The organism is Adlercreutzia sp. ZJ154, from assembly GCF_011039055.1.
Taxonomy (GTDB): Bacteria; Actinomycetota; Coriobacteriia; order Coriobacteriales; family Eggerthellaceae; genus Adlercreutzia_A.
Window position 1 is genome coordinate 1 of the sequence record NZ_JAAKEF010000001.1, and the last position, 230,686, is coordinate 230,686.

General features: G+C 44.3%; 206 protein-coding genes and 6 tRNA genes (1 of these 212 cut by a window edge). 100 read left to right on the plus strand and 112 right to left on the minus strand.

The window, feature by feature from the left end; translation table 11 throughout:
• Positions 1-422 precede the first annotated feature (422 nt).
• The 3 genes from G7Y37_RS00005 to G7Y37_RS00015 all read left to right on the plus strand — a co-directional run bounded on the left by G7Y37_RS00005 (position 423) and on the right by G7Y37_RS00015 (position 2,931).
• Positions 423-908, plus strand: coding sequence for a hypothetical protein (locus G7Y37_RS00005; RefSeq protein WP_206214047.1), 486 nt, complete (start codon positions 423-425; stop codon positions 906-908).
• A gap of 146 nt (positions 909-1,054) precedes the next feature.
• Positions 1,055-1,522, plus strand: coding sequence for a low molecular weight phosphotyrosine protein phosphatase (locus tag G7Y37_RS00010; protein ID WP_241155924.1), 468 nt, complete (start codon positions 1,055-1,057; stop codon positions 1,520-1,522).
• A gap of 44 nt (positions 1,523-1,566) precedes the next feature.
• Entirely contained in the window at positions 1,567-2,931 is a 1,365-nt protein-coding gene (locus tag G7Y37_RS00015; protein ID WP_165059904.1) for an MATE family efflux transporter, read from the plus strand.
• Positions 2,932-2,997: 66 nt separating this feature from the next.
• Here the strand turns inward: G7Y37_RS00015 and G7Y37_RS00020 are convergent, their stop codons facing one another.
• From G7Y37_RS00020 to G7Y37_RS00030, 3 genes are all read right to left on the minus strand, one after another.
• On the minus strand, positions 2,998-3,600 hold the full coding sequence (locus G7Y37_RS00020) for an HD domain-containing protein (protein ID WP_165059907.1): 603 nt from the start codon (positions 3,598-3,600) through the stop codon (positions 2,998-3,000).
• Positions 3,601-3,609: 9 nt separating this feature from the next.
• Positions 3,610-4,935: a serine/threonine transporter SstT gene (sstT, locus tag G7Y37_RS00025; RefSeq protein ID WP_165059910.1), complete on the minus strand. Its 1,326-nt coding sequence runs from the start codon at positions 4,933-4,935 to the stop codon at positions 3,610-3,612.
• Between the two features lie 177 nt (positions 4,936-5,112).
• Positions 5,113-5,198, minus strand: a tRNA-Leu gene (locus G7Y37_RS00030).
• A 95-nt stretch (positions 5,199-5,293) separates the two neighbouring features.
• On the opposite strand from G7Y37_RS00030, the gene G7Y37_RS00035 reads away from it, so the two are divergent.
• The 6 genes from G7Y37_RS00035 to thrS all read left to right on the plus strand — a co-directional run bounded on the left by G7Y37_RS00035 (position 5,294) and on the right by thrS (position 13,881).
• Positions 5,294-6,406 carry a trigger factor gene (locus G7Y37_RS00035; protein WP_165059913.1) on the plus strand — a complete coding sequence of 371 codons (1,113 nt, stop codon included), beginning with the start codon at positions 5,294-5,296 and terminating at the stop codon, positions 6,404-6,406.
• A gap of 99 nt (positions 6,407-6,505) precedes the next feature.
• The gene (gene clpP / locus G7Y37_RS00040) at positions 6,506-7,114 is read left to right on the plus strand and encodes an ATP-dependent Clp endopeptidase proteolytic subunit ClpP (RefSeq protein WP_165059916.1); all 609 of its coding nucleotides are present in this window, start codon (positions 6,506-6,508) and stop codon (positions 7,112-7,114) included.
• 108 nt (positions 7,115-7,222) lie between these two features.
• The gene (gene clpX / locus G7Y37_RS00045; RefSeq protein ID WP_165059919.1) at positions 7,223-8,629 is read left to right on the plus strand and encodes an ATP-dependent Clp protease ATP-binding subunit ClpX; all 1,407 of its coding nucleotides are present in this window, start codon (positions 7,223-7,225) and stop codon (positions 8,627-8,629) included.
• A gap of 11 nt (positions 8,630-8,640) precedes the next feature.
• Positions 8,641-11,310, plus strand: coding sequence for a valine--tRNA ligase (locus tag G7Y37_RS00050; RefSeq protein WP_165059938.1), 2,670 nt, complete (start codon positions 8,641-8,643; stop codon positions 11,308-11,310).
• A gap of 100 nt (positions 11,311-11,410) precedes the next feature.
• Positions 11,411-11,944: a zinc ribbon domain-containing protein gene (locus tag G7Y37_RS00055; protein ID WP_165059941.1), complete on the plus strand. Its 534-nt coding sequence runs from the start codon at positions 11,411-11,413 to the stop codon at positions 11,942-11,944.
• 23 nt (positions 11,945-11,967) lie between these two features.
• Positions 11,968-13,881 carry a threonine--tRNA ligase gene (gene thrS, locus G7Y37_RS00060; RefSeq protein ID WP_165059944.1) on the plus strand — a complete coding sequence of 638 codons (1,914 nt, stop codon included), beginning with the start codon at positions 11,968-11,970 and terminating at the stop codon, positions 13,879-13,881.
• Here the strand turns inward: thrS and G7Y37_RS00065 are convergent.
• Positions 13,878-15,089 (minus strand): cation:proton antiporter, encoded by a 1,212-nt coding sequence (locus G7Y37_RS00065; protein ID WP_165059947.1) that lies wholly within the window; start codon positions 15,087-15,089, stop codon positions 13,878-13,880. The genes thrS and G7Y37_RS00065 overlap by 4 nt on opposite strands.
• Before the next feature lie 217 nt (positions 15,090-15,306).
• Between G7Y37_RS00065 and trxA the strand changes: the two genes are divergently transcribed.
• The 31 genes from trxA (at position 15,307) to G7Y37_RS00220 (ending at position 48,025) form a co-directional block, all read left to right on the plus strand.
• Positions 15,307-15,612: a thioredoxin gene (gene trxA / locus G7Y37_RS00070; RefSeq protein ID WP_165059950.1), complete on the plus strand. Its 306-nt coding sequence runs from the start codon at positions 15,307-15,309 to the stop codon at positions 15,610-15,612.
• Between the two features lie 62 nt (positions 15,613-15,674).
• Positions 15,675-16,625, plus strand: a complete 951-nt coding sequence (trxB, locus tag G7Y37_RS00075) for a thioredoxin-disulfide reductase (protein WP_165059953.1) — start codon at positions 15,675-15,677, stop codon at positions 16,623-16,625.
• 75 nt (positions 16,626-16,700) lie between these two features.
• Positions 16,701-17,774 (plus strand): peptide chain release factor 1, encoded by a 1,074-nt coding sequence (gene prfA, locus G7Y37_RS00080; RefSeq protein WP_241155925.1) that lies wholly within the window; start codon positions 16,701-16,703, stop codon positions 17,772-17,774.
• Positions 17,774-18,754: a HemK/PrmC family methyltransferase gene (locus G7Y37_RS00085; RefSeq protein ID WP_165059955.1), complete on the plus strand. Its 981-nt coding sequence runs from the start codon at positions 17,774-17,776 to the stop codon at positions 18,752-18,754. The genes prfA and G7Y37_RS00085 overlap by 1 nt, the downstream gene beginning before the upstream one ends.
• Before the next feature lie 5 nt (positions 18,755-18,759).
• Positions 18,760-19,593 carry a purine-nucleoside phosphorylase gene (locus G7Y37_RS00090; protein WP_165059958.1) on the plus strand — a complete coding sequence of 278 codons (834 nt, stop codon included), beginning with the start codon at positions 18,760-18,762 and terminating at the stop codon, positions 19,591-19,593.
• A gap of 12 nt (positions 19,594-19,605) precedes the next feature.
• On the plus strand, positions 19,606-20,139 hold the full coding sequence (locus tag G7Y37_RS00095) for a gamma carbonic anhydrase family protein (RefSeq protein ID WP_165060437.1): 534 nt from the start codon (positions 19,606-19,608) through the stop codon (positions 20,137-20,139).
• A gap of 323 nt (positions 20,140-20,462) precedes the next feature.
• A complete protein-coding gene (gene ilvD, locus G7Y37_RS00100; RefSeq protein WP_165059961.1) occupies positions 20,463-22,136 on the plus strand; it encodes a dihydroxy-acid dehydratase in 1,674 nt (557 codons plus the stop codon).
• Positions 22,133-24,103, plus strand: coding sequence for a biosynthetic-type acetolactate synthase large subunit (gene ilvB / locus G7Y37_RS00105; RefSeq protein WP_165059964.1), 1,971 nt, complete (start codon positions 22,133-22,135; stop codon positions 24,101-24,103). Before ilvD ends, ilvB begins: the two co-directional genes overlap by 4 nt.
• The gene (ilvN, locus tag G7Y37_RS00110; protein WP_165059967.1) at positions 24,103-24,585 is read left to right on the plus strand and encodes an acetolactate synthase small subunit; all 483 of its coding nucleotides are present in this window, start codon (positions 24,103-24,105) and stop codon (positions 24,583-24,585) included. Before ilvB ends, ilvN begins: the two co-directional genes overlap by 1 nt.
• Before the next feature lie 29 nt (positions 24,586-24,614).
• Positions 24,615-25,607, plus strand: a complete 993-nt coding sequence (gene ilvC, locus G7Y37_RS00115) for a ketol-acid reductoisomerase (protein ID WP_165059970.1) — start codon at positions 24,615-24,617, stop codon at positions 25,605-25,607.
• A gap of 110 nt (positions 25,608-25,717) precedes the next feature.
• Positions 25,718-25,960 carry a 30S ribosomal protein S16 gene (gene rpsP, locus G7Y37_RS00120; RefSeq protein ID WP_165059973.1) on the plus strand — a complete coding sequence of 81 codons (243 nt, stop codon included), beginning with the start codon at positions 25,718-25,720 and terminating at the stop codon, positions 25,958-25,960.
• A 1-nt stretch (position 25,961) separates the two neighbouring features.
• The gene (locus G7Y37_RS00125; protein WP_165059976.1) at positions 25,962-26,213 is read left to right on the plus strand and encodes a KH domain-containing protein; all 252 of its coding nucleotides are present in this window, start codon (positions 25,962-25,964) and stop codon (positions 26,211-26,213) included.
• Positions 26,213-26,752, plus strand: coding sequence for a hypothetical protein (locus G7Y37_RS00130; RefSeq protein ID WP_165059979.1), 540 nt, complete (start codon positions 26,213-26,215; stop codon positions 26,750-26,752). The genes G7Y37_RS00125 and G7Y37_RS00130 overlap by 1 nt, the downstream gene beginning before the upstream one ends.
• 2 nt (positions 26,753-26,754) lie before the next feature.
• The gene (gene trmD, locus G7Y37_RS00135; RefSeq protein ID WP_165059982.1) at positions 26,755-27,531 is read left to right on the plus strand and encodes a tRNA (guanosine(37)-N1)-methyltransferase TrmD; all 777 of its coding nucleotides are present in this window, start codon (positions 26,755-26,757) and stop codon (positions 27,529-27,531) included.
• 119 nt (positions 27,532-27,650) lie between these two features.
• Positions 27,651-28,223 carry a signal peptidase I gene (lepB, locus tag G7Y37_RS00140; RefSeq protein ID WP_165059985.1) on the plus strand — a complete coding sequence of 191 codons (573 nt, stop codon included), beginning with the start codon at positions 27,651-27,653 and terminating at the stop codon, positions 28,221-28,223.
• 49 nt (positions 28,224-28,272) lie between these two features.
• On the plus strand, positions 28,273-29,205 hold the full coding sequence (locus G7Y37_RS00145) for a glycine--tRNA ligase subunit alpha (RefSeq protein ID WP_165059988.1): 933 nt from the start codon (positions 28,273-28,275) through the stop codon (positions 29,203-29,205).
• Positions 29,206-29,207: 2 nt separating this feature from the next.
• Complete coding sequence (gene glyS, locus G7Y37_RS00150; RefSeq protein ID WP_165059990.1) at positions 29,208-31,295, plus strand: glycine--tRNA ligase subunit beta; 2,088 nt, start codon at positions 29,208-29,210, stop codon at positions 31,293-31,295.
• Between the two features lie 3 nt (positions 31,296-31,298).
• Positions 31,299-32,189: a pyruvate, water dikinase regulatory protein gene (locus G7Y37_RS00155; RefSeq protein WP_165059993.1), complete on the plus strand. Its 891-nt coding sequence runs from the start codon at positions 31,299-31,301 to the stop codon at positions 32,187-32,189.
• Between the two features lie 59 nt (positions 32,190-32,248).
• Positions 32,249-34,969 carry a pyruvate, phosphate dikinase gene (gene ppdK, locus G7Y37_RS00160; RefSeq protein WP_165059996.1) on the plus strand — a complete coding sequence of 907 codons (2,721 nt, stop codon included), beginning with the start codon at positions 32,249-32,251 and terminating at the stop codon, positions 34,967-34,969.
• On the plus strand, positions 34,970-36,166 hold the full coding sequence (gene mtnA / locus G7Y37_RS00165; RefSeq protein ID WP_241155926.1) for an S-methyl-5-thioribose-1-phosphate isomerase: 1,197 nt from the start codon (positions 34,970-34,972) through the stop codon (positions 36,164-36,166).
• 5 nt (positions 36,167-36,171) lie between these two features.
• Positions 36,172-36,873, plus strand: a complete 702-nt coding sequence (locus G7Y37_RS00170; protein ID WP_241155927.1) for an AzlC family ABC transporter permease — start codon at positions 36,172-36,174, stop codon at positions 36,871-36,873.
• Positions 36,870-37,193: an AzlD domain-containing protein gene (locus G7Y37_RS00175; protein WP_165060001.1), complete on the plus strand. Its 324-nt coding sequence runs from the start codon at positions 36,870-36,872 to the stop codon at positions 37,191-37,193. The genes G7Y37_RS00170 and G7Y37_RS00175 overlap by 4 nt, the downstream gene beginning before the upstream one ends.
• Before the next feature lie 105 nt (positions 37,194-37,298).
• Complete coding sequence (gene rplS, locus G7Y37_RS00180) at positions 37,299-37,646, plus strand: 50S ribosomal protein L19 (RefSeq protein ID WP_165060004.1); 348 nt, start codon at positions 37,299-37,301, stop codon at positions 37,644-37,646.
• A gap of 30 nt (positions 37,647-37,676) precedes the next feature.
• Positions 37,677-38,468: a ribonuclease HII gene (locus tag G7Y37_RS00185; protein ID WP_165060007.1), complete on the plus strand. Its 792-nt coding sequence runs from the start codon at positions 37,677-37,679 to the stop codon at positions 38,466-38,468.
• 208 nt (positions 38,469-38,676) lie between these two features.
• Complete coding sequence (locus G7Y37_RS00190; protein WP_241155928.1) at positions 38,677-39,168, plus strand: YraN family protein; 492 nt, start codon at positions 38,677-38,679, stop codon at positions 39,166-39,168.
• Positions 39,168-40,673, plus strand: coding sequence for a YifB family Mg chelatase-like AAA ATPase (locus G7Y37_RS00195; protein WP_165060443.1), 1,506 nt, complete (start codon positions 39,168-39,170; stop codon positions 40,671-40,673). Before G7Y37_RS00190 ends, G7Y37_RS00195 begins: the two co-directional genes overlap by 1 nt.
• Before the next feature lie 3 nt (positions 40,674-40,676).
• Entirely contained in the window at positions 40,677-41,597 is a 921-nt protein-coding gene (dprA, locus tag G7Y37_RS00200; protein WP_165060013.1) for a DNA-processing protein DprA, read from the plus strand.
• A 40-nt stretch (positions 41,598-41,637) separates the two neighbouring features.
• Positions 41,638-43,017 carry a methylenetetrahydrofolate--tRNA-(uracil(54)-C(5))-methyltransferase (FADH(2)-oxidizing) TrmFO gene (trmFO, locus tag G7Y37_RS00205; protein ID WP_370514587.1) on the plus strand — a complete coding sequence of 460 codons (1,380 nt, stop codon included), beginning with the start codon at positions 41,638-41,640 and terminating at the stop codon, positions 43,015-43,017.
• A 26-nt stretch (positions 43,018-43,043) separates the two neighbouring features.
• Complete coding sequence (locus G7Y37_RS00210; protein ID WP_241155929.1) at positions 43,044-43,997, plus strand: tyrosine recombinase XerC; 954 nt, start codon at positions 43,044-43,046, stop codon at positions 43,995-43,997.
• 350 nt (positions 43,998-44,347) lie between these two features.
• Positions 44,348-47,227 (plus strand): excinuclease ABC subunit UvrA, encoded by a 2,880-nt coding sequence (uvrA, locus tag G7Y37_RS00215; protein WP_165060018.1) that lies wholly within the window; start codon positions 44,348-44,350, stop codon positions 47,225-47,227.
• Between the two features lie 135 nt (positions 47,228-47,362).
• Entirely contained in the window at positions 47,363-48,025 is a 663-nt protein-coding gene (locus tag G7Y37_RS00220; protein ID WP_165060020.1) for a hypothetical protein, read from the plus strand.
• 12 nt (positions 48,026-48,037) lie between these two features.
• Here the strand turns inward: G7Y37_RS00220 and gdhA are convergent, their stop codons facing one another.
• On the minus strand, positions 48,038-49,369 hold the full coding sequence (gene gdhA, locus G7Y37_RS00225; protein WP_165060023.1) for an NADP-specific glutamate dehydrogenase: 1,332 nt from the start codon (positions 49,367-49,369) through the stop codon (positions 48,038-48,040).
• Between the two features lie 214 nt (positions 49,370-49,583).
• Here gdhA and G7Y37_RS00230 point away from each other — a divergent pair, with 214 nt between their 5' ends.
• Positions 49,584-50,825 carry a chloride channel protein gene (locus tag G7Y37_RS00230; RefSeq protein WP_241155930.1) on the plus strand — a complete coding sequence of 414 codons (1,242 nt, stop codon included), beginning with the start codon at positions 49,584-49,586 and terminating at the stop codon, positions 50,823-50,825.
• On the opposite strand, the gene G7Y37_RS00235 is transcribed toward G7Y37_RS00230, so the two are convergent.
• Together G7Y37_RS00235 and G7Y37_RS00240 are read right to left on the minus strand one after the other, a co-directional pair.
• Positions 50,712-52,187 (minus strand): DEAD/DEAH box helicase, encoded by a 1,476-nt coding sequence (locus tag G7Y37_RS00235; protein ID WP_165060026.1) that lies wholly within the window; start codon positions 52,185-52,187, stop codon positions 50,712-50,714. The two genes, G7Y37_RS00230 and G7Y37_RS00235, sit on opposite strands and share 114 nt — an antisense overlap.
• A 36-nt stretch (positions 52,188-52,223) precedes the next feature.
• The gene (locus G7Y37_RS00240; protein WP_165060451.1) at positions 52,224-53,357 is read right to left on the minus strand and encodes a 3-oxoacyl-ACP synthase III family protein; all 1,134 of its coding nucleotides are present in this window, start codon (positions 53,355-53,357) and stop codon (positions 52,224-52,226) included.
• A gap of 171 nt (positions 53,358-53,528) precedes the next feature.
• On the opposite strand from G7Y37_RS00240, the gene G7Y37_RS00245 reads away from it, so the two are divergent.
• The 18 genes from G7Y37_RS00245 (at position 53,529) to G7Y37_RS00330 (ending at position 73,548) form a co-directional block, all read left to right on the plus strand.
• Complete coding sequence (locus tag G7Y37_RS00245; protein ID WP_165060029.1) at positions 53,529-54,455, plus strand: patatin family protein; 927 nt, start codon at positions 53,529-53,531, stop codon at positions 54,453-54,455.
• A 90-nt stretch (positions 54,456-54,545) separates the two neighbouring features.
• On the plus strand, positions 54,546-55,550 hold the full coding sequence (locus tag G7Y37_RS00250) for a hypothetical protein (protein ID WP_165060032.1): 1,005 nt from the start codon (positions 54,546-54,548) through the stop codon (positions 55,548-55,550).
• Between the two features lie 143 nt (positions 55,551-55,693).
• On the plus strand, positions 55,694-58,318 hold the full coding sequence (locus G7Y37_RS00255) for a PD-(D/E)XK nuclease family protein (RefSeq protein WP_165060036.1): 2,625 nt from the start codon (positions 55,694-55,696) through the stop codon (positions 58,316-58,318).
• Positions 58,318-61,857 carry an exodeoxyribonuclease V subunit beta gene (locus G7Y37_RS00260; protein WP_165060039.1) on the plus strand — a complete coding sequence of 1,180 codons (3,540 nt, stop codon included), beginning with the start codon at positions 58,318-58,320 and terminating at the stop codon, positions 61,855-61,857. The genes G7Y37_RS00255 and G7Y37_RS00260 overlap by 1 nt, the downstream gene beginning before the upstream one ends.
• Positions 61,858-61,922: 65 nt before the next feature.
• Positions 61,923-63,902: an excinuclease ABC subunit UvrC gene (gene uvrC, locus G7Y37_RS00265; RefSeq protein WP_165060042.1), complete on the plus strand. Its 1,980-nt coding sequence runs from the start codon at positions 61,923-61,925 to the stop codon at positions 63,900-63,902.
• 23 nt (positions 63,903-63,925) lie between these two features.
• Positions 63,926-64,882 carry an RNase adapter RapZ gene (gene rapZ, locus G7Y37_RS00270; RefSeq protein ID WP_165060045.1) on the plus strand — a complete coding sequence of 319 codons (957 nt, stop codon included), beginning with the start codon at positions 63,926-63,928 and terminating at the stop codon, positions 64,880-64,882.
• 17 nt (positions 64,883-64,899) lie between these two features.
• Positions 64,900-66,033, plus strand: coding sequence for a gluconeogenesis factor YvcK family protein (gene yvcK, locus G7Y37_RS00275; RefSeq protein ID WP_165060454.1), 1,134 nt, complete (start codon positions 64,900-64,902; stop codon positions 66,031-66,033).
• The gene (whiA, locus tag G7Y37_RS00280) at positions 66,034-66,966 is read left to right on the plus strand and encodes a DNA-binding protein WhiA (protein ID WP_165060048.1); all 933 of its coding nucleotides are present in this window, start codon (positions 66,034-66,036) and stop codon (positions 66,964-66,966) included.
• A gap of 117 nt (positions 66,967-67,083) precedes the next feature.
• Positions 67,084-68,085: a type I glyceraldehyde-3-phosphate dehydrogenase gene (gap, locus tag G7Y37_RS00285; protein WP_165060050.1), complete on the plus strand. Its 1,002-nt coding sequence runs from the start codon at positions 67,084-67,086 to the stop codon at positions 68,083-68,085.
• Between the two features lie 47 nt (positions 68,086-68,132).
• Positions 68,133-69,320, plus strand: a complete 1,188-nt coding sequence (pgk, locus tag G7Y37_RS00290; RefSeq protein WP_165060053.1) for a phosphoglycerate kinase — start codon at positions 68,133-68,135, stop codon at positions 69,318-69,320.
• Positions 69,321-69,328: 8 nt separating this feature from the next.
• Positions 69,329-70,108, plus strand: coding sequence for a triose-phosphate isomerase (gene tpiA, locus G7Y37_RS00295; RefSeq protein WP_165060056.1), 780 nt, complete (start codon positions 69,329-69,331; stop codon positions 70,106-70,108).
• Complete coding sequence (gpmI, locus tag G7Y37_RS00300) at positions 70,109-71,674, plus strand: 2,3-bisphosphoglycerate-independent phosphoglycerate mutase (protein WP_165060059.1); 1,566 nt, start codon at positions 70,109-70,111, stop codon at positions 71,672-71,674.
• Positions 71,675-71,740: 66 nt separating this feature from the next.
• Positions 71,741-71,998: a preprotein translocase subunit SecG gene (secG, locus tag G7Y37_RS00305; protein ID WP_165060062.1), complete on the plus strand. Its 258-nt coding sequence runs from the start codon at positions 71,741-71,743 to the stop codon at positions 71,996-71,998.
• 70 nt (positions 71,999-72,068) lie between these two features.
• Positions 72,069-72,157, plus strand: a tRNA-Leu gene (locus G7Y37_RS00310).
• Positions 72,158-72,219: 62 nt separating this feature from the next.
• On the plus strand, positions 72,220-73,125 hold the full coding sequence (locus G7Y37_RS00315) for a cation diffusion facilitator family transporter (protein WP_165060065.1): 906 nt from the start codon (positions 72,220-72,222) through the stop codon (positions 73,123-73,125).
• A 93-nt stretch (positions 73,126-73,218) separates the two neighbouring features.
• Positions 73,219-73,293: transfer RNA gene (locus G7Y37_RS00320), tRNA-Val, on the plus strand.
• Between the two features lie 50 nt (positions 73,294-73,343).
• Positions 73,344-73,419: transfer RNA gene (locus G7Y37_RS00325), tRNA-Gly, on the plus strand.
• A gap of 55 nt (positions 73,420-73,474) precedes the next feature.
• Positions 73,475-73,548, plus strand: a tRNA-Cys gene (locus tag G7Y37_RS00330).
• 1 nt (position 73,549) lies between these two features.
• Here G7Y37_RS00330 and G7Y37_RS00335 read toward each other — a convergent pair.
• Positions 73,550-74,404 (minus strand): teichoic acid transporter, encoded by an 855-nt coding sequence (locus G7Y37_RS00335; RefSeq protein ID WP_206214048.1) that lies wholly within the window; start codon positions 74,402-74,404, stop codon positions 73,550-73,552.
• A 110-nt stretch (positions 74,405-74,514) separates the two neighbouring features.
• Here G7Y37_RS00335 and G7Y37_RS00340 point away from each other — a divergent pair, with 110 nt between their 5' ends.
• Positions 74,515-75,333 carry a TerC family protein gene (locus G7Y37_RS00340; protein WP_165060070.1) on the plus strand — a complete coding sequence of 273 codons (819 nt, stop codon included), beginning with the start codon at positions 74,515-74,517 and terminating at the stop codon, positions 75,331-75,333.
• Here the strand turns inward: G7Y37_RS00340 and G7Y37_RS00345 are convergent.
• Complete coding sequence (locus tag G7Y37_RS00345) at positions 75,324-76,232, minus strand: diacylglycerol kinase family protein (RefSeq protein ID WP_165060073.1); 909 nt, start codon at positions 76,230-76,232, stop codon at positions 75,324-75,326. The genes G7Y37_RS00340 and G7Y37_RS00345 overlap by 10 nt on opposite strands.
• A gap of 69 nt (positions 76,233-76,301) precedes the next feature.
• On the opposite strand from G7Y37_RS00345, the gene rnd reads away from it, so the two are divergent.
• From rnd to G7Y37_RS00375, 6 genes are all read left to right on the plus strand, one after another.
• Entirely contained in the window at positions 76,302-77,468 is a 1,167-nt protein-coding gene (gene rnd, locus G7Y37_RS00350; RefSeq protein WP_165060076.1) for a ribonuclease D, read from the plus strand.
• Positions 77,469-77,555: 87 nt separating this feature from the next.
• Positions 77,556-78,218, plus strand: a complete 663-nt coding sequence (locus G7Y37_RS00355; RefSeq protein WP_165060079.1) for a zinc metallopeptidase — start codon at positions 77,556-77,558, stop codon at positions 78,216-78,218.
• Between the two features lie 18 nt (positions 78,219-78,236).
• The gene (xseA, locus tag G7Y37_RS00360; RefSeq protein WP_165060082.1) at positions 78,237-79,604 is read left to right on the plus strand and encodes an exodeoxyribonuclease VII large subunit; all 1,368 of its coding nucleotides are present in this window, start codon (positions 78,237-78,239) and stop codon (positions 79,602-79,604) included.
• A 4-nt stretch (positions 79,605-79,608) separates the two neighbouring features.
• The gene (xseB, locus tag G7Y37_RS00365; RefSeq protein WP_165060085.1) at positions 79,609-79,860 is read left to right on the plus strand and encodes an exodeoxyribonuclease VII small subunit; all 252 of its coding nucleotides are present in this window, start codon (positions 79,609-79,611) and stop codon (positions 79,858-79,860) included.
• A gap of 14 nt (positions 79,861-79,874) precedes the next feature.
• A complete protein-coding gene (locus G7Y37_RS00370; protein WP_165060088.1) occupies positions 79,875-80,225 on the plus strand; it encodes a histidine triad nucleotide-binding protein in 351 nt (116 codons plus the stop codon).
• Positions 80,226-80,324: 99 nt separating this feature from the next.
• The gene (locus tag G7Y37_RS00375; RefSeq protein ID WP_165060092.1) at positions 80,325-81,524 is read left to right on the plus strand and encodes an acetate/propionate family kinase; all 1,200 of its coding nucleotides are present in this window, start codon (positions 80,325-80,327) and stop codon (positions 81,522-81,524) included.
• Positions 81,525-81,549: 25 nt separating this feature from the next.
• On the opposite strand, the gene pta is transcribed toward G7Y37_RS00375, so the two are convergent.
• Positions 81,550-82,542: a phosphate acetyltransferase gene (gene pta, locus G7Y37_RS00380; protein ID WP_165060095.1), complete on the minus strand. Its 993-nt coding sequence runs from the start codon at positions 82,540-82,542 to the stop codon at positions 81,550-81,552.
• Positions 82,543-82,720: 178 nt separating this feature from the next.
• On the opposite strand from pta, the gene glf reads away from it, so the two are divergent.
• Both glf and G7Y37_RS00390 read left to right on the plus strand, forming a co-directional pair.
• Positions 82,721-83,974: a UDP-galactopyranose mutase gene (glf, locus tag G7Y37_RS00385; RefSeq protein WP_165060098.1), complete on the plus strand. Its 1,254-nt coding sequence runs from the start codon at positions 82,721-82,723 to the stop codon at positions 83,972-83,974.
• Positions 83,974-84,990, plus strand: coding sequence for a glycosyltransferase (locus G7Y37_RS00390; RefSeq protein ID WP_165060101.1), 1,017 nt, complete (start codon positions 83,974-83,976; stop codon positions 84,988-84,990). Before glf ends, G7Y37_RS00390 begins: the two co-directional genes overlap by 1 nt.
• 10 nt (positions 84,991-85,000) lie before the next feature.
• Here G7Y37_RS00390 and dinB read toward each other — a convergent pair whose 3' ends face one another.
• Both dinB and G7Y37_RS00400 read right to left on the minus strand, forming a co-directional pair.
• Entirely contained in the window at positions 85,001-86,272 is a 1,272-nt protein-coding gene (gene dinB / locus G7Y37_RS00395) for a DNA polymerase IV (RefSeq protein ID WP_165060104.1), read from the minus strand.
• Entirely contained in the window at positions 86,262-87,134 is an 873-nt protein-coding gene (locus tag G7Y37_RS00400; protein WP_165060107.1) for a DegV family protein, read from the minus strand. Before G7Y37_RS00400 ends, dinB begins: the two co-directional genes overlap by 11 nt.
• A gap of 120 nt (positions 87,135-87,254) precedes the next feature.
• Between G7Y37_RS00400 and ileS the strand changes: the two genes are divergently transcribed.
• From ileS to gluQRS, 22 genes are all read left to right on the plus strand, one after another.
• On the plus strand, positions 87,255-90,089 hold the full coding sequence (gene ileS, locus G7Y37_RS00405) for an isoleucine--tRNA ligase (protein WP_165060111.1): 2,835 nt from the start codon (positions 87,255-87,257) through the stop codon (positions 90,087-90,089).
• Positions 90,090-90,092: 3 nt separating this feature from the next.
• On the plus strand, positions 90,093-90,638 hold the full coding sequence (gene lspA, locus G7Y37_RS00410; protein WP_206214049.1) for a signal peptidase II: 546 nt from the start codon (positions 90,093-90,095) through the stop codon (positions 90,636-90,638).
• Between the two features lies 1 nt (position 90,639).
• Positions 90,640-91,653: an RluA family pseudouridine synthase gene (locus G7Y37_RS00415; RefSeq protein ID WP_165060116.1), complete on the plus strand. Its 1,014-nt coding sequence runs from the start codon at positions 90,640-90,642 to the stop codon at positions 91,651-91,653.
• Positions 91,654-91,768: 115 nt separating this feature from the next.
• Positions 91,769-92,974: a bifunctional phosphopantothenoylcysteine decarboxylase/phosphopantothenate--cysteine ligase CoaBC gene (gene coaBC, locus G7Y37_RS00420; protein ID WP_241155931.1), complete on the plus strand. Its 1,206-nt coding sequence runs from the start codon at positions 91,769-91,771 to the stop codon at positions 92,972-92,974.
• Between the two features lie 52 nt (positions 92,975-93,026).
• Positions 93,027-93,103: transfer RNA gene (locus tag G7Y37_RS00425), tRNA-Pro, on the plus strand.
• Between the two features lie 288 nt (positions 93,104-93,391).
• Positions 93,392-95,308 carry an NADH-quinone oxidoreductase subunit L gene (locus G7Y37_RS00430; RefSeq protein ID WP_165060120.1) on the plus strand — a complete coding sequence of 639 codons (1,917 nt, stop codon included), beginning with the start codon at positions 93,392-93,394 and terminating at the stop codon, positions 95,306-95,308.
• Positions 95,309-95,317: 9 nt separating this feature from the next.
• Positions 95,318-96,223 carry a complex I subunit 1 family protein gene (locus tag G7Y37_RS00435; protein ID WP_165060122.1) on the plus strand — a complete coding sequence of 302 codons (906 nt, stop codon included), beginning with the start codon at positions 95,318-95,320 and terminating at the stop codon, positions 96,221-96,223.
• Positions 96,224-96,234: 11 nt separating this feature from the next.
• The gene (locus G7Y37_RS00440) at positions 96,235-96,678 is read left to right on the plus strand and encodes an NADH-quinone oxidoreductase subunit B family protein (protein ID WP_165060124.1); all 444 of its coding nucleotides are present in this window, start codon (positions 96,235-96,237) and stop codon (positions 96,676-96,678) included.
• Positions 96,679-96,683: 5 nt separating this feature from the next.
• Positions 96,684-97,229 carry an NADH-quinone oxidoreductase subunit C gene (locus G7Y37_RS00445; protein ID WP_165060127.1) on the plus strand — a complete coding sequence of 182 codons (546 nt, stop codon included), beginning with the start codon at positions 96,684-96,686 and terminating at the stop codon, positions 97,227-97,229.
• Positions 97,229-98,317, plus strand: coding sequence for a nickel-dependent hydrogenase large subunit (locus G7Y37_RS00450; RefSeq protein WP_165060129.1), 1,089 nt, complete (start codon positions 97,229-97,231; stop codon positions 98,315-98,317). Before G7Y37_RS00445 ends, G7Y37_RS00450 begins: the two co-directional genes overlap by 1 nt.
• A gap of 6 nt (positions 98,318-98,323) precedes the next feature.
• A complete protein-coding gene (locus G7Y37_RS00455; RefSeq protein ID WP_165060131.1) occupies positions 98,324-98,692 on the plus strand; it encodes a 4Fe-4S binding protein in 369 nt (122 codons plus the stop codon).
• Between the two features lie 115 nt (positions 98,693-98,807).
• Positions 98,808-99,473, plus strand: a complete 666-nt coding sequence (locus G7Y37_RS00460) for a CDP-alcohol phosphatidyltransferase family protein (RefSeq protein WP_241155932.1) — start codon at positions 98,808-98,810, stop codon at positions 99,471-99,473.
• Positions 99,474-99,478: 5 nt separating this feature from the next.
• Complete coding sequence (locus G7Y37_RS00465; RefSeq protein ID WP_206214050.1) at positions 99,479-101,749, plus strand: VanW family protein; 2,271 nt, start codon at positions 99,479-99,481, stop codon at positions 101,747-101,749.
• A gap of 17 nt (positions 101,750-101,766) precedes the next feature.
• Entirely contained in the window at positions 101,767-103,080 is a 1,314-nt protein-coding gene (locus G7Y37_RS00470) for a phenylacetate--CoA ligase family protein (RefSeq protein ID WP_165060135.1), read from the plus strand.
• Complete coding sequence (locus G7Y37_RS00475; protein ID WP_165060137.1) at positions 103,081-103,503, plus strand: amino acid-binding protein; 423 nt, start codon at positions 103,081-103,083, stop codon at positions 103,501-103,503.
• Positions 103,493-104,887: a D-alanyl-D-alanine carboxypeptidase family protein gene (locus G7Y37_RS00480; protein ID WP_165060140.1), complete on the plus strand. Its 1,395-nt coding sequence runs from the start codon at positions 103,493-103,495 to the stop codon at positions 104,885-104,887. Before G7Y37_RS00475 ends, G7Y37_RS00480 begins: the two co-directional genes overlap by 11 nt.
• Before the next feature lie 48 nt (positions 104,888-104,935).
• Positions 104,936-105,370, plus strand: a complete 435-nt coding sequence (locus tag G7Y37_RS00485) for an FHA domain-containing protein (protein WP_165060143.1) — start codon at positions 104,936-104,938, stop codon at positions 105,368-105,370.
• 21 nt (positions 105,371-105,391) lie between these two features.
• Positions 105,392-107,125, plus strand: a complete 1,734-nt coding sequence (locus G7Y37_RS00490; RefSeq protein WP_165060146.1) for a thiamine pyrophosphate-dependent enzyme — start codon at positions 105,392-105,394, stop codon at positions 107,123-107,125.
• 8 nt (positions 107,126-107,133) lie between these two features.
• The gene (locus tag G7Y37_RS00495) at positions 107,134-107,715 is read left to right on the plus strand and encodes an indolepyruvate oxidoreductase subunit beta (protein WP_165060149.1); all 582 of its coding nucleotides are present in this window, start codon (positions 107,134-107,136) and stop codon (positions 107,713-107,715) included.
• Positions 107,715-108,158 carry an ACT domain-containing protein gene (locus G7Y37_RS00500; RefSeq protein WP_165060152.1) on the plus strand — a complete coding sequence of 148 codons (444 nt, stop codon included), beginning with the start codon at positions 107,715-107,717 and terminating at the stop codon, positions 108,156-108,158. Before G7Y37_RS00495 ends, G7Y37_RS00500 begins: the two co-directional genes overlap by 1 nt.
• 3 nt (positions 108,159-108,161) lie before the next feature.
• Complete coding sequence (locus G7Y37_RS00505) at positions 108,162-109,559, plus strand: phenylacetate--CoA ligase family protein (protein ID WP_165060155.1); 1,398 nt, start codon at positions 108,162-108,164, stop codon at positions 109,557-109,559.
• Entirely contained in the window at positions 109,559-110,524 is a 966-nt protein-coding gene (gluQRS, locus tag G7Y37_RS00510; RefSeq protein ID WP_165060158.1) for a tRNA glutamyl-Q(34) synthetase GluQRS, read from the plus strand. Before G7Y37_RS00505 ends, gluQRS begins: the two co-directional genes overlap by 1 nt.
• A gap of 3 nt (positions 110,525-110,527) precedes the next feature.
• Here the strand turns inward: gluQRS and G7Y37_RS00515 are convergent, their stop codons facing one another.
• Together G7Y37_RS00515 and G7Y37_RS00520 are read right to left on the minus strand one after the other, a co-directional pair.
• Complete coding sequence (locus G7Y37_RS00515; RefSeq protein ID WP_165060161.1) at positions 110,528-111,460, minus strand: prenyltransferase; 933 nt, start codon at positions 111,458-111,460, stop codon at positions 110,528-110,530.
• A 4-nt stretch (positions 111,461-111,464) separates the two neighbouring features.
• Entirely contained in the window at positions 111,465-112,028 is a 564-nt protein-coding gene (locus G7Y37_RS00520; protein WP_165060164.1) for a hypothetical protein, read from the minus strand.
• Positions 112,029-112,146: 118 nt separating this feature from the next.
• Here G7Y37_RS00520 and G7Y37_RS00525 point away from each other — a divergent pair, with 118 nt between their 5' ends.
• Positions 112,147-112,536 carry a hypothetical protein gene (locus G7Y37_RS00525; RefSeq protein WP_165060167.1) on the plus strand — a complete coding sequence of 130 codons (390 nt, stop codon included), beginning with the start codon at positions 112,147-112,149 and terminating at the stop codon, positions 112,534-112,536.
• 78 nt (positions 112,537-112,614) lie between these two features.
• Here G7Y37_RS00525 and G7Y37_RS00530 read toward each other — a convergent pair whose 3' ends face one another.
• The 3 genes from G7Y37_RS00530 to nrdR are packed head-to-tail and all read right to left on the minus strand — an operon-like array spanning position 112,615 to position 113,942.
• Positions 112,615-113,034 (minus strand): hypothetical protein, encoded by a 420-nt coding sequence (locus G7Y37_RS00530; protein WP_165060170.1) that lies wholly within the window; start codon positions 113,032-113,034, stop codon positions 112,615-112,617.
• Between the two features lie 17 nt (positions 113,035-113,051).
• Complete coding sequence (gene dut / locus G7Y37_RS00535; RefSeq protein WP_165060173.1) at positions 113,052-113,495, minus strand: dUTP diphosphatase; 444 nt, start codon at positions 113,493-113,495, stop codon at positions 113,052-113,054.
• A complete protein-coding gene (gene nrdR, locus G7Y37_RS00540; protein ID WP_165060175.1) occupies positions 113,496-113,942 on the minus strand; it encodes a transcriptional regulator NrdR in 447 nt (148 codons plus the stop codon).
• A 126-nt stretch (positions 113,943-114,068) separates the two neighbouring features.
• Here nrdR and lexA point away from each other — a divergent pair, with 126 nt between their 5' ends.
• Positions 114,069-114,698, plus strand: a complete 630-nt coding sequence (gene lexA / locus G7Y37_RS00545) for a transcriptional repressor LexA (RefSeq protein ID WP_165060177.1) — start codon at positions 114,069-114,071, stop codon at positions 114,696-114,698.
• Here lexA and hflX read toward each other — a convergent pair.
• From hflX to lepA, 33 genes are all read right to left on the minus strand, one after another.
• Entirely contained in the window at positions 114,695-115,990 is a 1,296-nt protein-coding gene (gene hflX / locus G7Y37_RS00550) for a GTPase HflX (protein ID WP_165060179.1), read from the minus strand. The genes lexA and hflX overlap by 4 nt on opposite strands.
• Positions 115,980-116,915 carry a diaminopimelate epimerase gene (gene dapF, locus G7Y37_RS00555; protein WP_165060182.1) on the minus strand — a complete coding sequence of 312 codons (936 nt, stop codon included), beginning with the start codon at positions 116,913-116,915 and terminating at the stop codon, positions 115,980-115,982. Before dapF ends, hflX begins: the two co-directional genes overlap by 11 nt.
• 20 nt (positions 116,916-116,935) lie before the next feature.
• On the minus strand, positions 116,936-117,880 hold the full coding sequence (miaA, locus tag G7Y37_RS00560; protein ID WP_165060184.1) for a tRNA (adenosine(37)-N6)-dimethylallyltransferase MiaA: 945 nt from the start codon (positions 117,878-117,880) through the stop codon (positions 116,936-116,938).
• Positions 117,881-119,233: a tRNA (N6-isopentenyl adenosine(37)-C2)-methylthiotransferase MiaB gene (gene miaB / locus G7Y37_RS00565; protein ID WP_165060186.1), complete on the minus strand. Its 1,353-nt coding sequence runs from the start codon at positions 119,231-119,233 to the stop codon at positions 117,881-117,883.
• 9 nt (positions 119,234-119,242) lie between these two features.
• Complete coding sequence (locus G7Y37_RS00570) at positions 119,243-119,542, minus strand: stage V sporulation protein S (RefSeq protein ID WP_206214055.1); 300 nt, start codon at positions 119,540-119,542, stop codon at positions 119,243-119,245.
• A 143-nt stretch (positions 119,543-119,685) separates the two neighbouring features.
• Positions 119,686-120,786: an ATP-binding protein gene (locus G7Y37_RS00575; RefSeq protein WP_241155933.1), complete on the minus strand. Its 1,101-nt coding sequence runs from the start codon at positions 120,784-120,786 to the stop codon at positions 119,686-119,688.
• A complete protein-coding gene (gene rny, locus G7Y37_RS00580; RefSeq protein WP_241155934.1) occupies positions 120,770-122,353 on the minus strand; it encodes a ribonuclease Y in 1,584 nt (527 codons plus the stop codon). The genes G7Y37_RS00575 and rny overlap by 17 nt, the downstream gene beginning before the upstream one ends.
• A gap of 151 nt (positions 122,354-122,504) precedes the next feature.
• Complete coding sequence (locus tag G7Y37_RS00585) at positions 122,505-122,885, minus strand: RecX family transcriptional regulator (RefSeq protein ID WP_206214051.1); 381 nt, start codon at positions 122,883-122,885, stop codon at positions 122,505-122,507.
• A 130-nt stretch (positions 122,886-123,015) separates the two neighbouring features.
• Positions 123,016-124,038 (minus strand): recombinase RecA, encoded by a 1,023-nt coding sequence (recA, locus tag G7Y37_RS00590; protein ID WP_165060192.1) that lies wholly within the window; start codon positions 124,036-124,038, stop codon positions 123,016-123,018.
• 289 nt (positions 124,039-124,327) lie between these two features.
• Positions 124,328-125,494 carry a CDP-diacylglycerol--glycerol-3-phosphate 3-phosphatidyltransferase gene (gene pgsA, locus G7Y37_RS00595; protein ID WP_165060194.1) on the minus strand — a complete coding sequence of 389 codons (1,167 nt, stop codon included), beginning with the start codon at positions 125,492-125,494 and terminating at the stop codon, positions 124,328-124,330.
• Complete coding sequence (rimO, locus tag G7Y37_RS00600) at positions 125,487-126,812, minus strand: 30S ribosomal protein S12 methylthiotransferase RimO (protein WP_165060196.1); 1,326 nt, start codon at positions 126,810-126,812, stop codon at positions 125,487-125,489. Before rimO ends, pgsA begins: the two co-directional genes overlap by 8 nt.
• A 10-nt stretch (positions 126,813-126,822) precedes the next feature.
• Complete coding sequence (locus tag G7Y37_RS00605; protein WP_165060199.1) at positions 126,823-127,320, minus strand: YajQ family cyclic di-GMP-binding protein; 498 nt, start codon at positions 127,318-127,320, stop codon at positions 126,823-126,825.
• Between the two features lie 70 nt (positions 127,321-127,390).
• Positions 127,391-128,524, minus strand: a complete 1,134-nt coding sequence (locus tag G7Y37_RS00610) for a RodZ family helix-turn-helix domain-containing protein (RefSeq protein ID WP_241155948.1) — start codon at positions 128,522-128,524, stop codon at positions 127,391-127,393.
• Between the two features lie 32 nt (positions 128,525-128,556).
• The gene (locus G7Y37_RS00615; protein ID WP_241155935.1) at positions 128,557-131,088 is read right to left on the minus strand and encodes a DNA translocase FtsK 4TM domain-containing protein; all 2,532 of its coding nucleotides are present in this window, start codon (positions 131,086-131,088) and stop codon (positions 128,557-128,559) included.
• 76 nt (positions 131,089-131,164) lie between these two features.
• Positions 131,165-133,111, minus strand: a complete 1,947-nt coding sequence (locus G7Y37_RS00620) for a ribonuclease J (protein ID WP_165060205.1) — start codon at positions 133,109-133,111, stop codon at positions 131,165-131,167.
• Between the two features lie 47 nt (positions 133,112-133,158).
• Positions 133,159-134,058 (minus strand): 4-hydroxy-tetrahydrodipicolinate synthase, encoded by a 900-nt coding sequence (gene dapA, locus G7Y37_RS00625; protein ID WP_165060208.1) that lies wholly within the window; start codon positions 134,056-134,058, stop codon positions 133,159-133,161.
• A gap of 54 nt (positions 134,059-134,112) precedes the next feature.
• Complete coding sequence (gene dapB, locus G7Y37_RS00630; RefSeq protein ID WP_165060210.1) at positions 134,113-134,889, minus strand: 4-hydroxy-tetrahydrodipicolinate reductase; 777 nt, start codon at positions 134,887-134,889, stop codon at positions 134,113-134,115.
• The gene (locus tag G7Y37_RS00635; RefSeq protein WP_165060213.1) at positions 134,882-137,065 is read right to left on the minus strand and encodes a polyribonucleotide nucleotidyltransferase; all 2,184 of its coding nucleotides are present in this window, start codon (positions 137,063-137,065) and stop codon (positions 134,882-134,884) included. The genes dapB and G7Y37_RS00635 overlap by 8 nt, the downstream gene beginning before the upstream one ends.
• Before the next feature lie 118 nt (positions 137,066-137,183).
• Entirely contained in the window at positions 137,184-137,471 is a 288-nt protein-coding gene (gene rpsO, locus G7Y37_RS00640) for a 30S ribosomal protein S15 (RefSeq protein ID WP_165060216.1), read from the minus strand.
• A 138-nt stretch (positions 137,472-137,609) separates the two neighbouring features.
• Entirely contained in the window at positions 137,610-138,392 is a 783-nt protein-coding gene (gene recO / locus G7Y37_RS00645) for a DNA repair protein RecO (RefSeq protein ID WP_165060219.1), read from the minus strand.
• Between the two features lies 1 nt (position 138,393).
• Positions 138,394-139,776 (minus strand): PASTA domain-containing protein, encoded by a 1,383-nt coding sequence (locus G7Y37_RS00650; RefSeq protein WP_165060222.1) that lies wholly within the window; start codon positions 139,774-139,776, stop codon positions 138,394-138,396.
• Positions 139,777-139,858: 82 nt separating this feature from the next.
• Positions 139,859-140,776: a GTPase Era gene (gene era / locus G7Y37_RS00655; RefSeq protein ID WP_370514590.1), complete on the minus strand. Its 918-nt coding sequence runs from the start codon at positions 140,774-140,776 to the stop codon at positions 139,859-139,861.
• Positions 140,777-140,821: 45 nt separating this feature from the next.
• Entirely contained in the window at positions 140,822-141,268 is a 447-nt protein-coding gene (locus G7Y37_RS00660; protein WP_165060224.1) for a diacylglycerol kinase, read from the minus strand.
• A complete protein-coding gene (ybeY, locus tag G7Y37_RS00665) occupies positions 141,265-141,735 on the minus strand; it encodes an rRNA maturation RNase YbeY (RefSeq protein WP_165060225.1) in 471 nt (156 codons plus the stop codon). Before ybeY ends, G7Y37_RS00660 begins: the two co-directional genes overlap by 4 nt.
• A 2-nt stretch (positions 141,736-141,737) precedes the next feature.
• Positions 141,738-142,691, minus strand: a complete 954-nt coding sequence (locus tag G7Y37_RS00670; protein ID WP_165060227.1) for a PhoH family protein — start codon at positions 142,689-142,691, stop codon at positions 141,738-141,740.
• A gap of 45 nt (positions 142,692-142,736) precedes the next feature.
• Positions 142,737-143,960, minus strand: a complete 1,224-nt coding sequence (locus G7Y37_RS00675) for a MiaB/RimO family radical SAM methylthiotransferase (protein ID WP_165060229.1) — start codon at positions 143,958-143,960, stop codon at positions 142,737-142,739.
• On the minus strand, positions 143,957-144,745 hold the full coding sequence (locus G7Y37_RS00680) for a 16S rRNA (uracil(1498)-N(3))-methyltransferase (RefSeq protein WP_165060230.1): 789 nt from the start codon (positions 144,743-144,745) through the stop codon (positions 143,957-143,959). Before G7Y37_RS00680 ends, G7Y37_RS00675 begins: the two co-directional genes overlap by 4 nt.
• A gap of 1 nt (position 144,746) precedes the next feature.
• Positions 144,747-145,886: a molecular chaperone DnaJ gene (gene dnaJ / locus G7Y37_RS00685; RefSeq protein ID WP_165060232.1), complete on the minus strand. Its 1,140-nt coding sequence runs from the start codon at positions 145,884-145,886 to the stop codon at positions 144,747-144,749.
• 8 nt (positions 145,887-145,894) lie between these two features.
• Positions 145,895-146,632, minus strand: a complete 738-nt coding sequence (locus tag G7Y37_RS00690) for a heat-inducible transcriptional repressor HrcA (RefSeq protein WP_165060234.1) — start codon at positions 146,630-146,632, stop codon at positions 145,895-145,897.
• A gap of 74 nt (positions 146,633-146,706) precedes the next feature.
• Complete coding sequence (gene hemW, locus G7Y37_RS00695; RefSeq protein WP_165060236.1) at positions 146,707-147,822, minus strand: radical SAM family heme chaperone HemW; 1,116 nt, start codon at positions 147,820-147,822, stop codon at positions 146,707-146,709.
• Positions 147,823-147,824: 2 nt separating this feature from the next.
• The gene (gene dusB, locus G7Y37_RS00700; protein ID WP_165060239.1) at positions 147,825-148,805 is read right to left on the minus strand and encodes a tRNA dihydrouridine synthase DusB; all 981 of its coding nucleotides are present in this window, start codon (positions 148,803-148,805) and stop codon (positions 147,825-147,827) included.
• Positions 148,806-148,809: 4 nt separating this feature from the next.
• Positions 148,810-149,001, minus strand: a complete 192-nt coding sequence (locus G7Y37_RS00705; protein ID WP_165060242.1) for a hypothetical protein — start codon at positions 148,999-149,001, stop codon at positions 148,810-148,812.
• 46 nt (positions 149,002-149,047) lie between these two features.
• Positions 149,048-150,853: a translation elongation factor 4 gene (gene lepA / locus G7Y37_RS00710; protein WP_165060245.1), complete on the minus strand. Its 1,806-nt coding sequence runs from the start codon at positions 150,851-150,853 to the stop codon at positions 149,048-149,050.
• A gap of 322 nt (positions 150,854-151,175) precedes the next feature.
• On the opposite strand from lepA, the gene rpsT reads away from it, so the two are divergent.
• Positions 151,176-151,715 carry a 30S ribosomal protein S20 gene (gene rpsT / locus G7Y37_RS00715; protein ID WP_165060247.1) on the plus strand — a complete coding sequence of 180 codons (540 nt, stop codon included), beginning with the start codon at positions 151,176-151,178 and terminating at the stop codon, positions 151,713-151,715.
• 1 nt (position 151,716) lies between these two features.
• On the opposite strand, the gene holA is transcribed toward rpsT, so the two are convergent.
• The 16 genes from holA to G7Y37_RS00795 form a co-directional block, all read right to left on the minus strand.
• Entirely contained in the window at positions 151,717-152,688 is a 972-nt protein-coding gene (gene holA / locus G7Y37_RS00720; RefSeq protein WP_165060250.1) for a DNA polymerase III subunit delta, read from the minus strand.
• A gap of 54 nt (positions 152,689-152,742) precedes the next feature.
• On the minus strand, positions 152,743-155,079 hold the full coding sequence (locus G7Y37_RS00725; protein WP_206214052.1) for a DNA internalization-related competence protein ComEC/Rec2: 2,337 nt from the start codon (positions 155,077-155,079) through the stop codon (positions 152,743-152,745).
• Entirely contained in the window at positions 155,079-155,279 is a 201-nt protein-coding gene (locus tag G7Y37_RS00730; RefSeq protein ID WP_165060255.1) for a helix-hairpin-helix domain-containing protein, read from the minus strand. The genes G7Y37_RS00725 and G7Y37_RS00730 overlap by 1 nt, the downstream gene beginning before the upstream one ends.
• Positions 155,261-155,761, minus strand: coding sequence for an SLBB domain-containing protein (locus G7Y37_RS00735; protein WP_165060258.1), 501 nt, complete (start codon positions 155,759-155,761; stop codon positions 155,261-155,263). The genes G7Y37_RS00730 and G7Y37_RS00735 overlap by 19 nt, the downstream gene beginning before the upstream one ends.
• A gap of 244 nt (positions 155,762-156,005) precedes the next feature.
• Positions 156,006-157,211, minus strand: coding sequence for a tRNA uracil 4-sulfurtransferase ThiI (thiI, locus tag G7Y37_RS00740; protein ID WP_165060260.1), 1,206 nt, complete (start codon positions 157,209-157,211; stop codon positions 156,006-156,008).
• A gap of 23 nt (positions 157,212-157,234) precedes the next feature.
• A complete protein-coding gene (locus G7Y37_RS00745) occupies positions 157,235-157,495 on the minus strand; it encodes a DNA-directed RNA polymerase subunit omega (protein ID WP_165060262.1) in 261 nt (86 codons plus the stop codon).
• Positions 157,496-157,514: 19 nt separating this feature from the next.
• Positions 157,515-158,075: a guanylate kinase gene (gmk, locus tag G7Y37_RS00750; RefSeq protein ID WP_165060264.1), complete on the minus strand. Its 561-nt coding sequence runs from the start codon at positions 158,073-158,075 to the stop codon at positions 157,515-157,517.
• Between the two features lie 21 nt (positions 158,076-158,096).
• The gene (gene pyrF, locus G7Y37_RS00755; protein WP_165060266.1) at positions 158,097-158,825 is read right to left on the minus strand and encodes an orotidine-5'-phosphate decarboxylase; all 729 of its coding nucleotides are present in this window, start codon (positions 158,823-158,825) and stop codon (positions 158,097-158,099) included.
• Positions 158,819-159,727, minus strand: coding sequence for a dihydroorotate dehydrogenase (locus G7Y37_RS00760; protein WP_165060268.1), 909 nt, complete (start codon positions 159,725-159,727; stop codon positions 158,819-158,821). The genes pyrF and G7Y37_RS00760 overlap by 7 nt, the downstream gene beginning before the upstream one ends.
• Complete coding sequence (locus tag G7Y37_RS00765) at positions 159,721-160,524, minus strand: dihydroorotate dehydrogenase electron transfer subunit (RefSeq protein WP_241155937.1); 804 nt, start codon at positions 160,522-160,524, stop codon at positions 159,721-159,723. The genes G7Y37_RS00760 and G7Y37_RS00765 overlap by 7 nt, the downstream gene beginning before the upstream one ends.
• Before the next feature lie 6 nt (positions 160,525-160,530).
• Positions 160,531-163,746, minus strand: a complete 3,216-nt coding sequence (gene carB, locus G7Y37_RS00770; protein WP_165060270.1) for a carbamoyl-phosphate synthase large subunit — start codon at positions 163,744-163,746, stop codon at positions 160,531-160,533.
• On the minus strand, positions 163,733-165,082 hold the full coding sequence (carA, locus tag G7Y37_RS00775) for a glutamine-hydrolyzing carbamoyl-phosphate synthase small subunit (protein ID WP_165060272.1): 1,350 nt from the start codon (positions 165,080-165,082) through the stop codon (positions 163,733-163,735). The genes carB and carA overlap by 14 nt, the downstream gene beginning before the upstream one ends.
• Complete coding sequence (locus G7Y37_RS00780; protein ID WP_165060273.1) at positions 165,075-166,367, minus strand: dihydroorotase; 1,293 nt, start codon at positions 166,365-166,367, stop codon at positions 165,075-165,077. Before G7Y37_RS00780 ends, carA begins: the two co-directional genes overlap by 8 nt.
• Complete coding sequence (locus G7Y37_RS00785; protein WP_165060274.1) at positions 166,351-167,295, minus strand: aspartate carbamoyltransferase catalytic subunit; 945 nt, start codon at positions 167,293-167,295, stop codon at positions 166,351-166,353. Before G7Y37_RS00785 ends, G7Y37_RS00780 begins: the two co-directional genes overlap by 17 nt.
• A complete protein-coding gene (gene pyrR, locus G7Y37_RS00790; RefSeq protein ID WP_165060275.1) occupies positions 167,295-167,891 on the minus strand; it encodes a bifunctional pyr operon transcriptional regulator/uracil phosphoribosyltransferase PyrR in 597 nt (198 codons plus the stop codon). The genes G7Y37_RS00785 and pyrR overlap by 1 nt, the downstream gene beginning before the upstream one ends.
• Before the next feature lie 201 nt (positions 167,892-168,092).
• Positions 168,093-168,980, minus strand: a complete 888-nt coding sequence (locus tag G7Y37_RS00795; protein ID WP_165060277.1) for a radical SAM protein — start codon at positions 168,978-168,980, stop codon at positions 168,093-168,095.
• A 662-nt stretch (positions 168,981-169,642) separates the two neighbouring features.
• On the opposite strand from G7Y37_RS00795, the gene G7Y37_RS00800 reads away from it, so the two are divergent.
• Positions 169,643-170,779, plus strand: coding sequence for an ABC transporter permease (locus tag G7Y37_RS00800; RefSeq protein ID WP_165060279.1), 1,137 nt, complete (start codon positions 169,643-169,645; stop codon positions 170,777-170,779).
• Between the two features lie 108 nt (positions 170,780-170,887).
• On the opposite strand, the gene G7Y37_RS00805 is transcribed toward G7Y37_RS00800, so the two are convergent.
• From G7Y37_RS00805 to dnaG, 14 genes are all read right to left on the minus strand, one after another.
• Complete coding sequence (locus G7Y37_RS00805) at positions 170,888-172,033, minus strand: ATP-grasp domain-containing protein (RefSeq protein ID WP_165060280.1); 1,146 nt, start codon at positions 172,031-172,033, stop codon at positions 170,888-170,890.
• A 22-nt stretch (positions 172,034-172,055) separates the two neighbouring features.
• Entirely contained in the window at positions 172,056-172,877 is an 822-nt protein-coding gene (locus G7Y37_RS00810; RefSeq protein ID WP_165060282.1) for a hypothetical protein, read from the minus strand.
• A 31-nt stretch (positions 172,878-172,908) separates the two neighbouring features.
• Positions 172,909-174,579, minus strand: coding sequence for an AMP-binding protein (locus G7Y37_RS00815; RefSeq protein ID WP_165060283.1), 1,671 nt, complete (start codon positions 174,577-174,579; stop codon positions 172,909-172,911).
• Between the two features lie 6 nt (positions 174,580-174,585).
• Positions 174,586-175,137, minus strand: a complete 552-nt coding sequence (locus G7Y37_RS00820) for a helix-turn-helix domain-containing protein (RefSeq protein ID WP_165060285.1) — start codon at positions 175,135-175,137, stop codon at positions 174,586-174,588.
• Between the two features lie 23 nt (positions 175,138-175,160).
• The gene (locus G7Y37_RS00825; protein ID WP_165060287.1) at positions 175,161-175,697 is read right to left on the minus strand and encodes a 2-oxoacid:acceptor oxidoreductase family protein; all 537 of its coding nucleotides are present in this window, start codon (positions 175,695-175,697) and stop codon (positions 175,161-175,163) included.
• Positions 175,690-176,535, minus strand: coding sequence for a thiamine pyrophosphate-dependent enzyme (locus G7Y37_RS00830; protein WP_165060289.1), 846 nt, complete (start codon positions 176,533-176,535; stop codon positions 175,690-175,692). Before G7Y37_RS00830 ends, G7Y37_RS00825 begins: the two co-directional genes overlap by 8 nt.
• 1 nt (position 176,536) lies before the next feature.
• Positions 176,537-177,601 (minus strand): 3-methyl-2-oxobutanoate dehydrogenase subunit VorB, encoded by a 1,065-nt coding sequence (locus G7Y37_RS00835; protein ID WP_165060291.1) that lies wholly within the window; start codon positions 177,599-177,601, stop codon positions 176,537-176,539.
• Entirely contained in the window at positions 177,598-177,816 is a 219-nt protein-coding gene (locus G7Y37_RS00840) for a 4Fe-4S binding protein (protein WP_165060293.1), read from the minus strand. The genes G7Y37_RS00835 and G7Y37_RS00840 overlap by 4 nt, the downstream gene beginning before the upstream one ends.
• 79 nt (positions 177,817-177,895) lie before the next feature.
• Positions 177,896-179,758, minus strand: coding sequence for an AMP-binding protein (locus tag G7Y37_RS00845; RefSeq protein ID WP_241155938.1), 1,863 nt, complete (start codon positions 179,756-179,758; stop codon positions 177,896-177,898).
• Positions 179,759-180,343: a helix-turn-helix domain-containing protein gene (locus G7Y37_RS00850; protein ID WP_165060295.1), complete on the minus strand. Its 585-nt coding sequence runs from the start codon at positions 180,341-180,343 to the stop codon at positions 179,759-179,761. It abuts the gene before it with no gap.
• A gap of 63 nt (positions 180,344-180,406) precedes the next feature.
• On the minus strand, positions 180,407-181,840 hold the full coding sequence (locus tag G7Y37_RS00855; protein WP_165060297.1) for an RsmB/NOP family class I SAM-dependent RNA methyltransferase: 1,434 nt from the start codon (positions 181,838-181,840) through the stop codon (positions 180,407-180,409).
• Positions 181,840-182,766 carry a methionyl-tRNA formyltransferase gene (fmt, locus tag G7Y37_RS00860; protein WP_165060299.1) on the minus strand — a complete coding sequence of 309 codons (927 nt, stop codon included), beginning with the start codon at positions 182,764-182,766 and terminating at the stop codon, positions 181,840-181,842. The genes G7Y37_RS00855 and fmt overlap by 1 nt, the downstream gene beginning before the upstream one ends.
• Position 182,767: 1 nt before the next feature.
• Positions 182,768-183,319, minus strand: coding sequence for a peptide deformylase (def, locus tag G7Y37_RS00865; protein WP_165060301.1), 552 nt, complete (start codon positions 183,317-183,319; stop codon positions 182,768-182,770).
• 90 nt (positions 183,320-183,409) lie between these two features.
• The gene (dnaG, locus tag G7Y37_RS00870; protein ID WP_241155939.1) at positions 183,410-185,233 is read right to left on the minus strand and encodes a DNA primase; all 1,824 of its coding nucleotides are present in this window, start codon (positions 185,231-185,233) and stop codon (positions 183,410-183,412) included.
• Between the two features lie 111 nt (positions 185,234-185,344).
• On the opposite strand from dnaG, the gene G7Y37_RS00875 reads away from it, so the two are divergent.
• Positions 185,345-186,574, plus strand: coding sequence for a deoxyguanosinetriphosphate triphosphohydrolase family protein (locus G7Y37_RS00875; protein ID WP_165060304.1), 1,230 nt, complete (start codon positions 185,345-185,347; stop codon positions 186,572-186,574).
• Here G7Y37_RS00875 and rnhA read toward each other — a convergent pair.
• The 12 genes from rnhA to serC form a co-directional block, all read right to left on the minus strand.
• Positions 186,559-187,077: a ribonuclease HI gene (gene rnhA / locus G7Y37_RS00880; RefSeq protein ID WP_165060307.1), complete on the minus strand. Its 519-nt coding sequence runs from the start codon at positions 187,075-187,077 to the stop codon at positions 186,559-186,561. The two genes, G7Y37_RS00875 and rnhA, sit on opposite strands and share 16 nt — an antisense overlap.
• Before the next feature lie 6 nt (positions 187,078-187,083).
• Entirely contained in the window at positions 187,084-189,237 is a 2,154-nt protein-coding gene (locus G7Y37_RS00885) for a sodium-translocating pyrophosphatase (protein WP_165060310.1), read from the minus strand.
• A 144-nt stretch (positions 189,238-189,381) separates the two neighbouring features.
• Entirely contained in the window at positions 189,382-190,305 is a 924-nt protein-coding gene (ribF, locus tag G7Y37_RS00890) for a riboflavin biosynthesis protein RibF (protein ID WP_241155940.1), read from the minus strand.
• Entirely contained in the window at positions 190,289-191,296 is a 1,008-nt protein-coding gene (gene truB / locus G7Y37_RS00895) for a tRNA pseudouridine(55) synthase TruB (protein WP_165060314.1), read from the minus strand. Before truB ends, ribF begins: the two co-directional genes overlap by 17 nt.
• Positions 191,293-192,294 (minus strand): bifunctional oligoribonuclease/PAP phosphatase NrnA, encoded by a 1,002-nt coding sequence (locus G7Y37_RS00900; protein ID WP_165060317.1) that lies wholly within the window; start codon positions 192,292-192,294, stop codon positions 191,293-191,295. The genes truB and G7Y37_RS00900 overlap by 4 nt, the downstream gene beginning before the upstream one ends.
• 19 nt (positions 192,295-192,313) lie before the next feature.
• Positions 192,314-192,676: a 30S ribosome-binding factor RbfA gene (gene rbfA / locus G7Y37_RS00905; protein WP_241155941.1), complete on the minus strand. Its 363-nt coding sequence runs from the start codon at positions 192,674-192,676 to the stop codon at positions 192,314-192,316.
• 148 nt (positions 192,677-192,824) lie between these two features.
• Positions 192,825-195,590 (minus strand): translation initiation factor IF-2, encoded by a 2,766-nt coding sequence (infB, locus tag G7Y37_RS00910; protein WP_165060320.1) that lies wholly within the window; start codon positions 195,588-195,590, stop codon positions 192,825-192,827.
• A gap of 40 nt (positions 195,591-195,630) precedes the next feature.
• Complete coding sequence (nusA, locus tag G7Y37_RS00915; protein WP_241155942.1) at positions 195,631-196,875, minus strand: transcription termination factor NusA; 1,245 nt, start codon at positions 196,873-196,875, stop codon at positions 195,631-195,633.
• 14 nt (positions 196,876-196,889) lie between these two features.
• Positions 196,890-197,354, minus strand: coding sequence for a ribosome maturation factor RimP (rimP, locus tag G7Y37_RS00920; RefSeq protein ID WP_165060323.1), 465 nt, complete (start codon positions 197,352-197,354; stop codon positions 196,890-196,892).
• A gap of 168 nt (positions 197,355-197,522) precedes the next feature.
• The gene (locus G7Y37_RS00925; protein ID WP_165060325.1) at positions 197,523-199,043 is read right to left on the minus strand and encodes a 2-isopropylmalate synthase; all 1,521 of its coding nucleotides are present in this window, start codon (positions 199,041-199,043) and stop codon (positions 197,523-197,525) included.
• 79 nt (positions 199,044-199,122) lie between these two features.
• Complete coding sequence (serA, locus tag G7Y37_RS00930) at positions 199,123-200,700, minus strand: phosphoglycerate dehydrogenase (protein ID WP_165060327.1); 1,578 nt, start codon at positions 200,698-200,700, stop codon at positions 199,123-199,125.
• Between the two features lie 34 nt (positions 200,701-200,734).
• The gene (gene serC, locus G7Y37_RS00935) at positions 200,735-201,817 is read right to left on the minus strand and encodes a 3-phosphoserine/phosphohydroxythreonine transaminase (RefSeq protein WP_165060329.1); all 1,083 of its coding nucleotides are present in this window, start codon (positions 201,815-201,817) and stop codon (positions 200,735-200,737) included.
• 433 nt (positions 201,818-202,250) lie between these two features.
• Between serC and G7Y37_RS00940 the strand changes: the two genes are divergently transcribed.
• A complete protein-coding gene (locus G7Y37_RS00940) occupies positions 202,251-203,099 on the plus strand; it encodes an Rpn family recombination-promoting nuclease/putative transposase (RefSeq protein WP_165060331.1) in 849 nt (282 codons plus the stop codon).
• Between the two features lie 39 nt (positions 203,100-203,138).
• On the opposite strand, the gene G7Y37_RS00945 is transcribed toward G7Y37_RS00940, so the two are convergent.
• Positions 203,139-204,059 (minus strand): hypothetical protein, encoded by a 921-nt coding sequence (locus G7Y37_RS00945; RefSeq protein ID WP_165060333.1) that lies wholly within the window; start codon positions 204,057-204,059, stop codon positions 203,139-203,141.
• A 197-nt stretch (positions 204,060-204,256) separates the two neighbouring features.
• On the opposite strand from G7Y37_RS00945, the gene G7Y37_RS00950 reads away from it, so the two are divergent.
• On the plus strand, positions 204,257-204,472 hold the full coding sequence (locus tag G7Y37_RS00950; protein ID WP_165060335.1) for a helix-turn-helix domain-containing protein: 216 nt from the start codon (positions 204,257-204,259) through the stop codon (positions 204,470-204,472).
• Between the two features lie 56 nt (positions 204,473-204,528).
• Here the strand turns inward: G7Y37_RS00950 and G7Y37_RS00955 are convergent, their stop codons facing one another.
• The 13 genes from G7Y37_RS00955 to G7Y37_RS01015 all read right to left on the minus strand — a co-directional run bounded on the left by G7Y37_RS00955 (position 204,529) and on the right by G7Y37_RS01015 (position 220,449).
• Positions 204,529-205,155 carry a YfcE family phosphodiesterase gene (locus G7Y37_RS00955; RefSeq protein WP_165060337.1) on the minus strand — a complete coding sequence of 209 codons (627 nt, stop codon included), beginning with the start codon at positions 205,153-205,155 and terminating at the stop codon, positions 204,529-204,531.
• Positions 205,156-205,177: 22 nt separating this feature from the next.
• Positions 205,178-206,599, minus strand: a complete 1,422-nt coding sequence (ffh, locus tag G7Y37_RS00960; protein ID WP_165060339.1) for a signal recognition particle protein — start codon at positions 206,597-206,599, stop codon at positions 205,178-205,180.
• Positions 206,600-206,602: 3 nt separating this feature from the next.
• On the minus strand, positions 206,603-207,646 hold the full coding sequence (gene ftsY, locus G7Y37_RS00965; protein WP_165060341.1) for a signal recognition particle-docking protein FtsY: 1,044 nt from the start codon (positions 207,644-207,646) through the stop codon (positions 206,603-206,605).
• Positions 207,647-207,654: 8 nt separating this feature from the next.
• Complete coding sequence (gene smc / locus G7Y37_RS00970) at positions 207,655-211,242, minus strand: chromosome segregation protein SMC (RefSeq protein WP_241155943.1); 3,588 nt, start codon at positions 211,240-211,242, stop codon at positions 207,655-207,657.
• On the minus strand, positions 211,221-212,123 hold the full coding sequence (rnc, locus tag G7Y37_RS00975; RefSeq protein WP_370514589.1) for a ribonuclease III: 903 nt from the start codon (positions 212,121-212,123) through the stop codon (positions 211,221-211,223). The genes smc and rnc overlap by 22 nt, the downstream gene beginning before the upstream one ends.
• Positions 212,124-212,128: 5 nt before the next feature.
• Complete coding sequence (gene plsX, locus G7Y37_RS00980; RefSeq protein WP_165060343.1) at positions 212,129-213,142, minus strand: phosphate acyltransferase PlsX; 1,014 nt, start codon at positions 213,140-213,142, stop codon at positions 212,129-212,131.
• A 69-nt stretch (positions 213,143-213,211) separates the two neighbouring features.
• Complete coding sequence (gene rpmF, locus G7Y37_RS00985; protein ID WP_165060345.1) at positions 213,212-213,391, minus strand: 50S ribosomal protein L32; 180 nt, start codon at positions 213,389-213,391, stop codon at positions 213,212-213,214.
• Positions 213,392-213,482: 91 nt separating this feature from the next.
• Entirely contained in the window at positions 213,483-215,498 is a 2,016-nt protein-coding gene (gene rnr, locus G7Y37_RS00990) for a ribonuclease R (RefSeq protein ID WP_165060348.1), read from the minus strand.
• Positions 215,499-215,503: 5 nt separating this feature from the next.
• A complete protein-coding gene (locus G7Y37_RS00995; protein WP_241155944.1) occupies positions 215,504-216,799 on the minus strand; it encodes a S41 family peptidase in 1,296 nt (431 codons plus the stop codon).
• A 21-nt stretch (positions 216,800-216,820) separates the two neighbouring features.
• Entirely contained in the window at positions 216,821-217,735 is a 915-nt protein-coding gene (gene ftsX, locus G7Y37_RS01000; protein ID WP_165060350.1) for a permease-like cell division protein FtsX, read from the minus strand.
• Complete coding sequence (ftsE, locus tag G7Y37_RS01005) at positions 217,728-218,432, minus strand: cell division ATP-binding protein FtsE (protein ID WP_165060495.1); 705 nt, start codon at positions 218,430-218,432, stop codon at positions 217,728-217,730. Before ftsE ends, ftsX begins: the two co-directional genes overlap by 8 nt.
• 209 nt (positions 218,433-218,641) lie before the next feature.
• The gene (locus G7Y37_RS01010) at positions 218,642-219,616 is read right to left on the minus strand and encodes a transketolase family protein (protein ID WP_165060353.1); all 975 of its coding nucleotides are present in this window, start codon (positions 219,614-219,616) and stop codon (positions 218,642-218,644) included.
• Entirely contained in the window at positions 219,613-220,449 is an 837-nt protein-coding gene (locus G7Y37_RS01015; RefSeq protein WP_165060498.1) for a transketolase, read from the minus strand. The genes G7Y37_RS01010 and G7Y37_RS01015 overlap by 4 nt, the downstream gene beginning before the upstream one ends.
• A 189-nt stretch (positions 220,450-220,638) precedes the next feature.
• On the opposite strand from G7Y37_RS01015, the gene G7Y37_RS01020 reads away from it, so the two are divergent.
• A complete protein-coding gene (locus tag G7Y37_RS01020) occupies positions 220,639-222,030 on the plus strand; it encodes a glutathionylspermidine synthase family protein (protein ID WP_165060355.1) in 1,392 nt (463 codons plus the stop codon).
• Positions 222,018-222,779 (plus strand): DUF1461 domain-containing protein, encoded by a 762-nt coding sequence (locus G7Y37_RS01025; RefSeq protein ID WP_165060358.1) that lies wholly within the window; start codon positions 222,018-222,020, stop codon positions 222,777-222,779. Before G7Y37_RS01020 ends, G7Y37_RS01025 begins: the two co-directional genes overlap by 13 nt.
• Here G7Y37_RS01025 and G7Y37_RS01030 read toward each other — a convergent pair.
• From G7Y37_RS01030 to mfd, 3 genes are read right to left on the minus strand one after another with little or no spacing between them, the layout of a single operon-like run.
• Complete coding sequence (locus tag G7Y37_RS01030; protein ID WP_165060361.1) at positions 222,751-223,164, minus strand: PaaI family thioesterase; 414 nt, start codon at positions 223,162-223,164, stop codon at positions 222,751-222,753. The two genes, G7Y37_RS01025 and G7Y37_RS01030, sit on opposite strands and share 29 nt — an antisense overlap.
• A gap of 7 nt (positions 223,165-223,171) precedes the next feature.
• A complete protein-coding gene (gene gltX, locus G7Y37_RS01035) occupies positions 223,172-224,782 on the minus strand; it encodes a glutamate--tRNA ligase (RefSeq protein WP_165060364.1) in 1,611 nt (536 codons plus the stop codon).
• Positions 224,783-224,800: 18 nt separating this feature from the next.
• On the minus strand, positions 224,801-228,298 hold the full coding sequence (mfd, locus tag G7Y37_RS01040) for a transcription-repair coupling factor (protein WP_165060367.1): 3,498 nt from the start codon (positions 228,296-228,298) through the stop codon (positions 224,801-224,803).
• Between the two features lie 176 nt (positions 228,299-228,474).
• On the opposite strand from mfd, the gene nth reads away from it, so the two are divergent.
• Positions 228,475-229,143: an endonuclease III gene (gene nth / locus G7Y37_RS01045; RefSeq protein WP_165060369.1), complete on the plus strand. Its 669-nt coding sequence runs from the start codon at positions 228,475-228,477 to the stop codon at positions 229,141-229,143.
• Between the two features lie 68 nt (positions 229,144-229,211).
• On the opposite strand, the gene G7Y37_RS01050 is transcribed toward nth, so the two are convergent.
• From G7Y37_RS01050 to G7Y37_RS01060, 3 genes are all read right to left on the minus strand, one after another.
• Positions 229,212-229,817: a hydrogenase maturation protease gene (locus G7Y37_RS01050; RefSeq protein WP_241155945.1), complete on the minus strand. Its 606-nt coding sequence runs from the start codon at positions 229,815-229,817 to the stop codon at positions 229,212-229,214.
• Positions 229,818-230,240 (minus strand): viscotoxin-A3, encoded by a 423-nt coding sequence (locus G7Y37_RS01055; RefSeq protein WP_165060372.1) that lies wholly within the window; start codon positions 230,238-230,240, stop codon positions 229,818-229,820.
• A 106-nt stretch (positions 230,241-230,346) separates the two neighbouring features.
• On the minus strand, positions 230,347-230,686 hold the 3' end of the coding sequence (locus G7Y37_RS01060; protein WP_165060375.1) for a cytochrome b/b6 domain-containing protein. It continues 413 nt past the right edge of the window; the window shows 340 of its 753 coding nt (coding positions 414-753); its start codon lies off the right edge, out of view; the stop codon is at positions 230,347-230,349.

Genomic DNA, 230,686 nt, shown 5'->3' on the forward strand with positions numbered 1-230,686 from the left:
CTATCTTGCGGTGGTGTCGTTTCTCCTAACGCTAGAGCCTCCGCACAAGGTGCATCTCCACCTCTGCCTTCCGGCTTGTAAATCCTTTTTCTTCATCTTGCCGCCACAGATTGCACATTTTCTAGTAAACACCGCTCACCCCTGTCCATAACTGACTTTTTCTTAGAAAAAGCTTGCCTGAACAGGGATGTCAAGTGAGAATCCTACACACTTTTGCCTATATGAAAGTCGAGCGGTATCGACTTCAGAGGCATCTATTTGGTATCTGAACAGGGAAAACAGCATGAATTTTTACACACTTTTCTGCCTATATGCCTTTTTGCGCGCGTATCCAATAACCCTTTGATAACCCAAAAATAGAGCATAATGATAGTAGTAGAAAAATAGCTCAACATCGGGGAAGTGGCTGAGAGGGTTAAGTATTGAAGAAAGCATTTTTACTTATGGTGGGGTTGCTTATCATGCTAAATTTGGTAGCTTGCTCTGGGCAGAACGAAAGTTCAGAATATTTTGGGTTTAGTAAAAAGGATTTTATCATTGAAGAAGAAGCCGATACTCACGGCGGCTTTCATGGAGATGGGTCGTACTATCTTATCTTGGACTGTTCGAAAAATAAGAACAAGGCATTGGAAAATTTGAGTGGCTGGACGGAACTTCCTCTGTCTGAAAACCTTAAACTTATCATGCATGGTGGAGAAAAAGATGGAATGACCTATGATTATAATTTAGCCGGAAAAGCAAAAATTCCAGAGATTGAAAACGGCTACTACTATTTTTATGACAGACATTCCGACAGCGCAAATAGTAGTGATGATTCTGAATTGTTAGACAGATCCTCATTTAACTTTTCAATAGCTGTTTATGATAGCGATATAGATAGGATGTATTACTCTGATTTTGATACCTAATAATTAGATTTCACGCAGCCCTTTTTACTAAATTTTTTCAGTGTATTTACTGCATGTTTAATAATGGTGTTTATTATGAACATTGATTTAAGCTATGCAGTCGGTTGTTGTTTTGAATGAATGCAAGAATACATGGAGTTTAATTTATGAAGAACAGGATGCCTATCAAAATACTGTTTGTCTGTCACGGCAATATTTGCCGCTCTCCCATGGCTGAGTTTCTTTTCAAAGATATGGTTTCTAAAAGGGGCTTGTCGGAGTGCTTTCATATTGAATCGGCGGCTACAACAACTGACGAAATAGGCAACTCGCCGCATTCGGGAACCGTGAAAATACTAAAGCGTGAAGGAATAAGTTGTAAAGGGAAAACCGCGCGACAAATAACACCTAAAGACTACAATTATTTTGACGTTATTATTGGCATGGACAGCGCAAATATGCGCAGTATGGAGCGCATATTTGGCAAAGATACCCAGAATAAGCTTCACAAGATGATGGAATTTGCGGGAAACAACAGAGACGTTGCCGACCCGTGGTATACAGGTAATTTTGAGGAAACATATTCCGATATCGCAGATGGTTGTGTGGGTTTGCTTAGTTGGTTAGGCTATTAGCAAAACAACTTTACAGAACTTATAGCGTTTAGGTGTGTATTGATATGCCTGTATCTATGGATAAGCATTTTAATTGGGTAGAGCTGCTTAAGTTCACATTGCCCTCTATAGTTATGTTCGTATTTACGTCGCTGTATGGAATAGTTGACGGGCTATGTGTATCTAATTTTGCGGGCAAAACCGCTTTCGCTGCTGTAAACCTAATAATGCCTCCAATAATGATTTTATCAACTGTTGGGTTTATGTTTGGCACGGGTGGCAGCGCGTTAGTGGCGAAAACTCGCGGAGAAGGCAGAGATGAGCTGGCGAATAGGTATTTCTCGCTTATTGTGTATACAGCCATAGTTCTTGGATTCATTCTTGCGATAGTGGGAATAATTACGCTTGAACCCATAGCTTATTTCCTTGGTGCAAATGACGATATGGTTGGGATGTGCGTGCTTTACGGGCGCATTATTATGATCTCGCTACCGTGCTATGTTTTGCAATACGTATTCCAAAGTTTCTGCGTTACTGCTGGTAAGCCCACATTTGGTCTGATCGTTATTGTTATAGCTGGCTGTGCAAACATGATTTTAGACGTAGTGTTTGTCGGTCTGCTTGATTGGGGTGTAGCTGGCGCGGCAATGGCTACCAATGTATCGGAAATTCTCGGTGGTGGTATACCGCTGATATATTTCTTTCGAAAGAATAAAAGCTTTTTGCGCTTGGGGAAGACAAGTTTTATGCCGCGAGCGTTGGGTAAAACATGCGTTAACGGTTTATCCGAGATGATGACAAGCATAGCGATGTCGATAGTTTCTATGCTGTATAACTTTCAGCTTATGCAAGTTGCTGGCGAGAACGGCGTGGCGGCTTATGGTGTTATAGCCTATGTTGTACTAATCTTTGCCGCAATATTTATGGGATTCGATATGGGCTCGGCACCATTGATGAGTTATCAATATGGTGCCAAAAACAAAATAGAGATGAAAAGCCTGTTGAAAAAGGGGCTAATATACACTGGAGTTGGCGGCGTTTTAATGTTTGTGGCTGGGCAGTTGCTTGCGGGGCTTATAGTTGACGTATTTGTTGGCTACGATGCCGAATTGCGAGATTTTACTGTGCACGGGTTCCGCATATATGCCATCGCGTTTTTGTTGATGGGTTTTAGCATGTATGGATCATCCTTCTTTACAGCATTAAACAATGGCGTTGTGTCGGCGGCTATATCGTTTTTGCGCACACTTGTGTTCGAGACATCTGCGGTTATATTTTTGCCGATGGTTTTGGGCATTGATGGTATATGGCTTTCAGTTAGTGTTGCCGAACTTGCAGCACTTGTTGTTACCGTTGCATTCATGTTGGGCTTTGGACCTAAATATGGTTACTGGCATTCGAAGAAAAACAAACCCCGGCTTATAACTTAAAGCCGGGGTTTGTCGCTGTTTGTCGCTTGTTGTAATTATGTTTATTACCAGATGCAGGTTATTCTTCTATTCAGTAGCTTGGAATGTATCGCGGTCGGGAGCAAAAGACTGCATAGCCTCTATTGTGCGTGCGAACAAATAATCAAGTTCCCAGCCTAGCATTTCAGCTCCGCTGGTTATAACATCTCTGTCTACTCCGGCGGCGAAGCGCTTATCCTTAAACTTTTTCTTCAATGATTTTACGTTGAAATCCATAATGCTTTTTGAGGGACGCATTATTACAGCAGCACCTATAAGACCAGTCAATTCTTCAGTGGCGAAAAGTATTTTCTCCATTTGAAGTTCGGGATGGGGCAACTCGGTATTGAAGTCTGAAGTATGTGTTTGTATGGCTCGTATAAGCTCTTCGCTTCCGCCCGCTGCGCGAATATCATCTGCTGCGTATATGGTGTGCATCATAGGTTCGTCGCCATGCTCTTCCCAATCTAAGTCGTGTAGCAACCCTACGATTCCCCAGAAATCTTCATTTTCTGGGTCAAATTCGCGAGCAAAATATCGCATGGTCTGTTCAACGGTTTTGCCGTGTTCTATATGAAATTCCTCTTTGTTGTGCTGGGATAGAAGCTCGAAAGCGGCTTCGCGGCTAATACCTGAATCTAGTTTAGACATGTGTTTCTCCTAATCTAATTCGCTTAGTGAAAACGCATCCTTTCCAAGGTGGAACTCTTTGCCCTCTTTTTGAAGCTGTCTGTATTCAGCTGTGGCAGTAAATAGTACGTCAGAGGATGAATTCAGGGCTGTTTCGCACGAATCTTGCACTACGCCAATTATGAAGCCAATGGCTACAACTTCCATCGCGACAGTTGTATCTATTCCAAACAATGAACATGCAAGAGGAATTAGCAAAAGAGATCCGCCAGCAACGCCAGATGCTCCACATGCGCTAACGGCTGCCAATACGCAAAGGATTCCAGCTGTTATTGGGTCAACCGATAGACCTACCGTATGAGCTGCTGCCATGGTCATAACGGTAATGGTTACAGCGGCACCTGCCATGTTTATTGTTGCACCAAGCGGAATAGATACAGAATAGTTGTCTTTGTTAAGTCCTAATTTACGGCACAGCTCCATATTGATGGGTATGTTTGCCGCCGAACTACGTGTAAAGAACGCTGTTATTCCGGAATCTTTAAGGCAGCGCAGTACGAGTGGGTAGGGATTGTGTTTCGTACATATAGCCACAATTATTGGATTTGTAACAAAGGCGATAAACAGCATGCAACCTACAAGAAGCAGTATAAGCTGCCCGTATTCGACAAATATATCAAGTCCGCTGGTTGATACGGATGTATAAACAAGACCCATAATGCCAAACGGTGCCAAGTTGATTACCCAACGCACAGCAATAGAAACAGCATCGGATATGGCTTGGAATACTTCTTTAACATTGGGACTAGCTGCACGCAGGGCAATTCCTAGCACTATAGCCCAAGTAAGTATGCCTATGAAGTTTGCGTTTGCAAGCGCATCTACTGGATTTGCGCAAATGTTCATAAGAATGGTTGATAGAACTTCCCCTATTCCGGATGGCGAGGTTTGTTCAACTTGCTCTGCAACATTTAGGGTGAGTTCCATCGGGAAGATGAAGCTGCCAATAACCGCAACAAACGCTGCTACAAGCGTGCTTATAATATAAAGCACAATAACAGTTTTCATTGAGCCAGCTGTTTTTGCTGTGGTTAGTGCGCTTATAACCAAGAAGAAAACAAGTATAGGGGCAACCGCACGCAATGCGGCTACAAATAAATTGCCCAGAAGTGAGATTATCTCACCTATGCCTAAAGCCCATTCTGGCGCATCGGTTGGTATTAATAGTGCCAAAATAACGCCAATAATAAGACCTACTATTATGCGTTTTATTAGGCTGATATCGGTGTATTTTTGCCAGAGATTTCGCTTCTTCTCCGGCTGGTTTGTTTGTGTAGTTTTGTTCTCAGTGTCCATCTAACATCCCTCCCAGGTTGAACAATGCTCGTATTCTACCCCTAATGTATGCAAAAGTTAGATTTACTGGCTGTTTGTAACGCAGATTGGGGTGATGTGGTGAGAAGACACGGTAACTGCTCGTATTTTTTGGCAGAAACTAGAACTATGTGAGCATTGTGAATAACAATGTTTGAATGGTGCGGGCGAAAGGACTTGAACCTTCACGGGGATTACCCACCAGAACCTAAATCTGGCGCGTCTGCCAATTCCGCCACGCCCGCACTTTTGCGTAAGCTATAAAGCCCGTTGCGCACGATTTAATATGATACCATAGCAAATCGTGTTAATACTAATCTAATTATGAAAGGGAATACCCGTGCAGATAACAGTAAATTCACAAAAAGACAATAAAGTATCTGTTAGTGCTACCGTAGAGGCCAAAACAGTAGATTCGTATATTGCAAAGACTTACAAAGATTTTGCAAGGCGTTATAACTTCCCCGGATTTCGTAAGGGTAAAGCGCCTCGTCCGGTTGTTGATAATGCGCTTGGTCGTGAAGCGGTAATGGCTACCGCCACCGAAAATCTAATAAATGATACGTATCCGCAAATAATAGAAGAAGAAAAACTTTATCCTGCCGGTCAGCCCGATTTCGGAAAATCTGACGAAATGATAGTGCAAGGTAGCGATTTTACGTTCGATTTCACTTTGCCTGTGCGCCCCGAGATAGAACTTACGTCTTACGATGCTTTGGAGATAGAGCTTCCGCAAAGCGGTGCTAGCGAAGCAGAGATAGAAGAGCAGATGAAGCAGCTGCTAGCACATTACCAACAAGAAGAAGCTACTGAACAGTGGGCTAAAGAAACAATGGGCTTCGAAAGCCTAGACGATATGAAGAAGCAAGTTGCTCAGTCTATTGAAGATCAGAAAGAGGCAATGCTGCCGCGCCTTAAAGAAAATGCGTGCGTGCTTAAACTGATTGAGCGCGTGGATGCAGACGTTCCGGAAGGTATGGCAGAGCAGAAAGAATCGCAACTTCTGCAAGATTTCTTCACGCAGCTGCAGCGCTCTGGTGCAAGTTTTGATTCCTACCTTATGCAGCAAGGTATAGATTCTGACCAATTTAAGGAAGATGTTAAGCGTCAGGCGGAAGATGAAGTTAAGCGCGATATGGCTTTGGATGCTTGGGCGCGTCATGCTGGAATAGAAGCCACCGATGAAGATGTAAGTCATGAGTTTGAAGTAGCGGCAGGCGAAGGCGCGAAAGACCTTGAAAAAGAATGGCGAGACAGTGGTCGTTTATATCTGATTCGCGAAGAACTTGTTCGTTCTAAAGCTATGGAAAACATAATGGATGGCGCTAAGGTAGTTGAGGTTGACTTTGCTAAGCGCGCACAAGAAGCCGAAGCTGCCAAGAAGGAATCTGAAAAATCAGATGAAAGTGCCAATGCCGAAGCGCAAACCACAGATGAAGAGAGCACAGAATAGGATCGGCTTGGCTCATATATGGAGGAAATGCGCAGGCGTTTTTTAGCCTTCGGTATAATGTAGGGCGAGAAAACGAACGCGATCCGAAAGTGAGAAAAAATGGCTATTGAGAGAGTAAATAATGCGCTAATTCCGTATGTTATCGAGCAGTCGCCTCGCGGAGAGCGCAGCTACGATATCTACTCAAGATTATTGAATGATCGTATCATCTTTTTGGGTGAGCAGATTGACGATCATGTTGCAAATTCAGTTGTAGCGCAAATGCTACATCTGGAAAGCGTTGATCCTGATAAGGATATTAGTCTGTACATCAATTCTCCGGGTGGCAGCGTTACCGCCGGACTAGGTATTTTAGATACGATGAATTTCATTAAGTGTGACGTATCTACTATATGTATTGGCGAGTGTGCATCTATGGCGGCTGTATTATTGTCGTCCGGCACAAAAGGTAAGCGCTTCTGTCTGCCGAATTCCATGGTTTTAATCCATCAACCTTTAGGCGGCGCACAGGGTCAGCAAACTGAAATTGCAATTGTGGCTGATTTCATGTTGAAAACGCGTAAGCGCTTGAATAAGATTCTGTCTGAAAATACCGGTCAAGATATGGAAACCATACAAAAAGATACTGAGCGCGATAATTACATGACTGCAGAACAGGCTAAGGATTATGGTCTTGTTGACGAAATTATTTTCCATCACGGTCAATAAGGGCGACAAAATCCGGTTCATTAGCTTGCGTCGGGCAAAACCGGCGCAAGCTTTTTTATAATAGGCTAGTTTGAATGAGTGCCCACACTTTAGAATAGAGCGAGGAAGATGTCTGGTAAGAATTACAAGGGTGACTACAACAACGGCAATCCAATGTACTGCGCTTTTTGCGGCAAGGAAGCAAGTGAAGTGCGGTCAATGATAAGCGCTCCAAATGGGATATGTATATGCGATGAGTGCATTGGGGTTTGTGCGGATGCCATGATGGCTGACATTGGGCTATCGGCGCGGCACTGGGGTACTGATGTGGATGATGCTGCCGTGCGTGGTGCTCATGCTGAGCAGGGGGTACGCATTGAGGTTGGCGAAGATGGTATCTATGAAGAAGGCGCAGAGCCAACTTTGAGTCCGGCGGAGCTTTTAGGAGACTTGCCTACGCCGCACGAGATACATGCGCGTTTATCTGAGCATGTGGTGGGTCAAGAGGCAGCTAAACGGGCACTTTCTGTTGCTGTCTACAATCATTACAAGCGCATCACCATGGATTTAGAATCCGATGCTGATGATGTTGAAATAGCTAAGAGCAACATAATGCTTTTAGGACCTACTGGTTCCGGAAAAACACTTCTTGCCCAAACGCTGGCTCGCACGTTGAAGGTGCCGTTTGCCATAGCCGATGCCACTACGCTAACTGAAGCGGGGTATGTTGGCGAAGATGTTGAAAACATATTGCTGAAACTTATAACAGCAGCAGATTTTGATATTCCACGCGCTGAAATAGGCATTGTCTATATTGACGAGATAGACAAAATAGCTCGTAAAGCTGAAAACCTGTCTATTACGCGCGATGTTTCTGGCGAAGGCGTGCAGCAAGCGCTTCTAAAAATTATGGAGGGTTGCGATGCTAGTGTGCCGCCGCAGGGAGGACGCAAGCATCCTCAGCAAGAACTTATCCCTATCAATACTGACAATATTTTGTTCATATTGGGTGGTGCTTTTGTCGGTTTGTCTGACATAGTTGGACAGCGCGTGGGCAAGAGCGGTCTTGGCTTTGCCTCTGAAGTGCCGCAGTCAAAAAAGCAAGCAGAAGCTGAACTTTTGGCACAGGTGCTTCCGGAAGATCTCAATAAATATGGAATGATTCCTGAATTTGTCGGACGCATACCGGTTATAACTTCTTTAGATGAACTGACAGAAGAAGACTTAGTGCGCGTTCTTACTGAACCGAAAAATGCTTTAGTGAAGCAATATGGACGTATGTTTGAATATGAGGATTCGAAGCTGACTATAGAGCCTGATGCTTTGGAGGCAATAGCAAAAGAAGCGGTAGAGCACGGCACTGGCGCTCGTGGATTGCGCAGCATATGCGAGAGAGTGCTAAACGATGTAATGTACGATCTTCCCGAAGTGGATGGCAAAACGCGCGTCAATGTGAAGAAAAGCGATATTGTGGGCGACACATTCCCCCGTATAGAAAAAGTTGGGGAATTGAAAATAGACGACGAATTGGACTAGGAGTATTAAGCATGTCGGACGCTGGACTTGCATCTAAAGAGGGCTTTTCAGAGCGTGAAAGACCCATTTTCGAAGCATGGCGCGATGCGGGATATTTTTTGCGTAGTGCCGGTTTCGGCGAAATGGCTAACCAGAGCTATACGATAGTAATTCCGCCACCAAATGTTACTGGTGTGCTACATATGGGTCACGCCTTAAACGACACTATTCAAGATGCGTGTATTCGACGTGCGCGTATGCAAGGAATGCAGACCCGGTGGATTCTTGGTACCGACCATGCCGGCATTGCTACGCAGACTAAAGTAGATAAACACTTAGCTGAACAGGGTATTAATCGCCGCGAAATAGGTCGTGAAGCATTCATTGAGGCTTGCCAAGAATGGCGCTTAGAATACGGCACCACTATTGTGAATCAGATAGCCTCTATGGGTTGCAGCTGCGATTATGAGCATGAGCAATTTACAATGAGTCCTGAATTTAGCCGTGCGGTTCGCAAGCTTTTTGTTGATTGGTACAACGATGGCATTATTTATCGCGGTAAACGTATAGTGAATTGGTGTCCTAGTTGCACGACCGCTATTGCCGATGATGAGGCTGAATATGAAGACGAGCATGGCAGTCTTTGGTATTTACGCTATCCACTAAGCGAACCTGTTGGCGATATTGAGTATCTTGTGGTGGCTACTACGCGTCCCGAAACTATGCTGGGAGACACAGGTGTTGCTGTTAATCCGAAAGATGAGCGCTATAAAGATTTGATTGGAAAGACGGTTGACCTTCCCATAGTTGGTCGCAAAATTCCCATTTTTGCCGATTTTTATGTAGATAGCAGTTTTGGTACTGGTGCTGTGAAGACCACCCCTGCGCATGATCCGAATGACTTTGCGATGGGTGAGCGAGCAGGGCTTGAGCGCATTAATATTTTTGACGAAACAGCGCATGTTGTTGAAGGCTTTGGAAAGTTTAGCGGCATGGATCGCGACGAAGCGCGCGCCGCTGTTGTGGACGCATTTGAGCAGTTGGGTTTACTCGACCATATAGAAGAACATGACCATTCTGTTATGCATTGTTATAGATGCCACAATAAGTTAGAGCCTTGGCTTTCCGAACAGTGGTTTGTGGCGGTGGATAAACTGAAGGCTCCGGCTGCGAAAGCGGTTGAAAGTGGTCAAATTCAATTCCACCCCGCACGCTGGTTGCAGGTTTATCTTGATTGGCTCGAAAATTTGAAGGATTGGTGCATTTCTAGGCAATTGTGGTGGGGGCATCGCATTCCGATGTTTTATTGCGACAAGTGCGGTTGGAAAGCTGCAAGTGTCGATGATATAGAGGTGTGTCCCGAATGTGGTGCGCCTGTTCGCCAAGATGAAGATGTGCTTGATACGTGGTTTTCGTCGCAGCTATGGCCATTTGCCACGCAGGGCTGGGGAGATATGGGTAACGATTCTCCAGAGCTTCAAAAGTATTACCCAACGCAGGTTCTTTCTACTGCTAGAGACATAATGGGTCTGTGGGTGGCTCGTATGGTAATGGCTTCGGAATACTGTACAGGCAAGATTCCGTTCCAGCATGTAATTATCCATCCTACAGTTATGGGTGCCGATGGCAAACCTATGAGTAAATCGCGTGGAAACGGCGTAGATCCTGTAGAGCTAATGGCAGACTATGGTGCCGATGGCATGCGATTTGGTCTGCTTACGCAAGTAACGGGTGCGCAGGCTATGCGCTTCGATCGCCAAAAAATTGAAGGCGCTAGAAACTTTGCTAATAAGGTTCGCAATGCTGCTAGGTTTGTCTTGATGCATATGGATGGTTTTGTGCCCGGCGAACCGGAACCAGTAAAAGCTGCTGATAAGTGGATACTTTCTAGGTTGGCGCATTTGGCAAAAGCGGTTGATGATGCCTATGACGCTTTCGAATTTGGCGAAATGACACGTGAGCTATATGGCTTTTTCTGGAATGAGTTTTGCGATTGGTATATAGAGTTTTCAAAGAGTCGATTGACAGACCAATCCGATCCGGCGGATAAGTTGGCGTGTCAGCGGAATTTGGTGTTTGTGCTAGAACAGGCTATAAGGCTGCTTCATCCGGTTATGCCGTTTATTACTGAAGAAATATACAAGGAAATTCCGCACGCTTCTGCTGCACCTATGCTTATTGTGTCGGAATGGCCCGATGCTTCTTTGTTGGCAAAGTATGCAGATGCGGATGCCGAGCGGGCTGTGCAGTTGGTTTGTAATATTGTTGGTGCCGTCCGATCTGCGCGTGCTCGTTACGGCTTGTCACCTAAAACAGAGCTTAAGGTGTATGTGAAAGCTGCCGATGAAGATTGTGCACTTATAGAAGGTCAGCGCATGTCGATAGAGTCGCTTGGACGCTGCGAAGAACTTATAGTGGGTTCTGACGTTGTCAAGCCTAGCGAATCTTCAGCTACTCTATCTTCCGATTTGGAGATTTATACAGTACTTACTGGGCATGTAGATTTCGACGCCGAATGCAAACGCGTTAAAAAAGAATTGGATAAAACCGAAGCCGATGCAGAGAAGTTGCGTCGCAAGCTTTCAAATGAAGGCTTTTTGAAGAAGGCTGCTCCAGAAATAATAGAGAAAGATCGTAATCATCTTAATGAGTTGGAAGATGTTATCGATAAGTTAAATGCACAGTTAAAGGACATTGCTTGAGGCGGCTAGGCGAAATACATATGTTTGCTATAATCTCTAACGCGCTACAAGTAGTTAGCGTAGTGCGGCTTCGTGCCGCAAAATTAATGGGGGGAGTAGAATGAGCGAATTATTCGCGCAGCTATGGTCACCGCAAATGCAAACGGCATTTACTGTTGTAATTGTGTTGTTGATTGTGCTTTATGTTCTATCCATTGTGTGGGTAGTGCGCGATGCTTACATGCGTGGAGTTACTTGGTATGTTTGGGGAATAGTAGCTCTTGTGCCCATCGTTGGTCTAATAGCATATTGCTTAATGCGGCCTCCTATGCTTCAGATCGATCGAGATGAACAAGAGCTAGAAGTGGCTTTGAAACAGCGCCAGCTTCTCAAATATGGCGAGTGTGCTACGTGTGGGTATCCGGTCGAGGCGGAATACGTTATCTGCCCGAATTGTCATACGCAGTTGAAAAACTTGTGTTCGCATTGCAATCATGCACTCGATCCAGCTTGGACAATATGCCCATACTGCGCCACTCCAGTTGGAGGCGCTAGATCGTCGCAGTCGAGTTCTAGTTCTACGCGAACACCACGGCGCAGGAGAAACGCTACATCGCCATCTTCGCGCAATCGTTCATCGTCTAGTGATAAATAAGTTTCAGATAATAGAGGTAGCATATGATAGTCAATTTACCTGATGGCTCTACAAAAGAGCTAGAAGAAGAGTCCACGGTTTTAGACGTTGCATCGTCAATTGGTGCAGGGCTTACTCGTGCAGCTCTTGCCGGCAAGATAGATGGGGTTTTCGCCGATCTTAATTCTGTGGTTGTGCCGGGTTCAACCGTTGAGATAATTACTGAAAAGTCTCCAGAGGCATTGGGAATAATGCGCCACTCGGCTGCACATGTGATGGCTGAGGCTGTGCAAATTCTATTTCCGGGTGCACAGATTGGGTTTGGTCCACAAACTGAAGATGGTTTTTTCTACGATTTTGAACTGTCGCATCCGATATCTACTGACGACTTTGCAGCCATAGAAGAAAAAATGGCAGAGATAATAAAACGTGATGAGCCATTTGTTCGTGAAGTGGTTAGCCGCAGCGAAGCTGAAGCCATTTTTGCCGATCAGCGATTGAAGCTAGAGCATATTGCCGATCTGCCGGCTGACGAGGAAATAATTGTTTACCGCCACGGAAATTTTGTTGATTTGTGTAGCGGTCCGCATATGCCTTCTGCTGGAAAGATTGGCGCGTTTAAATTAATGAAGACGGCTGGTGCGTATTGGAAAGGTGATTCGAATCGCGAGATGTTAACACGCATCTATGGCACAGCTTTCTTCAAGAAGAAAGATTTGGACGAATATTTAGTTCGCCTAGAGGAGGCGGAGAAGCGTGACCACCGTAAGCTAGGGCGTGAACTGGGAATATACACAATGGATCCGCTAGCTGGTGTTGGTCTTCCGCTATATCTTCCTAAAGGTGCGCGCGTTATACGCACTATGCAGGAATGGTTGCGTCGCGATTTGTATGCGCGAGGGTATGAAGAAGTTATTACTCCACATATCTACAATGCCGATGTATGGAAGATGAGCGGTCACTACGATTTTTACGGCGAGAACATGTATTTCTTCAACATTAACGAAGGTACCGATGAAGAACCTCGCCTAAGTGAATATGGCGTAAAGCCGATGAATTGTCCGGGGCATGTAATGCTGTACAAGAGCGAATTGCATTCATATCGCGATTTGCCCCTTCGTTATTTTGAATTCGGTACTGTGTATCGCCATGAAATGAGCGGCGTTGTGCACGGTCTGTTGCGTGCCCGCGGCTTCACGCAAGACGATGCGCATATTTTCTGTACGCGCGATCAGGTTGTTGATGAAGTGTGCTCTATTCTCGATTTGGTAGATCATATAATGACGACCTTTGGCTTTGAATATGAGGCAGAAATATCTACTCGCCCAGAGAAGTCGATCGGCTCTGATGATATGTGGGATCATGCGACCGAATCTCTGCGAAAAGCATGCGAGATAAAGAACTTAACCTATGACATAAACGAAGGCGATGGCGCTTTCTATGGACCCAAGATTGATATCAAGGTGAAAGATGCTATTGGTCGTACATGGCAGTGTTCTACGGTTCAGATAGATTTTAATCTTCCCGAGCGCTTTGATTTAACTTATAGAGCAGCTGATAACACCGAGCAGCGTCCATGGATGCTGCATCGTGCAATTTTCGGATCAATTGAGCGCTTCTTGGGTATATTGATAGAGCACTATGCAGGAGCTTTACCGCTTTGGCTTGCACCTGTTCAGGCGGCTGTTATTCCTATTGCTGATAGGCATAAAGAAGCGGCAGCAGAATTTGCAGGTGAGATAACTGCTCTTGGCGGTCGTGTAGAGCTATACGATCAAAACGAGCCTATGAAAGTAAAAATTGCAAAGGCTCAACAGCAAAAGATTCCTTACATGGTCATAATGGGCGACAAGGAAATTGAAGAGCACACAGTGTCTGTTCGCGATAGGTCTGAGGGCGACCAAGGCGCATGGGCGCGCACGAAATTCCTAGATGTTATACGCGATGCAGCGCTCTAATTCTGCTTTTTGCTCGTAGGGCTGCTGTTCTTGTCTATAGCGTACAGTGTAAGAGATGCTAGTAGTGGCATTATCAAAACGGTAATGCCACCTGCTGCCACCAAAAGAGATGCGGTGTCTGTTGTCATAGCACCTGCACCCACAGCCACATTGGTTACAGCTACTATAAGAGGCAATGCGGTAGTGCAATAAATTGCTACTGTTGCCCGGCTGCGTGTATCTAGGTTTTTCGTGTCTTGTCGTATTGATAAAGAAACAAAGATAGGCATACCGCGTATAAGCAGCAACATAACTATAAACAGAATCAGAATAAGAGGATGTTCTCCTACGGCACTTGGGTCAATTTTTGCACCGCTGACTATGAAGAATAGCGGAATGAAAAAGCCATAGCCTATCCCATTTAATTTATGCTCTAGGCTGTTGTTGCCCGCAGGCAGTATAAATCGTAGTGCAAACCCTGCGGCAAAAGCGCCCAGTACAATATCTAAATCGAATATGGCTGAAAGTGCAACTAATCCAATAAGCAATATCATAACTGCGCGAACTGTAAGTTGTGCATTTGTTTCGGCGTGGTCGGACATAAGTTTCACAAACGCTTCGCTTTTTTGACGTATGTTAGCCGGTATAACAGCCATTGCAATGGCAATAGCTGCAAAAACGACTAGAACTAAAACAGTAACCCAAGTAGATCGTGTAGATAAGATAAATGCTATAGCAAGAATGGGGCATATTTCTCCCCATGTTCCGTACTCCAGAATAAGTTTCCCAATATTTGTCTGCATTAGGTTGCGCTCTTTTAATATGGGAACTAGCGTTCCGAATGCGGTTGTAGTTAGCGCTATTACAACGGCTAGCCATCCAAATTCGTTGCTATGAAAACTGGGAATAAAAATAATTATGGCTACAGCTATGCCAAACGTTACAAGCCATGTGAAAAAGGCGTTCCGTCCACCCTTGCCTGTGATTTCTTTTGGATTTATTTCGTAGCCTGCTAAAAGGAACAAAAAACCAAGACCTAAGTCGGAAAGCAACGTAATGGCATCGCCAATCTGTGCGATTCCTAAGACGTGCGGTCCTACAATCATGCCGGCGATAAGTAGAAACACCGTTTCGGGGATTAGTTTTTTAGGTATAGCTGCAGATGCAATAGGGCATATGAAAGCGCATATTGATATAGCCAATAAGGTAACAAGTTCCGTTTGTTCCATTTTCTACCGCTCTTATACTCTCCACACCAAGTTTCGTGCAATTTGGTACCGGAAAAGAATAGCGCAATAATATGGCTTGCGCTTTAAAGAATGTGCAATATGCTGACGAATTTTTGCGATATGGTTACACATCTTTGTTTCTCGGTTAGTATTGATGTTCATAACGCAATAATAGTAGTTAGTAAAATAGGCAGTTTGCGAAAGAAGGGTGTTAATTATGAGTCATATTATCGGTTCTGCTGATTTCGATTCATTGGTTTTAAAAGCGGAGCGACCCGTGTTGGTTGACTTTTTTGCTACTTGGTGTGGACCGTGCAAAAGGCTTGCTCCTGTTATAGATGAACTTTCCGGTGAACTTGAGGGGAAAGTTGATGTATATAAGTTAGATATCGACCAAAGCCCCGATGTGGCTGCACGCTACAAAGTAAACAGCGTGCCTACCATAATAGTTTTTGAGGGTGGCGAAATTAAGGCAAAAACGGTTGGCGCAGTACCTAAGCAGCAGCTATTACAAATGTTGTAGTTTGCATGTTATGTCGGTAGCCCTGCTTGTGCGGGGCTACCTGTGTATAGGACGGAGATGCTATGGCTGACGAATCTAATGGCGCTACAAAGGTTTACGATGTTGCCGTTATAGGCGCTGGACCCGCCGGCTTGACAGCCGCTATGTATGCCGCGCGTGCTGGTTTAAGTACGGCGCTAATAGAAAATATATCTCCGGGTGGACAAATGGCTTTGACTGAGCATCTCGAAAACTATCCCGGATTCAATCAGTCTACAAGTGGCTATGAGTTATCTCAAATAATGCATGGACAGGCGCAACATTTTGGCGTTGAAACAATATATGATGAAGTAACTAGCGCATATTTATCTGGCTCTATGAAGCGTCTCGATCTTGTGTCGGGTAAGATTTTCGCAAAAGGAATAATAATAGCCAGCGGTGCACGACCTGCGAAATTAGGCGTAGCGGGCGAGGATAAGCTTTTGGGAAGCGGCGTGTCGTATTGCGCAACTTGCGATGGCAATTTCTTCAAAGGCAAAGATGTTTGTGTTGTGGGCGGTGGCGATACTGCCGCTGCTGATGCAATCTATCTTTCGCGTATATGTAAGCGAGTTTATATATTTGTGCGGCGTAGCGAAATGCGTGCAGCCGCTATATATAAGACAAAGCTAGCTGAGCTTGCAAATGTTGAAATTGTCTGGAATACAATTGTAGAAGGATTCATAGAAAACGATGGAGCAATATCTGGCGTGCGTATTCGCGACCGCATGAGGGGCGAGGTGTGCGAAATGGCTCTATCCGCTGTTTTTATTGCTATAGGAACAGTTCCTAACACAGAATTTTTAGAAGGCGAAGTGGAGTTAGATCAAAGCGGCTATATCGTGGCAAACGAGATGGGCAATACTAGTATTGCTGGTGTTTTTGCGGCTGGAGACGTGCGCACGAAAGAGCTTAGACAAGTTTCTACCGCTGTCGCCGACGGCGCTAATTGTGCCGATTCGTGTGCGCGGTATCTATTACAACAACAAAGTTGACATAATTGGTAGAATAACGTGAAACATAAATGCGCACTTGAGGTGCGCATTTTTCACGGTCAAAAGGAATCTAAGATGCAAGATGTTAATATGCGCGAAAAACTAGAGAAATTCATGGAAGCCTATTCTGAATTGCAGGCTAAGATGGGCGACCCTGCAGTTTTGGCTGACCAGAAAGAATACAACAGGCTAGCTAAGGAATATGCAAATCAGGGTCCACTGGCAAAGGCGGCAGCAGAGTATGTGGGTGCAATAGACGATCTGGAAGCGGCAAAAGAAATGCTGGCAGATCCGGATATGAAAGAATTTGCTCAGGAGGAAATAGCCGGCATAGAAGCAAAATTGCCACAACTTGAAGAAGATATAAAGTTCATGTTAATACCGGCAGATCCGGCTGATGAAAAAGACATCATTGTAGAGATACGCGCTGCTGCTGGTGGTGATGAAGCTGCGATATTTGCGGGCGATCTTTATAAAATGTACGAGCGTTTCACCAGTTCTAGGGGCTGGAAGACTGAAACGTTAGACATATCTCCTTCCGAGGCAGGCGGGTATAAAGAAATTCAGTTCAAAGTGAAAGGCGATCATGTCTATTCGCTTATGAAATTTGAAAGCGGCGTGCATAGAGTTCAGCGTGTTCCAAAAACAGAAAGCCAAGGTCGCATTCATACATCTACTGCTACTGTGGCAGTTTTGCCTGAAGCAGATGAGGTAGAGGTTGAAATCAACGAGGGCGATCTGCGCATAGATGTATTCCGTGCGGGTGGTCCGGGTGGTCAATGCGTAAACACAACCGATTCGGCAGTTCGTATTACTCACTTGCCAACAGGTCTTGTTGTGCAGTCGCAAGATCAGAAGTCGCAGCTTCAAAACAAAATAGCGGCTATGAGTGTTTTGCGTGCGCGTCTATACGAGAAAATGTTGGCTGAGCAGCAGGCTGCGGAAGGTGCTAAAAGACTAGCGCAGATTGGTACGGGCGATAGAGCTGAGAAGATTCGCACTTACAATGGACCGCAAGATCGCGTGACCGACCACAGAATAGGATTTAATTCTAGCTACAATGGCGTGCTAATGGGCGACAATTTAATAGATGTTATAACTGCGCTTCAAGCTGCTGATAGGGCGCAAAAGTTGGAAGCTGCTGTTTAGTGGCTTTCGGCGATGTATGGACAATCAAAAGCGCTCTGGATTGGACAATTGGTTATTTGGAGCGCAAGCAAGATGCGAATGCGCGGTTGTCGTCTGAAAAACTTATGTCGTTTGCTACCGGTTTATCTCGTATAGAGGTATATGCAAATTTCGACAAACCTCTGTCTATGGAAGAGCGCAACGTGTTGCGCGAGGCTGTGCAGAGGCGCGCGGCGGGCGAACCTTTGCAATACATAATAGGCGAAGTTGGGTTTCGTCATATAGATATAAAAGTGCGCAAAGGCGTGTTAATTCCCAGACCCGAGACTGAAGTTTTGGTAAGCGAGGTTTTATCTGAACTGCCACCACCTTCGCGACCAAGAGCGAAGGATTATATAGACAGTTTGCCCGGTGAAAACATGCCAGAGGTGGCTTTAGATGAGGAGGCATCTGAGCAATCGATAGAGGCATCTAGTTCCATATATGTAGCCGATTTATGTACGGGTTCTGGATGTGTGGCATGTTCGCTTGCCTATGAGCATTCCGCCATAAGGGTTGTTGCTACCGACATATCGCAGCATGCAACAGATCTGGCTGAAGAAAATGTACAACGCTTGGGTCTTTCCGGCAGGGTTCAGGTTTTGCAATGCGATTTAGGCAGCGGCATAGATAGTGAATTGTTGGGCACGTTTGATGCTGTAGTTTCAAATCCGCCATATGTGCCCAGTGCTGTTATGCAGCATTTGCCTTCTGAAGTTAGTGCTTTTGAACCAGCGTTGGCATTAGATGGGGGAGAAGACGGGTTAAGTATTTATAGGCGCATTGTTTGTTGGGCAAGATCTGCTTTGAAAATAGGCGGTGTGCTGGCTGTAGAGCTGCACGAAACATGCCTAGATTCTGCGGCGGATTTTGCCCGCAATAGCGGATTTAACGGAGTGCGAATTGTAAACGATCTTGCAGGTAAACCTCGAGTGATTGTTGCGCGTCTTGAAGAAAGGTAATAAAAGTGCCAGATGGTAAGAATCTTGTAGAAAAATTGCGGGAATCTGAAAGTGTGTTGCGCGATAAGTTGGGAGATTATTCTCCTGAAATAGCCGTTGTTCTTGGATCGGGTTTGGGTCCATTGGCGCAGCGTATAGAAGATGCAATTTTTATTCCTTTTGCAGATGTGCCCCATATGAAAACATCTACCGCTACAAGTCATGTCGGCAGATTTGTAGCCGGTATATTGGGTGGCAAACGTGTGATATGTATGCAGGGCAGGCTGCACGGATACGAGGGTAATACTGCGCAAGAAGTTGCGTATCCCATATGGTTAATGGGGGCTATTGGTGCCCAAACGCTAATAACAACAAATGCAGCCGGCGCTATAAATGAAAGCTATGAAGTCGGCGATTTTTGCATTATGAAAGACCATATCAACTTCACCGGTAGAAATCCTGTAGCAGGAGCCAGCCCGAATAACATAGCAAGTAGATTCTTTAGTATGTATGAGGCATACGACCTAAAACTTCGAAAGCTTGGTCTTAGTGTAGCGTCCGAATTGGGAATACCGGTGCATGAAGGTGTTTATCTGGGGTTGTTAGGTCCCAGTTTTGAAACAGCTGCCGAAATACGTGCGTTTCGCACATGGGGTGCCGATACGGTGGCTATGTCGGTATGCGAAGAGGTAATTGCAGCCCGTCATATAGGGATGCGAGTGTTTGGTATGTCTATGTGTACTAATATGGCATGTGGGATAGAGGGTGCAAACCCTACAGATGAAGAAGTGCTGGAAATTGCAAAGCATCGCGAAGCTGATTTCTGTTTATTTATACAAACACTACTGCAGCGCATATAAGATGGAGGGCATATGAATTACGACTGTATGAAAATTCACCCTAGCGCAAAGATTGCTCGTAATGCAACGGTTTTAGGCAATGTGGAAATAGATGAAGATGCCTGTGTGCTGTTTGGCGCTGTTGTTCGTGGCGATTGCGGCGGACGTATTCGCATAGGTAAAAGGACGAATTTGCAAGATCTTGTTTGTGTGCATCTTCCGGTGGGTGGCGAAACCATAATAGGAGACGATGTAGCAATAGGACATGGAGCTATTGTGCACGGCTGTGTAATAGAAGACCACACTTTAATTGGTATGGGAGCCATCGTGCTAGATGGCGCACATATTGGGCGCGATTGTTTGATAGCTGCCGGTGCTGTGGTCACTGGTACATCAGATATACCTGATGGGTCGCTTGTTATGGGAACTCCCGGGCGCGTGGTTGGTCATGTTGAGCAACGGCATTTAGATTACATCCAAGGTTCTGTGGATGAATATCTCAAAATTAGTTATGACTTAGTAGAGCAGGGGATAATAGAAGAAGGTTATGCTGCCAATGGTCATTAATTTTCTTGCATAAGCCAAACTAAAGCGTATACTGCAATCAAGTTCATAGATAAATGCGTTGAAGAGGATAGTAAGGGTCAACGCATCCCACAGAGAGCCTGCGGTTGCTGAGAGCAGGTGGATGCGCGCTCTGAATGCCCCCTCGGAGCAGTTCAGCATGAACGCAATTGTATCTGTAAGACTTACCGTCTAGGTATGGTTGACAAGTAAAGCCGAACCGGTGACACCGTTACCGTCGAGTGGATCGCCTGTTTGCGGCGCGCCTTTCGATATTACGTCTCGGCTCGGCTTTGGTCGAGTTTTTTGTTTTAGAAAGGAGCGGCATGGCACTAAGAAGCGATCAAATTAAACAAGGAATAGCTAGGGCACCGCATCGCAGTTTGTTAAAGGCTGATGGGATAACCGATGCGGAAATGGAGCGCCCTTTCATTGCGGTACTTAATTCTAGAAACGACATAATACCCGGGCATACCAATCTGGATAAAATAGCAGAGGCTGTGTGCGCTGGCATTCGCATGGCAGGTGGCGTGCCGTTTGAAATATCAACAATAGGTGTGTGCGATGGTATAGCTATGAACCATGACGGCATGCACTATTCTTTAGTGTCACGCGAGGTTATAGCCGATTCGCTGGAATGCGCAGTACAGGGTCATGCATTTGATGGCATCGTATGCATTCCTAATTGCGACAAGATAGTGCCGGGTATGCTAATCGGTGCGCTGCGGGTAAATATTCCTACCGTGTTTGTGTCTGGCGGTCCCATGTTGGCTGGGTGCCAGCCCGGAGGATGCGGTCCTACAACCGATTTGAATACGCTTTTCGATGGCGCAGCATCGGTTATGAGCGGCAATATGACCGAGGAAGAACTGGCTTATTACGAGAACACTGCCTGTCCTACTTGCGGAAGCTGTTCAGGGTTGTTTACAGCAAATTCGATGAATTGTCTTTGCGAAGCGTTAGGTGTTGCGCTTCCCGGTAACGGTACTATTCCAGCTGTATATTCCGAGCGTATACGATTAGCTAAAGACGCAGGAATGAAAATTATGGAGCTGGTAGAGCAGAATGTGAAGATAGGCGACATTGTTAGCGAAGCAGCCATTCATAACGCAATGGAATGCGATATGGCGTTTGGTGGTTCCACTAATACCGTACTGCATCTTACAGCCATAGCGCGGGCTGCGGGTCATCCGATTACTATGGATGATTGGGATGCAGCTAGTGCGCGTACTCCGCATTTGGTTAAGCTGCAGCCGAGTGGACCTAGACCGCTATCTGATTTGTATGAAGTGGGCGGTGTGCCTGTAGTTATGCACGAACTAGCACAACTTGGTCTTTTGGATATGAACGCTATAACATGCATGGGCTCTATGGATGAATATATAGAAAACTGCACTAAACCAGCCGATGGGGACGTTTGCCGCAAACACGACAACCCATTTAGCCCGCAGGGTGCTTTGCGAGTTTTGCATGGCAATCTTGCGCCAAACGGCTCAATTGTGAAAAAGTCGGCAGTAGATGCTTCCATGATGTGTCACACCGGTCCTGCCCGTGTATTTGAAAGCGAAGAAGAAGCGTGTGAGGTAATAAACGCAGGCGGAATTAACCCGGGCGATGTTGTAGTTATTCGCTATGAGGGACCAAAAGGCGGACCCGGAATGCGCGAAATGTTAACTCCAACGTCTTCTATTGTAGGAATGGACCTGTCAAAAAGCGTTGCACTTTTAACCGATGGGCGTTTTTCTGGCGCGACAAAAGGTCCGGCAGTAGGGCATGTTAGTCCAGAGGCGGCAGCTGGTGGTCCTATAGCTCTTATAGAAGAAGGCGATTCTATTACAGTAGATATAGATGGCGGAAAGCTTAACTTGAATATTTCGGACGACGAGATGGAGCGTAGGCGGGCGGCATGGGTGGCACCTGCGCCAAAGCACGACCACGGTGTGCTGTCTAAGTATGCGCGTTTAGTTTCTTCTGCAGACGAAGGAGCGTATGTGCAATGAGCGATAAAACTACGAAAGAGAATTCCGTTTTGAAAGCACAGCGGCGAAGTGCTGCTAGTGTTGGTGCGCCTAAAGGCATGGGGTCTAAAACCGCCAAACAGGGGAAGAAGATGCTTGGTGCCGAGGCGATAATAGCGTCGCTTGAGGCGGAGGGAGTAGACACCGTATTTGGTTATCCCGGTGGGCAAGCTATCAAGATATACGATGCGCTTTACGACTCTAAGCAGATAAACCATGTACTTGCGCGCCATGAGCAAGGTGCCGTCCATATGGCTGATGGTTATGCTAGAGCTACCGGAAAGCCCGGAGTTGTCATAGTTACCAGTGGTCCCGGTGCTACAAATACGGTAACAGGTATAGCTACTGCGTATATGGATTCTATTCCTATGGTTGTTATAACTGGTCAGGTTCCGCGACCAGTTATAGGTACAGATTCATTTCAGGAATCTGACATTGTTGGTATAACTATGCCGGTGGTTAAACATTCATTTCTTTTGCAATCTACCGACGAGCTAACAAAGACTTTCCGCGAGGCATTTCATATTGCATCTACCGGGCGTCCCGGTCCTGTTCTGATAGACATACCCAGCGATTTAGCTGGCAGCACTATGGTGTTTGAATATCCAGACGAGGTAAACATAGCATCGTATAAACCCACATACAGAGGAAATGCAAAACAAATACGCGCCGCATGTAAGTTAATAGAGCAGTCTAAGCAGCCCATTCTATATGTTGGTGGTGGTGTTGTTACATCCGATGCTACAGACGAGCTTATAGAACTTGCGGATATGATGCAGATACCGGTTGTATGTACGCTTATGGGCAAGGGGGCATTTCCGGCATCGCATAAACTAAGTCTGGGTGCGGTTGGTATGCACGGTGCAAAATATTCAAACTTAGCTATGACTGAAAGCGATTTGATAATAGCTGCAGGTGCGCGTTTTTCAGACAGGGTAACGGGCAGATTATCGGAATTTGCGCCACACGCTAAAGTCGTTCATATCGATATAGACCCTGCCGAAATAGGAAAGGTGCGCGAAGCTGATGTTCCTATTGTGGGCGATTTGAAGGGCGTTTTGGCTGGCATGGTTGAACAGCTAAAGAAAGACGATGCGAAACCCGATACATCAGATTGGCTTGCTCTTATAAGCGAGTGGCGCGAGCGCTATCCGTTCTATCATCCGAATGTGGGTGACGATAAAGGCGAAATTATTCCCGAACTTGTGATGAAAGAATTGTCCGACCAGCTAGACCCCACATCTTCTATTGTGGTAACAGAAGTGGGGCAGCACCAGATGTGGGCGCACCAGTTTGTTGACAGAGAACTACCCCGCACATTTTTGTCTAGTGGCGGTTTAGGAACTATGGGCTTTGGTTTCCCGGCATCTATTGGGGCTGCCATAGCTTGTCCTAACAAGCAGGTTGTTTGCATTGCGGGAGACGGTTCTTTTCAGATGAATTCGCAAGAAATGGCTACCGCCGCAATAAATAATGTACCTGTGAAGGTGCTTATTATGGACAACCGCGCATTGGGTATGGTTCATCAGTGGCAAAAACTTTTCTATGGCGAGCGCTATTCGCAGACACTTCTTGAACCCAATCCTGATTTTGTGAAGTTAGCTGATGCGTACAATTGGAAAGGTGAGCGTATAGAATCGCCAGCACAGGTAAGCGAAGCATTGGCGCGAATGCTTGCATCTGAGGGACCTTATTTGTTAGATGTGAAAATATCGCCTGAACAGAATGTGTATCCGATGGTGGCTCCCGGTGCGGCACTAGATGATGTTATGGGTGCTATAGATGTTGCGGTGGGTGCCGTGCGAACCGACATGCCCGAAAGTGTGGCACCGAAATCGCCCTGCGCTGTAATAGATGCGCAGTTCGGTGGGCGCTGGGAAAGCGATCCTGAAGATAAAAAGGAACGAATGCAAGTAGAGGAATTTGAAAAAGAAAGGGGTGTGGAATAATGAAGCATGTCCTTTCTGTTTTAGTGGAGAATCTGCCGGGTGTGCTATCGCGTGTAACAGGTCTTATATCTCGTCGCGGATTCAATATTGAATCTCTTTCCGTTGGACCTACGGAAGACCCCACAATGTCGCGCGTAACAGCTATAGTAAACGCCGATGATGTAGCTTATGAGCAAATTACAAAGCAGCTTCACAAACTTATTAGTGTTCATAAGATTACCGACCTAACCGACGAAGGCGCAATAGAGCGAGAATTGGTGCTTATAAAAGTGAATGCTGCGCCAGAGCGCCGCGGAGAGATAATAGAAATTGCCAATGTATTCCGAGCAAAGATAGTTGATGTTGGTAAGAATTCTCTTACTATAGAAGCGACAGGCGATGCCGAGAAGCTAAAGGGTCTTGAAGATTTGCTTCGTGCATACGGTCTGAAAGAAATAGTTAGAACCGGCAAAATTGCAATGTCGCGCAACACAAAGGAATAATCAGCCTAGTAGACAAGGAGTAAGAAGCAATGGCTGTCACAATTTATTACGAGCAGGATTGCGATCCGTCAATCATCCAAGGGAAGAAGATAGCTGTTATAGGCTATGGCAGTCAGGGGCATGCTCATGCTCTGAACCTAAAGGATTCTGGCTGCGATGTTCGGGTGGGTCTGCGCGAAGGCTCTAAGAGCATTCAGGCTGCTGAAGAAGCGGGTTTGAAAGTGGTTGATATGGACACCGCTGCCGAGGAAGCAGATCTTATCATGATGCTGGTTCCCGACGAACTGCAGCCACAGGTTTATGAAGAGCATATTGCTCCGCATCTGAAGGCGGGAGATACTCTTGCGTTTGCACATGGTTTCAATATTCACTATGGCTACATAACGCCGCCCGAGGATGTAAACGTGATAATGTGTGCTCCGAAAGGTCCGGGACACATTGTTCGCCGTCAATATACCGAAGGGTCTGGTGTGCCCGATCTGATCTGTGTGCAGCAAGATGCCACGGGCAACGCTTGGGATATTGCTCTGTCTTACGCATGGGGTGTAGGCGGTGCGCGCTCTGGCGTTATTAAGGCAACGTTTAAGCAGGAAACTGAAGAAGATTTGTTCGGTGAACAGGCTGTTCTTTGCGGTGGTGTAGTAGAGCTTGTTAAGGCTGGTTTCGAGACGCTGGTAGAGGCTGGATATCCGCCTGAACTTGCATATTTTGAGTGCTATCACGAAATGAAGATGATAGTTGACTTAATGTATGAGAGCGGCATTCACTTTATGAATTACTCCATTTCGAATACTGCTGAATATGGCGAATACTATGCCGGTCCAAAGGTTATAAACGAGCAAAGCCGTGCCGCCATGAAAGAGATTCTAGGCAGAATTCAAGATGGCAGCTTTGCCGAGGAGTTTGTTAATGATTGCAAGAACGGTCATAAATGGCTTATCGAGCAGCGAGAGGCTATTAACGATCACGAGATAGAAAAGACTGGCGAGAAGATTCGCGGTATGTTTACTTGGATTAAATAACGTATTTGTAGAATTTTCCACGGATGTACCTTGCAGAAAATGCCCGTAAGACATAACATTAGCAATTGCTGATTTTTTGCTTATTAAGACAGAAGAAAGGTTTTCGCTTCATGGTAAAGATTCGCCTTGCGCGTCATGGCGCAAAGAAAAGGCCATACTATCGAATTGTTGTAGCTGATTCGCGTTGTCCGCGCGACGGTAAGTTTGTCGATGAGGTTGGTAGATACAATCCTTGCAGCAACCCTAAGAAGATTGAATTCGACATGGAGAAAGTCGATAAATGGATTTCTCAGGGTGCATGCCCAACTGATACTGTTGAGCGCCTTCTGAAGCAGGTTCGCGAGGAAGCTTAACATGCCAGAGATAGAGCAGAATCTGGTCGGTCTGGTTGAGACTGTTGTAGCGCCTATTGTTGAGAATCCTGAAGAACTAGAGATTACCTCAACAGTTGAAGATCAGTCGATTCTTATCGAGATACGCGTTAATCCCGATGATGCTGGAAAAGTTATAGGGCGTCAGGGTCGCATCATAAAGGCTATCCGCACGCTCACTCGGGCAGCTGCATCTCGTAGTGACTATATGGTAGATGTGGAGTTGATCGACTAGTGAGCGAGTGGCTCGATATTGCCACCATAGTAAAACTGAAGAAATCAAAAGGCGGGTTCGTTGTTAAAGCGGCAACGGGTCTGCCTTTTCTTTTGCAGCCGGATATGCGGATACATTTTGTGCCGCCGCAAATTGATGCTCCCAGAAATGCAAAAGTTCGTGAGGTTTCTGGTTTAGATACTGATTGCGCAACTGTTCATTTTGATTTACCAAACGATTCTAACTTGGACGCTCTTGTTGGATGTCATTGTCTTGTGTCTTTGCAAGTTGCCAAGAATACGGCAGAAAGCCTAAATGAAGAACTTGGCATGGCCCTTATGTATGATGGTTTTAGTGGCTGGTCGTTAGAAGACGAATTGGGCAATGTGGTTGGAACCATTTGCGATTGTGTTGAGCATCCAACCCAGCTTACACTTACATTAAAGCTATCAAGTGGGGAAGAAAAACTCATTCCACTTGTAGATGAACTTCTTATATCCATAGATGATGCCAATAAGCGAATTAAGATGAATCTTCCAGCTGGAATATTGGAGGTGTAACTGTGATTATTCAGACACTTTCAACTTTTCCGCATATGTACGATTCTGTTATGGGCGAATCTATGATGAAACGCGCTCAAGAAAACGGCATTATTTCGTTTGAAGCATTTGATCTTCGCGATTGGACATATGATAGGCATCGCACAACTGACGATTATCCATATGGTGGTGGTGCTGGTTTAGTTATGAAATGCGAACCTGTATTTGAAGCTGTTGAAGATATTCTGGGGTTTGGTGGCGCTTCTGAGGGCGGTCAGCAAAGATTAGATGGCAATTCCGCTAGGGTAATTTTTCTGACACCGTCGGGTCGTACTTTCGATGATTCATATGCATGCGAATTGGCGCAAAGCAGCAGGCTTTTGTTTGTATGCGGCCACTACGAGGGGATGGACGAGCGTGTTTATACCCTTGCAACTGATATGGTGTCACTTGGCGACTATGTGCTAACAAGTGGCGAGTTGGCTTCGATGGTTATTATAGATGCTGTTGTTCGTAAATTGCCGGGAGTACTTGGTGCAGAAAATGGTGCCGATGACGAATCGTTTGCTCATGGTTTACTTGAGTATCCACAGTACACGCGCCCGGCAGATTTTCGCGGAATGGAAGTACCGGCAGTTTTGCTTTCAGGGCATCATGCCAATATAGAGACATGGCGGCGGCAAATGAGCCTTAAGCGTACAGCAGAGTTGCGTCCCGATCTTATCCAGCAAGCCTACGATTGCGGCGATTTATCTTCTAACGATATCTTATATTTGAAATCTTTAAGCGCAGAGCCGTAAGTTAGCTTTTTAGCGTTATTATGAACGCTTGTGTGAATTGAGCTTATCGGGTCAGGGCTATTCGTATATCAGGAAGAGTGTTTTGGGTGTACGCAGGCGAAAAGGAAGAGTATTTTAGGATGTATACAGGCGAACATGCAGAGCCGAAAAAAAAGAATATAGGGTACACCCTTCTTTCCATTTTAGGAATGGTAGTGCTTATTGTTGCACTTTCTTGGGGTTTGCGTACATTCGTCTTCCAAGCATACGAGATACCTTCTGGTTCGATGGAAGAAACCATTATGACTGGCGACATGGTATTCTCCGAAAAGATAAGCTATTACGTAAGCGAACCAAAACGTGGCGATATAGTTACATTTGCCGATCCCGAAATTCCGTCGCGAACACTTATAAAACGCATTGTTGCCACCGAGGGGCAGAAGGTAAGTCTTAAAGATGGAAGCGTATATGTAGATGGTGTAAAACTAGACGAACCCTATACAAATGGGTTGCCATCTTATCCGCTTACTACGGCTTATGGCGTTTCAATAACATATCCTTACACCGTTCCGGCAGGTGAAGTGTGGGTTATGGGGGATAATAGAACCAATTCGCAGGATTCCAGATATTTTGGCTCTATCCCTGTTGATACGATAACTGGGAAAGCTGTTCTAAAATACTGGCCTATAAGCAGTTTTGGGCTGCTTGAATAGTACGCGCGATCACGGCGCATGATGTGATAAAACTATTGGGGATGTGGATATGAAGTCTGAGGCAAGAGGTGCGGCAAATCCGAATGCACCAACCTTTCAAGATGTAATAATGAATTTACAGCGCTATTGGGCAGATCAGGGTTGTGTAGTGCTGCAACCTTACGATAACGAGGTAGGGGCTGGCACGAACGCGCCGGCTACTACATTGCGTGCGTTAGGTCCGCAAACTTGGCGTACCGCATATGTTCAGGGTTGTCGCCGTCCAACTGATGGTAGATATGGCGAAAATCCGAATCGCCTTCAGTTTTACTATCAGTTCCAAGTACTTATCAAGCCATCTCCTGACAATATTCAAGACCTCTATCTCGGTTCGCTTGAGGCTATCGGGATAGACGTTTCAGCGCATGATGTGCGTTTTGTGGAAGACGACTGGGAGTCTCCAACTCTTGGTGCGTGGGGTCTTGGATGGGAAGTGTGGATTGATGGCATGGAAGTTACTCAGTTCACATATTTCCAGCAAGTAGGCGGTTTTGAATGCGATCCTGTGCCAGCTGAAATTGCTTATGGTCTTGAGAGACTGACAATGTTTGTTCAGGGTGTCGATTCTGTCTACGATATAGTTTGGTCGCGTGGAAGCGATGGCATTACTTTTACATATGGCGATGTGTATCTTGAAAATGAACGCGAATATTCAAAATACAATTTTGAAGTAGCCGATACGGAATTTCTTTTTAAGGAATTTGCCGATCGTGAGGCGGAGTGTATGCGCACTCTAGAGGCAAAATTGCCGCTTCCGGCTTACGATTCAGTATTGAAATGCTGCCACACCTTTAATCTATTAGATGCACGCGGGGTAATTTCGGCAACTGAGCGCATGGCATACATTTTGCGCGTGCGTACCTTAGCGAAGGCATGTTGCGAATCGTATATGGAAAACGTTGTAGGGGTTAAGGACAAGGCTTCCTCGAAGGAAGGTGAATAAACATGGCGGACACACGCACACTTGCTTTCGAGATAGGCACCGAGGAAATTCCTGCGTTTGACTTAAAAGCAGCTACGGTTCAGTTAGCAAAAATTATGCCAGACGCGCTTGATGCTAAGAGAATTCCGCATGGCGAGGTAAAAATTTTCTCTAGCCCGCGCAGGCTTATTACAATTGTGGATGATGTTGCATTGCAGACACAGCGCACAGTGGAAGAATTTCGCGGACCTAAGACAGAAATTGCCTTTGACGAGGGCGGTCAGCCTACAAAAGCCGCAATCGGGTTTGCGCGCGGCAAGGGTCTAGAGCCATCAGCGCTTGTGCGCAAAGAAGAGGGCGGCGTGGAATACGTATTTGCCACTGTAGAAACTCCTGCAATGAATGTTGTAGATTTGCTACCCGACGTTTTAGGTGGGGTAATTCAGTCAATATACTGGCCTAAGTCTATGCGCTGGGGAAATATGCGGGCGCTTTTTAGCCGCCCTGTGCGTTGGCTGTGTGCGCTTCTTGGTAGCGATGTTGTGCCGGTAAGTTTTGCTAATGTTTCTTCTGGGCGATTTACTTATGGACATAGGTTTTTAAGCCCGGGACCACACGAGGTATCTTCTGCAGATGAGTTGCTAGAGGTTGTGCGTAAGGCGAATGTGGTTCCCAGTCAAGATGAGCGCGAACAAGTAATTCGTGAAGGTGTCAAGAAGGCAGAAGCGCAAACTGGATGCAACGCTGAACTTCCGCAAAAAACCTTAACTGAGGTCATAAATCTTTCGGAGTATCCCACGGTTATGGTTGGCACTTTTGATGAAGAATTTTTACAGGTGCCCGAAGAGATTATTGTAGATGCAATGCTTATGCATCAGCGTTATTTCCCGCTCTATGATGCTAAAGGCAAACTATCAAATAGCTTTATTGTTGTTAGCAATGGTAATCCAGAATGCGAAGCCACTATTATTGATGGCAATGAGCGTGTGGTCGCAGCAAGGCTATACGACGCAAAATTCTTCTACGAGGAAGATTTGAAGCAGCCTCTTTCTAGTTATGTTGACCGCTTAGATGAAGTTGTATTCCAAGAGCAGCTGGGAACTATGCGCCAGAAGACAGAGCGAGTGGTACAGCTTGCGAAATGCTTAGCAGCCGACGCTTCGCTAGACGATGCGGAGTGTGTAGATGTTGAGCGTGCGGCAATGTTGGCAAAAGCAGACTTGGTTACTAATGCGGTTGTGGAATTTACTAGTGTCCAAGGCATAATGGGTTCATATTATGCCCAAGCGTCGGGCGAAACAGAGCGAGTGGCGCGTGCCATAGCTGAACACTATATGCCTCGCTTCTCAGGTGATGATGTTCCTAGCGATATTGTGGGGCGCATTGTTGCGATGGCTGACAAGCTAGATACAATTTGCGGTCTTTTTGCGGTTGATCAGGCACCTACCGGCTCATCTGATCCGTTTGCGCTGCGCAGAGCGGCACTGGGCATTATTGCAATAATGCAGTCAGGTGTAGACATCTCTCTTTCCAAAGCTATACAGGATTCACTTCGTATATATGAAGAATCTGGTCTTAGCTTCAACGTTGCCGATGTTAAAAGCGCCGTAGAAGACTTCTTCCTAACTCGTACTCGCGTTTTACTGCGCGATTCTGGTAGTTCAGCGGATGCGGTTGAAGCGGTTGGGGCTGTTGGCATAGTAGAGCCGGTGCTGCTAATAGAGCGCGTGCGTGCTCTAGAAGCGGCGCGCGATGAAGCGCCTGATACATTCGACGATTTAGCAACCGCTTATGCCAGAGCGAATAACTTGCGCGACTCTGCGCTTGGGGTTGATTACAACTCCGCGTTGTTCAGTGAATCGGAAAGTGCACTGGCGCAATCTATTGCAGATACTCAAGCTGCAGTCGATAAGTCGCTTGAAAGTGGCGATTATAATACGGCACTTACTCAGCTAGCGCATCTGCGTGGTCCTATAGACAATTTCTTTGATAAAACCATGGTTATGGATGAAAATATTGAGCTGCGCGAAAACCGTATAAAATTGCTCAATAAATTTACTGGCGTTTTTGCTGGTGTGGCTGATTTTTCGGTCATGGCGAAATCGAAATAAGTTATGAATGGCTTTTTAGGGGAAGGCTCTTCGGTTGTTAAGGGCTTTCCCACAATCCATGTCGTATCCGATTCTGTAGGCGAAACAGCGCGTACAATGGCGCAAGCTGCCGCTGCTCAATTTGGAGTAACTAACCCCAAGGTGGAGGTTTTAGGCAAGGTTACTTCTTTTGAGCAAATTCGCGACCATCTTGAAGAACATGTGCGCTATCACGTTGAACAGCTAGGCGACAATAAATTGCTGGTGTTTTACACGCTTGTTCACCGCGAAATGCGCGATGAAGTTTCAGAATGGATACAGGGTAGAGATAATATATACGGCGTAGATTTGCTTACTGCCCCTATAGAGGCTATATCGCAAGTTAGCGGTCTTGATCCTAAATGTAGCCCCGGCGCTCTGCGTGTGGCAGATATTAATTACTTTAAGCGAGTGGACGCACTTGAGTTCACTATAGAACATGATGATGGGCGAAATCCGCAAGATTTAACAAAAGCCGACATGGTACTTTTAGGTGTGTCGCGTGCGTCCAAAACGCCGCTTTCAATCTATTTGGCGCAGCATGGATATCGCATAGCGAACGTACCGCTAGACCCAAACACCGAGCCTCCAAAAGAAATTTTCGATGTGGATAAAACGCGCCTTTTTGGACTAATGACAAGTCCTGAGGTGCTTGCCGATATTCGCATTCGCCGTCTAGGAAATGCTAAAAGTGTTGCAAGCGAATATGCGGATATGGAATACATCTATAACGACTTAGAAAAGGCTCGCGAGTTAATGCGGCGTTTAGGTTGTATAGTGGTACGCACTGACAAACGCGCCGTTGAGGAAGCCGCTCAAGAGATTCTAAGCCACTACCTGCGCAATCATCCTGCGCCCGCTGATATCATGAGTTAAGCGCGGTGGCAAAAGCCCCGTGGCACAGATGGCAAAGGCTATCAAGTAAGGAGAGCAAGGTGTCTGATTCTGTGAAGCGCGTCTACGCATTTGGAAACGACGCGAATGGTAAAAATGTTACCGAGGGTAATACCGATATGAAGGCAATCCTCGGTGGCAAAGGTGCTAATTTGGCTGAGATGGCTAACATTGGGCTGCCGGTTCCGCCGGGCTTCACCATAACCTGCCAGACCTGTATGGAATATGCCAATGCAGGTAATGTATGGCCTGAAGGTGCGCTTGATACCATAGCCGAGTACAGAGCCGATCTGGAAGAGCGCATGGGCAAAAAGATTGGGGATGCAAAAGATCCGCTGTTGGTGTCAGTTCGCTCTGGCGCTCCTATGAGCATGCCCGGCATGATGGATACTGTGTTGAATCTGGGTCTGAACGATGAATCCATAAATGGTCTGATTGCACAGACTGAAAATCCCCGTTTTGCGTGGGACTCTTATAGGCGTTTTATTCAGATGTTCAGCAATGTTGTTATGGGATTAGATGGCGATCTTTTTGAAAATGCCATTATTGCCATGAAAAACGACAGAGGCGTATCTAGTGATACCGATCTTGTCGCTGAAGACTTACAGGAACTTGTAGATGTATTCAAAGGCATATTTAGCCAGAATGTTTCTGCTGAAGATTACCCGACGCTTGTGGTAGACGGCACTGTGCAGTTCCCGCAAGATCCGATGATTCAACTGCAACTGGCAATTGAAGCTGTGTTCGGCAGCTGGAATAACCCGCGTGCGGTTCTTTATCGTAAGAAGAACAAGATTGCGGACGATTTGGGCACCGCTGTTAATGTACAGTCAATGGTTTTCGGCAATAAAGGAAATACGTCTGCTACAGGCGTGGCATTTACACGCAATCCCGCAAACGGTGAAAAAGAATTTTACGGCGACTACTTGGTAAATGCTCAGGGCGAAGACGTTGTTGCTGGCATTCGCAACACAAGTCCTATTGCTGAGTTGAAGAATGTGGATGGTCTTGAAGAGGCTGGTAAGCAGCTTGAAGATATCTTTGTTATTCTTGAAAACCATTTCCGTGATATGTGCGATATCGAATTCACTATTGAGCAAGGTAAACTTTGGATGCTTCAAACACGCGCAGGTAAGCGTACTGCTGCTGCTGCGCTTCATATTGCTATCCAGATGGTTGAAGAGGGCTTGATTGATAAGCGCGAGGCTGTTATGCGTGTTGAACCCGAACAGCTCGATCAACTTCTGCATCCGCAGTTTGACAAGAATGCGAAATATGATGTTGTGGCGCGCGGCTTAAATGCTAGCCCCGGTGCCGCTGTTGGTGAGGCAATGTTTAGTGCAGCTGATGTTGTTGCTGCCAAAGAAGCTGGGCGTAAATGCGTGCTTGTGCGTTGGGAAACCAACCCGGACGACCTTGCTGGCATGATAGCTGCTGAGGGCATTCTAACTTCGCATGGTGGTAAAACCTCGCACGCTGCAGTTATCGCGCGTGGCATGGGTGTTCCTTGTGTATGCGGTGTTGAGGCACTCAAGATTGATGCCGAGAAGAAAGAAGCGCAAATTGCTGGTAGCGATTTGGTAATACGCGAAGGCGATCTGATTTCGCTCGATGGTACAACTGGCATTGTGGTGTTAGGTGCAGTAGATCTGGTTAAGCCTGAACTGACGGGCGATCTTGATACTATTCTTGAGTGGGCTGACGAATTCCGTCGTCTGGGTGTGCGCGCTAATGCTGATAATCCAGAGGATGCAAAACTTTCGCGCGAGTTTGGTGCGCAAGGAATTGGTCTTTGCCGTACCGAGCATATGTTCTTGGGCGATCGCAAGCAAATAATTCAGACTTATATTCTTAATGATGATGAACTTAACCGTGAGCGCGCTGCAGAGCAATTATATGAGGTGCAAGTTGGTGACTTCTATGAAATGCTAAAGGCGATGGATGGTCTGCCGATGATTGTTCGCCTGCTTGACCCGCCACTGCATGAATTCTTGGATAATCCACGTGAACTAGAGGTTGAGATAGCTCGCTTAGAGGCGGGCGGGGCATCCGCTTCCGACTTGGCTGAAAAGCGCGAATTGCTAGAGAAGATTGATGGTTTTGTTGAGCAGAACCCGATGCTTGGTATGCGTGGTGTTCGCTTAGGCATAATGTATCCGCAACTGCCTGAGCTGCAGATACGCGCTATAGCGTCGGCTATGGCTAAGCTGAAGAAAGAAGGCTTAGATCCTAAACCAGAGATTATGATTCCGCTGGTATCTACTGTAAATGAGCTATCTTTAATGCGTGGTAAGGCTGAAGGCGTTATAGCTGAAGTAGCGCAGGAAGCCGGCGTTGAATTAGAGATTCCTATTGGAACCATGATAGAGTTGCCGCGTGCAGCACTTACTGCTGACGAAATAGCTACCAAGGCAGACTTCTTCTCGTTTGGCACCAACGATCTTACGCAGACCACATTCGGCTTCAGTCGCGACGATGTGGAAGGTGAGTTCATACCTACATACCTGTCTGAGCATCTGTTGCCGGTAAATCCGTTTGCTACTGTTGATGAAGGCGGAGTTGCGAAGCTAGTTGGTATGGGTGTTGAACTTGGACACGAGGGCAATCCCGATATAGTTTGCGGCGTTTGTGGCGAGCACGGTGGCGATCCTGACTCTATACATACATTCAACCGCATAGGAGTTGATTATGTAAGCTGCTCACCATATCGCGTGCCGGTAGCACGTCTGGCAGCGGCACAGGCATCAATTAAGGAAGACTAATTGACCGCTTTAGACCTTCCAAAAACCATTCGCCTTGTGCGTGTGGGGCAGGACGATCTTGAAAATATAGATGCGGCGACTGCTTCGGCAGTTGCCGCATTCGTGTCTGATAACCATGTTCCCTACGGGGTTCCCATTGTGGTTATGTTAGATCAGACGAAATTGCCTTATGATGAGTCGTATTTTTGTACGTCCGATTGGCGTCAAGTCATTAATGCCATAAAACAGCTTGTAGTGCGCGGGGCACCTGCTATAGGTATTGCTGGTGCTGCGGCTGTAGCCTTGCGTGCCTCTGAATTTTGTTATGCAAGTGAAGATACATTTAGGCAGGACGCAGCTGATTTCGACAGGGTATTTGTAATAGACGAGCAATCGTTTGACCCGCAGCTATATAAGCTAAGTATGGAATTTACGGGAAACATGATTGCAGAGGCGCGACCTACAGCTGTAAATTTGAGACATGAAGTTGATGGTGCGCTTTCAATTATGAATGAATGTTTGGCGGATGATTATAAACCCGTCGATATACTTAATGCATTATGTAAGTATGTGTGTCAGCTTATAGCTAGCGACGAGGCAACATGTCGAGCTATTGGGAAAGCTGGTGCGAAACTTATAAAACCTAGCAGCAATATATTGACACATTGCAATGCGGGAAGTTTGGCAACTGCTTTTTATGGTACGGCGCTTGGGGTTGTATATACAGCGCATGAGCAAGGTAAGGTGCGCCGAGTTTTTGCCGACGAGACACGTCCTGTAGGTCAGGGCGCGCGCCTTACATCGTGGGAGCTATCTAGGGCTGGCATTCCGGTTACTCTTATATGCGACAATATGGCTGCTTATGTAATGGCGCAAGGCTTCATAGACGCTGTTATAGTTGGTGCCGATCGTATTGCGCGTAACGGTGATGTAGCAAATAAGATAGGTACTTTAGGTGTAGCAATTTTAGCTAAGCATTTTGGTATTCCATTTTATGTTGCTGCTCCACTTTCTTCATTTGATCCAAAGGCGATAAGCGGCACAAGTATTGAAATAGAACAGCGGGATTCGCGGGAAGTTATAAATAAACCCATTGCGGGAGTTGATGTGTTGAATCCAGCTTTCGATGTAACACCGGCTAGTTTAATTAGCGCCATAATAACGGAGAATGGTGTATTCGCTCCGTCTGATATAGGAAATCTTATAACAACTAAGTAAATATGATGAATAGGGAACATATCCGTCAATCTTTGCAGGCGGCTATGCCGGTAATGCTTGGCTATATTGCTATTGGGATTCCATGTGGGATTCTTTGTGATTCGATAGGGCTTAATGCTTTTCAGGCACTTTTGATGTCGATAGTTTTTTATTCAGGCGCGGGTCAATTTATGATTCCAAATATGTATTTAGCTGGTGCGCCTATGGCTTCTATCATAGCTAGCGTGTCGTTTGTGAACACTAGACAGATGTTATATTCTGCTTACTTTGCTCCGTTTGCGGCAAATGTGTCAAAACGCCTAGCTTTTTTCTTTGCAGCTACTGTTACTGATGAAAGCTATGGTGTATCTGCTGCAAAATTTCAAGAGGGTGAATGGTCTATAGATCGTGCGCTTATGGTAAACATATTCTCGCAATCTTCATGGGCTCTTTCAAACTTTATCGGCGTACTTCTGGGAAGTGCAATAGGTATTCCTCTTAATATTGCAGCATTCGCTATGACATCTATATTTATATGCTTGCTTGTTACGCAGAAATTAACTTCCGCAAATATTGTTGCAGCTGTTGTAGCTATGGTTGGTGTTTATGTCTGTAAACTTGTTGGTCTGAGTGGTCCTGCTATTTTGATAGGTGCGGTTGCGGGTGTAGTTGTGGCTATGATTTTTTGCGCGTTGCGCGATAAAGCTGCAAAAAGGAGCGCCGTATGAGTTGGGAAGAATTTTGGATAATACTAATTGGCTGTTCCATAACTATTCTCATATGTCGCACTTTGCCGCTGTTTTTGCTAAAAGGTAGGGAACTGCCCGAATGGGCTATACGTTCACTTGGACTTATTCCCGCCGCCGCATTTGCTGCACTTGTTGCAAACGATTTATTTGCGCCCGGGATGTTTGATGGTGGTATATGGCCAGCCGCTATTCCTCTTTTGGTGGCATGTTTTGTGGTTGTTGTGGCATTGAAGACGCGGTCGCTATTGTGGAGCGCTGTTACCGGAGTTGCCGTTTATGCTATTTTGCTACTCATATGAGCGAAAATATGCTTGCATGCCAAGATTCGCAGCAGTATACTAACTAATCGTGTCTGTAGCGGCACATACTAAAACGTAACCCGAAATATGAACTAGGATTTTAAAATGGATGTAATTCGCGCAATTGAGCAGCAGCAGATAAAGCAAGATATTCCAGATTTTAAGACTGGCGATAATGTAAAGGTTCACTATCGCATTACAGAGGGCAATCGTGAGAGAATTCAGGTCTTTCAGGGTGATGTTATTCGTCGCCACGGTGAAAGCAGCCGAGAGACTTTTACGGTTCGCAAGATTAGCTTCTCTGTAGGTGTTGAGCGTACATTCCCGGTTCATTCACCGAAGATTGAAAAGATTGAGGTTGTTCGCAAGGGCAAAGTACGCAGATCGAAGCTTTACTACCTGCGTGATAAAGTTGGTAAGGCTGCTAAAATTAAGGAAAAATCTTTCCGGTAATTTTAAGGCTCCATACGGAGCCTTTTTCTTATGGAACAGCTAACTGTTGAACAAATACGAGCGCAGTTGCGCGTTGCTGATGAACAGGAATTCAGTGTTCTTGAAAGATCTCTTGCGGCGGATACGCGCAAAGGTGTTCGTAGTGCACTTGATTCGGCGCGAGCTCGGCTGGATGCTATTGCTGCCGAGGACAATCGTCTTCGTTCCCTTTATGAGACACAACAAGAAATTATGGCTAGCAAAAGGGCTAGTGTTGCTGTTGGGCTAGATGAGGTAGGGCGTGGACCTATGGCTGGTCCGCTAGCTGTTGGCGCTGTTGTTTTATCCAGCGGTAATCGCATTGAGGGTTTGAATGATTCTAAACAGCTTAGCGAGAGCGCACGTGAACGTATTGCAAAAGAAATAAAAGATACTGCCATAGCTTGGAGTGTGCAATTTATCGATGCGTCGCAGATAGATAAATGCGGGATATCCACCGCTCTGAAAACAGCTTTCCACCGCGCTATTGTATCTATTGAAGAACAAGGTGTAATACCTGATATTGTTTTATTAGATGGAAATCCTCTTCACTTAGATGCGCGTGAAGTAAATATTGTAAAAGGCGATTCTAAGATAGCGGCCATTGCGGCAGCTTCTGTTATTGCTAAAGTTGAGCGCGATTCATTAATGAATGAATTAGACAAAAAGTTCCCGGGGTATGGCTTCGCTGAAAATAAAGGCTACGGAACGGCAACGCATCGGCAGGCTATAAGAGAATTAGGGTTAAGTCCTATACATCGCGTATCGTTTTGTGGAGAATTTACTCAAGCTTCATTATTTTAATCTGTATAGCTACGTAAGTTTCATGCTAGATTTATGCAAGGTTTTTGACAGATTTTTATACATTCAAAATTGCATTCATCACAGATTTTTGTGCAATTAGATATGCATTGCGTTCAAAACCAGAATGAGCAGAACCATACTTGCAGTTTTATTCATGTTCATTTTCAATGTAGATGAATATCGCATTTTTGATACGTAGATGCTAGATATGAAAACTATCGTTTCCTCTACCGAAATTAAGGAGGCGATAGCAGTGCAACAAGCTTTGTTAGAACAAGAACCAATTCAGAAATCTACGCATAGAGAGACGGCAAAAAGTAAGAGTCGAAAATCGAATTGTCATAATAAAGAGCTTGGCAAGCGCGGCGAAAATGCGGCAAGCAAATTCTTATATAAGCGCGGATACGAAATAGTAGAGCGTAATTGGAAATGCAAGTTTGGAGAGGCCGACATAATTGCTCGTGATGGGAATACGATTGTATTTGTAGAAGTTAAAACGCGGTCAGGTTTAGAACATGGGTTTCCCTCAGAAGCGATTGATGAAAAGAAACGCAATCGTTATGAGCGAATTGCCATGACATATTTGGCTAATTACGCCGATATAGATGTATCAGTGCGATTTGATGTTGTGGCTATTGTAGCTATTGCTCCAGATAGAGCGCTTATAAGGCACCACATAAACGCATTTGCAGGCATATGATGAATTCGCATTGTTTTTTACATAGCGCTGTACTGCGTGGCGTAGAGGCAATACCGGTATGCGTAGAGGTATCGGTTGGCTCTGGCGTTGTGGGAATAAGCATTGTCGGAATGGCGGATACTTCAGTTCAGGAAGCTAGAGAACGAGTAAGGGGCGCTATAAAGGCTTGTGGTTTTGCGATGCCTAGCGCAAAAATAGTTGTCAACTTGGCACCCGGCAACATCAAGAAGAATGGCTCGGGTTTCGACCTTCCTATAGCAATAGGTATTTTGGCTGCTAGTGGTCAAATAGATAAGGAAATATTGCGCGATAAGTTATTTGTTGGCGAGCTTTCTTTAGATGGAAGCGTGCGAAAAGTTGCCGGTATGTTGGCGTTTGGTATATGCGCAAATAAAGAAGGGCTCGATTTAGTAGGTAGCGCAGATGAAATTGTGCCTATTGATAATTTGAATCAATACAACATTGATGGACTATGGGAACTTACAAAAAGTGATCCATTTCGTTTGTCGCACTATATAAAGCTAGGTCAGAACTACATTGGTGATACCAGTTTAGATTTTAAGGATGTAGCGGGTCATGAAGCAGCAAAGCGTGCAGCACAGATAGCTGTGGCGGGCAAACACGGTCTGCTAATGAGCGGTCCGCCCGGTTCGGGCAAAACCATGATAGCAAGCAGAATATCTACAATAATGCCTCCCTTATCGGAGGAAGAAATGTTGCAAGCTGCGGCAATACATTCTGTAGCAGAGGAAAGTATTGATGCAATTCTTCGGGGTAGGCGACCGTTTAGGCAGCCGCATCATTCAGCTACTATGGCGGGATTGCTGGGGGGTGGAAGCCCTATACGACCCGGCGAAGTGTCACTTGCGCATTGTGGCACGCTGTTTTTAGATGAACTTCCAGAGTTTAAGCCTTCTGTTTTGCAGGGTTTGCGTCAGCCGATAGAATCGGGGAAAGTTTGCATAACACGTGCCGATGGCAATGTGCAATTCCCTGCTAACTTCATGCTGATTGCGGCTGCAAATCCGTGTCCGTGTGGCTATTTTGGTGATGATTCTCGTGAATGCACATGTACAATTCCGCAAATTAGATCTTATCAAGCGAGGATTGGCGGACCGCTATTAGATCGAATAGATATACAACTAGATGTGCGTCGTATTCCATCTAAGAGCATTTTTGAAACAAATGAAGGTAGCGATTCTGCTTCTCTGCGTGAAGGCGTTATGCAGGCTCAAGAGTTTGCATCGTGGAGAAAATCGCGTGAAGGTATCGAGCGCTGTGGAGCGAATGTCTCGCTCAGTCCACAAGAAGTTATAGCGTCGTGCTGTCTGAGAGATGAAGAGAAAAGTTTCATTGAGGCGGTATCTGAGGCAAATTCTATGAGTGGTAGGGCGCTGATTAGTTGCTTAAAAGTATCTAGAACCATTGCTGATTTAGAGCAAAGCGAAAGCGTTAAATGTGAACATCTAGCCGAAGCTTTTGGATTTCGGGTTAGGAGCAGATGATGTATGGAAGCGGCGAGGCGTAAACTTATAGGGGAGAGAAACGTATTGCATTTAGGAGATAAGGCATTTCCTGAGGCTTTATGTAATATACCAAAACCCCCTAAGCAACTTTTTATTGTGGGGTCTGTTGATGCTTTATCGGAGGGTCTAGCCATAGTTGGTGCTAGAAAAGCAACCCCATATGGAAAGACATGCGCCACTCGTTTTGCTAAGTTGGCATCAGAGCGTGGAATATCAATAATATCTGGCGGCGCTAGAGGATGTGATACTTTCTCGCATGAAGCTGCTTTGCAATGTGGTGGCAAGACGGTTGTATTTCTTGGAGGTGGTTGCGACTGCGTATATCCTCCCGAGAATTTCGATTTGTTTCAGCGTGTTGTTGATGGCGGTGGTGCTGTTGTATCGGAACAAGATTGGACTTTTATTCCCCAGCCGTGGACTTTTCGAGAGAGAAACAGGTTAATAGCTGGTCTTGCCAAGGCTACTTTAATTGTGGAGGCAGGACTTCCGTCTGGAACATTTTCTACGGCAGATGAAGCATTGGCGGCAAATAGAGAAGTACTTGTAGTTCCGGGTTCTATTACCTCTAGGCAATCGCTGGGAGCAAATAGATTGATATATCAAGGCGCAACACCAATAGTGGATGATGATACGTTTTACGACCAGCTGTTTACCATATTTGGTTGCTTGAAACAAGATGAAGTAGACGCTCCTAAAGACAGTGAATCGCAAGGTTCTTTAAAATATTTATTGGACTCTGTTCAATCTAAGGCAATGAGCTTAGATGAAATGATTCAAGTTGCAAGAGAGGCAGGGGACAATATTAGTATGCCTGAATTAATGCTGTGGCTTGCCGAATGTTCACGAAACGGATTAATAGCTCAGTATTTTGATGGCAGGTATGGTCCGGCAACAAGTTGTTAGTGCTTATTGTCTATGCATTGGCGTATGCAATGATATATTTATGTACATGAATAGATTAGTTCGCATAATTGGTGGCGGTCTTGCTGGAAGCGAGGCTGCTTTATGGCTGGCAGATATGGGCGTAAATGTTGAGTTATACGAAATGCGTCCACATGTTTCTACAGCAGTACATCGCACGGGCAAAATGGCTGAGCTTGTATGTTCGAATTCGCTCAAGTCTTTTAAAAGTGATACAGCAGCTGGAATGCTGAAAACCGAATTAGATATGCTTGGGTCAAGATTATTTGCTTGTGCCTTAGAGACGAAAATTGATGCTGGCGGCGCTTTAGCGGTTGATAGAGATATGTTTTCCGACTTAGTTACAAATATGTTGGAAAGCAATGCGCGTATAGATATAAAGCATCAAGAGGTTACATCATTAGAAGATGTGACACACGAATGTGATGCTCTACTTGTTGCTACCGGACCTTTAACATCTGATTCGCTGGCTGATAAGTTGAAGTTTTTAACCGGTTCTGAACATTTGGCTTTTTACGATGCTGCGGCTCCTATAGTAATGGCTGACTCTATAGATAATAGTCGTGTATTTAGGCAGAGTAGGTATGTTGAAGAGCATGGTCAGGGCGATTATTTGAACTGCCCATTTACAAAAAGTGAATACGATGAATTTATCGATGCTTTAATAGGCGCAGATAGAGTAGTTAAACGCGATTTTGAAACTAGCGATTTATTTCAGGCGTGTCAGCCTATAGAAGAAATAGCCAGAAAAGGGGTTGACGCTCCACGATTTGGAGCGATGAAACCAGTTGGTCTTACAGACCCGGTTACGGGTAAACGTCCGTGGGCGGCGGTGCAGTTACGCGCTGAAAATGCTCATGGCTCTAGTTTTAATCTTGTGGGCTTTCAGACCAATTTAACTTTTCCGGAACAAAAGCGCGTTTTCCGCATGATACCCGGTTTGGAAAACGCTGAATTTGCGCGATATGGCGTTATGCACAGAAACACGTATGTTGATGCACCTCGAGTTCTGCGCTCTACTGGTCAAATGATGGGTAATGTATCAAATGTTTTGGATATACCCGTATATATTGCAGGGCAGCTTGCTGGGACTGAAGGGTATTGCGAGGCGATGCGTTCGGGCATAAATGCAGCTATATCTATTTCGGCGCAACTTAAAAACGTGCAACTGCCCAAGGTTTCCGTTCATACGGTTTTTGGAGCGCTTATAGAATATGCAACTAATCCTTCTACAAAAAATTATCAACCCATGCATGTTAATTTCGGGATAATGGAGCCATTGCAAGAGCCAATTAGGAATAAAAGCGAACGTTATGCTGCCTATGCGCAAAGAGGGAAATGCGCTTTAGAGGAATATATAGACTGTCTGAAGCGACTAGATCTTTTTCCTAAGCGCTATTGATGTGATTAAAAATGGCGAATCACAATTTGAAAGATATAGATTGTATCAACGATGAAGATTTGCATGGGTATGCTTTAGTAGAGGCATTTTGTGAAGCTATTTCGTTTGAGAGGGGTGCATCTTCGCATACCGTCCGCAATTACAAAGCCGATCTTTTAGGGTATTTGAGATGGGCACAACGTATGCAGATAGATCCTTTATCTGTAAAACACAGGCAATTGCGAAGATATTTAGCCGATTTAGACGCTGCCTCCTATGAACGTACCACAATTAACAGGCATCTTTCTGCGTTGCGTTCGTTTTTTAAGTGGCTAGGCGCTTCTCAGCTTGCCGACAAAGATCCCGCAGCTGCCATACAAGGACCTGCTAATCCTCATAAACTCCCCAAGCCTATGACAGATGCCGATGTGGAGCGTTTGCTGGATGTGCATATCTCCGCCATGCAACAAGACGATTTGAATGCAATATCTATGGCACGCGAAATGCGAGATCAAGCTATTCTGGAGTTTATATATGCTTCCGGTGTGCGCGTATCGGAGGCTTCATCAGTAAGGCTTTTAGATGCAGATATACCTAATCGAATAGTAAAGGTATTTGGCAAAGGCTCTAAAGAACGCCTTGTTTTAATTCATGATAAAGCAGCTCAGGCTATGAATGATTATTTATATCAAGCGCGTCCATTGTTGTTGGGTTCTAAAGATTGCGAATTCTTTTTCGTATCTTCTAGGGGCAATCGCTATTCTAGCGACAGTATAAGGCGTATGTTCAAACGTACTTTAGCTGCTGCTGGTTTAGATAGTGCGTATTCACCACATTCGTTAAGACATGCTTTTGCTACCGATATGCTTGAAGGTGGCGCCGATTTGCGCAGCGTGCAGGAAATGTTGGGTCATTCAAATTTGTCCACTACTCAAATATATACACACGTTTCGCCTGAACGATTAAGGTCGATTCACAGCATGGCTCATCCGCGAGCGTAAGTGGTGCGGTAACGATACGTTTTCAAGAATTTTCCAATAGGTACTCAATGTGGCTTTGAGCTATAAGGATGCGATTTATCCCGTTATCATCCGATATGTAAAAGGCTTAGCGACAAATTACTTACGATCGGGCAATATTATGAGCAAGAGAAAAGCAAAAATGCTATTTGCAGCCGCGCTGGTAGCTTTAACATTTGCGCCATTTCTTACGCAAAGCGGTGGCATCGGCATGATATGAGACGCAAAAACTCTATATCTCTAAGTAGATCTTCAAAATTTAACGAACAAATTTTCGTATTTTTGCTAGAATGTTCGCGTAAGATTCATTGATCTGTATGGAAGCGAGAAGAATGTCGCAAAGCGAAATAGTTATAAAGGGCGCTCGTGAGCATAACCTTAAAAATATAGATTTAACCATACCGCGAGATAAATTAGTTGTCATTACCGGTCTTTCCGGCTCAGGAAAATCTAGTCTTGCCTTCGATACTATGTATGCCGAAGGGCAGCGTAGATATGTTGAAAGTCTTTCCAGCTATGCGCGAATGTTTTTAGGTCAAATGAACAAACCTGATATCGATTCGATAGACGGGCTTTCTCCTGCTGTATCTATTGACCAGAAGACTACATCTCGTAATCCCAGATCAACTGTGGGTACCACTACGGAAATATATGATTATCTTCGTTTGCTTTATGCGCGTGTAGGAATACCTCACTGTCCTGTTTGCGGGCGCGAAATAAAGCGTCAAACCACCGATCAAGTTACAGACGAGATTTTGGGATTGGGCTCTGATGATACACGCGCTATGATTATGGCTCCCGTTGTAACCGGGCGCAAAGGTGAATTCACAAAACTTTTTACCGACCTTCAAAAAGAAGGGTTCGTGCGCGTGCGTATTGATGGAGAAGTTGTACGTTTAGAAGGCGAACCCATAACTCTCAATAAGAAAATAAAGCACTTCATAGATGTTGTGGTGGACAGAGTAACTTTAAAAGATTCGGCGCGCAGTCGCATAGCTCAAGCCGTAGAAACTGCTACAAAATTAGCTGATGGGCGAGTGCTAGTTCAGGTGCTAGATAAAAACATTAACGCAGATGTACGAGATTCTAGCGTTTCTTCCGGTGCTAAAGGTGGTCTTGGAGAAGGGGAGTATGTTTTTTCGCTTGCTTTGGCTTGCCCAGAACACGGTTTCTCTATGGATGAATTGCAACCTCGCGACTTTTCTTTTAATGCGCCATATGGTGCTTGTCCTGCTTGTTATGGCATAGGAAATAGAGAAGAGGTCGATCCGTCGTTAGTTGTGCCCGATCCTTCACTTACTTTGGAAGAAGGTGCTGTAGTTCCATTAAAAAATGGCAATTACTATCCACAGATACTTAAAGCGGTTGCTAATCATATGGGTGTAGCACCTGATACGCCATGGGAGGATATGCCCAAAAAAGCTCAGGCGGCAATAATGAATGGCTTAGGTAGCCAGAAGATTCGTGTTGACTATGTAACGGTGGATGGGCGCAACACATATTGGTTCATAGAGTGGGAGGGCGCACTAGAAGTTATACGTCGCCGTTATGCCGATGCTGATACTGATGCAAAGCGCGAAAAATTGGAAGTCTATTTTGATACTGTGTCGTGCGAAGAATGCAAAGGAAAACGTTTACGTCCTGAAATACTAGCTGTAACTATCAACGATAAATCTATCTTCGATGTAACCAATTTGTCTGCTGCCGACTCGCTTAAATTTTTCAAGAGTTTAAGTTTTACTGGGCAAGATGAAATGATAGCGGCACCTATTGTGAAAGAGATAGTTGCAAGGTTGCAATTTTTGGTTGATGTAGGGTTAGACTATCTTACTTTAGAGCGTGCTACAGCTACACTTTCCGGTGGAGAAGCGCAAAGAATTCGCCTTGCCACACAGATTGGTGCGGGCTTAATGGGAGTTCTTTATATTTTGGATGAACCTTCCATTGGGTTGCATCAGCGCGATAATGCAAGATTAATATCTACTTTGAACCATCTGCGCGATTTAGGTAATACCGTTATCGTAGTTGAACATGACGAGGATACCATGCGCTCAGCCGACTTTTTGATAGATATGGGACCGGGTGCGGGCGAACACGGTGGATATGTTGTCGCATCAGGTACGCCTAAACAGGTTATGAGGGCTAAAAACTCGCTTACTGCCGATTATTTATCGGGTAGAAAAGTTATTGATGTGCCAGAGGAAAGACGTAACCCCAAACGTGGAACACTGAAGATAACAGGGGCTTGCGAAAATAACTTACAAGATGTTACGTTAGAAATTCCTCTAGGTACTTTAACGGTTATCACAGGTGTATCGGGTTCGGGCAAGAGTTCTCTTATTACAGACACTTTAGCTCCGGCTATGGCAAATCGTCTGAATCGCGCGCACCGCAAATGTGGACCGTATAAGAAGATATCTGGGTTAGATAAATTGGATAAAGTTATCAACATAGATCAGAGCCCTATTGGGCGAACTCCAAGATCTAATCCGGCTACATACATAGGGCTTTGGGATGATATTCGTGCGCTTTTTTCATCTACAGCAGAGGCAAAGGCTAGGGGATATTCGCCGGGGCGTTTTTCGTTCAATGTTAGCGGGGGCAGATGCGAGGCTTGTAAAGGCGATGGTCAGATAAAAATTGAGATGCATTTCCTACCGGATGTTTATGTTCCTTGCGAAGTTTGCGATGGTAAGAGATACAACCGCGAAACGCTAGAGGTTACATATCGAGGGAAAAACATATCGGATATATTAGATATGACTGTAGATGACGCATTGGCATTTTTTCAGAATATACCCGGAATTAAACGTAAGCTTCAAACCTTATATGATGTAGGCTTAGGTTATATCAGGCTTGGGCAGCCGGCTACTACATTATCTGGTGGCGAAGCTCAACGCGTGAAGCTTTCTAGCGAATTACAAAAGCGCTCTACTGGCAAAACGTTCTACATCCTTGATGAACCGACTACAGGTTTGCATTTTGAGGATGTGCGTCAATTGCTTGTTGTATTGCAAAGATTAGTAGATGGCGGAAACACAGTCTTAATTATTGAGCATAATCTTGATGTTATAAAATGCGCCGATCATATTGTTGATTTGGGTCCTGAAGGTGGCTATAAAGGCGGTAAGATTATCGCAGCCGGCACTCCTGAAGAGATTGCGCAAACTGAAGGTAGCTTTACTGGTGAATTTCTTAAACGTATATTGTAGGGTGCCAATAGTTCAGCAGATAGTGTAGCTAAATCGGGTCAATCCGGTCTATAATCTTTCCTCATGGAGAACCGTACTCGGGAAAAAGTCGGGCTGATTATCTTTTTTGTGCTAATCCTTTTGGGTGGCGCAATATTGTTGGGGTATTTTGCCACCGGTCTTACTTGGACTGTATATGCAACTATGGTAGATGATACTGTAGGCAATATGGGCGGATACACCGCTGTAGTGTATCAGGGTACTACTAGTGAAGATGAACCAAGCGATTCTGAAAACACTTCAAATAACGAGGAAGATCAGGATGATATTCCGATAGTAGTTGACACTATGGGTCTTCGGATTATGTCGTATTATCCCGGTATTTATTCTGATGACTATTCGGGCGTGTATATTTCTGATGTAAGAGACTTATACGAGAAAAAAGATGCCGAGGTTGTAACTATTGACACTCAAAGCATTTTAAATTCTGAACCGCAAATTCTTCATGCCGGCAATAAAGTTATTGGTGTATTTGGGGCAAAGTCTTACGTTACGAAGCCGGCATTAAAAAAGATAGTTGCGGGGCTAAAAGACAAGGGTGCAGATGTCATAATTTGCGTGACGAAACGTATGGCGCTTCTTTCGTCTCTTGAAGGAATAGATGTGGTGATATTAACGGATAATTCTGAAGAATACTCTGTAACTGGCACGCGCGAAGGAGATACGCTTATTGTTCAGGCACCAAAAACGGGCGAAGCCGGTGTGGTGCTATTCTCTAGCAACAACATCGCCTCCGCCCGCTCTATAGACGCGCTATAAGTTTAGCTGCAATTAAACTACTCCTTGAGCCATCATTGCATTAGCAACTTTTTCGAAGCCAGCAATATTGGCACCAGCAACATAATTGCCCTCACAGCCATAGCGCTTTGCGGCATCGTCAGCAGCGTGGAAGATGCTTACCATAATACCCTTTAGCTTCGCATCCACTTCTTCAAATGTCCAAGATAGGCGCTCGGAATTTTGTGACATTTCTAGCCCTGATGTAGCAACGCCACCGGCGTTTGCTGCTTTGCCGGGTAAGAATACTACGCCTTTATCCTGCAAGAATTCAGTAGCTTCAATAGTTGTAGGCATATTAGCGCCCTCGGCTACAACTTTGACACCATTCTCAACAAGTTTCTGTGCGTCTTCCAAGAATAATTCATTTTGAGTTGCGCAGGGAAGTGCTATATCGCACGGAATACTCCAAACGCCACGACCTTCATGATATTCTACGCCGCTTTTACGCTTTGCATATTCTGAAATACGACCGCGCTCTACTTCCTTGATTTGTTTAACTAGCTCAACGTCAATTCCTGCGGGATCGTGTATCCAACCAGTAGAATCGCTTAGAGTAACAACTGTTGCACCCAATTGCTGTGCCTTTTGGGTAGCGTAAGTAGCAACATTGCCAGAACCCGATACGCAAACAGTTTTGCCTTCGAAACTGTCTCCCGCGCAGCGCAGATATTCTTCCACTATATAAATTAAGCCATAGCCAGTTGCTTCGGTACGCGCAAGAGAACCACCAAATGTAAGCCCTTTGCCAGTCAATACGCCTTCAAAAACATTTTTCAGGCGCTTGTATTGCCCGAACATGAAGCCAACCTCGCGGGCTCCTGTACCAATATCACCTGCGGGAACGTCGGTGTCGGCACCAATGTGTCGTTGCAGTTCGGTCATAAATGATTGGCAGAAACGCATGACCTCCATATCGGATTTACCTTTCGGGTCAAAATCGCTGCCGCCTTTGCCGCCACCCATAGGAAGTGTAGTTAGGCTGTTTTTGAAAATTTGCTCAAAGCCAAGGAATTTAATTATTCCAAGGTTTACGGAAGGATGTAGTCTAAGACCGCCTTTATAGGGACCTATAGCGCTGTTAAACTGAACGCGGAAACCACGATTTACCTGTACGTTTCCTTCATCATCGGTCCACGGAACCCTAAACATAATTACGCGCTCTGGTTCAACCAGTCTTTCCAGAAGAGCTGCTTTTTCATATTCGGGGTGTGCCGAAATGACCGGCTCAAGAGATTGAAGAACTTCGGTAACTGCCTGTATGAATTCAGGTTGTTCGGGGTTCTTCGTTTTCACCATTTCAATAACACGTTCGGTGTAATTCAATTCGACCCTCCTTGAGATCGTTATCCACTGTTGGCATTATATTGCCCGAATCCATTTGGAAATCAATAATTAATACGTTGGAAACATTGAGAAAGCTCTGCGGCTAAATAGATATCTAGTATGGTTTTAGAACTGTGAAATTCTAATGCTTATCAGGAAATACCTAGCTAGGTTAAAATGAACAGACAAATGCCGCTAATGGAGGGGAACTAAGTTGATCGAGAGAATCGAAAAACTTGTGTTGTTGGTAGTAGTCACAATTATATTAGGCGTTGTTGCTGGCGCTGTATGCTGGACATTCTTTTTCCTGATGAATAATGGAATCAAACTAATATGGGAGACTTTACCTAATGCATTAGGCATAACAGGTTTTTGGATGCCGCTTGTTGTCTGCACCGTTGGAGGCATTCTTGTTGGACTTTTTCAAAAGAAGTGGCCCGGACAGCCTCAGGAAATGGATGAGGTTATGGCTGAGGTAAAGGCAAATGGAAGATATGAATATCAAAATATTGGCGTGGGGTTTGTAGGTGCTTTGGTACCGCTGCTGTTTGGTGGTTGCTTGGGCCCAGAAGCTGGTCTTACTGGTGTTATTGCTGGTCTATGCACATGGGTTGGAGATCGCCTGAAATTCTTGCGTAAAGAGTTTAAAGAGCTATCGTCAGTTGGAATTGCTGCTGTTATAACTGCTGTTTTCAATGCGCCGCTTTTTGGTCTAGCTGTTCCTATATTCGGCAACGCTGAAGGCGAATTGCATGGCGACACAATTAAGGTTCCAAAACCTGCCAAGATTGCGATATATCTTCTAGCTATTGCAAGTGCTTTAGGCTCCATGATGGGGCTAGGGCTATTGTTGGGCGGTATGGGCGGTCTGCCGCATTACAGCGATGTTGAGATAGGATGGATAGAAATTGCAATTCTTATTCCGTGCGCTATAGCTGGTGCCTTAGTAGGTTGGCTGTTTCATTGTTATGGTGCTTTTGCAAAAATGATTAGTTGCAAAATTGGAGACAAGCCGGTTGTTAAAGCATTGGTTGCTGGTGTTGCATTAGGCGCTTTAGGTGTTGTTTTACCTTTTACGATGTTTGCTGGCGAAATACAAGCTGAAGAGCTTGACGGAATATGGTTAGAGATGGGCGCTTTAGTTCTAATTGTAACTGCCCTAATCAAACCGTTTTGCTTGCAGTTTTGCTTGAATATGGGATGGCGCGGTGGTAAGTTTTTTCCAATGATATTCTGCGGAATATCGCTTGGCTATGGAATTGCTTATCTAAGCGGTGCCGATCCGGTATTTTGTTTATGCGCATGTACGGCTGGTGTCTTAGGTACTATGATGCGACAACCGTTAATGGCGACGCTTCTTTTGTTTCTGTGTTTTCCCCTTAAGAGCGTTTTCGTTCTTCTTGTGGCGGCGGTTATTGGGTCGGTCGTTCCTGTTCCCAGAAAGTGGCTTTCCTGAGCGATTATTGCGCACTTTTTTGTCGCCGCTGTTTTTTCGCTTTTTATTCGGGTGATTAGAGTCTTGCTTCTTTTTGTTGCGAAGATCGCCCCAGCCTTCGTAGTTGTAATCGGATTGCTCTTCTTTGTTGTGCTTTTTTCGGCGCGCCGCGCGCACTTTGCCAAAATTTGCTGCACGTTTATCCGAGTGTGATACTTGCCGCTTTTCCCGCCGCGATTGCAGCAGTTGCATATCGGGCTCATATTTCGACAGTTTTTTTATAGGAATATCGTGTCCAAGCAATCGTTCTATACTGGCTAGTGCCTTCGTGGAATTTTGGCTTACAAATGATATCGCCATGCCCGTCTCGCCAGCGCGCCCAGTGCGTCCAATACGATGTATGTAATCTTCAGCCATATCGGGCAGGTCGTAGTTAATTACATAGTCAACAGCTGGAATATCTATTCCTCGCGCTAAGACATCGGTAGCAACAATTACCTGAACCTTGCCTTTTCGAAACTCAGTCAAGGCGCGCCTTCTGTCGGCTTGTGTTTTGTCGGAATGAATACATGTTACTTTTACATCTGCACGCTCTAATAAGTTTGTTACGTCTTCTACGCGAACTTTTGTGCGCGCAAATACAATAATTCTTTCCCCATGAAATTCGTCTAGTACCGACATTAGCAAATCGGGTTTATTCTTTTGTTTTATTGGCACGATAAAATGTTCAACGCTAGCTGCAGTTTGTCCTTTTTGCGCAATTTGTATCGTTTTGGGGTTGTTTAACAAGTTGCCAAGATTGCGCCTTATAGAGCTATCTATAGTTGCCGAAAATAGAAGCGTCTGCCTGTCGTCTGGCAGTTCATTCACTATTCTGGTTACATCTGGCAGAAAACCCATGTCTAACATTCTGTCTGCCTCGTCAAGCACAAGAACTTCTATATCTGATAGGCAAGCTACTCCACGATCTAAAAGATCATTTAAGCGTCCGGGGGTTGCAATTACCACATCGCAGCCGTTACGCAGTTCTCGAATTTGCTTTTGGTATTTTGTTCCGCCGTATAGCGTTGTAACAAACTGGTCAGTTGCGCGTCCTATCACCATGGCTGTATTCGAAATTTGTTGCGCAAGTTCTCGCGTAGGGGTGACAACTAGCATTCTAGGGGCGCGTCCACTATCTTTCTTATTGGGAAGCGAACTCATTGTGGGAAGTAGAAATGCGGCGGTCTTGCCGGTGCCTGTACTTGCGGCGGCAATGATGTCTTCGCCGTTCAATATTGCCGGTATGGCACTCGATTGTACAGGCGTTGGCTTTTCAAAGCCAAGTTTATCTACTGCTATAAGTGCATTTTTGGACAAGCCGATATCATTGAATGAAGGCATAAGCATCCTAATAATTGTTTTTGGGCATTTAAGAGTTTAGGCTTCGAACAATACTGCACCAGAGGTAAGACCGCCTCCAAATGCAACTATTATTACTTTGTCTCCTCGTTTAATGCGTCCGTTCGTGTATGCATCCGCTAAAGCCATAGGTACACTTGCCGAGCTGGTGTTTCCGGTATGATCGATTGAAAGTTGGAATTTATCTTCCTCTATTCCGAGTTTTTTGGCTGCGAAGCGAATAATGCGCTCATTTGCTTGATGGGGCACTATGCAATCAATATCGTCTAAAGAAAGCCCTGTATTATCAAGTACCGTTGTAACAGCATTTGTCATTGCATTGCTTGCAAACTTAAATATAGTGCGACCATCCATTCTTATTACTTGTCGCATTTTTCCGTTTGCAACATCTTCGGATATGCCCAGCATTTGATCGATACTGAAGATGGACTCATCTGGTTTATCCGCCATAGCAACATTTACGCCATCTGTACAGAATGGTTGTAAAGCCTCAATAGCATTTGCACAGGTTAAAGAATTTTTAATATCGTCATCGTTGCGTATATAGCTTGCCATTATTCCTGTTTTTTCCGGTTGCCAATCTAGCACGGCTGCTCCGGCGCCATCGCCAAACAACACGCATGTGTTGCGATCTTGCCAGTCGGTTAAGCGAGATAGCCTGTCCACGCCTACAACTAGTGCACGCTTAAAAGAATTTACGCGAACTACATTATCGCAGGCATTTGACGCTGCTAGCATGGCTTCTGCAACAGTCATGTTGTAAATAAAGCCTGTGCATGCAGCATTAACATCCATAGCAACCGCATTTGTTAGACCTAAATTGCGTTTCAACAACGCAGCGCACGACGGAACAATAGCATCTGGACTAACGGTTGCGTATAAAACCAAATCGATACTACTGGGGTCTATTGAATTTTCGCACCATCCGCTGCCGTGCGTCTGTGGGAAAACTGTATTTTCAATTCCCATTGCTGCGCAAGATGCTGCGTAGGCAAGCTCTTGAGCAGATTCATCTACCGCTATGTGTCTTGTTGATATTCCGGTTCTAGAACTTATCCATTCATCGTTTGTATCAACAAGTGCTTTCAGTTCATCATTTGCAACCTCTAGCCGTGGAAGCGCTTTTCCGCTTCCGATAATAACAGCCCCCACAAGCAGCACCGCTCTTTCGTTTTGTGATTGATTACGAAGTATCTATTTATATTATCAGGAAATCTATTAGATGCGTACAATCAGAAAGGTTATGTTCGTAAACGCTGTCTGGTATGCAACGGATTAAAAACATTGCTCGTCGTGCGGTGAAATGTGAGTTAGACTGTTGATATGAAGTACGCAAGAACAGATAAAGATATACCGGCAATCAATGTTAGAGATACAGCTCTTATATTTGAAGGTGGCGGTATGCGCGCTAGTTATACAGCAGGTGTAGTTGGTGCGCTTATAGAATCAGATATTAATTTTTCGAAAGTATATGGGATATCTGCTGGCTCTAGCCATTGCGCAAATTACCTATCACGTGACGTGCCGCGTGCGTACCATTCTTTTACCCGCCATGTGGTTGATCCTCGCGCGGTAGATAAGATGGGCGTTGTGAACGGACGAGGCTACTTCAATTCGAAATACCTTTACGAGGGAGTGGCTTTAGAGCTAGACGGTACCGATAAGCCTATGGCGTTCGATTTTGAGATGTTTACAAAAAATCCAGCGCAGATGCACATTGAGGCTTTTAATCGCGAAACAGGCGAAACCGTCAGCTTTGAAAAAGAAGATATGCCCACTATGCTAGAAATGATGCTTGCTGTGCGCGCCAGTTCGACAATGCCTTTGTTTATGCCGCCTACTGAATTTAATGGCAATATCTATATGGATGGGGGATTAGGCAGTAGTTGGGGAATATGTATTGATGCCGCCAAACGTGATGGGTTCGATAAATTTTTCATCGTGAGAACTCAGCCTCACGAATATAGGAAAAAGCCTCTCGATGCAGTTTCCAGAACGCTGTTTCGGCTAGTTTTTAGGCGATATCCTTTAGTAGCGCAACGAACTATTGAACGTTGGCGCGAATATAATCGCGTTTGTGATGAAATAGAAGAACTTGAAAAGACGGGTGCCGCATATGTGTTTTATCCGTCATCTATGGAAGTCGAAAATAAAACAACTGATATTTCGAAATTGACAGCTTCCCTTAATGCTGGCATAGACCAAGCCGCATCTGAAATTGATAAGTGGCGTACTTGGTTGTCTCTATAGTGTTTATATATTTACAAGTGTCCTAATAGTGGGACACATAACACTATTTATAAGCATATTATCCCTATATCGGAATTAGGAGGGATTGATATGTCTGCATTGCAAAGTGTTGTACCACTTAGGTTTTTCCCGGAAAATAGGGCTAGTATGGTGGGTATTTTGTCGCGATCTATCTGCACTTTGTTTGGTTCACCTAGTTTTATGCGTGCAAATGGCATTTGCGAAACCGGAACTATTGCTAAGGCAGCAAGCAAATTTCAGAAGCGCCGGAAATGTTCAGTTCCGGTATTCCAGATAGATAGACGAGGGTCCCTAAAAGGTGAAACCTTGCCAAAGTTGTGGCTTTCAGAGCCTGATTTGCATGCAGAAAACGAGGATAACGCTAAGAGGAAATTTGTATGTAGCTATCCAATTGGGCGAGATGCGGGCGGTATGCGCGCTTTAGAGTTGGCAGAAAAGTATTTCTCGGAAGGGCTAGCGCACTTTGGACAGGATTGTTCTATAGCCTGTTTTCAGGCGGCAGAACTTTTGTATATGCATGCATGTAATAAAGGAAATGTTGAAGCCTATACGCGCTTAGGGGTGCTCTACAAATTTGATATGTGCAAGGGAAACTATTGGAAAGATACGCTTAGTACGCATGCAAAACATGCTGCCGACTCTGTAATTGAAAAAGCAGTACGTGCGTTTCGACGGGCTGCTGCAAGAGGTTCATCGGAGGCAAAGTGGCAATTGGGGGATATGGTTCACGGAGCTATAGGATGTCAAGCAAATGAGGCATTGGCGTACAATTTATATATCGGGTCATTTTCTAGAGCCGCATGCTGTTCATTGACAGACATCAAGGCTGCGCACGATAGCAACACAATTTTGGCGCTTGTTGAAGGGTCTGCTGTTAATCTAATTCATGCTGGTTGTGCAGCTAGACGCATCGCGCTGTGTATGGAGTTGGGTAGTGGATGCGCGAAGAATATACAGTTGGCAAAAGCGTGGTATACGGCTGCAGTTTATTTGCTAGATTCGTGTGTAGCTGGTGGTTCTTGGTATTATGCAGAAGAGCTTGCCAAGGCTCAAATTGCTTTAGGGCGCTTATGATATTTGCAGTTTTATACATATAATATGTATAAAGACATGCATATGATGTGAAAGCCGGAGAAGCTGTGTTTGAAATATTCGCAGCCTTCGCTTTGCTTTTTCAACTTTATTGATGCAGCGCGGTAATTGCAAAAGGAACAAATTTGACGCTAAGCTCTAAGACATACATATTCCAAAGCAGGGAACAGGCTGATTTTGCTCTGAAGCATATGGCAGATTTGCGTATAGGTTTTGGTGTGGATGCCACAACACCGCTATCGTTTGTTACCTCGAAGTGGGAATTATGGGGCGACGGGCGAAATGTCGTATCCAGCATACAACGCAGAATTCTTATTGCCCAATTATTGTTATCACAATCAGATATTCCTGCAACTGCAGGTTCTATCGACGTTATATCTTCATTTGTGCAGCGAATTAGCGGAACTGCGGAATTAGCGCATGCGCTAAGTTGTATAGAGGAATTTGATGCATCGAATTGCGCCGTATTACGTTTGATTCAAGACTACCTTAAAATTCTGCATAACTTTAATTTAATTGAACCCGCAGAGGCTGCATCTATCATGTCTGCTATGTCGATTCCTGTATCTGTAGAGATTGAAAGTCAATTCGATCTTCCTGTTGCTGTTGAGCGCTTCTTTCATGTTGAACGCGCAATGGTGGAAACTTTGCAAAGCAATATCTATGTTACAGAAACCAAATTTTTGTTTGCTACCCCTACGGGCTCTTCTGCAATATTTAGTTCATTGGTTGAACTTATTGACGCTGTAATCTTGGACGGGTGTGAAGATATCCTCATTTTTGCAAAAAATCCAAAAGCGCTTTTTGAGCAAGTAACTCCTTTTGTTAGAAACTTAAAAGCGTCTGTAACTCTTGAAACATCTGCGCTTTTGTCGGATACCCAATTTGGAAGGGCGCTTTTGGCTGTGCGTGCCATACAAGAAAATGACGGAATGGCATTAGAACACGCTGTTGATTTCGCTTATTCAAAATGGTCTGGTATTGCTCCAATACAGGCATCTAAGCTAGATACTAACTTTCGATCTAACAGGCTGACCGATATTGAGTATATAGAACAGGTTTTGCGTAGCACATCTTGTTCGTATGAGGTTTTTACAGATCTAATAAAAGGTAAGTTATTAAATGATGAAGCGATTGAAAAACTTCAGTCGGTTATTCAGGCAGCATCGGGTATTAGGCAAGTTGATAAAACTGCTGAAATTGCAGCTTTAAGGCAATATTGCGAAATACTTGAGCAACTACATTCACTTACGGGAAATATATCTGACGCTGCTTCGTTATTGGGAAATGCATCTGTATCGATACGTAATGTGGTGCAGATAGATGATGGGTCGTCTATATCATTAGTGATACGAGATATGCAGGCTATGAATGATACAGCCTCTAATTCCTTTGATGCGGTTATTGTGGCTGATGCCAGCGAAGATGCGATAGATTTATCTTCTAAGGATAACTGTTTGGCTGCACTAGAGATGCAGCTGGGTTTTCCACCGCGTTTATCTGCATCGGATGAAGCTAAGTATTCTTTTATAACGGCTCTACTTGCTGCGAAATCGCATTTTGCTTGCATAATTCCTAAACGTAACGCAGATGGCAAAGCAGCATATCCATCGTTTGTTGTTGAAGATTTATTGTCGCAGTTAACCGGTAAACCGGTAGATGTGAATCAAGTTTATGACGCAATACTAGCTATTGACCCTTCAAACATAGTTTTTGGTGAAGATGATTTTGTCTTGTCTGTTGGAAAATGTCTCCAAAAGCCGTACAACATAATAAAGACGGAACAGCCACAGCGTGGGCACTTGCGCACTTTTAATCTAATTGATTTTCTTAAAACTGAAAATTCTGCAATCACTCAAATGCCAATTCTTTCGCCATCTGCGATAGAGAAATATGTTCACTGTCCGTATTCTTGGTTTATAGATTGTCGGATAGCGCCTAGCGGCATTGATGAGGGTTTTGGCGCATTGGAAATGGGCACTTTTGTGCACGAAGTAATGGCAGAATTTTATGCGCGAGGCAAAGAGGCGGGATATGCTCGTGCAGAGTTAATGGACAACTGTGACGGTTTGCTTGATGAGGTATTTGAACAGGTGTTAAGTCGTCAGTTTCAGAGATGTCTAGGAAGACGATTTGTTCCGCTAGGTGTGGCAGAGACTATAGAGGTTAAACGATTGCAATCGCAGTTGCATTTTTTTGTGAACCTTCTCAAAGACTTACCGCAAGCATATATTCCTGAAGCACTTGAGATGTCTATTGATGCTGACGAGAGGCTTGTATATGCAGGCGCAATACTAAATGGAAGAATTGACCGGGTAGATGTTGATGAAAACGGCAATTTTGTCATTTTTGACTATAAGGGTTCAATTGCTGGTCATGCGTTGGGGAATTGCGAACAAGACTTAGATAGCTCTTATCTTATTCCGCAAAAAACACAGGCGCTAATATATGCTCAAGCATATAAGAAAACGCATCCAGATTTGAAGTGCGCCGCAGCGCTGTATCTTTCATATAGGGCTCAAAAAGCCTCAGATCTTATGGCGGGGGCTTATGATCCATCTCTCTATAATGCTGATAAGTACGCTTCTAAATCTTCTAGAGTTTGTAATATAGCTGACGTTTTGGACAATGTTGAAACGTCCATTAAGACACAAATTGAAAATCTAGTGGCAGGTGATATAAGCATTTCGCCAGATTCAAAAAACATATGCGAGCATTGCTCTTTTGTCGGATGCGAAGGTGTGCATTAATGGATACGCAACGTTGCACGTCTGGTCAATTAAAAGTTATAAAGACTCTAGATCGTCCGCTTATGGTAAGCGCCGGGGCTGGTTCTGGTAAAACTTTTACATTAACTCAGCGAATTGTAGAAGCAATTGGCGAAGATGGTCCTTTATCGTCTATAGAGGAAATTTGCGCCATAACTTATACCAATGCTGCTGCCGCAGAATTACGTTCGCGCATAAAGGCGCTGCTGTTGCAAGAAGGAATGCCTGCGCAAGCTCGCATGACTGATAACGCATGGATATCTACAATTCATTCTATGGCAGCGCGAATACTTCGAGAAAATGCTATACGTATAGGAATAGATCCGGGCTTTGAAATTATAGATTCAACCGAGCGCGATATCTTACTTGTCCGCGCAATAGATGAAGTTGCTGCAAATGTGTTGGAATCGGACGACGAACGTCTGCATCGAATAGTAAAACAAGAACCGCTAGTTGCTCAGGGTAGCTTTGGTCGCGGCATTATGGACGATGTTGCGTATCTTTTATCTCGTGTTCGCACAATGCCAGATGGGTTTGATGGTATAAAAATGCCAACTGGTGGGCGAAGCTTGTGCTCTATTTTGTCTGACATGATTCAGGTTGGGCGTACTTTCTTGCATTCTGCGCAGGAATGGTCAGAGCAGTCTTCAAAAGACATAGAGTTTCTAGAGATGCTTTCAGATGCTGTATCGAATGCATCTTCGTATGCTGAAGGCAACGATGCTGGTTTATTCAGAGAGATGCTGTACGCATTTCCGCACTCTTCTAAATATCGCTCTAACAAAAATAACGCTGCTTTTATGGAGTGTTACAACGAATATAGAGCGTGCTATGCAAAACTTTCAGAAGAAGCTGAATGCACGCTTGGAATAGAGCGTGTGCAAGCTGTAATAGACTTAGCGAAGATGGTGGATAAGACGTTTTCTAATTTGAAGGGGAAATCCAGATTAGATAACGACGATTTACTACGAAAATGCCACGAGGCGCTTATAAATGACCCGTATATTGCAAAGTCGTACAGAGATCGCTTCAAATTAATAATGATTGACGAGTTTCAAGATACCGATAAACTGCAGACCGCTATAGTCTCTGCATTGGCAAAGCCCGACTTGAGCAATGTTTGTACTGTTGGAGATGCGCAGCAGAGTATTTATAGATTTCGCGGTGCTGATGTAAATGTGTTTTTGGATTACAAAAAAAATCTGAAGCGCACAAATAGCGAAGCTGTAATGGTGGAATTGCCTGACAACTTCAGAAGCCATGGCGACATATTGAAGATGGTTGATGCAATATTTGCTTCTGAGGATATGTTTGGTAGTAATTTCTTGCACTTGGAAGCCCGCGGCGCTATCAATAATGTAGAAGATGCTGTATTTGCCAATATTCCAAGAGTGAACATTGATGTGGTTCACTACCAGCGCAAGCAGAATGGTCCAAGCGCTACATCGGCTGATGCGCTTCAGATAGCTGCAAAAAATATTGCGGCTCATTTTGCGAAGCTGCACGAAAACGGTGCACCGGCAAGCGATATGGCTTTACTTTTGGGTAGCATGTCTAATGCACAGACTTATGCTGAAGCGCTTCGCGAAGTTGGTTTAGAGGCGCAAATAGTTGCCGGATCAATATTTCAACTCGCACAAGAGGCGCAGTTGGTGGCAGATCTTTTAAGAGTAGCGCGCAATATTTATGACGAAGAAGCGCTGCTGCATATATTAATGTCTTCAATGTTTGCCATTACCGATGATGTGTTGTTAGCTTTGGCTTCCCGCTTAGATGATGGCGCTATAAAGAAAAACTCAATTGCGTCTGGATTTATAGCGCCGGATAAAGAATTATCAAACTTGCTTTCTGAAAGCGATTTAACAGCGCTGAATTGCGCTAGGTGCTGTCTGAAAGAATTTATGGAAGAGGCACAAAGCGGAAATGTGTCATATGCTATGCGCAGATTGTTGCTTAGCTGTGGGTTGTTAGACAGATTGCAACGCGAAGGTGTAGAAGGTCTTGCCGCAGCGGGTAATTTTGAAAAGGCTTGTCGATTAATCGAGATACTTCAAAAAGAATCGTGCGGAATTGCGGAAGTGTCGCGGCGCTATATTGAGCATCTTAGGTTAGAGAAAGAAACACCCGGTCTTTTAGCGCCTATTGATGGCAACTATGTAACCATAATGACGATTCATGGTTCGAAAGGTCTTGAATTTCCACATGTCGCTGTGGCAGAGCTTAACAATCGCAGAATTTCTGAAGCAGCTTTTGTGGTGGAAAACATAGAAGACAATACGTATGTCTGCGGTAAAGCAAAATCTTGGGGAGATGCGGCAACTAGAATAAAAGCTTTGAAAAAGTTCCGTCCAGCGCCAGATAGTAGACGTTCGTTTGAAAATATGACCATACAAGACATATTTGCAGCCCTTAGTGGATATATGACTGAGCAGGTTGAATCTGAATCGAAGCGGTTGCTTTATGTTGGGCTTACGCGCGCTGTCAAGTCAATATTTTTATCTTTGAAGATGCAGGGAGATCCGAAAAATGGCTACGATAACAATGTTTTAGCTAGAGGGGTGTATCGTGCTTTTTTGTGGCAACTAGATTGTGCAGGTTCCGTTTCTATGGTCGATTTTGGCGGCAGCACACCTGCAAAAGTTTCATTTACGTATTTGCCTTCTAGTAATGCGTCTACCTCTGAGGAAGATGCTGAAAACAACAATTCTTTTGAAGAAGATTCTGCGCTTGATAAATGCGCTGAAGCAGCATTTGAAATTCCTATACGCAATTTGGAATATCCTGTACCTCGGCTATCTTCTGGTAGTTCTCGATCTGGGATGTATTCGTATACATCGCTTTCTAGCGCGTTGCATACCGACGCGCTTAAAGAAACCACTTCATCGGATTTGTGTGAGACTGATAAGGATGCTGGCACTTGCGTAGTTGATGCTGATAAAGCAACAGATTTAGGGACGGCTTTTCATAGGCTGGCACAGCAGTCTATAGAGCGCGCTTCTGCTTCGCATACTTTGGCACCAGTTTTTCCAGAAGCTAGCGATATTTGCGCTCAAGAAAGAATATGCAACCTCTCTGATGCTCAAAAAGCTAGATTGGAATCATCTATTTCTCGATGGCTTAAAAGTAAAAAAGCCAGTGAATTTTTCTCGTATGAAAACATTGCTGCCGAAGTTCCTTTTTGCGTTGCTGTAGGCAGCGGGGAAGAAAAGTTTTACTTAGTAGGCGAAATAGATGGACTAGCGCATTCGGATGAAGATGCACATTTGATAGATTACAAAACCGGCGGTATGGCGGATGAATCATCTGCGCATTTGCATGAGAAGCATCTCTTGCAAGCGCAATGCTATGCCTTTGCGCTGCTTAGCTCTGGCTATAGTGAAGTTTCTGCCGATTTTATACGTGTGGAGCAAAGCGATATAGCAGACTTTTCTCAGCCGCAGATTGTCTCATATCAATTCAATAAAGCTGACTTGCCGGCTATTGAAAATGTCCTTATTCATGCACAAAAAGATGTTCAATAAGTTTGCGGTCTAGGTTAGGTTAAACGATATATCCCTTATGCATAAGCCTGTGATAACATCGTTTTATGAGCGACAACACATTTGAAACACAAGAAGAAAAGCTTGCGCGCATTAAGCGAGAGCTTTGTAATGTTCCTACGCTTCCGGGTGTTTATTTATGGAAGAACAAAGAGGGCGAAGTTTTATATGTTGGTAAGGCGAAGCAGCTTCGCGCTCGGATGCGTCAATATGTTAATTTCCAAGATGAACGTGCAAAAATTCCACTTTTGGTAGAGCAGATAGATTCGTTTGAATATATTGTAGTTTCAAATGAACATGAATCTCTTGTTCTGGAGAAGAACTTAATAAACGAGCACGAACCTTTCTATAACGCCGATTTTAAAGACGATAAAAGCTATCCATTTATTGCCATAACCAAAGGTGATGTATTTCCTGCTATCAAATACACCAGAGAAAAACATAGAAACGACACGCGATATTTTGGACCCTATACCGATAGTCGGGCGGCGCGCAGGTTGGTAGACATTTCCAGACGCGTGGTTCCTTTATGTAGTGCTTCATGTGCCGAATGGCGATCTTTGAACAGAAGACTGCATAAATTCTTAGACAAAAAAACTAAGGTGTCAGAAGATGTCTGCGAAACACAATACAAGGAGTTTCTTGCATCAACAGCAGATGCGCGTCCTTGTTTCGATGCGCACGTGGGGCTTGGACCGGGCGCTTGTTGCGGGCATATAACACCTGAAAAATACAGGGAAAACGTGCATGCAATTGAGCGTTTTCTGGCAGGTCAGAGGACTGAATTTATCGATAATTTAGAAAGCGAAATGCGCGAGGCAGCTGCCGATCTTGACTTTGAGCGCGCTGCACGCACAAAAGATAGAATTGACACAATACGCTCTTTGAATGACAAACAGCATGCTGTGTCTTCACATAACTTAGATGCCGATGTATTTGGCTTTTATCGTGAGGAAACAATAGCTGGTGTACACGCTTTAATTGTTCGAGAAGGGCGCATAATTAACTCAAACGAGTTCATCTTAAACCGCGGCAGCGATGTGTTCGATTCAGACCTTCAGCACAATTTCCTTTTGCGCTACTACGATGCTACGGAGTCTATTCCGCATGAGGTAATACTTAGGGATATGCCAGAAGATTCAGATGTTATGGAAGGTTGGCTTAGTGAAAAACTTGCATCTGCGCATGGTGCTAAGGTTCACTTTTTTAGTCCTAAACGTGGCGAAAAATTAGCGCTAATTGAAATGGCGGAAACTAACGCCAAGCATACGCTTATGCGATATAAAGTTCGTACAAACTATGATGATAAGCGCATAAATACAGCACTTTTGCAACTGGAAAGTGCGCTTGCCCTAGATGCGCCACCTATGCGCATAGAATGCTTCGACATTTCTACAATTCATGGTTCATATACGGTAGCTTCAATGGTGGTGTTTACTGGTGGTAAGCCTGACAAAAACCAGTACAGGCGCTTTAAAATAAAAACCCCGTTAGATGAAGCGAACGATTTTTTAAGCATGCAAGAAGTTGTGAGCCGCCGTTATTCTGCGCGTCGTATGGCTGACAAACGATTTGGCAGTAAGCCCGATCTGGTAATTTTGGATGGTGGTAAACCGCAATTAAGTGCTGCTATTCAAATGTTTGAAGAAATGGGAATAGACGATATACCGTTAGTCGGTCTTGCCAAGCGCGACGAAGAGCTTTTTGTGCCGTGGCAAGATAGTGGTCCTGTAGTTCTTCCGGGAGGTTCAGCTTCTCTTTATCTTGTGAAACAGGTACGTGATGAGGCTCACAGATTTGCAATCACATTTCACCGTGAACTTCGCGGTAAAGGAATGACAGCATCGATATTAGATGATGTGGCAGGATTAGGTCCTGTTCGTAAGAAAGCGTTATTGAAGCATTTTAAGTCTTTTCGTAATCTTAGAAGCGCTTCTTTGGAAGATATTAAAGAGGCAGGAGTGCTTCCCGGTGAAGTGGCAGAAGAACTCTATTTGGTGCTGACGCAGTATAATGTTCAGTCTTGAGGTATGTGAGCTTAGGAGTAAAAATGAGTGACAAGAATGAGATCCTAGACTTAGAACTCATGCCAGAGCTTGTTGTTGTAACAGGGATGAGCGGTGCTGGACGCACCGAAGCGATGCATGTTTTTGAAGACTTAGGTTTTTTCTGCGTTGACAACTTGCCGTCTAGTCTTATAGAAAATTTAGTTGATATGCGCTGTAATTCCGATGATGGGCCTAATCGCTTAGCAGTTGTTTGCGATGCTCGTAATGGAGATTATTTCGGATCGCTAACAGATGAACTGATTGCCCTGAAGAACAAGGGTATCAATTTACACGTTATATTTTTAGATGCTGATGATGAAAAGTTAGTCGCTAGATATAAATCAAGTCGCCGTCGTCATCCGCTGTGTAGCGATGGCACAACAATAGCTCAAGGTATTCAGCTAGAGCGCACCCTTCTTATGAGGTTGCGCAGCATGTCCGATACTGTTATTAATACAACGGATATGATGCCATCTGCTTTGCGCGATACAATAAGACAGCTTTTTGCGAAGGGCGACGAACGTAGAGGTTTAGCTGTTACTGTTTATTCGTTTGGCTTTAAGCACGGAGCTCCAGTCGATGCCGATGTAGTGATGGATGTACGTTTCCTTCCGAATCCGTATTACGATCCAGATTTGCGAGGGTTAACTGGCCTAGATGAACCTGTGCGCGATTTTGTTATGCTTCGCGATGAAACAATAGAATTTAAGAAGCGCTGGCACAGTTTGTTAGACGTATTGATGCCCGGATATGTTGCTGAGGGAAAGCAACAGTTAGCTATTGGGGTAGGTTGTACCGGAGGTCAACATCGCTCTGTTGCGCTTGCTGAATCTACTGGCGATTATCTGAAGTCGAAGGGATATAGGGTATCTGTTGCGCACAGAGATTTGAAACTGGCAGAGCGTGGCGGTAGAGCTGATTATTCCACTGAAACTCCTGATGTGCACGCTGCTGTGTAGACAAAACTAAAGGTGATATATTGAAAAAACCTTTCAACATAGATCCATCAGCTACATCCGCATTTAATCTTCGTGGCGACTTTGAGACGCTAGATGTTACCGAGATGCTAGAAAGACCTGTAAAGGCTGTTGTTATAGGCGGTGGTACAGGTGCGCCAATGTCTATTCGCACACTTCTTTCTATGGGGATAGACACTAGTGCTGTAGTTGCAATGGCGGATGACGGTGGCTCTACCGGCTTGCTGCGGGAAAAGGCTGATGTAACGCCTCCCGGAGATATTCGGAAATGTATTACAGCTTTTGCCGGTAATCCGCTAGATCCATTTGTTCGGGCGTTCAAATATAGGTTAAGCATTGCCGACGATCACGCTTTGGGAAACTTAATCTTAGCTGCGCTTGAAGATGCGTGTGGGTCGTTTCCAGATGCTATATCTATATGTGAAACTTTGGTGGGTGCGCAAGGGCATGTGTATCCCTCAACTTTAGATCATGTAACTTTGTCTGCCGTAACGCGCGATGGTCGCCGTCTTGATGGGCAGGCGGTTGCGTGCCATTCACGTACCGCTCTTGAAAAAGTTAATATCCACGGTCAGAATGGCTGTGAAATTTGCGCATATACTCCGGCGCTTCAGGCAATAGAAAATGCCGACTTAATAGTTCTAGGACCGGGTTCTTTATTCACCTCCATTATTCCAAATTTGCTTGTTCCCGGAATAACCGATGCTATACGTCGTTCAAAAGGCAGCACTCTTTTTGTGTGTTCATTGGCTGATATGCAGGGAGAAACTTGGGGATTAACAGCTTATGAACATGTTGCATCGTTGCTAGATCATGGAATGGGTGGCTTGCTTGACTATGTGTTAGTCCATACGCCGCGTCCGCTAGAGCCACCAAAGACGCAGGATACATTGGGCGTTGTATCCAGTGAGCAATTTGAAGACCGAAGCAACTTAAAAGCAAAAACCCGCCGCGGTCTTGTACGTCCGGTACACATAACGTATCACGATATGCAAGAAATACAATCGCTTGGTCCGATAGTAATAGCGCGCGATTTAGCCGACTTTGAGCACCCTACATGGCATTCGCCTTCGGCACTTAGGGACGCATTCTTGCAAGTTTTGCGCCTAATGCATGCGAGAAAGACGTTATAAATGTCGTTTACTTCAGATGTACGCGACGAATTAGCGCACATAGAGCCCGTATGTTCTCATTGCGATAAAGCAACATTAGCTGCCTTGGTGCGTATAGAGGGCACTCTTTTTGTAAGCGGTCCCGGTAGATATCGTGTGGAAATTGCCACCGATGCTCCATCGGTGGCACGTTTGGTAATCCGCCTAATTCATAACATATACAAATTGCGTACCGAATTGACAGTGCGGCGCTCTGTTTTGCATAAAACTCCGAATTACTTGATAGAAATACCCGCTCAGGCTGGATTGGCAGCAGCTCTTAAGGATATGGGTGTTATATCAGATGATGGCGGGTTGCAGTTAGGAATAAACTCTTCTCTTATAGCAAAACAATGCTGCGCAGCGGCGTATCTGCGAGGTGCGTTTTTGGGTTCTGGCTTCATATCAAACCCTAAAAGCGATTTCCATTTTGAAATTATTGTAGAAAGCGAAGATCTTGCAAAAGGTCTTGTGCGCATTATGGGTGAAAAGGGCATAAAAGCTCGCATAATGCAGCGTCGCAGCTCGTATATGGTGTACCTGAAAAGTGGAAGTGCAATTCTAGAATTTCTTGCATTTACAGGCGCTCATCATGCGGCGCTAAGTCTTGAGCAAGAACGGGTGGTTAAATCCGTGCGCAACGATGTAAATAGGCAAATAAATGCCGAATTAGCGAACCAGCAGAAAGCATCTAGTGCGGCTGTGGGGCAGCTGATGAGTATAGCTCGTGTTGTTGAGCACTATGGTATGAAATCGCTTCCACCTGCTTTACAGGAATTTATTAAACTTCGCGTTCGTCATCCAGATTCTTCCATGAAAGAACTTGGGGCTTTTGCAAACCCACCTCTTTCAAAATCGGCGATAAATCATAGGATGCGCCGTATTGAGCAAATGGCTAAAGAACTAGAAGATTAAGATAGCCGCATTCCCAACTGTTTGCCAATAAAGGTATGGTTAACAAAAACAGCGTGGTAATATCTTTTACATGTTCGTATGCGGCATTAAGCCGCAAAGTCGTAAAGGAGAACAAACATGGCAACGAAAGTCGGCATCAATGGCTTCGGTAGAATCGGGCGTCTCGTATTTCGCGCAATGGCAAACGATCCCGATCTAGAGGTTGTGGCGGTGAACGACCTTGGTGACATTCCTACAATGGCACACTTGCTGAAATACGACTCGGTGCACCGTCGTTTTTTTGACAAGGTTGAGGTAGTAGAAGATGGCTTTATTGCCGATGGCAACAAAGTTAAGGTTCTTTCCGAGCGCAATCCAGCAGACTTGCCATGGGGTGAATTGGGTGTAGAAATCGTAGTTGAGTCAACCGGTTTCTTTACCGATGGTGAAAAAGCCAAGGCCCACCTTGAAGCCGGTGCTAAGAAGGTTATTATTTCAGCGCCCGGCAAAAATGTGGATGCCACAATAGTTATGGGCGTAAACGATGATACCTACGATAAAGCTGCGCACAACATTGTTTCAAACGCTTCATGCACAACAAATTGCTTGGCACCTTTCGCAAAGGTACTAGTTGATAATTTTGGAATTAAGCGTGGTTTTATGAACACGATACACGCATATACCAACGACCAGAAAATTTTGGATCTTCCTCACAAAGATTTGCGCCGTGCGCGCGCAGCGTCTATGTCGATGATTCCTACTACTACAGGAGCCGCACGCGCGGTAGCGTTGGTTCTTCCGCAGCTTAAAGGCAAGTTGGATGGTTTTGCTACCCGCGTTCCAACGCCTGATGGCTCAATGGTAGATTTAACAGTAGAGCTAGAGCGTGAAGTTACTATCGACGAAATAAACGCCGCTATGAAAGCTGCAGCAGAAGGTCCTATGAAGGGCATTTTGGAGTACATGGAAGATCCGATTGTTTCTATTGATATAGTTGGAAATTCTTCCTCATCTATATTCGATTCTAAGCTTACGATGGTGCTTGGTGAGAAAGGCAATTTCGTCAAGTGCATCAGCTGGTACGATAATGAATGGGGTTATTCCAACCGCGTAAAAGACTTAGCCAAAATAATGCTGTAATAACTTGCGGTGTGAAGCCAGTCTTGCAAAATAGATGAAAGGTTAATATGGCTGATATTAAAAGCATTGATGATGCTGATTTGGCGGGTAAAAAGGTTCTTGTGCGCGTTGACTTTAACGTTCCGCTAAAAGATGGCGAAGTGACCGACGACACGAGAATTCGTGCTGCGCTTCCCACTATACAAAAACTTATTGATAGTCGCGCTCGTGTTATTTTGGTAAGTCATCTGGGCAGACCGAAGGGTAAAGGCTTTGAGGCTGATTTTTCTTTGAAGCCAGCTGCGCAGCGCTTGTCTGAAATTTTGGCTATGCCGGTTGTGTTTGCTAGCGACACTGTGGGTAGCGAGGCTAAAGAAAAAGCGGCTGCTCTAAAAGATGGCAACGTGTTAGTTCTTGAGAATTTACGCTTTGATTCTAGAGAAAAAAGCAACGATGCCGATTTTTGTAGAGAACTTGCCAATTTGGCTGATGTGTATGTAAATGACGCATTTGGTACTGCGCACAGAGCACATGCTTCCACAGCAGGTGTTGCAAAATTGCTTCCTGCATACGCTGGTTATCTTATGCAGAAGGAAGTGGAAACCATAACTGGTATGTTAGATGCTCCCAAACGTCCCTTTGTGGCGATACTTGGGGGCTCTAAAGTATCCGACAAGATAAAAGTTATAGATTCGCTTTTAGACAAAGCTGATACTTTAATAATTGGCGGCGCGATGTGCTTTACGTTCTTGCTCGCTCAGGGCAAAGATGTTGGTGCCTCTCTTAAAGAAGATGATTGGGTAGACCGAGCCGCTCAGATGATAGAAAAAGCCAAAACCAATGGCGTGCAGCTTCTTCTTCCGCAAGATGTAGTTGCTGCAGGCGCAATTGATGAGAACGCTGAGTGTGAAGTTGTTTCAGTGGATGATATTCCAAGCGATATGATGGGACTAGATATAGGACCTGTTACATCTCGTGTGTATTCTGAAGCCATAGCACAAGCAAGTAGCGTATTTTGGAATGGTCCAATGGGTGTTTTTGAAATGGAACCCTTTGCTGCGGGAACAAAAGCTGTAGCGCAAGCGGTTGCTGACAATGCTTTGGCAGATACAATAATTGGCGGCGGCGATTCTGTGGCTGCTGTAAACAAATTTAACTTGGCAGATAAAATGACGTTTATATCTACAGGTGGCGGCGCTTCTATGGAATTAGTACAAGGAGAGGCTTTACCGGGCGTAGAAGCCCTTAGACGATAGGAGTCAAAATGACACGCAAACCGCTCATTGCCGGAAATTGGAAGATGAATAATACTATTAGCGAAGCCGTAGTGCTTGCTCAGGAGATTTCAAACGAATTCGACAGAGACTGGCTTGACAATGTAGATGTTGCGGTTTGCCCTCCTTATATAGACTTAAAACCAGTTCTTACGGTTTTTGAGTTTGATCGTCTTAAGGTTGCAGTTGGTGCGCAAAATGTTTATTGGGAGCCCAGTGGCGCATATACTGGTGAAATATCGGTAAATATGTTGCGTGAGATTGGCTGTAAATATTGCATTGTTGGTCATTCGGAGCGTAGGAATTTACTTGGCGAAACAAATGAAGATGTCAATGCAAAAGTTAAGGCTTTGATAGGTGAGCACGTTGACCCTATTAACCCCATAGTGTGCGTAGGCGAATCGCTAGCTGTGCGCGATGAAGGCACATATATTGAATTTATTACCGCACAGGTGAAAGCTGCTTTTGCGGGGCTTAACCAAAGCGATGTTAAAAATGCTGTAGTTGCTTATGAGCCTGTTTGGGCTATTGGTAGTGGCAGAACAGCCACGCCTGAGCAGGCTCAGGAAGTTTGCGCAGCCATTAGATCAACATTAAGTGACATGTTTACAGACGAGTGTGCGCAAGGCATGAGAATTCTTTACGGTGGCTCTATGAATGAAGGCAACGCAAATCTGTTGTTGGCGCAGCCCGACATAGACGGCGGTCTTATAGGCGGTGCTTCTTTGAAGGCGAAATCGTTTATATCTATCGTGAAAGAAGCGCTGTAAATGACATGTTCTATTAGTAGGGAAAATTTGCGCTTACCGGCGTGTTTAATAATAATGGATGGCTTTGGGCTATCTGCTGAGGGAGACGGTAACGCTATTTCGCTTGCCAATACTCCGGTTTTAGATAGCCTTTTTGCCAGCCGTCCATGGACTACTCTTCAAGCCTCTGGAAATGCAGTTGGGCTTCCTGCTGGTCAGATGGGTAATTCAGAAGTAGGGCATCTAAACATTGGTGCTGGACGCATAGTTCACCAAGAACTTACTCGCATTGATAACGCTTGCGAAGACGGTTCGCTGGCATCTAATTCTGTTATTCAAAGTGCTTTTGCAGGTGCAAAAAACAACAATGGTGTCGTTCATATGATGGGTCTTTTAAGCGATGGGGGAGTGCATTCTTCAAATTCGCATCTTTACTCATTGTTGAAAGCAGCTGCGGAATTCGGAGTACCGCGTGTTTTTATTCACTGTTTTCTTGATGGCAGAGATGTGCCCCCGGAAAGCGGATCTGGCTATGTTCGCAAACTGCAAAGTAAGATTGACGAACTAGCGCTTGAATACGACGGTGCATGTGAAATGCGCATAGCAAGTATTGAGGGGCGATACTATGCAATGGACAGAGATAATCGTTGGGAGCGCATAGAGAAAGCCTACAATGCAATTGTATGTGCAGCAGATGCAGAAAATATTGATCCTGTTGAAGTGGTAGAGCGCTCGTATGCAAATTCTGTTACCGATGAATTTGTAGTGCCAGTTGCTTTAAACGATCGCGGCATGCGCGATGGAGATTCTGTTATTTTCTTCAATTTCCGACCCGACAGGGCACGCCAAATTACTCGCGCTATTGTAGATGAAGATTTTTCCGGATTTGATAGGGCTTGCAATCCAAATGTAGAGTTTGTTTGTCTTACGGAATACGATCCTGACATAGCGGCTCCTGTCGCTTTCCCAAAGACGTTCCCGGAAAATGTTCTCGCTGATGTTCTAGCCGATTTAGGATTAAAGCAGTTACACATTGCAGAAACTGAAAAATATGCGCATGTTACTTTCTTCCTTAACGGGGGAAAAGAAGAGCCTAAGTGCGCAGAGGAACGCATTTTGGTGAACAGTCCAAAAGTGACAACATACGATTTGCAGCCAGAAATGAGTGAACCAGAGGTTACAAATAAACTTGTGGATGCTATTAATTCCGATTTAGCTGATGTTTACATTGTGAACTTTGCAAATTGCGATATGGTCGGACATACAGGCGTTATACCTGCTGCGATAGCTGCAGTTGAGGCGGTTGACGGCGGGGTTGGAAAGGTGCTTGATGCTATAGGGCGCAAAGGTGGTATAGCCTTTGTTACCGCAGATCATGGCAATGCCGATGTTATGATAGCTAAGGATGGCTCTCCTCACACGGCACATACTACGGCTCCTGTTCCTTTTATATTGGTCGATGAGACGGGTTCTAACTTAGACCTTCAAAAAACAGAAGGAAAGCTGGCAGATATAGCCCCTACTTTGTTGTCTGCTATAGGGCTTGCCGTGCCGTCTGTGATGACAGGATCGAATTTGCTTGCTTGATAGGATATCAATCGCTATAATTTCAGTTTTGCGTACTAGAAACGTAAACAAAAAGGACGTGACGTTTTGACTCCATTGGTAATCATATTTTTGATTTTGCTCGTACTCTCCGGAGTAGGCTTAGTCATATTTATTCTTATGCATTCAGGAAAGGGAACTGGCATATCGGATGCTATTGCAAGTTCTATGTATTCAACCCAGACGGGTACTAGCATCATAGAAAAGAACTTAGACCGCATAACTATTATATGTGCAATAGTTTTTATGCTGTCTCTTCTGGTGCTTATGATTATCTTTCCTCACGGCACTATAAGCCAAGGATAGTTTTTCGCGCAGTTGCCGGTTGTCCGCGTCCGTGCATCTGCTAGAATAGTCAAGCATTCGCGGAATACGTGTCGGAGTGGTGGAATGGCAGACACGCCAGCTTGAGGTGCTGGTGCCCACATATCGGGTGTGCGGGTTCAAATCCCGCCTCCGACACCAAGAAATTTCAAGCCGCCTTCGGGTGGCTTTTTTATATATGCAGGTTTTGAAGATTGGGACGAATGTTGCAGACGAACTTATTGCATACAAATTCACATGCACGTTCTGTGGCTCGAGTGCTTGCTGTTGTTTTTGTTTTAAATGTTGTTGTGGCGTTAGCGAAACTATTATGGGGCATTATGTCTCAATCTATGTCTATGAGCGCTGACGGCATACACTCACTTATAGATTCTTTAGGCAACGTTGTTGGGTTAATAGGTATTTTTATTGCTGGGCGTCCGGCTGACAGCACACATCCATATGGGCATTCCAAATTCGAATTGTTTGCTTCGCTTGTTATAGGATGTTTTTTGATTATTGCTGCTTTTGAAGTAGGTTCAGGTGCCATAGAACGCATATTTTCAGGTGTGTATGTCGCAACAATAACTCCTATGTCGTATACGGTAATGGGAATAACATTAGTTGTAAATTTGTGTGTCACCACATATGAGCGAAAGTGTGCAAAGCGTTTCTCTAGTTCAATTTTGGCAGCTGATGCTATGCATACTTTATCGGATGTTTTAACGTCTATTGGAGTAATTGTCGGGCTTGTTTTGGTACAGGCTGGGTTTCCTATAGCCGATCCTATAATGGCTCTTGTTGTTACCGTATTTATAGTTATTTCGGCAATAAGTGTATTTCGCAGTTCTCTTCGACCACTTTCCGATCATTCGCAAATTCCAAAGGAACGCATTTTGGAAATGGCAAAAGAAATCCCCGGCGTAGTAGATGTGCATGCTGTCAGATCGCGAGGGACAGAGGCGGAAGTTTATTGCGATTTGCATCTTTTGGTAGATCCGCAAATGACTGTATTAGAAGCGCACAGATTAGGTGACAAGCTAGAAAGCAAATTGAAAGATGCTTTTCCTAGCTTAGTTGAGGTTCTTATACATGTAGAACCATATGGATATGACGATGACGTGTTATAGACGCTAGTTTCTAAGCCGATACAAATTTTTTCTTTCGCATAGGCAAATCATCTGTTAATATATCGAACCGTTGCACGTCAGAGGCACTTAGACGGGCGGTTAGCTCAGGGGGAGAGCACTACCTTGACACGGTAGGGGTCACAAGTTCAAATCTTGTACCGCCCACCATTTACCTCTTGCATGCAATGAAGCGTTTTAGTATCATTTACGCTTGCGACGCGGACATGGCTCAGCTGGTAGAGCACCACCTTGCCAAGGTGGGGGTCGCGGGTTCGAACCCCGTTGTCCGCTCCATTAGAAACACGAGGCCGGTCAGAGAATGGCCGGCCCTTTTTCTAAAGACTGAATTGGCGACGTGGCCAAGTGGTAAGGCAGAGGCCTGCAAAGCCTTCATCCCCGGTTCGAATCCGGGCGTCGCCTCCAATTACGAGTAAATCCTAATTCCTACATAAATTGCATTTTCGGGTAGTCCCGGTTGACTGTAAACTGCTGAAAGCGGCACGGCTGACACACGCCACGAGTAAGACTTGCCGTCTATGTCTGTAGCACCGGATATATATGTGTTTCCTGACGAGTCTTCGCCGGAATCAATATTTCCATTAGTGTCAAACTCTTGACTGTGGGCAGCTTCACTTATAGCCTGCTCAATGGTTCCAGACTTGAAATCGGCATAATGAATTCCCATGTTTATACCTTTTTCGCGGTTCACCGTTAGATCCCATGAACCGTTTAAAAGAAGTGCTGCTTCAGATGCCGACAGCGATGATATTCCCTGAAGATATAACGCTGCGGCATCGGCAAGTGCTACATCAGCTGGAAGTTTTATAACTTCAAAAGGTTTTTCTGAACCAACGGGTACTTTTTCATATAGTGTTGCGCCGCTTTCTTGGAGTTTTGCAAGAATTGAAGCATCATCTAGTGAAACGAGCGTTTGTAGATTCGGTAAACCTAAGTCAACTTCTTTTTGAATATTTTCTTCTAGCTTTTGTTGTTCGCGCAAAGGAGCGTTAAATACTCCATCCAGATAAATGAAGAGAAATATACCGCCAATCACAGCAGCGATAATAATCAAAATTAATGATGCTCTTACAATTTTTTTAGGCGGCAAAATTGGTCTTTCAAGAGCCTCGCCACTTAGATAGTAAATTTTTCCATCATCAGAAATATTTTTATTTGGAGCTTTGTAACTGTTCGTAATCTTAGGCGCTCGATTTGTGGGGATAAACGTATCTGGTAGTTGAGTAGTATCTTCCGTTATGCTGGATTTATGGTTTGGCATGTCGGTTTCTGGCCCGCTAGGCATACGCGCTCCTACGCTCCTAAACAATTGGGTATCGAAGGCAGATTATACCATTGCACAGAAAGTCTCACTCTGTTAGCCTAAGCATCATGGATTTAAGCATATTTACAACCCCCGAAGCATGGATCAGTCTTCTTACGCTGACTTTCCTAGAAATCGTACTAGGTGTAGATAATATTGTCTTCATTTCTATAACAACGAACCGTCTAGCTCCTGAAAAGCGCCACATTGGCAGGAAGTTGGGGCTTGCTGGTGCGTTAATTATGCGCGTGCTGTTTTTATGCTTCGCTAGTTGGCTTGTTCATATGACATATGGGCTGTTTACGGTTAACATTGGTGCGTTTGTGCACGAATTTACAATACGCGATATTGTTATGTTGGCTGGTGGCGCTTACTTAATATATAAAGGTATTCGGGAACTTCTAGATATGTTGCAATTGACCGAGCTAAAGGCGCAAACATCTAAAGAACACAAGCAAGCTCATCTCATATCATTGCCGCAGGCAATAGGAACAATAATGATTATGGACATTGTCTTTTCTATAGACTCTGTTATTACTGCGGTAGGTTTAGCTGAGCACCTTATAGTAATGATTTTGGCAGTCATTATTGCGATTGTAGTAATGATGGTCTTTATTGATCCAATATCTGATTTCATTAATAAGAATGTAGAAATGAAGATACTGGCACTTGTATTTATAGCGGCTATTGGTGTGTTGTTGGTGCTAGATTCCTGCGGAATTACTACGGGAATAGAAGTGCTTGACATGCACCTAGAGAAACTGATGGTTTATTTTGCAATGGTGTTTGCAATTGTTTTGGAACTTATTCAAATGCGCTATAACTCTAATGTGCGCGCCTACAGACTACAGCAGTGCAAGGACAATTCTGCTGCGAATCAGGAATAAAGCTTCAAGCATTCATCTGATACTACAAATGTAGCTGCAGCTGGCATCATGCGAACTTTAAATGGCGTATTTGTGCTGGTAACTTCTCCATCATACTGCACGAGTAAAGACGGATTGGCTTTTACCTCTATCGTGGTACCTCTGTAAACTTCTAAAGCGTCTGTGCGCTCTGGAAATTCGCCATTGCGATCTAAGATTGCGGCAAATAAAGCCGGGATTAAGCCAAACGCATCTTTTGTATGAAAGACCACTACGTCAAAAGCGCCATCGCGCGGTTCGTTTTGATGTACTAAAGATATGTCAAATTGTATTTTTGAGAAGTTGATGATAAGTACACCAACGCCGCTTGTGTGAATCGTTTCATTGTCAATGGTAAGTTCAAACTGCGAATACTGGGGAGTTGCGTTTGCAAAAGCGGATGTGAAATATGCCACAGGACCTAAGAGTTTTTTGCCGAATTCAGCAGATTTCATTATGGTGGCATCATATCCGGCACCGGCTATTAGCGCGAAACCGAAACGCTGACCGTCGCTAAGTTCAATTTCACCAAAGTCAAATTCCATAGTATTCATTTGACGTGCCATTTTTACAAACTCGTGAATATCGCTTGGCGATGCTAGATTCATGGCAAGTAAGTTGGCTGTTCCTGCAGGATAAGGAAGAATTGGGATGCCTGTATTAGCCAACATGTAAGCTACTGAAGAAACAGTACCGTCGCCTCCTGCAGCTACAACGCAGTCGAACTTATCAGCATCTCCTAGAAACGTGCGCAAATCGCTTGTTCCGTTTGTTGTTCTAATGATAATCTCGTCGCCATCTTCGGCAAATGCGCGGCAAAAATCGAAAACTGATAAGTCTCCTAAGCCCGATGCCGTATTGTTAACAACGAGTAATTTCACTTCAATTTCCCTTCTTGATAAGATGTTACTAACACATAGTACATTAATGCATTAAGCGAAAGGTTTGTTTTGCTCTATATTTCTAACCAAAAACAGCTAATTGATTTTGCGGAAAGAGCGTCTAAATCTAGTGTTCTTGCAATAGATACAGAATTTATGCGCGAAAAGTCTTATTATCCGAAACTTTGCCTGATGCAATTGGCGACAGATAGCGAAATAGCAATAGTAGACCCATTTACATGCGGAGAACTTAGCGTACTCAAACCGCTATTAAGCAATGAAGACATTATGAAGCTTTTTCATGCTGGCAGCCAAGATATTGAAATACTACTGCGCGAGGTAGGATGCTCGCCGTGGCCTTTATTCGATACGCAAATTGCGGCTGCACTGTTGGGGCAGTCGCATCAGGTTGGTTTTGGTTCTCTTGTGCATACAATGTGTGGGGTTAGGCTTAAAAAGCGAGATTCTTATACCGACTGGGCGAAGCGCCCATTAACCGATTCTCAAATACGTTATGCAGCTGATGATGTTGCGTATCTTCCGCGCCTATATGAAAGCATGCGCGCTTTGTTGGAAGAAAAGGGTAGACTGCATTGGTTAGATGCCGATTTTCAAGAACTTGCCGACCCAGAAAAATACAAAGTAGACCCGTACGCGCGCTATATTCGATTAAAAAGAGTAAACCAACTTTCAGGAACGCAGCTTGCAGCTGCCAGAGAGGTTGCTGCTTGGCGCGAGATAACAGCTAGGAAACGTAACATTCCAAGAAAATGGGTTATGGGCGATGAAGAGATTGTAGAGGCTTGCAAGCGTGAAGCTACTAATATTAATGAACTTTTCATGGTGCGCGGCGTTAAGCAACACGTATCTACGCGCGATGCGAGAGATGTTGTTGCGTGCATAAATAAAGCGATGAAAATTCCAGAAGACGAACTGCCCCAACTGTACGCTTCTCAGCACAACGAACCAAATGTAGATGCTGCGCTAGACTTGATGCAGGCACTGGTAAGACTTCGTGCGAAGGAAAATGAAATAGCTATGCAGACGCTTGCCTCACATAGCGATTTGTCGCTTGTTGCCCGAGGGCACACAGAGCATTCTGAAGTTATGAAAGGGTGGAGGCGCGAACTTGTGGGGGATGAGCTTATAGCGCTATTAGATGGAAAGATGTCTATGCGTCTTTGCAACGGAGAACTTGTTGTAGACAAATCAAGCGAATTGAAGTTGATTAAGTAACCGTTTCTTAAAGTCTAAGTTTGCAATATTGATATCGAACTTTTGTATGTTAATATCTTTTCAAAACTAGAGAAGGGATAAGTAGTAATGGACTATAGTTATTTAATGCTGATAGTGGTTACTTTGGCTATCGGGCTTGGGGCTCAGGCTTATGTAAATTCCAAATTGCGCCAGTATTCTAAAGTTCGTGTTCAGAACGGTTTAACAGGGGCTCAGGCGGCACGTCAGATGCTTAGTTATTACGGAATACAGGGGGTCGAAGTGCGCCAAGGTGGAGCAGGTCAAGACTTTTTTGATCCTAGAACCAACTCGGTAACTCTGTCGCCAGAGGCATATTCTGGCAGTAGTGTTACAGCTACCGCAACTGCATGTCATGAGGTTGGGCATGCGTGCCAATATGCCGCAGATTACACTCCCATGAAGGTTAGAACATCTATTGTGCCAGCTGTTAACTTAGCGTCTAATGCTTGGATATTTATACTTATCTTAGGTATCTTTTTGAATATTGTCGGTCTTGTTTGGGTGGCAATCATAATGTATGCCGTGGTAGTTTTATTTCAGCTTGTAACTTTGCCAGTAGAATTTAATGCTTCCAGACGCGCCATGGTTTATATGGGCACTATCGGTTTGCCTGCGGCAGAGCAAAAAGGTGCCTTTGATGTTTTGCGTGCATGTGCTCTAACATATTTAGCTGCTGCATTAACATCTATTTTGCAGTTACTTTGGCTGTTGGGTCAAAATCGCGAATAGTCAATTGGCGCAAGAATTATGGAGCAAAACGAAGGTAAATCAAATGCGCTAAGTGTATCGGCTGCTATGGGGCTTGCTAAAAGCGCTTTAGAAGGCGTTGTAATAAATATCCTTGGTGAAGTATCCGAAGTTTCAATTAACGCCAGATACAAAGCGGTTTATTTCACTATAAAAGATGAGAAATCTTCGCTTCCGTGCATGATGTGGAATAATCGCTATTCTGCATCAGGTGTTCAGCTTAATGTTGGAGCCATGGTTGAACTATCGGGAAGATTTACTCTGTATGCAGCTAAAGGTCGAATGAACTTTGATGTATTTAGCATATCTTTAGCTGGTGAAGGTATGCTTCGGATGCAGGTTGCAAATTTAGCGGCACGACTAAAAGCAGAAGGTCTTTTTGATTCTAGCCGCAAGAAGGTTATTCCAGCAATTCCCGAGCGAATAGGTCTTGTTACGTCACCTAGAGGTGCGGCGGTTCACGATGTGTTGCGAACCCTTAGAAGACGCCTACCGCTTTCAAAAGTATTATTTGCCGGTGTTCCTGTTGAGGGAAATACTGCTCCAAGTGAAATAGCTTGCGCATTGAAGCTAATCGCTGATAAGCACGTAGATGTTATATTGCTGGTTAGAGGCGGTGGTTCATTTGAAGATTTAATGCCTTTCAATGATGAAATGCTTGTCCGAACCATAGCTTCTTTAGATGTTCCCATTGTGACTGGTATAGGACACGAACCTGATACTTCAATTGTTGATATGGCTGCAGATTTACGAGCATCTACTCCTACAGCTGCTGCAGAGGCGGTATCTGCGTCTGCTGACGCAATAAGATCTAGCCTAGATTCAATGTCGTATCGCATGCATCATGTCATGGAAAGAAAAATAGGATATCTTCAATCTGCTTTAGATTCTTGTAGCTTAAGGTTGCCTATTGCTGATCCTATGAGAATACTTGAGCCTTACGCCAGATCTTTAGATGAGGTTTCGTCAAAATTGGAAGGAGCCTTACCGTCTTATATTGCCAGTATGCAGTCCAAGTTGATATTAATGCGCTACTCGCTTCTTAACAATTTGAAGCGCGTATCCGCAATACCGCGCCGCGATCTAGCAACATCTGCGGCAAATTTGCAAAGAGTAGGGCATCACATCTTGGACGGTTTTTATGAAGATATGGCTTTATCTGCGGCTAGATTGAACGATCTTTCACCTCTTTCTGTTGTGGCTAGAGGCTATTCCATAGCCAAAAATTGTAACGGCGCGCTTGTTACATCTGTCAAGCAGATAGATGCCGGCGATAAGTTGGAAGTAATGGTAAGTGATGGATATATAAATTGTTCAATAGATAAAACTAGGGAAGTAGCATTATCTTTAGAGAATTTGAAAGGATAAACTTATGTCAGATTCATCTATAAATGACCTTACTTTCAATGAGGCGATGACTGAATTGGAAGGTATAGTTGGTGTCCTAGAAACAGGAACATTGGAACTTGAACAAAGTCTTGAAAAATATTCTCGCGGTGTGGCGCTTCTTGCGAATTTGCAAGATAGATTAAACGATGCCGAACAGAAAATTGAAGTACTTATGGGAGAATTGGCTGAGGCTCCCTCTGACGATGTTCAAGACACAACACTTCTAAAAGCCTAAAGAAAGGACTGATTGTGGTTAAAGACGATTGCATTTTTTGCAAAATTGTATCTGGAGAAATTGAATCGAATAAGGTGTACGAAGACGAACATGTTGTGGCATTTGAGGATTTGAATCCTATGATGCCTGTACATACGCTGATAATTCCTAAAGATCATTATGACAATATAGCCGATAATATTCCTGATGAGACTATGGCTCATATAATGCAAACAGTAGGCAAGATTGCAGATATAAAAGGTATACGCGAAAGTGGTTTCCGGGTAATTGTTAACACGAACGACGACGCTTGCCAATCCGTTCATCATATACATGTGCACGTATTAGGTGGAGGAAAGATGAATGACGGAGATCCGTCGCTTTAAGAGCCCACTCGCCGAAAGAAATACCAGTTAGAGGGCATGATTCTTGGTATCGCTATATTATTGTTGGACTAAGTAAACCGCACATACGGAGGCATTGTTTTGAATGTTCTCGTTCTTAATGCAGGTTCATCTTCGCTGAAATATCAGTTAGTGAATCTTGAAACCAGAACTGTTCTTGCAAAAGGGATATGTGAACGGGTTGGCTCTAAAGAGGCATTCCATAAACATGGGATAGATGATAACGAAGTTGTTATAGATACTGAAATGGCTGACCACGATCAGGCAATGTCGCTTGTTCTGGAAGCTTTGACCACCGGTCCTAATAAGGCTGTAAATTCGCTTGATGAGATTGATGCAATAGGGCATCGAGTTGTACAGGGTGGAAAATATTTTGACAGATCAGTTCTAATTGACGATTACGTTATTGAGAAAATTGACGAATTAGCCGAGCTGGCTCCACTTCATAATAAAGCTGCTTTGATGGGAATAGAGGCGTGTCGCAATCATATGCCTGATAAACCTATGGTTGCTGTTTTTGATACATCTTATTTTCAAACATTGCAGCCAAAAACTTATATGTATCCAATTCCATACGAGCTTTATGAGAAATACGCTATCAGAAAATATGGAGCTCATGGCACATCGCATCGTTATCTTGCCGAGCGAGCTGCAGCATTAGTAGACGAGCCGTTAGTCGATCTGAAGCTTATTACATGTCATCTTGGAAATGGGTGTTCCGTTTCAGCTATTGACCACGGCGTGGCTATAGATACTTCTATGGGTCTTACTCCCTTAGATGGTCTTATGATGGGCACTCGTTCAGGTGCAATTGACCCAGCAATTGTTACTTTCATCATGGAGCACGAAAATCTAACTGCTGCCGAAATGAACGATCTGTTGAATAAAAAATCAGGTCTTTTAGGTATATCTGGTATCTCAAACGACCTTCGTTCTGTTCGTACAGCATCGGAAGAAGGCAATGAGCGCGCACAACTAGCTTATGAGATGTACTCTAATTCGGTTAAGAAGTATATTGGGCAATATATTGCTGTAATGGGCGGTGTTGATATTATCGTGCTTAGTGCCGGTGTCGGTGAAAATTGCGACAAGATGCGTCGTCTCATTTTCGCAGGTCTTCAACCTTTGGGAATAGTGCTCGATTTAGAGAAAAACAAGTTGCGTGGTGGAGAACGCAGAATATCTTCTGATGATTCTGCGGTAGATATTCTAGTTATCCCCACTGATGAAGAATATATGATTGCCCGCGATACATTCGATATCGTACACGAATGTATTTAACGCGGGCTTTTTCGGGCTTTTTCGGCTAGTTAATATTTTGTGCTTGTACGCAAGTAATGGCAGCTACGCCAAATATGTCTTCTGCGCTGCATCCTCTAGATAAATCGTTAACGGGTGCAGCAATTCCCTGTGTTATAGGACCATACGCTTCTGCTTTGGCTAATCTTTGTACCAGTTTGTAGCCAATATTGCCAGCGTCTAGGTCTGGGAAAACAAGTACATTTGCTTTCCCTGCAACCTGCGATGCAGGGCATTTTGCAGATGCTACATCAGGGCAAAGTGCAGCATCTAATTGCAGCTCTCCATCGATAGCTTCATCTGGCGCAAGTTCTTTCGCTATGCGAGTAGCTTCTACCACTTTAGTTGCATCGTCGTTTTTGGCCGATCCGTATGTTGAATGTGAAAGCATAGCCACATATGGTTTTGCTCCAATAAGCGTTCTGAAAGATTTAGCAGAATTCACAGCAATATGAGCCAGACGCTCAGAATCCGGCTGAACCTCTAAGCCGCAATCGGCGAATACAAACGTTCCGTTATTGCCGTAATTGCAATCGGGAACAACCATGACAAAAAACGAACTAACCAATTTTGTCCCGGGTGCAGTCTTTAGAATCTGTAGGGAAGGGCGCAGTACATCTCCTGTAGAATGGCAAGCTCCGGCAACCATACCGTTTGCGCGATTGGTTTTTACAAGCATTACACCGAAATACAATACATCGCATATCAGCGTTTGCGCTTCTTCTATTGTCATGCCCTTGTGTTTGCGAAGTTCAAACAGTTCATTGGCTAACTCTTCTCGCAATTGCGATGTTTGCGGATCGATTAGATTTGCGCCTGTAAGGTTGTATTTGCTATTGGCTATTTCATCTGCATTGCCAAGTATTATAAGATCGGCAACATTCTGATTAAGGAGTTGCTCGGCTGCTTTAAGAGTGCGTTCGTCGTTTCCTTCCGCAAGAACAATAGTTTGCTTGTGCGATTTGGCACGACTTACCATTTCGTCTAAAAATGTGCTCATGTCTACTCCTTAAATTCGATTCTTAAGAAATTCTAACTGCTGTTTGCTGTTCGGGTTGTTTGAGGTTGTGTGATGTGCCCTATATCTACTTTGGGCGGGAATTTTAATAAGTAATGCGTCTAATGGTTCATTTCGCTAAAATATAACTATCTATAAATTGCATGAAAGGAAACAGCCCGTGAGCGTTTCGTACATCGATTTCAAAGACGTAGATATTTCGAAATATAAAGCAATAGTTGTTGGTAGTGGTTTTGCCGGCGCGGTCAGTGCGCGCCAGTTGGCTGAAAAATGTAATTGCAAAGTGTTGGTTTTAGAAAAGCGTAGTCATATTGGCGGCAATATGTATGACGAATATGATGATGCGGGAATTCTTGTTCATCGCTATGGTCCGCATATTTTTCACACAAACGACTCGAAAGTGTTTAACTACTTGCGTCAATTTACGGGTTGGATTGGATACCAGCATCATGTGTTAGCCGACTGGTATGGCACATATATTCCGGTACCATTTAATAAAAATTCAATGGAAACAGTTTTTGGAGAAGAGCGTGCTGCGGAATTAATCCAAAAACTTATCGATGTATTTGGAGACGAGCGTAAAGTAACCATAAACGAACTTCGTGAGCAGCGCGATCAGGATTTAGTCGAGATAGCCGATTTTGTATACAAAAACGTTTTTCTTTATTACACGCAAAAACAATGGGGTCAAACGCCCGATCAGGTAGACCCATCTGTTACTGCGCGTGTTCCGGTTTTTATATCGAGAGATAACAGATACTTCCAAGATACTTACCAAGGAATGCCAGCTTCTGGATACACCGATCTTTTCGAAAAAATGCTGGATTTTGAGGGGATAGACATTTGCTTAAATACTGACGCTACCAGTGTTTTCGAATTAGTGTTTCAGGGTGGAGAAGAGGATTCAGCCTTATCGGCTATCAAAGTTAAAGACGAGGTATTTACAGGTCCAATAGTATATTCTGGCCCTCTAGATGAACTTTTCTTGGGGCGCTTTGGTCGTCTTCCATACAGAAGTCTCAATTTTGTGTATGAAACTTTTGATGAGGAATACAAGTTTCCCTGCGGAACTGTTAACTATACGGTTTCGCAAGACTACACCCGCATAACCGAGTTTAAGCACCTAACGGGTCAAACGGCTCCGAATACAACAATAATGAAAGAGTATTCTTGCGAATATACCGATCCGGAAACGCAAATTCCTTATTATGCAATTATTAATGAAGAGAATAATGCTCACTATCAGCGCTATCGCAAAATGACCGAAAGTCTTTCGAACTTTTTCCCGCTTGGGCGCTTGGCAGAATATCGGTACTACAACATGGATAAAATCATAGGACTTGCATTAGAGCTTTCCGAAGAAATTGCTGCAAAAATGGATAATGGCGACTTTAATGCAAAGGAATCTGCCTGATGAGGACGATTACCTTTGCGGTACCGTGCTATAACTCTGCGGAGTATATGGACAAGTGTATAGAGTCTCTTTTAGATTGTGGCGAAGATATAGAGATCATCATAGTAAATGATGGTTCAACTGATAATACAGCTGAAAAAGCTGATGCGTGGCATCAGAAATACCCCGATATTATTCGCGCTATACACAAAGAGAACGGTGGGCATGGCTCGGCGGTTAATACTGGTCTTGCAAATGCTAAGGGGCTATATTACAAGGTTGTAGATTCTGATGATTGGCTAGATGCTAAATCTATGGGCGACATAATGGCTTACCTTCGCAAACAGAGCGAAGTTGCCAACCCAACCGATTTGGTTATAGCAAATTATGTATACGAGAAAGTGTTTGAGAACACTCGGACAGAGATACGCTACAACAATGTATTTCCAGAGAATCGCGTATTTACTTGGTCTGATGTGGGTTCATTTAATCACTCGCAGTATTTACTTATGCATTCTGTAATCTACAGAACAGATCTTCTTCTTGATATAAATTTACAACTTCCCGAGCATTGTTTTTATGTTGACAATATTTTCGTGTATGTACCATTACCGCATGTTCGCAGCATGTATTACATAGATATGCCAATGTATCGATATTTCATAGGTCGAGAAGGTCAGTCGGTCAATGAATCTGTAATGATGAATCGCATAGATCAGCATTTGCGTGTTGTACGTGAAATGATTGACGATGTAGATGTAATGTCGCTTGAACCTAGGCGACTTCGCAAGTATATGGAAAGCTATCTCTCTATGATGATGTGCATTGCGTCTGTTTTTTTGCGAATGCGCAATACGCAAGAAGACGATAGGAAGCTAGCCGATATTTGGGAATACCTAAAACGGAAAGACCAGTCTCTGTACAGGCGTATACGTAGCAATGTGCTAAATCTTGGTACAAACATTCCAACGGAATTGGGTAGAAAAGTTGGTCTTGGTGGATACCATTTAGCTCAGCGTATATTCCACTTTAATTGATTTGACTAGGCTACTTATAGTCGGCGGGATTTTTTGAAGACGTACCGGTGGTTTTCTCTTCGTTGAGTATTTCATGCCCGAACCGTACAGCTTTTTCGCCGAACCTGTTTTTTAGATTATCTGTAGCATTGGAAAGACTGCGATGTTTTTCGTATAGGCTTTTGTCGGATTCATTTTCTTCTGGAAAGAGAGAATCTTGCACAACTTCGTTTTCGTTGAATTTGGATATTCCAACACCAACGAGGCGTACATGCATTCCCTCTTCCCAAACGCTTTTCAAAAGATCTAGCAATACCGGGATTAATACCGCATCATTGTCGGTTGGGTGCGTAAGTTGAGTTTGTATCGTATGTGTTTCCATGTTGCTGAAGCGAATTCGCAATGTGGTAGTGCGTCCGCGTAAGTTTTTAAGGCGCAGCCTGCGAGCGACTTGCGTTGTAAGAGTAGATAATGCCGATTTAAGTTCGGTGTATGTACTTATATCTTCAGCAAAAGTTATTTCTTTAGAAATCGATTTAACTTCATCGTGCGTATCAATATCAGAATCGTTTAAGCCAAGCGCGCGCATGCGCATCATTTCGGCATTTTTGCCAAATATACTTGTTAATAGCATATCGCCGGCTTCAGCAAAATCTTTCAGCGTGTTTACCCCGGCAGCTTTTAGTCTTTTTTCAGCAGATGGTCCTATACCGCTCATAGTGCGTATTGGTAGCGGATCTAAAAATATGCGTTCGCTTCCGGGATAAACTACAGTTAAACCGTGCGGTTTGTCCATATCGGATGCAATCTTGGCTATCGATTTTGAAGTGCCTACACCAATAGAACAGGTAATGCCGAGTGCATCTACTCGCTTTATTATTCGCTTGGCTATATTAACTGGATGCTCCTTGTTTACTCTTGTAGGCGACACATCCATAAACGCTTCATCTATAGATACTTGCTGAACTAAAGGCGTTTCATCGCGCAGGATGGCCATTACTTGACTGGACAGTTTTTTATATCTGTCGAAATGACCGTGTGTCCATATGGCATCAGGGCATAATCTTTCTGCTATGGCGGCGGGCATTGCGCTGCGTACCCCATACGCTCGGGCTTCGTAAGAGCACGTGGAAACCACGCCTCGCGATGATGCTTTGCCACCAACTATTACAGGCTTGCCTCGCCATTCGGGGTGATCTAACTGCTCGACGCTGGCAAAAAAGGCATCTAAGTCTACCAGCAGGATTGCTGGGGCTTTCCATTCGGGAAGTAAGCCTGAATTTATCTGCTCTTTAGCGCTCATAAGCTAAGAAAAAGAGAGCCAAAGTTCCCGGACCAGAGTGTGCGCCAATAACTGGGTCAACGTAATTTATTGTTATGTCGGTAACGCCGAAGCGCTCACGTACAAGATTTGCTACATACTCTGCATCTTCTATGCAGTCTCCGTGCGTAATAAATACTTTCTGATCTTCTATCGGATGGTTGGCTGTTTGCTCCATATGGTCTACTAAGGCGTTTAAAGACTTGCGCCGTCCGCGAACTTTTTCGAGAGGAATTAAGTGACCTTCGTTATCCATATGCATGACAGGTTTTATATTCAATAGCGTTCCTGCCCAAGCGCTAGTTCTCGAGACGCGCCCGCCGCGGAAAAGAAACATTAAATCATCCACAGTAAACCAATGTGCTAAATGAAGTTTGTTTTCCTCTAACCAGTCACGCACCTCATCGATAGATTTCCCTTGTCGTCTAAGCTGTACGGCATACCAAACTAGCAAACCTTCACCACATGATGCCGCGAGCGTATCTACTGTGTATATCTTTCTATCAGGGTAGTCAGGAGCAAGGGCGCGGCTAAGAAGATCTACCGCTTCGTATGTTCCTGAAAGCCCACTTGAAAAGCCGATGTAGAGAATATCTTGCCCTGCATCTAATACTTGGCGCATTGTTTCTTCAGCATCAGTTAAATTTGGAAGGCTGGTCGTTATAATTTTGCCTTCGCGCATCATGGTATAAAACTGCTTCAAATCAGTTTTTTCACCCTTTAAATAACTTTGATACTGTGTGCCGTCTACCATAAAAGTAAGAGGTAAAATATGAAGTCCGAAATCTTCTATCATATCTTCGGGTAGGTTACAGCTAGAATCAGTGATAATATCGAAGCTCATGTTTGCTCCTATCTAGTAGTACCTGAGTTCATGTAATTCTACTCCTTGGTTGGTGGAACAAGCGTGTGGCTTTTAATATAATCTTTTAGTTTGATGAATTGTAAAGAAAGGCTCTACAAGATGGCTGATTATAAAGACACCATGATCTTGCCAAAGACCGATTTCCCTATGAGGGGCAATCTTCCCACGAACGAGCCGAAGCGCTTGGAGAAGTGGCAGGAGATGGATCTTTATAGGAAGATCCTTGAGAAAAATCGCGATGGAAAACCTTTTGTGCTGCACGATGGTCCGCCATATGCAAACGGACCTATTCATATTGGTCATGCTTTCAATAAGATATTGAAAGATTTTGTTGTGAAAAGTCATGCGCAGCGTGGCTATTTCACGCCGTATGTTCCCGGGTGGGATTGTCATGGACAGCCGATTGAACATATGGTGGAGAAGACTCTTGGCGCGAAGAAAATGGCTGAAACTTCTCAGCCAGAACTTCGACAAAAATGCCGCGACTGGGCAACTGAATATGTAAGCATTCAGCGCGAAGGATTTAAGCGCTTGGGCGTAAATGCCGATTGGGATAATCCTTACTTAACATACACTCCCGATTACGAAGCTGGCAACGTAGAGCTTTTTAAGAAAATGTATCTTGATGGGTCTATTTATCGCGGACGTAAACCAATACATTGGTGCATGCGCTGCCATACTGCTTTGGCTGAGGCTGAAATTGAGTACGGCGATGAAAGTTCACCTTCTATATATGTGAAATTTAAGCTAGATGCTATGCCCGGTGTCTTCGAAGCTGCAGGTGCCGATGGCGATGCATACATGCTTATATGGACAACTACACCATGGACTCTTCCCGCTAACACAGCTGTATCTTTAGCGCCCGACGCGGCGTATGTTATGGTGCAGGTTGCAGGTTCAAATATGATAATGGCTGAAGAACTTGTAGAGCAAGTTACTCAAGCAGCCGATTGGCAAGATTATTCGCTTGTGGCAGATGCATCGGGTGAACCTGTGCGAATACCGGGGAAACAGCTTTGTGGGGTTTCGTATACTTGCCCTGTACGAAACGACTTAAAAGGTAGCGTTATTTATGGCGATCATGTTACTTTAGATACTGGTACAGGCGCTGTTCATACAGCTCCGGGGCATGGTCAAGATGACTATTTGGTTGCGCTTGAATTTGATATACCGCTGCTTATGCCCGTTGATGATAACGGAGTGTTAACAGATGAGGCTGGACCATTTTCTGGTTTGAATGTTAACGACGCAAACCCGAAAATTATTGAGTGGTTGCGCGAGCAGGGCACCCTTGTTGCCGAGCAGACAATAAGTCACTCCTATCCACATTGTTGGCGTTGTCACGAACCTGTTATTTTCCGCGCTACAGATCAGTGGTTTGTTTCTATGGATAAAAATTCGCTGCGGGAAAATGCGCTAAATGTAATAAACAATGAAGTGCGTTGGATTCCTGAATGGGCTTCGCGACGCATAGGTGCTATGGTGTCCGATCGCCCCGATTGGTGCATTTCGCGTCAGCGTTCTTGGGGTGTGCCAATTCCTGTATTTAAGTGTGAAAAATGCGGCTCTACTATTGCTAATGAAGCAACATTTGATGCTGTTATAGAGCTTTTCCGTACCGAGGGTTCGGATGCGTGGTTTACCAAAGATCCGAAAGAGTACTTACCTCGTGGGACGAAATGTGAAAAGTGCGGCTGTGCTGATGTAGTTCCCGAAAAAGACATTTTGGATGTTTGGTGGGAATCTGGAGTGTCTCATACCAGCGTATTGAAGCATCGCTGTGATGAAGGACTGCGTTTCCCGGCTGACATGTATCTTGAAGGTTCTGACCAGCACCGCGGTTGGTTCCAGTCGTCTCTTCTAACTAGTATGGGAGCATATGGAGTTGCGCCTTATAAATCGGTTATGCACTGTGGGTTTACAGTAGATGCCGAGGGCAGGAAGATGTCAAAGTCGCTTGGGAATGGAATTGACCCTGCTGACATAATGAAAAAATCTGGTGCCGATGTACTGCGCCTGTGGGTTGCCAGCGTGGACTATTCTCAGGACGTAAGCATTTCCGATGAAATTTTGCAGCGCACATCCGATGCATACAGGCGCATTCGCAATACATTCCGCTTCCTCTTGGGAAGTTTGGATGATTTTGACGATGAAAACAACGCTGTGCGCACTTGGGATGAACTTGAACCTTTAGATAAATGGATGCATGTGCGTACATTACAGTTGCTGCAAGACGTTACTAGCGCTTATGAAGAATATAAGTTCCACTATGTTTATCGCGCCATCTACGATTTTATTGTAAACGATCTTTCTGCGGTTTATATGGATGCTGTCAAAGACAGGCTGTATTCGGAAGCGATTAATTCGCCGCGTCGCAGGGCAGCTCAAACCGTTTTAATGAACGTGCTAGAGGTACTAGTGCGAATATTAGCGCCTATTCTTTCGTTTACGGCAGATGAAGTGTGGGAGTGCTATCCGCCGGCAATTCGCAATAAGCAAGGTCGCGTTGAAAGCGTGCAACTTGCCGGGTGGCCTCAATCTTGCGACTTTGTACCGCAAATGCCAGAAGGCGCAAAAGCTGCAATACAATCAGATTTCGATGTGCTTTTAGAAATACGCGATGCAGTAACAAAGGCTTTGGAAGCGGCACGCAACGATGGCGAAATAAAAAAGAGTCAAGAAGCTGATGTTGTGGTCAGCGCACCACAAGAAGTGATTGATGTTGCTTCGAAATACACAGAGGAAATGTTCCAAGAAATGTTAATTGTGGCAACTATTGAGTTCCAGAAATCAGATGAACTAGTAGCAAAAGTTAGCCATACTAGCCTTCCAATGTGTGAGAGATGCTGGAATTATCGCGAGCTTGACAAGAATGCTAACCACTCTGATGTATGTAAGCGTTGTGAAGATGTGTTAGAGAAAATGGAAAGCTAATAGATGTGTATGAGCTCTTTTAGCTTAAGCAATAATGAAGCAGATAAAGAAGTGTCCGCTAAACGTGGTCGCAATGCGGTTATATTTATTGTTGTAGCCGCATTGCTTTTTATTGCCGACCAGCTTAGTAAGACCATATTTAATGTGTATACCCCGGGGCAGGTTATCGCAGAGCCAATTCCCGGTGTTTTGGGTCTAAAACTTATCCATAACACAGGCGGTGCGTGGGGAATATTTGGCGGTATGACACAAGCGCTGGCTATTTTCTCATTTATTATGTGTGCAGTTATTGTTTTGTATTTGTTTGTAATTGCGCCTTCTTCATCCGCGATGATGGCTGTAGGTTTAGCGCTTGTTTTTGCGGGCGGAGTGGGTAATTTGATAGACCGTATTGCGAATGGCTATGTAATTGATTTTATACAGCTATTGTTCATAGATTTTCCAGTATTCAATGTGGCTGACATAGGCGTTACTTGTGGCATTGTTGTTGTGTTAGTTGCTTTAATGATTGAATCGCGCAGCGATTGTCGAACGAATGGTGCTAATTAAGATGGCGCGTTCAGTATGTCATGTTGCAACAGATGCGGATTGCGGCAAAAGGATAGATTTGCTTTTGGCTGAACTTGGTTTGTATAAAAGCCGCTCGTCAGCCGCTAAAGCAGTATCGAAAAAATGCGTATTAATTTCCGGAAAACCTGCATTGAAAAGCCATGTAGTATGTGTTGGAGACGTTATAGTATGTGAGCTAGATGAAGAAGTCTCTCAGTTTTCAATTATTGGTGAGCCTATTCCTTTAGATATTCGTTTTGAAGATGACGACATGATTGTGCTAAGCAAACCAGCAGGAATGCTTACACATCCCTCTGCCGATCACAACACAGCAACACTGGTGAATGCTCTTATCAATCACTGTGGTTCGCAGAATTTGTGTAATGTTCAGGGTGATAATGATAGACCCGGTATAGTGCACAGACTTGACGGAGACACCAGTGGTCTTATGCTGGCAGCGAAAAGTAACGTTGCTGGCGAAGTGTTAATGGAAGCCATACGAACACGTGAAGTTGATAGACGCTATGTTGCGTTGGTGCATGGAATAATTCCACATGATACAGCCATGATAGATGCTCCTATTGCGCGTCATCCCAGTGAACGCACGCAAATGGCAGTAATAGATTCTCCAAAAGCGCGTGATGCTATAACTACTATTAGAGTGTTAGAACGTTTTTCGGGCAACGCGCACGATAACGGTTACACATTGGTGGAATGTAAATTATTCACGGGCAGAACACATCAAATACGCGTACATATGCAATATGCCGGGCATCCTGTAGTGGGCGATCAGACATATACAACAGGTATGCCGCGAGATAGACGTGCCCAGCTTGGTTTGTCTAGGCAATTTTTGCATTCCTGTTGCATAGCGTTCAATCATCCCATTACAGCTAAGAGCATGTCTTTCCGCGATCATATTCCGACCGATTTAATGGATGCTTTGGAAGCGATTCGAGAAAGATCGCTTGGTGTTACCGATGCGGGGCGCGAGCTTGCCGATATTGTGCAATAGGCTATTTAAGACCGGGAAGGCTACGTTCAGAAGTCGTGCAGCCTTCACTTTGCCTTCACGGTTTCGCTGATGTAATTTAATTGAGTAGGGCTAGCAGTAAAAGGAGATGTACGCAATGAAGATTCTTCTGGGAGTTACAGGTTGTATAGCGGCTTACAAATCTTGCGAAATATTGCGTGCGCTTCAAAAAGCCGGTGCAGATGTGTCGGTTGTTATGACAAAAGCTGCTACTTCATTTGTGGGAGAGCAGACATTTGCCGCGCTTTCGGGGCACTCAGTTGCGCTGAATACATTTGGTAATTTGGATGATGCTATTGTGCATATTAGACTAGCCAAAGAATGTGATGCTTTTTTAATAGCCCCGTGTACAGCCAATATTTTGGCAAAACTTGCGTGTGGTATTGCAGATGATTTACTTACATCGACAGCACTTGCATGCGTGTCACCTATTATTGTGGCACCAGCTATGAACGTGCATATGTATGAAAATGCGGCAACGCAAGAAAATATTAAAAAGTTAAAGGCACGCGGCTTTTATGTGTTAGATCCTAGTAGCGGTTATCTTGCATGCGGAGATGTAGGGGTGGGAAAGTTGCCCGATCCGCAAGACATTGCCGATGCGGCTATTTCCATATTGGAGAAGTCTGTTAAAAATACCAAACTATTAAATGGGCGAAAAGTATTAATAACATCTGGTCCAACTATTGAACCGATAGATTCGGTGCGTTTTATTTCAAATCGTTCCAGTGGCAAAATGGGCGCAGCTTTGGCATTGGCTGCTTTAGAAGCGGGCGCAAATGTTGAGGTTGTTAGCGGACCGGTTTCTGTAGTTTATCCGCAAGGGGCAAAAGTTGTTTCGGTGGAAACTGCACAGCAAATGCTTTATACGACTGAAAACGCATCGCATGATGCAGATATTGTTATTTGTGCGGCTGCTGTGGCAGATTTTAGGCCGGCTGAACAAATGGAAGGAAAGTTGAAAAAGGGTATAGATGATGCGGCGTTGTGTGAGTTACGCATGGTGCGCAATCCAGATATACTAAAAACTCTGGCAGAATCTAAGAAAGACAGTCAAGTAATAATAGGTTTTGCTGCTGAAACCAACAATATTCGCGAAAATGCACTTAGTAAACTTAAATTGAAAAATGCCGACATGATTGTTGCAAACGAAGTGGGTGCAGGCATTGCATTTGGAACCGATAATAACAAAGCTATGTTAGTTACGCGCGCTGGTGTTGAAGAACTAGAGATGATGCCTAAGATAGAACTTGCCCGCCATATAATCAATAAAGCATGCAACTTGTTATCACATTCCTCTTGAAACGATATGATTTTACGCTAGAATAGACAAGCTGCTTTTTCGCAGTAATTTACGGGACGTGGCGCAGTTTGGTAGCGCACTTGACTGGGGGTCAAGGGGTCGCAGGTTCAAATCCTGTCGTCCCGACCATTAAATTTAAAAACCTGAACCGAATTTCCGGTTCAGGTTTTTTAGTGCTATTTGCAAATTACGTATTGAAGAAGAGGGAGTCCTGCCATTCGCGCTTGTTATTACGCCGCTCATATTCAACAGTTCCGATCTAACAAACCCCTCGCCGAACAAATGACTGCTATGTTTCCCGTGAACACTTTCAGCGAAGTCTTAAATAGTAAAGTCATATAAGGAAAACGTTATTCTATACCTCTGAATAACTGTCGGTCATTCCTAGTTTAGGAAAACAAGAAGGGAACATAGCGGATGCAAATCATCGGTTTTCTGATAATCTTCCCGTTGATAGCTGCTTTGGCGCTTTTGCTTATAAGGCAAAATACAGCGCGCAACGTTATAGTCTATATATCTGGAGCAGCTATAGCGTGCGGATCAATAGTTTTAGCAACTACATATATGGGCGCACAAGCTGTCTATTTCGAGTTTGCATCTGAGATTGTTGATTATTTATGTACTGCTGTCAGCTGTATATGTGTTGTTATTATTGTGGCATTTGCGGTTAAGTATAAGAATGTCTTTGCTGCAATATTGGCTTTAATACAAATGGTCGTTGTACTGTATGTTGAATTCTCATTTGCAAGCCAGATGGAAGTGGAATTTGGGCTGTATGTAGATTCTCTTTCCGTAATAATGTCTCTCATAATTGGAATAATTGGTTCAGGCATCTGCGTTTACGCGATAGGCTATATGGAAGATTTCCAAGCGCACGAGCCAGAAACAGCCAAAGATCGCAGACCGACTTTCTTTGCAATAATGTTCATATTCCTATCTGCGATGTTTGCGATAGTTCTTTCGAATAACATGTCTTGGATGTTCACCGCTTGGGAAGTAACAACACTTTGTTCATTCTTGTTAATCGGTTATACCAAAACAGAAGAAGCTATACGCAATGCATTTCGCCAGATCATAATGAACCTAGCTGGCGGCATAGGTTTCATTGTGGCTCTCTGGTTTTGCGCCGCACAGGTAGGCACGCTTTCTTTTGCCGATTTCCTATCTATTGGTATAAACAATCCGCAAATTGTAGCTATACCAATTACTTTCTTAGCATTTGCGGGAATAACAAAAGCGGCTCAAATGCCATTTCAAACATGGCTGCTTGGCGCTATGGTGGCACCTACGCCTACAAGCGCACTATTGCATTCTTCCACAATGGTTAAGGCCGGCGTATTTTTGCTTGTGAAGTTAGCTCCGCTGTTCCTTTTAAACCCAATTGCTTCAGTTATGGTAATGCTTGTGGGTGGCGTTACGTTTTTGCTTTGTTCATTTATGGCTATTTCGCAAAGCAATGCCAAGCGTGTGTTGGCGTATTCAACAATTGCCAACTTAGGTCTTATAACAATGTGTGCCGGTGTTGGCACGCCAGAGGCTGTATGGGCGGCTATTTTCTTAATTGTTTTCCATGCAATAGCGAAAAGTTTGCTATTTCTTTGTGTTGGCACGGCAGAACATCACATCGGTAGCCGCGATATTGAAGACATGGATTTGCTCTTTGAGCGCATGCCGCGTCTAGCTCGTTTAATGATGCTTGGCATAATGTGCATGTTTATCGCTCCATTCGGTATGCTGGTAGCAAAGTGGGCAGCATTGGTTTCGTTTGTGAATATGGACCAAGTGGCGCTTATTTTGATTCTAGCTTTCGGTTCAGCTGCAACGTTTATGTTCTGGGCAAAATGGCTTGGGAAGTTGGCTGGAGTTGCTGGGCAGCCTAAAAATGTTGAACTAGATGTGCATGTAAGCGAATGGATAGCTATTATGCTTATGGCTATCTTATTAGTTTTCGCATGCGTAGCTTTGCCTGTTATATCTGCATATATGGTTGAACCTTATGTGGTAGAGGTTTACGGCTTCTTAGGACAAGACATTTCATTTGATAATTTGTTCATTGCAAGTATCTGTGTTGTTGTAGTTGTGATTGCTCTGTTTGCTGGTCTTGGTCGCTCAAAGGCACGTCAGGTAGATATTTACTTGGCTGGCGTTAGCAAAGATAACGAAAAGCGCGAATTCCAGAATTCACTTTCTGGGCAAACAGTAGCAACAGCTCGGAATTGGTATATGAACGATATATTCGGAGAAGCGCGCATAGCGCCTGTGGGAGTCATATTCAACAGCGTGATAATGTGTTGCGCCATTGTGCTTGCCCTTGTTGGCATCACGCTTATTTAGGAGGCTTTCATGGAATTCTTTGAAGGACTTATCATAACAATTGCAGCAAGCGTGGTGTTTGCTATTGTTGCTCCTATTGTAGGGTGTTTACTCGCCGGTGTCGATCGCGTAATTTCTGCACGTATGCAGGGTAGAGTTGGACCGCCGCTTCTGCAGCCTTACTATGATGTGCGCAAGCTAATGGGCAAAGAAAAGGTGTCTGTTAATACTGTGCAAGGTGCCTATGTTGTGTGTGCTTTTATATTTGCATGTTTAGCGGGTGGAATTTTCTTTTCAGGCGGCAACCTACTAATGTGCGTATTTGTTATTACGCTTTCTAGTCTGTTTTTAATAATGGCTGCATGGTCTAGCAGGTCGCCATATTCTGAGGTTGGAGCATCGCGCGAAACTTTACAAGTCATGTCGTATGAGCCGATGGTGCTTATATTTGCCGTTGCTTTTTATATGGCTACAGCTTTAATTTTGCCGCTAGATGGTTTGGGGTCTTTCAATGTATCTTCAGCATTCATGCTGAATATTCCGGTTATAACTTATGTATGGCCGGTATTCATTGGATTGTTATTTATATTGACAATTAAACTGCGTAAATCTCCGTTCGATTTATCAATGTCGCACCATGCTCATCAAGAAATTGTTCGGGGCATTACTACCGAAATGAGCGGTCCTACGTTAGCTTTAGTTGAAGTACTTCACTGGTGCGAAAATGTACTTTTCCTTGGATGGGTTGGTGTATTTTTCATCTGGGGTACGTGGTGGTCTGTTCTAATTGCTATAGCAGTTGCTTTGGTGGTTTATTTCATTGAAATATTAATTGACAATAATTTCGCTCGTGTGAAGTGGCAGTTTATGCTGAAATCGGCATGGGTGGTTGCACTTATAGGTGGCGTAAATATTGCTGTTCTGGCATACATGTAAGGAGCTCTACTGTGGGATATGCTTCAAAATCGCCATGGGTTATTCATTATGACGGATCAAGCTGTAATGGCTGTGATATAGAGGTACTGGCGACCCTCTGCCCCGGGTTTGATGGTGAGCGCTTTGGCGTTATAAACACAGGAAACCCGAAACATGCCGATATATTCCTTGTTACCGGGTCGGTAAACGAGCAAAACATAAGTGTTGTTCGTGAGATATACGACCAGATGATAGAGCCAAAAGTGGTAGTGGCTTGCGGAATATGTGCCTGCACAGGAGGCATTTTCAAAGACTGCTACAACGTAATTGGCGGTGTGGATCAGGCAATTCCTGTAGATGTTTATGCTCCCGGATGCGCTGTTCGCCCCGAAACGCTTATAGATGCAATTGTTAAAGGCGTAGCCGTTTTGGATGAAAAAGCTGCCAGTCTTAAAGCAACCGAGAAGGCGAGGTAGGGCAGATGGAATTCAAGCAGAGTTTTGAAGAACTTGCTGCGCAGGATGTGCATGCAGAGGCGCAACGCCGTAAAGATAGCGGCTGGCGCTATGTTCAAATATTAGCTGTGAATTTAGATAACGGAGTTGATGTAATCTATTCGTACATGCTAGATGGCAATTTGCAAAATCTTGTTGTTAAGGATATGCCTCGCGATGGGCAACTTGAATCTATTGGCGATATTTTTCTAGAGTCTTTTGTTTGCGAAAACGAAATACACGATTTGTTCGGTATATCGTTTACGGGTATGCCGATAGATTTTCATGGAAAATTTTATAGATTATCTTGCGATAAGCCGATGACGATAATTTCTCCCGAGCAGCTTGCGCGTCGCGAAAAAGAAGCAAAGGCAAAAGCTGTGGCAGCTGCCAAGAAAGAGAAAGACGCTCAAAACGCATCCGATGCTGACATGGAGGCGAAACTAGCTGCTATGGATCCTGAAAAAGCTGCAAAAGTTCGTGCTGCTATGGAAGCAAAGCGTGCCAAAGCTGCGCAAAAGGAGGCTGAATAATGGGAAAGGCAACCGTTATACCTTTTGGTCCTCAGCACCCAGTGCTACCAGAGCCGCTACATTTAGATCTTGTAGTAGAAGATGAAACCGTTGTTGATTGTATTCCTCAAATTGGTTTTGTTCACCGTGGGCTTGAAAAGCTAGTTGAGACACGCGATTACAATCAATTCATTTATGTAGCAGAGCGTATATGCGGTATATGCGCTATGGGTCATTCGCTTGGATATGCCGAAACTGTAGAAAGCCTAATGAATGTAGAAGTGCCTAAGCGGGCACAATATTTACGTGTAATTTGGCATGAACTTTCTAGGATACATTCTCATTTGCTTTGGTTGGGTTTAGCAGCTGATGCATTTGGCTTTGAAAGTATGTTTATGCATTGTTGGCGACTTCGCGAACGTGTTTTAGATATATTTGAAAAGACGACAGGCGGACGCGTAATATTGTCTGTAGTGTCGGTTGGGGGCGTTGTCCGCGACATGGACTCTGCTACGCTTCAGTGGATCTGTGAAGTGCTAGACGGAATAAAAGATGAGTACAGCAAAATTATGAAAACTCTTCTAACTGATTATTCAATCAAGAATAGAACAGTTGGAGTTGGTTTTATTTCCAAGGAAGAGGCTGTAAATCTTAGTATTGTTGGTCCATTTGCGCGCGCTTCAAACGTTAACTATGATGCGCGTTTGTTTGGCAGAGGCGCCTATGGCGATTTGTCCGATTTCCAGCCAATCTTAGATGCGCAGGGAGATTGCTATGCACGCGTTAAGGTACGTTGTTTAGAGGTACTTCAGTCTATCGACATCATAAAAGAGCTAAGTGCAAAAATTCCTGAGGGCGATATTGCGGTTAAAGTAAAAGGCAATCCGGAAGCGGGTGCGCAGGCATCAAATGTTTTAGAGCAGCCCCGTGGCGAATGCTATTACTATGCTAGAGGGAATGGCTCGAAATATCTTGAACGTATGAGGATGAGAACGCCAACATCTCAGAATTTAGCCGGCATGACCGTTGCTCTTAAAGGGTGCGATTTGGCAGACGTTAACATGATAATACTGACAATCGATCCATGTATTAGCTGCACGGAAAGGTAGAGTGTCGTGGGAAGTTTCAAATTAGGTGGTATGACTTTCGGGTCATTATTCAAAAAGCCCGAAACTCTGCTTTATCCAGTTCAGACAAAAGAGCCTTACGCTTGTCAGAAGGGTCATGTCCTCAACAATGTTGAGGAATGCATATTGTGTGGCATGTGCCAGCGCGTATGCCCCTGTAATTGCATTGTGGTTGACAAGAAAATACGACGTTGGGTAATTGATCCATTTTCTTGCGTGCAATGCGGAAGCTGTGTTCGGGCGTGTCCTACGAAATGTTTAAGCATGCAACCACAGTGTACGCCTGCTGGGGATGCGAAATATAGCATTGACTTAGATGTTCCCGACAAAAAGGCTGCTAAACAGGAACAAGCATAATGTATTCAGTGTGATGTTTGGCAAGATAAAATCGCTTATCTTCAATATTCTTCTTTTAGCTGCTAGAATGACCTGAATTGGCTCATATCAGATTGTTTAAGCTACGAATTGGGGTATGAAAACAAGAATGGTCGAACAGGGCGTTGTCGCAACGGAGGAACAGGTAAGTAATAAGATTTTTACTGTACCTAATGTAATCTCGTTTGCGAGACTATGTCTTGTGCCGGTTTACTTTTTTGTACTTTTTGCTGGATACAATATTGCAGCTACTATTATTTTTGCTTTTGCAGCTGCTACCGATTTTGTAGATGGGCAAGTTGCGAGGCGCACTCACTCTGTTTCGAAATTGGGCAAGTTATTAGATCCTGCTGTTGACACTATTCTTATGATAAGCGGTGTAGTGGGTGCTTTTGCTATAGGAAATTTACCCCTATGGATTATGGTTCTCATTTTTGCCAGAGAACTATTTCTGCTCATTGGCGGTTCTGTGTTACTGTCAAAATTTGGTATAAGTGTTGCAGTTATTTATCCGGGTAAATTTGCTACAACATTTTTATTCTTCGGACTAGCCGGATTGCTGCTAAATACGCCTCTTGTTCCGGGGCTAGGTCTATTTAGCGTTTCATGGCTTCCGGGTTTTGGCATTGAACCTGTTTCTTGGGGAATATGGTGTGTCTACATTGGGCTTGCATTGCAAATTGGGGTCACAGTTTATTACTGTATTGTGGCGTGGAAGAAATTGAACAATGCGCTTCATGCAGATAATGTAAAGGCAAGTTGATTCTTGTGGATGATAGATATCGTCGTACAAGACAGCAAAATCGCACAACAAGAACTAGCGCTTCGCGTCAAAGTGTAAGTCGAAATACTAGTCGTCCTGCAGCTTCATCTTCATCGCGAACTAGAAATTCGGCACCAACACGAACGCGGGCAAGTCAATCAACCGCACGCCAATCGGGTGCTATGCCGCGTTCATCTTATGAATCACCCAGAAGATCTACTTCATCTTCTAGATATGGTTCGCATTATTCTTCAACGTCTTCTTATAGATCGCAATCATCTGCACCTAGACATTTAACATCTACCACTAAAAGAAAGCATGCCGCTAATACCAAAAAATCTGGTTCAAACAGGACAGGAAATATATTTTCTGCGCTATGGAAAAAAAGTCGCATAGCGTGTATTGCGGTTATTCTTGTTCTGATTGGAGTTGTTGGTTTTGGAATAGATAGCATCATTTCAGCTGGACATATTAGATATGGCGTTCAAATAGGCGAAGTTGATGTCTCTGGAATGACGACGCAAGAGGCGCAAGATACTGTCAATGCAAAATACGCTGACAATCTGCAGGCAACCACCGTATTTATCTTTGATAGTGAGGAAACAGAACAATCAGCCAATATTGATGAGCTCTTACTAGAAGAGGAAGCATTAGCTGAGCAAATATCGCTTGAAGATTCTAGGTCTTCAAAGCAAATGTGGAGAGCAAATGCGGAATCGCTAGGGGCTAGTGTCCCAACAGATGAACTTGTCCAACAAGCGCTAAATGTTGGACGCAGTTTCAACATAATAGATAGACTATCGGCTGCCATATTCGGGTGGGACATTCCCGTATACTTAAATTTCAGCGACGAAAATTTAAGAAAACTGCTTGAAGATATTGATTCTTCATTAGGTCAGATCAGGGTTGATTGGAATATAGAAGTAGAAGACGGTGTGGCAAAAACCACCCCGGGCAATGACGGAAACATGATAAACGAAGCGGAATTTCGCGAAGAAATTACCGAAAAGTTTTTAGCTGATGCTGCCGAGCGTCAAACTATGGTTGCAAAACTCGTTTTTACTCCTATGCGAATTGATGAGCAGGCTGCTCAAAGCACCTGCGACGCTGTAAATTCCGCTATAAAAGATGGTGCTACGTTTGCATATGATGGCAATACATTAGAAACATCGGCGGATATGATGGGTGATTGGGTTTCTACCGATGTAGTAGCGCGTGGCGATGCTTATTTTCTTTCGCCATATTTCAACTTAGATGATGCATCGAAATCCATAGCTTCTTCACTCACCGAGGGAGAAACCGGAAACGATATAGCTGTAAGTTTTCAGGTATCAGGCGACAGCGTAAGTGTTATTCCTGATGCACCTGTTGTTATACCGTCGGTAGACAGCGCGGTAAAAACTCTTGACAGCAACCTATTTGGAGCGTTTCGTGAAAATGGTGCATACGAACAACGCGGCACTAGATTTGATATTCCTATAGATACAGCTATTGTTGAAGGACCGTTTACCTTTGATGAAGCATATGCCAATGGGGTTATCACACGTATATCGCTTTATACAACAAGCTATACGAATACGAAATCTACGCAGAATCGTAACTCGAATATTCGTCTGGCAGCAGACTATCTGCAAAACTCTGTCATAGGGCGAAATGGTGGTACTTGGTCTTTTTCGGCGTTGGTAGGGGAATGTACTCCGGAAAAAGGCTATAAAGATGCGAACAACATTGTAAACGGCGAAATAGTTGCTGCGCCCGGTGGAGGGGTCTGTCAGGTATCAACAACGGTATTCAATGCTGTATACGAATCTGGTTTTCCGGTAAATGAGCGCCATAATCACTCGCTTAGAATGAACAGTTATCCCGATGGTCGCGATGCTGCCATAGCGTATCCGGTGAAAGACCTAAGATGGACAAACGATTCAGGTTCTGATGTATTGCTTCGAACCAGCTATACAGATACTACTGTATCTGTTGCGCTTTATGGGGTTTCTCCGGGTTATTCTGTAAAGTCGTATACCGCCGATTGGGTGGAGGGTGAAAAGTTCAAAACCAAAGTGAAGGTTGATGATACTAAACCAGAAGGCTATAAGAAAACAGAAACTATGGGCACTAATGGCGTAAGCATATACGTAACACGTACAGTAACCGATGAAAATGGGAACGTAGTGCGCAAAGACCGCTTTGATTCCGTATACTCACCAGTGAACAAGGTTATAGTGACTGGTCCAAATACCCCAGTCGATCTTGATCAAGAGTCACAAACTAGCACGTAGTATTTAGGAGGACATGCATGGGCGAGTATTTTCAACCCGAAATTGAGACTATGCCGCGCGAAAAATTGCGCGAGCAGCAACTTGAAAATCTGAGATGGAGCGTGCGTCATGCGTATGACAATGTTGACCTTTACAGGCAGCGCTTCGACGATGCAGGTGTTTCTCCTGACGATATTCAAACTCTTGAAGATATTCAGAAGTTTCCTTTTGTAGTGAAGCAAGACATGCGCGATGCGTATCCATTCGGTATGTTTGCGCTAGAAAATAAAGATATTGCACGTATCCATGCATCTTCTGGAACAACTGGGCAGGCAACAGTAGTTGGTCACTCAAGACGCGACTTAGACAATTGGGGAAATTGCTTTGCTCGCGGTATTGCTATGGTTGGCGGCTCCGAGAAGTCTACTATACAAGTGTCGTATGGATATGGCTTATTTACAGGCGGTCTTGGAGCACATGATGGTGGCGAGGCTATGGGTTGTACAGTTATCCCCACTTCTTCTGGCAACACAAAACGTCAAGTTCAGATGATGCGCGACTGCGAAACCGACATTTTGGCGTGCACTCCGTCGTATGCACTCTTAATAGCCGATACAGCAATAGAGATGGGCTACAATCCTGCCACTGAATTTAAGATTTCGGGTGGCATATTTGGTGCGGAGCCTTGCTCTGAGAACATGCGTCAAGAAATATCTGACAAACTTGGTATTCAATATTGCGACGTATACGGCTTATCCGAAATAATGGGACCGGGCGTGGCAATGGAATGCAAAGAGCGCGGAGGTCTGCATATTGCAGAAGACCAGTTCTATTGCGAAATTGTAGATCCTGATACCGGTGAAGTTCTTCCCGATGGTGAATGGGGAGAGCTGGTTATAACCACACTTACACGCGAATGCAGCCCCATGATTCGCTACAGAACACGCGATGTTACTCGCATTATTAGCGAACCGTGTGCTTGTGGTCGCACGCATCGCAAAATTGATCGCTTGCGTGGTCGCACTGACGATATGCTTATTATTCGTGGTGTGAATGTATTCCCAAGCCAGATCGAGCAAGTTATAACTGCGTTCCCCGAAATTGCTACGCAGTATCAGATTATTCTTACAAACAAAGGACCACTTGACTCTATAGAGCTTCAGGTGGAAACTGAACCTGATTTCCAAATAGACGAAGTGCGTAAGCTAGAAGATTTGAAAGCAAGATTGCAAGCTGAGCTTAAGAGTAATTTGCAAGTGAACGTGAATGTAAAAATCGTTGAGCCTAAGACTATTGAGCGATCAATGGGGAAGGCGAAGCGAGTTATCGACCTTAGAGGTCAGGAGGCGTAGATGGTATCTCAGTTAAGCATTTTCCTTCAGAATGAGAAGGGGCATTTATCGAAAGCTGTTTCAACCATTGCTGATGCCAATATCAATATGCATGCTCTATATTTGGCTGACACTCAAGATTTTGGCGTAGCGCGCGTTTTTTGTGACACACCAGATGTAGCTGCCAAACTTCTAACAGATGCAGGTTTTAAGGCTTCGGTGACTCCTGTAGTAGCCGTTCGGATTCCTAATGAACCGGGTGGATTGGCGCGTCTTTTGCGCTTCTGTGACGACTCTGACATGAATATTGAATACGCCTATTGTTTCGCTGTTAAAGATGAAAGTGCAATAGATGTACTCAAGATAAACGGCGAAGATGTTGAACAGAAATTAAGAGACGCGAATTTTGACATCGTGGAGCATGGCGAGATATATGCCATCTAAAATAAGCTCTGTCGTTCATAAATCCTGTACAGAATGCGTGCGCTCTATAGCGTGCGCATTCATGCTATGTTTCGCCCTTATATTTTCTATATCTATACCTACAACTGAAGCTTTAGCGGAAGTAAAAAGTAGCGATTGGATTTGCAGTTCATCAGTTGCTGAAAGATCGTTAAGCGCGTCTCTATGCCCTTCAATTGAAGCTGAACATGCGATATTAGTTGACCCAGATGGTAAGGTTTTATTTGCGCGAGGTGCTTATGATCGCGCCAACATTGCTTCTATTACAAAGGTTATGACCGCAATTGTTGCGCTAGATATTGCTCCGCTAGATACAAAAGTAACGGTTACGCAAGATGCGGGTAGTGTTGGAGAATCTAGCGCTAGGCTTCTTGTGGGAGATGTGCTTAGTTTAGAGAATGCCCTTAAAGCACTAATGATTCCATCGGGAAACGATGCGGCTTTGGCTATATCTGAAAGCCTTGGCAAAAGCATCTTGGGAGCTAAGAGCGATGAAGATGGCAATGCGGCATTCGTAAAGAAAATGAACGAAATGGCTCAAAGTATAGGGTGCACAGATACCGTTTTTGAAAACCCACACGGGCTTGATTTTGATAAATATGCAGGCGATCTTCATTCTACTGCTGCCGATGTGGCGAAAATGGTTGCTTACGCTATGCAAAATGAACTATTTCGTTCGATAGTAGATATGAGTTCGGCGCAAATTCCTGTTGAAAGAGGTGGCGCTACCACAACTGTAGAAGTTCTAACCACCGACTTACTGCTTGGTAATTACGAGGGCGCATGTGGTGTCAAAACGGGATATACGGAACTTGCGGGTGCTTGTTTTGCAGGAGCGTGCAATAGGGGAGATGGATACATTTATGCAATAGTGTTAAATTCACCTTCCGAATCGCAGCGTTTTACCGATACAACTACTCTTTTCAATTGGTATTACAAGTATAAAACCGATTATAAATTGGCTAACAGCGAAGAGATTGTAAGCGCCAATATAGGAAGTGCGACTGAAGTTCCCGTAGTTGCAAAAGTTGCTCTTTCTGGATGGCTAGACAAAACAGTAAACGCCACATTTGCAAACCCCGATGCTACGGTTCGCATTTTTGAATTAAAAGGTAACGTCAGTCAAAGTTTTGAGTTTTTTGATGTTGGCGGTTCGGTTGAAGTAGGCGAAGTTATAGGAAAAGCCTATTTTTGGCAACATAACGAACTAATAGCCGAACAAGACATTGTTTCTTGTGAAAAGGTTGAACCTCCGGGTGTTTTAGATACGCTGCACATAGGTTGGGAGAGATTTTTAAGTTTATTCACCGGGGCAAGTACAAGTGCCAAGTCGATTATCCTTAACGATACTCCGATAATTCTTTAAAAGGTTTAGACTGTTATAAATACTTTTACCGCTTGATAGGAATTTATAATGAGCGACAAATGCCCGGTTTGCCAATCGCAAATTACCCCAAGGGATAACACTTGCCGTGTATGCGGATTTAACCTTATTGGTAAAACCAGCCGCTTTCAGCCGGTGCCCTCTCAGCCGCTTGAAGCCAACAATAATGAACGCACCGGGCGAGCATCTCTGCGCACCATTCGCGGATTGCAAGTAGGTGTGTCGTATACACTTTCTCAAAGTCTTACATCTATTGGTCGAGATCCGAAATGCACTATATTCTTGAACGATATGACTGTTTCGCGCGCACATGCCACCATAACTCGTGAAGATGATTGCTATGTTATACGCGACAATGGATCATTTAACGGCGTGTGGGTTAACAATATGAATGTTGAAGCAAAAACACTACAAGATGGCGATGTGATACAAATCGGGTCATTCGCTTTTGTTTTTGAAAATTAGTACGGCGGTATTGGAGAGCATATGGAACTTCTTTCTGGAAATGAAGCTATTGCACAAGGCGCTTGGGAGGCGGGGGCAACAATAGGCGCAGCTTACCCGGGTACTCCATCTACTGAGACTATGGAGGCATTTGCGCGAAAACCAAATGTGTATGCTGAATGGTGCACTAATGAAAAAGTGGCTGTAGAAGTTGCATTGGGAGCATCGGCTGCAGGGGCGCGTACATTAGTAACTATGAAGCATGTCGGTGTGAATGTTGCTGCTGACCCTCTTTTTACAGCTGCATATACCGGTGTTGGTGGCGGTATGGTTGTACTTGTGGCAGACGATCCCGGGATGTATTCATCGCAAAATGAGCAAGATTCGCATTACTATGCACAGGCAGCTCATATTCCTATGCTAGATCCGTCAGATTCTCAGGAAGCACTTGATTTCACAAAAGAAGCCTACTCTCTTTCTGAGCGCTTTGATGTACCTTTCTTTATTCGTTCTACTGTTCGTATATCTCATACACGCACAACGGTGGAAACGGGTGAGCGTATTTCTGAAAATGATATTAAGGGATATGAAAGCGACCCTAGCAAGTGGGTTATGATGCCTGCATTTGCAAAGCCGCGTCGCAAAGTACAACTAGAGAGAATAGATGCGCTGCGTAAGTGGGCAGACGAATGCAGTTTCAATAAACGAATCGATGGCGTGCAAGCTCTTGGAATAATTTGTTCAGGTGCGGTTTACCAACATGTATTGGAAGCGCTGCCACAAGTATCTATTCTAAAATTAGGCGTAACATGGCCGCTTCCAGAAAAAACTATTAAGGAATTTGCAGATAAAGTTGACGCACTTTATGTAATAGAAGAAGCGTCTACTTACTTAACAGATGCCGTAAGAGCATTAGGTGTCAAGGTTAGCAAACCGCCCTATTCAATTTCTTTGGCAGGCGAACTTACGCCCGGTTTAATAAAAAACGCCTTTAATGGATTAGCATCTCTAAATCATTCTAATATTGATGGTCTTCCGGCAAGACCTCCGGCATTGTGCCCGGGATGTCCGCATAGGCTGGTGTTTCGGGAATTAAAGCGCCTGAAAGCTATAGTTACAGGCGATATAGGATGCTATACACTTGGCGCGCTGCCTCCTTTAGCGTGTATGGATACATGCGTAGACATGGGCGCTTCTGTTTCCATGGCTCACGGGTTTGAGTTGGCACTAGGTACCTCTGAGCACAGACCTGTTGTTGCGGTAATAGGCGATTCCACATTTGCGCATTCAGGGCTTAGTTCTCTTATTTCTACTGCATACAATAAGGGTGCAGGTACTGTCTGTATTCTTGACAACAGAACAACTGCGATGACTGGTCGGCAAGGTAATCCATTTAATGGGAAGACTCTACAGGATAGACCTAGTCGTGAATTAGACATAGAAGGCATTATATCTGCGCTGGGGATTGATAATGTAAATCTTGTAGATCCTAACGATATGATGGCTGTCAGAAGTGCATTAAAAGAGGCTACTTCTAATACAGATAGGTTGGATGTAATAATATTTAGAAGCCCTTGTGTGCTGTTGTCGCGTATCAAGAATAAACCTTATGTAGTAACTAACTGCACTGGATGCGGCGTTTGTCTTACATTGGGTTGCCCTGCTATTGGTAAACAGGTTGAAAGCGGGCTTGCTTATATTGATACCGAATTATGCATAGGATGCAATCAGTGTGCGCAATACTGCCGTTTTGATGCCATTGTGCAGTCAGAATAGAGGTAATAATGTCTACTAAAGTGCTACTTTGTGGTGTTGGTGGTCAAGGAACAATATTGGCTGCGCATGTTCTAGCGCAGACTGCGTTGTGTTGTGATCAGAATGTTAAAGTTTCAGAAATACACGGCATGGCACAGCGCGGGGGCGCTGTAACTACCGATGTTGCGTTTGGTGAGCATGTTGAATCGATGGTGTGCGATTCTGGCTCGGCTGATATCGTTGTGTCTTTTGAACTTATTGAAGCTTTGCGTAATCTTCCAATGCTAAAGAATGGCGGCAGAATTATTTCAAATAAAGAAATCATTAAACCTGCATCGGTATTAACGGGAAAAGCTTCTATGCCGCACAATATACAAGAAGAGCTTTCAAAAGCCAATGCGTTGCTTGTACCTGCGCACGACATAGCTCTAGAGGTTGGCAATGCTAAAACATCGAATATGGTTATGCTCGGCGCGCTTTCTGCGCTATTAGATTTCGATGTGTCTGCTTGGGAAAAAACAGTGCAAGATTTCGTGCCACCAAAAACCATCGAAGCTAATATAGCGGCTTTTAGAGCAGGTAGGGCATCTATTGCAGAGAAGGTGATGTAATGACAGTTTCGCAAATAAGTGTTTTTGCTCAAAGTAAGCCGGGGCATTTGGCGCGAGTGCTTAATGTTTTTGAGGCAGCTGGTGCTAATGTCCGTGGATTTGCAGTATCTGATACAGGAGAATTTGGCATAACGCGCTTTATTTTAGATAGACCAGATATCGCCTGCGATGCGCTTAAACGCGAAGGGTTTGCCTATATCGAAACACAAGTTCTCTGCTTAAAACTTGAAGATAGACCGGGTGAATTAGCGCGCGTTATAAGTCTTTTGGCAGAGCGCAATGAAAACGTTTTGTATAGCTATTCCATGATTTCTACTTATATTATTCTGGCTACAGATAATATAGAAGAGACGAAAGAAATACTGAAAAACGCAGGTCTTAGAATTATTACACAAGCCGATATAGAAAAAGCAAATGCCATACATGCAGGAAACGAGGATTGAGCGATGCCAACAAGCAGTACAAACGAATTAAACAGTAAAGGTGTATCGCAAAAGCAAGCTTTATTTGAGGCAATTAAACAAAAAGATTTTGCTTCGTTTCCTATTTTTGATCGCGGTATAGAATGCATGCCGCGCAATCAATTACGAGAACTCCAACTTAAAAAGTTGCAAGATCAGGTGGCATATACCTATAAAAATGTTGCATACTATCGCGATTTGATGGATAAAAGTGGGGTATCTCCTGCCGATATAAAAACTCTTGACGATGTTCGCAAGCTTCCTTTTACCGACAAAACTGCCCTGCGCGATACGTATCCTTATGGGTTATTCGCGGTTAATATGGATGAGATTATTGAAATCCATGCATCTTCTGGCACTACAGGTAAGCCGATAGTGGTCGGATACACTCGTGAAGACATGCAAGTTTGGAGTGATTGCATAGCCCGACTTGTGCAAATGGCGGGAGTTGTTCCCGGCGATATTGCGCAGATGGCTTTCGGGTACGGTATGTTTACGGGCGGATTTGGTTTGCATTACGGTTTACAAAAACTGGGATGCGCAATGATTCCGGCTGGCTCTGGCAATACCGAGCGCCATATCAACATGATAAACGACTATGGCACCACAGTGTTAATTGCTACACCTTCATATGCTATGCATATTTGCGAAGTAGGGGAGAAGATGGGATTTGATTGGGAAAAATCTTCTCTTCGAATTGGTCTTTTTGGAGGGGAGCCATGCCCTCCTGCTCTAAAAGCAGAAATTGAAAGCCGGATGCATATTGTATGCACCGATAATTATGGTTTAACAGAAGTTATGGGTCCCGGTGTTTCTGGTGAATGTTTAGCGAACAGATTCCAGCAGCATATTGCTGAAGACCATTTCTTATGGGAGGTTGTGGACCCGCAAACTGGTGAGCCTGTATCTGAGGGCGAAGAAGGCGAACTTGTTTTGACACCCTTAGATAAACGGGGAATTCCTGTGCTTCGCTACAGAACGCACGATTTGACACGTGTTACTTGCGAGGAGTGTGAATGCGGTAGAACTCATGCGCGAATGGACAAGGTTCGTTCACGCTGTGATGATATGCTAATTATTCGCGGAACAAATGTCTTCCCAAGCCAAATAGAGGATGTACTTGCCGGAATAGAAGAGGTAACACCGCATTACCACATTATCGTTGAAACTGTTAATGGTATGGATTCACTTACTGTAGAGACAGAAGTACGCCCTGACAAAATGACTGACTCTTTTGAAAAGATGGATGCTATGCGCCGTCGAATTGCCGAAAAACTAAAAGGTACACTTTTGGTCGGTGTTAATGTTCGACTGGTAGAGCCGGGCGGAATTGAACGCACGATGGGCAAAGCTAAACATATAGACGATTTGCGCAATGCTTGATGAATAGTTGTGGTGTCTCATTTACAGATAAACGTGTAGTTGGTCGGTTCGCGCCTTCTCCTACAGGCAGGATGCATGCAGGCAATATTTTTGCTTATTTAATGGCATGGCTTGCTGCTAAAAGCCGTGGGGGAGATGTTTTATTGCGTATTGAAGATATTGACGAGTCTAGATCGCGCACAGAATATGCCGACGCAATAATGCGCGATCTAGAATCTTTAGGCCTGTATTGGGATGGGACTCCCGTATATCAAAGTTCTCGCAAACAGTTTTATCGCGATGCTCTAAATGAGCTGATAGCTTCTGATAATACCTATGAATGCTTCTGTACAAGAGCAGAGGCAAATATACAATCGGCTCCACATTCAGGAGAAGAGAGCGGATATAAAGGCACTTGCAGGCATCTTTGCGAAACTGAACGCAAAAAACGAATATTAGAGGCATCTGCGCATGATAGAAAGCCATCACTTAGATGCAGGGTAGTAGATTCGCGTATTTGCTTTGTCGATATATTTCAGGGCGAACAAGCAGGAACCCTACAAGCTGGATACGATGATTTTATACTGCGTAGAAGCGATAACCTATTTGCGTATCAATTGGCTGTTATAGTTGACGATGCGCAGTTTGGTATAAATTGTGTTGTTCGTGGCTACGATCTTTTAACATCTACAAAAAGACAAATATATTTACAAAGTTTACTTGGCTATGAAAAACCTACATATGGACATGTGCCATTACTTGTTAATGAAGATGGAAGACGCTTATCAAAGCGCGATAAAGATGCTTCGCTAGATTGCATGATTGACACTTACAAATCGACTGAAGCCGTTTTAGGTCATATCGCGTATATTACAGGCATTACAGAATGTGACGAACCAACTACGCCTGAACAGCTGCTAAGCTGTTATAACGAGCATGAATTGGGTAAGCATTTCAAAGAATGCCCCAATATTATTTACAGCTAATGCTTAAAGGATTAGCTGAACATTTGAAGCAAATACTGCAACAGCATAAAAAGTGCCTAGCACAATATTCATGTTACATACAGCTGCCATAGCTCCTACGCGAACCTTAGGTTCTAATGGACTAATGAACATTTTTGAAATTATTGGATAAAGAGCCAACAGCATGAATGGTAAAACAATAATTCCCGAAGGAAACCAAATACCCACAATTAATACTGTTGATATAACAGATATTGCGATTAGGGTTTTATAAAGAGTGCGCGCACGTAAGCGTCCAAGTATTACGGGAAGGGTTTTTCTTCCAGCTGAGATATCTTTTTCTATGTCGCAGGTATTATTTGTCATCATAATAAGACCGATGTTGATAATAAGCGGAATAGACCAAACCAGTATCATCCAATTAAGACTATCGGTAAGCACATAAAACGAAGCAAGGGGAATTAAACCACCCATTGTAATACCGCTTATTGCTTCTCCAATTGGCAGGTAAGATATGGGTGTTTTTCCACCCGAATAAACAACGACAATAAAAGCGCCCACAATAGCAATGACAAGTGGAATCCATCCAGATGATACGATGCAATATATACCTAAAAGAAATGCGACTATAAGAAAGGCTATTGCTAAAGCAAGTGCACTTTTAGGGTTGATATTGTTGTACACCAATACAGCGTCGCTTTCTTCAACATTGTCATTTTTTGAATCTGCACCTTTTACGAAATCAAAGTAATCATTGAATGTATTAACTGATGATTGCATTAATACAACGGCAATCAATAGGGCAATTGTTAGTGAAACTGACAGAAAACCTTGCATTGAGTATGCAAACGCAATGCTTAGAAGTGCGGGCATAATAGAAGCTGCCCAAGTGTGTGGTGCCGCCAGCAATAATGCATCTTTTGGATGCAGATGTCTTTTATCGTTACTTAGAGCCATATCATCAATTCGACATTAGCGCTGCTGCAATATCTTCAGAAGCGTTAGAAACGGGTTCCCATACATTATCTACTTTTTCAAAAGATATTTCGATGGGTTCGGTTTGCCTTACTTCTACATCTTTAAGTGTATCTAAAATTGTTTTACCGAATGCTTTGTCAAGTTCATCTGTAGACATTTTAGCTATTGATGCATCAGCTTTCATAGCATCCGTTGCTTCTTGTAAAGCTTTTTCATATTCGGTGAAACTTTTACATGTAAGTACAACTGTTGCAACCGCATTGTCGCCATCAACAGCTACATTTTGAATTAAATAATCGAAATCATCAAAGTATGCCGCCATGAAATCGTGCTCAGAAACACCGTATTGCGCAAGGGAGTCAATATCCATTCGGGAAGCAAAATTTGCTGTTTCAGAACTGTCTATATTTTTATAGCCGTCTAAGCGGTTTGAGATGGATTGTTCTATTGCCTCTTCATCGGTTTGATATGAACAACCTACCAAGAGAAATGCGAACATGGCAAAACAAGTTACGCATAAGATGAGTCTAGAAATTCTGTTTACCATAAAATGCTCCTATAGAATTGCTTACTAAAAAGATACGCGATTGTGCGAAGACTGTCCATAAAACAAATTATGGTAGTTATAATCAAAAAAACGCTACTGATATGTTTAGGAATCTTAAATGAAAAAACTTGCAGGGGAGCTGTCAAAAGTAATAAGTAATTTAGATGGCGATGCTGGTAAATTCATGCGTATTGCACGCAATAACGATTGCTATAAACAAGCGGTTAATACTATATGGAATAAAAACGCTGCATGTTTAATTCTGGAAAATACCAATGCCGTTTATATACGTGAAGATCCAGCGCCCCGAAAGGGACCGGATAAAGATAAACCGTACATAGTCTGTGAAGTTTGCAGTCAAGATTCTATGGTGCGTTCAGAATTAGATACACACAGAGAGTTGTTACATCTTGAATTGCGTAAACTTGGCTTAAATTTTGAAGAGTTGCGAATAAAGCCGTCGCGTGGGGCAATGCGATCGCGTCATCCGTTCAAGGCGAAAAATTAGCTTATTAGGGGCATTAAGCAGGATATTAATTAAGTTTACATAACATTTATTATCAGCCATTTATACAAATAGGAAAGACTAGTCCCACACAGAATTAGAACCAGAAGAAGTTGATGCGCTTGAGAAATTCATTGCCTCTGTAAGCTTAGTAATATCACCGCTTTGCAGAAATTCAATAAACGCTGGCAATATGATAATTATAGAAATTGCGTTCAACACAATTGAAACAATACTTACCGAGATGCCAATTATCGCTTGGCGTTTCAAATTATTTGCAATGGCACTAGGTTCAGATAACTTTTCTATTGCAGCACGTATTTTGCTAAGAGCCACTATGCCACAAATTAACGCCACAATACCTAGCGGTAAACCGCCGATAACCAACGATACAGGAGATGCAATAATTGTAATTGTTACCAGTGTTTGAGCTGATGCTAATTGGTGGTTTGCAAAAGCTCTTGATTCGTCATCTGGTGTGTTGCTGTATTCCGGCTGCATATTTTCACCTGCTATGCTTAGTTTAGTCCGCTGCTTCCAAACCCGCCAAAACCACGTTCAGTATCTTCCAGCTCGTCAACATGAATTAAGTTAACATTTGGTGTTTCAATTATCACCAGTTGAGCTATTCGCATGCCCACATCAATCGTGTAAGCCGTATTAGCGTCTAAGTTCTGTAGCGATACCATCATCTCGCCGCGATAGCCACTATCAATAAGTCCCGGGCTATTAGGCACCGTAATACCATGCTTTGTGGCGAGTCCACTTCTAGGAAGTACCAATCCCGCATATCCTTCAGGAATAGCAATGGAAAACCCACAAGGAACAATAGCGCGCTCAAAGGGCTGCAATACTACATCTATAGCAGATCTAAGATCTAACCCTGCATCCCCAATATGAGCGTATGTGGGAGCCTCAATATTGTTGCGAAGTAGCTTAATCCGAATATCAAGTTGCTTCATTTATTTCAAACCTTTTAACGCTTCGCTGAACTCTTCTGCATCTTTGAAGTCTTTATATACGCTTGCGAATCTAATGTATGCAACATCATCTACATTAGCAAGCCTGTCTAAGACCATTTCTCCTAGGTCTTTTGAGCGTACTTCCGAGACACCGGAATTTCGAAGTGAATTTTCTATGTCATCAATTAGCTGGTCAATATGTTCTGGACTAACCGAGCGTTTTGCGCAAGCGATTAAAAGACCGCGAAAAAGTTTTTGCCTATCAAACGCTTCTTGGGAGCCGTCCGATTTCAAAACAATTACAGGACGTTCTCCTAAACGTTCATATGTCGTGAAACGGTTTTGGCACTTAAGGCATTCACGACGACGGCGTATCGCGCTGCCATCATCTGCCGAGCGCGAATCTATAACTTTTGATTCTTCATATCCACATGATGGACAACGCATTTATATCCTTTCCTTTTGCTAGTATACATCATACATTAATTCAAGAATTTTCTTGCTAGAACCCATGTTCGCAGTTATAATTACGAACAAAGGTTCCGATTGGCAATCTTGATGCAAGGAGTCTTCATGTCTACAAAAATTACAAAAAGACAGCAAGCAGTTCTCAATAATATTGAGAAACATATACGTGAAAAAGGTTTTGGACCTACTGTGCGTGAGGTATGCCAAGATTTAGGGCTTTCCTCCCCTTCTACCGTGCATGTTCATCTGAAAGCACTTGAAGAAAAAGGTTATATAAAGCGCGATCCTTTGAAGTCTCGTTCTATTTCTCTTACTTATCAACTTGAAGATGAAAATAATGAGTTGCATCCAGAGTTTGGGAAAGTAGTAAGTGTTCCCCTTGTAGGTGATGTTGCAGCTGGAACTCCAATACTTGCAGAGGAAAACATCACTGACAATATTGCGCTTCCCACCGATATCGTTGGAGATTCTCCATCTTTTGCATTGTCTGTGCATGGCGATTCAATGATTGAAGCCGGCATAAACGATGGCGATTATGTAGTTGTAAGAGAGCAGCCTACAGCTAATAACGGAGAAATAGTCGTTGCTGTTATTGGAGATAGCGCCACGGTAAAGCGCTTTTATAAAGAAGACAATCGCATTCGCTTACAACCGGAAAATTCTTCTATGAAGCCTATTCTCGTAGATGACTGTCTTATTGCGGGTAAGGTAGTGGCGGTATTTCGTCGTATTTAACTCGTAATAAGAAACGGTTTGAATTCTCTTTCTAAGCCAATAGGTACTCTTAGAATTAAACTAGTTCCTAATTCGGTATGCGATTCGTTCGATATCCGGCATCTTTTATGTGCCAAAGAAACTAGTTCGCCTCTTGAGTATGGGATTAGAACGTGCATATTCGAATCGGTTGCAGCAGCTGCGGATGCTATCCGTGTTATTAATTCATCTATACCGGTTCCCATTACAGCAGAAACTTGGATAGACATAGAGTTTCTGAATGCTAGCGCTTGTTGTGCTGTGCTATCCAAAAGATCACATTTATTAAAAACAGTTAGTTTAGGTATACTTTCAGCACCTATTTGTCCGAGTACGTCGTTTACAGCATCTACCTGCTGTTCATAAGAGTCAGAAGATGCATCTACAACATGCAAGATAAGATCGGAATTGGTTATTTCGTCTAGTGTAGATTTAAATGCTTCTACAAGAGTAGTAGGTAATTTCTGGATGAATCCTACTGTGTCGCTTAAAGTAACCTCGCGGCCCTCTGGAAGTATAAGTTTTCTAGTGGTCGAATCTAGCGTAGCAAAAAGCTTGTCATCGGCATATACATTAGAATCAGTTAATCGATTGAGTAAACTAGATTTACCAGCATTTGTATATCCAACAAGGGCTATCTTAAATATTCCGCTGTTGTAGCGGCTTTCGCGCTGAACGCCTCTTATACGCGAAAGATGTTCTAGTTCACGCCTGATAGAAGTGATGCGCTTTCTTACCATGCGCCTATCAACTTCTAGCTGGCTCTCCCCTTCACCAAACCGAGATCCAACACCGCCGCCCATTCTATTTGATGCTAAATGAGCCCACATGCCTCGCAGGCGTGGGTATAAATACTCATTTTGCGCAAGTTGAACCTGAAGTCTACCTTCACGTGTTTTTGCATGCAGAGCAAATATGTCTAAGATAAGTGCAGTACGATCAATAACTTTTACATCTCTGCCAACAAGTTTTTCAAGGTTTGATTGTTGAGATGGTGTAAGTTCATCATCAAAAATAATTATATCTGCATCTAGTTCGCCAGCCATATTAACTAGCTGAGTTGCTTTTCCGCTACCAACAAAAGTACGCGGGTTAGGCGAAGTAAGTTTTTGCGAAGTAATACCTACCGTATCAGCACCCGCAGTATCAGCTAAGCGCGATAATTCTTGCAGAGAAGATTCCATCGACCATTTAGATCCAGCCTGTTCTATGCCAACTAATATGGCTCGCTCACGACTAGATTGCTCTATTGTATACATAGGCTCATTTGTCATAAATCTCCAAATCAACCTCTCCGACATACGATTCTTCTGCTGGTCCTGTCATTGCAACAATTCCATCGTTTTGCCAATTTATATGCAAAACTCCGCCAAGCAAGCGAATATCGTTTTCGCGGGGGGCATTTTTTGTTAGTACGGCTGCCACATTTACAGCACATGCACCTGTTCCGCAAGCTAGCGTCTCTGCGCACCCGCGCTCGTATACGCGCATATTAATTGCATCAGATGAAATTTCAGCAAATTCAATATTAGATTTTTCGGGAAATACAGCATGCGATTCAAAATATTTACCGATTTTATCTACATCAAAATTAGATAATGACTTATTTGTCGGGTCAACGAAGGCATCATCAGGCAAAGCTGTCCAATCGTCAATAAAGCATATCGCATGCGGATTACCCATAGAAACGCAGGCAAACGAAAAATCACCCCAAGGTGAAGCAAGATTCATATATCCAATAAATGGCTCTCCCGTAGCAGAGATGCTATCGGTGCTGGCATCTACCGGAATGGCTTTTGGATCTAATATAGGCTGACCCATTTGTACTGTAGCCATTTCCATTTTGCCATCAGGCGACCTTTTGAAACTTATCGGTTTGGGACCTGCCATAGTATCTGCTATTAATTCGCAAGAATTTGCATCAACTATATTGTTGTCAACCAAAAATTTTGTGAAGCACCGAACTCCATTTCCACACATCTGGGCAAGGGTGCCATCTGAGTTTATGTAGTGCATATAGGCGCTACATTCGAAGCGTTTAGAAGGTCTTACAAGAATAACTCCGTCTGCACCAATGCCGAAATGTCTATCGCAAAGCCATTTGACCTGCTTTTCGTCCAATTCGATATTATGTGACATGTCGTCAATCATAATAAAATCGTTGCCAAGCCCATTCATCTTTGAAAATTTTATTTTCATTTTTTGCTCCTTGTGTATGGTTATTTGTTTGTGGGGTTTTCTATAACTTGCAAAACTTGTTCGAGCATGTGGGTCATATTACCGGTTTCAGCATCTATCCACACTATGCGCCTATCTTTGCGAAACCATGTACGTTGTCTTTTTGCATAACGTCTGGTGGCTTGCTTAATGCTTTGAAATGCATCGTCTATCGTGCATTCGCCCCGCTTCGCACTAACAATCTCTTTATAACCAATAGCCTGAGGAGCTGTAATCCATTCCTCAAAGCCCTCTTCAAGTAAACGTTCTACTTCTTGCTCAAGACCCAATTCGCGCATTTTGTCTACTCTTGTGTCTATTCGCTTAGCCAATGTATCAGGACTTACGGAAAGCCCTATCATTAGTGCGGGTACAAGCTGTTCAATTTTCGATAGTTTTTCTAGTTGGTTTGCATAGCTTTTTCCATCTGCATACAATTCAAGTGCGCGCATCACACGTTTAGAATTGTTTTTATGGATACATTCGGCGCTTTTTGGGTCTACACTTTTTAATCGGTTCCAAAGTGCATCGGTACCGTTTTTATCTAAATACTCTACAAGTTCTTTTCGTATCGGGTTATCTACTTGTTCTCCTTTAGGAAAATCGTAGTTATCTATAGCGGCTCGAACATAAAAGCCTGTTCCACCAGCTAAAATAGAAGCATGTTTCCTGCTGCGTACTTCTTTGAAAGTGCGTCGTGCATATTCTTGAAATAAAGCTGCAGAATAAGGCTCATTGGGATACACTAAATCTAAACCGTGGTGCATAACTCTACGCTGGTCAATTGGAATCTTGCCAGTTCCAATGTCCATACCTTTATAAACTTGCATAGAATCAGCGCTGATAATTTCCCCATCCAGTTCAAGTGCTATATTCTGCGCTAAATCTGATTTTCCAGTTGCAGTAGGACCTACAATGCAGATAACTTTGTCAAGCAAAGATTCCACCTAGATAACCTCGCCAAAAAGATACCATGTCTTAGCTTCGGTTATACGAATATTAAGGAATGTGCCCGCAAGCTCTTGTGCTGTTGTACCATCGGGGACATATGCATGCACCGTCTGATTCTTGGGGCTTTTGCCTGCAAGTATTCCCTCTCCCCTTTTTGATGCACCTTCAACAAGTACGGGTATAACTTTGCCTAGCTCTTTTTGGTTGTATTCGTAAGCGCCATTTTGCACAGTATGAACAAGCGTATCAAATCTGCGTTGTATGACATCACTGGCGGGGATTCCATCCATTTTGGCTGCAGGAGTGCCGCTGCGCGGTGAAAAAATAAAAGTAAATGCCTGTGCGAAACCTACCTGTTCAACAAGGCTTCGTGTTTGCTCAAAATCGTCTTCAGTTTCACTTGGAAATCCAACTATTATGTCAGTAGAAAGAGCAATATCTGGACACACATGCCGTAACTTTTCAATTAGCCCCAAATAGTGTTCGCGAGTATAAGAGCGATTCATTAATTTTAGAACGCGATTAGAACCCGACTGAAAAGGCAGGTGTAGCGCTGGCATGACCGAGCGCAATTCTCCAAATGTGCTAATAACTTCATCGCTTAAATCTTTGGGGTGGCTTGTTACAAAACGAAGACGCTCAATTCCCGTAGCGTCAACCTCTTTTAGTATCCGGGCAAATTGAGGAGTTCCATAAGAATCGCGTCCAAAAGAGTTTACATTTTGTCCTAGCAGAGTAATTTCTTTAACTCCAGAGCTGACATAATGCTCGGCTTCGGAAACGATATCTTCTATAGAGCGCGATCTTTCACGCCCTCGAACATACGGCACTATGCAATACGAACAAAAATTATTGCATCCGGTCATTATGGGAAGCCATGCCGACCAAGGTGTATTTCTGCTGGTAGGCAGATCGGCAGAAAAAATATCTGGATGATCTGATGTGTCGGCTAAACGTTTGTTCTTATATATTGCGTCAGCCAACATTTCTGGGAGTAAATGAAGTGCTTGTGTTCCAAAAACTACATTAACATGAGCAAAAGATTCCAATAAAGATTCTCCATCGCGTTGGGCAATACAGCCCCCTATCGCAATAATTCTATTTTCTAATGGAGAGTTCTTGCGTACAGGAACATTTTTGCATGATGCTACATGTCCAAATAGTCTAGTTTCAGCAGACAACCTAACACAACATGTTAGATATACAAGAATATCGCTATCTTCAAGAGCTTCAACGCGCTTTGCGCCGTAATGTTCCAGCATGCCAGCTACGCGCTCGGCATCATGTTCGTTCATCTGACAGCCAAAGGCTAATACGCAGTATGTAAATCCATCTAGATTTAATGGCATTTGGAAAACTTAAACAGAAACGTTAAGAGCCTGCGTTGTTTTTGAAGCGTCTTTGGGCTCAACTGTAAATCGTATGGCAGTTCTATACTCGCCATCTATGACAATATCTGCAAACGAAGGAATACAAACAATTTCTATGCCTACAGGAGATAGGAAACCACGCGATATAGCTATAGCTTTAACTGCTTGATTTACTGCACCTGCACCTACTGACTGAATTTCTACTGGTGAACCGTCTTTAATCATTCCAGCAATCGCTCCAGCTACTGATGCGGGAGACGATTTTGAAGAAACCTTCAGGCAGCTGATTTCAGCTTTCTGGTCGTTAGCCACATGCATCCCTTGTCCGTTACATTAACATTTATGGTGTATTTATAGCTGATTCGAATGCGCATAAACCAGCAATTCGTAATTCTACCTTTAGCGATAACTTAAAGCAAACAGATACGTTGTCAATCAGCATTTATAAGCGGAATTTCTACTTTAAGACTGCCATTTATAACATGCACATTGGGCTTTACTGAATCGTCTAGAAAATAACCAGAAGCAAGCTCTCTAAATGCATCAGTTACTGTATTTGTAAATGAATCTATGTCATTTTGGGTAAATTTTACAGCCGATTTTTTTGGCATTTTTTTAGGGGTGTAAAATTTTTGAGGCTTGCATGCGGATAGCGATTCGTGTTTGATGCGCTCTAGCATTACAACAGCAGCCTTAATTTCTCCATCCATAATACGTCTAGAAGAACGTGGAGACATATCTAAGCCCAAACTAGACGCAATTTCTGAAAATTCAACTGGATCAACCGCAAAAGCAAGACGCTGTATTAATTTGCATTCATCAATGTTAGAACTGAAAGCTCTCATAGCTGGGCTACAAGTTGCCATGCCGTATTCATTGATTGCAGTTGCTATTTCTGTAAATGAACCGCAATAAACATTTACAGAATCTTTATGCTCCAATGCAAATTCAGCTGCAGTACGCAGTATGTTTTTCGGACCGCGCATACACATCTTGCCATTCTGCATTTCAAAGCGAGGGAATGTAGACTGATCTGTTTTTTCGGAAATATTCTTAGTATCTACTACAACTTGTATCGATGTCCCAAGACCGGGTTTTGAGTCTACAATCCTAGCGATTGACGAATTAACACGAATGGAATAGAGAGCCATTCCTCGTCCGTGAAAACCCCATCTGTCGAGAGAAGCGGTATCCAGTTTTGAAGTAACTCTTGGTTCGAATACAAGACTTCTCATGTTCTCTGGCAAGCCACATCCATCGTCTATAACAACAATAGAGCGCTTATCTGCTTCTCGCTGTGTTGCTAAAAAAATATTTTTAGCATTAGCATCACGTGAATTACGCAAAAGCTCTATGACAATATCTTCGCTAGACCTAATATCTTGAGCTGCTTGACGCTTTTCAGCTTCACTGGTTTTTAGCCGAACGAAGCCTTGCCCAAAATCTTTTTCTATTCGGAGGTTAGCATCACCGATAACCTCTTCAATAAATGAAGAGGTTATCTCTGGCGTATTATTATTTTGCGTAGTCAACTGCACGGCTCTCGCGTATTACGACAACCTTAACTTGACCGGGATACTGAGTTTCAGTTTCTATTTGATGTGCAATATCATGTGCCAGCACAGTTGCTTGTGCTTCATCAACAATTTCAGGTTCAACCATGACACGCACTTCGCGTCCAGCTTGTATAGCGAAAGTTCTTTCAACGCCCTCGTAGCTATTTGCTATTTCTTCAAGCTTCTCAAGTCGCTTTATATAAGCATCTAGCGTTTCTTTTCTGGCTCCCGGTCTAGCAGCAGAAATTGCATCAGCTGCTTGAATGAGCACATCTAGAACAGTATTTGGTTCAACATCTTCATGATGCGCTTCTATTGCATGAACAATTTCAGGTTTTTCACCATATCTTTTAGCGAGATCGGCACCTAGTACGGCATGGCTGCCATCAACTTCATGATCAACCGCTTTACCTAGGTCGTGAAGTAGTCCAGCACGTTTTGCAGAAATAGGATCTAAACCCAACTCCGATGCCATAACACCTGCAAGATAAGAAACTTCCAGCGAATGGCTAAGTACGTTTTGTCCATAAGAAGTGCGATAAAGCAAGCGTCCTAATGTGTTAACTAATTCAGGGTTTAAGTCATGAATTCCTACGTCGAATACAGCTTGTTCTCCAGCTTCATGAATGCGCTGACTGACAAGTTTGACAGCTTTATCATACATTTCTTCTATACGTGCAGGATGAATGCGACCGTCAGCTATTAGATTCTCCATAGTTACACGACCAATTTCACGACGTACCGGGTCGAAACAAGAAATGGTTACGCATTCCGGAGTATCGTCAATTATAAGATTGGTACCTGTAAGTTGTTCAAAAGAGCGGATATTTCTGCCCTCGCGCCCGATGATGCGTCCTTTCAAATCATCGGAAGGGATATGGATTGTAGTTACAGTAGATTCAGTTGTGTGATCGGCTGCAACTCGCTGTATTGCCAAGCTAAGAATCATCCTAGCTTTTTTATCAGCTTCAGCTTTTGTTCTTGCTTCTGCATCTCTTATTATTGCCGCTGACTCGCGGGTTACGTCATCGCGAATAGTGTCAAGCAATTCTTCTTTTGCTTCTTGAGGCGTCATGCCAGCAACACGCTCTAAGCGCTGTTCCATGTCTGTTTGAGCTTCCTCAAGCATGCGTTCGCGCTTTTCTATTTGTCCTTGAAGTGAAGATATTTGGTCTTCGCGCGAATCGAGAGAATTGCTTCTTCTGTCAAGGTATTCCTCGCGCTGCGTTATGCGGTTTTCCGCGGAGCGTATTTCATTCATGCGCTCCTTATTATCTGCGTCTACCTCTTGTTTATATTTCAGCGCCTGATCTTTTGCCTCTATCTCGGCTTCTTTTCGCATGGTTTCTGCATGGCTTTTTGCTTTTTCGATAAGTTCTTTAGCATCGTCTTCAGCCTTCTTCTTTAATGCTTGCGCTTCTTCTGCTGCACGAGAAGCAGCTGATTTTGTAGCGAATCGTGCGATAAGAAAGCCGAGAGCAATGCCGATAATTGCTGCAATAGCTATAAATACTACGTCCACAGCATTTGCTCCCTTCATCATTTTTGCATCTTTACAATGCGGTTTGATATCAAAAATAAATGTCGGCAAAATGCCGACATGAGCAAATGCACGCTTTCAAAAGCAATACGCCAACCTTATTAAGTTGTATATATCAAGTATGCAAAAGCATACGTTCGCTCAATATTAGTAATTATAACCTATCACACCAAATGGCTACAGCACGCGAGGCAATCGACATGCTGTAGCCTTTGTTTAGTAGTTTTCTGGTGGCTGCGGAGCGCTTATCCTTTGCACGACTGGGATGTTGAATTAGCAAATTTAATGCAGCGTCAATTTGTGCGTCTTCCCCATTTTGAATATATTCTTGATAAGCATCCAAGTCTTCAATATATAGACCTAAAGACTGAATTTCCTTCTTTACAAATTCCATTCCCTTGCCAGCAAGTGCATTAGACCTAACAAGACATTCCGCATATCGCACATCATCAATTACACCTACTCTGATAGCTTTTTTCATAGCAAAATCAATTGCATCTTGCGAAAACCCTGCATATTCTAATTTCTTTCTCATGCGTATACTGGACTGTTCGCATGCGCTTGCACTCCGGAGAATTTTTGCATAAGCCTTCTCTTTTTGTTCATCAAGAGAAAGAGAAGATATATTTGATGTTTTAATATTATGCATTTTTCAATGTGGATAATTATTCCGCGTTCGAAGAGGTTGCATTTATAACTGGGACATCGTAGCTCTCTCTTACTTTTGCCTCAATTTCATCTCGAAGCTCTGGGTTGTCACGTAGGGTTTGTTTTGCAGCTTCTCTTCCCTGCCCTAAACGTTCCTCGCCATATGTGTACCAAGCGCCACTCTTTTTGGCTACTCCACAATCAACCGCCATGTCAATAATGCATCCTTCGCGAGAAATGCCTTCTCCATACATAAGATCAAATTCAGCCTGACGGAATGGAGGCGCTACTTTATTTTTGACAATCTTGGCTCGTACTCTATTGCCTACTGCTTCTCCGGATACCTTAATAGACTCTATTCGACGTATATCTATTCGTACACTTGAGAAGAACTTTAGAGCGCGACCTCCTGTGGTGGTTTCTGGATTACCAAACATAACGCCAATTTTTTCGCGCAACTGATTGATGAATATACATGTAGTATTCGACTTAGATAAAGAACCTGCCAGTTTTCTTAAAGCCTGCGACATTAGGCGTGCCTGCAAACCAACTGTAGTATCTCCCATTTCGCCTTCTATTTCAGCGCGAGGAACAAGGGCAGCTACAGAGTCAATCACTACGCAATCAACTGCGCTAGAGCGAACTAACATATCGCAAATTTCAAGTGCTTGTTCACCTGTATCGGGTTGAGATATAAGAACTTCATCTATATCTACACCAAGGCGTGCCGCATATACAGGATCAAGTGCATGTTCTGCATCTATAAAAGCAACTATGCCACCAAGAGCTTGCGCTTCAGCTAGTATTTGTAAGGCTAGAGTTGTTTTACCGCTAGATTCTGGGCCGTAAATTTCAATTATTCTGCCGCGCGGTACACCGCCTATGCCTAAAGCAACATCGAGCGGAAGAGCCCCGGTAGGTATAACACCTATAGAAAGATCGGCACCGCTTTCTCCTAATTTCATGATAGAGCCTCGACCAAATTTCTTTTCAATCTGATCGGTCGTACTCTTTAGCAGCTCTTCTTTCGACTGCGCCATTTTTTCTCCTCTTGCATTCTATGAATCGGCTATGTTTGCAATACGAACATATTATACGAACGTATGTTTGCAAGTCAAGAGGGTAAACTATATTCTGCTATAGCTACTTTGTTTCACTTGACACGTTCAATAATAGATATAAAACCTTGCAGTTATATATCAAAAATGCGATTTTTGTTTACAGAGAAATACATACACATTTAAATAGAAACATGACATCAATACATATTCATATTAGCTAAAATGCAATATTAAATCCTATAAAACCTTGCATAAACCTTACAAATTTCTAACGCGCATCCCTATTAATGGCTTCAAGCAAAATATCTAATGCCTTTTTTGCAGATAAACGCCTGATTTTGTCTCTATTGCCTTCAAAGTGCATAACCTCAGCTTCTGTTTTATAAGGCGTACTAACAGCAAACCATACTGTGCCTATGGGTTTGCCCGGTTCAGCCCCAGTAGGACCTGCAATACCTGTAGTTGATACAGCAAAATCTGACTTTAATATTCGCTGAGCCCCTTTAGCCATATCAATGGCAGTACGAGCATTTACAGCACCATCAGATTTGAGCGTATCTAAATCTACTCCAAGTACATCAGATTTAACACTTAGGGCATAGCTAGCCACACCGCCCATTACAACAGAAGAACTACCAGCAACAGATGTAAGTGCGCAGCTAACCATTCCTCCTGTTAGGCTTTCTGCACTAGAAATGGTAACTCCTTTATTGGATGCTGCACAAACAACATCTGCTGCTAATGTATTCAAAAACTCGTCGTCAATATCGCATTCGTCACTGTTTGCCGCATCAAGTTTAGCCGGCTTAAAACCTAATAAATGTCTAGCTTTTGAAATATAGTCAAGCATAGAAATGATCGTAAGAATTAGGGCGACAATCATTGTCACCCATGAAATAACGTACAGAGGGTTATTGATATTCTCTGCATTCGGAATTATCAAAGCGTCTTTTATCAAAAATAAAACAATAGCTATAATTTGGGCGACAGTTTTGGCTTTTCCATACCAACTAGCTGCTATTACCTCGTTTTTGCTAGCCGCTATCATGCGTACACCTGACACAATAAATTCGCGTGCAAGAATTATGAGCACAGGCCAAGCCGGCAATACTGAAAGCTCTACAAGCGCAAGTAATGCTGCTGCTACAAGAATTTTGTCAGCAAGCGGATCCATAAATTTTCCGAAATCGGTTACTTCATTGCGCTTTCTGGCTAAATAACCATCTATCCAGTCTGTAGCGGAAATAAGAATAAATACCGCTGCTGCTACAAGCGATTTTGTCTGATCGTCAACCAAATGTGCGATACCAAACCACTCTGGCCACGGACTTAGCAGCGCAACCACAAATACAGGGACCAAACATATCCTAATGAGAGTAATAATGTTGGAAAGTGTCCATATATTAGAAGCTGCTTTTTTGCGATTATCAGACATTAATCGTAGCGCCTTCCATGTCGTAAAGCAATGTATCGTCTATGCTGACCGCAACGATATCGCCTACATTACCAGAATCGACAAACGTAATTCCGTCTACTTCGGGAGCTTGCTGCATAGTGCGTCCATACAGTTGCCCGTCTTCTTCAACACCTTCAATTAAAACATTTTGCACGCTACCAATGCGGGCAGAAACAGCCGCTGCACCTGCTGCGTCAGCTGCATCTTGCACTTTTTGGGCTCGATACATTTTTTCATCTTCATCTAATTGATCAGCCATAGAAGCAGCGCGTGTGCCCTCTTCTTGTGAATAGGGAAACACGCCAACATAGTCAAAACAACCCGATGCTGCAAAATTGACAAGCATTTCGAATTGCTCTTCAGTTTCGCCGGGAAAACCGGCTATTAAAGTAGTTCGCAAAGTAACTTCATCTATGCGATTTCTTGCTTTTTGCGCCAAAGCTAGAAATGTATCTAGCGAACCTGTTCTATTCATAGCTTTTAATATGGTTGGATCTACGTGCTGAAGAGGAATATCTAAATATTTAGCGACATTTTTACAGTCGGCTATAGTGTCTAACAATTCATCTGTTACGCCATCGGGCTGAATATACATTACCCTAAACCATGTATCGGTAAAGCGATTCGCGAGCGACCTTAAAAGCCATGCAAGACTGCAGCCATCTTCTAGATCTGCTCCCCATCGACCTGTATCCTGCGCAATAAGGATAATTTCTTTGGCTCCATTTTGAATTGCTTTCTCAACATCGTTTTCTATATCTTCCAATGGAAAGCTTCTATATCTGCCTCTTATAAATGGAATTGTGCAATACGAGCAGAACCTATCACATCCATCAGATATTTTTACATATGCGTAAGGCATGTGTGCGCAAGGTGCCTCTAAACAGGCATTTGCGCTATATTGATGCGCGTTATTAAGGCTTTTCATTGCGGCATCTACAACTTGCACTATATTTTGCTCTTCTGCACAGGAAACAAAAGCGAAAGGTTCTGGCAATTCTGTTTGTAGTTGCTCTCCATATCGCGCAGGCATACAGCCTGAAACTATAACAGCACATCTACCTTCATCAATTCCGGGTAGCGAACAAGCTTCAAGTACTGCATCGATGCTTTCCTCCGTTGCAGCCTGAATAAAAGAGCAGGTATTAACTATAACAACATTTGCCAAATCTGCATTATCGACAATAGAGTATCCTGCATCCCTTAAACGATCGCGCATTTGCTGCGAATCAACTTCGTTTTTTGCGCATCCAAGCGTATAAATACAAACGCTTCCTTTTAAAACATTGTTATTCATATATAAAACTTTATCGATAATTTACAAATTGCAAAGGCTGTCCGAAGTCTTCAGACTTTAGGTGAGCAATTACATTTTGCAGAGTGTCGCGCGAGGCTGATGTAACACGAAGTTTGTCGCCTTCAATTTGAGTCTTTATTTTTAATTTTAGAGCCTTTAGATCTTTGTTAATTTTGGTAAGCGTGTCTTTATCAATACCGCTAATAATGTTACCTTTGCGCGATACATTGCCGCCGGAAATGCTTTGAACTTCCCCCCATTTTACAGCGCCTAAATCTATTCCGCGTTTTACAAGTTTTGAAGAAACTATATCTATGACTTGATTGGCTACGAAATCTGACGGAGCCTCTACAAGCATTTCATGTTTTTGCTTGTCTAATTCAATTTTAGATCCGGAATCTTTAAGATCGTAGCGCTGTGATAATTCCTTCTTCGCCTGTTGAAATGCGTTATCAACTTCTTGCATATCTACAAGAGACACAACGTCAAAACTATTTTCTTTTGCCATTTCAACCCCTCTATGTTATACACCGCTTCTTGCGCTGCGGTCGCGCATTGTGTATCACTATGAATATATCCTATTCTGAAGACTTCTTAGAAGATGATGAAGATGCAGAAGAACTCGCCGAGGAAGACGAACTATCGGCAGAGGGATGCTGTTCATTCCATTCATCTAAGATGGTCTGGAAATCTAGCGTATATACATAGTATTCAGTTCCGCTCTGTTTTGTTAGCTTCTGTTCTACACCATCAACTTCAACGGTAACAGGACTCGGGTTTGCCGTTCGTACCGTAAGTGTACCGGTGACATCATATTCCTCTTCAAACGGTCCTCTAACCACTTCGGATAATAGCTCTGATTTAGAATCGCCTTCTTTTACCTCAATCCAAGAAGATTTTCCAGATTCAACCGACAGTTTTAGTACTGCCTTTTCGGGCGGTGTTTCTACAACATCGGCGCTTACTGTGCCTTCTGGATTAGATGTGTCGGTAAGCCCGGATATGGGAATATCTGGAACATCTTGAACAGATTGTCTGCCGCTATTGAATAAAACTACCAAAATAATTATGAGCACAATAGCAACAATAGCTATGCCTATCCATATTGCAAAGCTAGGTAATCCTCTACTTGCCTGCTTACCGCCATAAAGTGTATTACGTCTGCGAGGATCTGGCATAGCAGAGCCGCGCCGCGATGCTTGATGCCTTTCGTCTCCTACATATCCGTAACCGCGTGAAGGTGCACGCCCAGATGCAGATCGCGCAGGAATACTGCGGCTAGAGTTTCGTGAACTAGAGGTTCGTGAAGGTGCATTTCGGTTTAAATTGCGAGACTGGCTAGTTCTTCGTGTATCTTCATTATAAGAAGCCCTGCCTGCCCTACCCGCTGCAGGATTTCTGTGAGCCCTAGAATTACGTTGCGCAGAATGACTATCTGCACGAGCGCTACCAGCACGTGGTCGCCCAGTATCAAAAAGATGCAATTCATCGAGATACATTTCGCTTATACGCTTTTGATCTAAGCCAACCGCACGTGCATATGCACGTATCATATTGCGGGTATAACCGCTTGCAGGCATTCTGCCAAAATCAGACTCTTCTATCGATCTTAAAATATCAGGGCGAATATGCAGGCGACGCGCCATAGTAGTGAGATCGTAACCTTCTCTCTCACGTGCTTCGCGTAAGATGCGCCCGTATGAATCCTGCATTGGCACCAGATGCTACTCCTGTTTATCACCCTTTAAGGTTGCAAATCTTGCTTCTCAAAAGCTTTAAGTGTTTCTAACTCTAATGCATCGACCATTACTTCTCGGGGTTTTGAGCCGTTTGCTGGTCCTACGATGCCTTTTTCTTCTAGTTGATCCATTATACGTCCAGCGCGTGCATAGCCAACCTTCAAGCGTCTTTGTATATTAGATGTTGAACCCATTTTAGACGAAACTACTATTTCTGCTGCATCCCAGATAAGCGGATCATCGGAAGACGGAGTACCTCCGCTAGGATTAGTACTGCCAATAGTTTGTATATTAGTCTTTAAGATTTCTGTGTGGTACTCTGGCTCGCCCTGCTCTTTCACCTTTTCAACAACTGCTCCTATTTCAGTTTCAGAAACATAACAACCTTGTATGCGCACAGGTTTAGCAAATTCCGGTTTTGACAGGAGCAGATCGCCTAAACCGACTAAATGTTCAGCGCCGGTTGTATCAATTATTACTCGTGAATCTATCCCAGAAGCCACGTTAAACGCAATGCGATTAGTAATGTTAGATTTTATTAATCCTGTAACAACATTTGTGGATGGGCGCTGAGTTGCAACTATTAAATGTATACCCGCAGCACGCGCCAGTTGAGCGATGCGACATATAGAAAATTCAACCTCTTTGCCAACAGCCATCATAAGGTCGGCAAGTTCATCAATAATGATGACTATATAAGGCATTGTTGTAGGTGCTGCTTCGCCTTCGGGCACTTCTAGTGCCCCAGATTTCATCTTTTGATTGTATTGCCCAATATTGCGAACACCGGCATCGCTCATAACTTTAAGACGACGCTCCATTTCCGCTACTCCCCATGCCAGTGCGCCTGCAGCCTCGCGAGGCTCTGTTACTACAGGCGTATATAGGTGTGGAATGCCGTTGTAGGGAGTAAATTCAACACGTTTAGGATCAATCATTATGAAGCGAACTTCAGATGGGGTGGCACGCATAAGTATTGACATTATCATGGCATTTACAGATACCGATTTGCCAGAGCCTGTGGTACCGCCTATCAATAAGTGTGGCATTTTTGCCAAATCTGAAATTATGGGATTGCCCTCAACATCTTTTCCTATGGCTATCTGTAAAGGACCGCTCTTGGCGCTGTCTAGGACATCGGCAAGAAAAACTGTTTCGCGTTTTTCATTTGGAACTTCTATGCCAACATAATTTGTACCCGGAATAGGAGCAAATATACGAACTGAAGGCGTTGCAAGCGCTAGTGCAATGTCGGTATCAAGAACAGTAATTCTGCTTACACGTACACCCGATGGTAAATCAACTTTGAAAAGAGTAACTGTAGGACCAGCCACCCAACCAACAACTTTTGCTGGTACACCAAAATCTTCTAAGGTTTTTTGCAGTAATGATGCAGTATGTCCAAGCTCTTTTGCGTTTGTAGCGCTTTTGCGTCCTTTAGGTGATCTAGCCAACAAGGACATAGAAGGCAAAATAAAACCATCTTTCGATATTGGTGTATTCGGTTCAGAATTGGTAGAATCCGCAGTATTTTTTGTTGCTATTTGCGCATTATCTTCTTTGGCGCGACCTAGTTTTCTAGTCATAGGTGCGGTTTTACTTGGTTGCGCATTTTCCAGATCGGACAAAGCCATCGTTATGTTTGGGTCGCTTATGCGCGAAGAATCTATTTCAGCTACCTTTTGCGATTTTAGTTTGCGTTTTTTACCAGCAGTAGGAAGCTGCCGCGTTAAGGCAGAGTTAGCAAATCCCTTTTCAATATCGGAAATCTCTTCGCTATTGGCAAGACCTGCGGAGTAGTTATCAACTGCTGGAACTTCATCGTCTATTTCTGCAGATTGTTGAATATCGCCGCCTCGCCGTCGTATGCGTGCAGGCGCAATCTGGGAATTTGATGAAGAGTTTTCTGCGTGCTTATAGGATATTTCGCGCGCTTTTCTTCTAACCTTCTCAATAAGCCTAGATATGGAAAATCCTACTATCACAAGTCCAATTACCATTATTCCGATAAGTATTACTCCAGTAATAACTCGTCCAAATAAAGTAATTCCTGCCCAAGCTATTCCAGCACCAATATAACCACCATAATTCACAAGTAAATGTGGTGAAAATAGCAAATCGGGATTATCTGAACCAAGTGTGGTTATGGGGGTAAATAGCGCCATAAAACCAAGAAGTGCAATATAAAGAATAGCAAGTCCTACAGCTGCGCGCAAAGATAGGCGCTCTCGGCCGCTGCGATATAAAAATGTAATACCTACAATTGCTAAAACAAACGGAAGTACATACGAACCAGCGCCTAAAGCTAAATGAACACCAGCAGAAAGTGCACCCGATACAACAGCTTCATTTTCTGGCATTGCCGCTATGAGCATAAACACTATAGCGATAACGATAAATATAACTCCTGCTATATCGCGCTTTGCATAATCGTCTAAAAGCCCAGCCTTAGGTTTCCTCTCTTCAAGCGGAAGCCGCGTCTGCGGAGCGTTGCTGGTTTTTTGAGCTTGCTTTTTAGATCGAGTATTGCGCGCCAACACTAATCCCTTTCGTATTACGTTTCTACTGTATATGCGGATCGTTGGTTATTTTAGTTACAAGTCTAAAGCAAATCTATTCTACCTCTAGCAAATTAACGATTACCATAGGTCTTTGTTTTGTGCGTTCCCAAAGAAGCGACATAACGCAATCGCGCGCAGCTTTGCGAACATCTTTCAAGCAAGAATCTTTTTTGCCAAGAGATCGTTTTATAGTGCCTTCTACGGTGTCTCGCACTTCGTCTGTTAAATACGAATCGTCTCCCCCGGTTATGCCATGCATTTCTAAAACCGGGCGACCTAAAATTGTCCGGTTTTTCATAGAGATAGCGCATGCTAAACTGGCGAAACCCTGATTGCCTAATTCGCTTCTTTCGTTTAAGACGTCTTGCGAAGTGTCTCCAACAGATAAACCGTCAACATACACAATGCCCGATTGAACACTTTCTCCCTTTTCAACTCCATTATGAGAAAGCGTCAAAGAGTCACCGTTTTCAAGAATAAAGATGTTCTCTTCGGGAACTCCTGTGTCGCTTGCCAATTTTGCGTGTGCTCGTAAATGTGCAGCTTCACCATGTACAGGCAAAAATGCTGTCGGTTTCACAATGCTAAGAACAAGTTTCAACTCCTCAGCGCCCGCATGTCCAGAAACATGCACCCTAGCACGCGATTTGTCATACACATCGGCACCTATTTTTGCTAGTGAATTCACTACACGTGTGACAGCCTTTTCATTACCCGGAACAGGTGTTGCAGATATTATTACCGTGTCCCCAGCTTCAATGTCTATCGTTTTGTGTTCACCATTAGCTATGCGCGCAAGTGCAGAAAGAGGCTCTCCTTGACTGCCGGTGCACATAATAACAACTTGTTCTGGAGGAATATCGTTTATCTCGTAGGCATCTATAAGGTCATCATCGCTAATTGTTAAATACCCTAGTTTTCGCGCAATATCTGTGTTTTGAATCATGGAACGCCCGGTGACAACCACCTTGCGCCCCGATGCCACAGCAGCATCGCAAATTTGTTGCATTCTGTGAATATGGCTTGCGAAAGAAGCTATAATAACGCGACCTTTTGCCCGGGTAATTATTCGCGAAAGCACTTTACCGACTTCTGCTTCTGAAGGGGTGAAAGTTGGGTTCATCGCATTTGTAGAATCTGACATCATAAGATCTACGCCGCGTTCGCTAAAGCGAGCAAGGGCGGCGAAATCGGTAGTAATCCCATCTATCGGCGTTTGGTCTAGCTTAAAGTCGCCCATATGCAAGACATTTCCAGCAGGACTTTGGATGAAGGCTCCAACAGCCCCGGGAATTGAATGGTTCACCGCAAAAAAATCAACCATCATGCAGCCGAGTTTTATCTGTTGACCCGGTTTTATTTCTACCAGTTTTGCATTTTTTATCTTATGCTCAGCAAATTTTCCTTCAATAAGACCAAGGGTTAATTTGGTGCCATAAATAGGAATTGTGCGGTCAAGATCCTTCATAAGATAAGGTAGTGAGCCTGTATGATCTTCGTGTCCGTGCGTAATTATTATTCCGCGCAATTTATCAGCATTTTCAAGTACATATGTATAATCTGGCAGAATCAAATCAATGCCCGGATGATCGTCGTCTGGAAACATTAGACCAGCATCGTCTAATATCATGTCGTTTCTACATTGAAACACTGTCATATTTTTGCCTATGGCATCCAGACCACCTAGCGGTATTATTCTTAACTGTGCATCAGTGTTATTTTTGTTGCTTCTGAACTGCCGCTTATTTTTGGTATAGCGGTGCTTTTTGTTGCTGTCGTGTTGTCCATCACGCGATAAATGTGGACGTTTATGTTCTATGCTAACGTGCTTGTATGAACTAGTATTTTTCTTTGTATTCTGGTCTACCGTGTGCTGTTGTGAGGAATTTTGACCATTTGCTTTATTGGGTTCATGTCGTTTTTTGTTTGCGTTTTGCCGCGACGTATACGTATGTTGATTATTTTTCTTATCGGGGTTTAACCCGTTATTGCTAGACATCTTACTCCTTGTTAAGTTCATATAACCCGCAATGGGGCGCTAGATTATTAATCAAGCACCCCAACTTCACGCATAATATCTTGCAGCTGCTTCGACTGTTTAGGTGTTGCGTCTACAAGCGGAAGACGTACACCACCGACAGGGAATCCGGCAAGCTTTAATGCTTCTTTTACAAGAATTGGGTTGGATGTTGCAAACAGACCCTCCATCAAAGGCATAAGGGCATTATTTGCCGCAGACGCAGCATCCCAATCACCATTAGCGCATAAATAGCATATTTCGCGCATACGATCAGGTGCAACGTTACCTATAGTTGATATAACGCCCGAACCGCCAAGTTTCATTATGTCGAGCGTAGCCGAGTCGTCGCCAGAATACACATCAAAATCTGCAGGCATGTTATCTATTATTGTTTTTATTTGAGCCATATCGCCAGAAGCTTCTTTAATCGCAACAATATTGTCGCAATTATGCGCAAGTGAAAGCGTAGTTTCAGCGGTCATATTAATAACGCAACGACCTGGAATATTGTAGAGAATTATTGGCAAATCTAGCGCATCGGCAATAGATTTAAAGTGCGCATACAAGCCTTCTTGGGGCGGTTTGTTGTAGTAAGGAACAACGCACATAAAAGCGTCTACACCTAATTTTTCAACATCGCTTGCAAAAGAGATTGTGTCGGCAGTGCAGTTGTCGCCCACATTAGCAATAATAGGCACACGACCTTTAGCTGCCGATAGAGCCACTCGGAATAAATCCATCTTTTGCGGATAGAAGACCGTAGGGCTTTCACCTGTTGTGCCGTTTATAACCAATGCATCGCTGCCGCCTGTTATAAGCCTATCCACAAGCTGCTCTGTGCGTGCTAAATCTAATTCTCCGTTTTCATCAAAAGGAGTTACCATAGCGGGTATCATGCGTCCAAAACGCGGTTGTAGTTGAGACATATTTATGCTCCTATGCGCAGCCATTTTGTGCTATTCCCTAAATTATAGATTAGCCTATAGCTCCATAATGTTCTCAAGTCCGACAACAAGTCCTTCTAATGCCCCCACCGAACGTATTCCTAGCAAAACGCCGGGCATATATGATTCGCGATCCCATGAGTCATGCTTTATTGATAATACTTGTCCAAGAGAGCCAAAAATGACCTCTTGACTAGCCACAAAGCCGTTTGATCGCACAGAATGTACAGGAACGCCATTTACAAGTGCACCTCTGGCACCTTTTGCCTCGTCTAGTTCGGTTTCGCTTCCCGGGGCTGTGCTAGAGATGCCGCCTCTGCCCTCTGATATAAGGCGAGCAGTTAACATGGCAGTACCAGATGGTGCATCTTTTTTGTTACAGTGGTGAAATTCCACAACTTCAGCCTCTGGAAAATACGGCGCTGCTGCTTTTGCAAACCGCATCATAAGAACTGCCCCAGTTGTAAAGTTGGGCGCAAAGAATAAGCATGCACCATCGATGGCTTTGGCGGCAAGTTCTTCTAACTTGGCATTAGAAAGACCAGTAGTGCCTACAACGCAATCGACTCCGTGCGAAAGTGCGCAAGCTACATTGTCGGCAACAGTTGTTGGCTGTGTAAAATCAACCATTACATCAACATCGATAGACGACAGCGCTTCTTCTACTTCGTGATATACAGGAAAAGTATCTGTATTGCGGTCAGCTTTTAAGTCGATGCCGCAAACAATTTGCATATCGTCTGCGGCATTTACTGCGTTAACCACCGCATCTCCCATGCGGCCGAAGCATCCCGCTACTGCTACCTTAATCATTGGACTTATGAGAGCGGCGCGGAGTGCGACTGCCCTGCCCGGGACGCGGTTTATCGTTATTGTTGTGCTTGTTGTTAGCTGATGCTGGAGCGTCTGGCTTATCTAAGCGGTCAAGCGAAATTTTGCCAGTTTTCGAATCTACCTCAAGCACTTGCACCTTCACTTTGTCGCCCATTTGAAGAACGTCTTCAACTTTAGCAATGCGACCATTAGCAACGCGCGATATATGCAAAAGTCCATCTTTGCTGGCAGTTAATCTTACAAATGCCCCAAAATCCTTTATCCCTACAACTTCACCATCATAAATTTCGCCAACTTCGGGCTCTTTAACTATGTCGATAATCATAGATTTCGCGGTGTCGCCGGCAGCCCTATCAATAGCACCTATATGGATTGTGCCATCTTCTTGTATATCTATTGATGCACCAGTTTCTTCTTGGATACTGCGAACAACCTTACCACCGCTACCGATAACATCGCGAATCTTATCCACTGGGATAGTTATGGTTTCAATGCGCGGAACAGTGTCGCGAACTTCTTCTCTTGGCTTAGATATAGCCTCTGTCATGGCGTTGAGGATGAAATGGCGACCATTGTGGGCTTGTTGAAGTGCGCGCGAAAGAATATCAATGGTAAGACCTTTAGCCTTATTGTCCATCTGAAGCGCAGTAATACCTTTTTCGGTACCGCAAACCTTGAAATCCATGTCGCCTAGGAAGTCTTCAATTCCTTGGATATCCGTCAAAATAACGGTTTGGTCGCCTTCTTTGATAAGACCCATAGCTACACCTGACACAGGTGCTTTAATGGGTACACCTGCGTCCATAAGCGCCAAAGTTGAACCGCAAGTAGATGCCATAGAAGACGAGCCGTTAGATTCCAAAACTTCACTAACCACGCGAATGGCGTAGGGGAATTCTTCTTCATCGGGAATAACTGGTAAAAGTGCGCGCTCAGCTAAAGCACCATGACCTATCTCGCGACGCTTAGGTGCTCCCATTCTGCCCACTTCGCCTGTGGAATAAGGCGGGAAATTGTACTGATGCATATAGCGCTTACCCTCTACAGGATCTATGGTGTCTAAGCGCTGCCATTCATTTAGCATACCTAAAGTGCATATGCTCATAACCTGTGTTTGACCACGCTGGAACAAACCTGAACCATGTACTCTGGGCAGATAGCCGGGCACTATATGTAAGGGACGAATTTCATCAGGACGGCGACCATCGGCACGCTCGCCTGTCTCAATAATCATCTTGCGCATAGCTTTTTTCTCAAGCGATTTTAGCTCTGCGGCGATATCGCTTCCCCACTCAATCAGTTCTTCTTCTGTGAAGCACTCTTCTGTGATGGATGCTTTCAAAAGCTCAACTTTTTCAATACGAGATTGCTTGTCGGCATCTTTCAAGCAAGATTCCATATCGCCAAAATAAGGCTGTATTCTTTCAGCAATTGCGGGATCTGCCTCATGGATTGTATATTCCATAGGTACCGGGTTAACTTTAGCTACAAATGCAGCTTGTTTCTCGCAGAATTTAGCTATGGCTTCTTGCGCGAAAGCCATAGCGTCAAGCATGTCTGCTTCCGATATTTCTTCAGCGCCTGCTTCAACCATTGATATATAGTCAGCGGTGCCAGCAACAGTAAGTTCTAAATCGGATACTTCCATTTCGGAATAAGTTGGATTCACAATGAATTCGCCTGTATGCTTATTGCGTCCTATACGCACGCATGCTGCAGGACCATCAAACGGTGCGCCTCCAACCATTAAAGCCGCACTGGCACCAGCTACACATATAGTGTCAGGCGGATTGTCATTATCGACAACAAAAGTTGTCGCAACTATGTGTACCTCATTTTTGTAACCATCGGGAAAACCCGGACGAATAGGTCTGTCTATCATTCGTGCGGTCAAAGTTCCTTTATCGGAAGGCTTGGCTTCACGCTTTAGATATCCGCCCGGTATGCGTCCAACCGCATACATTTTCTCCATAAAATCGACTGTTAACGGGAAAAAGTCGTAATCTTTTTGCTGTTTCGATACAACAGCAGTAACAAGTACGCTTGTTTCTCCGCATGTGCATAAAACAGCGCCTGTGGCCTGCTTAGCAAGTTCGCCTGTTTCCAGACGATAGTTCTTTCCGTAGAGCTCGAATTCTTCTACGATTTTTGTCATTCTTTTCTTTCCTTCTCTGCGTAGATGGCCTTATTGCCATCACCTTCTGCGGCCCCATGCCGCTTTGTGGCTTTATGCCATTGCGACGGGACCCGCTTCTGCGGGTCCCGAAAAGCATTTAGATATTGTCGCGAATGCCCAGTTTCTTAATCAGGGTACGATATTCATCGATATCGCGATTTTTGATGTACTTCAAAAGACCGCGTCTCTTACCAATTAGCTGCATAAGACCGCGGCGTGTGTGGTTATCTTTCTTATGTACTTTCAAGTGCTCGGTAAGGTTTCTGATGCGTTCTGTAAGAATAGCAACTTGTACTTCTGCGCTGCCTGAATCAGCATTGCCCTTGCCAAATTCCTTAATAAGTTCGGCAGTTTTTTCTTTAGTGATACTGTACTTGTTGGACATTCTATCCACCTTTCATATATGCCTGTTAGGCTTTTCGTATACTTTCATCTCTGGGCGAACAAGCTGTGGACAACATGAAAGCCAAGCGATGAATTTGCTGCAAAGTGCAGCCTTAAAATGATACTTCAAAGCAGCCTACTATTCAAGATTAAGCGCCGTATTCTCTATATCCAAAAGAAAATCAAGCGATTTTAATCTAGTTCCCACATGAAATTTATTCCAATCGCGGCATAACTCTAACACGCTAATCGCAAATGCCTTGTCGGCAGGAGTGTCTGCGATGTTTTTATATCGCGCCTTTAGAAGCGAAGCTGCCAATGCAATAACTTCGCCGTTAACAGGATAAGCGTTTTGAAGATTTGCGCATGTGGCGCACAGCCCGCCACCATCAGATAATGAAAAGTAAACTTCTTTGCCGCCATTTTTCTCAAGACTGATATCGCATATTGCACAGCTATCTAACTGTGGCATAAGTCCGGCAAATGAAAACAATTTCAAAAGTGATGCTGCGCATATATAAAGTAATTGCGCATCGTTGCATTCGCTCATAATATCGAAAGTAGCCATTAGCAAATCATAGAGACGGGGATGTTTTAATTCTGGTTGTGTTAAATGTTCGGCTAATTCAGCGACACACGACGCACAGGCAGATTTTTCTATGTCGTTGCTAAAATTAATATGTGAAACGTTTAGTCTGGCTTCCTTAATAATATCTAAGCTGCGCCCACGAGAACATAGCAAATCAACACTGTTATATAGTTCCAGTTTTCCAGCAAAAGCTCCACCCGGCTTGCGAGCACCTTTTGCTACGGCGCGCAGTTGCGACCCATCTTTAGACAACATGGTAACAATGATGTCTGATTCGCCTAGCTTGGTTTTCTTAAGAATAATTGCCTCTACATTGTAAGTAGGTTGTGCCAAATTATGATCCTTGCTTTATCGGCGGTTCTATTGAAGATATTTGATTAGAATCGGTCCATACAATAGAGCCATCAACTACTTCATAATTACCGTAGCGCGTTTCAGTTTGCGTGCCAAACCATGTAACGGTTTGTATGGGACGCACCGTTATAGAAAACTTACAAGTATTACCGCCTTCAAATGTAACATTGTTGACCTTACTCATTTCATAAAGGGAACCATTCATAGTAATAGCAGGCGTATTATTGAAGAAATCCTTAGTTAGCTGGATTAGTTCGCTCGATCGATTATGGGCAATATATACAACTACTTTCGATCCGGAATTGAGAGGCGATCCTGCTTCAGGGTCGGTTTTTACAACTTGTCCTTCGGGCGCATCTTCAGTGTTGTATTGTTGAGTGCTGACACTATAGCCCTCCGCTTCTAGCGCAGCTTGCGCCTCGTCTTTCGTTTTGCCGCTTACGTCTGGCACGCGGAAAGGTTCTGCCACTTCGATAGTTATGCGTGCATCTGCCTTAGCCCGTGTAGATGCGTCGGGATTAACGCTTAAAACAGTATCGGTTTTTTCATTAGATTTCTTGTACATAATTTCATAATTTGTAAAACCGGCTTCGCGCATAAGCGATTCGGCTTCCTCTAGCGGTTTTCCCACAACATCGGGAATAAAGCGGGCAATAGAAATCCTAAGCGTAACCGTTGTTTTTTCGGGAGCGCGCGTACCGGCTACAGGGTCGCTAGATAAGACAATTCCCTCAACCTCATCAGATATAACTTCTTCTATTTGCACGCCAAAACCCGACTCTTGTATTGCATATGTTGCATCTACCTGCGACATACCGGAAACATCGGGCACAACGCGCCCTCCCCAGAACTGCGCAAAATACGTTAAAGCGACAGCTGCCGCAATAAGTAAAGCTAATATAGCCAAAATGATTCCGAATTTTTTTCCGCTGAAGTGGTGTTTGCGCTTTGCAGCAACTGGTGGGGTTTCGTCAATTCGATAATCGCGCGAAGCAACCTCATTTAATGAGTTTGGAGATGAAGGTGCATCGTTAGACTCAATTGGTTTTGTTGGTGCATTGGAGTTTGATTCCTCAAAATCATCCTCAAAATCGTCTAATGTAAGAAGTGTAATAGCATCTGAAGAGAAGATATCGTTTTCGTTATCGTCAAAACTTACAGTAGGAATGAAGCCTTCGTCTATCGTAAGGCTTTCGCTGTTCAAATCAATCGTGTCAGCATTTTCAAAGCTATCGTCTTCGTAGTTTGCAGCAAAAGGTTCACGTACAGTTGCTGTTGGTTTAACTGAAGGCAGTTCGTATCCGCATTCGTCGCAGTATTTCGCAGCGGACCTATTGGGAGTTTGACAATTAGGGCAGATCATTTGGGCTTTGCTCCGTTTTATGTATATTAGCGCCTATATCCTAGCAATATTCTATATTAGATGAAGCCTATTTCGAGCAAGACTATTCACCATAACCAAAACGCCTGATTTGGTTAGCATCGCGTCTCCAGTTACGTTTGCATTTTACAGATAAATCTAAAAACACGCGGCACGATAAAAGCTGTTCTAGGTCGGCTCTAGCCTGTATTCCAATTTCGCGTATAGCTGCGCCTTTATGTCCAATAATTATTCCTTTTTGGCTTTCGCGTTCTACATAAATTGTGGCGAAAATACGCATTAAATTTTTCTTGCGCACATATTCCATTTGCTCTACAGCCACTCCTATTGAATGAGGCACTTCATCATGGAATTCGCGCAAAATTTTCTCACGTATAAATTCAGCGACCATAACTTCTTCAGAAAGGTCAGTTTCCATATCGTCTGGAAACCATTTAGGTCCTTGCACTAAATAGCTACTAGCAAGTTCAATAAATGAGTCAACGCCTGATTTTGTTTTGGCAGATAGTGCAACGATGCCATCCCAATCTGTCAATTTCTCAGCTGAAGCTAACTGTGTTTCCAGTTTCTCTTGTGAAATAAGATCGGTTTTTGTTAAGACGCAAATTTTAGTAGCACGCACTTTATTCAAAAGATTTGCTACCCACTCATCTCCGCGACCAATAGACTTGCTGGAATCGATTAACATACATGCCACATCTACATCCAAAAGAGCGTTTTCGGCAGATATGTTCAACTCCTCGCTCAGCGCATCGTGCGGTTTGTGTATTCCGGGAGTGTCAACAATTACCATCTGATAACTGTCGGTTGTAAGTACGGCACGAAATCGATGTCTTGTTGTCTGCGCGGTATTGGATGTAATAGCAATCTTTTTACCCATAATTACATTTAATAATGTAGATTTACCGGCATTTGGTCTGCCGATAAAGGCAACAAAACCAGACCTAAAGTCTTGTTCTACATTTCCTTGCATGCCGCCCATTTCGGGGTGCTCAGCAAAATAAGCATCTAAATCCATGTGTATTACCTATCCAGATATAAAAGTACCTACGATGTAAATAATGCGGGGAATGTAGACGATAGCTGCAACAATTAACGATCCAATAGCCGCTATATATACAGCTCCGGCTGCGCAATCTTTAGCGCGCATTGCAAGAGCATTCCACTCGGGCGATACCATATCAACTACCGATTCGATAGCGGTATTTAACACTTCTAGCGACATAACAATTGCTATACATAAAACGATAGCAAGCCATCCCGCTTCTGAAACCGAAAGAAGGAAACCCAACAATATAGCTGCGATAGCAAAACATATATGCACTTTTAAGTTTTTCTGCGTAGCGAAGGCATACATTATGCCCTTACGAGCGCATCTAAGAGCGCATATAAATGGAAATGTAGATTTATCCCCTGCGTGTCGAACGAATTTTTCATCTTTGTCGCAGCGCGACCGATGCTGCTTTTCGGTCATTTACAAATCTCGTTTCTCCATCGTTTAAGAAGTTCATCTTCGCGAGCTTCCATTATTTCGGCTTCATCATCAACAATATGATCGTAGCCGCAAAGATGCAGTAACCCGTGCACCAAAAGCAATTCGATCTCTTGCTGGAATGTCTGTCCAAATTCAGATGATTGCGCCTCGGCAACATCAACAGCAATTACTACATCTCCCAATTCGTAAACTGGGTTTTGCGGCAATAGCGTAGCCGATAGATCGTCTTCTACAGAATCGCACTCAAATGAAAGAACATCGGTAGGTCCGCTTTTGCCTCTGTATTGCGAATTTAGCTTTGCCATAGTTTCGTTATCGACAAATGTTATTGAAACCTCAGTAGTAAAGGGCTTTTGCTCTTCGGCGATAATAAATTGCGCTAATTGTTGTATAGGCATGTCTTCTAGGTCTTCTTTACGATAGTCGAAAGCGACCAGTATATCCATCGTTACTCCTCTGAGGCTTTATCGTATGCAGCCACTATTGCTGCAACTAAAGAATTACGTACAACATCTTTACCTGAAAAAGCGCAAAATTCTATATCGTCAACATCAGCTAATACACGTTTAGCTTGAAGAAGCCCAGATGAGCCCGTAGGCAAATCTGTCTGGGTTTCGTCACCTGTTATTACCATCTTAGAACCAAATCCAAGTCGCGTTAGAAACATTTTCATTTGTTCGGGTGTGGTATTTTGCGCCTCATCCAAAATTATGAAACTATCGTTAAGAGTGCGCCCGCGCATAAATGCAAGTGGTGCTATTTCGATAACACCTTGCTCTAGCAAAGAATTTGTATGTTCGGGATCTGTCATATCGAAAAGAGCGTCGTATAAGGGACGAATGTAAGGGTCTACTTTTTCTGTAAGTGTGCCCGGTAAGAAACCTAAATTTTCGCCCGCTTCAACTATTGGTCGCGAAAGGATTATGCGACCAACTTCCTTGTGCTTTAGTGCGCTTATTGCCATAGCCATTGCAAGATAAGTCTTACCTGTGCCAGCCGGACCAATGCCAAAAGTTATCGTATTGTTTCTTATTGCGTCTACATAGCGCTTTTGACCAGCAGTTTTAGGTCGTATAGCATGTCCTCTGTGCGCAAGCAGAACATCTTTGCGCAGCGCAGACGGACTTAGCGCATCAGAGCGCACCAATTCAATTAGATGGCGAACATGCTGTTCGTCTAACAATATGGAACTTTGCGCATTCTTTATCATGTCATCAAAAATTGCAGTAGCGGAATCTACCTCAGATGACACACCTTCAATTGATATAACATTGCCACGTAAAGTAATGCGCGCATCTATAGAGTCTTGTATTAGCCGCAGCAAAGCATCTGCATGTCCAGAAATAGATGCCACATCGACATCTGCTGGTATTTGTAATTCTGTATGGATAATTTCTGCCATGTTTGTAATTGTATCATCTAAAAAAAGCGATACACTTGTATGCTCTTAATCAACTGTGCGCAATTCTGGTTTTAATAAAACTTCAACAAAATTGCCGGGTGAATAAGTTTTTGAAACCTCCACTTCGTAATAGCTTTCAGTACATGCGCGCCCACAAATTTCAACAACTGCACGCTCAGACGTATTGCACCTACTAAGATAGTCTTCTTCTCGCAATTTTGCAGAAAGTTCTCTTAATTCAGTTGCTCTAGCAGCTTTAACAGCCGATTCAATTTGATCCTTTCTAAGCGCGGCAGGTGTGCCAGCTCTCATGGAATATGGAAACACATGCATTTTTGAAAATTTCGATGCCTTTGAAAGGGCAATGGTTTGCTGAAAATCTTCGTCAGTTTCTCCGGGAAAACCCGCAATTACATCGGTTGAAATGCTAATAGTGGGAACAGCGCTTCTTATTCGACATATAAGTTCACTGAAAAATTTTGCATCATAGGGACGCGCCATTTCGCGTAAAACTTTACTGCTGCCCGATTGTAGCGGAAGATGCAAATGTCTACAGACGCGACCTTTAGATGTCGCCAGTAGCTCTATAAGAGATTCATCCACATCGCGAGGCTCTATACTAGACACGCGAAAACGAGGACTTCTGCCCGCGCTATCTGTTATGTTTGAAGTTTCCTCTAGCAGTATACGAAGCAACCCGGATAAGTTAAGACCATCTAAATCGTATGTTCCCAGATTAATACCGGAAAGCACAATTTCTTTGACGCCCGACTGCGCAAGCGATATACAGTCTGCAATAATTTGTTTGCTAGGACGGCTTTTAGCTACACCACGAGCAACATGGACTATGCAGTAAGTACAAGCATTATTGCAACCGTCTTGAACTTTTACTCCAACGCGAGCATGCGTAGAACCTGCTAAACATATATGTGAGGTTGCGCTATCTATTAAGCCGCGCAAATGATGCAAGACTTTTTCCTTTGGAACAACCTCAACTCTAGTATCCATTTCTAAAAATTCATTTGCCGAAATAGCCGATGCGCATCCAGTGACCAGTAATGCAGCAAAGGAATTGCCTCGCAAAGCGCTGCGAACCACCTTACGTGTCTTCTTCTCTGCCTCGGCTGTTACTGTACATGTGTTAATTATTATTAAATCGGCATATTCGGGCGAAACTTTTTGTGCGCCGGATGAAGTAAGGAAATTCTCATAAGAATCAGATTCAACTCTGTTTACTTTGCAACCAAGGTTTATGACGGAAAACCTCATCGCCTACTCCGAATACTTGAATTGCCCAAACCGCCAAGTTCGTATATTGCAATAGCGCTGGCAACAATTCCAGCAGTTTCGGTACGCAGTATTGTTGAGCCTAAACTTACGAGATGTGCTTCGCTATTACATGCAAGAATTGCATCTACTTCGCTTTTTTCAAGTCCGCCTTCTGGACCAATAACTAAAGCTATATTAGCAGCGTTTGGTTTATTGCTTAAAGCCTGCCCAATGCCTATTGCTTGCGCGGCTTCCTCCCAGCATACAAGCACAATATCCATTTCAGATAGCGTATCTATAACGGCACTTAAAGCCATAGGGTCAGATATATGAGGAATGCTAGACCGACCCGATTGCATAGCAGCACTTTTAGCAATTGTAAGCCATCGCTGGGTTTTCTTCTTCGCTTTGTCGCCTGCAAGTTTTACAACTGTGCGCGAACACTGCATTGGAATAATACGCGCTACTCCAAGTTCGGTTGTATGGCGAACTATATCATCCATTTTGTCAGCTTTTGCGATGCCCTGCACAAGAGAAATATTCCATGCTGGAAGATTGGTTTGTACATGTTGACATATACGCACAATCATTTCAGACCCATTGAAATTTACAACTTCGCATTCAAAATAATCTTGCGTAGCATCTATAACAGCTATATGCTCGTGACATTTTATGCGTAATGCGCGCGCATGTTTTAAGTCGTCAACTGCAAGGCGCAATACGAACTCAGGGGCTGTTTCATCTACCAGCACCTGATCGTCTAAGAAAAAATGATGAAGTGACATACTAAATGAAAGCCTCACGTAGTTTTTGTAGCGGCGACTTTACTTCATTGTATTCTTCGCCCATTTCTTCAGCCAGTTTTTCTAATAATTCGCGCTCTTTTTTAGACAGCTTCTTAGGTATGTTGATAGATACGTGCGCATAAAGATCGCCGCGAGAATCGCTTTTAATCTTTGGCATGCCGAAACCTTTAATGCGCAAAACATCTCCATTTTGAGTACCGTGCGGGACTTTGATAGATACTTCTTCGTCTTCAAGAATGCCATCTATTAAAACTGTCGATCCTAGCGCTGCTTGCACCATAGAAATATCAATTTGGGCATGCAGATTATCGCCGTCACGCTCGTAGTATTCATGCGGCTGCATGCGAATAGTTACAATCAAATCGCCAGAGGGCGCACCCTGCAATCCCGCTTCGCCGTAATTAGGAACACGGAGTTGCTGACCATCGTGGATTCCTGCAGGTATTTCTACAGAAACGCGTTGTCTATCTGGAATACGACCCTGTCCGCCACATTCTTCACATGCGCCTTCTATGCTCTCGCCTGTGCCATTACACTTCGAACAAGTCTGAGACGATTGCATATCTCCCAAAAATGTTCGTTGTACTGTAACTACGCGTCCGGTGCCTCCGCATTCAGGGCATTGTACGCTTTTGCCATCTGGGCCAAGACCTGTGCTATTGCAATCGGCGCATGGTGCTAATCTATCGTATACGATCTCTTTTTTTACACCTTTAGCTGCTTCTTCCAGAGTAATCTTTAATCCGATGCCCATATCTCGACCATCTTTGCGCACCTGACGCGCAGCGTTTGAGCCAAAGCCGCTAAAGAAAGACGAGAATATATCGCCCATTCCACCGAATCCGCCACCGAAAATATCTTCAAAATCAACGTATCCACTACCTCCCCCGGCAGCCCCGGGAATGGTACCAAAACGATCATATTGCGCTCTTTTAGATGCATCAGAGAGCACATCGTATGCCTCGTTTAATTCTTTGAATTCATCTTCTGCATTTGGAGATTTATTAACATCGGGATGCAATTCGCGAGCGCGTCGCCTGTAAGCCTTCTTTATTTCGGTTTCATTTGCATCACGAGAAACGCCTAAGATTTCATATAGATCTTTCGTAGCAGTTGGCATATTGTGTTTTATCCATTCTCTCCCATTGCGTCTCGTGCTGCTCTTACTGCACGAATAACGCCTGTGTAATCCATACGTGTAGGTCCTATAACGGCTACTATTCCCTGAGCAGATCCTCTACCATATACTCCGGTAATAACCGAAACGCCAGAGAGCCCAGCAGATGCGTTTTCGCTTCCAATGCGCACCATTATATTGCCGCTGCGCTGCCCTTCGTCATTGAATACGCTAAGCAATACCGATTCATCTTCTAATATTTCCATCAGGGGTAATAAGGTAGACGAATCTTGAAACTCCGGTTTTCGCATCAATGCGGAAAGACCCATTCGTGAAATCTGGCGAAGATGAGTTTCTCCTTCATCGGGCGGTAAAACCAAAGATAGACAATCAGTTAGACGAGCAAGTTCGGCAGAAGTACGCTCCATAAGTTCATCCAAAACATCGGCACTTTTGCGCAATTGCTCTACAAGTGAGCGATGTGGATGATCGTCTTTAAGCGCACCCGATGCTATTAGCTCTTCGACGTAAGCGCGATATCCCGCATCAGTGGGAATGCGTCCTGCAGATGTGTGTGGCTGCTGGATGTAACCTTCGTCTTCTAGGGCAGATAAATCGTTTCTGACCGTAGCAGAACTGACACCTAAACCATAATGTTCAACTATGGTTCGCGACCCTACGGGCATAGCATGAGCTATATATTCTTCTATGAGCGCCCGTAAAACCTGCTGTCGCCTATCGGAGAGCATCTTCCTCGCTTCCAAAATTCAAACTATTGTATACAGTGTGTCTTATTTTAGCAGCCGAAGGTCTAGAGTGCTAATTATTGATTAGATAAATCTAAAAGTGCTCCATAAAGATGATTGCCGCACAACCAACCGCGCTTTGTTGGTTGCCATCTATTATCGGCATGTTCCAAAAATCCATCTGCAGCCAAGTCTTGAAAAGCTTGCATAGCTTGCGGAAGAATCAATGCAGCTTCATTCAACTTATCATCTGATACACCTTTAGCCATTCTCATTGCAAGCATAAGATCTTCTGCCACCATTTGAGAGGCATTCAGATCGTCTACTACATGATTATCTTGTACTCGCATGCGCCGACTAGCATTTTGGGTCATAGTGGTGGCGGAAAATCCAATACCTAAATAAGGAATTCCTTGCCAATATGAACAATTATGTCTGCTTTCATATCCGGGTATTGCGTAATTAGCTACTTCGTAATGCAAAAACCCACTTTGACGTAAAATGCGACTGGCTTCTTCCATCATATCGGCTTGTAAGTCTTCATCAGGCTCGGGAAGCATATTGGCGCAAATCATATTATTTAGCGGAGTATGCTCTTCTACGCTAAGTGGGTAGATGCTTATGTGCTTTACTCCAAGTTCTATCGCTTGGCGCGCATCTGATATAAAACTATCAAGGGTTTGCCCGGGAAGTCCGCACATCAAGTCTACGCTTATGTTCTCAAATTTGCGCTGCGCTGTACGTATTGCGTTTGCGGCTTCCTCAGAATTATGCGCGCGTCCAATTAACGACAATAAATTATCATCGAAACTCTGTACACCCAACGAAAGCCTATTTACGCCAAGCGCCCACAGATCATCCACCATTCGTTCATCCAATGATTCTGGATTTGCCTCTACGGTGCACTCTACGCTAGGCGTTAGATGCATGCTAATTCCAAGCGCATACAACAAACTTGTTAAGTTTGCATTTCCTGCATGCGTGGGTGTGCCACCTCCTATGTAAACAGTTTCAATTGAAGACAGTTCACCTGCTTTGGAAAATTCGCGAATCTTTGATATAAGATCTTCAAAGTACTCTGTTATTTCAGGGGAAGAACTATCTTGGGCTTTTGTTGTGAAATCGCAATAGATGCACCTACTTTTACAAAAGGGAATATGGATATAGAGAGCTTTGTAAGGATCGTGTGGCATGCTTATCCCTCTTCCGCAACGATATGTGTCCTATGCAGTAAAGAATCAAACAACTCTTCGAAATCTTCTAACGATTCACACTGATTAATGCGCCCTCTTGCGGCGCTAGCGAAAGGCATTCCGGTTATATACCACATGGCATGTTTGCGCATGCGTACAATATTGCGCCCTTCGCGCTGACTTAAAAGCTGTGCATGTTGGCGCGCCATTGATATACGCTGCTCCATCGTAGGAATACTCGGTTGCGCAGCACCATCTAAAGCTGCTTTAATCTGAGTGAATATCCACGGATTACCCTGCGCGCCGCGCGCCACCATAATCGCGTCGCAGCCTGTCTTATCGATCATGCGTATAGCATCTGAGGCGCATTTGATATCGCCGTTACCTATAACCGGAATAGATACAGAAGACTTAACTCTAGCAATGGTTGACATATCAGAAACACCGCGATACATCTGGGTTGAAAACCTACCATGAACACATACTGCAGCTGCGCCAGCCTCTTCCATATGTTTGGCGAAAGCGGGTGCTGTCTCGCCTGTCTCTTCGCTGTATCCGCGGCGAAATTTCACAGTGACCGGATGTTTCACCACACTTGCAACTGACTTTACTATTTCAGCAGCAAGTTTTGGTGTCTTCATAAGCGCAGAGCCATCACCTTTTGACACGATTTTGCGAGCAGGGCAGCCCATATTAATATCTATGCAAGCCAGTGCATCACCCATTACATCTTCTATCCAAGCTGCTTGTGCAGACATTATGCTGGGTTCGTGCCCAAATATTTGCACGCCAACTTGCATCTCGCCTTCCGCCCTATCTAGCAAATGACGAGTCTTTTCATTAGCATATGAAAGTCCTTTTGCTGAAACCATTTCAGTAAACGCAAGATCGGCTCCGGCATGCAAGCATAAACTGCGAAACGCAATATCAGAAACACCAGCCATTGGCGCTAAAAGAACACGTTTGCCGAATACACCTTCCACAGAACTACTCAAATGAATTAAGTTCAGCAAATACGCTGCATCCAAATAGAGCTAAAACAATTATCAAAACAAGCAATACCAATATAACCAAAATGCAACTGCGACTTTGAGATGAGTGTGCTTTCTGGAGCTCAGCTTTTTGAGCCTCTTCATCAAAAGGATCATTTAGCCAATCGTATTCTTGTCTCTTTTTCATGTTTCAATAATATATAACTTCATGTTCTAATAAAAGGCGATGTTTTCTATTCGTCAACTTTCAATATAGCCATAAACGCTTCTTGCGGAACCTCTACACTACCGATGGCTTTCATGCGCTTTTTACCGGCTTTTTGCTTTTCAAGTAACTTGCGCTTGCGGGTAATATCGCCGCCGTAACATTTTGCAAGTACATCTTTGCGCTTCGCCTTAACTGTTTGACGCGCCAATACTCTGCCACCAATAGCGGCTTGAATTGGCACTTCAAACATTTGACGCGGAATAATCTCTTTCAGTTTCTCGCACAGCACGCGCCCGCGATCGTAAGCCTTATCGCGATGGACAATAAACGACAGGGCATCAACTGGTTTACCTGCCAATAGAATATCTAGCTTCACTAAATTTGACGGTTTGTAGCCCATAAACTCGTAATCTAAGCTGGCGTAACCTTTTGTGCTAGATTTTAACTTGTCAAAGAAATCCATTATTAATTCCGACAATGGTATTTCCCAAAGCATTTCAACAGTTGTTTGAGACAAATAGTTCATGGTGACAAAAGTGCCGCGCCGCGCAACGGTTAAATCCATTACTGCGCCTACATAATCTGGCGGAATTAGCACTTTAGCCTTTAGATAGGGTTCCTCTATGCGCTCTATAGCGCCGGGATCTGGCATTTCTTGTGGCGAATTAAGCGATATCATATCGCCACCTTTTAGGAAAACGTGATATTCCACGCTTGGCGCAGTAGCCAAAAGGTCTAAGTTAAATTCACGTTCTAGACGCTCTTTTATGACCTCCATATGAAGCAAACCTAAAAAGCCAACACGGAAGCCAAATCCAAGCGCATGTGATGTTTCGGGTTCCCAGACAAGCGCCGGATCGTTCAAGCTTAACTTTTCAAGCGCTTCTTTAAGCGGCTCGTATTGATCGCCTTCTATAGGATAAAGCCCTGTGAAAACCATAGGTTTCGCTTCGCGATACCCCGGCAAAGGTTCGTCTACCCCGCTTTCAACCGATGTTATCGTGTCGCCAACTTTTACTTGGCTAACATCCTTCAAGCCTGTAACTAAATAGCCGACTTCACCCGCACTAAGTGCATCAGTGGGCTGTTCTGCGGGTCGTCTTGCACCCACTTCCTCTACAAGAGCCTCTTTACCAGTAGCCATCATATATATTTGATCGCCTTTTGAAACGTGCCCGTCTATAACGCGAATAAGGGCTACAACGCCTCGGTATGCATCAAAAAAGCTATCGAATATAAGTGCGCGCAATGAAGCATTAGGGTTGCCTGTAGGAGAAGGAATGTTGTAGACAACAGACTCCAGCAAGTCGTGTATGCCTTGCCCGGTTTTGCCAGAAGCAAGTACTGCATCATCTGCGGGTATTGCCAAACTATCTTCAATATCAGCACGAACACGTTCAGGCTCTGCTGCCGGTAAATCTATCTTATTAATAAGCGGAATTATTTCTAAGTTGGCATTCATGGCAAGCATGGCATTAGCAACAGTTTGAGCCTCTACTCCTTGCGTGGCATCTACCACAAGAATTGCTCCTTCACATGCTGCTAAACTCCGTGATACCTCGTAAGTAAAATCAACATGACCCGGAGTGTCAATCAAATTAAGTTGATATTCTTCGCCATCGTCTGCGGTATACATAACGCGTACAGCTTGGCTTTTTATTGTTATTCCGCGCTCGCGTTCTATATCCATCGTGTCAAGTAACTGCTCTTGCATATCGCGCGCAGCAACAGTACCGGTTTGTTCAAGAATGCGATCGGATATGGTCGATTTGCCATGATCTATATGGGCAATTATTGAAAAGTTTCTTATATGTTGAAGATCTTGCGACATTTCATCTTCCGTGTACGTAGTTTAATAATTAATTACAGCGGAAATTCCCGATTAGGTCGTGACTTACGCGCTGCAATGGGTTATTCTATCGCATTGTGTCCAGTAAGGTGCTCGCTTCGTTTTATACGGAAGCGAATCCGCAGACGTGGCTGCTAAAGGATTGCCGGCTGGCGACGTAGATGTGACCTAGAAATCCCGAGGGTCATGCGCATATCCGTGAATACGGTTTATTGCGTTGCGTTGTCTGCTTTAGTCCTCTTGCCATATCTTCGAATTTACACCCACCACACTGGCGTAATATCAATATGTAAGGAAGAGGAAAATGGCTAATATTAAGTCTCAGAAAAAGCGCATTATTACTAACGAAAAGCGTCGCATGCGCAATCGCGCTATTAAAAGCGAACTGAAAACAGCTACTCGTCGCGTTAAAGATGCTGTAGAGGCTGGCAATGGTGCCGAGGCATACGCTGAAGCGCTTGCTTGCTGCCGTTTGATGGACAAGGCTGTTACAAAAGGTGCCATAAAGAAGAATCAGGCAGCCAATCGCAAAAGCGGCGTAATGAAGCTAGCCAACACAATTGTCACTGAAGACGATCGTAAGGCATACAAGAAGGCTGAGCCTAAGAAACAAGAAAAGACCGGCAACAAGAAAAAGGCCGCCAAGGAAGCCCGCAAGAAGGAAATGGAAGCTGCTTCTAAAGAGAAAGCTAAGCGTGCAGAAAAGCATAAGAAGGAAGAAGCTGCTGCTCTTAAGCGCAAGGAAAAAGCTGCTAAAGAAGCGGCTGAGGCAGAAGCCGCTGCAGCCGCTGCAGCTGAAGCTGAGGCAAGTGAAGAAGCGCCAGCAGAAGAGGCTGCTGAATAGTTTACTTCGCCAAGGTATTTACTACCCAATCTCTAAGAGCGGCATCTGCAGGGGTGCCGCTCTTCATTTTTTGTTCAGTATGCATCGACGAGATAAGAGCGCGGCGAAGATCGGATTCGGAAAAACGCCTAGCCCATTGAGCGTGGTTTTTCACTTTCCATTCTGGTACACCTAATTCTGATGCAATTTGTGCAGTAGAGCCACCAGATGCAAGCAAAGACTGTGCGCACATAAGTTCACGTATTTTGGAAGTAGACATAGACAGAAGAGCTATAGGGCTGCTATCCCCTACTTTAGGAAGGTAGTTGAGACACTTAACCATGTTGCGCGCAGCAAAAGCGTCAACAAATTCCCAAGGCTTCACCACAGACGTGTCGGCTACGAGGGCAATAACTTCATTTACGTTGACCGCATCTGATCCTCGATGAGCACTGGCTAGTTTTTTGATTTCGTTATCTAGTCGTACAGTATCGGTGCCAACAAGTTCTATCAGTTTGGCGGCAGCATCATCTGTCATAGTAATGCCATGTGTAGGTGCCATAGCGCGAACGTGTGCCTGCATTTTGTAACTTTTAGGCTGAGCACAATCTATAACAGCGTCTGCACCAAGAGACGAAACGGTTTTGTATAACTTAGTATTTTTCGCAAGTTTTTCCGCTAAAAGCATTAACACAGTTGTAGTGTTAGCGTTTTTAAGATAATCGCATACAGCATCCACTCCAGCCTTTCTAAGCTTATCAGCTGCATTAACCTGCACAAGTCGCTTTTGGCTGGCGAAAGGAACAGTGTTGCAAGCGCTTACTATGTCGATTCCGCTACATTGAGAACCGTCGAACGTATCCGAGTTAAACGACAAATCGCCTAGTTTTTCAAGACGCATACGCATGCGTTTCATAACGGCTTCGCGCTTAAGCGCATCGTCGCCCACTACTAGATATGCTGGGAGCAATTCTTTTTCTTGTTTGTTAGCCATAACATCATTCTAAACCAGCGAGGCGCATCTCGTATATAAGATGTCAGCAACTTATTAAGAGCTAGATTTAATTTCTATGCCTTCCTCCTTGAAAGTTAAGGAAGTTTGTCCATTTATATCTGTGCGCATAATGCATTTTGATGTATCTAGGCATTCCAGTGCTTCATCGGATGGGTGTCCATATTTATTATTGGCACCACAGCTTATTAATGCTATTTCCGGCTGCAATTTATTTGATATAGCTTTAGTCAAAGAAATTTTTGAACCGTGGTGTCCAACTTTTAAAACATCAATATCGCCTACGCTGCCCGAATTAAGTAATTCATCTAACTGTTCGGCTTCGGCGTCTCCTGTGAACAAAGTTTTGTAGTCGCATATACCATCGCTATTGCAATCTGCTTCGCATAACAGACAAACACTATCGGAGTTTCCTCCTTTGTCTTTGTACTCGTTGGGCCATATAACGCGAAGCGAAAAAATGCCAACTTTAAGAGTGTCGCCAACGCTAAGTCCTTGCAGTTCACTATCACTAGCGCGTTCAGCTGAATTACGTAATTCAGAGCAATTTTCGCATTCACAATTGAGCAAAAATTTAGATGAATATACTCTATCAATTTGCATATACGTAGATAGCGATTCTAAAGAAGAACAATGATCGTCATCTGGATGGGTTATAACTACCGCATCAAGTTTATATACTCCTAAATTTGCCAAACCCTCTTTTAGCAAACTGTCTTGATTTCCTGTATCTATAAGAATAGATGAACCTTTACTGCGCACAAGGAATGAATCGCCCTGCGCAACGTCAAGCATCACTATTTCGTCGGCTTTTGTTAATGGAGACAGAAATATAAAGATTGCTACGGCAGCATACGAACATATAAAAAATACCATAGCAACATTTAGGTGCAAGCTAGGCCAGAGAAACCAAAGAGTAAAACACATTGCAACACTCAGCAAAAGCATTGCCCACGGCGAAACGCTAATGGCAATACATCCAAAAGGAATGTCTGCTAAAAATTCTACTGCCACGCTTAATGGCATTACAGAAATTGCCGCCAGCTGAACTATAACTGCAGCTGCCGCTGGAAACATACATGAAATTACTGCGCCCAGTAAGGCACCAACGCAGGATATAGTAAACAGCGGAGTTGCTGCGATGTTTGCCAAAGGTGCAACTAGTGGAAGTTGCGAAAATAAAGCCATGGAATACGGCAAAGTTGCTACATTTGAAGCTAGTGTCATTCCGATAGGAGCGCCTATCGTTTTGCGGATAGAGTTAGGACAAGAGGAAAACCAAGATGACACAAGCCCTGCAAATAGCAAAATTCCCAAAGTTGAACCAACTGATAATACAAACGAAGCAGATATTGAAACTGCAGGATCGGTGCAAATAAATACAATTATGCATAATGCTAGAGCACTTATTGCGGAATCTCGGCGTTTAGCAAAGGGAGATAAGAGCGACAGTACAACCATAAAAGCCGCACGTAGCGCAGATATTGGTACACCAGCAAGCACTAAGTAAGCTAAAACAAACGCTATAAGAATAATAGTTACAGCAATACGTGGCATTTTAAGAAAGCTAAGCAGCCAACGAAAAAGAATGGTGACAATGCCAAGATGTGCACCTGATACAGCTACAAGATGTGCTAAGCCACACCTTTTGTAATATTCATAAATTCCACTGTCTTCAATGCCTTGTCTATAACCGCAAGCTAAAGCCTGCAACAATCCCGCTTGGTCCCCACCAAATTCCCCAAACAGACTAATAGCTTGTTTCCTTATATTTTGTAAAGCCGAAATAATACCATCGCGCACAACAAGTTCGTATGTATCCGCTGTTATCGAACAGCCTACTCCTTGACTCCAATAAAACTCAGAACTTGATTCTTTAATAGTTTTAGGAGAGGCACTTAGTGTTAATTCGTCCCCACGAAACAGTTCTACATTTTCGCGGAATTGAACGAATATTTTAGCTGTCTGATTGTGTGGACCACACGATAGTGCGTATGCAGAAGACCCAAAAGCACCATCTTTGGCATCTGAAATAAGCGATAGGTGCCACTGACCACTATCCCTTATTGCTGCGTCTGCTTTACTATGTATTGCGCCTGCACCGAAAAAGCCAAAAGCGCAACCTAGTGATAGCGAAATACACATCAGTGCAAGTGGACGAATTTTTTTCGATATGCAAAGTAAAGACGCAACAAGAAATGCGACTGCAGCTATAAGTGAATAACGGATACAGCTATCAATACTCAATAGAAACGATGCGTTGTATGTAAGCGCACATGCTAGCCAAAGCAATAAAGCAAATGGGAGTAAAATCGAAAGACCCGGTTTAGTGGGTCTTTCCTCGGATATAAGTGCGTTGCTTGTCTTTTTCATCATACACAAATTTGGTCGCGTATTGATTCGAGCGTTTTCTCGCCTATACCCGATACATTTGTTAAATCTTCTACACTTTTGAATTTTCCGTTTGATTCGCGATAGGCGATTATCTTCTTTGCTTTAGACTCACCAATTCCACTTATTGTCTGTAATTGCGCAGCATCAGCTGTGTTGATGTTTACCTTTGAAGACTGCACACCGTTCGATGTTTGGCTAGATGCAGACAAAGTGTTTTCAGGGGCTGTTGTAGCAGCAGAAATTTGCGCCATGTCTTCTTTGCTGGGTACTGAGATTTGTTCTCCATCAGTGACACTTGTGCAAGATTCAACGCATCTGTACAGGCATTATCAGAAAAACCACCAGCAGCACTTATAGCATCAGCTATTCGTGCACCATCAGTTAATTCATAAAGACCAGCGTTAAGAACACAACCTGTTACATGGACAAAGATGCTTGCTTCTTTAGCATCTTCTACTTGTACCCCCGCATCTTCTGTAGTCTCTGCTGCTTGAGCTTCAACAATTTGAAAGTTGCTTGTATCAGCAACGCTCTTCAAACCAAAAAGCAGAGCACCTAATGCTACGACGCATATTGCAGCAATTCCTATTACTATCTGTGGACGTATTTGTCCTAGGTGTAGTTTTGATTTCGCACTTTCCGAATAATCTTGGAAACCCATTTTCGCCTCCAAAACTTAGGTTTCCTTGGAAGTGTAGATATTAGATCTAACGTAGGCGTTATAGAAATGCAAGATTAATTACTATAAATTTATGCGTACATGGCAGTATGCATTCAATATCAAAACTATCTTTTACTAAATAAAATGCGAATTTATTTCAATATAAATCTTACAGAAACCTTGCAAATATCGTGCATAATTCTGGCACTTATCTGACGCTATATAAATACGTGCAGTAAGAGGGCTAATTCTTGCGTTTTAGTAATGGTGAATTGTATTCATGTACACATGCATTGCTTGCAAGTTCTTCTACCCAATTCTCTAGTGGATATTCGCTTTCCGCTTGCAAAACAGCATCTATCTTTGCGTGCGTTTCAGGAGAGCGCGGCATAAACAATGTACAACAATCGGGAGCATCCTGAGAAGAAATCTCAAATGTGCCAAGCTGCTGTGCCTGAGCAATTATTTCCTGCTTATCTGTACCAATAAGTGGTCGCAGAATTGGCAGATTAACAGATTGATCTGTTGCGGCTATATTATCTAGTGTCTGCGATGCAACTTGTCCCAAACTCTCGCCTGTAACAAGAGCACGCGCACCTTCTATGTGCGCTATGCGTTCTGCTGTCTTAAACATAAGACGCCTATACAGAATTACACGAAGCGGTGGCGGAGCTAATACCGATATTTCGCGCTGATAATCGCCCATAGCGCAAGTGTATATACGAGATATACATCCTGTTTTCTCTAGAACATGCGCAATGTCGTCTACGAGATACTCTGATGTGTCGCTCGTAACGGGCGCACCCGAAAAATGAACGCCTATACAATTGGCTCCGCGACGCGCTAGGCGCCATAAAGCAACAGGTGAATCGATGCCAGATGAGAGCAGGCACACAACGCGCCCCGAACTTCCCACCGGTAAGCCGCCTATGCCAACGATACTTTTTGCGTACACAAACGCGCTATTTTGTATAACCTCTACATCAACTTGCACATCGGGAGATTTCATCTTTACATGCTTGGTAGGATAAGCCTCACACAAAATCGCACCAATATCGCGGTTAATTTGCATAGAATCTATCTCGAAATCGGTATGATTACGTCGTGCTTGTACCTTAAAGGTTTCAAATGTTTGCACCTCAGCCAAAGCATTTATAGCAGCTTGTCCAATATCATCCATATTTCGCGGGCATTTAAAACCGCAAGATGCACGCGCCACCCCGGGTATCTGCGCAATTATTTCTTCGCATGCACAGGCAATATGAAGACTTGTGCCTTCTTTAAGAAAAACGACAAGCCGTCCAGAAATTCTATGAATATCAACTACAGGAAAACCTTCAAGAAGAAACTTCAAGTTTTTAAGAAGCCTCTGCTCGAAAGACCCTCTATTCTTGCCCTTAAGCCCGATTTCGTGGTAATGAACTAGTATTACTCGCTGATACATAATCAAAGCGTAAACTGTTCTCAATAAAATTAGTGATTATGAACATCTATGCTTTCGGGATTATACGACACATCATGGCGTGCTATTTCATTAAACGCCATTGTAAGCGGCTTTGTGTCAGCAGCACGAGCAATTTCAACTGCTGTTTGCAATGCAATAGCGCGATCTCGCTGACCACGCATCATGTCGTTAATATCATGTGCACGTTTAGAAGCTAGCGTGCACAGCAAAAAACGATCATTATCAGCCTCTTCAAGCAGAACGTCGATAGGTGGTTCGATTATGCTCATATGTCTTCTTGCCTCAAATCTAATCTGTCAAACCGGTCACATAATCCGCAAGCTCTTTCGCTGCGGTATCAAGGTCATCATTCACAAGCAATTTATCATACTCTAATTTGCGCGAAAGCTCCAGTTTTGCGGTTTCCATTCTAGCTCGAATGGATGCTTCGCTATTAGTTCCCCTACCCCTTAGGCGCTCTTCGAGTATGGAAAGAGATGGTGGCTCTACAAATACCATTTTGCATTCAGGCATACGCTTTTTTACAGCTGCAGCACCTTGTACTTCTATTTCTAAAATTACCTCATCACCTGCATCAATATGTTCAAGAACAGAACCTATAGGTGTGCCGTACAAATTCGAGTCGTATTCAGCCCATTCCAAAAAGCGATCTTGCTCTATTGCTTTCTCAAAAGCTTCGCGCGACATAAAAAAGTATTCGCGACCATTACGTTCTCCTTGGCGCGGCGGGCGCGTTGTTGCAGACACAGAAATCCATGTATTTGCTACATCTTGAATTAAACGCTTTACCAGCGTGCCTTTTCCTGCCCCAGAAGGCCCGGATATAACTATTAGATGACCTCTGCTCATAGTTGCAGCCTTTTAGTTTCGCTAGTTTAATTCTTCTGCTATGCGGCAGAAGGCTGCTATCGGATCGTCAGCATCTGTAATTGGACGACCTATCACAATGTGTGAAGCACCATTATCGAATGCTTGTGAAGGCGTTGCTACACGGCTTTGATCGCCAAGTGCAGAACCAGCGGGACGCACGCCCGGACATACAATATAGGCATTCTCTCCCATTTTCGCACGAAGGGCAGCGGCTTCTATAGGCGAAGCAACAACGCCCGATATCCCAGCATCTACTGCAAGATCGGCCAGAGCGAGAACCTGATCTTGCATAGGGCGCGCAACTCCACATTGGTTAAGCGTAGTCTCATCCATTGACGTTAATACCGTAATGCCAAGCGTTACAGGTACGCTGCTTCCAATATTGCTGGCACCAGCTATTGCCCCGCGCTGTGCGGCTTCCATCATAGGGACACCGCCGGATGTATGCATGGTTAACATATCCGCACCCGATTCCGCCGCCGATCTGGCAGCACCTTCAACTTGATGCGGAATATCGTGGAATTTGAGATCTAAAAATACTTTATAACCGCGTTGCTTCAGCATTTTGATTAGGTCGGTACCATACGCATAATATAGCGTCATACCAATCTTTACCCAAGAAGCAACACCAGCTAATTCATAAGCAATTGCAATCGCTTTATCAGCTTCACAGTCGAGCGCGACAATAACTCTATCTTTGCGAGATTCTTCATTGAAATGATTTAGCATTCCAGTGCTCCTATCAATTCGTTTACGTCTTTTACGCCATACATCTCACAATAATGACTGATACCATCTACAACATCGGCGCTAGCGTGCGGATTTGTAAAGTTCGCAGTACCTACTGCTACAGCAGTAGCGCCTGCAAGCATAAATTCAACAGCATCTTCACCGGTACATATGCCACCCATTCCAAGTATGGGAACAGATACGGCATGCGAACATTCCCAAACCATACGAAGCGCTACAGGTTTTACTGCAGGTCCTGATAAACCACCCACTACGCGTGCAAGTTTAGGCTTTCGTGTGCGGGCATCTATTGCCATGCCTAAAAGAGTATTGATAAGCGAAATGGCATTAGCCCCGGATGCTTCTGCTGCTTTAGCGATTTCTGTTATGTCGCCAACATTAGGTGTTAGCTTCACAATTAACGGACGCGACGTAGCGCACCTACACTTTTGAACTACTTGCCCGACAGAGACTGGGCTGCACCCCATTGTCATGCCGCCTGCATCTACATTAGGGCAAGATACATTCACTTCGTAAGCATCTACAGGATGCGGTTCTAAAGCCTCTATAACTTGGACATATTCATCGATGCTGTGCCCGGATACGTTAACAATTACGCTTGCACCTTTAGCTTTTAACCAAGGTATTTCATTTTGTATTAAATGGTTTACTCCGGGATTTTGCAATCCTATAGAATTCAGCATGCCAGAAGGTGTTTCGGCGATACGCGGACTAGCATTGCCTTCCCACCCGTTCAGAGAAACTCCTTTAGTAGTTACAGCACCAAGAGCCGCCACATCTATAAAGTCGGAATATTCAAGCCCGGCAGCAAAAGTACCAGAAGCTGTGGTTACAGGGTTTTTCATGTGTAACCCGCCTAAATTGACGCTCATGTTTACCATAGTAGCTCCTGCGCATCGAATACTGGACCATCCACACAAGCACGTTTTTTGCCATCTTTAGTATCAACCACACACGAAAGACAAGCCCCAATACCGCAAGCCATACGGCGCTCAAGCGAAACTTCGCAACGCACGTTAGCAGCGCGCGCCAAATTAGCAACTATTTTCATCATAGGCTCTGGACCACATGTAGCTACATAATCATAAGGAGCATCAGAATCTGCGGCGCATTGCAGGGCATCTTGGGCAATGGATGTACAGAACCCAGAAATTCCGTAACTACCATCATCGGTTGCGCACAGCACGCGAAGTTTAGGCATAGCAAGTTCATTGTATCTATCTAGGCATACTAAACTATTTGAAGAACCCGCACCCAAAGCGACATCAACTTGCACTCCGCTTTTACATAGCGCAACACAGAGCATGTAGAGAGGAGCAGCTCCTACTCCACCACCAACAAGCAAAGCTTTATGAATATCGTCTGACAGTGTCCACCCACGCCCTACAGGCGAAATCATAGGTGCTTTATCGCCCGCTTGCCAAAACGTCATCTCGCGCGTACCGCTGCCAACAACCTGATACAAAATGTCAATCATTCCATTTTCAGGATTTGCCGCATAAATAGAGAATGGTCGCCTGAGCACATGTGCTGGGTTTGTAGATATCTGCATATGTACAAATTGACCGGGAAGTATCTTACTAGCAGTTTTAGGTGCAAGCATACTTAAAAGATACAGATTGGGACCAACTTGTAAGTTCTGCTTGACCTCGCCTATTTCATCAAATAATCCGCTCAAGGTGCATCATCTCCATCTAGGTAGATCTTGCAAACACACCGCTTCAAAATTGCTTTCTGAAGCCACTTCCATACCTGCTACAAAAGCCTGCGCCGCTGCTAAAGTAGTAACACATGTTATGCCATGACGCACAGCTGCTGCTCGCAGTTCGTATCCATCACCTCGCGTAGCAGAACCCATTGGAGTATTTATAATAATAGAAATCTCTCCTGCAGCAATGGATGCCGTTATATCGCTTGAGCCTTCGTAAATCTTGCCAACTTCTTCGCATTCTACACCAGCAGCCCGCAATGCACGCGCTGTTCCCTGTGTTGCTAAAATTTCAAAGCCAAGACGCTTAATATTTCTAGCTATGGGTAGTACGTTTCTCTTATCGCGGTCATTTACAGAAATAAACGCTTTACCACCTTTGGGCATTTCGTAATCTATAGCAAGTTGAGTTTTCATATAAGCAAGTGGGAAATTGCGTGCAACTCCCATAACTTCGCCGGTAGAGCGCATTTCCGGTCCAAGTACCACATCTGATCCGGGGAATCTGCCCCAAGGCATAACAGCCTCTTTCACACAGAAGTGATCTAAAAGCCGCGTATCGGGTGGAAGATTCATATCGACTAACTTTTCACCAGACATAACACACGCTGCCACCTTAGCAAGCGGTACTCCGGTAGCTTTCGAAACAAACGGTACTGTACGGCTGGCACGCGGGTTTGCTTCTATTACATACACTATGCCATCTTTTATGGCGAATTGAATATTCAGAAGTCCAATTACGCCCAATTCGAGCGCAAGCATACGCGCTATATCGCGCAAGCGCTGCTGAATAGCCTCTGGCAATGCAAATGGCGGAATGCAGCACGCAGAATCGCCCGAATGAATACCCGCCATTTCGATATGCTCTAAAATGCCACCGATGTATACCGTTTCGCCATCGCAAACTGCATCTAAGTCTAATTCTACTGCTCCCTCTAAGAAGCGGTCTAAATACACAGGATGATCTGGAGATATTCGCGCGGCTTCACCCATGTATTTTTCAAGCTGCACACCATCATAGACAATAGCCATGCCTCTGCCACCAAGCACATAACTTGGGCGCACAAGCAGCGGAAAGCCAATTTTATCTGCCACCTGCACAGCCTGCTGGTAAGTATGAGCCATTCCGGCGGGCGGATAAGATATCGCCAATCTATCCAAAAGCGCTGCAAATCTATCGCGATCCTCTGCAAGATCGATTGAATCGGGAGATGTTCCCATTATGGGAATGCCTGCATCCTGAAGACGGCGTGCCAATTTCAGTGGCGTTTGTCCACCTAAAGTAACTATTACGCCGCTTGCATGTTCAACATCTGCTATATCCATTACATCTTCAAATGTTAGCGGCTCAAAATACAGCTTGTCAGAAGTGTCGTAATCGGTGGAAACGGTTTCGGGGTTGCAGTTAACCATTATTGTTTCAAATCCACGTTCTGCAAGCGCATAGCTAGCATGAACGCAACAATAATCAAATTCGATACCTTGACCTATTCTGTTTGGTCCTGCCCCTAAAATGATAACTCGCGGCTTATTGGAAGTGCGTATTTCGCTTTCACTTGCACCGTAAGTTTTATAGAAATAATCGGTGCTGGATTCAAATTCGGCAGCACATGTATCTATCGCCTTAAAGGCAGGTATTACCCCTAGCGCTTTACGTGTTGCGCGAACCTCTGCTTCACTTGCATGTGTGGCGCGCGCTATTTCAACATCAGAAATACCGTATTGTTTAAGCAAGCGCATCGCATCCGCATCTAGTTCATCTAAGCGCATATTTTCCAAATTGCGTCCAATGGTTGCCATATCAGCCATACGCTGTACAAAGAATGAATCTATACGAGTTATCTCGCAAATATCGGAAGATGACATGCCCGCCCAAAGCGCATCCATAATATGGAAAATGCGCTCTGGAGTAGGACGACTTATCAATTCACGCAATTCATCAAGATCTGAAATATTGCCAGAAGATAGCGCCCCCGCGCGTCCATTTTCAAGTGAGCGCATTGCTTTTCCAAACGCTTCCTCAAATGTACGCCCAACAGCCATAACCTCTCCAACAGCCTTCATCCTTGTAGATAAAGTGTCGTCAGAACCTTGGAATTTTTCAAAAGCAAAACGCGGAACTTTCACCACACAATAGTCTATAGCGGGCTCAAAGCATGCCGGTGTTACTTTTGTTATGTCGTTTGATATTTCATCTAAGGTGTAACCCACAGCAAGCTTTGCCGCCACCTTCGCTATAGGAAAACCAGTAGCTTTTGAAGCTAGCGCCGAAGAACGAGATACGCGCGGGTTCATCTCTATTACAATCATGCGACCGTTTTGCGGGTTTACGGCAAACTGCACATTACTGCCGCCAGTTTCCACCCCTATGCGTTCTAGAATTGCCAGAGAAGCTACACGCATGCGTTGGTATTCAATATCGGTTAAAGTTTGCGCCGGCGCAACGGTTATTGAATCGCCCGTATGGACACCCATTGGGTCTAGGTTTTCTATGGAGCACACAATAATGCCGTTTCCGGCGCTATCGCGAATAACCTCCATCTCGTATTCTTTCCAACCCTCAATAGATTCTTCAACCAAAACCTCAGATGTAACCGATAACTCTAAACCCTGAGAAACTATGCGCGTTAATTCTTCTTCGTTATGAGCTATGCCACCACCAGCGCCGCCCAGTGTAAACGAAGGTCGCAGTACAACAGGAAAGCCAATTTGCGCCACAATCTTTTTTGCATCCTCAACAGAGTATGCATAACCACTACGCGCTGTTTCAATTCCGAGTTCAGCCATGCATTCGTTGAAGACCTTGCGATCTTCACCGCGCTGAATAGCAGCCAAATCGCACCCGATCATTTTTACGCCGAACTCATCCAAAATACCCTTTTCAGCAAGTTCAACTGCGGCATTTAGCGCAGTTTGACCACCTAAGGTTGGAAGCAGCGCATCGGGGCGTTCTTTCTTAATAATGTCGCGAATCGCATCAGCAGTAATAGGTTCAATATATGTTCTGTCAGCCAATTCGGGGTCGGTCATAATGGTGGCTGGGTTTGAATTAACAAGCACAACTTTGTAGCCATCTTGCGAAAGAACTTTGCATGCCTGCGCACCTGAATAGTCAAATTCGCATGCTTGACCTATAACAATCGGACCGCTTCCTATTACTAAAATGGTTTCTATATCATTACGCCTTGGCATTAGCGGCCTCCTCGCAAGCAAACTTCCATCCCTGCAAACGATCGTGGGCTATATCAATATTCAGATAGTCTGAATCTCCTGCCATAAGACGCATAAATGCCGTAAATAGATAATGCGAATCGGTAGGACCCGGAGAGGCTTCCGGGTGATATTGCACACTGAAAGCCGGAATATCTAAAAACTCCATTCCTTCAGGCGTGCCATCGTTTAAGTTCACATGGGTTAAGCGAATGCGTCCATAGCGTTCATTTTTTACAACGGGTGCTACACCCAATGCAGCCCACTCGCGCAAATCGTCGAAGTGCTGCGCATGCCCTGCTGATTGTTCTGGAATAATTTCACCTAAACTTTGAAAGACTTGCCCGAACCCATGATTTTGAGCAGTTATTTCCACGCGAGAGCTAAGTAGATTGACCACAGGATGATTGCCACCTCTATGACCATATTTCAGCTTTTCTATTTTAGCTCCAGCTGCTTTCGACAACATTTGGTGCCCCAAGCATATTCCAAAAATTGGCACTTTACCCATAAGTTTTGCCACTTGATCATATGTTTGTTGAACCGCCTCCGGATCTCCCGGACCATTCGATAAAAATACACCATCGGGCTGCATATTTAAAACATCTTGCGCCGGCGTATTCCATGGAACTGCAACAACTTCACATCCTGCCAATGTTAATGAATGCAATATTGAATCTTTAGCTCCGCAATCATATGCAATTACTTTGAATTGACGCGGCTGCGCTTCGCTCAAAGCGAATGTGTGATTTGTCGGTACATGTGGAGCCGCACGCATAGCATCGCAAGAGACACTGGCAACCAAGTTTTCTCCCACAATGCTTTTTTGAGAGCGCACTTTATTAAGTAGGCTTTCAACATTCAAGTCTTCTGTAGAAATACCACCACGCATAGCTCCAGATTCACGAATGTGTCTTACAAGCGCTCTTGTATCTATGCCTTCAATTGCTACCACACCATGTTCTGCCAAATAATCGGGCAAACTAACTACACTTCGCCAACTAGAGGGCGTGCTGCACATATCGTATACAACCAGTCCGCGCAATGCGGGCGTATCGCGCTGTACATCCTGCACGTCAACGCCATAGTTTCCTATTTGCGGATAAGTCATGGTTATTATTTGACCCGCATAAGAAGGATCGGTTATAACTTCTAAATAACCTTCAACAGAGGTGTTAAAACACACCTCCCCAAAAATCTCTCCTTTAGTACCACACGAAAATCCAGAAAATGCGCTGCCATCTTCTAGCACCAACAGTGCCGGGCACCTTGTAGCTTTAGAGGTGCCCGACAATAATGCTTCACTAGCTTTACTCAACTATCTTCCCATCACGCAATGTTGCATAGCCGCCAACATATACATCGGTGGCACACCCTACTAAATCAAACCCTAAGAAACCTGAATTACCGGCTTTTGAATAGAAATTATCGCGAGATACATTCCACTTTTTATCGGGATCAATCACTGTGAAGTCGGCAATGCTTCCCGCTTCTATACGCACAGGGTCTTCGCGCAATATAGCACGCGGCGCTATTGCCATAAGTTCAATCATGCGCGCGTAATCTATTACGCCGCTATTCACCAAATTTGTAAGCACCAAGCCAAGTGATGTTTCAAGTCCAATCATTCCGAAAGGCGAAAGCTCAAATTCTCTATCTTTTTCCCAATCGGTATGTGGAGCATGGTCGGTAACTATGGCATCAATAGTTCCGTCTACAACACCTTCAATTAGCGCTTTAGCATCAGCTTTAGTGCGCAGCGGCGGATTTACTTTAAGGGAAGTGGGGTATGTATCGTCAATATCATCTTCTGTTAAGAACATGTGATGTGGCGTAACTTCGCAAGTAACAGGTAGCCCCTCCGCTTTAGCTGCTCTTACCATTTCGACACCGCGAGCAGTAGTTATATGCTGAATATGAAGCGGGCAACCAGTTAATCTACAAAGAGCTATGTCGCGTGCAATTTCTAGCTCTTCGCCCTCTGCTGGCCAGCCAAACATGCCAAGGCGAGTAGATGCCACGCCTTCATTTACCTGACCTTCGCCCACAAGGGAGTTATCTTGACAATGCACCATAACCACGCGGTCAAACTGAGAAGCGTAATCTAGTACGCGGCGCATCATACCGCTGTCTTGCACACCGTGCCCGTCATCGGTAAACGCTTTTGCACCGTGCGCTATCATATCGCCCATCTCGGACAATACTTCGCCTTCAAGATTTTTAGTGCATGCCCCAGAAACAATAACGCGGCATTTGCCTACTTGCGCTGCACGCGCTTTCACATACTCTACGCCGACAGCATTATCTATTACTGGATTAGTGTTGGGCATAGCGCATACTGCCGTGAAACCACCGTGCGCCGCCGCCCTAGTGCCGCTTGCTATATCTTCTTTTTGTTCGAAACCCGGCTCGCGTAAATGCACATGCATGTCTACAAGCCCCGGTACCAAAATCTTTCCGCTAAGGTCTACCTCTTCACCCTTTTCCATAGAAAGATTTTTGTCTACCTCAACAATACGTCCGTCGCGCACAAGTAAATCGATTACCTCGTCAAGTTCTACCTGCGGGTCGATTACGCGCGCATTTTTAAGCATCAATGCCATCGTTTGTACCTCCCAAAAGCTGATATAGCGCAGCCATGCGCACGAGAATGCCTGCATAAACTTGATCTAGAATTACTGAACGCTTGGGGTGATCTGCCATAAAGCTATCTAGTTCCACGCCACGATTAATGGGACCCGGGTGGCATACAATAGCATCTGGCTTCATTAAATGATCTCGCTCTTTTGTAAGCCCAAACAACATATTGTATTCACGCAAACTAGGAAATGGCGCACCTTCCAAACGTTCGCGCTGGACGCGCAGCATATAAACAACGTCTAGGTCGGGAAGAACGCTGTTTAGATCGCTAGTAGCGCTGTCAGCACCAAGTGTGGCTACGTCAGCCGGAAGCAAAGTAGGCGGTGCTATAACACAAACATTAGCGCCCATTATTTTTAGCGCAGGAATAAGAGAGCCGCATACGCGCGAGTGGCTTATATCGCCCACAACGCCAACATTTAGCCCTTCAAACTTGCCTTTGTGTTCCCAGATGGAATAAAGATCAAGCAAAGCCTGTGTCGGATGCTGATGCTTGCCGTCTCCTGCATCTATTACATGCACGCCAGATAAATCGGCAATTTTACGCGGTACACCTGCATGCTTATCGCGCACAATTATCATGTCCACTTTGTAGGCGCAAAGTGTCTCCACCGTATCGGATAAGCTTTCGCCTTTAACTGTAGATGTGGAACTTCCACCGAAATTTAAACTGTTGGCAGAAAGGCGCTTCTCAGCAATTTCAAACGACGAGCGTGTACGTGTAGAAGGCTCGTTAAACATATTCACAATAGTTGCGCCTTTTAGTGTCGGCACCTGCTTGATGCGACGCTCATTCACTTCTTTGAATCTCTCGGCTGTCTTCAATAGCAGCATTATTTCATCTGCTGAATATTCCGAGATGTCAATTAAATGCTTGTGCGGGAAAGCCATTATTCCGTATCCTCCTTTGTGCCTAGAGGCGCCGCTCCCGCGCGCCCACCCGGATCAACATCCAGAATTTCCACCGCCGATTTACCATCTACATCTTGTAAGAAAAGTCTTACGCTTTCATCTGCTGCTGACGGTACGTTTTTACCTACATAATCTGCGCGTATGGGAAGTTCGCGATGCCCGCGATCTACTAACACCGCAAGTTGTACCGCCGCAGGGCGACCGATATCCATCAATGCATCAAGCGCCGCACGAATTGTGCGACCGGTGTAAAGTACATCATCAACTAGCACTATGGTTTTACCATCTATGTTAAATTGAATGTCTGTACCTAGCACTTCGGGGGCAAAGTGCGTCATAAAATCGTCGCGGTAGAAGCTGATGTCTAATTTGCCTAGCGGCACACAAACGCCTTCAATTTCTTCAATGCGTTCGCGCAGGCGCTTCGCCAAAATGTCTCCGCGTGTAACAATGCCCACAAGCGCTAAACTTTTTGCGCCGTGATTTGCTTCGAGGATCTGATGTGCCATGCGCGTAAGTGCGCGATCAATATCCTCTTCATTCATGCAAATGGATTTTACGAGAGGTTCGCTCATACACACTCCTTACTGGTCGAGTGCGTACAGATGAACCGAGAAAAGCTGCCGTGTTTAAGCTGCGTGCCTTGTCGGTCTCTCTGTACCGCTTTTAAAGGTCACGGAACAGTATGCCACGAACCCGTGCACCAAGTAACCCCTATTCTTCAATTAATTTTTAAGCATGCTAATGTGCAGTGCCAATGATAAATACCCAACCAACTAGAAAGTGGCTTTATGAAGCATTTCGCGCATGCGCCTAGATGCTTGCTCGTTCATTTTGGGTATTAGATTGTCAAGCAATTCCAGCATTTTTTCTTGGTTTTCGGGAACTCTACCCTGAAAACGCAGAATGTCAGTATCGTGCGAACAGTTCACCGTACAGTCGCAATCCAAATTTGCGATAAGGGTACGTATCTCGTGCGCCATTTCAATTTCCGTGGGTACTTTCCATCTACCCGCTTGTATGTCGGCTGCTAAGGGCCATGTTTTAGTTGGAGTCATTGTAACTATCAGAATGCGCTTTGGCGCAGCTTCGCTGAAAACTTTTGCAGATGCGATAGCATTTTCCTCTGTATGCCCCGCACCAGCCATTCCTGTAAGGTAGAAGAAAGTAAAACTTATACCAGCTTTATGAAGACGTTTTGCTTGCTCGATGATATCTGCAGCGGTATGACCTTTGCGCATAAAAGCTAACGCTTCGTCAAATCCACTTTCTGCACCTATAGCTATGTCGTCTACGCCTCTACTTGCAAGCAGCGCAAGATCTTCATCGCTTTTATTGGCAATATCGGCTATGCGACAAAATCCACCATAGCTATTTACTGTAGGGATGCGCTTTTCTACCTCGTCAAACACTTCAATTAGACGCTTAGTAGGCAATGTAAAAGGATTACCACCGGTAAGATAAATGCGTCTAGTTATGGCGGTTGAATATTTTGCAATTCCCTCAATATCAGATATTACGGTTTCCATAGGTAGCGCTGTAAAGGGAATATCTGTAAATATGTCGCAGAATCGGCATTTTCCATGAGCGCAACCATCCACAATGGGAAGCATTGGGCAGTTCATATCTTGAGGCGGTCGATGCTGAGGAGATTTAACCGGCATAACTTATCCTTTCAGATTAAATTCCATTCCCGCTAATTATATGACACACGCATATGACACGTCCTTGTACGCCAGCTTCAATTGCGTCTTACGAATGGAATCATCTATACCACGCGCTTTAATGTATGCGGAGGTCAATACAAGCGCCGCACCTCCACCGATGAAATCTTGCGCTCTTATAGTGAATAGATGGATATAAATGGCTTCTGCCTGACGTTTATTGCCAGTTGTTTCGATGGAGAGCTCCTAAATGATATCTATAATCTTATTCCAAGGTCTTCCGTTCTTGGTTTGCGTATCCAGATAAGAAGAGAATGGAAAAGGGAGCCCTTGTTTCGAGAAAGTGTCAGCCATTAGATGTCTTGTAGCCTGAAGAGCTCCGCCAGAAACGCTGCCTTCCTGTTCGATCATCATGGCGAATGGATTATGCGGCGTGAGCGAACTTCTCGACGTAAGTCGCAACATCGCTCCCTCCAAACAACGGGGCGACCAAGGGTCCACTCGACGTTTTTGGTGCCGGTGCTCGCTGTGACCCCGGCATGGTGATCGTCCAGACGCTGATCTCCGAGCTGGGCGCGAAGAGTCTGTCTATCTGCCCATCTGCAAATACGGTGTCCGCGACGAATATTGTTTGGAGCGCGTGATTCATATATAATGCCCTCATGGCGAAGAGGTATCACAAAAAACAGCACGGACACATCATACTTTTCGCCCTCGCATTGCTCCTGTTCTTGCTGGCTCTTCTTTTCTACACGTTCCTGACGTCCGACCCGCGCGACACGAAGCTGGGTATTGTCTCGCTAGACGAGGGTGTGCAGACCTCCCAAGGCCAAAGCAACCTCGGGTCCCAAATGGTCGAGAAGCTGACGAGCGGCGAGCTCTTCACGGCGACGCCCGGCAGCAGCGAGACTCATCTCAACTCCTATTCCATAGAGTTCAAGACGTACAAGACGCAAGACGAACTGAACACGGCGCTCGAAAACGAGGAGGTGACAGGAGCCATCGTCATCCCTGAGGACTACACGAAGCGCAAAATCAACGAAACAACCCAAAACATAACCAACAGTACGGAAGACGTGAAGAACGCCGTTGTCGATGTGGTGGTCGAAAAAACGACCGACCCCGTCCTGCAACAGCAAGTCGGCTCGAGCATCACACGTCTTCTTAACACGGCCGGTCTCAGTGCAAGCTCGGAATATCCCGGCAGCAGCATCTCGGGGGAAATAGGCGAGCGCGACGTAGACCCGCTGTGTCACGTCTGGCTCCTGCTGCCGCCTATAGTGGCGTCGTTGCTGCTATCGGTTGCATACCCCATACGGCGCGGTGCCACGTTCGCAGTCCGCGTGAGGCGCCTCGTTGTCGCTGCGTTGGCATCTGCCCTCTTATCGATCCTAGTGGCCATTGGCGACTATCTGATACTCGTCAACGCCTATCACTATACAAACGTGCTTCTGCCGTCCATCGGCGAACTGTGGGTCATGTCGTTTCTGGTCATGCTGTTCTTCGGAGGCTTGGCGCAAATCCGTCTCTGGCTTGCCGCACTCGCCGCCGGACTCTTGCTTCTGATCGGCGCGATTGCAGGATGGGTCTCTCTTGAGGCGTTTCCCGAACCCATCCTACCATGGATCGTTGAGACGTTTACCGATGCAAGCCTGAATGACATAGTATCGAACGTCCCTGGAATCACGATATGGAACTCTGGCGTCCATGCGCTTTGGAGCTATGCGCTCGTCGGCGTCATACTGGCGATAGCAACGGCCGCCTTTTCACGCCCCGATCGTTCTTACGATTACGAGTAGGCTCGAAGGTTCTCGTCCTCGCACGCCAATCCCGCCGACTTTAACTCCTATGAGGATTGCCGACAATGCAGGGAATCTCGCCATATCCCCGCATTGTCGGCAACAAGGTTAGCGTTTCTCGATAAATCTGCTTAAATCATCATGCATTAAGAAATCTAATTCTGAGCTATCTGGAGTTGTTTCGATAAATAGGAAACCGTAATTTCCAACTTTCGATACGTCGAATTTACGCATCTCATGAACCACCTGAAAGTTTTCAATAAAAGCATCATAGTCGAAGTTTTCGGTACCATCTGTACCTGCTGGCGGATTCAAAAGCGACATTGTGAATACTTTTTCAGTATGCAACTTATAAGCAGACATATCCGGTATAGCATTATCTAAATAAGCCTGATATGTCTTAAATCCAAACGCATACTGCGACACATCTGTGCCGCCAAGCCCCGCAAAACGCATAGGATTAAACTCGATGGGACTTACATGCTGTCCATTAACGCGCACTTCCACATGTATAGGAAAGTCGCGCACTCGCACAACTTCATTTACCTTCTGAAGCCAGTCTGTAAACACTGGTGCCATTTGCGCATAAATATCTGCACCTGTGGTATACATTCGATCGCTTGTATCTTCCGCAGACGCAAAATCGTGCTTCAAAACATTTAATACATGCACTTTACCCTGCGAATCGAAGAACGCATCGATTGCATATTCTTGCCCACAGATATAATCCTCAATAATAAAGCGCCCGGCATTAACAACGCTATCGGGATACATTTGCTGCCAGCGCGCCGAATCGCGCTTTATATCTTCAAGTGCGTTTTGCCACTCTTGTGCATTATTAATTACATATACACCCATGCTACAAAAGCCCACAGCGGGTTTTAACACTATTGTTTCTGGCAATTCAGAATAATTAATTACAGCTAGTTCATCTGCTGCACACTCTTTGAAGAACAGATTTTTATCCAAATCTTTAAGAACCCGACGCATTTCAAGTTTATCTTTAAATACAGATATACCGTGTTTAAGCGAATCGGCGTGGGTATTTTCCATAATCCACGCCAGCGCATTTTCTGAATTTGTATATACTCGCTGCCCTGAATCTATTAGCGAAATAGCTGTAGCATCATCTACTAAATTTAGCTTAAATCCATCAATAGAGCGTGTGAAGCAATTCGTCAAAACAGGATGTTGTGATTCCTCTAGCCAACTAAGCAACATATCCGAAGCATAAGGAGCATCCAGTATGACCATAGTTTCCCTCCACGCAAAAAGTCTAGCCTAAAGCGCTCAAACGCTGTTGTGCTTGGCTTACCAATGCCAACTTATTACCATGCTTTATTACAAAATCTAGCGCTGTTCGCTCTCCTGCTGCGTCAGCCAATCTGAAGTAAGCCCGCGCCTGCGCCCACGCCGCTTCTACACGAATTCGCATGGGATATTCGGTGCTTCCTATAATAGATTCATCCATCTTTACAGCTTCTAACGCATCGCCAGAAGCGCGCACTTTCATTATTTTATCTTGACTAGTTAGGTATGCTCGCCTAGTTGCCGCTATAGGACTAGGATCGCCTTCTGAAATTTGCAGTCCCTCCTGAATAAGCTGCATAGCCTGCTCAGTACCGCCTGTTTTATCAACAAGCGGTATTAAATTCACTAGAATGCCAACTTTAGCCTGTGGCTTTTTTGCCGCTTGCATACTGCTGCGAAGCCCGCGCTCTACATTCAAAGCATCGTCTTTATTGCCTACATCTAGCATGGCTTGCGCATAATATGACATAAACCACGCACCCGTATCCTTGCATGGAAATGTAATATTTGCAGCAACCGTTTTACCCTTATCGATTAATGCCTGCGGGTCGCACTTATCGTTATATAGGGAAAGCATATCCGTCGTGTCTTTTTCAGCCTTGCGTTCCATCATATTCACGCCCAGCGTAAGCGATGCAAAAAATATTACAAACAGAAGCAGCAAACCACCAACAGACGCTGCCATTATTGTGCCTGTAAATAGCGGATACACAGTAGTTACAAGAATTGATGGAGCAATACCTATAACGCAAGCAATTATCGAGTACTTCTTAAAATACGGCAGCACGGTCTTCTCCTTCTACGAGGATACAAATCTGCTAATCAAGCCCATCATTAGTACGGATAAGTTTACGCTTAATTTTTCCACCAATAGTCTTTGGAAGTTCATCTGTAAACTCCACGATACGCGGATATTTATAAGGTGCCGTTGTATGCTTTACGTGTTCTTGCAACTCTCGCACCAACTCGTCAGATGGCTCATATCCTTTCGCCAACACTATTGTTGCCTTTACTACCTTTCCCCTTATCGGGTCAGGCGCAGCGGTAACAGCGCATTCAACAACCGCCGGATGCTCTACAAGCGCACTTTCAACCTCAAATGGTCCTATTCGATAACCCGAACATTTAATTACATCATCGTTTCGACCAACAAAGAAGCAATAACCATCGGAATCGCGCCATGCCATATCGTGAAGGTTGTAATAATCACCACCAACAGATTCCCGTGTAGCTTCATCATTGCCATAATAGCCAACAAATAAACCCGGTGGATATGCCTCACGCAAGCCTGTCACGCAAATGGCGCCTTCTTCGCCTTCCGGTACTTCCGCGCCAGACTCGTCTAAAAGCTTCACGTTTAATAATGGCGAAGGCTTACCCATAGAGCCCGGACGCGGTTCTATCCATGGGAAAGTTGCCAACAACACTGGTCCTTCAGTTTGTCCAAACCCTTCGCGAATTTTCTTACCAGTAAGTTTTTCCCACTGTATTGTTACTTCAGCATTCAGTGGCTCACCTGCTGTAGCGAAGTTCTGAATGCTAGATAAATCGTATGAAGCCACATCCTCTTGAAGCATAAAGCGGTACATTGTAGGGGGTGCGCAGAATGTAGTTAGCTCGTAATCTTGCATAACCTGCAATAATTTTGCTGGTATAAATTTATTCATGTCGTAGGTAAAAATGCTAGCACCCGAAAGCCATTGACCGTATATCTTACCCCAGCCAAATTTCGCCCAACCAGAATCGGTCACACTCATATGCAGCTTGTCCTCTTGAACCTGCTGCCAGTATTTAGCCGTAATAATATGCCCAAGCGGATGCGCAAAATTATGCATAACAGCTTTCGGATTGCCAGTAGTTCCGCTAGTAAAATAAATAAGCATAGTATCTTTGCTTGTTACCCCAGCATTGCCAACAGGTCGCTCAAATACATCAGATTCACTGGCAATCAGCTCGTCAAATGAAAGCCAACCTTCACGCTGACCTGCTGCAATAATAACGTTTTGAATGGTAGGCGATTCAGGCAGCGCTTCTTCAACCTGAGTAAGTACGTAATTGTCAGACACACATACCATAGTCTTCACATTGGCGCTATTGGCGCGAAAAACTATATCTTTCTTCGTAAGCTGAAGCGATGCCGGAATAATGGTTGCACCAAGTTTTGCAAGAGCAACGGCTACAACCCAATATTCCCATCGACGGCGTAAAATACACATCACTACATCGCCTTTGCCTATGCCTAATCGCGCAAGTGCATTAGCTGTTTTATTAGACAGGCGCGAAATGTCGGTGAAGGTAAATGTGCGCTGCTCGCCCGCATCATTAATCCATAGCATAGCGCGTTTTTCAGGTTGTACACGCGCCCATTCGTCAACAACATCAAACCCGAAATTGAAGGCTTCCGGTACATCTATGCGAAAATTTTCGACAAAATCCTCGTAGGAATCAAATTCTATACGGGGAAGATATTTCTTTAGTATGTAATCCATCTTATCCTACTCAGCAATTATCGTTACGAATTTTGCTACTGAATTGCCAGCGCAGCGCTGACCGTGCGGTATTTCTGGGTTGAAATAAATACTATCCCACTCGTTTAAGGTAAATTCCTTGTCACCCACAGTTACAATAACAGAACCCTCAATCACAAAATTGAATTCCTGACCTTTATGCGTTATTAGTTCTACCGCATCGCTGCTAGGTTCTAGTATTACTACAAGCGGTTGCATCATTTTATTGCGATAGCGCCATGCCATATCCTCGAAGTGATAACCCGGATGACGATCGACTACACGACCTTCGCCGCGCCGTACCACATGATATGTGTCTAGCTTGGCAGCCGTGCCTGTCAATATCTCTGTCATATCCACGCCAAAACGATGAGCCATATGATAAATAGCCGAAATAGGCACATTGTCGGCATAGTTTTCCCACTGCTTATACGTTTCAAGAGATACGCCTATATCATCCGCCATTTCCTGTGCAGAAACATCACATGCTTCGCGTAATCCTTGAATACGCTGCGCAAGTTCTTTCATATCACAGTCCATTATTACCCCTTTCTCTAGGAGCATTAAGCATCTATCCCCATCTCAAGTGCGCGTTTGTTCATATCGACCAAATGCGCTTTAGATGGAGGAACGCACTTTTTAATAGCTTCATCTAGCGTAGCCCTTTCGCAAAAATGCGTTATAGACCACAGTTTTCCTAAAAGCACAATATTGGCAAGTTTGCCCATTTCAGCGTCTTGCGCAATTCTGGCGGCAGGAATTCCAATCTTTTGGATGTCGCTACGACTATCGCCGGGCTCTACAAGATCGCTGTCAAAAACGACAGCAGCTCCGGAAGATGCCTCTTCAACAAACTTATCATAAGAAGGTTGATTCATTGCTATAACTGCATCTGGTTCAGTAACTAGGGGGCTGCCAATCGGCTCTACCGACAAAGTAACAGAACAATTCGCAGTACCTCCGCGCATTTCTGGTCCATACGACGGAAACCACGAAACGTATCTATCTTCAATAAGCCCTGCATAAGCAATAACTTTACCAGCAAAAAGAGTACCCTGACCACCGAATCCGGCAAGCACGGCTTGTATATCTTTAGACATCAGCGCTACTGCTCCTTTCGTATTCGGAAACCATCGGACATGCCGCTGCACGAGCTGTAGCAGCCTCTGCAGCATCTGCATAACCTTCAGCTTGAATATCTTTGTATACACCCAACGGATAATATGGCAACATATTTTCGCGCATCCATTCAAACGCCTTTTCAGGCGACATACCCCAATTTGTTGGACATGTGCTAACAACCTCTATAAGTGAATAGCCCACTTTATCTAACTGGTTCTGAAAACCGCGTTTTATTGCCTTTTTTGCCTTGCGGACATTTTTTGGAGAATCTACTGTTACGCGCTCTAGATAAGCAACTCCATCAAGCGACGAAAGCAACTCGCACACACGAATGGGATAACCAGCATATGCAGGATTTCTACCATATGGAGATGTTTGCGTAACCTGATGCGGCAAACTTGTTGGAGCCATTTGCCCGCCAGTCATGCCATATATTGCATTGTTGATGAAAATTATGGTTATATTTTCGCCGCGAGTTGCTGCGTGAATCGTCTCAGCCATGCCAATAGATGCTAGGTCGCCATCGCCTTGATAGGCAAATACGAGATAGTCGGGAAATACACGCTTTACAGCAGTAGCCACCGCCGGAGCTCTACCGTGCGCCGCCTCTATCATGTCGCAGCCAAAAAAGTCATATGCCATAACAGAGCAGCCAACAGGTACAACGCCAACCGTTTCTCCTTCCATATTGAATTCATCAATACATTCGGCAACTAAACGCTCGACAATACCATGCGTGCATCCCGGACAATAGTTAGTAACAACGGGAAGCAGCGACTTTGGACGCTCGAATACGCATTCCATTTCATTTGCCATGCTACTCACCCACTTTCTCGCTTATAGCAACTATTTGCTCCAAAACCTCATCTGGTCTTGGGATAACACCACCAGTCCGCCCGAAAAATTCCACAGGTGCAGCACCGTTTACAGCAAGACGCACATCTTCAACCATTTGACCCATATTCATTTCCACCACAAGGAACGCTCGGGCATTGCAATTCTCTATCGCCTGTACCGGATATGGCCAAAGCGTTATAGGGCGAATTAATCCAGCCTTAATTCCTTTAGAGCGAGCGTCGTTTACAGCACTACGCGCTATACGCGCAGCGGCTCCAAACGCTACAACTACAACATCTGCATCTTGTGTTAAATATTCTTCTACACGAACTTCATCGCGCTTTATTTGATCGTAGCGAGCAAATCTCTCTACATTCTTGTCGCACAACTCCTGCGCATCTAAGAACAGCGAGTTAACAATATTATGAGTGCGCTTTCCATGATGCCCATCGGTTGCCCATGGCTTTTCCGGCAAGTCTTCCAAGTTACGCTCGTCAGGCAACACAACCGGCTCCATCATTTGCCCAAGCATGCCATCTGCCAGAATAACTACTGGTGTGCGATATTTATCAGCAACATCAAAAGCCTCATAAACTAAATCAGCCGCCTCTTGTACAGTCGATGGCGCAAATACTGGCAAATAGAAATCGCCATGACCCATAGCGCGCGTAGCTTGCCAATAATCGCTTTGTGAAGGCTGAATACTGCCAAGCCCCGGACCTCCACGCTGCACATTAATTATTACAGCTGGAAGATCGGCACCTGCCATATATGAAATACCTTCAGTCTTCAAAGAAATTCCGGGGCTTGAAGATGAAGTCATAGCTCGCTTCCCGCAAGAAGCAGCTCCATACACCATGTTTATGGCAGCTATTTCGCTTTCCGCTTGAAGATAAACTCCATTGCGTTTTGGCATATGCTTTGACATATAAGCCGCTAACTCAGTTTGCGGTGTTATTGGATATCCAAAAAAGTATCGGCAACCAGCGCGCATGGCAGCTTCAGCTAGCGCTTCATTGCCCTTCATTAAAACTCTCTCGCTCATGCCCTCACCTCCCGGTAAACTCTTATAGCCACATCGGGACACATCAGTGCACACGAAGCACACCCAGTACATGCTTGTTCATTTATACACATAGCCGGGTTATATCCCTTTGGCGTTATAGTTTCCGTATCAAGTTTCAGAATAGACTGCGGACATACACTTACGCATATACCGCACCCTTTACAAAAACTTTCATCGATAACAACTTTGCCCATAAGTCCAACCTCTCGTCCTAATGAAAGCGGGCCACGCTTTGAGATCGCGGCCCACTTCAGCTGGCTTACTCTATCTGGATTATACCAAGCCCTCAGGAACCGTCTGTCTCTGATCGGCTTCACGTATGGCAACACGCCGTATCTTACCGTTGACGGTACGAGGTAAATCGTCAGCGTATTCAATAATGCGCGGATACTTATAAGGTGCCGTATTCTCTTTTACCCACGTCTGAAGTTCGCTTGTAAGTTCATCAGAACCTTCAAAGCCCTCCGCCAATACAACCGTAGCTTTCACTAGCATACCCCGAAGATCGTCAGGCACGCCAGTAACAGCGCATTCGCGTACTGCAGGATGTTCAAGCATAACGCTTTCTATCTCGAAAGGTCCTATGCGGTATCCGCTGGATTTTATAACGTCATCATTGCGCCCCACGTACCAATAATAACCATCTTCATCTTCCCAAGCAGTATCACCGGTGTGATACCAGCCGTCGTGCATGGTGGCAGCAGTTTTTTCCGCATCCCGGTAATACTCCATCATTATGCCTGCAGGATGCGGATCAACATTTATGCAGATCTCGCCAGTTTCGCCAACATCGCAAAAAGTACCGTCTTCACGCATTATGGCAACATTGTATAAAGGCACGGGTTTACCCATCGAACCCGGACGCGGCGTAGAGTTTGTAAGATTGCCTATTGTTAGTGGGGTTTCAGTCTGACCAAATCCCTCATAAATAGTAAGTCCAGTATTCTCTTTCCAGAAATCAAATAAATCTGGATTTAGTGCTTCACCAGCAGTAGTGGAATACTCAAGTGAAGATAGGTCGAAGTCAGCCAAATTTTCCTGCATCATAAGACGATACATTGTAGGAGGTGCGCAGAAAGTAGTAACACCGTAGCGACCTATTAGGCTTAGAATTTCTCCGGCATGAAACCTATCAAAATCGTATGTTAATACACATGCTTCCATAAGCCATTGCCCATAGAATTTACCCCAAACAGCTTTGCCCCATCCCGTGTCAGCTATCGTAAAATGAATTCCATCTGGACGAACATTGTGCCAATGCTTCGCAGTTATCAAATGCCCTAATGAATACAGGCTATTATGCATAACCATCTTCGGGTTTCCCGCTGTACCAGACGAGAAATATAACAACATAGGCTCTTCAGCCAATGTTTCTCGCTTTGTAAAAGAATCAGATGCTTTGCGAACTTCCGTATTGAAATCTATCCATCCGCTGCGATTAACAGGCAATGCACATATGCCATCCTCGCCAGATAAGGCAGCGCCAAAGCCTTCGCCGCCATCCAAAAGATTGCCGTTATCGTCGCGCTTTGTCATGCCGGCTCCAGCCGGGTTTACCAAAATTAGCTTTTCTACTGTAGGGCACTCGCCTACAACGGCATCTACCACATCGGCAACATCACCCGCACTCGTAGCTATAACAGCTTTTATTCCTGCTCCATTAAGACGATAAATCATATCGTGTTCTTTAAGCATGAATGTAGCCGGCACCATAACGGCACCTAGTTTTGCTAAGGCAAGTGCAACGAACCAAAACTGATAATGCCGCCTTAGCACTACCATAACTTTATCGCCTCTGCCTATACCGATCTCAGACAAAAAGTTAGCAGTTTTATCCGACCACTTCTTCATATCGGCGAAGGTGAAAATGTGTTCCTCTCCTTCAGGATTGCACCACACCATAGCACGCCTTGTGGGGTCGTTTAGCGCTATATCGTCTACAACATCGTAAGCAAAGTTGTAATCGGGTTCATTATGTAACTCAAATTTAGTTAGAAGACCATTTTCATCGTATTCTTCATCGACATATCTAAGGTTTATATCTCTCATATCTAATTCCTGAGAACTGGCAGCAGTAGCTGCAACGGGTATGGACAACAGATGTTTTAGGTGCACAACCGAATACTCAGTGCGCACCTAAATAATTTCCTTACCCGGAGCTTTCATAACTACTGCTAGGAATTTACAGGGTTTGCCGCCTGTAGCTATCATTCCGTGCCCGCGCCCAGAGTTATACATAAGCATATCTCCGGGTCCAACTTCCTCAATATGATCTTCATAGGCGAAGCGTAAATGACCAGAAATAATGAAGTCTAATTCTTGACCTTCATGATAGGAAAGATGTATAGGCTTATCCTGTTCTTCGGCAATATAAGGAGCAGTAACCAAGAAAGGCTCGGCTAGTTTATTGCGAAAATGCGGCGCTTTGTGTAAGTATTCAAAACCAGCGCGGCGCTTAATAACAAGTCCGTCATTATTTTTTGTCACGCAATATCCACTAAGATGCGGAGTTTCACCAGTTAGAAGCTCTATAACATCAACTTTTAGTTTATTAGCGCACTTATACAAGAAAGTGAAAGTAAGGTCTTGAGTGCCCGATTCTTGAGCCTCATATTCCTCAACAGACCTTCCTGTAGCCTGCGCCATATCTTCCAATGTGTATCCAAGATCTTCGCGAAGAACCCTTATGCGATTCGCAACCTCTTTGATATTTGGTTCCATGATTGCCTTTCATATCTAAGTTTAGATTTGAATGATATATATTAGTCCAAGATGCGCACATGGTCAGTTATTTTTCACCATTACGGCACAGAAATGACTGTCGCAGCCGTTGCTTGAAAGCTGCGTTGTAAAAGTGCCGCAATTTTCCAACAAATGGAAAGACTCACCTTGTGGACTTTCTAAAAAGGCGCGTATTGTATCCATGTTCTCATTTGGTGTAACTGTGCATGTCGCATATACAAGATTACCCATGGGTTTAACATGCAAAGAAGCTTCCGTAAGCAAACGCAAATCTAGTTCAGCAGCCTTATGTATTGAGTCTTGCGTCAATCGCCATCTTATTTCCGGATGCCGGCGAAGCGTGCCAAGCCCTGTACATGGCGTATCGATAAACACAGTATCGAAGCATTCACTTCCAATAGCGCTTTTAAGATTGGTTGCATCTGCGGTAATTGCATCAGATACATGCGCACCGCAAGCGGCAACGCGCTCGTATAAAAGCGCCTCTTTGCTCTCTACATTATCAACACACACAAACCGTTCTATTTGTTTGTTGCATTCTTCGCCACACGACGATAAAGCAAAATTGGAAGGACGGAGTGAAGGCTGCAAAGCTTCTGAACGCAGTCCTTCCAATTTTGTAGCCGCGCCGCCGCATTTCCTGTTATAGAAATTTTGCAAAAGCACTGTTTTCGTGCCACGACCAGCACCAATTTCCAAAAGCGAATGCTTAGTATATTCGACAACCTTTTGCGCAACCATCTGCGCAGCAGCATCGGAAACAATAAGTTCGCCGGCGTTTATCATGTCTATAACTGTTTTCATGCCGATATCGGACGAATTAGACAATTTCAAACATCCTGAAATACAATCAATCGTTTCAAATTCAACAGATGCATCAATAAGTTTATTTTTCGCCTTCGTATCAGATATACGCAATGAATTTATAGACACAAACACAGGGGGTTGCTCATTTGAGACTTCCATGAATTTACACGCCGCAGACAGACCCATCCACTCTGACAAATTGCTAGCCAACCACTCAGGAAACCCAAAATGCAACGCAGCAGCACCTACACTTTTTGCAGCATCTTCAGACAAAATATCAGCAATAATTACTGAAGCTTTTCGCAATACCGCATTCGCCAAACCCCTAGTCCGCGGTGCTACATAAGCTGCAAGTTCGACACCCTGATCTATCGCAGCATATAAATCGCGCCCAAGATAGAACATTTCATATACCGATATGCGCAGCGCATCGCGAAGATTTGGCTTTACATCGCTTGGAGAATTCATCGCCCGATCTAATATCGCATCTAGCGTTCCTTGCATTTGAACTACGCCAATAGACAAAAGCGAAGCAAAAGCCCTATCGCTGCTACGAAGAGTATATTTATTCAAAACAGAAGGCAGAATATCGCGCACAAAAGCATCCCGCTTCCTAACTTGAGAAGTAGCCTCAAGTGCAGCTATGCGCGCGGGGCTTAAGCGCCCCATTAGCTCCAGACCGCCTCGCCCGCACGCAATATTGCATTGCCAGCCACAAATTCAGAAGCTAGCATTTGACGCTTGCCGCTGGGTTTTAGCTCTAACACTTCTATAGAAGCATTAGAACAACCTAGATAGAGATGCTTTTCATGCCACGCAACACACCCGGAAGTAGCACCATTGAAATTATCGGCAAGTTTAGCTTTTACAATGCGAACCGGTTTGTCGGCTACGGTGCATCTAGCGGGATGCGCATCGTCAGAAGCAAGCACTCGGCACAAATTTTGCTCGGCAGAAATGTCGGCACTTAGATCGAGCTGACCTTTCTCTATTTTATGAGCATAGGTTGCATTCGCTTCATCTTGCTTAACCCACATGACAGAGCCGCTATCGAGTTGTGCTAATGCGCTAACAAGTGCTCTGGCACCAAGATTTGCTAACTCATCGGTTAAATACGCAGCATCTTTTCCCTGTGTGTCAACACGGCGAACAATGCAATAGTCGCCCGTATCTAAACCCTCTTCCATACGCATTATGCACACGCCAATTTCTTTGTCTCCAGCGAGAATTGCATGCTGTATAGGGGCAGCACCTCTCCATCTAGGAAGAATAGAGGCATGTACGTTCAAACAACCATGCGCTGGTATGTTTAACACTTCTTTCGGCAAAATGGCACCGTATGCAGCAACACATATAACATCTGGTTTTAATTCCTTAATTACACGCAAAGAATCGGCTTCTTTTAACGTAGTAGGTGTAAAAACAGGAATATCTAAACTAAGTGCAAGTTCTTTTACGGGCGAAGGCTCTAGTTTCTTACCCCGATTTCTGACAGCATCCGGACGGGTAAATACACCTACAACATCGAAAGCATTCGCTATTTCTTCCAATATAGTTGCAGAAAATGCAGGTGTCCCCATAAAGACAATCCGCATATTATGCCTCCACCTCTACCATCGATTCTCCTGGCTTAGCACCCATAGCAAGAGCCTTATCATAAGCTTGAATGGCTTTTATGCGAACAGAGGGCTCGCAGGCTTCAAACAAAGTGCGCCCATCTAAATGGTCTATTTCATGCTGAAGACAACGACCCAAAAGACCATCGCCTTCTATTTCCCACTCTTCACCGTCTAAATCAAAATAGCGCACGCGTGCCCAAGGCTGTCTAGCTACAGGAACACTAATTCCGGGACAAGACAAACATGCCTCTTTATCGACTACTTTATCGCCACGAAGTTCTTCCACTGTTGGATTAACAAGAAAAATTGGATTGCGTGTAGAAGCGTTTTCGCCATCCCAATCTACATCTATTACAACAAAGCGTATTTTCTTTCCAACTTGCGGTGCAGCGATGCCGCATCCATTATTTGCGTACATAATTTTCGCCATCTGCTTTCCTAGTTTTAGCAAATCGCGATCGCCTACAACGCACTCTTCACATACTTCCAGCAAACTAGGATCGGGCGATTGAACAATTTTCAGACTCATCAAACTCTCCTTGAATATCATGCGCCAATGTTTTAAGTAATATTGTGAATCGAACAGATAAAAGTGTCCATTACATACGCCAAAAATCCGCTAAGATAAATTTCTTGTTTGACGCAGTTCAGTTAAACGGCGCTGCATGGCTACCAACTCATTAAACGCCGCATCTGCATCTTCTACATTCCCAGCAATTAATTTAGCCTTTAGGGCAGCCATAGCCTCTTCGCCATCCCCTATAGATATTTCATTAGCTAAGTATGCCAGCTTATCAGCAGCGCTAGATCCATCCGACACTTCCGCTGCAGTTAGTATAGCCGGAGCATATTTACTGACTAGCGATGCCTTCGCTACTAAATCGGCAGCAGATATGCCGGGGTTTTCCATTAATGCTGCAACTATAGCATCCGCAATACAGCAATGCTGTTTATCGTGCCAACGAGTTTTTGACATAGTGTCAGCAAAACCTAAAGCTAAAAGTGGATTTTGCGCTGCCAATCCTAAAAATTCGCGTTCAAAGCGAAGGCGATTCATCTCTGCCTCTGGAAGCGTTGTTGTACGCACCGTATTTGGTTTCTCTGATTCTGCTGCATAACTTTTGCGACTAGGTTGTTTAAGCGATGCCAATTTCTCAAGAGCATCGGCTTCCCTAACATGCACCATACCAGCAATTTGAGCTGCATAGTCTTTAGCTAGCACCGATTCTTTTATCGGAATTAAAATCTGCAAGGCATCAACAAGAGCAGCACTACGTCCCTCTGCTGTTCCTATATCATGCTTTGCTATACGGCGTTCTATCCCATACACGATTAACGGTTTTGCATTTTGCAGCAAATCGTCTAACCCAGATTTACCATGCGCTGCTACAAATTCCGCAGGATCAAGCCCGTTCGGCAAAGTTACAGCACAAATTTCCATTTTTGTTTTACCGGCTTCAGGAGTCATAGCGTAGTCAATGAACTGCAGCGCCCTTTCAGCTGCACGCTGTCCAGCTTCGTCGCCATCAAATAAATAAACAATACGTCTACCTGCATGACGAGACAGCAGTCTTATATGTTGCATGGTTAACGCCGTTCCAAGCGTTGCTACAGCATTGCGTATTCCAGCTTCATGTAATGCTATTACATCTGTGTAACCCTCAACCACTATCGCAGAGCCACTAGAAGCCATCTGCGTTTTTGCTTTGTCTAGTCCATACAAAACTTGCGATTTATGAAATATTGCCGTTTCCTGAGAGTTTAAATACTTCGGATTACCATCCCCAATAATTCTGCCGCCAAAAGCTATGCACTCGCCTGACGCATCGTTTATCGGAAACATAACTCTGTCAAAAAATCTATCGCGCATACGTCCGCTAGAATCGCACGAAGCCACGTTGGCATCTAGCATTTCTTCAGCTTTAAAATTAAGCGATGTCAAATAATCTACAAGAGAAGTTGACCCGGGCGCATAGCCTAAGTTCCAATTCTTAGGCACATCGCCACCAAAATTACGACCAGCCAAATATTGTCTAGCACGCGCCGCGCCGCTAGACACACCGCGCATAAGTTGATTATGGAAGAAATCCGCCGCAGCTTTACACACATCGCGCAGACGCTGTTTATGACCTCGCGAAATTCCCTTTCCTTCAGTCTCTTCAATATCTACGTGCGCTTTGTCAGCTAAAAAATGTACCGCTTCAACAAATGTCATATCTTCAGCTTTCATTACATAGCTGAAAACATCGCCGCCTTCCCCACACCCAAAACAATGCCACAATTGCGTGTTGGGATCCACTTTGCATGAAGGCGTGCGCTCGCTATGAAAAGGGCAGCAACACCAAAAATCGCGACCGCGTTGGCGCATCTGCTGCCTTTCGGCAAACAGCGCCACAATGTCTGTAGCTTCACGAACTTTCTGTATGTCGCTATCGCTAATCATTTACAAATATTTACTCCTTAATCTCTAAACGAGAATCATAAAACACTACAACCAAGAAATTGAATATGAATGCTATCATTTCGAAAAAAGATATGAGCGGAGATAATTCATATGAGCAATTTACAAAAAGAAGAAATACCCTACCTTTCACTCGATCCAGAAATCGAAAAGTCAATAATAGCCGACAGAGCGGCGGGTAGGCTTCATCCGTTCCGCTTTCGCGATGAAAATGTAGTGCGTCGCTCAAGCAAAGAGCACGACCAGGCAACGCTAACTCGCCCTGCCTTCATGCGCGATGTAGAAAAAATTGTTAATCTTCCAGCCTATAATCGCTACTCCGGCAAAACGCAGGTTTTCAGCTTAGTAGAAAATGATGACATTTCACGACGCATGCTTCATGTTCAGCTAGTAAATCGAGTAGCGCAAGGAATCGGTACGCTACTAGGTTTGAATACGAATCTGATTGAGGCTATAGCGTTAGGTCACGACATAGGACATACGCCATTCGGACATGCAGGAGAGCGCTATCTATCTGAAAGTTACCACAAACGTACAGGACGCTACTTTCATCACAACGTACACTCAGTTCGTGTACTAGACCAGCTCTACCCCAGAAATTTATCGCTACAGACACTAGATGGAGTTATTACTCATAATGGAGAATTTGCATGCCAAACACTTGAATGCGGCAATGTAGAAACATTTGAGCAGCTAGATGAAATGGTTGAGGCGTGCAATAAAGACGAACAGGTTATAGGCACATTGCGACCATCTACTTTAGAAGGATGCGTTGTACGCGTAAGCGATATGATTGCGTATTTAGGCAAAGACAGACAAGATGCGATAGAGATGGGTGTTATTAATTCGCTTGATATGTTCGACAGCTCTGTAATTGGACGCGATAATGCCCGCATTATTAATAATGTAACAGCAGATATAGTAAACAATAGCTACGGTTCTAATAAAATTGCCATGAGCCGAGAGGTTTTCGATGACTTAAAGCTGGCGAAACGTCAAAATTATCAGGTTATATATTCGCAGGAGGGCATACTTGATAAACCGGACAATGTCGTGGAAACCATGTTTGAGGAAATGTATGCGCGCCTATTAGATGATTTAGTAAACGAGCGCCATGAATCGCCAATTTTTAGACAACACGTAAAATCGCTTGTAAAAATGTCGCATTCGCTAACAGCGGACGCTTATCTATCGCAAGAGCCGAACCGCATCGTTGCCGACTATATAGCTTCCATGACTGATAATTACTTCATGAACATGTATGCCCGCTTATTCCCAAATAGCAAAAGACGCATACAGAAAGATTACTACGACGCGGACTGATCCAAATTGAAAGAAGTCTGATTTAGACCTTCATATTCTATGTCAATTTCTAAACTTCTAGAGTCTGCCGCCTCGGTAGCAAGCCTGTCGCACTCTTCGTTGTAATTGTTGCCCGCATGACCGCGCACCCAATTAAATGTAACATTATGCGGTGCCATAGCTAAGAGCAATCGCTTCCATAAATCTACATTTTTAATGGGCGTAGATTTAGTTTTTTTCCAGCCACAATCCTGCCATTTAGCAATCCATCCTTTATTGAATGCATTGCATACATACTGCGAATCGGTGTATACATCTACTTTGCATGGCTGATTTAAAACTTCAAGCGCAGCTATAACGCCAAGGATCTCCATGCGATTATTGGTAGTTAAACGAAAACCTTTAGAAAGGCGCATTTCGTAATTCTTCCCATCAGCGCCTTTATACAGCAGAAGCGCGCCGTAACCGCCATTTCCCGGATTACCGCGCGCGCTGCCATCTGAATATAGTGTAACTTGCTTCAATTTAAACTAGAACATCATCTGTATAGTAATAAACAGAGGACTAAAAGTAAGTGCCACGATAGTCATTAAATTAATAAGAATGTTCATTGAGGGACCAGACGTATCCTTGAAAGGATCGCCCACAGTATCGCCCACAACGGCAGCCTTATGAGCTTCGCTACCCTTACCGCCAAAGTTGCCCTGTTCTATGTATTTCTTAGCATTATCCCAAGCGCCACCCGAATTCGACATGAATATAGCCATCAACATACCAGTAGCAACAGCTCCTGCAAGGAAGCCACCTAGCATAGCCGGATCGATGCATCCGATTACAATTGGCACCACAATTGCAATTATGCCCGGGGTCATCATTTCGCGAAGTGCAGATGTAGTTGAAATAGCCACACACTTATCGTATTCAGGCTCGGCTTTGTATTCCATAATTCCGGGTATTTCGCGGAATTGACGACGAACTTCCTCAACCATTGCATGCGCTGCGCGCGAAACTGCACCCATAGTAAGCGCTGCAAACATGAAAGGCATCATTGCGCCTATAAAAATACCAGCCACGATAAGTGGATCTGTAAGCGCAAGTTCAAATTCTGGCAAATAATTGTGCATTGTTGCTTGATAGGATACGAAAAGCGATATTGCAGATAGACCAGCACTAGAAATAGCGAAGCCCTTAGCAATAGCGGCAGTTGTATTGCCTACAGCATCAAGCGCGTCGGTACGATCGCGTACTTCTTCGGGAAGACCAGCCATTTCAGCTATGCCACCAGCATTGTCAGCCACAGGACCGTATGCATCAACACCGATTGTTATAGCAGTATTTGAAAGCATGCCAGTAGCAGCAAGACCAACACCATAAAGACCAACAGCAATAGTTTTTTCGACACCTAATCCAGCTAGCGGGAAAGCCATATTGCCGCATACAAATGCGCCTATTATGGCAAGCGCTACTAAGATTATCGGAGCAATAGTTGACAGCATGCCGGTAGACAGACCTTCAATAATTACGGTTGCCGCACCGGTTTCTGCGCTTTCAGCAATTTTGTGAACCGGTTTGTAATGATCGGAGCAGAAATACTCTGTAATCTTGCCTATAGCAAGACCGGCGACCAAACCACATATAACCGAACCAAACAGCCACACAGGTTGAGAAACAACAGATTGATTACTCCAGATTAGGAATATGCAGAGTATTATTACAATTTCTATACCGGCAGCAACATAAGTACCACGATTTAGCGCCTTATGCAGATCGGCACCTTCCTTGGTGCGTACTGCAAACAAACCTATTATTGAAGTAATAATGCCACATGCCGCTATAACAACCGGAGTAACAATAGCCCAAATTAAATCTCCGCCAACAAAGTAGCCGCCAAGTGCACCAAACGTTACCGCAAGAATTGTAGGGGCTAAAATAGAGCCAGTGTAGCTCTCAAACAAGTCAGCACCCATTCCGGCAACATCGCCTACATTATCGCCAACATTATCAGCTATGGTTGCAGGATTTCTCGGGTCATCCTCGGGAATGCCTGCCTCTACCTTACCAACAAGGTCGGCACCAACGTCGGCTGCTTTTGTATAAATGCCGCCACCAACACGGGCAAATAGAGCCACAGCAGACGCTCCGGTCGCAAAGCCTTCCACCATGCCGATATGCTCGTGCGCGATATCCATAGTGAACTTATAAGCAAGTTCTAGGTCGAACAGGTTAATGCCGGAAAATACCATAACTATCAACCAAAGCGACAAACCCATCAGCGCAAACGAGGCAACGCAAAGCCCCATGGTAAGACCACTACGGAAACTAACCGTAAGAGCTTTGGCAACAGAAGTTTCTGCAGCATACGCTGTTCTGGTATTAGCGCGAGTAGCAACATGCATACCAACATATCCGGCAGCCGCCGACAGCAAACCACCAGTAATGAATGCTAGAGCTGTAACCCACGACAAAGCAATCGCCATAACTATGGCAACTACCACCATAAAAATGATGAGCAGCTTATATTCGCTCATCAAAAACGCTTTCGCACCTTGTTGTATCTTCTTGGAGATACCGTTCATTTTGTCAGAACCCGGGTTTTGTTTTAAAACCCAATTTCCGAGGTAGGTTGCCACTAATATGCCAACTAAGGCACATACAGGAGCAAGCCAAGCTATAGCTGTTGTCACATCTCCTCCTAAGGTTAAGCCTTGAGTGACGTTGTGGTCTTGTGGCTGAAACGCAATTACAGCCGCAAGACAGCAACAACATGATTTTATCGGTTGTTAGCTACTATACATGTTAAAGGATTGTATATGCAGCTAAATATGTTGCTAAAGGCTCTTTTTTACATAGGATATATCGTGCTTAATAGTTGCCACCAACCTATCAACACTATCAAAGCGCTGCATAGGGCGAATATAATCAATAAATTCAAGCGTTAGTTCTTTGCCGTAAATATCACCATCAAAGTCTAAAATATGAGCCTCTATATTCGACTCTGCAATGTCTTCAAATGTTGGCGATATTCCAACAGAAACCGCAGCCTTGTATCGCTTTTTATCCAAAACTGCATACGCGGCATACACGCCACTACCCAATACGCGCATGTTGGTAGGTATTTTAAGATTAGCCGTTCGTATACCCATTTCGCGTCCAGCTTCACGCCCGCGAACAATATTTCCTTCAAGTGTATACGGATGTCCTAAAAGTTCTCGGGCGCATACCACATTGCCGTCTTCAAGTAATCCACGTATTCTCGTAGATGAAATGCGAACACCACCAAAGGTTAGAAGATCGTGTGCGCAAATAGAAACATCATATTCAGCCGCCCATTTCCGCAAATCTGCCACAGTGCCCGCTGCAGCTTTACCAAATCTAAAATCGCAGCCAACATGTATAGCAACAACAGCAGCATTTGAAAACACGGCATCTAAGAATTCCTCTGGAGACTTACATGCCATATCTCTTTCAAACATAAGAACAGCAACTTTATCTGCACCCGTTTCAGATAAAGCCGAAATACGCTGGGTATTGCTCATTATTTTTCGGAAATTTTCACCCTTAAATATCTCGTCAGGATCTACGCTAAACGTAACAATAACGCACGGAACTTTTCTTGCTTTGGCATCTTCCAAAGCTTTATTTATTATGGCTTTATGTCCTAAATGAATGCCGTCGAAGACACCTATGGCACACACACATCCTGAAAGACGTATATCTGCTGAAGATATACCAAGCTCAAATACCTCTGCCACGACTAACCCCATTCTGAAAAACACATTCGGCTCTTAAAAGACAATTCGAAACATCAACTCTGTATATTGCCAACAGCATATTTGCGCGCACCACACTAATAGCGCACCCATCGATAGGCGCATCACAACATTCAACTAAACCAGACGTGCACGAACAAGCACGTTCCCTCCAAGACACAGCAGGATATTCATAAAATACTTGGTCATTCAAAGGGAAAGACATGCCATTTCTTATTTTCTTTTCATTTGCTTCATCTACAAAAACTATAGGGAAACCGAGCGCCTGCACCGGGTCTATCGAAGCGCCTAGCCCAATTCTTTCCAGCGTCTCTAGCGTTACGCAATCGTCAATTTGAAGCAAACCTGCCGATGTGCGTCTTAGTGCTTGAAGATGTGCGGCGCTACCGCACGCATTGCCTATATCACGTGCTAGTGAGCGTATATAAGTACCTTTGGATACATGAAACATTAAACGCCAAGCTACAACGCCATCCGTTTCCAATATACCAAGCAAACGCGCCTCGTATACTTCAATATCGCGTGGATCTAGTTGAACCACGTTTCCTCTGCGCGCTTCATCACATGCTTTCTTACCGTTGCGCTTCAGCGCTGAATATATCGGAGGAATCTGTTTTATGCAGCCAGTAAATCGCTCAAGAACCGACATAGCAAATCCGCTATCAAGCACTTCTCTTGGCACAGCAGATTGACGAATAACCTTACCTTGCGCATCGTCTGTGTCTGTTGCGCTACCAAATGCAACAACTGCTTCATAGCGCTTATCGTGACCAGACATATATCGATTCAGGCGCGTTGCAGAACCTACCAAAATTGGCAGTACGCCCGTAGCCATAGGGTCAAGTGTGCCAGCGTGCCCTACCCGCTTTTCATTAAAAATACGCCTGCAGCGACCAACTACATCATGTGATGTAAGATCTTTCGGCTTATCAACACCTATAACAAGGCTAAGCCCCGCCTCTCCGCGCTTCAATTATTACCCTCGCGAAAAACTTGGCATAGCGCTTTTTCCACCATACGTACAGCTTTATCTAGCGGCTCATATAGTGTGAACCCCGCTGCTGCTTTGTGTCCACCGCCACCGAAGCGCTTTGCTATAGCAGATACGTCGGTTGTATCTTTCGATCGAAAACTGCCACGAACTTGCTTGCCTTCATCGCGCAACATAGCAGCCACTTTAACGCCATCAATAGAGCGCAGCGTATTGATAAGCTGCTCACAATCAGACTTAACAGCACCTGCGCGCTTCATTTCGTCTTGAGTAATAAAACTAAGAGCAACACATCCATCACATATGAAGCGCATATTGTTTATGGCTGCCGCTTCAAGTTGTATGGAAGCCAATGTAGCACGCTGGAAAAACTCTGCCGATATAAACGCCGGATCTGCACCAGCTTCTACCATTTCGCAAGCTGCTCTAAAAGCGCGCAAATCGGCATTTTGATACTGAAACCTGCCAGTATCGGTCATCAATCCGGTATATGCACAAGTTGCTATATCTTTAGTTAAATCTACCCCTAAATGTTTTACAGTCTCCCACACAAGCATACTAGTTGACGCAGCATCTGGATCGGTATAACTAAGATGAGTCTCTCGCTCATCTACAGCATGGTGATCAATAGTTATTGTAAGAGAAGCGCTTTGTCTGATCTTCGACGCATCCTCACCCAATCTTCGCGCATTGGGAACATCAACTTGCACAAACACATCGCAAGTACCTTCAAATGAAGCTGCTGGTATCAATTCTTCAAAACCCGGAAGAAATTCGAAACTTACACTTAGCTTGTCAGCGCTAGCTAAAAGCACCACAACTTCTTTTCCTAGTTGCGCTAGTGCGCAACGCAGCGCTAATTGCGACCCAATACAGTCGCCATCAGGACTAACATGACCGCATATACAAATACGGTCATGTTTCAAAAGGGCTTCCGCTATCTCGTTAAGCGTTGTATTAGTTTGTGGAGTTACCGCCATAGCTTATCGAATTCCTTGCCTACTCCACTGTATTGCCGTATGCAGCTTGTCGTTCTTTTTCAGCATTGATGAACTGTTCAAGCTTTTCTGCCGCATCTACTGTTTCGTCCAAGTGAAAGCGCAACTCTGGCGCTTGCTTCCAATCAAGCCTTTTTGCCATCAGGGAGCGAATATGACCCTTTGCAGCGCTAAAAGCAGCTTCTACGTCTGTATATCTATTGGGCTCAGATGTGTAGTAAACATCGCAGTATGCACGATCAAAGCTAACATTACATCCGGTAATAGTAACCATCTGTAATCTTGGGTCAGATATATCAAATAGCATAATGTTTGAAATTACTTCGCGTGCCCGTTCATCAACTTTACGATTGCCTTCTTTCACTGAAATCACCTCACAATTCAATCAGCAACATTAAGAATTCGCAGCGCGTCAGAATTCCTTAAAGGCTAAAACCTAGATGAACCAAGCGACCTTGCGTTATGCCAAAACTACTTCTTCTTATGCAAAAACAAGGTCGCTATAAAAGTTCTTATTCGGTACGCTCTACTTCTTTAACAGTATACCCTTCGATAGTATCGCCAACTTTTACATCTTGGTAACCTGCGATGCCAATGCCGCATTCAAAACCACGCGAAACGCTCTTAACATCATCTTTGAAGCGACGAAGACTTTCTATAGTACCCTCGTAAATAACAGTGCCATCGCGCACAACACGCACATTATTATCGCGACTGATTTCGCCTTCTATAACATAGCAGCCAGCAATTGTACCAACCTTGGGAACCTTGAAGGTTTCACGTATCTCGGCGATGCCAGTGTCTTCTTCTACGATATCGGGGGAAAGCAAGCCCACCCTAGCTTGATTAATATCTTCTATCGCCTGATAAATAACACGATACAGGCGAATGTCTACCTTTTCTTTTTCAGCTTGCTGGCGGCTTTTACCAGTTGGACGCACATTAAAACCAATAATAATAGCATCGGATGCCGCCGCCAAAGTTACATCTGTTTCAGTTATGCCACCAACAGCAGAGTGAACAATATTGATGCGAACTTCAGATTGATCCATCTTATCGAAAGCATCACGCAATGCCTCAATTGAACCTTGCACGTCCGCTTTCACAATAAGATTGAGGTCGGTTTGCTTGCCTTCCTCAATTCGGCTAAACAAATCGTCTAAGCTCATATGAGATGTATGGCGCTGTTCAGCCACACGCTCACGCAATTGTCTTTCCTCTGCCAGCTTACGCGCGTCGCGTTCATCTGCAAATACACGGAACTCATCACCTGCAACAGGAACGGAATTCAAGCCTAATATCTCAACCGGATCGGCAGGCATAGCAGCTTCAACATGTTCGCCATGCGGATTAACCAATGCGCGAACGTGCCCATAAGATGTTCCAGCCACTACAGCATCTCCCGGATGTAAAGTACCACGCTGGATAAGCACCGTAGCTACAGGTCCGCGACCTTTATCCAAATTAGCTTCAATAACAAAGCCGGACGCGAGCGCATCGGGGTTAGCCTTCAGCTCTAACACGTCGGCTTGCAAAATAATAGTTTCCAGCAGATCGTCAATGTATAGACGTTTCTTTGCAGAAACCTCTACAAACATATTTTGCCCGCCCCATTCCTCTGGAATAACCTCATATTCGGTTAATTCCTGACGAACACGATCGGGGTTGGCTCCATCTTTATCTATTTTATTTACAGCAACAACAATAGGAACATCAGCAGCTTTTGCGTGATTAATAGCTTCTATTGTTTGAGGCATAACGCCGTCATCTGCTGCTACGACCAAAACGATAATATCGGTTACTTGTGCACCACGAGCACGCATGGCAGTAAATGCCTCGTGGCCGGGAGTATCGATAAAAGTTATCTGTCGCCCATTTATATCAACAACAGATGCACCTATATGCTGTGTTATGCCACCAGCTTCACTTGCAACTACGCCAGTATCTCTAATAGCGTCAAGTAGTGAAGTCTTACCATGATCAACATGACCCATAACAGTAACTACAGGCGGTCTTGGCTTCAAATCGTCTTCCGTGTCGTTGTACACAACGGCGTATTCTTCTTCTGGAGAAACAATGCGCACTTTGCGATCCATATCGTCTGCCACAATATCGATCAAATCGTCACTCATAGACTGAGTTAACGTAAGCGCTTGCCCCAGCAAGAATAGACGCTTAATAATGTCATTTGGTTGAACATTTAACAATTCGGCTAGCTTGCCAACCGTTGCACCTTGCGGAACCTCAACCACCGAATCATCCAGCACAAGCGTGGGGTCTATACCGCGCTCTATAGCCTCAGCCTCTGCACGCTCTCTAGCCTCTGCTTCACGCTTTTCCTTGCGCTTCTTGCGTCTACCTTCGCCCTCGTGGGTAGTTGCCGCCTCTACAGCTGCTCGCGCTTCTGCAAGAACTTTGTCACGCTGTAATTTTTCAGCTTGAACCGCCATTTGCGCATAGCGATCTTCGCTTTGATTTTCTTGTTCAGTTTCTAATTCGGGAACATACTGAGCTTTATTCTTATTTCGCTTGTGCTTTCCGCGTTTTTGATTCTGATGTTCTGTCTTCTGCGCCGGCGCTGGCTTTTTCTGCGACTGCATACGCTGTGTTTCAGATTCTATTTGCGATAGCAAAGAGCTAAACCGTGTGTTTTCAGCAGGCGTAGATACCGGTGCAGCCACATGCTCGTGTTGTGGCTGCACTTCTGCAGCTTTTGCCTGCGACTTTTTACCTCTGCTGCGCAGAGCTTCTTCTACCGCTTGTTTTTTAGCCACTTCAGCGCGTGCCTTTTCAGCGCGCGCACGTGCACGTGCTTCCTTACGTTCGCGTTCTACGCGCTCTTTTTCAGACTCTATCTGGCTAGCTAAGCTATCAAAACTAGAGCTCTTAGTCTCAATCTTGCGCACTTTACGCGGAGCGGGTGCTTCCTTTTCCTCCTCTTTTTGTTGAGGAGCATCTTCACCACGCGCAGCTCTTGCAGCCTCACGCGCAGCACGCTCCGCCTCAACAGCCGCACGCCTAGCAGCCTCTTCTTCAGCTTTCTGCTTTGCGCTTTCTGCCTGCTCTTTCTCTAAAGCCTTCTTCGCTTTAGCGTCAAGTTCACCAGCACGCTGAAGTATCGCAGGCTCTATATTCTTGCGGATTGCCTCTACATCCGCATCGGTTAGCACACTAGCATGCGACTTTGCTGCTATCTTCATTTCGCGAAGCTTCGCAAGCATGTCTTTGCTGGACATGTTAAATTCTTTCGCTAACTCATGTACGCGCATAGCGGCCATATATCACTCCATTCAAGCTTCGCTTCAAGCTGCATCAATCTTAAACCAGCGCCTCTTCCTCAGCGCCCGCATGTACCCCACAATACTTTGAACCCGGACGCGCATGATTGCGACAACGCGTACCATCTTCGCTAACATAGATGCAGAATTCGTCTTCTGTTTCCTCTTCATCTATCAGGATATTTTCATCTACAAGCGATTCACCTGACATACTAGAAGAGCGAATGTCTATATGCCACCCTGTTAGTCGCGCTGCAAGACGCGCATTTTGCCCTTCTTTACCAATAGCAAGCGATAACTGATCATCGGGCACCACAACAGTAGCATAATGGTTTTCTGGGTCTATAGTAACGCTTTGTACCTTAGCAGGTGACAGAGCATTTGCAACATATACACTAGGATCTTCACTCCACTGTATAACGTCAACACGCTCGTTGCGCAATTCTTCTACAACCATACGCACGCGGCTGCCCTTTGGACCAACGCACGCGCCTACTGGGTCTAGGTTGCTCTCTCGCGAATCGACAGCAACTTTAGAACGAGCGCCGGGTTCGCGGGCAATGGATTTGATCTCAACCACGCCTTCATATATTTCAGGAACTTCAATTTCGAATAAACGCCTAATTAAATCGGGGTGGGTACGCGATACCACAATTGAAGGTTTCGCCTGCTCTCCCCTTACACGCGGTGCATCAGAAGACGGGTCGCGCACTTCAATTATAAGCACCTTTAAGCGCTGATTATGGCGATAATGCTCATTAGACGGACGTTCGTTGCGCTCGTTGGGATTACGCTTCAAATCGTAATGTGGAAGTTCTGCTTCAACGCCATCACGTATTTTTACGATAGTGAAGTCGGGTGTGCCCTGTAAAACTGTTCCTGTAATAAGATCGCCCACACGACCAGAGAACTCTTCATATATAGTCTGACGAGTTGCGTCACGAACGATAGCAGCTATTACACTTTTGGCATTCTGAGCCGCGATACGGCTTACATTCTCGGGCGTTACATCGCGCTCTTCAAAGTCGTGATAAACAAGCTCTACATCTCCAGTTTCTTCATCTTCCACTTCTTCTGGCTCACCAATAGGTACAAGTTCGTATACATAGATCTTGCCAGTTTGGCGATCAATTGTGACGCGCGCATCGTATTCCAAATCTAGAATGCGCTCGTAGCTCTTTGCAAGTGACTCCTCTAACCGCTCTATGATATAAAATTCGTCAATCTTGCGCTCATGCGCTAACAATTGCAACGCTTCAATCAATGAGCTTTCTGATTCGGACACGTTTTCTCCTTCGCTTAAAAAACTATTTCTCCGATTAAATTGGCTCTTTTTATAGCCTCAAAAGGTATACAAACTTCTCCGTTATCAGTCGTAAGTACAAGACTTTCGCCTCGGAAAGGTTCTATCGTACCTTTGAAATTTGACCTACCATCTATGGGCGCAGCCGTTCGGACATTAGCACGGCTTCCAACAAAACGCTCAAAATGTGCACGTGTACGTAGCGGTCTATCTATGCCGGGCGACGATACTTCCATCGTATATGCTCCCGGAAACGGGTCTATAACATCTAGCATTTCGCCCATCCAAGCCTGAGCAGACGAGAGCTCATCGAAACTAACTCCACCATCGGCATCGATATAGATACGTATGATAGGAGCGCGCTTAGCGCCAACTATCTCGATAGTAACTATTTCGATTCCCTCTTGTGCTGCACGCGGCTCAAGCGCACACAATAGCTTCTGTTCTTTCGATGTGAGCATTTCTCCCTTTCTGGCTTCCGCCTTCTGACAATAAAAAAAGCGGGACAAGCCCACTTTTCAAAGAAAACGAAAAGTCTTTATACATACCTGCGCACTGAATAGATAATATCACAGCCCGCCACATTATCCAAGTGAATATATATGACGAACTATGATTTCGATAAACGCTTAGTGGCGCTCTCCTATTAGACGATTCAGAGCATTTAGATACGCTTTTGCAGACGACACGATTATGTCGCCATCAGCACCACGACCGGTATACATTTCACCATTTTTGGCTTTCACGCGAACCGTAACTTCACCCAATGCATCAATTCCGCGCGTAACCGACTGCACTGAAAATTCGGTAAGGTCTGCGTTTATGCCTATTATGCTATCGATTGCTTTATAGGCTGCATCCACCGGACCCGTACCCCACTCACATTTTGTAATAACATCACCCTCGGGGTCTTGGATAGTAACGGTAGCTGTGGGTTTCAGCGGGAAACCGCAACTTATCTGCACGCTCTCAAGGGAATATAGCGCTGTTTCTTCGCGATCGCGCTCGTTTACAAGGCTTTCCAGATCTTCGTCGTAAATTTCCTTCTTCTTGTCTGCCAAATTCAAGAATGCCTCGTATAACTCATCAAGTTTTTCGCCATCAAATTCATACCCAAGCTCTTCGAGACGATGCTTCAGTGCCGCATGCCCACTTCGAGCTGTAAGAACAATCTGACTTTCGCCAGCACCAACATCGGCAGGATCAATTATTTCGTAAGTATCACGCTTCTTTAGTACACCATCTTGGTGTATTCCAGAAGAATGCGCGAACGCATTTGCGCCCACAATCGCCTTATTAGCCTGAACATTCATACCTGTGATAGTGGAAACAAGCCTACTCGCCTTCATAAATTCACGAGTATTTATATCAGTATGCGCATCAAGTTCTTCTCCGTGCATACGCATAGCCATAACAACTTCTTCCATGGCAGTATTGCCCGCGCGTTCACCAAGACCATTTATAGTGCACTCAATCTGTCGCGCACCATTTGCAACACCAGCCATAGCAAGAGCTGTTGCCATACCCAAATCGTTATGGCAATGTACAGCTATAGTAACGTTTTCAATTCCGACCACATTATCTACAAGATATTTAATGCGCTGCCCAAATTCCTCCGGCAATGAATAGCCAGTAGTATCAGGAATATTAACAACAGTAGCACCAGCATCAACAACAGATTGAATCATGCGAACAAGAAAATCGTAATCAGATCGTCCGGCATCTTCTGCATAAAACTGAACATCGTCTACATATTGCTTTGCACACTTCACAGCAGCCACAGCGCGCTCTACAGCTTCATCGGGAGTAAGCCGAAGTTTGTCGCGCATATGGCTTTCAGATACGCCAATGCCTGTATGAATGCGTGGACGTTTGGCATATTTCAGTGCATCAGCAGCCACAACAATGTCTTTTTCAACCGCACGCGTTAGCGCTGCTACTGTAGCATTATCACCCGCAAGCTCTGAAATCTTACGCACACTCTCAAAATCACCGGGGCTAGAAATTGGAAATCCAGCTTCTATTACGTCCACATTTAAACGCAGCAACTGTCGCGCTATAACTAATTTTTCCTCGGTGTTCATAGAAGCGCCGGGCGATTGTTCGCCGTCGCGCAGCGTAGTGTCGAAGATGTCAATCTTGCGAGTCATACGCATCCTCCGTTCTCCCAAAATAAATGCAGGCCGTCAATAAAACGACTGCCTGCATAATATCAAAGTAAGTAATATATTATAGACGTATGTGCCAGAGGTTCTTCAAGTCTATCGATTCACGAAGCTCATTAAGCACTGCGTCGGTAACTTCGCCCTCTACATTCATGTAAACAAGCGCACACTTTTCCTCAGATTTAGTTCCAATCTGCATGGTGGTTATATTCACATCAGCGGCACCTAAAATCGTGCCTATTATGCCTACTCTACCGGGAGCATCAATATACTCAAATGCAAGCGATTGCGCCGCAGGAGCAATATCAATTTTGTATCCCATAAGCGAAATAATGCGCGGAAGCATATCTATTCCGTATAGAGTAGCCGCTATTTCTACGCCATCAGCTTTTATGCGTACAGCAGATGCAAATTCCTGAGCATCATCACAAGAATGTGTCTCCACTTTCATGCCGTGACGTTCAGCCATCAAGCGCGCATTATCAGGCATAGCAGAGCCTACCTGCTTATATGAAAGTATGCCATCTACAACTCCCGCAACTAACATATCCGGGTCTGCATCAGCAATTCTGCCCTCTAGCTGCACCAACAACCGTTTAGGAATGCGTTTCAATATGCTTGAAGCCATGCGTCCAACCATTCGACAAGCTGGCATATAAGGACGCAATCTATCCATTACCTCAGGTGGCAAACCAGTAGCGTTTATTGCTGTAGGAACTATTGAACCTTCAAGCCCAGCCCACACGTATTCGGCAATTTGCTCGCCGGCGCGCACCTGAGCTTCTTTTGTAACAGCATTCACGTGTGGTGTTAGTATCGCATTCGGTAGTTCATGTAGCGGACTAGAATAGCAAGGCTCTTCGGGGAATATATCTATAGCCGCTGCGCTTATTTTGCCAGCAGCTACAAAATCAGCCAGTGAATCCATGTTCAAAATGCTAGCTCGTGCGCAGTTGATCAGAACTACGCCATTCTTCATGGCTGCAAATTCCTTCGGTCCAAACATGCCAACTGTTTCTTCAGTTTTCGGCAAATGTAGGGTTATGAAATCGGCACGAGGAAGCACGTCTTCTACACTGTTGAACAAAGTAACATCAAGTTGCATTGCGCGATCGGGACTGCAATACGGATCGTAGGCGATAAGATTCATGCCAAACGCCTTCGCCCTTTCAGCCACAAGGCTGCCAACGCGACCTAGACCGAATATCGCAAGTGTCTTGCCGTAAAGCTCACTTCCCATGAAATCGCGCCTATCCCACTTGCCGCTGTGCATAGACGCATTTGCTTGAGGAATTTTTCTGACAGACGATAAAAGCATAGCCATAGCAAATTCAGCTGCAGAAATTATGTTCGATGTAGGTGCATTGCATACAACAATTCCGTGAGAATTGGCGGCATCTATATCTATATTGTCAACAGTAACACCAGCGCGACCAATAATTTTAAGATTCTTCGCTGCATCTATAACCTGCGAAGTAACATGAGTAGCAGAGCGCACAATAAGGGCATCGTATTCCCCTATTTGCTCTACAAGCTGCTCGGAGGAAAGCTCTAACTTTTCGTCCACCTGAAAACCGCGCCTACGCAGTATATCTATTCCCTCGTCGGCTATTTTTTCAGTAATTAGAATCTTCTTGGTCATTGTATGTCCTTAATTTTGGGAAACAAATACTTGGCTACAAGTTTTCCTTTTCAAATTGACCCATGAAATCGACAAGTGCTTGCACTCCAGCTTTAGGCATAGCATTATAAATACTAGCGCGCATTCCACCAACAGAGCGATGACCTTTAATCGATTCGATATTGTGATTCTTGCATTCTGCAACAAATTTTGCATCTAAATCAGCGTCGCCAGTTATGAACGGCACATTCATCAAAGAGCGACAGTCTTTGCGTGCGGTGCCTTTAAATAGCTTAGACTGATCTAGGAATTCATATAGCAGCGCCGCCTTTTCTTCATTCTTTTGCTTCATTGCCGAAAGACCGCCCATGTTTTTCAGCCATTTGAAAACTAAGCCGCAAACATATATACCCCAGCAAGGCGGTGTGTTTGACAAGCTTTTAGCATTAGCTTGAGTAAGATAACGCATAATAGTAGGAGTAGCCGGATTAACGTCTTCACGAACAAGATCTTCACGAACTATAACTATAACAACACCCGCCGGACCTACATTTTTCTGTACGCCACCATAAATCAGACCATAATCAGAAACGTTCATAGGCTCTGAAAGGAACATAGAAGACACATCTGAAACCAGCGGGATATTACCCGTGTTGGGCAATTTCGGATAACGCGTACCGTAGATTGTTTCGTTTTGACATATATATACATAATCGGCATCATTGGAAAATTTCAAAGAGTCCACGTCGGGCACATAGCTAAAATTCTCATCTTCACTAGATGCAACACAACGGGCATCACCATATATTTTTGCTTCCTTAAATGCCTTTTTTGACCAAGAGCCAGACACAATATAGTCAGCCACGCCATTTTTCATCAAATTCATAGGGATAGCAGCAAATTGCTGTGTTGCGCCACCCTGCAAAAACAACACATGGTAATTGTCGGGAATTGCCATCAATTCGCGAATATCAGCTTCCGCAGTTTCAATTATTTCAGCAAATGCTTTTGAACGATGGCTCATCTCCATTACCGACATGCCTGTACCGTTGTAATCCAACATGCCTGCCTGTGCTTCACGCAACACTTCTTCTGGCAAAACTGCAGGACCTGCCGAGAAATTGTAAACTCTACCCATTACGAGATGCTCCTTCGCTCGTCTTGATAAGAATGCGCCTATTGTAGCGCTAATTAATTCTTATACGCTGCGAGCAGCGCAGAAAGAGCGGCATATGGTAAGCGCATGCATAGAATTAGACATAAGAACACTGCAAATAGCTATTTGGATGGCTGTCTCCTATGCAATACCGCAGGAACTTCTAATCTGCTGCTTAAAAGCGTCAGCATCGCCCGAGGCTAATGTCATGCATTTGTCAGCTTTCTGCAAGATTTACATTCATTAAAAGTTGCAACTATGAGGATTTGAGATGTCAATAGGTGTTGCAATCAGTTGGTTTTGTGCCAAGGTTTGTATGTCACTTGATATCGCATTTTTGATACACAAATATAAGGTTTGCAATCTAGTCTTGATTAGAAGATTTATAAGTCTTCTAGAGAAAGAACAGATTGCTATGGATACGCAACAAAGCACTATCTCTATTACTAATCAATTTATGTTTAATCGCGTAATGATTCAAAAAGATATATGTAAAGACTTTCTAGAGTGTGTATTAGGTAAACAAATTGATGACCTGATTTACAAAAACGCTGAACAAGCAATAGAACCTAGACTAGATTTTAAGAGTGTTAGGTTAGATTTGTTTGCTAAGACAAAACATGAAGTTTTTGACATAGAACTACAAGTTCAACAAAGAGCAGATATCGCTAGGAGATATAGATACTATCAAGCATCTATTGATACTACATCGCTTGATAAAGGAGCCGACTACGATAAGCTATCCACAAGCTATATTATCTTTGTTTGCAATCACGATCCTTTCAAAGCAGGGCTTCCTGTATATGAAATAGAACCAATATGTAGACAAGACACATCTTTAGACATAGACAGCGGTATACACTGGATTGCTCTTAACTGCAAAGACTATGCAAAGACAAAAGATAAGCATCTACTTTCTTTTATGGAGTATGTCTCCACTGGTAAAATAGATAAACAAGACAAACTAGTTACATCAATTGCTTGCGCTGTAGATAGAGCCAATAAAGATAGAGGGTGGGTGAATAAGGTGTTTTCTGTAAGTACAATAGGAGAAGATTGGGAGCGAGAAGTACGTATAGCCCGCAAAGCTGCTCTTAAAGAGGGAGAAGAGCGAGGGTTAGAACGTGGTCGCGCGGAAGCTGAAATGCGTTATGCAGCATTAGTGGAAACACTTTTCTCCCATAACCGCGAAGATGATGTACTTAAAGCCTTTAAAGACCCAGCTTATAGAGATCAGCTTTTTACAGAGTTCAATATTTCTTAATGGTAACAGGGGACGAGAAGATACGAACAAATATCGAAGTTAAAACTTTATATAGAAAAGCAAATGCCGTCTCGATTCTGTCTCGTATTCACTTTCTAATGAAAAATTACAAACAACTCCGAGCTTTTTTAGCGCTGTATCTAATTTGCAAGCCCTTGTTGCTGACATAGTGCTAGACAGCGAAGAATTTATTTCGATATTGTATTCCTGTATTGAACCGCTATCAGAACAACGCATATCTATTAAAGAAAGCAACTCCTTATCGTGCGCGTACCAAGTTAGTTCTGGTCTTACCGGATTGTTGCTACCTTCGAATTTCTGCTCAAATAATACAGAGTTTTTTCGGCTAGATTCTTTCGAAGAAGAAAATTCGCCTAAAGCATTCACTTTAGTCTTTGCTTTGCCCCTAACCTTTTTCCTGCTTATCATTTTTTCTTCTTCGTAAGATTCAAGACGGCATTCTTTTGCACCTAAAGAATAAGCAATATTGCGCAGTTCTGTCATTTTGTCTTTTTGGATCACGTCATAATACGAACTGAGATCTATAAATCTTTTGTTATCAAAAGTGTCTGAATAGTAAACAGCATCGCAGTTGATCATTGGAAAGAAATTTAATCCACTTAGAGCAACGAACTCTTTGTAAAGATGCAAAACCTCTACACCTGCCTCTTTGCTAAGCCAACCGATAGACCCCTCGCAGACATCTATGCATTTTCGTGCATCTTCGTCTTCTATTACGATCATATCCGGAAGGTCAAACTGTGAATCGGTATAGTCTTCGGGAAAAACCGGATTATAGTATGCTAAACGCATATCGTGATGAGCCTGATGAGCTATATCTGAAACACTTTTAAGTCCTTTTGATGCGCTTTCAGCAGTTTTTTGACTTAACTCTTTCGTTTTGTCAAAAAGAACATCCGTGGTTTCCGCAATGCGTTTTTTCATTTCATTTAATGACATAATTCATACCTTTTCGCCTTTTTAAACAAAAGCTTAGTTAGAAACAAAACAGTAACTACCTATATTATTCGTTCATCTTATTTCATATTCATCCTTTCCAGTAAAGTAAAATGCCACAAATTCAAAACATGATGAATTGAAGTATGTGGCTTCAAATATGGAGCCATCTATTAGATATTAGCACATACGCTTGATATATGAATATCGAACGCAAAAGACGTGCACTAGGGAAAGCTATACGTGAACGCAGAGAAGCGCAAAAGCTGTCTCAAAATAAGCTTGCGCTTATGATTGGTAGTAGCAAATCTCATATTTGGCGAATAGAAACAGGGCGTGTTGGAGTTGGAATAGATGACCTTATGCGTATTGCAGACGCATTAGATATAGAAGTTCGAGATCTTCTAAGTTTTTAAATTCCTAATACACTTAAATAAACATAAAGAAAATGCCTGTGTCAGACTGTTTGTTCTTAAGGTAGGCAGATGATATAGACACAACGCAAATGGTTATCATCTATATCTATAAGGGCAACATTATGACCGCCGCCGCGACGCGATTGCGTGGGAGAACCGGGGCATACCACCAAGGTATTGCCATCCATTTTTACTTCGGGTATATGGGTGTGCCCATATACAGCCAAATCGGGCATCTTACGAACAGCAGGCTCTACCGTAGGATATTCTCCGTGTAGCGCCGTTCGTAAATCAGACGGAATATGCATCATTGCAATGTCTAACCCGCAAAATGTAAAACTACGAAAAACTGGTACTTCCCCATCGCTGCACCAAAATATTGCATGATCGTTATTTCCCAGCACAGCAATATTGCGCGCTATAGCCCCTAATTCGTCCAGCGTGCTTTGCGCCCCTATATCACCTGCGTGCAATATAAGATTACACGCACATGTATCTATAACATTTTTTGCCCGTGCATCATCTAAAACTACTGTGCCGTCTTCTCGATAGGAAACTTCATAGCATTGAACTGCGCTTTCTGCAAGCTTTTCGCTGCTCCAATTGCCGTTAAATAGATCGAATACCTCTTTGGGCAACTTTCCGTGCGTATCGCTTACAACACCTATGCGCTTTTTCGCCATGAAATTCTGCTCCTATAAACTACTATTTATCGCCCATCATATTGGATATATTTTTCAAATCGGACATACTTAGACCCTCTAGACCCGCAATTCCCATACCGCGTCGGCGTGTCTTCTTTCCCTTTTTACCTTTTTTGTTGCGCTTAGGCTGCTGGGAAAGCCCGGCTGTCATTTTCTTGACCATCTTTTTTGTTTCGTTATAGCGCTTCATTAGGTTATTTACATCAGTTACCGTAACACCCGCGCCTTTTGCTATGCGCTGTCGCCGACTAGCATTGAGCACCTCTGGTTTTACTCGCTCTTCAGCCGTCATAGAATTAATTATGACTTCCATATCGTCCAGCGCATTTTCATCAACTTGCCCAGAACCTAGCATTTTGTCGCCACCGGGAAGCGCACTTATCAATTTGCTAACGCCACCCATTTTGCGGATTTGCCTATTCATAGTTATAAAGTCGTTAAGAGTAAGATTTCCTCGCGCCAGTTCCTCGGCAGCCTGTGCTTCATCTTCCTCTTGTTGCACACGTACTGCGTTTTCGATAAGCGAAATCATATCGCCCATACCAAGAATACGCTTTGCCATACGATCTGGATGGAATTCTTCAAGCGAATCTGGCTTTTCGCCCGAACTGATAAACTTAATAGGCTTACCAGTTACTTCGCGTACAGAAAGTGCGCCACCGCCACGCGCGTCACCATCCATTTTTGACATTATTACGCCGTCGAAATCTACCCTGTCGGAAAACGCTTCTACAACACTAACAACATCTTGTCCGGTCATAGCATCTACAACCATTAATATCTGATCAGGCTTTGTAGCCTCTTTAATAGCCGCAGCTTCAGCCATCATTTCTTCATCAACATGCAAACGACCAGCTGTGTCTATTATTACCACATCGCGCAGATTATCTATAGCATCTTGTATGCTGTCTTGCGCAATTTTTACCGGGTCTTGTCCATCTTCGCGAAACACTCGCACACCTATTTCGCCACCGAGTGTTTGAAGCTGGTCGGCAGCAGCCGGTCTATAAACATCGCACGCAACCAAAAGAGGCGAATGACCTTCCTGCTTTAAGCGATACGCTAATTTTGATGCAGCTGTAGTTTTACCAGAGCCCTGCAATCCTACAAGCATTATTACGTTCGGAATGCGTCCAGACATTACAAGTTTAGAATCGGTGCGCCCTAGAAGTTCAATAAGCTCATCTAACACAATCTTTGTCACATTTTGTGCAGGTGTAAGCGAATCAAGCACCTCACTCGTAAGACAACGCTCTTTAGTTCTAGCTACAAACGCTTTAACAACTTTGAAATTAACATCAGCTTCGAGAAGCGCCATACGTATTTCGCGCATTGCCGAGTTTATATCATCTTCAGTAAGACGCCCTTTAGAGCGTAGACCACTAAATATTCCCTGTAATCGCGAAGAAAGATTCTCAAGCATTATTTACCACTTCTCCCAGAAATGCTTTTTGCCAGCAATTTTTCCAGCATCATCCATTTCAACAAATTCAGCCCAAGTCATCTTAGGCGGTGCTGCAGCATCCTGCTCGATAAAGCCCTCAACTGTTTCCTCGTTAGTATTGTAATCGCCTATTAGCGCGGCCACATACTCGTGAGCATCAAAATCGCGCAGATCGTCTATTCCCTCGCCAACACCCATCTTGATTATAGGAAGCCCTAAATCGTGCGAAATTGAGATAGCTATGCCACCTTTTGCTGATCCGTCCATCTTTGTAACAATAAGCGCGTCTAAATCTAGCGCTCGGTCGAATTCACGTGCCTGCTGTAATCCGTTTTGACCAGTTGTGGCATCAACTACCAACACTGTATACACAGCAATATTAGAACGTTTGCGCACTACATTTACAACCTTTTGAAGTTCGCGCATAAGATCTTCAGATGTATGAAGTCTGCCCGCTGTATCTATCAACACCAAATCGGCATCTATATCTTCGGCACGCTCTATAGTTTCAAAGCAAACACTTGCAGGGTCGCTTCCGCGCTCGCGTGTAACCATTTCTACACCAGCACGTTCAGCCCAAACCTGCAATTGCTCTATTGCCGCAGCGCGGAATGTGTCACCCGAACCGAGAATAACCTTTCGACCAGAATCGGTTGCAGCTTTCGCCAACTTACCCACTGTAGTCGTTTTGCCAGTGCCGTTTATCCCGACAAACAACACGACAGCAGCCGCACCGTTCAGTATATCTTCGCCACCCGGCGCAAATTCAGCTTCTATGCGGCAACCCAACATATCTAACACCGCATAGGAATCGGGCAAAGCCTTCCTAGTTGCTTGATCTCGCAAATCTTCCACTATGCCAAATGCCGCTTCAGGACCTATATCACTAAGAATTAGTGTTTCTTCTAAATCTTCCCAAAACCCCTCATCCAATTGAGGTCCTCTATCAAGCAGAGCATTCATGCCCTCTTTGAATTTATCGCGCGATTTAGCAAGTCCGCTACTTACCTTGCTGAACATATCCATAAAATCACCTATTCTGCGTATTCAAGTGCGCGATCAAGCTTCTGGCTAATAACTTTAGTTACACCATCGGCTTGCATGGAAACGCCAAATAGCACATCAGCCATCTCCATGGTGCGTCGCTGATGAGTAATCATTATCAATTGCGTGTCATAACGCAGAGAATCTATATAGGCGGACAATCTACGTAAATTGGTATCGTCAAGCGCTGCTTCCACCTCATCCAATATATAGAATGGAGTTGAACGTGTCTTATACACCGCAAACAAGAGCGCAAGTGCCGTCAAAGACTTTTCACCACCCGACATTAGCGACATTTTTGCAATACGCTTTCCAGCAGGCTGAGCGTTAACTTCCACACCCGAGTTTTCCAAATCGTCTGGCATATCAAGCGACAAATGCGCGGCACCGCCGGGAAAGAGCGTAGAGAAAACCTGTTGGAAGTTTTCATCAACCTGTTTGTAAGTTCTAGCAAAATCGTCCTTCATGCGAGTATCTATTACGCGATTTATGCGTGCCAAACAGCGTCTAGCGCTATCCAGATCGGCAAGCTGTGCCGACAAATAATCAAAACGCTCTTTTAGTTCTCTATACTCGTTTGCCGCGTCAGGATTTATGGTTCCTAAATTTGAAATGCGTTTAGATAGACGAATGGCAGTTTCTTCCGCACTAGGCCTGTCTTCAAGTTGTGGTCTGGAAAGTGCAATATCTACAGGCACGCCACATTCTTGTGTTATAGCCGTCACAGCTGCTTCTACTTGCATTTCTAAGCGCGCATTCTGTACGCGCGCATCATTTAATTTTTCGGTAGCTACATCGTATGCTTTATGGGCATCTTGCGCTGCCTGCCTAGTTTCAGATATACGAGAGTGGAAACTTTTCGATTCATCCTCGGCGCGCATAGCGTGTTTGCCTATTTCGTCAGCTTTAACTCGCGCAGTATAAACTAAGTTTTCAAATATACCTAGAAGCGATTCTAGGCGCTGAGCCGAAGCACTCTTAGCTCGCAATACCGCAGCAGTTTCACTATCTTGTTTAGACAATTCATCCAAATCGTCAGAACGCCGGGTAGCCATACGCTCGGCATAAATAACCCGCTCTTCCACTTTTGCCAATGTTAATTTTGCTTCCGCAAGTTCAATCTCGGAATTTTTAGCTTGTTCAGCAATAGGCTCTAGCTCTGAATCAATCACAGCTTTTTGCGCCTGTACCTTATCTAAAAGTTCCTGCAAATCCTTTACGCGAGCTTCCAAACTTTCGGAATCGCTATTTTTTTTCTGCGACTCTAAAGCTGCCTGTTCACTTTTTCGTGCAAGAGTCTCTAAATCATCTTTGGCACGCTGCAATTTATTGGCAGCATCTTCAGCTCTTTTTTCATCGGACTGAACATTTCCGCGCATTAAAGCTAACTGGCGGCTTACATCTAAGCTGCTTCCCTGAGCTTCAGTCAAACGCGCCTCAGCCGCTTCAGCTTGTTCACTAGCAACCCGTGTAGCATTGCGCGCAGCTTCTAACCCAGATTTCAACTCTTCTATGCGACGCACGCGCGATAAAACACCACGTCCTTCATCAACGTTACATCCAATAGTAACCTTACCAAAAGGCCAAACCACATCACCTGAGTTTGTAGCAAAACGCAAACCTAAAGTGTCAGCCTTATGTGCAGCCAGCGCCTTTCCAAGCGTATCGCATACAACAATATCTCCCAAAGCAGCGATAACTGCTGAACGCGCACTATCTGCAAACTTCAAGTCTTCAATAAGCGCATGCCCATCTCCAACAAACTGCGAAGCAGGATAGCTGGATGCACTAAATTGAGTCGTATTGTTTCTAAGTAAGAAAGTAACTTCGCCCGCCTCGTCATCTGGAAGTGCTTGCATAGCAAAAGTCAGATCGTCAAAATTGTCTATTAAAAGCGACATTACATCTGTTGCAAGCAACATCTCGGTTAAAGCCTCCACATCAGGAGAAGCTTTAACAACGCCAGATAACGGCTCTATATTGCCGGGAAGATTTGCGATATGCTCGGCTATCCATGCACGTGCCGCACCTGCATTTTGTTCGCTTGCACGCTCCATTTCTTCTAGCGCATCAACTTGCGCTGACAAAGATTGCTCGGTGCTTTTTGCGTCATCTAGCGCTTCGCGGGTAGTTTTGCGCGCCGCCACACAACTAGCTACAAGATTTGATGCCTTTTTCTCTTGCTCGGCAATTTGAGCAAGCGCCTCTCTCGTAGTTTCTAACTGTTCTTGCGCTGCATTCGCATCAGCGCGAGCCACTAAAACAGCAGCTTCGGCATCACTTAGCTGCTCTGCAAGCACCTTCTGATAAGCAGCACTATTTGCACGCGCTTCCCTAGCCTCTGATATTCTGCGGCGAAACTCCGACAACTCCGCCTGAGTTTCACGCTCGTCTTGCGCAAGTTGTTTAGAGTTCGCTTGCAGCGACTGAAGTTTATCCGAAAAGCCTAAATTTAACTCCTCAAGCGCAGCCACCTTAGCTTTAGCACTCTTCAAATCTTCATTAGCTTGGCTATATGCAGCATTAGCTTGAGATAAATCAGCTAATATCGCATCGCGGCGCTGCCTAGAGGAATCTAGCGATATTTGCAACTCAGATGTTCTCTGCTTAGCGTCTCTTCGCCTGTCTCGTATACGCATAAGCGTAGAATCTAGGTGTTCAGCTGCGCTGCGACATGCCTGATGGTTACGAGAAAGCTCACCTGCTCCCGTAACATCTTGGCTGATTTGCTCTTGAAGTAAAGCCAATGTGTCTTCAAGCGAATCTACATCGGAGCGCTTCGCCTCCAAATTTTGATTAAGCTCAGCTAAAAGCTGTTTGTTTTCGTCCCATTTAACCTGCAATCCGCGCAAGTCATCCACAGCCAAATCTAATTTAATATCAGATAATTCTGTAGACAAATCTGCATATGTTTGCGCCTTTTTAGCCTTACGCGATAGCGGTCCAAGCTGCCGCTCAACTTCACCCACTACATCGCGCACGCGCGCAACATGACCTTCCATTTTTTCCAGCTTGCGCTCGCTTTTAGCCTTGCGCTGCTTATGTTTAAGCACTCCAGCTGCTTCTTCTATTAGCGCTCGCCTATCAGCCGCATCTGATTGCAGAATAGAATCAAGTGATCCTTGGCTAATAATAGAATGTGTACCAGTACCTAAGCCCGAATCGTGCAGAATATCAAGCACATCCATACGCCTAGCAAGCGTACCGTTTATAAGATATTCGCTTTCTCCCGAACGATACATACGCCTAGCTATAGATACTTCGTTATAGTCAACCGGCAAAGTGCCATCCGAATTATCTAACACCAATTCAACTTCAGCTACGCCGGTAGCTTTTCGCGCAGAAGACCCAGCGAAAATTACATCTTCCATAGCTTGACCACGAAGATGACGCGCGTTGCGCTCTCCTAGCACCCAAAGCACCGCATCAGATATGTTCGACTTGCCCGATCCATTTGGTCCAACAACAGCCGTAATGCCCGGCTCTAGCGATAATACACTGCGATCGGCAAATGACTTAAACCCTTTTAGTACAAGCGATTTCAGATACATATCGCCTATTGCTCCCGACTCTTCCAAGGAACGCTGCGATTTTGTGCCTGCTCACGCTTTCTGGCAGCCTGAGCCTGTTTTTGTTCGCGTTTTTTAGCAGCCTGAGCCTGTTTTTGTTCGCGCTTTTCAGCTGCACGCGCCGCTTTAGCCCTCTTCGCTGCATCTTTCTTTGCGCGTTTTTCATCAGAAGTGAAATCGCTATCTAGTCCAAAGAATTCACTCAAGCGCGCCAAGGTAGACTTCGCCGCTTGGCTTTCTGCCTCTTTTTTGGTGCGCCCAGTACCAAGCGCAAGCGCGTGGTCGCCGGCATAAACCTGACTCACAAATGTACGATCGTGCGGCGGTCCTTGTGTTTCTACGAGCTTATATGTAGGTGTAATACCATCTTCTTGAAGTTTTTCCTGCAAAGCGCTTTTAGGATTCTCGGGCTCTTTTGCCATATCGGCACTCATACGTGGAATTAATGTGCGATTAACAAAATCCTCTGCAGCCTTAATGCCGCCATCTAAATAAAGCGCAGCCACAACTGCCTCGTACACATTTTCCAAAGCTGAATGCAGTCCACGCTTGCCCGTACCTGTTTCGGAAGAACCAAATACAATAATATCTGCAAATCCTAAACCCTCAGCCACATCGGCTAAACTAGCACCCGACACAAGCGCCACCTTAATGCGCGTAAGACCACCCTCGTCTAAATCGGGGTAGCGGCTAAACGCCGTAGATACAACTATGGCTCCAAGGATTGCATCGCCTAAAAACTCAAGTCTCTCGTATGAAAAACGAACTGATTTCCCCTCAGCTGCCGAAGGATGTGTAATAGCAGAGAGAATATACCTCTCGTTCTTAAATTTATAACCAATAGTCTCTTCGGCTAACTGGAGTTTTTGCATCTGCTCTTCAACAAGCATTATCCTTAAACACCTTCTGCCATATCTTCAGTTGAATCAACTGTTTTCTCTATTATCGAAGCAGCATTCCCTCGCACAGAGCGAGCACAAACCAAAATTCCATTCTTTACAGCCACAGCGCTAGAAGCACCATGCCCAATAACACATGCCCCTTTGACACCTAGAAGCGGACTACCGCCATAAGTTTCCGGACTTAAATTCTGCTTTAACTGTCTTAGACTATCGCGTATTAAAATTGCACCTATTTTTTCCTTAGTACCAGAGTTTATCGCATCTTTTATATATCCAAATAGAAGTTTTGATGTTGCTTCTATGGTTTTCAATGCAATATTGCCGGTAAAACCATCAGTTACTACAACATCAAATTTACCAGCAAGCATATCTCCGGGCTCACAATTTCCCTTAAAGCCCTCTACTCTGCCCAGCATCAATTTGTGTGCTTTCTGAGCCAAAGCGTCACCCTTAGAGTCTTCCTCACCAATATTCAGAAGACCAACCACAGGGTTAGCAACTCCGTAAACATCTTTCGCATACACAGATGCCATCTGAGCAAATTGCACTAAATATTCAGGCTTGCAATCAGAATTAGCACCAACATCTACCAAAAGACAAGGCTTCTCAGCTGCGGGAAGAACTTGCACTAACGCCGGGCGTTTTATACCGCGAATCCGTCCAATAATTAATGTGGCAGCTGCCAAACATGCACCGGTAGATCCAGCCGAAAAGAAGCCCTGCGCCTTGCCGTCTCGCACAAGATTGCATCCCACAACTATGGAAGAATTCTTCTTCTTGCGTACCGCATTTGCCGGATGCTCACCCATACTTATTGTCTCTTCGGCAGCACACCAATCGCAGCGAGAATTAGCATCAGAATATGACTCAACAATACCTGCCGGTCCACACATAATTACATTAAGAGACGAATCTTCCGCAAGTGCTAAAGCTGTACCTTCCAGCACAGTTTCAGGGGCATAATCTCCCCCCATAGCGTCTATAGCGATAGTAACCTTATCGGACATGGCTATAAATTAACGAGCGTGCAACCCTGCGCGTGGCTAGGGCTGTACGCTCGTAATAGCTGTTGTAATTTACTCGGTTACTATTACTTCGCGATTCTTATAAAAGCCGCAATTAGGGCAAACACGATGCGGCAGCTTCACTTCACCACATTGTGGGCAAGTAGACTTAGATGGAGCATCTACCTTGTCGTGCTGGCTGCGGCGACGATGCGTGCGAATACGTCCCATTCGTTGCTTAGGTACTGCCATTTTGTAACATTCCTCCTATTTTGTGGGCGCAAAACACCCTAACCTATTCATTACACAGGAAACTAGATGATAACATTGCAGTTTGATAGCTTCAAGACGATTTCGTTGTAAATGGACGCTTTTCTTTGCGTTTCTTCGATGCTGGTCTAAACGTAAGCGCTGGTGCCTGCACATCTGCTTGCACAAGAACAACATCTAAAGCCTGCCCTAAACGAAATATACGCCCAGTATCCGACCCGCGCAACATATAAGATGCTGCTTCAAATACAAAATATTCGCTACCTAATTCGCGTATAGGAATTAGACCCTCAGCTGTGCAATCTAGGCGAACATACACCCCATATGTAGCAACACCAGATATAACAGCACTGAAGCGCCTGCCAATAAAATCTTGCAAATATTCTGCAATTTTTATTTCACGAGACTGTCGTTCGGCATTTTCCGCAACACGTTCTGCACCAGAACAATGCTCGCAAAGCTGCGGAAGCTTATCTATCATTTTGCGAACAGGGCGGCTATCGCGCGCAAGCATAGCTTTTAATAGCCTATGCACCATTAAATCGGGGTAGCGCCTTATAGGGCTTGTAAAATGACAATAGGTTTTAAGCCCAAGCCCGTAATGTCCAACATTGTCAGTAGAATAAACTGCGCGCGTCATAGCGCGAAGCAAAAGCGAAGTGACCAATTCTGCCTCTGGTCTTCCCTTGGCTTTTTCTAATGCTTGCTGTATAGCGAAAGGCTCTCCGCAAACAAGTCTCTCAGCACAGTTTTTATCAAACCACTTAAATTCTTGAAGGACCTTAACAACTCCTTCAAGCGCATCAACGTGCGGTGGCTCGTGTACACGATAAGCACATGCTAGGTTGCTATTTTGCAGCGCCATAGCAACTACTTCATTTGCGAAAATCATCGCCTCTTCAATGAGCGTTGTTGCGTCGTCTTTCTGACGAATATCTATTCCAATAGCATGCCCATCATCATCCAGTATAATTTTTGCTTCCTTGGTGGCAAACTCAATTCCACCGCTAGCATATCTTGCACGCTCTCTAGTCTTTGCAATTAAGCTAGCTTCGCGAAGACGCCACTCTAAATCTTTATTTGAACTTGTATTTCCTTGAAGCATATCAAGAGCTTGCGCATAAGTTAGCCTAGCATTTGATTTCATTACCGCAGAATATATGTCATAACCAACCATAGTGGCATTTTCATCAATATAAATGTCTACGCTCATGCAGCGTCTATCTTCGTCTGGTCGTAGTGAACATATATCGTTAGACAAAGCCTCAGGCAACATTGGCACAACTCTGTCGGCAAGATAAACACTCACAGCGCGCTTTTGCGCCTCTTCGTCTATAGAAGAGGCATAGTCCACATAATATGCTACATCGGCTATATGAACTCCCAGTCGCCACTTGCAAGGTCTACCTTCATATGAATCTATCTTTTCAATAGATATCGCATCGTCAAAATCTTTCGCATCTGCAGGGTCTACAGTGAACACAAACCTATTACGTATATCTCTATAGCCCTCACGAAATGCGAGTTCAGCATCTACCTTGCATGATTCAGCCTGATCAATAGCTTTCTTTGAGAAGACAGTGCGTATATCGTTGCGCGCTATAATCCTTGTAGAAGATAGCAACGCATCATCTGAGCAACCCAAAATTTCTATAACGTGACCCATAGCCGCACTACGCTTTGAAGGATATATATCAATAGCCACACGAACTAAAGACCCATCCGGAATACCCGGCATATCTTCTAATCTAGTAAATATATCGTGCTGAATACGTTTATCGTCTGGAATAACTATGCCGAACGGCTCGGCAATCTCATATATGCCGATAAGCGTTGTATGAGCGCGTTCTAAAGCTCTAACCACTCGCGCTTCTGGACGCTGTCGCGAATTATAAGATGCTGCGCGCTTACTGGTTTTGCGCGCCACCTCTACCAAGTCACCATCGAATGCATCGCCCACACACGATCTGGGAATGAAAAAGTCGCCTTCTGCGGTGCGAACAAAACCATAGCCTGCGCGATTGATTTCAATAATACCGCGTGGATTAGCTTTTGGCTTCCTGCGTGGCGAACGCTTCTTTCGACCCATAGCGCCTATGCGCCTTCAATCATAGAATGCGCTGCATCAAGGGCTACATTTAATTGGGTGTCGCCGTCTTCTCCATCTTGGTTAGCTACAACTATATCTGGTGTAACGCCAGTCCCGTCTATGCTGTGACCTTGAGGTGTAAGATAATATGCAGCTGTATAACGCACCGCCCCACCAAAAGTAAGTTCGCGAACTACCTGTACAGAGCCTTTGCCCATTGTGGTTTGTCCAACCATAGTAGCGCGTTGGTTATCTTCTAGCGCAGCCGCAAAAACCTCAGCAGATGCCGCGGTATATTGGTTCATAAGAACAACTATAGGAGCAGTTGTTATTGTTTCTCCCAAAGCGTTACGAGGACTTTCATTGTCGTTCGTTTGAATGCTAACCAGCACACCACCCGACACAAAAAGGCTTGCCATATCAAGCGCCTGCGTTAAATATCCACCCGGATTATCTCGCACATCTATTACAAACGCTTTCGCTTGTTGATTAGATAAATCATTAACAGCATTTTTAACTAGCGCAGCAGCATCAGAAGTCATCTGACGAACTTTGACATATCCAACATCGCCGTCAATCGAGTAGCTTATATTCTCTTCCTCGTACACTCTGCATTCCAAAGTAGTTGTAAATTGCTCGCCATTAGTGGCATCTAAACTGGCTGGACGCATCCAAGTTATAACAACGTTAGAACCTTCACCGCGTTTTAAGGAGCCAATTACTTCCGTCATAGACCATTTATGACTAGAATCGCCATCTATAGCAACTACAAAATCGCCTTGTTCAACGCCTCGCGCATTAGCCTCAGACCCAGTGAAAACATCTGTTACGTAAGCACGCCCATCATATTCACCAAAAAGAACACCTATGCCTGAATAACTCTTTTCAGCTGATTCTTTAACAAAGTTTTCATATCTACTGGGATCGTAATACTGAGCATAAGGATCGTTAGTGGAACGCATCATGTCTTCCAACATGCTTGAAGTAGCTTTCGAAAGATCTAGCTCGTCCATACTGTATAACTTCAAAATATCTTCTACTTCGCCCACACGCGCCGATATAGCCTCATATGTAGTTTTTTCACTGGCGGGTGTGCCGGGCTGGCTAGTGCCCCATTCCGTAGGAAACCCCAAAGATTGCACAAAAGCGGTGTTAGACCTTACAACAAATCCAAGTACAAAAGCTATAACAATAGCTAAAAAACAGCAGAACGCACTTACAACCTTACGGTTGCGCATGCGTTCTCGCATATTGGCATTCTTGCGTTTCCTTTTATTGGCGCTAAGGCGTTCCGTAGACAAAGCCATCCTCCAAAGAGCTTGCTATACCTTTAGGTAGCGCCGCATAGCAAACATAGAACCAACAAGTCCAATTAGCAGACCAAAAATAACAAGCATGGCATATATGAACAAATAGGTGCTATCACTAATCGAAAAATCGAGGAAGCGTATCGCATTTTGCAAAGCAGGAATAGCAAACATGCGTAAAAGCTGAATAACCAATATAGCTAAAAGTGAACCTATTAGCGCATGCAGCGCACCTTCCATAAGGAATGGACCGCGGATAAAACCGTTCGACGCGCCCACAAGACGCATGATGGCAATTTCTTTACGGCGTGCCAAAATAGCCAAACGGATGGTGTTGTTAATAAACACAAGCGCTATAAAGATTAGTATAGCTATAAGCGCTATTCCAATATAGCGTACATAGTTTGTTATCTGGAACAGGCGCTCTACGGTGCCTTGACCATATTTAATAGAGTCGCCCACATCGTTAGGGTCTTCGCAGATTTGTCCGTATATTGGATCGGCCTGAATGGCGGCTGCAACGCTACTAACAGATTGAGGATTTGTTAGTTCAACATCTATAGAGGCTGGTAGCGGATTATTGCCATCTAATTGATCGAGAATCTCTGGGTTAGCAGTCATAGAGTTGCGGAAATTCTCTAGCGCCTGATCTTTTGATGTAAACCCTACGCTTTGCACGTCAGACATGCCATTAATCGTGCCCATGACTTGCTGAATTTTTGCATCAGGTGCATCATCTGCCACATAGCAAGTTATAGACACTTCGCTTTCAACAGATGACATAAGGCGCTCAATCATAGAGCCGCCAACTAGGAAAATACCAATTATAAGCAGCGATAAAAATATTGTGACAATAGAACCAAGAGCGGTGGACAGGTTGCGAACAAAGCCCTGTAACGATTCTTTAAAAAAGTAACCAATACTAGACATCGAAACCGTACACCCCCCTATCTTGGTCGCGAGTTAGATGACCTCGGTCAAGCGCTATAACACGCCTACGCATATTATCAACCATTTCGCGATCGTGGGTAGCCACAAGCACTGTAGTGCCTGTGCGGTTAATCCGCTCAAGCAAATCCATAATGCCACGCGACGTTTGCGGGTCAAGATTTCCTGTAGGCTCGTCACAAATTAGCAGAGGCGGTCTGTTTACTATTGCGCGCGCAATAGAAACGCGCTGCTGTTCACCACCGGATAGTTGATCGGGTTTCTTGTTTAGTTTTTCTTGAAGACCCACAAGACGCAGCACTTCTGGAACTTGCGTCTTTACAACATGTTTACTTTTACCAATAACCTCTAAAGCGAAAGCAACATTTTCGAAAACTGTCTTGTTGGGCAGCAGCTTAAAGTCTTGAAAAACACAACCTATATTGCGCCTTAAATAAGGCACGCGCCAATTGCGCATAGAAGACAAATCTTCATCGGCAACATAAATATGACCCTGTGTGGGCTTTAGTTCGCGCGTTAAAAGTTTGATAAATGTAGATTTACCGGACCCCGAATGCCCTACCAAAAAAAGAAATTCGCCGGCATATATCTGAAGTGAAACATCCGACAATGCTGGTCTATTAGGTTGTGCTGGATAAACTTTAGTGACATGCTCTAAGGTAATAACAGGTGTTCCCATTTTCGCCGGAACATCATCTATTCCAAGTACAGGAAGCGCCTGAGATAACTGAGATGTCAGCTGCGCTTTTGATTTAGGCTGCGATGCGTGTGCCGCAGAAGTGCGTCTTGCACTTGAGCGTGCAGCCCTAGCACGACTTGCATCTTGTGCCACAGTGTTTGCTCCGTTCAATAGTTTTCATTTACTGAGACTGTTTAATTCTAGCAGACTTAGTCATTCTCACATAACTGACACGCAGCTTTAACAATAGCTTCAGCGTCTAAGCCAAAATAATGCATCAATTCATCAAATTCGCCAGATTTGCCAAAAATGTCGCGCATGCCCACAAACGCACACGGTACAGGATGGCGGCGACATATCGCATTTGCCACAGCATCGCCCAAGCCACCCATAACCGAGTGCTCTTCTGCAACAAGTGCGCACCCGGTTTTTTGCACGGAACGTATAATTGTATCTTCATCTAGCGGTTTGACACAGAACGCATCGATAATTTCAGCATCGATGCCGCGCTGTGCCAAAATATCAGCCGCTTCAAGAGCCTCTTTTATTTCAACCCCGTTAGCAATAATTGTTACATCTTGACCTTCGCGCAGAACGCAAGATGCGCCCATATTTAGTTGTACATCTTTTCCGTATATTTGACCTACAGCGGCGCGTCCCATTCTTATATATACAGGACCGCTTGTATCGGCAGCCAACCTGATAGCTGCACATGCAGAATTGTAGTCAGCAGGAACTAGCACTCGCATATTCGGAATAGCGCGCATCAATGCAACATCTTCAAGCATTTGATGAGATCCGCCATCGGGACCAACTGAAATGCCCGCATGCGTAGGAGCAATCTTCACATTTAGTTTGGAATAGCAAGCCGTATTGCGAATCTGATCATACGCTCTACCGGTGCCGAAAACTGCAAATGACCCGGTAAACGCAATATGACCCGTTAAGGCAAGCCCGGCAGCAACATCTATCATGTTCTGTTCGGCGATACCGCAATTGAACAAACGCGCAGAATACTCCGGTTTAGCAGAGGCGAATTTTGCAGTAGTGGTGGAACCGGTTAGATCGGCATCTACAGCTACGACAGGCATGCCGGAATCGGCTAGGTTTGCAAGTGTTGGACCATATGCAGCACGCGTTGCTAATTTAATAGATGGGTCTATATCAAGGCACAATGCGCTCATGCTGTCACCTCATTTTCTGTGTGCAATTCATCCAATGCAGCCTTAAGTTGTTCAGCATTAGGCGCTTTCCCATGCCATCCAGCCTCGTCCTCCATAAAAGAAACGCCTTTACCTTTCACGGTGTGAGCCATAACTAAATGTGGTGAATTTGTATCAGCAGCTTTAATCTTGCTAAGCGTATCTATTAAAGCGCCTATATCATGACCATCAACTTCACAAGTTTCCCAACCGAAAGCAGCAAATTTATTGCATATATTCTCTGGGTTGCACACATCCTGCACACGCCCATCTATCTGAAGTCCATTGCCATCTACTATAGCTACTAAATTACCCAGTTTCCGGTGCGCCGCAAACATAGCAGCTTCCCACACCTGCCCCTCTTCGCATTCACCATCGCCCATTAAGGTAAACACATACCCCGGCTGATTTTGTAGCTGTAAACCACACGCAATACCGCAACTTATAGAAAGACCTTGCCCTAAAGAGCCGGTAGATACCTCAACTCCGGGTACAAGAGAAGAATCGGGGTGACCCTGCAGGCGCGACCCTAATTTTCTGAGAGTTTTAAGTTCTTCTTCAGGAAAATACTCCGCCTTAGAAAGAGTTGCATAAAGCGCAGGAGCAGCGTGACCTTTTGCGAGGATGAATCTATCGCGTTCAGCCATATCTGGGTCGGTAGGGTTATGTTTTAGAACTCCCCCAAAATAAAGCGCGGTAAGAATGTCTATACAAGAAAGCGACCCACCCGGATGCCCGCTTCCCGCCTCACCTATCATCGAAAGTACATTACAGCGCATCTCGCGCGCTATCCGCTCAAGCGAATCTGTATGCACAGAGAACACACCCTTTCCTAGATATATCCATATTGCAACATTCTACAGGATGGATATATCTTACAAAAGCTAGGGTTGCTATTTGTTAACAGTTATTATCTCCTAGCTGTTACTTTGCCGAAAACACGCAAACCGTGTACGAGTGTTAGACTGCTTAAAGCAAGTTCAAATAATGTTTTCGGAGGCACCATGGCACAAGACGCTGAATATACACATGAATATTTTGAAATAATTGCCGACCTAGATGGTGATATAGACAGCAGACGCGCAGCTTTTGGCTATATGGAATCGTCTACAGCCATTGTGCACCATCAAGTAGTTGCTAGCTCTTTCGTTCCCCGTCTTTTCGGAAAACACGCTTTTGATGCTATGAAAAATGCTGCAGAAACAGCACACGGCATTCTTTGCAAAGTAATGCAGCACTATATAGACGATCCGGATTACAGACGCATATTTAACTTCGATGAGCGGCTAGAAGAATTAATCTTGCTGCCACGCGGCTATAATTCGCTTTTGCCATTTGCACGTGTGGATACTTTTTTGAACGAGGATGATTACACGCTAAAATTCTGCGAATTTAATGGAGATGGCTCGGCGGGCATGAACGAGAATCGCGAAATAACTAACTCCATAAAAAACTCGCAATCGTTTAAGGTGTTTTCACAGGCGCACAAAGTTCAGGGATGCGATTTATTTAAACCATGGGTAGAACGCTTTTTGGAAATATACAACACCTACAAAAACAAAGTTGCTAACCCGCAAATTGCCATATGTGACTACTTAGAAAACGGTGTTGTAGATGAATTTCAAGTGTATGCCGATTTATTTAAACAAGCTGGTACAAATTGTTTTATAGTCGACGTGCGAGATCTTAACTTCGATGGAAATGTTCTAAAAGATGCACAAGGCAATAGAATTGATGCTATATGGCGACGCTGTGTTACAAATGACGTAATAGAACATTGGGATGAATCGCAGGCATTAATCGATGCTGTGCGAGCACAAAAAGTTGCTCTTATAGGGAGTTTTGCTGGGCATATCGTGCACGACAAACAGATATTTCATGTGTTATTCGACACAAAGACACAAGAATTCCTAAGTGCAGACGAAATATCATTTATTGAACAAACTGTACCAACGACAACTTTCCTCGATGAAGCAAATGTCAATTTGGCACAAATTAAAGAAAATAAAGACCTATGGATAATAAAGCCAACCGACCATTACGGAGCTGATAACGTATATGCAGGCTCTGAGGTTAGTCAAGAAAAATGGGAAGAACTTATAGAATTATTTGCAAATAGCCGCAGCGGATACCCTTTCATTGTTCAGAGATATTGCAAGCCATTCCGCACAGAAACTCTTCCTCCAGATTTCAATATACTTAATAGCGCAGATGGATCTATAGGTTACAGTCCGGCAATCTATAACAACATGAATGGTCTTTATTTATTCGATGGACATTTTCAAGGAGTTTTTAGCAGGCTAGGACCACACGAAACAATAAGTAAGCAAAATGATGGCATAACAGCAGCGACCATATGGGTAGACGCAGATGTAGAAGACGGGTGGAATCTATAGTGAAGGCAGCCACGCAAGAAAAGATAATTTGCATAATAACTTCTATTGCGCTTGCAGTAACATATTTTGTTGCCGGGTTTGCAGTATGCGTAGGAGTGCCCTATGTAACACAATTTTTGTCAGAACAAAATTCAGTATATGAAAGCACACCATTTACAGAGCAGCAAATTAACGAACTTGCTATGGCTACCCGCGACTACACTGTAGGATCGCATAATCTTGATGCCTTAATGTCAGAGATATCAAAAGCAAATGCAGAAGCCAACACACAGTATGCACAAGCATCACAAGAAGAATTATTAACGGATGTGCCGGATGAATACACGTTAAACGAAAGCGCAATAGCACATTTAGACGATGTGAACGAACTTGTAAGTACATTGTACTTCCCGATGTTTGGAGTAGTTGCTATAGCGGCTTTTTGCTTTATGGCAATGTTTAAAATGTTTGGTACAAAACCGGTAGGCAAAGCGCTTTTTTATTCCGGCGTTGCAGTATTAATTGCGTTTGCTGTAATTAGTATTTGCGCACTTGTCGGATTTAGCGGCTTTTTTGCCGGCATACATGCTTTATTCTTTCAACCGGGAACTTGGGTATTCCCGGTTGATTCTTTGTTAATTAGCATGTATCCGCAAAGCTTTTGGATGGGAATGGGCTTATGTTGGCTTATCGTGTCATGCGTGTTAGCTGCGCTATCTATAGTATTTGGAAGAGTTATCCTCAAGAGACAGACGGATAGTAGCAAGTAGTTACAATCTTGGCGATTTTTTCACCTAAATCGTCTTTTACATCTGTTGTATAAAAGCCCACTTTTCTACCGGACTTGTCTACATCACATGCAGCAATTAAACGTTTGCCCTTACTAGATTTCATAAACTCTATATTAGAGGAAAGCGAAACGGATGCATCCCTGCCACACATACTTGCAACCGCAAAAGCATAATCTGCCAATGTAAAGATTGCGCCACCCATAACACTACCACCAGCATTAAGATGCTCTGGTGTTATTTCCATTTCGCAGACCCCATGACCCATCCAACCTTCCACAATTTCGCAGCCACAGCGCTCGGATGCAAATCTGTCGTTTCGAAAAAAATCAACTAATTCATCTAATGTAGGATGCTCTGGAAACATATTTCCCCTATCCAAATACTTTCGCGCAAACACCGTCAATACGCGCTAAAACATCATTCATATCAAGTAGCTTTATAGACTCGAACAACGGCGGTGAAACCATATTGCCAGCTACCGCTACACGCAAAGGTTGCAACAACTGCTTTGGCTTTATGCCTGCCGCGTCTCCTAGACTTCTGCAAGCCTGCATAGCGTCGTCTTCATTCCAGTCTCCGCTAAGCCCTTCCAATACGCCACGACATATTGAAAGTGCCTCATCTGCCCTAGCACCCTCTTTCAACAATACTTTATCAACTGATTTTTGGTCGAGGCATACATTGGCTTTCCAGAACATGTATGCCAGTTTTGCAGGTATCTCATCAAAACGCACCAGACGTTCAGCTACAAGTGGATACAAATTCTCATAGAAATCTGCATTGTCGGACACATCTCTAAGAGCTTGCTGCCATATTTGCGCATCCACATCGCAGCCGGGAACACGCGTTATCTTCAATGCGCTAAGCTGCTCTTCCTTAGTTGGAGTTGGCGCTATGGTAATGCCGGCAGCCACATTGTTGCCATCTATTTTTGCTTGCGCAAGCCAAGGTGCGGCTGCCAAGACCCAAGAAGATGCATCCATTTCACGAATGTATACACCGTTCATCCAATCAAGCTTTTTTTCATCAAAAATACTATGCTTCTTATTGATGCGCTCTAAACTGAAAGAAGAACATAGCGTATCTCTAGGAATGACGGTAGTTTCGCCATCAAGTGACCAGCCTAGAAGCGCAAGATAATTAACCATAGCATCAGGTAAATATCCCCTGTCACGATACTCTTCTACATTCGTAGCTCCGTGACGCTTTGAAAGTTTTTTGCCATCCTCGCCTAATATCATTGGAAGGTGTGCAAATACTGGAATTTCTTTACCTAATGCCTCATAGATTAAGATCTGTTTTGGAGTATTTGGAAGATGGTCATCACCGCGAATAACATGGCTAATTTCCATGTTTGTATCGTCACAAACTACGGCAAAATTGTATGTAAAAGTTCCATCAGTGCGCTGAATTATCATGTCGTCTATAACATCAGACGGAAAGCTCATATGTCCATAAACAGCGTCATCAAATTCGATAGGACCACGATCTTTGGGCACGGCAAGCCGCCATACATGAGGTTCACCCGCGTCTATACGTGCTTGGGCATCTTCTAAACTTAAATGCCTACACGTACCATCGTATCCAGCATAGCCGCCTTCTTCCGCTTCAGCTTTCGCGCGCTTTGCATCTAATTCTTCCTTGGTGCAAAAGCACGGATATACCGCCTTTGCTTCTTTCAATTTCTCAAGTGCTGCCAAATATGTTTCGCTACGCTGCGTTTGAAAATACGGACCACACTTCCCACCTACCTCTGGACCTTCATCCCAATCTAGTCCTAGCCAACGCATAGCGCGCAGAATAATTTGTGTGTTTTCTTCGGTAGAACGCGTTGGATCGGTGTCTTCTATGCGCAGCACAAAAGAGCCGCCCGATTTACGCGCAAACGCCCAATTATAGATAGCAGTACGCGCGCCGCCTATATGCAGCATTCCTGTTGGACTAGGCGCGAAACGAACGCGTACACTAGATTTCTGAGTCATTTTTTCCACCTTCTGTTTTTATTTTTCCCTATCCGCTTCGTCATTATATAGTTCGTCCAAAAATATTGACACAGCGCCGATTAAAGCCTCGCCATCTTCAGCTGTAAAATTTCTGGCAGGAATTGTTAATTTGCGCTTGTCTTTAAGATATCTAGCGCCACGGCGACGCATCTTAGTTAGCTTTGATGCGCTTATATTTATGGGCTCCACTGTAAGTTTTCCACCCGCCAGCGAAACTGTTTTCACGCCGTGTTCGGCGGCGATAGCCTTACATCTTGCTTTTGCAAACAAATTACGTGCAGCAGCAGGCATATCGGCATGCACCCGCAATATTTCTTCTTGATACGAGTTAACCATCTCTTGAGTAGACGCACTTGCCAATTTTCTATACCAAAGCACGCGTTCGTCTGTGTCGGGTATGTATTCCTCGGGAAGATAGGAATGACCGGGCACATTCACAGTTATGTCAGATAAAGCAGCAGGTAAACTGTCAGCTATTGCACCATCTCCTTCTCTGGTTGCAGCTACAGCTTGATTTAGCATCTGTGCAAACAAATCGAAACCGACCGCACTCATATTTCCCGATTGCTCGGCACCGAGCATACTGCCCGCACCGCGAATCTCTAAATCGCGCATAGCTATGCGCATACCGCTTCCCAACTCCTGATGTTCATCTAGGGCTATAAGGCGCGCTTCTGCTTCCTCTGTAAGCGGTATTTCTTCCGGGAACATAAAGTAGGAATACGCTTGCACATTGCTTCGCCCTACACGACCTTTCAATTGATACATTTGCGCTAGACCAAGGCGTTGCGAATCTTCAATTATTAAGGTATTGGTATGCGGATTATCTATTCCACTTTCTATGATTGTGGTGGCTACCAACACATCTATTTTGCCAGCTGAAAATTCTTCCATTACGCGCTCTAGCTGCTCTTTTGACATTTGCCCATGCGCAACACCCACACGAGCCTCTGGCGCTGCCTGACTTACGCGCTGAACCGCATCTTCAATAGTTCGCACACGATTACTGACGTAATATAGCTGTCCACCGCGAGAAAGCTCGAAGCGTATAGCATCAGAAACAATATCTGGATCCCATTCACCTACATGAACTTTAACGGGCATGCGCTCGTTTGGAGGTGTCAGAATTAGACTCATATCTCGCACGCCAGATACAGCCATCTGCATTGTGCGCGGAATAGGCGTTGCTGACAAAGTAAGCACATCTATGGTTTCACGCAGATTCTTTAGTTGTTCTTTGTGCCCAACTCCAAAACGCTGTTCCTCGTCAATTATGACCAACCCTAAATCTTTGGGATTAACATCGCGCGAAAGCAGCCTATGAGTACCTATTAAAATTTGGCACGTTCCACTTGAAAACTCTTCTAGGATTTTCGTTTGTTCAATATCGGTTTTGAATCGCGACAAAACAGCCACATTCACACCAAAAGGCTGCAAGCGCTCGTTGAAACTGGTGTAGTGTTGTTGCGCCAGAATAGTAGTTGGGCACAAAAGCATTACCTGTTTGCCAGACTCAACACAGATAAACGCCGCGCGCAGCGCTACTTCTGTTTTACCAAACCCTACATCGCCGCATATCAGACGATCCATAGGACGCAAGGAAGCCATGTCGGCTTTCACATCGGCTATGGCAGCGCACTGATCAGGTGTTTCATCGTAGGGAAAGCTTTCTTCCATCTCGCGAATTGCAGGGCTTTCACATACGAATTGATAGCCCTTTGTAGCCGCGCGTCTGGAATATACATCCACCAAGTCGAACGCCAGTTTCTTTGTAGCTTTGCGTGCCTTGCTTACAGCGCGCGACCAATCAGAAGTATTCAAGCGCGTTAAACGTGGGCTAGAGCCCTCAGCTCCCACATATTTTGTAACGCGATCTAGCTGCTCGACCGGTAAGAATAATTTATCGCCCTCAGCGTATTCCAATTCCATATAATCGCGTTCGGTACCATCTATTTCACGGCGCACTATAGCTTTGAAAAGAGCTACTCCAAAAACAGCATGCACGACATAATCGCCCGGCGCATATGGGAAAGTTATCTTGGTAATATCTACATTTCGACGTTTGCGCGAAGCGCTTTGAGCGCCCTGTGTGTCAGCTATCGACACTAAAGCTAACTTAGCTTTTGGTATTACCATACCAAGCGGTATATCGGTATCCACCACATTAACTATGCCGCGACGCAACTTCTGCGGCGCTACATCTGCAGCATCAGAGGTAGCATCTTGATTGCTTAAATCGCAAATAGCTAATCCGCGATCTACAAAAGCCAATTTCATATCTTCGCGAACGCGATAATTTGTAGCGCTGAACACGCATGTATAGTCAGCCTGTGTCCACGAAAGCAGCTTGCCAAACAGTTTATCGGGCGTACCGGCTACATCGGTGCGTTTTACAGGCAATTCATCATCAGGTGCTGCACCTACTCGCATTATGGATACATACACCGCATGCTGACCCGGTCCAAAATCTAGCGCACTAGGTTCAACATATAACCCAGACACTGAAAAGCCTGATCCTTTCGCTCTACCCTGCGCGTCTGAAAACGCATTCGCCGCATCATCCATAACCGATCTGGGCTCCATTAGACACACAAGCGCATTATCGTTTACATAATCTCCTAACGTAGTGGTTGTGTCGTACAAATAAGGAAGCAATATATCGGCACCATCAAAGCGAAGCCCGCCTTCCAGTTTTTCTAGGACTTCACGAAGTGCTTTATTTGTAAGTGCTGGCTTATCAAGCGTGCGTTTTGCCCTTGCAAGCGCCTTAGGCGTAGTTGGAAACTCCGATGCTGGATATATCTCTACAGAACTTAAAGATGCTATGGTTTGCCCAGTAGAGGGCACTATGCGGCGTATTTCGTCTACTTCATCGCCAAAGAAATCAACACGCACTGGAAACACTGAATTTGCTGGAAAAATATCAACCGTGCCGCCGCGTCTCGCAAATGTAGCAGGTCCATCAAGTTCACCTGTATTAGAATATCCGCGCGCCTCTAACGCAGCTACAAAAGTGTCTAAATCGTTCATTCCCGGCACTTTCATATCAGCCAACTCTTTGCCGGATTCAAGATATATAGGGCTATCGGCTTGCGCACAAGCTGGTGGCATTGCGCGCACTAGCGAACGCGCACTTGCCACAACCACCACATGCTTTCCCGCGCGAAGCGCATGCGCCGCCTGCATTCGCAAAGCTATTACACGCATGTCGGGCTGTTTTGGCTGAAACGGATAATCGCGCCTTTCAGGAAATCGCAAAACTTTTTCCTCGCCTATATACGCCGCCACATTTCGAGCAAAAGCAATAGAGGCCTCTTCGCCACTAACTACTACTAATGTACATTGCGGATGCTGCGCAAATCGCGCCGCAACAAGAAACGGTCTTGCAGAGGACGCTACAGCCAAGGTTGCATCGCTGCCAGAACCTAGCGCTCCCCAAAATTCATCTAAACAGTGCGACTTATCTAAAATATTTGCAAGAGCGTCTATAATCAAAGTTCAACCTCTCCAACCCGAAAATGCCGCGAAAACGCGGCTAAACAGTGCCACCAATTGTATCGTAGATATATCTTTTAGCTTCGCATCTTTCAGATGACTATCTGATATCCTTATTTTTACAACAAGTCTTGAATAGATTTCATCAAAACTGAGCGCATTGCGAAGGTGAAATAATGCCACGCGAAAAGATGTCTGAAAAACGCGAACGTGCTATAGAAATAGAACAGAGAATGTGCGAACACTACCCCGCCGCTGAATGCGCCTTAAATTATGATGGCGACCCGTTTAGGCTAACCATTGCAGTAATGCTTTCGGCGCAGACAACCGATGTAGGCGTGAATAAAGTTACGCCTGCGCTATGGCAGCGTTATCCCACAATAGCCGATCTTGCGCAAGCCAACCCATCCGATGTGATGGAAATTATTTCGACCATTGGGCTATATCGCACAAAAGCACCGCGTGCTATAAAAATTGCGCAAATGATAATTTCTGATTACGCAGGAGATGTACCCCGCGATATGAACGAACTGCAAAAGCTGCCCGGCGTAGGGCGAAAAACTGCCAATATTGTACTGAACGAAGGCTTTGGCATTGTGGAAGGTATTGCGGTAGACACTCATGTAAACCGAATAGCGCACAGGCTTAAACTTGTTCCTAAAGACGATGACCCGCTAAAAACAGAACAGGCACTATTGAAGCTGTACCCTCGCGATATATGGAAGCCAATTAATCACCAATGGGTACTATTTGGTCGTGAAATCTGCACCGCCAAACGCCCGAAGTGCTGCGAGTGTTTCCTAGTTGACCTCTGCCCTAGCTGCACATGCAATACCGCATCTTAAAACGAAATATAGCGTAAAGCGAAGTGAAAACTGCGCAGCTTCTGAACGAAACATTGTGCCAAACTTCGCTATTCATCATTTAACTTTTGAATACAGTGATGCCAGCCGGGTCTGATTGGCTCGCCTGTTTCTATATAGCGCACTTTTACGCCTCTGCGCACCAAATTAGCCAAAACCGTATCAACCAACAATGGCAGGTTATTGAAGACGGCAGGAGTAAGACCTTCCGTGACAAATTCGGGGCTTCTATTCTCCACCTGCATTCCAAAACAGCGCCCCTCAGCTGTATAGCCCATCAATTGTGCGGCATCAAACAAATCAACCAATTTCAAATCGTGCAGAGAAGCCATAGCTCCAGTATGTCGCGCCATATCCTCGGGCTCAAATTCGAAAATGGTTCCTGCAGGCTGCCCTGTTCCGTCCACCGCATCGACAGTGATAATATAATCGCAACTTTCCACATAACCAACCATAGAAAGGCTCATACATCCCACGTCTAAAAGTTCTACATTTTTGGGAAATTCATAAGAAGCAAGTTCGTCAAAAACAGCAGGTCCTATCCCATCATCTAGCATCAGCCTATTTCCTACACAAAAAACTGCTATGCGTTCTTCGCTTAGCACACCAGAAACCTCTTCTTCAGAGGATAAGGCATTTTCATTTTGTTGATCCATTTACACTTCAGTTCTTATAGTTAGGTTATAAACACTAGCTAACGCTATTGCCACTACAGCGCCAATAGCACATCCTATAGCCCAATAGCGCTGCTGTCTTAAATACGTTTCCCGACTTTTGCCCTGCTCTTCAGCTCTGTGCGCCGCTATTGGTTGGCTAATTATGGAAAACACAACCGTTATAACCAAAATAGCTAACACTGCACTAACAGATGCCACAATAGATAATGGTGTTGGGTCAAGATAAGTAGCAAAAAGCAAATTATCTACAAAAAGCCATGCCGGATAATACAGAATAGTTACCCAAAACCCATGCGCTGGTCCCCATATAGGAGCTAACAAAAGCGCCCCAATATTCAGCCTAGGCAGCCCTTTTAAAAACTTTTCTTCCTTAGCAATTTGCTCTTCGGTAAGTTCTGCCAATGCACATCTCCTTATCTTGAGCCGTTCACAATTGTAATATAGCACGTTATATGAAAACGGCGACCCTAGAGCGGGTCGCCGCATTATACATACGTTTTTCTGCTTTTTAGGATGCAGTACGTGTCACATGATGAGAATCATCAATTGGACCGCGCTTAGCCTTAGGCGTATCGCTATGCGGGTTCAAATCTTCACCAACAATGTTGTGCAGATCGGGGTCGTACACCAAGCCACCATGCTCTTTATGGAAAAACATTAGCTTGGTCGGAGCCGTGCTCTCAACATTTGCCAAGTAAATATGTATGAACATGAAGATGATGAACACAAACATGCCATAGTAATGAATGATACGCATGCTCATAGCGCCGCCGACCAATGTGGTGGTAGCAGCCATTGCAGGAAGATTCATCGTTACGCCCCACAGGCAAAGACCTGTCCAGAACATA

Bases quoted from the DNA above. Each gene is read 5' to 3' on its own strand.
- G7Y37_RS00010 (WP_241155924.1), top strand. From the start codon at position 1,055: ATGAAGAACAGGATGCCTATCAAAATACTGTTTGTCTGTCACGGCAAT.
- G7Y37_RS00015 (WP_165059904.1), top strand. From the start codon at position 1,567: ATGCCTGTATCTATGGATAAGCATTTTAATTGGGTAGAGCTGCTTAAG.
- G7Y37_RS00020 (WP_165059907.1), bottom strand. From the start codon at position 3,600: ATGTCTAAACTAGATTCAGGTATTAGCCGCGAAGCCGCTTTCGAGCTT.
- sstT (WP_165059910.1), bottom strand. From the start codon at position 4,935: ATGGACACTGAGAACAAAACTACACAAACAAACCAGCCGGAGAAGAAG.
- clpP (WP_165059916.1), top strand. From the start codon at position 6,506: ATGGCTATTGAGAGAGTAAATAATGCGCTAATTCCGTATGTTATCGAG.
- clpX (WP_165059919.1), top strand. From the start codon at position 7,223: ATGTCTGGTAAGAATTACAAGGGTGACTACAACAACGGCAATCCAATG.
- G7Y37_RS00050 (WP_165059938.1), top strand. From the start codon at position 8,641: ATGTCGGACGCTGGACTTGCATCTAAAGAGGGCTTTTCAGAGCGTGAA.
- G7Y37_RS00055 (WP_165059941.1), top strand. From the start codon at position 11,411: ATGAGCGAATTATTCGCGCAGCTATGGTCACCGCAAATGCAAACGGCA.
- thrS (WP_165059944.1), top strand. From the start codon at position 11,968: ATGATAGTCAATTTACCTGATGGCTCTACAAAAGAGCTAGAAGAAGAG.
- G7Y37_RS00065 (WP_165059947.1), bottom strand. From the start codon at position 15,089: ATGGAACAAACGGAACTTGTTACCTTATTGGCTATATCAATATGCGCT.
- trxA (WP_165059950.1), top strand. From the start codon at position 15,307: ATGAGTCATATTATCGGTTCTGCTGATTTCGATTCATTGGTTTTAAAA.
- trxB (WP_165059953.1), top strand. From the start codon at position 15,675: ATGGCTGACGAATCTAATGGCGCTACAAAGGTTTACGATGTTGCCGTT.
- prfA (WP_241155925.1), top strand. From the start codon at position 16,701: ATGCAAGATGTTAATATGCGCGAAAAACTAGAGAAATTCATGGAAGCC.
- G7Y37_RS00095 (WP_165060437.1), top strand. From the start codon at position 19,606: ATGAATTACGACTGTATGAAAATTCACCCTAGCGCAAAGATTGCTCGT.
- ilvD (WP_165059961.1), top strand. From the start codon at position 20,463: ATGGCACTAAGAAGCGATCAAATTAAACAAGGAATAGCTAGGGCACCG.
- ilvB (WP_165059964.1), top strand. From the start codon at position 22,133: ATGAGCGATAAAACTACGAAAGAGAATTCCGTTTTGAAAGCACAGCGG.
- ilvN (WP_165059967.1), top strand. From the start codon at position 24,103: ATGAAGCATGTCCTTTCTGTTTTAGTGGAGAATCTGCCGGGTGTGCTA.
- ilvC (WP_165059970.1), top strand. From the start codon at position 24,615: ATGGCTGTCACAATTTATTACGAGCAGGATTGCGATCCGTCAATCATC.
- rpsP (WP_165059973.1), top strand. From the start codon at position 25,718: ATGGTAAAGATTCGCCTTGCGCGTCATGGCGCAAAGAAAAGGCCATAC.
- G7Y37_RS00125 (WP_165059976.1), top strand. From the start codon at position 25,962: ATGCCAGAGATAGAGCAGAATCTGGTCGGTCTGGTTGAGACTGTTGTA.
- lepB (WP_165059985.1), top strand. From the start codon at position 27,651: ATGTATACAGGCGAACATGCAGAGCCGAAAAAAAAGAATATAGGGTAC.
- G7Y37_RS00145 (WP_165059988.1), top strand. From the start codon at position 28,273: ATGAAGTCTGAGGCAAGAGGTGCGGCAAATCCGAATGCACCAACCTTT.
- glyS (WP_165059990.1), top strand. From the start codon at position 29,208: ATGGCGGACACACGCACACTTGCTTTCGAGATAGGCACCGAGGAAATT.
- G7Y37_RS00155 (WP_165059993.1), top strand. From the start codon at position 31,299: ATGAATGGCTTTTTAGGGGAAGGCTCTTCGGTTGTTAAGGGCTTTCCC.
- G7Y37_RS00170 (WP_241155927.1), top strand. From the start codon at position 36,172: ATGAATAGGGAACATATCCGTCAATCTTTGCAGGCGGCTATGCCGGTA.
- G7Y37_RS00175 (WP_165060001.1), top strand. From the start codon at position 36,870: ATGAGTTGGGAAGAATTTTGGATAATACTAATTGGCTGTTCCATAACT.
- rplS (WP_165060004.1), top strand. From the start codon at position 37,299: ATGGATGTAATTCGCGCAATTGAGCAGCAGCAGATAAAGCAAGATATT.
- G7Y37_RS00185 (WP_165060007.1), top strand. From the start codon at position 37,677: ATGGAACAGCTAACTGTTGAACAAATACGAGCGCAGTTGCGCGTTGCT.
- G7Y37_RS00190 (WP_241155928.1), top strand. From the start codon at position 38,677: ATGAAAACTATCGTTTCCTCTACCGAAATTAAGGAGGCGATAGCAGTG.
- G7Y37_RS00195 (WP_165060443.1), top strand. From the start codon at position 39,168: ATGAATTCGCATTGTTTTTTACATAGCGCTGTACTGCGTGGCGTAGAG.
- dprA (WP_165060013.1), top strand. From the start codon at position 40,677: ATGGAAGCGGCGAGGCGTAAACTTATAGGGGAGAGAAACGTATTGCAT.
- trmFO (WP_370514587.1), top strand. From the start codon at position 41,638: ATGTACATGAATAGATTAGTTCGCATAATTGGTGGCGGTCTTGCTGGA.
- uvrA (WP_165060018.1), top strand. From the start codon at position 44,348: ATGTCGCAAAGCGAAATAGTTATAAAGGGCGCTCGTGAGCATAACCTT.
- G7Y37_RS00235 (WP_165060026.1), bottom strand. From the start codon at position 52,187: ATGCCTTCATTCAATGATATCGGCTTGTCCAAAAATGCACTTATAGCA.
- G7Y37_RS00245 (WP_165060029.1), top strand. From the start codon at position 53,529: ATGAAGTACGCAAGAACAGATAAAGATATACCGGCAATCAATGTTAGA.
- G7Y37_RS00250 (WP_165060032.1), top strand. From the start codon at position 54,546: ATGTCTGCATTGCAAAGTGTTGTACCACTTAGGTTTTTCCCGGAAAAT.
- G7Y37_RS00260 (WP_165060039.1), top strand. From the start codon at position 58,318: ATGGATACGCAACGTTGCACGTCTGGTCAATTAAAAGTTATAAAGACT.
- uvrC (WP_165060042.1), top strand. From the start codon at position 61,923: ATGAGCGACAACACATTTGAAACACAAGAAGAAAAGCTTGCGCGCATT.
- rapZ (WP_165060045.1), top strand. From the start codon at position 63,926: ATGAGTGACAAGAATGAGATCCTAGACTTAGAACTCATGCCAGAGCTT.
- whiA (WP_165060048.1), top strand. From the start codon at position 66,034: ATGTCGTTTACTTCAGATGTACGCGACGAATTAGCGCACATAGAGCCC.
- gap (WP_165060050.1), top strand. From the start codon at position 67,084: ATGGCAACGAAAGTCGGCATCAATGGCTTCGGTAGAATCGGGCGTCTC.
- pgk (WP_165060053.1), top strand. From the start codon at position 68,133: ATGGCTGATATTAAAAGCATTGATGATGCTGATTTGGCGGGTAAAAAG.
- tpiA (WP_165060056.1), top strand. From the start codon at position 69,329: ATGACACGCAAACCGCTCATTGCCGGAAATTGGAAGATGAATAATACT.
- gpmI (WP_165060059.1), top strand. From the start codon at position 70,109: ATGACATGTTCTATTAGTAGGGAAAATTTGCGCTTACCGGCGTGTTTA.
- G7Y37_RS00315 (WP_165060065.1), top strand. From the start codon at position 72,220: ATGTTGCAGACGAACTTATTGCATACAAATTCACATGCACGTTCTGTG.
- G7Y37_RS00335 (WP_206214048.1), bottom strand. From the start codon at position 74,404: ATGCCAAACCATAAATCCAGCATAACGGAAGATACTACTCAACTACCA.
- G7Y37_RS00340 (WP_165060070.1), top strand. From the start codon at position 74,515: ATGGATTTAAGCATATTTACAACCCCCGAAGCATGGATCAGTCTTCTT.
- G7Y37_RS00355 (WP_165060079.1), top strand. From the start codon at position 77,556: ATGGACTATAGTTATTTAATGCTGATAGTGGTTACTTTGGCTATCGGG.
- xseA (WP_165060082.1), top strand. From the start codon at position 78,237: ATGGAGCAAAACGAAGGTAAATCAAATGCGCTAAGTGTATCGGCTGCT.
- xseB (WP_165060085.1), top strand. From the start codon at position 79,609: ATGTCAGATTCATCTATAAATGACCTTACTTTCAATGAGGCGATGACT.
- pta (WP_165060095.1), bottom strand. From the start codon at position 82,542: ATGAGCACATTTTTAGACGAAATGGTAAGTCGTGCCAAATCGCACAAG.
- G7Y37_RS00390 (WP_165060101.1), top strand. From the start codon at position 83,974: ATGAGGACGATTACCTTTGCGGTACCGTGCTATAACTCTGCGGAGTAT.
- dinB (WP_165060104.1), bottom strand. From the start codon at position 86,272: ATGAGCGCTAAAGAGCAGATAAATTCAGGCTTACTTCCCGAATGGAAA.
- G7Y37_RS00400 (WP_165060107.1), bottom strand. From the start codon at position 87,134: ATGAGCTTCGATATTATCACTGATTCTAGCTGTAACCTACCCGAAGAT.
- ileS (WP_165060111.1), top strand. From the start codon at position 87,255: ATGGCTGATTATAAAGACACCATGATCTTGCCAAAGACCGATTTCCCT.
- lspA (WP_206214049.1), top strand. From the start codon at position 90,093: ATGTGTATGAGCTCTTTTAGCTTAAGCAATAATGAAGCAGATAAAGAA.
- G7Y37_RS00415 (WP_165060116.1), top strand. From the start codon at position 90,640: ATGGCGCGTTCAGTATGTCATGTTGCAACAGATGCGGATTGCGGCAAA.
- coaBC (WP_241155931.1), top strand. From the start codon at position 91,769: ATGAAGATTCTTCTGGGAGTTACAGGTTGTATAGCGGCTTACAAATCT.
- G7Y37_RS00430 (WP_165060120.1), top strand. From the start codon at position 93,392: ATGCAAATCATCGGTTTTCTGATAATCTTCCCGTTGATAGCTGCTTTG.
- G7Y37_RS00435 (WP_165060122.1), top strand. From the start codon at position 95,318: ATGGAATTCTTTGAAGGACTTATCATAACAATTGCAGCAAGCGTGGTG.
- G7Y37_RS00445 (WP_165060127.1), top strand. From the start codon at position 96,684: ATGGAATTCAAGCAGAGTTTTGAAGAACTTGCTGCGCAGGATGTGCAT.
- G7Y37_RS00450 (WP_165060129.1), top strand. From the start codon at position 97,229: ATGGGAAAGGCAACCGTTATACCTTTTGGTCCTCAGCACCCAGTGCTA.
- G7Y37_RS00460 (WP_241155932.1), top strand. From the start codon at position 98,808: ATGAAAACAAGAATGGTCGAACAGGGCGTTGTCGCAACGGAGGAACAG.
- G7Y37_RS00470 (WP_165060135.1), top strand. From the start codon at position 101,767: ATGGGCGAGTATTTTCAACCCGAAATTGAGACTATGCCGCGCGAAAAA.
- G7Y37_RS00475 (WP_165060137.1), top strand. From the start codon at position 103,081: ATGGTATCTCAGTTAAGCATTTTCCTTCAGAATGAGAAGGGGCATTTA.
- G7Y37_RS00480 (WP_165060140.1), top strand. From the start codon at position 103,493: ATGCCATCTAAAATAAGCTCTGTCGTTCATAAATCCTGTACAGAATGC.
- G7Y37_RS00485 (WP_165060143.1), top strand. From the start codon at position 104,936: ATGAGCGACAAATGCCCGGTTTGCCAATCGCAAATTACCCCAAGGGAT.
- G7Y37_RS00490 (WP_165060146.1), top strand. From the start codon at position 105,392: ATGGAACTTCTTTCTGGAAATGAAGCTATTGCACAAGGCGCTTGGGAG.
- G7Y37_RS00495 (WP_165060149.1), top strand. From the start codon at position 107,134: ATGTCTACTAAAGTGCTACTTTGTGGTGTTGGTGGTCAAGGAACAATA.
- G7Y37_RS00500 (WP_165060152.1), top strand. From the start codon at position 107,715: ATGACAGTTTCGCAAATAAGTGTTTTTGCTCAAAGTAAGCCGGGGCAT.
- G7Y37_RS00505 (WP_165060155.1), top strand. From the start codon at position 108,162: ATGCCAACAAGCAGTACAAACGAATTAAACAGTAAAGGTGTATCGCAA.
- gluQRS (WP_165060158.1), top strand. From the start codon at position 109,559: ATGAATAGTTGTGGTGTCTCATTTACAGATAAACGTGTAGTTGGTCGG.
- G7Y37_RS00515 (WP_165060161.1), bottom strand. From the start codon at position 111,460: ATGGCTCTAAGTAACGATAAAAGACATCTGCATCCAAAAGATGCATTA.
- G7Y37_RS00520 (WP_165060164.1), bottom strand. From the start codon at position 112,028: ATGGTAAACAGAATTTCTAGACTCATCTTATGCGTAACTTGTTTTGCC.
- G7Y37_RS00525 (WP_165060167.1), top strand. From the start codon at position 112,147: ATGAAAAAACTTGCAGGGGAGCTGTCAAAAGTAATAAGTAATTTAGAT.
- G7Y37_RS00530 (WP_165060170.1), bottom strand. From the start codon at position 113,034: ATGCAGCCGGAATACAGCAACACACCAGATGACGAATCAAGAGCTTTT.
- dut (WP_165060173.1), bottom strand. From the start codon at position 113,495: ATGAAGCAACTTGATATTCGGATTAAGCTACTTCGCAACAATATTGAG.
- nrdR (WP_165060175.1), bottom strand. From the start codon at position 113,942: ATGCGTTGTCCATCATGTGGATATGAAGAATCAAAAGTTATAGATTCG.
- lexA (WP_165060177.1), top strand. From the start codon at position 114,069: ATGTCTACAAAAATTACAAAAAGACAGCAAGCAGTTCTCAATAATATT.
- hflX (WP_165060179.1), bottom strand. From the start codon at position 115,990: ATGACAAATGAGCCTATGTATACAATAGAGCAATCTAGTCGTGAGCGA.
- dapF (WP_165060182.1), bottom strand. From the start codon at position 116,915: ATGAAAATAAAATTTTCAAAGATGAATGGGCTTGGCAACGATTTTATT.
- miaB (WP_165060186.1), bottom strand. From the start codon at position 119,233: ATGCCATTAAATCTAGATGGATTTACATACTGCGTATTAGCCTTTGGC.
- rny (WP_241155934.1), bottom strand. From the start codon at position 122,353: ATGATGAAGGGAGCAAATGCTGTGGACGTAGTATTTATAGCTATTGCA.
- G7Y37_RS00585 (WP_206214051.1), bottom strand. From the start codon at position 122,885: ATGAGAAAGAAATTAGAATATGCAGGGTTTTCGCAAGATGCAATTGAT.
- recA (WP_165060192.1), bottom strand. From the start codon at position 124,038: ATGGCGCAGTCGAAAGAAGAGCTGCTAAAGAGTACGACCGATCAGATT.
- pgsA (WP_165060194.1), bottom strand. From the start codon at position 125,494: ATGTCTGATAATCGCAAAAAAGCAGCTTCTAATATATGGACACTTTCC.
- rimO (WP_165060196.1), bottom strand. From the start codon at position 126,812: ATGAATAACAATGTTTTAAAAGGAAGCGTTTGTATTTATACGCTTGGA.
- G7Y37_RS00605 (WP_165060199.1), bottom strand. From the start codon at position 127,320: ATGGCAAAAGAAAATAGTTTTGACGTTGTGTCTCTTGTAGATATGCAA.
- G7Y37_RS00610 (WP_241155948.1), bottom strand. From the start codon at position 128,524: ATGCAGGATTCATACGGGCGCATCTTACGCGAAGCACGTGAGAGAGAA.
- G7Y37_RS00620 (WP_165060205.1), bottom strand. From the start codon at position 133,111: ATGTCTAGCAATAACGGGTTAAACCCCGATAAGAAAAATAATCAACAT.
- dapA (WP_165060208.1), bottom strand. From the start codon at position 134,058: ATGTCTCAACTACAACCGCGTTTTGGACGCATGATACCCGCTATGGTA.
- dapB (WP_165060210.1), bottom strand. From the start codon at position 134,889: ATGATTAAGGTAGCAGTAGCGGGATGCTTCGGCCGCATGGGAGATGCG.
- G7Y37_RS00635 (WP_165060213.1), bottom strand. From the start codon at position 137,065: ATGACAAAAATCGTAGAAGAATTCGAGCTCTACGGAAAGAACTATCGT.
- rpsO (WP_165060216.1), bottom strand. From the start codon at position 137,471: ATGTCCAACAAGTACAGTATCACTAAAGAAAAAACTGCCGAACTTATT.
- G7Y37_RS00650 (WP_165060222.1), bottom strand. From the start codon at position 139,776: ATGATCTGCCCTAATTGTCAAACTCCCAATAGGTCCGCTGCGAAATAC.
- era (WP_370514590.1), bottom strand. From the start codon at position 140,776: ATGGGCGGCATGCAAGGAAATGTAGAACAAGACTTTAGGTCTGGTTTT.
- G7Y37_RS00660 (WP_165060224.1), bottom strand. From the start codon at position 141,268: ATGACCGAAAAGCAGCATCGGTCGCGCTGCGACAAAGATGAAAAATTC.
- ybeY (WP_165060225.1), bottom strand. From the start codon at position 141,735: ATGGATATACTGGTCGCTTTCGACTATCGTAAAGAAGACCTAGAAGAC.
- G7Y37_RS00670 (WP_165060227.1), bottom strand. From the start codon at position 142,691: ATGGCAGAAATTATCCATACAGAATTACAAATACCAGCAGATGTCGAT.
- G7Y37_RS00675 (WP_165060229.1), bottom strand. From the start codon at position 143,960: ATGAGGTTTTCCGTCATAAACCTTGGTTGCAAAGTAAACAGAGTTGAA.
- G7Y37_RS00680 (WP_165060230.1), bottom strand. From the start codon at position 144,745: ATGTCACTTCATCATTTTTTCTTAGACGATCAGGTGCTGGTAGATGAA.
- dnaJ (WP_165060232.1), bottom strand. From the start codon at position 145,886: ATGCCAACTGCTACGAAAGATCTATATGAAATCTTAGGCGTTTCTCGT.
- G7Y37_RS00690 (WP_165060234.1), bottom strand. From the start codon at position 146,632: ATGCTCTCCGATAGGCGACAGCAGGTTTTACGGGCGCTCATAGAAGAA.
- hemW (WP_165060236.1), bottom strand. From the start codon at position 147,822: ATGCCACACGATCCTTACAAAGCTCTCTATATCCATATTCCCTTTTGT.
- G7Y37_RS00705 (WP_165060242.1), bottom strand. From the start codon at position 149,001: ATGAAAAAGAGACAAGAATACGATTGGCTAAATGATCCTTTTGATGAA.
- lepA (WP_165060245.1), bottom strand. From the start codon at position 150,853: ATGTCGCAAGATCTTCAACATATAAGAAACTTTTCAATAATTGCCCAT.
- rpsT (WP_165060247.1), top strand. From the start codon at position 151,176: ATGGCTAATATTAAGTCTCAGAAAAAGCGCATTATTACTAACGAAAAG.
- holA (WP_165060250.1), bottom strand. From the start codon at position 152,688: ATGGCTAACAAACAAGAAAAAGAATTGCTCCCAGCATATCTAGTAGTG.
- G7Y37_RS00725 (WP_206214052.1), bottom strand. From the start codon at position 155,079: ATGAAAAAGACAAGCAACGCACTTATATCCGAGGAAAGACCCACTAAA.
- G7Y37_RS00735 (WP_165060258.1), bottom strand. From the start codon at position 155,761: ATGGGTTTCCAAGATTATTCGGAAAGTGCGAAATCAAAACTACACCTA.
- G7Y37_RS00745 (WP_165060262.1), bottom strand. From the start codon at position 157,495: ATGAGCATAATCGAACCACCTATCGACGTTCTGCTTGAAGAGGCTGAT.
- gmk (WP_165060264.1), bottom strand. From the start codon at position 158,075: ATGAGCAGAGGTCATCTAATAGTTATATCCGGGCCTTCTGGGGCAGGA.
- pyrF (WP_165060266.1), bottom strand. From the start codon at position 158,825: ATGCTAAATCATTTCAATGAAGAATCTCGCAAAGATAGAGTTATTGTC.
- G7Y37_RS00760 (WP_165060268.1), bottom strand. From the start codon at position 159,727: ATGGTAAACATGAGCGTCAATTTAGGCGGGTTACACATGAAAAACCCT.
- carB (WP_165060270.1), bottom strand. From the start codon at position 163,746: ATGCCAAGGCGTAATGATATAGAAACCATTTTAGTAATAGGAAGCGGT.
- G7Y37_RS00780 (WP_165060273.1), bottom strand. From the start codon at position 166,367: ATGGCATTGATGCTTAAAAATGCGCGCGTAATCGACCCGCAGGTAGAA.
- G7Y37_RS00785 (WP_165060274.1), bottom strand. From the start codon at position 167,295: ATGGCTTTCCCGCACAAGCATTTAATTGACATCTCGGAATATTCAGCA.
- pyrR (WP_165060275.1), bottom strand. From the start codon at position 167,891: ATGAGCGAACCTCTCGTAAAATCCATTTGCATGAATGAAGAGGATATT.
- G7Y37_RS00795 (WP_165060277.1), bottom strand. From the start codon at position 168,980: ATGCCGGTTAAATCTCCTCAGCATCGACCGCCTCAAGATATGAACTGC.
- G7Y37_RS00800 (WP_165060279.1), top strand. From the start codon at position 169,643: ATGGCGAAGAGGTATCACAAAAAACAGCACGGACACATCATACTTTTC.
- G7Y37_RS00805 (WP_165060280.1), bottom strand. From the start codon at position 172,033: ATGGTCATACTGGATGCTCCTTATGCTTCGGATATGTTGCTTAGTTGG.
- G7Y37_RS00815 (WP_165060283.1), bottom strand. From the start codon at position 174,579: ATGGATTACATACTAAAGAAATATCTTCCCCGTATAGAATTTGATTCC.
- G7Y37_RS00820 (WP_165060285.1), bottom strand. From the start codon at position 175,137: ATGGACTGTGATATGAAAGAACTTGCGCAGCGTATTCAAGGATTACGC.
- G7Y37_RS00825 (WP_165060287.1), bottom strand. From the start codon at position 175,697: ATGTCTAAAGATATACAAGCCGTGCTTGCCGGATTCGGTGGTCAGGGT.
- G7Y37_RS00830 (WP_165060289.1), bottom strand. From the start codon at position 176,535: ATGGCAAATGAAATGGAATGCGTATTCGAGCGTCCAAAGTCGCTGCTT.
- G7Y37_RS00835 (WP_165060291.1), bottom strand. From the start codon at position 177,601: ATGAGCGAGAGAGTTTTAATGAAGGGCAATGAAGCGCTAGCTGAAGCT.
- G7Y37_RS00840 (WP_165060293.1), bottom strand. From the start codon at position 177,816: ATGGGCAAAGTTGTTATCGATGAAAGTTTTTGTAAAGGGTGCGGTATA.
- G7Y37_RS00850 (WP_165060295.1), bottom strand. From the start codon at position 180,343: ATGGAACCAAATATCAAAGAGGTTGCGAATCGCATAAGGGTTCTTCGC.
- G7Y37_RS00855 (WP_165060297.1), bottom strand. From the start codon at position 181,840: ATGGGGCGCTTAAGCCCCGCGCGCATAGCTGCACTTGAGGCTACTTCT.
- fmt (WP_165060299.1), bottom strand. From the start codon at position 182,766: ATGCGGATTGTCTTTATGGGGACACCTGCATTTTCTGCAACTATATTG.
- def (WP_165060301.1), bottom strand. From the start codon at position 183,319: ATGAGTCTGAAAATTGTTCAATCGCCCGATCCTAGTTTGCTGGAAGTA.
- dnaG (WP_241155939.1), bottom strand. From the start codon at position 185,233: ATGATTAGCGATAGCGACATACAGAAAGTTCGTGAAGCTACAGACATT.
- G7Y37_RS00875 (WP_165060304.1), top strand. From the start codon at position 185,345: ATGAGCAATTTACAAAAAGAAGAAATACCCTACCTTTCACTCGATCCA.
- G7Y37_RS00900 (WP_165060317.1), bottom strand. From the start codon at position 192,294: ATGGCGGTAACTCCACAAACTAATACAACGCTTAACGAGATAGCGGAA.
- infB (WP_165060320.1), bottom strand. From the start codon at position 195,590: ATGGCCGCTATGCGCGTACATGAGTTAGCGAAAGAATTTAACATGTCC.
- rimP (WP_165060323.1), bottom strand. From the start codon at position 197,354: ATGCTCACATCGAAAGAACAGAAGCTATTGTGTGCGCTTGAGCCGCGT.
- G7Y37_RS00925 (WP_165060325.1), bottom strand. From the start codon at position 199,043: ATGACTCGCAAGATTGACATCTTCGACACTACGCTGCGCGACGGCGAA.
- serA (WP_165060327.1), bottom strand. From the start codon at position 200,700: ATGACCAAGAAGATTCTAATTACTGAAAAAATAGCCGACGAGGGAATA.
- serC (WP_165060329.1), bottom strand. From the start codon at position 201,817: ATGGGTAGAGTTTACAATTTCTCGGCAGGTCCTGCAGTTTTGCCAGAA.
- G7Y37_RS00940 (WP_165060331.1), top strand. From the start codon at position 202,251: ATGGATACGCAACAAAGCACTATCTCTATTACTAATCAATTTATGTTT.
- G7Y37_RS00945 (WP_165060333.1), bottom strand. From the start codon at position 204,059: ATGTCATTAAATGAAATGAAAAAACGCATTGCGGAAACCACGGATGTT.
- G7Y37_RS00950 (WP_165060335.1), top strand. From the start codon at position 204,257: ATGAATATCGAACGCAAAAGACGTGCACTAGGGAAAGCTATACGTGAA.
- G7Y37_RS00955 (WP_165060337.1), bottom strand. From the start codon at position 205,155: ATGGCGAAAAAGCGCATAGGTGTTGTAAGCGATACGCACGGAAAGTTG.
- ffh (WP_165060339.1), bottom strand. From the start codon at position 206,599: ATGCTTGAGAATCTTTCTTCGCGATTACAGGGAATATTTAGTGGTCTA.
- ftsY (WP_165060341.1), bottom strand. From the start codon at position 207,646: ATGGATATGTTCAGCAAGGTAAGTAGCGGACTTGCTAAATCGCGCGAT.
- rnc (WP_370514589.1), bottom strand. From the start codon at position 212,123: ATGCTTGTTGAAGAGCAGATGCAAAAACTCCAGTTAGCCGAAGAGACT.
- plsX (WP_165060343.1), bottom strand. From the start codon at position 213,142: ATGTCCGATAAGGTTACTATCGCTATAGACGCTATGGGGGGAGATTAT.
- rpmF (WP_165060345.1), bottom strand. From the start codon at position 213,391: ATGGCAGTACCTAAGCAACGAATGGGACGTATTCGCACGCATCGTCGC.
- rnr (WP_165060348.1), bottom strand. From the start codon at position 215,498: ATGGGTCGAAAGAAGCGTTCGCCACGCAGGAAGCCAAAAGCTAATCCA.
- ftsX (WP_165060350.1), bottom strand. From the start codon at position 217,735: ATGTCTAGTATTGGTTACTTTTTTAAAGAATCGTTACAGGGCTTTGTT.
- ftsE (WP_165060495.1), bottom strand. From the start codon at position 218,432: ATGGGAACACCTGTTATTACCTTAGAGCATGTCACTAAAGTTTATCCA.
- G7Y37_RS01010 (WP_165060353.1), bottom strand. From the start codon at position 219,616: ATGAGCGCATTGTGCCTTGATATAGACCCATCTATTAAATTAGCAACG.
- G7Y37_RS01020 (WP_165060355.1), top strand. From the start codon at position 220,639: ATGGCACAAGACGCTGAATATACACATGAATATTTTGAAATAATTGCC.
- G7Y37_RS01030 (WP_165060361.1), bottom strand. From the start codon at position 223,164: ATGTTTCCAGAGCATCCTACATTAGATGAATTAGTTGATTTTTTTCGA.
- gltX (WP_165060364.1), bottom strand. From the start codon at position 224,782: ATGACTCAGAAATCTAGTGTACGCGTTCGTTTCGCGCCTAGTCCAACA.
- nth (WP_165060369.1), top strand. From the start codon at position 228,475: ATGCCACGCGAAAAGATGTCTGAAAAACGCGAACGTGCTATAGAAATA.
- G7Y37_RS01050 (WP_241155945.1), bottom strand. From the start codon at position 229,817: ATGGATCAACAAAATGAAAATGCCTTATCCTCTGAAGAAGAGGTTTCT.